This is a genomic window from Mycolicibacterium sp. XJ662 (assembly GCF_053484035.1).
In genome coordinates, this window is the sequence record NZ_JBEFTL010000001.1 from 281,945 (window position 1) to 512,630 (window position 230,686).

The 230,686-nt window shown below is 66.4% G+C and carries 188 protein-coding genes and 1 tRNA gene (2 of these 189 cut by a window edge); 100 read left to right on the forward strand and 89 right to left on the reverse strand.

Annotation, left to right across the window (positions count from 1 at the left end):
• The 7 genes from ABQE93_RS01455 to ABQE93_RS01485 form a co-directional block, all read right to left on the reverse strand.
• Nucleotides 1–6,861: the 5' portion of a non-ribosomal peptide synthetase gene (locus ABQE93_RS01455; RefSeq protein ID WP_448405487.1), read on the reverse strand. It extends 5,610 nt beyond the left edge of the window; 6,861 of the gene's 12,471 nt are visible here — the first part of the coding sequence; it begins with the start codon at nucleotides 6,859–6,861; its stop codon lies off the left edge, out of view.
• On the reverse strand, nucleotides 6,848–11,410 hold the full coding sequence (locus tag ABQE93_RS01460) for a non-ribosomal peptide synthetase (RefSeq protein ID WP_448405488.1): 4,563 nt from the start codon (nucleotides 11,408–11,410) through the stop codon (nucleotides 6,848–6,850). The genes ABQE93_RS01455 and ABQE93_RS01460 overlap by 14 nt, the downstream gene beginning before the upstream one ends.
• Before the next feature lie 14 nt (nucleotides 11,411–11,424).
• The gene (locus ABQE93_RS01465) at nucleotides 11,425–11,664 is read right to left on the reverse strand and encodes an MbtH family protein (protein WP_448405489.1); all 240 of its coding nucleotides are present in this window, start codon (nucleotides 11,662–11,664) and stop codon (nucleotides 11,425–11,427) included.
• Nucleotides 11,665–11,966: 302 nt separating this feature from the next.
• The gene (locus ABQE93_RS01470) at nucleotides 11,967–12,821 is read right to left on the reverse strand and encodes a class I SAM-dependent methyltransferase (RefSeq protein WP_448405490.1); all 855 of its coding nucleotides are present in this window, start codon (nucleotides 12,819–12,821) and stop codon (nucleotides 11,967–11,969) included.
• A complete protein-coding gene (locus ABQE93_RS01475; protein ID WP_448405491.1) occupies nucleotides 12,822–23,858 on the reverse strand; it encodes a type I polyketide synthase in 11,037 nt (3,678 codons plus the stop codon).
• Nucleotides 23,859–24,087: 229 nt separating this feature from the next.
• Nucleotides 24,088–25,356, reverse strand: a complete 1,269-nt coding sequence (locus ABQE93_RS01480) for a glycosyltransferase (protein WP_448405492.1) — start codon at nucleotides 25,354–25,356, stop codon at nucleotides 24,088–24,090.
• A gap of 15 nt (nucleotides 25,357–25,371) precedes the next feature.
• Nucleotides 25,372–26,106, reverse strand: coding sequence for a class I SAM-dependent methyltransferase (locus ABQE93_RS01485; protein WP_448406481.1), 735 nt, complete (start codon nucleotides 26,104–26,106; stop codon nucleotides 25,372–25,374).
• 98 nt (nucleotides 26,107–26,204) lie between these two features.
• Here ABQE93_RS01485 and ABQE93_RS01490 point away from each other — a divergent pair, with 98 nt between their 5' ends.
• Nucleotides 26,205–26,708: a DUF2505 domain-containing protein gene (locus tag ABQE93_RS01490; RefSeq protein WP_448405493.1), complete on the forward strand. Its 504-nt coding sequence runs from the start codon at nucleotides 26,205–26,207 to the stop codon at nucleotides 26,706–26,708.
• Between the two features lie 6 nt (nucleotides 26,709–26,714).
• Here ABQE93_RS01490 and ABQE93_RS01495 read toward each other — a convergent pair whose 3' ends face one another.
• Nucleotides 26,715–27,755, reverse strand: a complete 1,041-nt coding sequence (locus ABQE93_RS01495) for a class I SAM-dependent methyltransferase (protein ID WP_448406482.1) — start codon at nucleotides 27,753–27,755, stop codon at nucleotides 26,715–26,717.
• Between the two features lie 262 nt (nucleotides 27,756–28,017).
• Between ABQE93_RS01495 and ABQE93_RS01500 the strand changes: the two genes are divergently transcribed.
• The 4 genes from ABQE93_RS01500 (at nucleotide 28,018) to ABQE93_RS01515 (ending at nucleotide 31,642) form a co-directional block, all read left to right on the forward strand.
• Nucleotides 28,018–29,076 carry an NAD-dependent epimerase/dehydratase family protein gene (locus ABQE93_RS01500; RefSeq protein WP_448406483.1) on the forward strand — a complete coding sequence of 353 codons (1,059 nt, stop codon included), beginning with the start codon at nucleotides 28,018–28,020 and terminating at the stop codon, nucleotides 29,074–29,076.
• Nucleotides 29,077–29,145: 69 nt separating this feature from the next.
• A complete protein-coding gene (locus ABQE93_RS01505; protein WP_448405494.1) occupies nucleotides 29,146–30,075 on the forward strand; it encodes an efflux ABC transporter ATPase subunit, DrrA-related in 930 nt (309 codons plus the stop codon).
• The gene (locus ABQE93_RS01510; RefSeq protein ID WP_448405495.1) at nucleotides 30,072–30,827 is read left to right on the forward strand and encodes an ABC transporter permease; all 756 of its coding nucleotides are present in this window, start codon (nucleotides 30,072–30,074) and stop codon (nucleotides 30,825–30,827) included. The genes ABQE93_RS01505 and ABQE93_RS01510 overlap by 4 nt, the downstream gene beginning before the upstream one ends.
• Nucleotides 30,824–31,642, forward strand: coding sequence for an ABC transporter permease (locus ABQE93_RS01515; RefSeq protein WP_448405496.1), 819 nt, complete (start codon nucleotides 30,824–30,826; stop codon nucleotides 31,640–31,642). The genes ABQE93_RS01510 and ABQE93_RS01515 overlap by 4 nt, the downstream gene beginning before the upstream one ends.
• Before the next feature lies 1 nt (nucleotide 31,643).
• Here the strand turns inward: ABQE93_RS01515 and ABQE93_RS01520 are convergent, their stop codons facing one another.
• From ABQE93_RS01520 to ABQE93_RS01530, 3 genes are read right to left on the reverse strand one after another with little or no spacing between them, the layout of a single operon-like run.
• Complete coding sequence (locus ABQE93_RS01520; RefSeq protein WP_448405497.1) at nucleotides 31,644–32,921, reverse strand: glycosyltransferase; 1,278 nt, start codon at nucleotides 32,919–32,921, stop codon at nucleotides 31,644–31,646.
• Entirely contained in the window at nucleotides 32,918–33,925 is a 1,008-nt protein-coding gene (locus ABQE93_RS01525; RefSeq protein WP_448405498.1) for an NAD-dependent epimerase/dehydratase family protein, read from the reverse strand. The genes ABQE93_RS01520 and ABQE93_RS01525 overlap by 4 nt, the downstream gene beginning before the upstream one ends.
• 45 nt (nucleotides 33,926–33,970) lie before the next feature.
• A complete protein-coding gene (locus tag ABQE93_RS01530; RefSeq protein WP_448405499.1) occupies nucleotides 33,971–35,353 on the reverse strand; it encodes a nucleotide sugar dehydrogenase in 1,383 nt (460 codons plus the stop codon).
• A gap of 229 nt (nucleotides 35,354–35,582) precedes the next feature.
• On the opposite strand from ABQE93_RS01530, the gene ABQE93_RS01535 reads away from it, so the two are divergent.
• Nucleotides 35,583–36,395, forward strand: coding sequence for a rhamnosyl O-methyltransferase (locus ABQE93_RS01535; RefSeq protein WP_448405500.1), 813 nt, complete (start codon nucleotides 35,583–35,585; stop codon nucleotides 36,393–36,395).
• On the opposite strand, the gene ABQE93_RS01540 is transcribed toward ABQE93_RS01535, so the two are convergent.
• Entirely contained in the window at nucleotides 36,392–37,660 is a 1,269-nt protein-coding gene (locus ABQE93_RS01540; RefSeq protein WP_448405501.1) for a glycosyltransferase, read from the reverse strand. The genes ABQE93_RS01535 and ABQE93_RS01540 overlap by 4 nt on opposite strands.
• A 181-nt stretch (nucleotides 37,661–37,841) precedes the next feature.
• Between ABQE93_RS01540 and ABQE93_RS01545 the strand changes: the two genes are divergently transcribed.
• Nucleotides 37,842–39,482: a GMC oxidoreductase gene (locus ABQE93_RS01545; RefSeq protein WP_448405502.1), complete on the forward strand. Its 1,641-nt coding sequence runs from the start codon at nucleotides 37,842–37,844 to the stop codon at nucleotides 39,480–39,482.
• A 54-nt stretch (nucleotides 39,483–39,536) separates the two neighbouring features.
• Nucleotides 39,537–40,316 (forward strand): GAP family protein, encoded by a 780-nt coding sequence (locus ABQE93_RS01550; protein ID WP_448405503.1) that lies wholly within the window; start codon nucleotides 39,537–39,539, stop codon nucleotides 40,314–40,316.
• A gap of 27 nt (nucleotides 40,317–40,343) precedes the next feature.
• On the opposite strand, the gene ABQE93_RS01555 is transcribed toward ABQE93_RS01550, so the two are convergent.
• Complete coding sequence (locus ABQE93_RS01555; protein ID WP_448406484.1) at nucleotides 40,344–41,285, reverse strand: sulfotransferase family protein; 942 nt, start codon at nucleotides 41,283–41,285, stop codon at nucleotides 40,344–40,346.
• Nucleotides 41,286–41,517: 232 nt separating this feature from the next.
• Between ABQE93_RS01555 and ABQE93_RS01560 the strand changes: the two genes are divergently transcribed.
• Both ABQE93_RS01560 and ABQE93_RS01565 read left to right on the forward strand, forming a co-directional pair.
• Nucleotides 41,518–42,369 carry a phthiotriol/phenolphthiotriol dimycocerosates methyltransferase gene (locus tag ABQE93_RS01560; RefSeq protein ID WP_448405504.1) on the forward strand — a complete coding sequence of 284 codons (852 nt, stop codon included), beginning with the start codon at nucleotides 41,518–41,520 and terminating at the stop codon, nucleotides 42,367–42,369.
• Between the two features lie 59 nt (nucleotides 42,370–42,428).
• Nucleotides 42,429–43,190: a rhamnosyl O-methyltransferase gene (locus ABQE93_RS01565; protein WP_448405505.1), complete on the forward strand. Its 762-nt coding sequence runs from the start codon at nucleotides 42,429–42,431 to the stop codon at nucleotides 43,188–43,190.
• Nucleotides 43,191–43,205: 15 nt separating this feature from the next.
• On the opposite strand, the gene ABQE93_RS01570 is transcribed toward ABQE93_RS01565, so the two are convergent.
• On the reverse strand, nucleotides 43,206–44,501 hold the full coding sequence (locus tag ABQE93_RS01570; RefSeq protein WP_448405506.1) for a glycosyltransferase: 1,296 nt from the start codon (nucleotides 44,499–44,501) through the stop codon (nucleotides 43,206–43,208).
• 167 nt (nucleotides 44,502–44,668) lie between these two features.
• On the opposite strand from ABQE93_RS01570, the gene ABQE93_RS01575 reads away from it, so the two are divergent.
• Nucleotides 44,669–45,577, forward strand: a complete 909-nt coding sequence (locus tag ABQE93_RS01575) for a class I SAM-dependent methyltransferase (RefSeq protein ID WP_448405507.1) — start codon at nucleotides 44,669–44,671, stop codon at nucleotides 45,575–45,577.
• Nucleotides 45,578–45,596: 19 nt separating this feature from the next.
• On the opposite strand, the gene ABQE93_RS01580 is transcribed toward ABQE93_RS01575, so the two are convergent.
• On the reverse strand, nucleotides 45,597–46,595 hold the full coding sequence (locus ABQE93_RS01580) for a Gfo/Idh/MocA family protein (RefSeq protein WP_448405508.1): 999 nt from the start codon (nucleotides 46,593–46,595) through the stop codon (nucleotides 45,597–45,599).
• 470 nt (nucleotides 46,596–47,065) lie between these two features.
• Between ABQE93_RS01580 and ABQE93_RS01585 the strand changes: the two genes are divergently transcribed.
• Both ABQE93_RS01585 and ABQE93_RS01590 read left to right on the forward strand, forming a co-directional pair.
• Nucleotides 47,066–49,021, forward strand: a complete 1,956-nt coding sequence (locus ABQE93_RS01585) for a hypothetical protein (RefSeq protein ID WP_448405509.1) — start codon at nucleotides 47,066–47,068, stop codon at nucleotides 49,019–49,021.
• Nucleotides 49,018–49,395: an Rv1352/Rv1906c domain-containing protein gene (locus ABQE93_RS01590; protein WP_448405510.1), complete on the forward strand. Its 378-nt coding sequence runs from the start codon at nucleotides 49,018–49,020 to the stop codon at nucleotides 49,393–49,395. The genes ABQE93_RS01585 and ABQE93_RS01590 overlap by 4 nt, the downstream gene beginning before the upstream one ends.
• Before the next feature lie 239 nt (nucleotides 49,396–49,634).
• Here the strand turns inward: ABQE93_RS01590 and ABQE93_RS01595 are convergent, their stop codons facing one another.
• Nucleotides 49,635–50,555: a class I SAM-dependent methyltransferase gene (locus tag ABQE93_RS01595; RefSeq protein WP_448405511.1), complete on the reverse strand. Its 921-nt coding sequence runs from the start codon at nucleotides 50,553–50,555 to the stop codon at nucleotides 49,635–49,637.
• A 610-nt stretch (nucleotides 50,556–51,165) separates the two neighbouring features.
• A complete protein-coding gene (locus ABQE93_RS01600) occupies nucleotides 51,166–52,143 on the reverse strand; it encodes a Gfo/Idh/MocA family protein (protein WP_448405512.1) in 978 nt (325 codons plus the stop codon).
• A 190-nt stretch (nucleotides 52,144–52,333) separates the two neighbouring features.
• Between ABQE93_RS01600 and ABQE93_RS01605 the strand changes: the two genes are divergently transcribed.
• Nucleotides 52,334–53,485: a glycosyltransferase family 4 protein gene (locus tag ABQE93_RS01605; protein ID WP_448405513.1), complete on the forward strand. Its 1,152-nt coding sequence runs from the start codon at nucleotides 52,334–52,336 to the stop codon at nucleotides 53,483–53,485.
• 170 nt (nucleotides 53,486–53,655) lie between these two features.
• Nucleotides 53,656–55,305, forward strand: a complete 1,650-nt coding sequence (locus ABQE93_RS01610; protein WP_448405514.1) for a GMC oxidoreductase — start codon at nucleotides 53,656–53,658, stop codon at nucleotides 55,303–55,305.
• A gap of 3 nt (nucleotides 55,306–55,308) precedes the next feature.
• Here the strand turns inward: ABQE93_RS01610 and ABQE93_RS01615 are convergent, their stop codons facing one another.
• The 3 genes from ABQE93_RS01615 to ABQE93_RS01625 form a co-directional block, all read right to left on the reverse strand.
• A complete protein-coding gene (locus ABQE93_RS01615; protein ID WP_448405515.1) occupies nucleotides 55,309–56,283 on the reverse strand; it encodes a Gfo/Idh/MocA family protein in 975 nt (324 codons plus the stop codon).
• A gap of 21 nt (nucleotides 56,284–56,304) precedes the next feature.
• Nucleotides 56,305–57,117, reverse strand: a complete 813-nt coding sequence (locus tag ABQE93_RS01620) for a TylF/MycF/NovP-related O-methyltransferase (protein ID WP_448405517.1) — start codon at nucleotides 57,115–57,117, stop codon at nucleotides 56,305–56,307.
• A gap of 79 nt (nucleotides 57,118–57,196) precedes the next feature.
• Nucleotides 57,197–58,477 (reverse strand): glycosyltransferase, encoded by a 1,281-nt coding sequence (locus ABQE93_RS01625; RefSeq protein WP_448405518.1) that lies wholly within the window; start codon nucleotides 58,475–58,477, stop codon nucleotides 57,197–57,199.
• Nucleotides 58,478–58,650: 173 nt separating this feature from the next.
• Here ABQE93_RS01625 and ABQE93_RS01630 point away from each other — a divergent pair, with 173 nt between their 5' ends.
• From ABQE93_RS01630 to ABQE93_RS01675, 10 genes are all read left to right on the forward strand, one after another.
• A complete protein-coding gene (locus ABQE93_RS01630; RefSeq protein WP_448405519.1) occupies nucleotides 58,651–60,033 on the forward strand; it encodes a hypothetical protein in 1,383 nt (460 codons plus the stop codon).
• Between the two features lie 548 nt (nucleotides 60,034–60,581).
• Nucleotides 60,582–60,971, forward strand: coding sequence for an MmpS family transport accessory protein (locus ABQE93_RS01635; protein ID WP_448405520.1), 390 nt, complete (start codon nucleotides 60,582–60,584; stop codon nucleotides 60,969–60,971).
• A complete protein-coding gene (locus tag ABQE93_RS01640) occupies nucleotides 60,968–63,904 on the forward strand; it encodes an MMPL/RND family transporter (RefSeq protein WP_448405521.1) in 2,937 nt (978 codons plus the stop codon). Before ABQE93_RS01635 ends, ABQE93_RS01640 begins: the two co-directional genes overlap by 4 nt.
• 36 nt (nucleotides 63,905–63,940) lie before the next feature.
• Nucleotides 63,941–66,859, forward strand: coding sequence for an MMPL/RND family transporter (locus ABQE93_RS01645; protein WP_448405522.1), 2,919 nt, complete (start codon nucleotides 63,941–63,943; stop codon nucleotides 66,857–66,859).
• A 211-nt stretch (nucleotides 66,860–67,070) separates the two neighbouring features.
• Nucleotides 67,071–68,321, forward strand: a complete 1,251-nt coding sequence (locus ABQE93_RS01650) for a hypothetical protein (RefSeq protein WP_448405523.1) — start codon at nucleotides 67,071–67,073, stop codon at nucleotides 68,319–68,321.
• 84 nt (nucleotides 68,322–68,405) lie between these two features.
• Complete coding sequence (gene rfbA / locus ABQE93_RS01655) at nucleotides 68,406–69,275, forward strand: glucose-1-phosphate thymidylyltransferase RfbA (RefSeq protein WP_448405524.1); 870 nt, start codon at nucleotides 68,406–68,408, stop codon at nucleotides 69,273–69,275.
• The gene (gene rfbB, locus ABQE93_RS01660) at nucleotides 69,275–70,273 is read left to right on the forward strand and encodes a dTDP-glucose 4,6-dehydratase (RefSeq protein ID WP_448405525.1); all 999 of its coding nucleotides are present in this window, start codon (nucleotides 69,275–69,277) and stop codon (nucleotides 70,271–70,273) included. Before rfbA (ABQE93_RS01655) ends, rfbB begins: the two co-directional genes overlap by 1 nt.
• A 15-nt stretch (nucleotides 70,274–70,288) precedes the next feature.
• Nucleotides 70,289–71,731: a sugar nucleotide-binding protein gene (locus ABQE93_RS01665; RefSeq protein ID WP_448405526.1), complete on the forward strand. Its 1,443-nt coding sequence runs from the start codon at nucleotides 70,289–70,291 to the stop codon at nucleotides 71,729–71,731.
• 132 nt (nucleotides 71,732–71,863) lie between these two features.
• On the forward strand, nucleotides 71,864–73,768 hold the full coding sequence (locus tag ABQE93_RS01670) for a PGRS repeat-containing protein (RefSeq protein ID WP_448405527.1): 1,905 nt from the start codon (nucleotides 71,864–71,866) through the stop codon (nucleotides 73,766–73,768).
• 232 nt (nucleotides 73,769–74,000) lie between these two features.
• The gene (locus ABQE93_RS01675) at nucleotides 74,001–74,225 is read left to right on the forward strand and encodes a hypothetical protein (RefSeq protein WP_448405528.1); all 225 of its coding nucleotides are present in this window, start codon (nucleotides 74,001–74,003) and stop codon (nucleotides 74,223–74,225) included.
• 13 nt (nucleotides 74,226–74,238) lie between these two features.
• Here the strand turns inward: ABQE93_RS01675 and ABQE93_RS01680 are convergent, their stop codons facing one another.
• From ABQE93_RS01680 to dnaK, 4 genes are read right to left on the reverse strand one after another with little or no spacing between them, the layout of a single operon-like run.
• Nucleotides 74,239–74,607, reverse strand: a complete 369-nt coding sequence (locus tag ABQE93_RS01680) for a heat shock protein transcriptional repressor HspR (RefSeq protein WP_448405529.1) — start codon at nucleotides 74,605–74,607, stop codon at nucleotides 74,239–74,241.
• Nucleotides 74,607–75,800 carry a molecular chaperone DnaJ gene (dnaJ, locus tag ABQE93_RS01685; RefSeq protein ID WP_448405530.1) on the reverse strand — a complete coding sequence of 398 codons (1,194 nt, stop codon included), beginning with the start codon at nucleotides 75,798–75,800 and terminating at the stop codon, nucleotides 74,607–74,609. Before dnaJ ends, ABQE93_RS01680 begins: the two co-directional genes overlap by 1 nt.
• 35 nt (nucleotides 75,801–75,835) lie before the next feature.
• Nucleotides 75,836–76,438, reverse strand: a complete 603-nt coding sequence (gene grpE / locus ABQE93_RS01690; RefSeq protein ID WP_448405532.1) for a nucleotide exchange factor GrpE — start codon at nucleotides 76,436–76,438, stop codon at nucleotides 75,836–75,838.
• Nucleotides 76,435–78,300, reverse strand: a complete 1,866-nt coding sequence (gene dnaK, locus ABQE93_RS01695) for a molecular chaperone DnaK (RefSeq protein WP_448405533.1) — start codon at nucleotides 78,298–78,300, stop codon at nucleotides 76,435–76,437. The genes grpE and dnaK overlap by 4 nt, the downstream gene beginning before the upstream one ends.
• A 273-nt stretch (nucleotides 78,301–78,573) precedes the next feature.
• Between dnaK and ABQE93_RS01700 the strand changes: the two genes are divergently transcribed.
• Nucleotides 78,574–79,047 carry a hemerythrin domain-containing protein gene (locus ABQE93_RS01700; RefSeq protein ID WP_448405534.1) on the forward strand — a complete coding sequence of 158 codons (474 nt, stop codon included), beginning with the start codon at nucleotides 78,574–78,576 and terminating at the stop codon, nucleotides 79,045–79,047.
• Nucleotides 79,048–79,081: 34 nt separating this feature from the next.
• On the opposite strand, the gene thpD is transcribed toward ABQE93_RS01700, so the two are convergent.
• Genes thpD through ectA form a run of 4 tightly spaced genes read right to left on the reverse strand, consistent with a single transcriptional unit; the run spans nucleotide 79,082 to nucleotide 82,280 of the window.
• The gene (gene thpD / locus ABQE93_RS01705; RefSeq protein ID WP_448405535.1) at nucleotides 79,082–80,002 is read right to left on the reverse strand and encodes an ectoine hydroxylase; all 921 of its coding nucleotides are present in this window, start codon (nucleotides 80,000–80,002) and stop codon (nucleotides 79,082–79,084) included.
• The gene (locus ABQE93_RS01710; protein WP_448405536.1) at nucleotides 79,999–80,388 is read right to left on the reverse strand and encodes an ectoine synthase; all 390 of its coding nucleotides are present in this window, start codon (nucleotides 80,386–80,388) and stop codon (nucleotides 79,999–80,001) included. The genes thpD and ABQE93_RS01710 overlap by 4 nt, the downstream gene beginning before the upstream one ends.
• 14 nt (nucleotides 80,389–80,402) lie before the next feature.
• Nucleotides 80,403–81,692 carry a diaminobutyrate--2-oxoglutarate transaminase gene (ectB, locus tag ABQE93_RS01715; RefSeq protein WP_448405537.1) on the reverse strand — a complete coding sequence of 430 codons (1,290 nt, stop codon included), beginning with the start codon at nucleotides 81,690–81,692 and terminating at the stop codon, nucleotides 80,403–80,405.
• Nucleotides 81,693–81,722: 30 nt separating this feature from the next.
• Nucleotides 81,723–82,280 (reverse strand): diaminobutyrate acetyltransferase, encoded by a 558-nt coding sequence (gene ectA, locus ABQE93_RS01720; RefSeq protein WP_448405538.1) that lies wholly within the window; start codon nucleotides 82,278–82,280, stop codon nucleotides 81,723–81,725.
• A gap of 261 nt (nucleotides 82,281–82,541) precedes the next feature.
• Here ectA and ABQE93_RS01725 point away from each other — a divergent pair, with 261 nt between their 5' ends.
• From ABQE93_RS01725 to ABQE93_RS01735, 3 genes are read left to right on the forward strand one after another with little or no spacing between them, the layout of a single operon-like run.
• Nucleotides 82,542–83,486, forward strand: a complete 945-nt coding sequence (locus tag ABQE93_RS01725) for an LLM class F420-dependent oxidoreductase (protein WP_448405539.1) — start codon at nucleotides 82,542–82,544, stop codon at nucleotides 83,484–83,486.
• A 31-nt stretch (nucleotides 83,487–83,517) separates the two neighbouring features.
• Nucleotides 83,518–83,949 (forward strand): hypothetical protein, encoded by a 432-nt coding sequence (locus ABQE93_RS01730; protein ID WP_448405540.1) that lies wholly within the window; start codon nucleotides 83,518–83,520, stop codon nucleotides 83,947–83,949.
• 19 nt (nucleotides 83,950–83,968) lie between these two features.
• Nucleotides 83,969–84,424, forward strand: a complete 456-nt coding sequence (locus ABQE93_RS01735; RefSeq protein ID WP_448405541.1) for a hypothetical protein — start codon at nucleotides 83,969–83,971, stop codon at nucleotides 84,422–84,424.
• An 8-nt stretch (nucleotides 84,425–84,432) separates the two neighbouring features.
• On the opposite strand, the gene ABQE93_RS01740 is transcribed toward ABQE93_RS01735, so the two are convergent.
• From ABQE93_RS01740 to ABQE93_RS01755, 4 genes are all read right to left on the reverse strand, one after another.
• Complete coding sequence (locus tag ABQE93_RS01740; RefSeq protein ID WP_448405542.1) at nucleotides 84,433–85,926, reverse strand: dynamin family protein; 1,494 nt, start codon at nucleotides 85,924–85,926, stop codon at nucleotides 84,433–84,435.
• A gap of 62 nt (nucleotides 85,927–85,988) precedes the next feature.
• On the reverse strand, nucleotides 85,989–87,884 hold the full coding sequence (locus tag ABQE93_RS01745) for a dynamin family protein (protein WP_448405543.1): 1,896 nt from the start codon (nucleotides 87,882–87,884) through the stop codon (nucleotides 85,989–85,991).
• A 97-nt stretch (nucleotides 87,885–87,981) separates the two neighbouring features.
• Complete coding sequence (locus ABQE93_RS01750) at nucleotides 87,982–88,968, reverse strand: IniB N-terminal domain-containing protein (RefSeq protein WP_448405544.1); 987 nt, start codon at nucleotides 88,966–88,968, stop codon at nucleotides 87,982–87,984.
• A gap of 250 nt (nucleotides 88,969–89,218) precedes the next feature.
• On the reverse strand, nucleotides 89,219–89,716 hold the full coding sequence (locus ABQE93_RS01755; protein ID WP_448405545.1) for an Rv0340 family IniB-related protein: 498 nt from the start codon (nucleotides 89,714–89,716) through the stop codon (nucleotides 89,219–89,221).
• Nucleotides 89,717–89,952: 236 nt separating this feature from the next.
• On the opposite strand from ABQE93_RS01755, the gene ABQE93_RS01760 reads away from it, so the two are divergent.
• The 10 genes from ABQE93_RS01760 to ABQE93_RS01805 all read left to right on the forward strand — a co-directional run bounded on the left by ABQE93_RS01760 (nucleotide 89,953) and on the right by ABQE93_RS01805 (nucleotide 106,923).
• Nucleotides 89,953–91,716 carry an Hsp70 family protein gene (locus ABQE93_RS01760; protein WP_448405546.1) on the forward strand — a complete coding sequence of 588 codons (1,764 nt, stop codon included), beginning with the start codon at nucleotides 89,953–89,955 and terminating at the stop codon, nucleotides 91,714–91,716.
• 4 nt (nucleotides 91,717–91,720) lie between these two features.
• Nucleotides 91,721–94,303: an isoniazid response ATPase/transcriptional regulator IniR gene (iniR, locus tag ABQE93_RS01765; RefSeq protein ID WP_448405547.1), complete on the forward strand. Its 2,583-nt coding sequence runs from the start codon at nucleotides 91,721–91,723 to the stop codon at nucleotides 94,301–94,303.
• A gap of 136 nt (nucleotides 94,304–94,439) precedes the next feature.
• A complete protein-coding gene (locus ABQE93_RS01770; RefSeq protein WP_448406485.1) occupies nucleotides 94,440–97,472 on the forward strand; it encodes a (Fe-S)-binding protein in 3,033 nt (1,010 codons plus the stop codon).
• Between the two features lie 59 nt (nucleotides 97,473–97,531).
• A complete protein-coding gene (locus tag ABQE93_RS01775; RefSeq protein ID WP_448406486.1) occupies nucleotides 97,532–98,806 on the forward strand; it encodes a pyridoxal phosphate-dependent aminotransferase in 1,275 nt (424 codons plus the stop codon).
• Between the two features lie 38 nt (nucleotides 98,807–98,844).
• Nucleotides 98,845–100,464 (forward strand): helix-turn-helix transcriptional regulator, encoded by a 1,620-nt coding sequence (locus tag ABQE93_RS01780; protein WP_448405548.1) that lies wholly within the window; start codon nucleotides 98,845–98,847, stop codon nucleotides 100,462–100,464.
• Nucleotides 100,465–100,557: 93 nt separating this feature from the next.
• A complete protein-coding gene (locus ABQE93_RS01785) occupies nucleotides 100,558–101,367 on the forward strand; it encodes a class I SAM-dependent methyltransferase (protein ID WP_448405549.1) in 810 nt (269 codons plus the stop codon).
• Nucleotides 101,368–101,557: 190 nt separating this feature from the next.
• Nucleotides 101,558–103,102 (forward strand): hypothetical protein, encoded by a 1,545-nt coding sequence (locus ABQE93_RS01790; RefSeq protein ID WP_448405550.1) that lies wholly within the window; start codon nucleotides 101,558–101,560, stop codon nucleotides 103,100–103,102.
• Between the two features lie 22 nt (nucleotides 103,103–103,124).
• Nucleotides 103,125–104,408 (forward strand): YibE/F family protein, encoded by a 1,284-nt coding sequence (locus ABQE93_RS01795; protein WP_448405551.1) that lies wholly within the window; start codon nucleotides 103,125–103,127, stop codon nucleotides 104,406–104,408.
• Nucleotides 104,409–104,529: 121 nt separating this feature from the next.
• A complete protein-coding gene (locus ABQE93_RS01800) occupies nucleotides 104,530–106,014 on the forward strand; it encodes a response regulator transcription factor (protein WP_448405552.1) in 1,485 nt (494 codons plus the stop codon).
• Between the two features lie 99 nt (nucleotides 106,015–106,113).
• Nucleotides 106,114–106,923 (forward strand): class I SAM-dependent methyltransferase, encoded by an 810-nt coding sequence (locus tag ABQE93_RS01805; RefSeq protein ID WP_448405553.1) that lies wholly within the window; start codon nucleotides 106,114–106,116, stop codon nucleotides 106,921–106,923.
• Nucleotides 106,924–107,376: 453 nt separating this feature from the next.
• On the opposite strand, the gene rfbA (ABQE93_RS01810) is transcribed toward ABQE93_RS01805, so the two are convergent.
• From rfbA (ABQE93_RS01810) to dcd, 6 genes are all read right to left on the reverse strand, one after another.
• On the reverse strand, nucleotides 107,377–108,243 hold the full coding sequence (gene rfbA / locus ABQE93_RS01810) for a glucose-1-phosphate thymidylyltransferase RfbA (protein ID WP_448405555.1): 867 nt from the start codon (nucleotides 108,241–108,243) through the stop codon (nucleotides 107,377–107,379).
• Complete coding sequence (locus ABQE93_RS01815) at nucleotides 108,243–108,608, reverse strand: nuclear transport factor 2 family protein (protein WP_448405556.1); 366 nt, start codon at nucleotides 108,606–108,608, stop codon at nucleotides 108,243–108,245. The genes rfbA (ABQE93_RS01810) and ABQE93_RS01815 overlap by 1 nt, the downstream gene beginning before the upstream one ends.
• Before the next feature lie 19 nt (nucleotides 108,609–108,627).
• Nucleotides 108,628–109,377 (reverse strand): maleylpyruvate isomerase family mycothiol-dependent enzyme, encoded by a 750-nt coding sequence (locus ABQE93_RS01820; protein WP_448405557.1) that lies wholly within the window; start codon nucleotides 109,375–109,377, stop codon nucleotides 108,628–108,630.
• A gap of 27 nt (nucleotides 109,378–109,404) precedes the next feature.
• A complete protein-coding gene (locus ABQE93_RS01825) occupies nucleotides 109,405–110,700 on the reverse strand; it encodes a cytochrome P450 (RefSeq protein WP_448406487.1) in 1,296 nt (431 codons plus the stop codon).
• 109 nt (nucleotides 110,701–110,809) lie between these two features.
• Nucleotides 110,810–112,384 (reverse strand): DUF7159 family protein, encoded by a 1,575-nt coding sequence (locus ABQE93_RS01830; RefSeq protein ID WP_448405558.1) that lies wholly within the window; start codon nucleotides 112,382–112,384, stop codon nucleotides 110,810–110,812.
• A 254-nt stretch (nucleotides 112,385–112,638) separates the two neighbouring features.
• Nucleotides 112,639–113,211: a dCTP deaminase gene (gene dcd, locus ABQE93_RS01835; RefSeq protein WP_448405559.1), complete on the reverse strand. Its 573-nt coding sequence runs from the start codon at nucleotides 113,209–113,211 to the stop codon at nucleotides 112,639–112,641.
• A gap of 45 nt (nucleotides 113,212–113,256) precedes the next feature.
• Here dcd and ABQE93_RS01840 point away from each other — a divergent pair.
• Nucleotides 113,257–113,330: transfer RNA gene (locus ABQE93_RS01840), tRNA-Gly, on the forward strand.
• 364 nt (nucleotides 113,331–113,694) lie between these two features.
• Here ABQE93_RS01840 and ABQE93_RS01845 read toward each other — a convergent pair.
• From ABQE93_RS01845 to ABQE93_RS01855, 3 genes are all read right to left on the reverse strand, one after another.
• Nucleotides 113,695–114,207: a hypothetical protein gene (locus ABQE93_RS01845; protein ID WP_448405560.1), complete on the reverse strand. Its 513-nt coding sequence runs from the start codon at nucleotides 114,205–114,207 to the stop codon at nucleotides 113,695–113,697.
• An 11-nt stretch (nucleotides 114,208–114,218) separates the two neighbouring features.
• Complete coding sequence (locus ABQE93_RS01850) at nucleotides 114,219–116,561, reverse strand: glycoside hydrolase family 183 protein (protein ID WP_448405561.1); 2,343 nt, start codon at nucleotides 116,559–116,561, stop codon at nucleotides 114,219–114,221.
• Between the two features lie 172 nt (nucleotides 116,562–116,733).
• On the reverse strand, nucleotides 116,734–117,756 hold the full coding sequence (locus ABQE93_RS01855) for an ABC transporter substrate-binding protein (protein ID WP_448405562.1): 1,023 nt from the start codon (nucleotides 117,754–117,756) through the stop codon (nucleotides 116,734–116,736).
• Nucleotides 117,757–117,910: 154 nt separating this feature from the next.
• On the opposite strand from ABQE93_RS01855, the gene ABQE93_RS01860 reads away from it, so the two are divergent.
• The 5 genes from ABQE93_RS01860 to ABQE93_RS01880 all read left to right on the forward strand — a co-directional run bounded on the left by ABQE93_RS01860 (nucleotide 117,911) and on the right by ABQE93_RS01880 (nucleotide 121,242).
• Nucleotides 117,911–118,303 (forward strand): PPOX class F420-dependent oxidoreductase, encoded by a 393-nt coding sequence (locus ABQE93_RS01860; RefSeq protein ID WP_448405563.1) that lies wholly within the window; start codon nucleotides 117,911–117,913, stop codon nucleotides 118,301–118,303.
• Between the two features lie 119 nt (nucleotides 118,304–118,422).
• Nucleotides 118,423–118,842, forward strand: a complete 420-nt coding sequence (locus ABQE93_RS01865; RefSeq protein WP_448405564.1) for a hypothetical protein — start codon at nucleotides 118,423–118,425, stop codon at nucleotides 118,840–118,842.
• 95 nt (nucleotides 118,843–118,937) lie between these two features.
• Nucleotides 118,938–119,600 carry a C39 family peptidase gene (locus tag ABQE93_RS01870; RefSeq protein WP_448405565.1) on the forward strand — a complete coding sequence of 221 codons (663 nt, stop codon included), beginning with the start codon at nucleotides 118,938–118,940 and terminating at the stop codon, nucleotides 119,598–119,600.
• A gap of 41 nt (nucleotides 119,601–119,641) precedes the next feature.
• Complete coding sequence (locus ABQE93_RS01875) at nucleotides 119,642–120,865, forward strand: hypothetical protein (protein ID WP_448405566.1); 1,224 nt, start codon at nucleotides 119,642–119,644, stop codon at nucleotides 120,863–120,865.
• Between the two features lie 122 nt (nucleotides 120,866–120,987).
• On the forward strand, nucleotides 120,988–121,242 hold the full coding sequence (locus ABQE93_RS01880) for a hypothetical protein (protein ID WP_448405567.1): 255 nt from the start codon (nucleotides 120,988–120,990) through the stop codon (nucleotides 121,240–121,242).
• Between the two features lie 74 nt (nucleotides 121,243–121,316).
• Here the strand turns inward: ABQE93_RS01880 and ABQE93_RS01885 are convergent, their stop codons facing one another.
• Nucleotides 121,317–122,006 (reverse strand): VldE C-terminal domain-containing protein, encoded by a 690-nt coding sequence (locus tag ABQE93_RS01885; RefSeq protein WP_448405568.1) that lies wholly within the window; start codon nucleotides 122,004–122,006, stop codon nucleotides 121,317–121,319.
• Between the two features lie 100 nt (nucleotides 122,007–122,106).
• Here ABQE93_RS01885 and ABQE93_RS01890 point away from each other — a divergent pair, with 100 nt between their 5' ends.
• Entirely contained in the window at nucleotides 122,107–122,868 is a 762-nt protein-coding gene (locus ABQE93_RS01890) for an SDR family NAD(P)-dependent oxidoreductase (RefSeq protein ID WP_448406488.1), read from the forward strand.
• 70 nt (nucleotides 122,869–122,938) lie between these two features.
• Entirely contained in the window at nucleotides 122,939–124,117 is a 1,179-nt protein-coding gene (locus tag ABQE93_RS01895; protein WP_448406489.1) for a DUF7159 family protein, read from the forward strand.
• 3 nt (nucleotides 124,118–124,120) lie between these two features.
• On the opposite strand, the gene ABQE93_RS01900 is transcribed toward ABQE93_RS01895, so the two are convergent.
• On the reverse strand, nucleotides 124,121–125,791 hold the full coding sequence (locus ABQE93_RS01900; RefSeq protein ID WP_448405569.1) for an Hsp70 family protein: 1,671 nt from the start codon (nucleotides 125,789–125,791) through the stop codon (nucleotides 124,121–124,123).
• Between the two features lie 110 nt (nucleotides 125,792–125,901).
• On the opposite strand from ABQE93_RS01900, the gene ABQE93_RS01905 reads away from it, so the two are divergent.
• Nucleotides 125,902–127,407: an FAD-dependent oxidoreductase gene (locus tag ABQE93_RS01905; protein WP_448405570.1), complete on the forward strand. Its 1,506-nt coding sequence runs from the start codon at nucleotides 125,902–125,904 to the stop codon at nucleotides 127,405–127,407.
• Here the strand turns inward: ABQE93_RS01905 and ABQE93_RS01910 are convergent.
• Nucleotides 127,391–128,152, reverse strand: coding sequence for a DUF3159 domain-containing protein (locus ABQE93_RS01910; protein ID WP_448405571.1), 762 nt, complete (start codon nucleotides 128,150–128,152; stop codon nucleotides 127,391–127,393). The genes ABQE93_RS01905 and ABQE93_RS01910 overlap by 17 nt on opposite strands.
• Before the next feature lie 46 nt (nucleotides 128,153–128,198).
• Here ABQE93_RS01910 and ABQE93_RS01915 point away from each other — a divergent pair, with 46 nt between their 5' ends.
• Nucleotides 128,199–128,657 carry a nuclear transport factor 2 family protein gene (locus ABQE93_RS01915; RefSeq protein ID WP_448405572.1) on the forward strand — a complete coding sequence of 153 codons (459 nt, stop codon included), beginning with the start codon at nucleotides 128,199–128,201 and terminating at the stop codon, nucleotides 128,655–128,657.
• Between the two features lie 3 nt (nucleotides 128,658–128,660).
• On the opposite strand, the gene ABQE93_RS01920 is transcribed toward ABQE93_RS01915, so the two are convergent.
• The gene (locus tag ABQE93_RS01920; protein ID WP_448405573.1) at nucleotides 128,661–129,314 is read right to left on the reverse strand and encodes a L,D-transpeptidase family protein; all 654 of its coding nucleotides are present in this window, start codon (nucleotides 129,312–129,314) and stop codon (nucleotides 128,661–128,663) included.
• Nucleotides 129,315–129,382: 68 nt separating this feature from the next.
• On the opposite strand from ABQE93_RS01920, the gene ABQE93_RS01925 reads away from it, so the two are divergent.
• Nucleotides 129,383–130,873 (forward strand): bifunctional phosphatase PAP2/diacylglycerol kinase family protein, encoded by a 1,491-nt coding sequence (locus ABQE93_RS01925; protein WP_448405574.1) that lies wholly within the window; start codon nucleotides 129,383–129,385, stop codon nucleotides 130,871–130,873.
• On the opposite strand, the gene ABQE93_RS01930 is transcribed toward ABQE93_RS01925, so the two are convergent.
• Nucleotides 130,830–131,495, reverse strand: a complete 666-nt coding sequence (locus tag ABQE93_RS01930; protein ID WP_448405575.1) for a phosphatase PAP2 family protein — start codon at nucleotides 131,493–131,495, stop codon at nucleotides 130,830–130,832. The two genes, ABQE93_RS01925 and ABQE93_RS01930, sit on opposite strands and share 44 nt — an antisense overlap.
• A 48-nt stretch (nucleotides 131,496–131,543) precedes the next feature.
• Here ABQE93_RS01930 and ABQE93_RS01935 point away from each other — a divergent pair, with 48 nt between their 5' ends.
• Nucleotides 131,544–132,026 (forward strand): hypothetical protein, encoded by a 483-nt coding sequence (locus tag ABQE93_RS01935; RefSeq protein WP_448405576.1) that lies wholly within the window; start codon nucleotides 131,544–131,546, stop codon nucleotides 132,024–132,026.
• A 75-nt stretch (nucleotides 132,027–132,101) separates the two neighbouring features.
• Here the strand turns inward: ABQE93_RS01935 and ABQE93_RS01940 are convergent, their stop codons facing one another.
• A complete protein-coding gene (locus tag ABQE93_RS01940; RefSeq protein ID WP_448405577.1) occupies nucleotides 132,102–132,863 on the reverse strand; it encodes a trans-aconitate 2-methyltransferase in 762 nt (253 codons plus the stop codon).
• Between the two features lie 40 nt (nucleotides 132,864–132,903).
• On the opposite strand from ABQE93_RS01940, the gene ABQE93_RS01945 reads away from it, so the two are divergent.
• Complete coding sequence (locus ABQE93_RS01945) at nucleotides 132,904–134,100, forward strand: alpha/beta hydrolase family protein (protein ID WP_448405578.1); 1,197 nt, start codon at nucleotides 132,904–132,906, stop codon at nucleotides 134,098–134,100.
• Here ABQE93_RS01945 and eccE read toward each other — a convergent pair.
• The 13 genes from eccE to ABQE93_RS02010 all read right to left on the reverse strand — a co-directional run bounded on the left by eccE (nucleotide 134,039) and on the right by ABQE93_RS02010 (nucleotide 150,610).
• Nucleotides 134,039–135,001: a type VII secretion protein EccE gene (gene eccE / locus ABQE93_RS01950; protein WP_448405579.1), complete on the reverse strand. Its 963-nt coding sequence runs from the start codon at nucleotides 134,999–135,001 to the stop codon at nucleotides 134,039–134,041. The two genes, ABQE93_RS01945 and eccE, sit on opposite strands and share 62 nt — an antisense overlap.
• Complete coding sequence (gene mycP, locus ABQE93_RS01955) at nucleotides 134,998–136,404, reverse strand: type VII secretion-associated serine protease mycosin (RefSeq protein ID WP_448405580.1); 1,407 nt, start codon at nucleotides 136,402–136,404, stop codon at nucleotides 134,998–135,000. The genes eccE and mycP overlap by 4 nt, the downstream gene beginning before the upstream one ends.
• Before the next feature lie 7 nt (nucleotides 136,405–136,411).
• Nucleotides 136,412–137,797 carry a type VII secretion integral membrane protein EccD gene (eccD, locus tag ABQE93_RS01960; protein ID WP_448405581.1) on the reverse strand — a complete coding sequence of 462 codons (1,386 nt, stop codon included), beginning with the start codon at nucleotides 137,795–137,797 and terminating at the stop codon, nucleotides 136,412–136,414.
• Between the two features lie 23 nt (nucleotides 137,798–137,820).
• Nucleotides 137,821–138,693, reverse strand: a complete 873-nt coding sequence (locus ABQE93_RS01965) for an ESX secretion-associated protein EspG (protein WP_448405582.1) — start codon at nucleotides 138,691–138,693, stop codon at nucleotides 137,821–137,823.
• 6 nt (nucleotides 138,694–138,699) lie between these two features.
• The gene (locus ABQE93_RS01970) at nucleotides 138,700–138,990 is read right to left on the reverse strand and encodes a WXG100 family type VII secretion target (protein WP_069407215.1); all 291 of its coding nucleotides are present in this window, start codon (nucleotides 138,988–138,990) and stop codon (nucleotides 138,700–138,702) included.
• Between the two features lie 28 nt (nucleotides 138,991–139,018).
• A complete protein-coding gene (locus tag ABQE93_RS01975; protein WP_448405583.1) occupies nucleotides 139,019–139,312 on the reverse strand; it encodes a type VII secretion protein EsxS in 294 nt (97 codons plus the stop codon).
• A gap of 52 nt (nucleotides 139,313–139,364) precedes the next feature.
• On the reverse strand, nucleotides 139,365–140,942 hold the full coding sequence (locus tag ABQE93_RS01980; protein WP_448405584.1) for a PPE family protein: 1,578 nt from the start codon (nucleotides 140,940–140,942) through the stop codon (nucleotides 139,365–139,367).
• Nucleotide 140,943: 1 nt separating this feature from the next.
• On the reverse strand, nucleotides 140,944–141,252 hold the full coding sequence (locus tag ABQE93_RS01985) for a PE family protein (RefSeq protein ID WP_448405585.1): 309 nt from the start codon (nucleotides 141,250–141,252) through the stop codon (nucleotides 140,944–140,946).
• Nucleotides 141,252–145,235: a type VII secretion protein EccCa gene (eccCa, locus tag ABQE93_RS01990; RefSeq protein WP_448405587.1), complete on the reverse strand. Its 3,984-nt coding sequence runs from the start codon at nucleotides 145,233–145,235 to the stop codon at nucleotides 141,252–141,254. The genes ABQE93_RS01985 and eccCa overlap by 1 nt, the downstream gene beginning before the upstream one ends.
• Nucleotides 145,236–145,296: 61 nt before the next feature.
• A complete protein-coding gene (gene eccB / locus ABQE93_RS01995; RefSeq protein ID WP_448405588.1) occupies nucleotides 145,297–146,844 on the reverse strand; it encodes a type VII secretion protein EccB in 1,548 nt (515 codons plus the stop codon).
• Nucleotides 146,841–148,682: a type VII secretion AAA-ATPase EccA gene (gene eccA, locus ABQE93_RS02000; RefSeq protein ID WP_448405589.1), complete on the reverse strand. Its 1,842-nt coding sequence runs from the start codon at nucleotides 148,680–148,682 to the stop codon at nucleotides 146,841–146,843. The genes eccB and eccA overlap by 4 nt, the downstream gene beginning before the upstream one ends.
• Before the next feature lie 116 nt (nucleotides 148,683–148,798).
• The gene (locus ABQE93_RS02005) at nucleotides 148,799–149,686 is read right to left on the reverse strand and encodes a class I SAM-dependent methyltransferase (protein ID WP_448405590.1); all 888 of its coding nucleotides are present in this window, start codon (nucleotides 149,684–149,686) and stop codon (nucleotides 148,799–148,801) included.
• 24 nt (nucleotides 149,687–149,710) lie between these two features.
• On the reverse strand, nucleotides 149,711–150,610 hold the full coding sequence (locus ABQE93_RS02010) for an oxygenase MpaB family protein (RefSeq protein ID WP_448405591.1): 900 nt from the start codon (nucleotides 150,608–150,610) through the stop codon (nucleotides 149,711–149,713).
• Nucleotides 150,611–150,691: 81 nt separating this feature from the next.
• On the opposite strand from ABQE93_RS02010, the gene ABQE93_RS02015 reads away from it, so the two are divergent.
• Nucleotides 150,692–151,297, forward strand: a complete 606-nt coding sequence (locus ABQE93_RS02015) for a TetR/AcrR family transcriptional regulator (RefSeq protein WP_448405592.1) — start codon at nucleotides 150,692–150,694, stop codon at nucleotides 151,295–151,297.
• Between the two features lie 90 nt (nucleotides 151,298–151,387).
• On the opposite strand, the gene ABQE93_RS02020 is transcribed toward ABQE93_RS02015, so the two are convergent.
• Nucleotides 151,388–151,963, reverse strand: a complete 576-nt coding sequence (locus ABQE93_RS02020) for a VOC family protein (protein ID WP_448405593.1) — start codon at nucleotides 151,961–151,963, stop codon at nucleotides 151,388–151,390.
• A 96-nt stretch (nucleotides 151,964–152,059) separates the two neighbouring features.
• Here ABQE93_RS02020 and ABQE93_RS02025 point away from each other — a divergent pair, with 96 nt between their 5' ends.
• The 7 genes from ABQE93_RS02025 to ABQE93_RS02055 are packed head-to-tail and all read left to right on the forward strand — an operon-like array spanning nucleotide 152,060 to nucleotide 159,023.
• Nucleotides 152,060–152,683, forward strand: a complete 624-nt coding sequence (locus ABQE93_RS02025) for a TetR/AcrR family transcriptional regulator (RefSeq protein WP_448405594.1) — start codon at nucleotides 152,060–152,062, stop codon at nucleotides 152,681–152,683.
• Entirely contained in the window at nucleotides 152,680–153,822 is a 1,143-nt protein-coding gene (locus ABQE93_RS02030; RefSeq protein WP_448405595.1) for an alpha/beta hydrolase family protein, read from the forward strand. The genes ABQE93_RS02025 and ABQE93_RS02030 overlap by 4 nt, the downstream gene beginning before the upstream one ends.
• On the forward strand, nucleotides 153,813–154,784 hold the full coding sequence (locus ABQE93_RS02035) for a 2-hydroxyacid dehydrogenase (RefSeq protein ID WP_448405596.1): 972 nt from the start codon (nucleotides 153,813–153,815) through the stop codon (nucleotides 154,782–154,784). Before ABQE93_RS02030 ends, ABQE93_RS02035 begins: the two co-directional genes overlap by 10 nt.
• Complete coding sequence (locus ABQE93_RS02040; RefSeq protein ID WP_448405597.1) at nucleotides 154,750–156,168, forward strand: MFS transporter; 1,419 nt, start codon at nucleotides 154,750–154,752, stop codon at nucleotides 156,166–156,168. Before ABQE93_RS02035 ends, ABQE93_RS02040 begins: the two co-directional genes overlap by 35 nt.
• On the forward strand, nucleotides 156,146–158,359 hold the full coding sequence (locus ABQE93_RS02045; RefSeq protein WP_448405598.1) for an acyl-CoA dehydrogenase family protein: 2,214 nt from the start codon (nucleotides 156,146–156,148) through the stop codon (nucleotides 158,357–158,359). Before ABQE93_RS02040 ends, ABQE93_RS02045 begins: the two co-directional genes overlap by 23 nt.
• Before the next feature lie 30 nt (nucleotides 158,360–158,389).
• Nucleotides 158,390–158,665: a hypothetical protein gene (locus ABQE93_RS02050; protein WP_448405599.1), complete on the forward strand. Its 276-nt coding sequence runs from the start codon at nucleotides 158,390–158,392 to the stop codon at nucleotides 158,663–158,665.
• Between the two features lie 40 nt (nucleotides 158,666–158,705).
• The gene (locus ABQE93_RS02055) at nucleotides 158,706–159,023 is read left to right on the forward strand and encodes a hypothetical protein (protein WP_448405600.1); all 318 of its coding nucleotides are present in this window, start codon (nucleotides 158,706–158,708) and stop codon (nucleotides 159,021–159,023) included.
• Between the two features lie 71 nt (nucleotides 159,024–159,094).
• Here the strand turns inward: ABQE93_RS02055 and fadD2 are convergent, their stop codons facing one another.
• A complete protein-coding gene (fadD2, locus tag ABQE93_RS02060; protein WP_448405601.1) occupies nucleotides 159,095–160,783 on the reverse strand; it encodes a long-chain-fatty-acid--CoA ligase FadD2 in 1,689 nt (562 codons plus the stop codon).
• Between the two features lie 65 nt (nucleotides 160,784–160,848).
• On the opposite strand from fadD2, the gene ligD reads away from it, so the two are divergent.
• The 3 genes from ligD to ABQE93_RS02075 all read left to right on the forward strand — a co-directional run bounded on the left by ligD (nucleotide 160,849) and on the right by ABQE93_RS02075 (nucleotide 163,076).
• On the forward strand, nucleotides 160,849–162,087 hold the full coding sequence (gene ligD / locus ABQE93_RS02065; protein WP_448405602.1) for a non-homologous end-joining DNA ligase: 1,239 nt from the start codon (nucleotides 160,849–160,851) through the stop codon (nucleotides 162,085–162,087).
• A 191-nt stretch (nucleotides 162,088–162,278) separates the two neighbouring features.
• On the forward strand, nucleotides 162,279–162,620 hold the full coding sequence (locus ABQE93_RS02070; RefSeq protein ID WP_448405603.1) for an STAS domain-containing protein: 342 nt from the start codon (nucleotides 162,279–162,281) through the stop codon (nucleotides 162,618–162,620).
• A gap of 84 nt (nucleotides 162,621–162,704) precedes the next feature.
• Entirely contained in the window at nucleotides 162,705–163,076 is a 372-nt protein-coding gene (locus ABQE93_RS02075) for an NYN domain-containing protein (protein ID WP_448438046.1), read from the forward strand.
• Here ABQE93_RS02075 and ABQE93_RS02080 read toward each other — a convergent pair.
• Entirely contained in the window at nucleotides 163,034–163,699 is a 666-nt protein-coding gene (locus ABQE93_RS02080; protein ID WP_448438047.1) for a TIGR03086 family metal-binding protein, read from the reverse strand. The genes ABQE93_RS02075 and ABQE93_RS02080 overlap by 43 nt on opposite strands.
• A 51-nt stretch (nucleotides 163,700–163,750) precedes the next feature.
• On the opposite strand from ABQE93_RS02080, the gene ABQE93_RS02085 reads away from it, so the two are divergent.
• On the forward strand, nucleotides 163,751–164,185 hold the full coding sequence (locus ABQE93_RS02085) for a MarR family winged helix-turn-helix transcriptional regulator (RefSeq protein ID WP_448405606.1): 435 nt from the start codon (nucleotides 163,751–163,753) through the stop codon (nucleotides 164,183–164,185).
• 9 nt (nucleotides 164,186–164,194) lie between these two features.
• Nucleotides 164,195–165,607: an NCS2 family permease gene (locus ABQE93_RS02090; RefSeq protein WP_448405607.1), complete on the forward strand. Its 1,413-nt coding sequence runs from the start codon at nucleotides 164,195–164,197 to the stop codon at nucleotides 165,605–165,607.
• Nucleotides 165,608–165,613: 6 nt separating this feature from the next.
• Here ABQE93_RS02090 and ABQE93_RS02095 read toward each other — a convergent pair whose 3' ends face one another.
• From ABQE93_RS02095 to ABQE93_RS02105, 3 genes are all read right to left on the reverse strand, one after another.
• Nucleotides 165,614–166,291, reverse strand: a complete 678-nt coding sequence (locus ABQE93_RS02095; RefSeq protein ID WP_448405608.1) for an IF2 family translation initiation factor — start codon at nucleotides 166,289–166,291, stop codon at nucleotides 165,614–165,616.
• Nucleotides 166,292–166,293: 2 nt separating this feature from the next.
• A complete protein-coding gene (locus ABQE93_RS02100) occupies nucleotides 166,294–166,869 on the reverse strand; it encodes a CsbD family protein (protein WP_448405609.1) in 576 nt (191 codons plus the stop codon).
• 74 nt (nucleotides 166,870–166,943) lie between these two features.
• On the reverse strand, nucleotides 166,944–167,426 hold the full coding sequence (locus ABQE93_RS02105; RefSeq protein ID WP_448405610.1) for a DUF4383 domain-containing protein: 483 nt from the start codon (nucleotides 167,424–167,426) through the stop codon (nucleotides 166,944–166,946).
• 79 nt (nucleotides 167,427–167,505) lie between these two features.
• Here ABQE93_RS02105 and ABQE93_RS02110 point away from each other — a divergent pair, with 79 nt between their 5' ends.
• Nucleotides 167,506–168,438: an NAD(P)/FAD-dependent oxidoreductase gene (locus ABQE93_RS02110; protein WP_448405611.1), complete on the forward strand. Its 933-nt coding sequence runs from the start codon at nucleotides 167,506–167,508 to the stop codon at nucleotides 168,436–168,438.
• Here ABQE93_RS02110 and fadD4 read toward each other — a convergent pair.
• The gene (gene fadD4 / locus ABQE93_RS02115; RefSeq protein WP_448405612.1) at nucleotides 168,426–169,946 is read right to left on the reverse strand and encodes a fatty-acid--CoA ligase FadD4; all 1,521 of its coding nucleotides are present in this window, start codon (nucleotides 169,944–169,946) and stop codon (nucleotides 168,426–168,428) included. The two genes, ABQE93_RS02110 and fadD4, sit on opposite strands and share 13 nt — an antisense overlap.
• Nucleotides 169,947–170,062: 116 nt before the next feature.
• On the opposite strand from fadD4, the gene ABQE93_RS02120 reads away from it, so the two are divergent.
• Nucleotides 170,063–170,818: an SDR family oxidoreductase gene (locus ABQE93_RS02120; protein ID WP_448392509.1), complete on the forward strand. Its 756-nt coding sequence runs from the start codon at nucleotides 170,063–170,065 to the stop codon at nucleotides 170,816–170,818.
• A gap of 86 nt (nucleotides 170,819–170,904) precedes the next feature.
• Entirely contained in the window at nucleotides 170,905–171,174 is a 270-nt protein-coding gene (locus ABQE93_RS02125) for a hypothetical protein (RefSeq protein ID WP_448405613.1), read from the forward strand.
• A 121-nt stretch (nucleotides 171,175–171,295) separates the two neighbouring features.
• Here ABQE93_RS02125 and ABQE93_RS02130 read toward each other — a convergent pair whose 3' ends face one another.
• Nucleotides 171,296–172,531, reverse strand: coding sequence for a cytochrome P450 (locus ABQE93_RS02130; protein WP_448405614.1), 1,236 nt, complete (start codon nucleotides 172,529–172,531; stop codon nucleotides 171,296–171,298).
• Between the two features lie 98 nt (nucleotides 172,532–172,629).
• Here ABQE93_RS02130 and ABQE93_RS02135 point away from each other — a divergent pair, with 98 nt between their 5' ends.
• A complete protein-coding gene (locus ABQE93_RS02135; RefSeq protein WP_448405615.1) occupies nucleotides 172,630–173,697 on the forward strand; it encodes a dihydrodipicolinate synthase in 1,068 nt (355 codons plus the stop codon).
• A gap of 78 nt (nucleotides 173,698–173,775) precedes the next feature.
• Here the strand turns inward: ABQE93_RS02135 and ABQE93_RS02140 are convergent, their stop codons facing one another.
• Nucleotides 173,776–174,405 (reverse strand): nitroreductase family protein, encoded by a 630-nt coding sequence (locus tag ABQE93_RS02140; protein ID WP_448405617.1) that lies wholly within the window; start codon nucleotides 174,403–174,405, stop codon nucleotides 173,776–173,778.
• A complete protein-coding gene (locus tag ABQE93_RS02145; RefSeq protein WP_448405618.1) occupies nucleotides 174,402–175,514 on the reverse strand; it encodes an NAD(P)H-dependent amine dehydrogenase family protein in 1,113 nt (370 codons plus the stop codon). Before ABQE93_RS02145 ends, ABQE93_RS02140 begins: the two co-directional genes overlap by 4 nt.
• A 96-nt stretch (nucleotides 175,515–175,610) precedes the next feature.
• Between ABQE93_RS02145 and ABQE93_RS02150 the strand changes: the two genes are divergently transcribed.
• Nucleotides 175,611–176,519 (forward strand): enoyl-CoA hydratase, encoded by a 909-nt coding sequence (locus tag ABQE93_RS02150; RefSeq protein ID WP_448405619.1) that lies wholly within the window; start codon nucleotides 175,611–175,613, stop codon nucleotides 176,517–176,519.
• 126 nt (nucleotides 176,520–176,645) lie between these two features.
• Here the strand turns inward: ABQE93_RS02150 and ABQE93_RS02155 are convergent, their stop codons facing one another.
• The gene (locus tag ABQE93_RS02155) at nucleotides 176,646–177,662 is read right to left on the reverse strand and encodes an acyl-CoA dehydrogenase family protein (RefSeq protein ID WP_448405620.1); all 1,017 of its coding nucleotides are present in this window, start codon (nucleotides 177,660–177,662) and stop codon (nucleotides 176,646–176,648) included.
• A 101-nt stretch (nucleotides 177,663–177,763) separates the two neighbouring features.
• On the opposite strand from ABQE93_RS02155, the gene ABQE93_RS02160 reads away from it, so the two are divergent.
• Complete coding sequence (locus ABQE93_RS02160) at nucleotides 177,764–178,924, forward strand: acyl-CoA dehydrogenase family protein (protein ID WP_448405621.1); 1,161 nt, start codon at nucleotides 177,764–177,766, stop codon at nucleotides 178,922–178,924.
• Here ABQE93_RS02160 and ABQE93_RS02165 read toward each other — a convergent pair.
• Nucleotides 178,913–179,707, reverse strand: a complete 795-nt coding sequence (locus ABQE93_RS02165; protein ID WP_448405622.1) for a TetR/AcrR family transcriptional regulator — start codon at nucleotides 179,705–179,707, stop codon at nucleotides 178,913–178,915. The genes ABQE93_RS02160 and ABQE93_RS02165 overlap by 12 nt on opposite strands.
• A 147-nt stretch (nucleotides 179,708–179,854) precedes the next feature.
• On the opposite strand from ABQE93_RS02165, the gene ABQE93_RS02170 reads away from it, so the two are divergent.
• Nucleotides 179,855–181,042 (forward strand): amidohydrolase family protein, encoded by a 1,188-nt coding sequence (locus tag ABQE93_RS02170; protein WP_448405623.1) that lies wholly within the window; start codon nucleotides 179,855–179,857, stop codon nucleotides 181,040–181,042.
• Between the two features lie 87 nt (nucleotides 181,043–181,129).
• Here ABQE93_RS02170 and ABQE93_RS02175 read toward each other — a convergent pair whose 3' ends face one another.
• Genes ABQE93_RS02175 through ABQE93_RS02190 form a run of 4 tightly spaced genes read right to left on the reverse strand, consistent with a single transcriptional unit; the run spans nucleotide 181,130 to nucleotide 184,976 of the window.
• On the reverse strand, nucleotides 181,130–181,954 hold the full coding sequence (locus ABQE93_RS02175) for an enoyl-CoA hydratase/isomerase family protein (protein ID WP_448405624.1): 825 nt from the start codon (nucleotides 181,952–181,954) through the stop codon (nucleotides 181,130–181,132).
• Between the two features lies 1 nt (nucleotide 181,955).
• A complete protein-coding gene (locus ABQE93_RS02180; RefSeq protein WP_448405625.1) occupies nucleotides 181,956–183,026 on the reverse strand; it encodes a hydroxyacid dehydrogenase in 1,071 nt (356 codons plus the stop codon).
• Nucleotides 183,023–184,138 carry a TauD/TfdA family dioxygenase gene (locus ABQE93_RS02185; protein WP_448405626.1) on the reverse strand — a complete coding sequence of 372 codons (1,116 nt, stop codon included), beginning with the start codon at nucleotides 184,136–184,138 and terminating at the stop codon, nucleotides 183,023–183,025. Before ABQE93_RS02185 ends, ABQE93_RS02180 begins: the two co-directional genes overlap by 4 nt.
• A gap of 16 nt (nucleotides 184,139–184,154) precedes the next feature.
• Nucleotides 184,155–184,976 carry an HpcH/HpaI aldolase family protein gene (locus ABQE93_RS02190; protein WP_448406490.1) on the reverse strand — a complete coding sequence of 274 codons (822 nt, stop codon included), beginning with the start codon at nucleotides 184,974–184,976 and terminating at the stop codon, nucleotides 184,155–184,157.
• A 40-nt stretch (nucleotides 184,977–185,016) separates the two neighbouring features.
• Between ABQE93_RS02190 and ABQE93_RS02195 the strand changes: the two genes are divergently transcribed.
• Nucleotides 185,017–186,162: an acetyl-CoA acetyltransferase gene (locus ABQE93_RS02195; RefSeq protein WP_448405627.1), complete on the forward strand. Its 1,146-nt coding sequence runs from the start codon at nucleotides 185,017–185,019 to the stop codon at nucleotides 186,160–186,162.
• The gene (locus tag ABQE93_RS02200) at nucleotides 186,162–186,554 is read left to right on the forward strand and encodes a Zn-ribbon domain-containing OB-fold protein (RefSeq protein ID WP_448405628.1); all 393 of its coding nucleotides are present in this window, start codon (nucleotides 186,162–186,164) and stop codon (nucleotides 186,552–186,554) included. Before ABQE93_RS02195 ends, ABQE93_RS02200 begins: the two co-directional genes overlap by 1 nt.
• A gap of 22 nt (nucleotides 186,555–186,576) precedes the next feature.
• Here the strand turns inward: ABQE93_RS02200 and ABQE93_RS02205 are convergent, their stop codons facing one another.
• The gene (locus ABQE93_RS02205) at nucleotides 186,577–188,136 is read right to left on the reverse strand and encodes a class I adenylate-forming enzyme family protein (protein WP_448405629.1); all 1,560 of its coding nucleotides are present in this window, start codon (nucleotides 188,134–188,136) and stop codon (nucleotides 186,577–186,579) included.
• A gap of 56 nt (nucleotides 188,137–188,192) precedes the next feature.
• Here ABQE93_RS02205 and ABQE93_RS02210 point away from each other — a divergent pair, with 56 nt between their 5' ends.
• Nucleotides 188,193–189,059 (forward strand): SDR family oxidoreductase, encoded by an 867-nt coding sequence (locus ABQE93_RS02210; protein ID WP_448405630.1) that lies wholly within the window; start codon nucleotides 188,193–188,195, stop codon nucleotides 189,057–189,059.
• 3 nt (nucleotides 189,060–189,062) lie between these two features.
• Here the strand turns inward: ABQE93_RS02210 and ABQE93_RS02215 are convergent, their stop codons facing one another.
• On the reverse strand, nucleotides 189,063–189,881 hold the full coding sequence (locus ABQE93_RS02215; RefSeq protein WP_448405631.1) for an enoyl-CoA hydratase/isomerase family protein: 819 nt from the start codon (nucleotides 189,879–189,881) through the stop codon (nucleotides 189,063–189,065).
• 89 nt (nucleotides 189,882–189,970) lie between these two features.
• Between ABQE93_RS02215 and ABQE93_RS02220 the strand changes: the two genes are divergently transcribed.
• From ABQE93_RS02220 to ABQE93_RS02250, 7 genes are all read left to right on the forward strand, one after another.
• Nucleotides 189,971–191,230, forward strand: coding sequence for a hypothetical protein (locus ABQE93_RS02220; RefSeq protein ID WP_448405632.1), 1,260 nt, complete (start codon nucleotides 189,971–189,973; stop codon nucleotides 191,228–191,230).
• 8 nt (nucleotides 191,231–191,238) lie between these two features.
• The gene (locus ABQE93_RS02225) at nucleotides 191,239–192,045 is read left to right on the forward strand and encodes an enoyl-CoA hydratase/isomerase family protein (RefSeq protein ID WP_448405633.1); all 807 of its coding nucleotides are present in this window, start codon (nucleotides 191,239–191,241) and stop codon (nucleotides 192,043–192,045) included.
• Between the two features lie 6 nt (nucleotides 192,046–192,051).
• Nucleotides 192,052–193,299: an acyl-CoA dehydrogenase family protein gene (locus ABQE93_RS02230; RefSeq protein ID WP_448405634.1), complete on the forward strand. Its 1,248-nt coding sequence runs from the start codon at nucleotides 192,052–192,054 to the stop codon at nucleotides 193,297–193,299.
• Complete coding sequence (locus tag ABQE93_RS02235; RefSeq protein WP_448405635.1) at nucleotides 193,296–194,108, forward strand: enoyl-CoA hydratase/isomerase family protein; 813 nt, start codon at nucleotides 193,296–193,298, stop codon at nucleotides 194,106–194,108. Before ABQE93_RS02230 ends, ABQE93_RS02235 begins: the two co-directional genes overlap by 4 nt.
• Complete coding sequence (locus ABQE93_RS02240) at nucleotides 194,105–194,905, forward strand: enoyl-CoA hydratase/isomerase family protein (RefSeq protein WP_448405636.1); 801 nt, start codon at nucleotides 194,105–194,107, stop codon at nucleotides 194,903–194,905. Before ABQE93_RS02235 ends, ABQE93_RS02240 begins: the two co-directional genes overlap by 4 nt.
• On the forward strand, nucleotides 194,902–196,335 hold the full coding sequence (locus ABQE93_RS02245; protein WP_448405637.1) for a class I adenylate-forming enzyme family protein: 1,434 nt from the start codon (nucleotides 194,902–194,904) through the stop codon (nucleotides 196,333–196,335). Before ABQE93_RS02240 ends, ABQE93_RS02245 begins: the two co-directional genes overlap by 4 nt.
• Nucleotides 196,336–196,439: 104 nt before the next feature.
• Nucleotides 196,440–197,573: an amidohydrolase family protein gene (locus tag ABQE93_RS02250; protein ID WP_448406491.1), complete on the forward strand. Its 1,134-nt coding sequence runs from the start codon at nucleotides 196,440–196,442 to the stop codon at nucleotides 197,571–197,573.
• A gap of 39 nt (nucleotides 197,574–197,612) precedes the next feature.
• On the opposite strand, the gene ABQE93_RS02255 is transcribed toward ABQE93_RS02250, so the two are convergent.
• From ABQE93_RS02255 to ABQE93_RS02270, 4 genes are read right to left on the reverse strand one after another with little or no spacing between them, the layout of a single operon-like run.
• Nucleotides 197,613–199,178, reverse strand: coding sequence for a class I adenylate-forming enzyme family protein (locus tag ABQE93_RS02255; protein WP_448405638.1), 1,566 nt, complete (start codon nucleotides 199,176–199,178; stop codon nucleotides 197,613–197,615).
• The gene (locus ABQE93_RS02260; RefSeq protein ID WP_448405639.1) at nucleotides 199,178–200,374 is read right to left on the reverse strand and encodes an acyl-CoA dehydrogenase family protein; all 1,197 of its coding nucleotides are present in this window, start codon (nucleotides 200,372–200,374) and stop codon (nucleotides 199,178–199,180) included. Before ABQE93_RS02260 ends, ABQE93_RS02255 begins: the two co-directional genes overlap by 1 nt.
• The gene (locus ABQE93_RS02265) at nucleotides 200,371–201,339 is read right to left on the reverse strand and encodes an acyl-CoA dehydrogenase family protein (RefSeq protein ID WP_448405640.1); all 969 of its coding nucleotides are present in this window, start codon (nucleotides 201,337–201,339) and stop codon (nucleotides 200,371–200,373) included. The genes ABQE93_RS02260 and ABQE93_RS02265 overlap by 4 nt, the downstream gene beginning before the upstream one ends.
• 6 nt (nucleotides 201,340–201,345) lie before the next feature.
• Complete coding sequence (locus ABQE93_RS02270) at nucleotides 201,346–202,539, reverse strand: amidohydrolase family protein (RefSeq protein ID WP_448405641.1); 1,194 nt, start codon at nucleotides 202,537–202,539, stop codon at nucleotides 201,346–201,348.
• Nucleotides 202,540–202,734: 195 nt separating this feature from the next.
• On the opposite strand from ABQE93_RS02270, the gene ABQE93_RS02275 reads away from it, so the two are divergent.
• From ABQE93_RS02275 to ABQE93_RS02290, 4 genes are all read left to right on the forward strand, one after another.
• Nucleotides 202,735–203,853 (forward strand): acyl-CoA dehydrogenase family protein, encoded by a 1,119-nt coding sequence (locus ABQE93_RS02275; protein ID WP_448405642.1) that lies wholly within the window; start codon nucleotides 202,735–202,737, stop codon nucleotides 203,851–203,853.
• Nucleotides 203,854–203,867: 14 nt separating this feature from the next.
• Nucleotides 203,868–204,809 (forward strand): TIGR03619 family F420-dependent LLM class oxidoreductase, encoded by a 942-nt coding sequence (locus ABQE93_RS02280; RefSeq protein WP_448405643.1) that lies wholly within the window; start codon nucleotides 203,868–203,870, stop codon nucleotides 204,807–204,809.
• Between the two features lie 11 nt (nucleotides 204,810–204,820).
• Entirely contained in the window at nucleotides 204,821–205,456 is a 636-nt protein-coding gene (locus tag ABQE93_RS02285; protein ID WP_448405644.1) for a cysteine hydrolase family protein, read from the forward strand.
• 89 nt (nucleotides 205,457–205,545) lie between these two features.
• A complete protein-coding gene (locus ABQE93_RS02290; RefSeq protein ID WP_448405645.1) occupies nucleotides 205,546–206,742 on the forward strand; it encodes an amidohydrolase family protein in 1,197 nt (398 codons plus the stop codon).
• A gap of 89 nt (nucleotides 206,743–206,831) precedes the next feature.
• Here ABQE93_RS02290 and ABQE93_RS02295 read toward each other — a convergent pair whose 3' ends face one another.
• Nucleotides 206,832–209,186: a CaiB/BaiF CoA transferase family protein gene (locus ABQE93_RS02295; protein WP_448405646.1), complete on the reverse strand. Its 2,355-nt coding sequence runs from the start codon at nucleotides 209,184–209,186 to the stop codon at nucleotides 206,832–206,834.
• A complete protein-coding gene (locus ABQE93_RS02300; RefSeq protein WP_448405647.1) occupies nucleotides 209,183–210,640 on the reverse strand; it encodes an aldehyde dehydrogenase family protein in 1,458 nt (485 codons plus the stop codon). The genes ABQE93_RS02295 and ABQE93_RS02300 overlap by 4 nt, the downstream gene beginning before the upstream one ends.
• 254 nt (nucleotides 210,641–210,894) lie before the next feature.
• Between ABQE93_RS02300 and ABQE93_RS02305 the strand changes: the two genes are divergently transcribed.
• Genes ABQE93_RS02305 through ABQE93_RS02340 form a run of 8 tightly spaced genes read left to right on the forward strand, consistent with a single transcriptional unit; the run spans nucleotide 210,895 to nucleotide 217,626 of the window.
• Nucleotides 210,895–212,094, forward strand: a complete 1,200-nt coding sequence (locus tag ABQE93_RS02305) for a cytochrome P450 (RefSeq protein ID WP_448405648.1) — start codon at nucleotides 210,895–210,897, stop codon at nucleotides 212,092–212,094.
• A complete protein-coding gene (locus ABQE93_RS02310; RefSeq protein ID WP_448405649.1) occupies nucleotides 212,094–213,275 on the forward strand; it encodes an acyl-CoA dehydrogenase family protein in 1,182 nt (393 codons plus the stop codon). Before ABQE93_RS02305 ends, ABQE93_RS02310 begins: the two co-directional genes overlap by 1 nt.
• Nucleotides 213,276–213,287: 12 nt before the next feature.
• Entirely contained in the window at nucleotides 213,288–213,839 is a 552-nt protein-coding gene (locus ABQE93_RS02315; protein WP_448405651.1) for an FAS1-like dehydratase domain-containing protein, read from the forward strand.
• A complete protein-coding gene (locus ABQE93_RS02320) occupies nucleotides 213,839–214,252 on the forward strand; it encodes a Zn-ribbon domain-containing OB-fold protein (protein WP_448405652.1) in 414 nt (137 codons plus the stop codon). The genes ABQE93_RS02315 and ABQE93_RS02320 overlap by 1 nt, the downstream gene beginning before the upstream one ends.
• Before the next feature lie 16 nt (nucleotides 214,253–214,268).
• Nucleotides 214,269–215,381: an acyl-CoA dehydrogenase family protein gene (locus tag ABQE93_RS02325; RefSeq protein WP_448405653.1), complete on the forward strand. Its 1,113-nt coding sequence runs from the start codon at nucleotides 214,269–214,271 to the stop codon at nucleotides 215,379–215,381.
• A complete protein-coding gene (locus ABQE93_RS02330) occupies nucleotides 215,378–215,830 on the forward strand; it encodes a MaoC family dehydratase (RefSeq protein WP_448405654.1) in 453 nt (150 codons plus the stop codon). The genes ABQE93_RS02325 and ABQE93_RS02330 overlap by 4 nt, the downstream gene beginning before the upstream one ends.
• The gene (locus tag ABQE93_RS02335) at nucleotides 215,827–216,993 is read left to right on the forward strand and encodes a lipid-transfer protein (protein WP_448405655.1); all 1,167 of its coding nucleotides are present in this window, start codon (nucleotides 215,827–215,829) and stop codon (nucleotides 216,991–216,993) included. The genes ABQE93_RS02330 and ABQE93_RS02335 overlap by 4 nt, the downstream gene beginning before the upstream one ends.
• Before the next feature lie 30 nt (nucleotides 216,994–217,023).
• Nucleotides 217,024–217,626 (forward strand): TetR/AcrR family transcriptional regulator, encoded by a 603-nt coding sequence (locus ABQE93_RS02340; RefSeq protein WP_448406493.1) that lies wholly within the window; start codon nucleotides 217,024–217,026, stop codon nucleotides 217,624–217,626.
• Between the two features lie 6 nt (nucleotides 217,627–217,632).
• Here ABQE93_RS02340 and ABQE93_RS02345 read toward each other — a convergent pair whose 3' ends face one another.
• On the reverse strand, nucleotides 217,633–218,862 hold the full coding sequence (locus tag ABQE93_RS02345; protein ID WP_448405656.1) for a cytochrome P450: 1,230 nt from the start codon (nucleotides 218,860–218,862) through the stop codon (nucleotides 217,633–217,635).
• Complete coding sequence (locus tag ABQE93_RS02350; RefSeq protein WP_448406495.1) at nucleotides 218,859–220,079, reverse strand: CaiB/BaiF CoA transferase family protein; 1,221 nt, start codon at nucleotides 220,077–220,079, stop codon at nucleotides 218,859–218,861. The genes ABQE93_RS02345 and ABQE93_RS02350 overlap by 4 nt, the downstream gene beginning before the upstream one ends.
• A 265-nt stretch (nucleotides 220,080–220,344) precedes the next feature.
• Between ABQE93_RS02350 and ABQE93_RS02355 the strand changes: the two genes are divergently transcribed.
• Nucleotides 220,345–221,955 (forward strand): class I adenylate-forming enzyme family protein, encoded by a 1,611-nt coding sequence (locus tag ABQE93_RS02355; protein WP_448405657.1) that lies wholly within the window; start codon nucleotides 220,345–220,347, stop codon nucleotides 221,953–221,955.
• 34 nt (nucleotides 221,956–221,989) lie between these two features.
• On the opposite strand, the gene ABQE93_RS02360 is transcribed toward ABQE93_RS02355, so the two are convergent.
• Together ABQE93_RS02360 and ABQE93_RS02365 are read right to left on the reverse strand one after the other, a co-directional pair.
• Nucleotides 221,990–222,832, reverse strand: a complete 843-nt coding sequence (locus ABQE93_RS02360) for an SDR family oxidoreductase (protein ID WP_448405658.1) — start codon at nucleotides 222,830–222,832, stop codon at nucleotides 221,990–221,992.
• A 61-nt stretch (nucleotides 222,833–222,893) separates the two neighbouring features.
• Nucleotides 222,894–224,132, reverse strand: a complete 1,239-nt coding sequence (locus ABQE93_RS02365) for a cytochrome P450 (RefSeq protein ID WP_448405659.1) — start codon at nucleotides 224,130–224,132, stop codon at nucleotides 222,894–222,896.
• Between the two features lie 140 nt (nucleotides 224,133–224,272).
• Here ABQE93_RS02365 and ABQE93_RS02370 point away from each other — a divergent pair, with 140 nt between their 5' ends.
• Entirely contained in the window at nucleotides 224,273–225,346 is a 1,074-nt protein-coding gene (locus tag ABQE93_RS02370) for an NAD(P)H-dependent amine dehydrogenase family protein (RefSeq protein ID WP_448406496.1), read from the forward strand.
• Here ABQE93_RS02370 and ABQE93_RS02375 read toward each other — a convergent pair.
• The gene (locus ABQE93_RS02375) at nucleotides 225,323–226,462 is read right to left on the reverse strand and encodes an ABC transporter substrate-binding protein (RefSeq protein WP_448405660.1); all 1,140 of its coding nucleotides are present in this window, start codon (nucleotides 226,460–226,462) and stop codon (nucleotides 225,323–225,325) included. The genes ABQE93_RS02370 and ABQE93_RS02375 overlap by 24 nt on opposite strands.
• A gap of 39 nt (nucleotides 226,463–226,501) precedes the next feature.
• Between ABQE93_RS02375 and ABQE93_RS02380 the strand changes: the two genes are divergently transcribed.
• The 4 genes from ABQE93_RS02380 to ABQE93_RS02395 form a co-directional block, all read left to right on the forward strand.
• Nucleotides 226,502–227,134, forward strand: coding sequence for a TetR/AcrR family transcriptional regulator (locus ABQE93_RS02380; RefSeq protein ID WP_448405661.1), 633 nt, complete (start codon nucleotides 226,502–226,504; stop codon nucleotides 227,132–227,134).
• Nucleotides 227,135–227,226: 92 nt separating this feature from the next.
• On the forward strand, nucleotides 227,227–228,015 hold the full coding sequence (locus ABQE93_RS02385; RefSeq protein WP_448405662.1) for an SDR family oxidoreductase: 789 nt from the start codon (nucleotides 227,227–227,229) through the stop codon (nucleotides 228,013–228,015).
• A gap of 11 nt (nucleotides 228,016–228,026) precedes the next feature.
• Entirely contained in the window at nucleotides 228,027–229,190 is a 1,164-nt protein-coding gene (locus tag ABQE93_RS02390) for an NDMA-dependent alcohol dehydrogenase (RefSeq protein ID WP_448405663.1), read from the forward strand.
• A gap of 157 nt (nucleotides 229,191–229,347) precedes the next feature.
• Nucleotides 229,348–230,686, forward strand: the 5' portion of a protein-coding gene (locus tag ABQE93_RS02395) for a PP2C family protein-serine/threonine phosphatase (RefSeq protein WP_448405664.1). 251 nt of this gene lie beyond the right edge of the window; only the first 1,339 of its 1,590 coding nucleotides appear in the window; its start codon is at nucleotides 229,348–229,350; the stop codon falls past the right edge of the window.

Genomic DNA, 230,686 nt, shown 5'->3' on the forward strand with positions numbered 1-230,686 from the left:
GCCGACGTCTCCGAACTGGGCTCGCTGCCACAGCGTGTAATCGACGTACTGCACTGGCAATTCGGCCCAGTCGGGATCCTGCCCCAAACGCCGGCTGGTGTAGGCGACACCCAGGTCGCGCACCAGCGGTGTGATCGACAGGCCATCGGCGGCGATGTGGTGTACCACGGACACCAGTACGTGATCGTCGTCGGCAATGCGGAAAAGCCGGGTCCGCAGCGGGATCTCGGTGGCGAGGTCGAACGGTTCCCGTGCCAGCTCGTCGAACGCGTCGTTGAGCTGATGATCCGACCAGCCGCCGGCATCGACCACGTGCCAACCGAAGTCGACGTCGTCGGCCTGCACCACCTGCTGCCGAGGTATCCCCTCGGGCGCGACGAACACGGTGCGCAGGCTTTCATGCCTACCGACCACGTCGGCCACCGCCGCCGCCAACGCGTCGGGGTCGAGCAGGCCGTGCAGGCTCAGCGCGACCGCGATGTTGTAGGTCGCCGACGGGCCTTGGAGCTGCTCGATGAACCACAGCCGGCTCTGCGCGAACGACAGCGGGACCTCGGCTGGCCGCTCGACAGCCACCAACGGACCAAGCCGCCGTCCCTCCCCCTTACCGATGCTGGGAGCGAACTTGGCGACCGTGGGCGCCTCGAACACCGTCCGCACCGAGACGCCGGCGTCGAGGGCGGCGTTGACGGCGGCGACCAGGCGCATCGCCGACAGCGAATCCCCACCCAGGTCGAAGAACGACTCGTCCAGGCCGACCCGCTCCAACCCGAGCACTTCGGCGTAGATGCCGGCCACGATCTCCTCAGTCGGTGTCGTGGGGGCCCGGTACTCGCCTGCCGTGTATTCCGGTGTCGGAAGGGCTCGTCGGTCCAGCTTGCCGTTGACCGTCAGCGGGAGCTCCGCCAACGCCACCACCGCGGCCGGGACCATGTAGGCGGGCAGCCGCTCGGCCAGCGCGACGCGCGTCTTAGCGGCATCGGCTGTTCCGGTGATATAGCCGACCAGGCGCTTGTCGCCGGGGCTGTCCTCGCGCGCGATCACCACGGCTTGCTCCACGCCGTCCAATTCGGCCAGCGCGGCGCGGACTTCGTCGGGTTCAATGCGGTAGCCGCGGATCTTGACCTGCTCGTCCGCGCGCCCGAGATACTGCAGTTGTCCGTCGTTACGCCACCGCACCAGGTCTCCGGTGCGGTACATGCGCGCACCGGCCGCGGCACCCCCGGCGAACGGGCACGCCACAAACCGCGACGCGGTCAAACCGGGCCGGCCGAGATAGCCGACGCTCACGCCCCGGCCCGCCACATACAGTTCGCCGACGACGCCGACGGGTACCGGCCGCAGTCGCTCGTCGAGGACGAACACCGCGACCGTCGACGGCGGCGCGCCGATCGGTGCCGCACCCGTCCCGGCCGCCAGCGGGGCGCTCATCGACGCGTACACGGTGACCTCGGTGGGGCCGTAGGCGTTGATGACCACCCGTCCGGGCGCCCACTGATCCACCACCTCGGCCGTGCAGGCCTCACCGCCGAGCAGCAACGCCGTGGAGTCCAGACCTTGCGGGGAGAGCGCCGCCACCGCCGAGGGCGTCTGGGTGAGCACGTTGACCCGTTCCCTGACCAGCAGGGCGTGGAAGTCGTCCGGTGAGGCGACGACGGATTCGGGCACCACGACCAGTCGCGCGCCCCCTAACAGGGCGGCCCAAATCTCCCACACCGAGAAGTCGAATGCGTACGAATGGCACTGTGTCCAGACCTGTTCCATCGGCAGGTCCATTGGCGTTGATTCCGCCAGATGCGCGAGGTTGGCGTGGCTCACCGCCACTCCCTTGGGATTGCCGGTGGTACCCGAGGTGTAGATCAGGTAGGCGATATCGTCGGGAGCCGGGGTCGGCGGCGGTGTGCTGGGCTGGGTTTCGATGGCCGGGTCGTTCAGGTCGACGACGGTGACGTTGCGTCCGTCCAGCCGCGGTCTCAGGTCCGCCGTGGTGATCACGGCGACCGGCGCGGCGTCGGTCAGCATGAACTCCATCCGCGCCGCAGGCAGCGTCGGGTCGATCGCCAGGTATGCGGCACCGGTCTTCAGCACCGCCAGCATGGCGACGACGGCTTGCGCCGAACGTCCCAGCAGCAGGGCGGCGCAGGTGCCCGGGCCGACACCATGCCCGGACAGCATGCGCGCCACTCGGTTTGCGGCGTCGTCGAGTTCGCGGTAGGTGATGGACTGGTGACCGAAAGAAAGCGCGACCGCGTCGGGTGCGCGGGTGACCTGCGCGCCGAACAGTTCCGGTATCGAATCTGCGGTCGGCACCCGACGGCTCAGCAGGGCGCGGTTACCCATCTCGTCGAGCCGGGCGTGCTCGGCCTCGTCGAGCACATCCAGGGACGAAAGCCGGCGCGCCGGGTCGGCGGTCATCGCCACGAGCACCCGCTGCAACCGCTCGATCAGCGTCTCGATACTCGCAGCGTCGAACACGTCGGTGCGGAATTCGGCATGCACGCCGATCCCGGTGGGCTCACCGGTCCGGGTCCAGCTTTCGCTCAGTGAGAACGCCAGATCCACCCGGGCGGTGTCCGTATTGACCGGGATCTGGGTGATCTGCAGATCGCCTAGGGCCAAGGCGATCTCGTCGCTCGTCTCGCCGGGCAGGTTGCGCCAGGACAACATCACCTGCACCAGCGGGTGGTGGGTCAGCGATCGGGTCGGGTTCAGCCGCTCGACGACGACCTCGAACGGCACATCCTGATTCTCGTAGGCGGCCAGGCTACGCGCGCGCACCTGGGCCAGCAGGTCGGCGACGGTGGGGTCACCGCCCACATCGACCCGCAGCACCAGCGTGTTGACGAAGAAGCCCACCAGGTCGTCGAGCGCGGGATCGCGCCGTCCACCGATCGGAAAGCCGACCGCCACATCGGAACTCGCGCTGAGCCTACCCAGCAGAACAGCTAGAGCCGCCTGGACCAGCATGAAGCTGGTGGCATTGTGTTCGCGGGCGACCTGGGCGATCCGCTGCTGCAGTTCGATGGGCCATGTCATCGATACGCTTGCGCCGCGTTGATCGGCCACGGGCGGGTAGGGCCGGTCGGTCGGCAGCTGCAGCCGATCGGGCATTCCGGCCAACGCTTCCTGCCAGTACGCCAGCTGTGCAGCGATCAGGCTGTTCTCATCGGACAGATCGCCGAACTGCGAGCGCTGCCACAGCGTATAATCGACGTACTGCACGGGCAGTTCGGCCCACACCGGGGCCAGTCCCGCGCAGCGGCAGACATACGCCACGCCCAGGTCGTTCACCATCGGGGCCATCGACAGGCCGTCGGCGGCGATGTGGTGGGCCACCGACACAGCCACGTGCTCCTTGTCGCTGATGCGGAAAAGCCGTGACTGGAAGGGAATCTCAGAGGCCAGGTCGAACGGGTGTCGCACCACGGCGCCGATGGCGTCGTTTAGCTCCGCGTCCGACCAGCCGCTGGCGTCGACGACTCGCCAACCGAAGTCCGCTTCTTCGGCGGGCACGACCACCTGCTGCGGTACGCCGTCGGGTGCCGGGAACATCGTGCGCAGGCTCTCGTGGCGGCCCACCACATCGGCCAGCGCGGCACCCAGCGCCTCGGCATTCACCTGCCCCAGCATCCGCAGACCCACCGCCATGTTGTAAGTCGGTGAGGGGCCCTGTAACTGGTCGAGGAACCACAGCCGGTTCTGGGAGAACGACAGCGGGATCACCGGCGGCCGTTCCATGGCCACCAGCGGATCGAGCCGGTCGCCGCCTCCGCTGATGCGGGCTGCCAGCTGGGCGATCGACGGGGCCTCGAACAGGGTGCGCACCGAAAGGCCGGAGTCCAGGCCGGTATTGACCGCGGCGACCAGGCGCATCGCCGACAGTGAATCCCCACCGAGTTCGAAGAAGGAGTCGTCGACGCCGACCCGGTCGATGTCGAGCACCTTGGCGTAGATGCCGGCCAGGATCTCCTCGACCGCGGTCGTCGGGGCGCGGTACCTCTCGGCGTCGCCGAACTCCGGTGCCGGCAGTGCGCGCCTGTCGAGCTTTCCGTTGACCGTCAACGGCAATGCATCAATCACCATGATGGCCGCCGGCACCATGTATTCGGGCAGCCGCTGCGTCAGCGCGGTCCGCAAGCCAACCGGATCCAGGGGCGCTGTGGACGCGGTGACATAACCCACCAACCGCTTATCCCCGGGGCGGTCCTCGCGGGCGATCACCACCGCCTGCTCAACGCCGTCGAGCTCAGCCAACACCGCACGGACTTCACCCAATTCGATCCGGAACCCGCGGATCTTGACCTGCTCGTCGGCGCGGCCCACATACCGCAGGTGCCCGTCGGCCCCCCACCACACCAGATCACCCGTGCGATACATGCGCTGCCCCGGCGGCCCGAAGGGGCACGCCACGAACCGCGACGCACTGAGCCCCGCACGCCGCCAATATCCCAGGCCGGCTTGTGCGCCCGCCACGTACAACTCGCCGATCACCCCGACCGGCGCCGGTTGCAACCACTGGTCCAGCACGAAGAAGGCAAGTCCGGGCAGCGGACCGCCGACCGGGCTGACATCGCTGTCGGCGTCTCCGTCGACGATCTCACGGAAGGAGGCGTGCACCGTCGTCTCGGTGGTCCCGTACAGGTTGAGCAGGCGGGGCGTGCCGGGATGGTGTTGCAGCCAGGTCCGAAGACGCTGTGGTTCAAGGGCTTCGCCGGCGAAGATCACCGCCTGAAGTTTCAGCTGCCTGCCCAGCTCGGGCTGCAGCGCATCAGCGGTCTGCAACGCGTAGAACGCCGACGGTGTCTGGCTCAGGACGGTGACCTGCTCCTCGGCCAACAGCGCATGGAATTCTTCCGGGGCGCGCCCCACCGACTCTGCGACCACGACCAGGCGGCCGCCGTACAACAGCGCACCCCACATCTCGCACACCGAGACGTCGAAGGCCAGCGAATGCCACTGGGACCACACCTGGCCGGCCAGCTCGAAACAGTCGTCCAGTGCCTCCATCAGCCGTGTCACGTTGTGATGGGTGATGGCAACCCCTTTGGGGATACCGGTGGTGCCTGAGGTGTAGATCAGATAGGCGATGGAGTCGGGCGCGGGCTCGGGCAGTGCGGTGCTCGGCTGGGTGTCGATCGCGGCGTCGTCGACGTCGATGAGGTGCAGGCCCTGCCCTGCAAGCCGTTCGACGAGCTCGCGGTTGGTGACGGCGGCCGTCGGGGCGGCATCGCCCAAGACGAGCTCCATACGTGCCGTCGGCGCTGTCGGGTCGATGGGCACATACGCCGCACCGGTTTTCAGGATCGCCAGGATCGATACGATCGCGTCGGCCGATCGCGGCAGCAGCAGCGCAACCCGCTGGCCGGGTCCTATCCCGTGGCCGACGAGCAGGTGCGCGAAACGGTTGGCGGCCTCGTCGAGTTCGCGGTAGGTCCACGAACGCTCGTTCCAGGTCAGCGCGGTGGCTTCGGGTGCACGCGCCACCTGCGCGGCGAACATCCCGGGAATCGATGTCGGCGCCGGTGCCGGCTGGGTCAGCGTCGCCTGGTTGCTCCACTGGTCCAGCCGCGCCCGCTCGCTGCGCTCCAGGACGTCGATGACCGAAAGCGGTTGGTGCGCATCGGTGGTCATCGCCACCAGCACCTGCTTGAACCGCTCGATCAGCGTCGCGATGTCGGACGGGTCGAACACGCCCGTCTGGTATTCGATCCGAAGGCCGAGCTCACGCCCGGGAAGGGCCTGCACCGCAAGCGGATAATGGTTGTTCTCGTGGTGGGCGAACCCGGTGACGGCCAGCCCGTCGTCGCCGGACAGCTTGGCGGCGTCAATCGGGTAATTCTCGTAGACGAAAAACGTGTCGAACAACCGCTCCTGGCCGGTGATCCGGTGGATCTCACTGAGCGCCAGGTGTTGGTGATCCAGCGTCCGGGTGTGCGCATCCTGCAGGCCTCGAAGCATCTCGGCAGTGGTGGTGGCCGCCGTGATACTCACCCGGACCGGCACCGTGTTGATCAGCAGGCCCACCATCGAGTCGGCACCGAACACCTCGTCCGGGCGCCCCGAGACCGTGGTGCCGAAGACGACGTCGCGCTGACCGGTCAGCGACATCAGCACCCGCGCGAACACACCCTGCAGCACGGTGCTGACCGTGGTCTGACACGAGCGCGCGAGTTCCCCGAGCGCGGTGGTGGTGTCCTCGGCCACCACGAACGAGGCGACATCGCGCCGCCCCGAATCTGTTTGGCCGCCCACGTTGACCAGCGTGGGGGTGTCGAAACCGTCGAGCACGTGGGCCCATGCGGTGCGGGCGGCGTCGAGATCGCGGTCGGCCAGCCAGCTGATGAACCGGCGATACGGCGTAGCCGGGGGCAGCCGCTGCCCGTAGTAGCTGGCGAATACCTCCCCCAGCAGAATCGGCAACGACCACCCGTCGAGCACGATGTGGTGGTTGGTCAACACGAAGCGGTACTGGTCTACTCCGGTACGAAATAGCGAAGCGCGCCACGGCGGCTGAGTCGCCAAGTCGCACACCGCGGCACGTTCATCAGCGCACACCTGCGCGATCTGCTCATCGACATGGCCGCTGTCGCCGTCGAGTTCCACGTACTGCCACGGCACCACCGGTTCGGCCATCAGGATCTGCACTGGCTCTGCGAACTGCTGCGAGAACCGGGCCGCCACGTTGGGATGTCGAGACGCCACGGTCTGCACGGCCGCGCGCAGCCGTTCGGGAGCCAGCCGGCCCTTCAGCGTGACGTCGAGCTGCACCGCATACGTGTCATCGCCAGCCTGCGCAGCGCTGGCGTGAAACAGCAACCCCTGCTGTAGCGGGGTCAGCGGCAGAACATCAGCTATCCGCATACTGCCGCTGGAGCTCGTCGATCTGGGCTTGGCTGAGACCGGCGACGATATCGGACGGGGTGAGCCCGCCGCCGCCGCCACGCACGTGGGTGCAGATACCGGTGAGCGCGTCGAACCATAGCTGGCTGAGCCGGTTCACCTGGGCGAATTTCAAAACCGAGGGTGCCCACGTCCATATCGCGAACAGGCTTGGGCCGGCGTCGGTGTCGACGGTGCCGGCGTCGAGTACCAGGGTGTGCGTCAACGGTACGGGCGGCTTGACGCTAGGGCTGACGGTGGCCAAACCGTCCCAGCAGATCTGCCACGCATCGCCGGAGGTGTCGGCACTGGTCGCACCCTGGCGGCCAAGGTAGTTGAACGCGATCGGCGGGTCAGCGCCGTCGAGGTCGACGTCGGTGTTGAGGTAGCGCAGCACCCCGTAGTCGATGCCGTCAGGCAGGGTGTGCAGTTGTTCTTTGGCGGCTTTGATGATTTCGCCGAGTTTGGCATCGCCGGCGCGCACCTGCGACCAGTCCAGCCCGGCGACGTTGAGCGCGACGGGGTATTTGGCGGTGAACCAGCCCACGGTGCGGGACAGGTCGATGTCGGCGGCGAGGTCTTCGTCGCGGCCGTGGCCCTCGACGTCGACACAGACGGCGCCGGAGACACCAAGGAACTCGCCAAGTGCCAAACCGAAGGCGATCAACAGGATTTCGTTGATCCCGGTGTGAAACGCCGCGGGCACCTCGCCGAGCAGCATCTGGGTGGTCTCGACATCGAGGTTCACCGCCAGGTTGCCCGCGGTGTTCAGCTTGTCCGCATCGGGGCACGCCTGCGGCAACGCGGCGGGTGTTGCCGCGATCTGTCGCCAAGTGGCGGCCTTCTCAACGACTTTGGGGTCGCGGGCATGCTCGGCCAGCAGCGCGGCCCACCGCGCGAATGAGGTTCCGGGCTCGGGCAGCACGACGGGTTGGTCGGTGCGGTGCTGAGCCCAGGCCAGGTTGAGGTCGTCGAGTAGGATGCGCCAGGAGACGCCGTCGATGGCCAGGTGGTGCACGATGGCCAGTAGCCGTCGGGTGGACGTGACCCATAGTGCGCTGACCATCTGCCCGGCGGCCGGGTTCAACCGCATTCCCGCACGCACCACGGCTTCGTCGGTGAGCGTGTCGACGGTGTGCAGGCAGTGCGCGGCGTCGACGGCGCCGGGTTCGGGCACCGTCAGCGACCAGCCACCGGCACCGTCGTCATCGACGCGCAGCCGCAGCATCGCGTGACGATCCAGCAGCGCCTGCAGCATCACCAGCACGTCGGCCTCGGTGGTGCCGTCGGGCGCTTGGACGACCACGGTCTGGTTGAAGTGTTCGACCGGGCTGCCCGCGGCCTTTTGGCTCTCCAGCCAACGGATGATCGGGGTGGCGATCACCGGCCCGACGCCGTCGTCCAATTCGGCGTCGACGTCTGCGATGGTGGCGATGCGGGCGAGTCGGGCCACGGTTTGTTCGACGAAGACGTCGCGGGGTCGGCAGATCACGCCGGCCGCGCGGGCGCGCGCGACCACTTGCATCGACAAGATCGAGTCCCCGCCGAGTTCGAAGAATGATTCGTCGACCCCGACCCGGTCCAGCCCCAGCACCTGGGCATAGATGTCGGCAAGGATCTGTTCGACGGCATCCGCTGGCGCACGGTAGGAATCGAGGTTCTGGTATTCCGGTGCGGGCAGAGCGCGTTTGTCGAGTTTGCCGTTGACCGTCAACGGCATTGCCGCCACGGCCACCACCGCCGAGGGCACCATGTAATCGGGCAACCGCGTCGCCAACACCGCGCGCACCGCCGCGGGATCGGCGCTGCCGGTGATGTAACCGACCAGCCGCTTATCGCCGGGGCGGTCCTCGCGTGCGATGACTTCGGCCTGGCCCACTCCCTCCACCGCGGCCAACGCCGCCTGCACCTCACCGAGTTCGATGCGATACCCGCGGATCTTGACCTGCTCATCGGCACGGCCCAGATAGCGCAACTGCCCGTCATCGCCCCAGGCCACCACATCACCGGTGCGATACATCCGCTCACCGGGGGCCCCGAACGGACACGCCACAAACCGCGACGCGCTCAACCCCGCTCGGCCCACATACCCATAGGCCAGCCCGGCACCGGCCACATACAACTCACCGGCGACTCCGACCGGCACCGGTTGCAACCAGGAATCGAGCACAAAGAAGCCGAGATGGCCCAGCGGCACCCCGATCGGGCTGACCCCACCGTCGACATCGGCGGCGGTGATCTCGCGGAACGAGGCGTGCACCGTGGTCTCGGTGATGCCGTACATGTTGATCAACCGCGGCCCGTCCGCATGAGCCGCATACCAACCGGCAAGACGTTGCGGTTCAAGGGCTTCCCCGCCAAAGACCACCGCCTCGAGCTTGAGCTGGCGGCCCAGCTCGGGCTGCAGCTCATCAGCGGCCTGCAACGCATAAAAGGCCGACGGCGTCTGGCTGAGGACCGTGACCTGTTCGTCGACCAACAGCGTCAGCAGGTCCTGAGGCGATCGCACCACCGCATCAGGCACCACCACCACCCGGCCCCCGTAAAGCAACGGACCCCAGATCTCCCACACCGAATAGTCGAACGCCAACGAATGGCACTGCGTCCACACCTGACCCGCCAACCCCATCCGGGTATCCAGCGTGTCCAACAACCGCGCCACATTGCGATGCGGAACCGCCACCCCCTTAGGGGTGCCCGTGGTCCCCGAGGTGTAGATGACGTAGGCGACCTGATCGGCGTCGGGCTCAGGCAACGCCGTCACCGGCTGATCCCCGACGCCCGGATCGGCGATATCGATCACCGAAATACCGTCTCCCTCAACGCGGTCGGCCAGCACTGCGGTCGTGATCACCGCGACCGGCGCAGCATCGCCGAGCACGAACGCGATCCGGGCCGCGGGCACCGACGGGTCGATCGGCACATACGCCGCACCGGCCTTCACCACGGCGAGGGTCGCCACCACAGCTTCGGCGCACCGCGGCAGCAACACGCCCACGCGGTCTCCGCGCCCCACGCCACGGGTCGCCAACAAGTGCGCCAACCGATTCGACGCCTCGTCAAGTTCGCGATACGTCCACGACCGCTCACCGCAACGAACCGCAACGGCCTCGGGACCGCGCGCGGCTTGCACAGCGAACAATGCCGGAATCGACACCCCGGCCGAGACCGGGTCGGCAAGCGCAGCGCGGTTGCCCACCTCATCCAACCGAGCCCGCTCAGCCTCACCGCGCACATCCACCGACGACAACTGCCGGCTCGCGTCGGCAACCATCGCCGCCAACACCTGCTCCAGCCGTTTGGCAAGTTCGGCGAGGTCAAACCTCGAGAACGGCCCACCGGTGCCCGATGTGCTGAAGAAGAGTTGGTCCCCGGCGCCGGAGAAGATCAAACCGAAATCGCCGACCTGGCCGGGGTTGGTGAAGGACGCCGATGCTTCCACACCAGCGAAGTCAAGGGTCAATGCCGAGGGCATGAAGTTGACACTCACCCGGTGGCCAGGTTGGCCCTCGCCACGCGACCGCGATTTGCGTTCCAGGGCATACACCGGGAACCGCTGATGCTGTAACGCTTCCCGGATCCGAACGTCCACATACTCACAGAATTGGGCGGCGGTAGATTCCGGCGAAACCCTCAACACCAACGGCACCACGCCCGAGACCATCCCGGGAACCGTCTTCGACTCAGGCCGCACTCGTCTGCTGACCGGAAAGTCGAGCACGACCTCTGAACCGTCAGCGCACCACCCGCGCACCAGAAGCGCGCATGCCGCGGTGAGCACCGATGACCGGGGCACATTCTGCTCCTGCGACAGCTCTTGAACTCGGCGGATGAGCGCCGGATCCAAACGGACCGGCGCCACAGGCCGATCCGGGTCGGCCGCACCGCCGCTTTCCGGGCAGGGAATGTCGGATCCGTTCGGTGATGGCAGGTTTTGTGACCAGTAAGCCTGGTCTTCCAGATACTCCGGTGACGATTCGTAATCCGACTCGTAGTCGATCAGGTTCTGCAACGAACCGAAGAAGGCGGGCGGAACGGTGGTTCCTGCGACCAACGCGTCGTAGACCGTCGCAATTCGGTGCGCGAACAGCGTGATCCCGGTTCCGTCGATGACGATGTGATGGAAGCAACCGAACAGGTAGAACTCGTCTTCCCAGGTTTGGAAGAGCGCGAACTTGAACAGCGGTCCTTCCGGCGGCATCGGCGTGCGCTGTATCTGCAACGCCATCCGGCGGGCTTCCTGCACCGGATGGGACGCGTCGCTGAGGTCGTAGAAGGCCACATCGATCTGCGGGTCGTCGACCACCCGTTGGAAGACCTGTCCGTCCGCTTCGAAGATCGTGGCCCTGGCCGGTTCGGCCTCGCGCATCACGTGACGAATTGCCCTGCCAAGCAAGTCACGCTCGATGGCACCGTCGAAACGCGCGAGCACTCCTAGTTGCCAGTCCGTATTGGAGTGGCCGGTCTCCTCGGCAAGCCAGATGTCCAACTGTGCGCGTGTCAGAGGCAGCGCGCTGCGATCGAGTTCCATTCGATTCCCCGAACCTAGACGCTTTCCCTATCGGTAGCTCCGCGGCCGGCCAACCGTTCGCGCAGAGTCTTCGGCCGGATGTCGGCCCAGTTCTGTTCGATGTATCCAAGGCAGGCTTTGCGGTCTGCTTCGCCGTAGGCCACCTGCCAACCCGGGGGCACCTCAGCGAAAGTCGGCCACAGGCTGTGCTGTTCTTCGTTGTTGACCAACACGAAGAAGCCGCTGTTTTCATCGTCGAAGGGGTTACTGCTCACCCGGTTCTCCAGACCACCCAAATTGACGCTTCTGTAAGAATCTGTAAACCATACTTCGCTTCGTGGCGCCCTGTCACGCGGTTAGGGTGAAGCCTTCAGCGTCGCTTGACATTAACCCTGTGATGTACAGCTAAATTCATTTTTGGCCGCCACCGTTGAGCGAAGCGCTTAATGTGCGAATACTGTTGCCGGCCACCTAGTAGCGTCGTGTCAGCACATCATTTTCCGTTTGCTGTACTGACGCCGTCAGGGCGTGGTTCGGCGGCCGCGCGCTATCGGGCGGAGGGCTAGTGTGAGAACAACTAACGCAGTTGAGATCTGAGCACTCGGTACTCCAACAGGCCCGCCCGTAGCTGTTCGTAGATGGCGGACCCGGGCAAGGCAAGGAAGTTGGCGACCCGAGGATTCCCGTCGCCGTACACCTGCTCCCAGTTATCGCTCGCTTGATCGCGTGACGCCAACACGTTGGCGGTGATGTCGCGGTCGCTTTCGGTGACAAACCCCAGCGCCGTCAACCGCGCCCGGACGTAGTCCCAGTCCTCGGGGCTCAGGAAGTCCGTGTGCAAGAACCACGCGCCCGGACGACAGATCCTGCGGACCTGGTTGAGGAACTTCAGCAGGTTCCCGTACGAATGCGACGACTCCACATTGACGACGGCGTCGCAGCACGCGTCGGGCAAGGGAAGATCCAATGCGTTGCCGACTTTGAAGTCGATGGGATTCTTGGTATGCGCCCGTTGGCAGAAGGCGATCGCCTCTGAGGAGAGATCAACGCCGGTCACCTGCGCGTTGAACTTCTCCGCGATGAGCGCTGAGTTTCCTCCTCGACCACAACCGATTTCGACAACTGCGCGGTCGTTGAGGTCAACCGGTCCGACGACTTCGAGCACCAGTCGCACCGAGTTGGCGTTGAACGTGCCCTCGCGGATGTCGAATGCCGATTCGTTGTTGGCATCGATCGGCAGATACCCGTAGTTGAGGAAGAACGACGAATCAGCCACGCCGACGTCTTCCAGCCGGCGGCTCAACTTGTTGTAGAAGCTGCGCCATTCACCGGTGGTCGTCGAAAGCAGATCGTCAGCCAGGTGCGCCGACATCGCCACTTGGGCTTCACCTTCGGTGTCGACAGCCGTCGAAGGTTCGTTGGAAACGTCCATCTAAGTCACCACATCCGGCTCCGGTTTAATGGATTCGGCATCGTCAGGTTCCGGCACCTGCCCGGCGAGGTACTCGGCGAGCGACCCGATCGTCGGGTAGTCGAACACCGCGGTCGCGCTGATCGTCACCACCCCGCCGAACTGGGGCAGCAACCGGTTGCTGAATTCGACCGCCATCAGCGAATCCGTCCCCAACTCGAGGAACCGGCTGGTTGCCGCGGGTGGCTGGGCGAGCCTGAGGAAGTTCTGCACCTCGTAGCGCAGATACTCGGTGAGGAAGCTTCCGCGCTCATCCTCGGGCACGTCATGCAGTTGGCGCAGCAACTCACTGTCACCCCGGGTTGCGGCGACCGCGCTGGGGAGCAGGTGGTCGAGGATGAACGGACGAGACCCACCCAACCCCTTGGCGGCACGCTGCCAATTGGCTTTCAGAACGGTCACCTGTCCGGCGCCATGGGCGACGATCTCGCTCAGCGCGTTGAGCGCGGCCGTGGGTTCCAGCGGAATCAGGCCCTGCGCACTGAGATTGGCACGTGCTGCCCGCGACGTGGCCATACCACCTTGCGCCCACGGACCCCAGTTGACGCTGGTCGCAGGCAAGCCCTGCGCGTTTCGCTCCGCGACCAGCCCGTCAAGCAACGCATTGGCGGTCACATAGTTGGCCTGACCCGGCGAGCCGAGCACGCTGGCCGCCGACGAGTACACGATGAAGAACTCGAGTTCCTCATTCTTCGTCAACCGGTGCAGATGACGGGCGCCGAATGCCTTGGGTGCCAGCACGTTGCGGAAATGCTGCGCGGTCTGTTGGGTGAGCAGCGCGTCGTCCAGCACGCCCGCCCCGTGGACCACCCCTGCCAGTGGGGGCAGCTCCGCGCGGATCCGCTCCAGCAGCTGCACAACCTGGCCCTCGTCGCCGACGTCCGCCGTGAACGTGTGGATACGGCAGCGGTAGCGCTCGGTGATGTCGGCGATCGCCCGCTGGGCGTCCGCGTCGGGTGTCCGCCTGCTGGTCAGCACGATGTCACCGGCACCGAGTTGAGCCAGATGCGCGGCCGTGTACAAGCCGAGCGCACCGAGACCACCGGTGATCAGATAGCTCCGATCCTCGCGCGGCTGCAGTGGTTTCGGCATCTGCAGCACGATCTTGCCGATGTGTCGCGCCTGCTGCATGCGGCGGAACGCGGTCTTGGCCTCGGTCAGGGGGTATACCTCGGCAGCCAGCGGCACCAGCGCACCGCTGCCCATGCTGTCCGCCAACTCGGCCAGCAGGTTCCCCACCCGCTCGGGCTCCTGCTCGATGGTCGCGTCCAGCGCGATGATTTCGTACTTGATGTCGGGGCGGGCCGCCGCCATCTGCTCCGGAGTCCAGATATCGCGTTTCGCGATCTCGGCGAACCGGCCGCCCTGTGCAGTCGCCCGCACGGTCGCTTCGATGAACCCCTCGTTGGTGAGGCTGTTGAGCACCACGTCGACACCCGCGCCACCGGTATCCGCCAAGATCTGATCGGCGAATTCCGTGGTGCGCGAATCGTAGACGTATTTCACCCCCATCTCGCGCAGCGTCGCGCGCTTGTAGGTGCTGGCGGTCGCAAAGACGGTCGCGCCGGCCTGCTGGGCCAGCTGGATCGCGGCCAGACCCACGCCACCGCTGGCGGCGTGGATGAGCACCCGGTCGCCGGGGCCGACCTCGGCCCAGTCGAACGCAAGCCTGGTCGTGAGCCCCCCGGCGGGTATGGTCGCCGCTCCTATCGCGCTCACCCCGTGCGGCAGCGGCGATAAGAACTGCGCGGGGATGTTGACCCGGGAGGCGAACCCGCCCTGCATGAAACCGAAGACGCGTTGGCCCACTTCGAATCCGGTGACGCCGTCGCCTACCTCGGTGACGACGCCGGCAAGGTCACCACCGATTCGTCCCGGATCACCCGGATACAGGCCGAGCACGTTGAGCACATCGCGGAAGTTCAGACCCGCGGCCTCGACCCGGATCTGCACCTGGCCTGCGGGCGGCGCCGGCACGTCGATCTCGACGAGTCGCAGGTTGTCGATGGCGCCGCGTTCGGTCGGTTCCAGGATGTAATCGCGTCCCCGGGGTAACGGCAGCGGGCCGCCGCGTGCCCACGGCAGCATGCGCGGCACCAGGTACTTCCCTTGCCGCAGCGCAAGTTCGGGTTCGTCGACGGATGCGCCGAGCAGACCCGGCAGCGAACGCACGACGTCGTCGAGCGTGTCGTAGTCGACCAGTTTGCAACGCAGCGCCGGTTGCTCGGTCATGATGGTTCGCCCGAGCCCCCACATGGCCGACTGCGCGGGATCGACCGGCTCGCCGGGTTCGGTCGCCACCGCCCGTTCGGTGACGATCCACAAGCCACCGGTGAGCTTCAGGTCCTCCTGCGACTGCAGCGTCCGCACGGCCGTGAGCACCTGCTCGATCTCGTTCTCGAGCCGCGCCGCGAACTCGGTATCGGACTCCTCGGCCGCGGGTTTCCCGGCGCTGCGCCAGACGATGCCGCGGACCGGGGCACCGCGTTCGGCGGCCTGGGCGAACGACCGCGTCCACGTTTCCGGATCCGCCGGCGATGTTCGGTCCAACACGACGGCGCCCGGCAGCCCGGCTGACAGCTCGTCGAAGCCGGCGAGCAGCCAGGTGCCGTCGCTCTTGTCGGCAGCATCGTCGTCGGACGGCGGCGGCATCTCCTGCCACCCGAGGGTGTACAGGTTGCGGGTGGCGTCGCCACCGAGGCCGCGCAACAACGCCTCTCGGGGGGCACGCTTCACCGCGAACTCGCGGATCTCGCCCAGCAGGCGACCACTGCGGTCCACGAACTCGAGGTCGAAGACCTGGGTTTCGCTTTCGGCACTTCCGGTTTGCCACCGCGCGCGGCAGTAGAACCGCTTCGGCATCTTCTCACGCAGCGTCACCCGCCCGTACCGCAGCGGCAGGAAGAGGTCGGCCATCGGCCCACCTTCTTCGGTCGCCGCCAGCACCGCCGGAAAGGCGGGGAAGGCGACGCCGGTGCACAGATCGAGCAGCACCGGGTGGATCGGCTCACTGCCCAGTTGCTCGGCGAGTTCGTCGCCGATCGTGACATCGCCGACCGCCTCGCCGTCCCCGGCCCACAGCGATTTCAGCGAGGTGGACCAGGTGGGTCCCCAGATCAATTCCATGTCGGCGAAGGTGTCGAACAGCTGCTGCGGACGCGTTCGCCGCAACCGCTCACACGCGGCCTCGATGGATTCGGTGGGTTCTGAGGTCGGTTCGTCGTCAACCTCGGTGATATCGGTGACGATGCGCCCGTCGGCGTTCAGCGACCACTCGGCGTCCCGCTCACCGTACGGCCGGCTGTGTACCTGGAACGTCGAGCCGCCGCCGTCCTCGAGCGGACGCAGGGTCAACTGCACCTCACGGGAGGCCTTCTCGGGCAGGATGATCGGCTCGTAGAAGAACACGTCGCGCACCTGCGCCGGTGCGCCGACCGCGGCAAGTGCCATGGCCGCGTACGTCGCGCCGGGAACGACAACGGTGCCGTAGATGACGTGATGCGACAGCCACGGCTGCGTCTTGACCGACCACCGACCGGTGTAGACGGTGTCGCCGGAGGCCAGATCCTTTGCATCGCCCAAGATCCCGGAGTCGAAGACGCCGTGGCTGGCGGTGGCGCGGATATCGACGGTCTTGGGCCAGAACCGGCGACGTTGGAACGGGTAGGTGGGCAACTCGACCCGGCGCCGTGGCTGATGGTGCGTCGCAGAGAAATCGGGCCGGTGCCCGGCGACATAGACCGCGGCCAGCGCTTCGGCCATCTGACGGCGATCATCGGTGCCCTTGCGCAGGCAGGCCACAGCGCGCGGGGCGGACGAGGATTCCGGCCAGGCTTGCACCGCGGCACCGGTCAGCACCGGTTGCGGCCCGATCTCCATCAACACCGAGCAGCCCAGTTGCGCCACCGTTTGCACGCTTTCGGCGAACTGCACCGGTTGACGGGAATGCCGCCGCCAGTACTGGGCGTCCAGCGGTGTTTCCGCGGTGAGGACCGCGCCGGTGCGGTTGCAGACGAGGGGAAGCGTCGGCACCGCGAACTCGAAACCCTGTGCATACGACTCGAATGCGTCGAGGGCAGGTTCCAACAACACCGAGTGGAAGGCGTGGCTGGTGTCCAACCAGGTGCAGCGGATCCCCTCGCCCTCGAGCCGGGCGACGATCTGTTCCAGATCCGCGGCCGGACCCGACAGCACCGTGTTGGGGCCGTTGTAGGCAGCCACCGATATCTGCGGAAAATCGTCGGCGGCACGCTCGACCCGCTCGGCGGCGGCGAAGACCGCCACCATCCGGCCCCCTTCGGGCAACTCACCGAAGAGGCGGCCACGCTCGGCCATCAACCGCGCCCCGTCCTCGAGGCTGAGCACCCCGGCCACACACGCGGCCGCGTACTGACCCACGCTGTGCCCGAGCACCACGTCGGGTTCGATGCCCCAGGACTGCCACAGCCGCGCCAGCCCCATTTCGACCGCGAATAGCGCCGGTTGGGCGAACGAGGTGTGGCCCAACGCGTTTGCGGATTGACCGTTGGAGCCGCTGTCGGCTTCGAACAGCACCTCCAGCAGCGGGCGCGGCAGCATCCCCTCGACCGCCTCGGCGCAGCGGGTCACGGTCTCAGCGAAAACCGGTTCGGTGTCGAACAGTTTGCGCGCCATACCCGGGTACTGGCTGCCCTGCCCGGTGAACAACCACGCCGTCTTCGGCGGATCGCCGCACTGGCCCCGCACCGCACCCGGTTCCAACCGGTTCTCCGCCAACCCGACGAGCAATTCACGCGCACCCTGCACCGAATCCACGACGAGCGCGGCGCGGTGCTCGAAATGTGAGCGTCCGGCGCCGGCGGTGAAGCTCACATCGGCGACATCGACGTCGGGATTGGCGTCGCACCAATCGGCATAACGCTGCGCCAACGCGGTCAGCGCCTCCGGCGACCGCGCCGACAGCGGCACCACGCTGACCGCCGGGGCGGTCGGGGTGCGGTCGGGAGCGACGTCGTTTCCGCTGCCGGATGTCGCCGGCGCCTCTTCGATGAGGACGTGTGCGTTCGTACCGGAGAACCCGAACGAGCTGGTGCCGGCGCGACGCGGCCTACCGTTGGCGTGCCACGGAATCGCCTTGTCCACCACCCGCACCGGCAGTGAGCCCCACGGAATGTTGGGCGACGGGTTCTCGAAATGGAGGTTCTGCGGCAAGGCTTCGTGCTGCAGCGACAGCACGACCTTGATCAGACCGGCGATACCCGCTGCTGATTCGAGATGTCCGACGTTGGTCTTCACCGATCCGATCAGCAGCGGGCGGTCTGCATCCCGGCCGACGCCATAGGCGGCCGCGGCGGCCTGCACCTCGATCGGATCACCCAGCGATGTGCCGGTGCCGTGGGCCTCGAGGTAGTCGACGTCTCCGCCGGTGAGACCGGCGCGAGCCAGCGCTTCGGTGATAAGTCGTTGCTGCGCACCGCCGTTGGGCACGGTCAGGCCGCTGGACGCACCGTCCTGGTTGACCGCGCTGCCCCGGATGACCGCACAGATCGGATCGCCGTCACGCTGGGCATCGCTGAGCCGCTTGAGCACCAGGATCCCGCAGCCTTCGCTGCGCGCGTAGCCGTTCGCGGCGGCGTCGAACGTCTTGCACCGGCCGTCGGCGGAGAGCATCCGGGCGCGGGAGGTCGCGACGATCGACGCCGGGCTGACCAGGACGTTGACCCCGCCGGCCAGCGCCATGTCGCAGTCGCCGGAATGCAGTGCCTGGCAGGCTTGGTGGACGGCGACCAGCGAAGCGCTGCACGCGGTGTCCACCGCCATCGCGGGACCCTCCAGTCCGAGCGCGAACGCGACCCGGCCCGCGATGACGTTGAGCGCGTTGCCGGTGATGAAGTGGGCTTCGATGGTTTCGACAGCGTTGGTGCCCAACAACTGCGAGTACTCGTTGGCGGCGACCCCGACGAACACACCGCTTCGGCTGCCCCGCAACGAGGAGGGCGAATACCCGGCCCGCTCCAGACCCTCCCACGCGATCTCAAGCATCAACCGCTGCTGGGGGTCCATCCACACCGCCTCGCGCGGTGAGATGCCGAAGAACTCCGGATCGAATCCGTCGACGCTGTCGAGGTATCCGCCGTAGCGGGTGTAGATCTTGCCCGGTGCTTCGGGATCCGGATCGTAGTACTCGTCGACGTCGAAGCGGTCGTCCGGGATCTCCCGGATCGCGTCGACCCCACGCGACAACATGTCCCAATACGCTTCGGGGTCGGGCGCACCCGGGAAGCGGCAGGCGACCGCCACGATCGCGATCGGCTCATCGCTGCGTGTCGGGGCCACCGGCGCCGCCGGGACGGGCGCGGGTGCGCTGGGTGCCGGCGCGCCGATGTCGAGCACGTCACTGAGCAGGAAGTCGGCGACGTCGACCAGGCGCGGGTAGTCCATCGCGAGGGTCGACGGCAACTCCTTGCCCACCGCGCGCTGGACTCGGTGCCGAAGTTCCACGGCCATCAGCGAATCCATGCCGACGTCGAAGAAGCCGGCCTCGTCGCGGATTTCGGCCGCGTCGATACGGGTCACCTCGGCGACGACGTCGCGCAAGTAGTCCACGACGAGCTTTTTGCGCTGTTGCGCCGGGGCCGCGGTCACCCGCTCGACCAACTGGGTGCTTCCGGTTCCTCCAGAAGATCCAGCGTCCGGTGCCGACTCGGGGACCTCCTGCTGCAACTTTGTGAAGAATGACCGCTTGCCCGCAATCTGGTAGAGCGGCAGGAAGTTGGCCCACTCGATGCGGGCCACGACGCCGTGTGAGGTGCCCTTGTTCGACGACGCCAGAAGTTCGGCCATGCCTGCCAACGCATCGGCAGGCGAGAGCGGCCGAACCCCGCGCTTGTCCAGTTCGGCGCGCGCGGCTTCATCGGCCATACCCGCGTTCAACCACGGACCGAAGTTGACGCTGATGCCCGCCACACCGCGCTGACGCTGCTGCCAGGCCAACCCGTCGAGGAAGGCGTTGGCCGCGCTGTACGCGGTCTGCCCGCCGGCGCCCCACACCCCGGCGATCGATGAGGTGCTGAGGAAGAAGTCCAGCTTCAGGTCCGCAGTTGCCTCGCTCAGATTCCAGGCGCCCCAGACTTTCCCGGCGAATACCCGGCCGACTTCGGCGTCGTCCAGATCTTGTAGCGGGGTTGTGCTGATCTCGCCTGCGGCGTGCACGACGCCGGCCAACGGCGGTAGTTCGCCCCGCACGGTGGTCAACACCCGCGCGACGTCGTGCGGGTTGGCGACATCGGCTGTGATGACCCGGATTTCGCAGCCGGATTGTTCGCGTATGGCATCGATGCGCTGTTGCGCGGTGTCGCTGGGTGCGCGTCGGCTGGTCAGTACCAGATGCCGGGCGCCATGTGCCGCCAGATATCCGGAGACTTCCAGGCCGATCGCGCCAAGCCCACCGGTCACCAGATAGGTGGCGTCGCCGCGCAGTTCGACCGGCGTTGCGCTCGGCTGTCCTGTGCGTCGGGTCAGCCGGGGGACATAGACCGCCTGGTCCCGCAGTGCGATCTGGTCTTCACCGGCCGGCGCTGCCAACAGCTGGTCGATGAGCCGAGACCACGCGGCCTCGTCCAGGGTTCCTGTTGCAGACAGGTCCGCCAGCCCGCCCCACAACCGTGGCTGTTCCAGCGAGGCGGCGCGGCCGAACCCCCACAGCGCCGATTGCGCCGGTGCCACCGCGTCGGCGCTGGTAACGCGTTGCGCGCCGCGGGTTATCAGCCAGATCGGTGCGCGGAGTTCAGCTGCCGCCGCGGCACTGAAGAGCCGCCGCGTTGCGCTCAGCACCTGATGCTGCATCCGCAGCAGCGACTGCGTCGACGGTGCGGGATCCGAGTCCAATGCGCAGAGGTTGAGGATACGCGTCGTCGGCTCCTCGGCGACCGCCTCGCGCAGTTCGGCCGAGAGCCGCTCTTCGTCCGCGTCGGACAGGGGCGCCCCGAACACCTTGTGCCGGTGTCCGCGCGCGGTCAGCGCGTCGATCAGTGGCGCCGCCGTGCTGGCATCGTCGCAGATCAGCAGCCAGGCGCCACCTTCGCCGCCCTCCGCACCAGCGGACACGGCAGCGGTTTTCTCCCAGCGGATCTCGTAGCGGGTGTCGGTGATCGACAGCGTGCCGCGCTGCTGGTTATGTTGTGCGGCAAGCTGTTTCAGCAGCTCGACGGCCTGCTCGTTGCCGGCGGCGCCGTCGAGGAGCGCGGCGAGTTCTTCGATGCGCCCGTCCTCGAGCAGTCGCACGGTTTCGGTGCGCGCGGCGTGGGTCTCGTCAACGGTCTGGGTGGGCTTGATCCGCTGGTCACGGAACCAGTACTGGCGATGCTGGAACGGATACGTCGGCAGGTCGATCTTGCGGGCCGGCCCTACCAGCGTCGCGAAATCGGGTCGGTGCCCGGCGACGTACGCGTTGGCGACGGCTTCAGTGATCTGGCGGTGGTCGGCGACGTTTCGGCGTAGCGACGCGATCGCCCGCGGGGCGGTCGCCGGGTCCGGCCAGGCGCGCATGGCGGCTGCGGTGAGCACCGGCTGCGGCCCGATCTCCAGCAGGACCGAGCAATGCAGGTCGGCCAGCGTGCGCACACTCTTGGCGAACTCGACCGGCTGGCGCGCATGTCGGCGCCAATAGGCGCCGTCCAGCTTGGCCTTGCGGCCCAATGCCGCGCCGGTACGGTTGCACACCAAGGTCTTTCGAGGTGCCCCGAACTCGAACCGGTTCGCGTACGCCTCGAACTCGTCGAGGACCGGATCCAGCAGCGCCGAGTGAAACGCGTGGCTGGTGTCGAGCCAATCGCAGCGCACACCGTCGTCTTCCAGCTTGGCCACCGCGCGCGCCAGGTCTTCTCCGGGCCCGGACAACACGGTGTTGGCGCCGTTGTAGGCGGCCACCGACAAGCTGGGGAAATCGTCGGTCAAGGCTTCGACCCGCTCGGCGGGGGCGAACACGGCGGCCATCCGACCGCCGGCGGGCAAGCTGCCGAACAGGCGGCCGCGCTCAGCCATCAGCCGCATCCCGTCCTCGAGGCTGAACACGCCCGCAACGCAGGCCGCCGTGTACTGGCCGACACTGTGACCGATCACCACGTCGGGCTCAAAGCCCCATGACTGCCAGAGCCGCGCCAGCCCCATCTCGACCGCGAACAATGCCGGCTGGGCATAGCTTGTCTGCCGGATGGTGTCTTGGGCATCGGGACTGTCGACGTCGAATATCACGTCCAGCAGCGGCTTTTCGAGAACATCGGCAACCGCGTCCGCGCACCGGGTCATGGTCTCGGCGAACACCGGCTCGGTGTCGAACAGTTCCCGGGCCATGCCCGCGTACTGGCTGCCCTGGCCGGTGAACAGCCACGCAGTCTTCGGCCTGTCGGCGCATTCACCGCGAAGCAGTCCCGGCGCCGGCCGGTCTTCGGCCAGCGCGCGCAGCACCTCGCGCGCGGACTCCGTCGAGTTCACCACCAGCGCGGCGCGGTGCTCGAAGTGTGACCGCGCGACCCCGGCGGTGAAGCACACATCCGCCAGCGCGGCCTGCGGGTGGGCGGTCAGCCAGTTGTCGTACCGCTTCGCGAGCTGTACCAGGGCATCGGGGCTGCGCGCCGACAGCGGCAACACGGTGAAGCGGCGGTCGTCGGACGGTGCCGGCGTGGCCTCGGCTTGTTCGACCGCAACCGGGGCTTCCTCGAGGATGACGTGCGAGTTGGTGCCGGAGAACCCGAACGAGCTGACCCCGGCGATCCTGGGTCGCCCGTCACGGGGCCAGGGGGTGCTCTCGTCGACCACCCGCACCGCAAGCTTGTCCCAGGGGATGTGCGGCGACGGGTTCTCGAAGTGCAGATGCTTCGGCAGCCGTTCGTGCTCGAGCGACATGATCACCTTGATCAGGCCGGCGATGCCTGCGGCTGCCTCTAGATGCCCGATGTTGGTTTTGACCGACCCGATGAGCAACGGCCGGTCGGCGTCGCGTCCCTCGCCGAGTACCGCGCCGGCGGCTTGGACTTCGATCGGGTCGCCAAGCGAGGTTCCCGTTCCGTGCGCCTCGAGGTACCCGACGGCGCCGGCAGCGACCCCGGCGCGCTCCAGCGCTTCGCTGATGACCCGTTGTTGGGCGACGCCGTTGGGCACCGTCAGACCGCCCGATGCGCCGTCCTGGTTGATCGCGCTGCCGCGGATCACGGCCCGGATCCGGTCGCCGTCGCGGATCGCGTCCCCAAGGCGTTTCACGACGATGACGCCGCAGCCCTCACCGCGCACGTAGCCGTCCGCGGACGCGTCGAAGGTCTTGCACTTGCCGTCGGGGGCCAGCATCTTCGCGCGGGCGAAGGACATCACGCTCTTGGGGCTGAGCAGAACGTTCACACCTCCGGCGAGCGCCACGTCGCACTCCCCGAGCCGCAACGCCTGGCACGCCTGGTGCACGGCCACCAGCGAAGAGCTGCAGGCGGTGTCGACGCTGACCGCGGGACCCTGCAGGCCCATCGCGTAGCTGATCCGGCCTGCGCCCGCGGCCGCCGACGAGCCGATCGCCTGGTACGAGTCGATCTCTTCGTAGGAGATCGCTTCCGATATCAGCTGCAGGTAGTCGTGGGTCCCCAAGCCCATGAACACACCGGTCTTGGTGTTCGCCAGCGCTGACGGCGCCGTGCCCGAATGTTCCACCGCCTGCCACGCCGTCTCCAGCAGCAGCCGATGCTGGGGATCGATCAGCATCGTCTCCCGTGTCGACAGCCCGAAGAACGGCGCGTCGAACCCGGTCGCGTCGTCGAGGAAGCCTGCCCGGCGGGTGACGATCTTTCCGGGCGCGTCGGGGTCGGGGTCGTAGAACTCCTCGACATCCCAGCGGTCCGCGGGCACTTCCGATACCGCATCGCGGCCGTCACAGAGGACCTCCCAGAACTCGTCCGCGTCGGCAGCGCCGGGAGCTCGCACCGCGTAACCGACCACGGCGAAAGCCTCGTTGGGCGCCAGATCTGCGACGTCTGTCACGGGGTTGTCCTCTCAACGGTTTTCAGAAGTCTTGTCGCGCCGGGTAGGCCAGCCTGTGGGCGGCTGCTTCACCGCCAAATGGGTCGCTGCACACCTCGGCTCCACCGATCGGATTAATTGACGCTTCTGTAAGAATCTGTAAACCATACTTCGCAGCGTCGGCCGTGTCACCGGGTTTGCGAGAAGCTGATCGTCGGGACCTTTTCCGACGCCACAGCTTCGCGGCTGGTCAGCCCCTGCGGTAGCGGCGGGCGAATTCTTCGAGATGATCGGCGGCGGCGGCGGCGCTTGCGGCGGCCGGGGTTATCCGGTTCGCGAGAGCGCGCGCCCGGGCGACGTAATCGGGCGCCAGGATGGTGCGCAGGTCGGCCGCCAACGACGCCTCGGTGGCGGTCGAAAAGCGCCGGGCGGTACCGACCTGCAGCCGTTTGACCGCGGCGCCGTAGATCGCGTGCACCATGTCCCAGTAGAGGATCAGCTGAGGGACACCCGCCCGCATGCCGATCGGCGTAGTGCTCGACCCGCCGTGGTGGACGAGCGCGCGGCAGGCGGGAAAGACGGTCGCGTAATTCATGGTGCCGACCACTTTGACGTTGTCAGGATGGGGCGCCTCGCTGTAGTCGGTTCCCGCGGCGCCGATCAACGCCCGCTCCCCCAACTGGGCGCAGGCCGCGCTGATCATGGCGATCGTGTCCGCCGGAGACTCGACCGGAATGCTGCCGAAGCCGAAGAAGATCGGCGGCGTGCCCTCGGCGATCCACGACGCGACCTCGTCATCGGCATCGGTCGCCAACTCCAACGTCAACGTTCCGACGAACGGTCGCTGGTCGGCGTGGTCCACCCATTCGTCCGCGAGCCCGGGAAAGCATGCCTCGTCGTATGCCTGGATCTCCAGCGACCCGCGTTCGGTGATCCGCCGTGGCGCGGAACCTTTGGCTTTCGGCAGGCCGAGGTCACGGCGCTGAGCGTGCTCGACCTTCTTCATCACCCGCCAGGACAGCCACCAGAATGCGGCGACGGCGGAGCGGCCCCACGCCGCTGGCAGGAATGTCAGCACCTGACCGTTGGGTCGCAGCGGGAAGTAGTGCAGGGTCGCCAACGGGATGTCGTAGTGCTCGGCGACGTTGGCGGCGGCGTCCTCGAAGTTGATGCCGGTGAAGATCAGGTCGGCCCCGTCGGCCAGCGACATCAACGTGGTGCTCATGTCCTGCCAACCACGCAGCAGTGGGCCGCCGATCTCGATGCGCGAGCGCAGCATCGCCCGGATTCGCCAGGGGGTGCGGAAGAAGCAGGTCCAGAAGTCGCGGTGGGCGTCGAGGATGGATCCGGAGTTCGGCCCGAAGCCTGCCGCCGGCAGCCCCGCGGACTCGGCGAAGCCGATCAGGTCCGGCGGTACGGCGATGCAGACGTCGTGCCCGCGGCGCATCAGCTCACGTCCGACAGCGGCGTTGGGTTCGATGTCGCCGCGACTCCCCCAACTTGCCAGCACAAACTTCATTGCGCGCCCTGGTCGTTATCTCGGGGGTGACCCGGCGCCCGCATTGAGAAATTCGTCGAGGTATCGGGGTGGTTTCAGGTTGAGCAGGCGTTTGCGGTCGGTTTTGAGGTCGGCGTAGGTGAGCGCTTCGATCTGTTCCGCCGAATACGGCAGGGTGGTTTCCGGGGTTCCTTTGCGCACGAACCCGACGCCCTGATCGCACTTGAGGACGCCGACCTGCAGGTCGTCGCGGGTGCTGCGCAGTTGGACGATCGCTTTCCAGACATCGCCGTTCCAGATCCCGATCAGCAGCGGACCCTTCTGTTGGGCCATGAAGCTTTCCCACGACTCCGCGCGGCGGCTGGCCAGTTCGAACGGCGGATTGCAGTCGTGCAAGAAGATGACACCGTCGTCGCGCAGGTAGCGCACTGTGTTCTCGACGTCGCGCACCACCTGCTCGTAGGTGTGCAGCCCGTCGATCAGCGCGACGTCGACGGAGTGCTGTTCGAGGAGAGCGTGCTGGTCTTCGAAGAAGGCGTCGCTGGTGGTCTCGAAATAATGGACGACGCGGCCCTTCGCGTCGGCGCGCTCGCGGGTGCGCACCGAGAGGTTGAAGGCAGGGTCGACGGCGATCTTCACATCGGCGGCGATCTGCTGGAACGCCTGACCCCGCGACACACCGATCTCCAGGTAGACGGGGTTCGTGCGTCGGGCAAGTGCCCGTTTGACCGCCCTGATCCGGTTGACACCCGGCAACGCGTCGACCAACATCACGAGCCCGCTGTTGAAGTTCACGCGACGATCCTGCCCACAAACATGGTCCACTCACAAGGGATTGATGACGCTGACGTCAATTTAGGATGACGGTTATGCCCCGCTCTTTCGAAGGCCTGACCGAATCGCCGGCGAGCGTCGAACAGATCCATGCGGCGTTTGCACGTGCGGATTATTGGCAGGCCCGGCTGGCCACCAGTGACGCCGCCGCCGAGTTGGACTCGCTCTCCGTCGACCCCGACGGCACCGTGGAAGTGCACCTCACCCAGTACCTCGGGCGCCAACTGCTACCCGCGTCCGTTACCAAGTTCTTCCCCGGTGGAGTGAAGCTGCTGCACGCCGAGACCTGGCGGCCCGACGGCGACGGTGAGGTGCGCGGGCAGATCAGCGTCGCCATATCGGGCGGCTTGGGTTCCTGCCGTGCGAAGACGTGGCTGGCACCGGCGGCCTTGGGTTCGCAGCTGCGCTTCACCGGCCGGGTGCAGGTGAAGATCCCGCTGGTGGGCGGCAACTTGGAGAAAGCGCTCGGAGCAAACTTGGCTGCCAACCTTCCGGAGGTGGTGCGGTTCACCACGACATGGATCGAAGACCACACATGACACGCCTCACGCGTCGCGCTGGGAAGTCCGGGCCAGCGCGCCGAGACCGGTGATCTCCAGGCTCACCGACTTGCGCTGGCCGGCCGCGCCCAGCATGAACACGATGTCGCCGATCGGTGCGCCGAGCCAGAACCGCCAGAAGCGCTTGGTGTGAAAGGCCCACGCGAAATTGCCGCCCCCGAGCAGCCAGAAGATCGCGATGGCGAGGAAGTAGTAACCGAGGCGCTTCCAGCGCGAGGTCACCATCTCCACGTTCATCTCCCACATCTCCAGACCCCAGGCGCGGTATCGCCACTGCAGCCCGTACTTCTTCTGGAACTCGTAGAACGCCTGCATCTCAGCGTTGGTGACGAGGTATTCGTCGAAGACCAGGATCGACCCCTCGATGAACCGGTCTTTGCAGGTTTCGAGCGCGTGCAGGCAGCTCTCGTAGGTGTCCAGGTCCATGTGGAAGAGCCGGATCGGTGCGTCCGGTCGAGCGGCCAGGAACGGCTCGAGCGTGTCGTAAGTCATGCCTTTGATGAACTCCACGTCACGACCGAGCGGAGCGGGAACGCCGTCGTCGTCCAGCGTCACCCCGGTCTCGACCATGAGCCGTTGCGCCAGCGGCTCGGTCAGCGAAAAGGTGCCCTTCTTGACGACCATCTGATCGTCGACCGCCCAGTCTTCGACCAGGCCGGAGAAGGTGTCGAAACCGTGCACCGTGCGCCCGCATGCGTCGGCGGCCAGCCTCGTCGACCAGCCGATCCAGACACCAAGGTCGAGCTGAACTTCGTGGGCGTTCTCCGGTGAAGGCGGCGGCAGTTGCTCGGCTTCGTGCAGCAGCGTGTGTCCTGAAATTCTGCGCTGCCGAAGCTCGGTGAGGCCGCCGGTGATGAACGCGCGATAGTCGTCGTCGTAGACGCGGGTGTCGCGGGCGTAGAGGTTCGGGATGTAGCGGTCGCGCCCTCGATAGACCAAACGCGCTAAGCCGAGGAACACCAGAAGCGCCCCGATCGCCACCAGGAGCGCCGGCACGAAATAGCACGCCGCGGCGACCACGAGCATGAGGCCGACGAGGATCGCGCGCCACACCCGGTGCAGGGTCGTGCGGTCCACCGACGATCCGACCGCGCGGCCCGCCGTCCGCTTAGCGATTACCAAACTGGTTCGCCCCCTAGGTTCTCGGCTAGCCAGACTAAGCGCCGGCGGATACGTGTCGCACCCTAATTGACGGTCCCGAAAACAGGCGGGCGGTCGGGTGGAATAATTCGGCGACCCGAGCAAGCACCCCACGAGAGAACCGGAGGGTCGGCCGTTGTCATCGTCCGTGCTGATCACTGGCGGCGCAGGGTTCATCGGCTCCGCTCTCGCGCGCCGTCTCGTCACCTCCGGCTATGACGTCGCCGTCGTGGACGTCCTGCATCCCCAGGTGCACGGTGATCGCGCATCGATCGACGTGCCGCCGTCGGTGCGGTTTTTCACCGGTGACGTCACCCATGCTCCGGATCTGGATGCCGTACTGCGGTTGTGTCGTCCGTCGCAGATCGTCCATCTGGCGGCCGAGACGGGAACCGCGCAATCGCTTACCGAGGCCACCCGCCACGGCTCGGTGAACGTGGTCGGGACGACGCAACTCCTCGATGCCCTGAGCCGCTGCGGCCATGTTCCCGAGCAGCTCGTGCTGGCTTCGTCGAGAGCGGTGTACGGCGAGGGCGCGTGGCAGGCGGGCTCGGAGGTCTTCTATCCGCAGCCACGCAGCCACGCGCAACTCGCGGCGGGTGTCTGGGATCCCCGCAGCCCCACGGGCGAGACGGCCGTTCCGCTGCCGAGCCGCGCCGGCCGCACCGAACCGCGTCCCACCAACATCTATGCCGCCACCAAACTGGCCCAAGAACATCTGCTGGCCGCCTGGACCGCTGCCCACGACACCAACCTCAGCGTGCTGCGGTTGCAGAACGTCTACGGGCCGGGCCAGTCGCTGACGAATTCCTACACCGGGATTGTCGCGCTCTTTGCGCGGTTGGCACGGCAGAAGCAGGCGTTGGAGGTGTACGAAGACGGACGGATCGTGCGTGACTTCGTCTATATCGACGACGTTGTCGAGGCCCTGTTCTCGGCGATCGCGCAGCCTGCGCGGCGCTCCCGGCGCCTCGACATCGGCTCGGGTGTGCCGACCACGATCCACGAACTAGCGCGACAGATCGCGACCGTGTGCGGTGCGCCCGAACCCGTCGTCGTGGCGAAGTTCCGCGACGGGGACGTCCGCGCCGCCAAATGTGACGTCGACCAGACAATGCAAGAACTCGACTGGCGGCCGAAGTGGTCGCTCGAAGAGGGCATGCGCGCACTGCTCGACTGGATCGGCGAAGGAACCGCGCGAACGTGACGCTTCAGCGCAGACGAAGAGGTCGCTACTTCACCCGAAGCAACTTCGCTAACGCTATGGTCAATATTCGTGATCGAGCTTGACGGTGTAGCGAAGACATTCGACGGGTCGATCCTCGCCCTGCAGGATGTGAGCTTTTCCGTCGACTCCGGCTCGGTATGCGCGTTGCTCGGCCACAACGGCGCAGGCAAAACGACGACGATCAACATTCTCTCCACGCTGATGCGACCCACGTACGGCAAAGCCGTTGTGGCGGGTCATGACGTCGTCAAGAACCCGGCCGGGGTCCGCGCATCGATCGCGGTGACGGGTCAGGTCGCGGCGATCGACTGGCAGTTGAGCGGGCGGGAGAACCTGGTCATGTTCGGCCGGCTGCATGGCTTGCGGCGCAAGCAGGCCAACGCGCGGGCCGACGCGTTGATCGAACAGTTCGACCTGACCGACGCCGCTCACCGCGCCGTCGTGACCTATTCCGGTGGCATGCGTCGGCGCATCGACATCGCCGCCGCGCTTGTGGTTCCGCCGAAGGTGCTCTTCCTCGACGAGCCGACAACCGGGTTGGACCCGCGCAGCCGCCGCGGCGTGTGGGACCTGGTGTCGTCGCTGGCCGGCGAGGGTGTGACGGTGCTGCTCACCACCCAGTACCTCGAGGAAGCCGATGTGCTCAGCGATTCGATCGTCGTCCTCGATCGCGGCCGGGTCGTCGCGATCGGCACAGCCGACGACCTGAAGAGCCGGGTCGGAATCAGCTACTGCACGGTCAGCCCGGTCAACCCCGCCGACCTGCCCAAGGTCCTGGCCGCGGTGGCAGATCTGGAAGATGCCCACGCCGACGAAGAGGTCAATACGGTCACGGTGTTGGCGCCCAACGGGATGGCGACGCTGTCGGAGGTTTTTCGTCGGGTCGATCAGCTTGATGTCGAGTTCTCTGACATCGCGTTGCGCAAGCCGTCTCTGGACGAGGTGTTCCTGCATCTGACGGGCAGCATCACCGCGTGACCGCAGTCGCCGTTCTGACCGAACGCATGGTGCGCGAGACGCTGCGCAGCGATCTGCCCTTCGCGGTGCTGGCGCCCGCCGGCATCTTCGTCGTCTTCAACTTCGCGCTGCGCAATGTGATCGACACCGGCGGGATCGGCTACCCCCAGTACCTGCTGCCCGTGATCATCGTCCAGGTGACGTTGCTCGGCGCGTTGACGACCGTCGATCGGGCTGCCCGCGACCACGGATCAGAACTCGGACGCCGGTTCCGCACGATGCCGATTTCCACGATGACGCCACTGACGGCGCGCATGCTCTACTGCCTCATCCGCGGCGTCATCGCGCTGGTCGTGACGATCGCCGTCGGGTACGCGTTCGGCTTCAAGATGCTCGGGGGGCTGGACCACCTGGTGGTCTTCACCGTCTTTGTGCTGGCGCTGACGCTGGCCCTGTCGCTGGCTGCGGATGCCACCGGGGTGAGCATCTCGGGCGCTGCGATCGGCAGGACCGGCGGCGCCAGCCAGATCCTCCTCGTCCCCCAGATGATCCTCATCATGTTGTCCACCGGGATGGCACCCGTCGAATCGTTTCCCGAGTGGTTGCACGGGTTCGTCCGGCACCAGCCGGTCTCGCAAATGACCGACGCGCTGCGCGGCCTCGCCGCAGGCCATGTCGCGGTCAGCAGCCTGATGATCAGCCTCACGTGGTGCCTTGGCCTGCTGATCGTGTTCGGCGCGATGGCGGTGCGCATGCAGCGGCGGGTGCCATGACCGTATCCACGACCATGACCACGACCATGCCCGTACGCAGTTCGCTGCTATCCGAGAGCCTGGTGTTCGCGGGGCAACAGTTCGCGCACTGGCGCCGTGACCCTCTGGTGCCGATCCAGGCCCTGATCTTTCCCACCTTTCTGCTGATCACGTACTACCTGCTGATCGGCAAGTCGATCCTGCGCGTCACCGGCACCGACAGCCTCTACGGGCTGGTGCCCACCTGCGCCATAGCGGGAGCATTTTCGGGGGCGATCGCGGTCGGCCTGACGCTGTCTTTCGAACGTGACATCGGCCTGCTCAGTCGACTGTGGGTGTTGCCGGTGAACCGCGCCAGCGCGCTGACCGGCAGGCTCATCGCCGAAGCCGCGCGCACGCTGGTCAGTACCGCTTTGATCACCGCGGTCGGCATCGGGTTGGGGCTCCGTTTCGAAGGTGGTCCGCTCGAACTGCTGCTGTACCTGCTGGTACCGGTGCTGGTGGTGATCGTCTTTGCGATGGCGGTGATCGCCGTGGCGGTGCGCGCCAAGGACGGCACCATGCTCATCTGGTTGGGCCTGCCCGCAATCACGGCCGTCTTTGCCAGTTCCGGCTCGCCGCCGGTCGAATCGCTGCCCTCCTGGATGTGGCCGCTGCTGAAGTTTCAGCCCATGGCTCCGATCGTGGAATCCATGCGGACGCTTGCCCAAGGCGGCCTGCCGCTGTGGCCGCTGCTGTGGGGCGTGGTCTGGACCGTGGGCCTGGCGGCAGTGATCGGCCCGGTCGCGGTGCGCAGCTACCGGATCGCCGCCGAATCCGGCGGTGTCCGCGGCTGAGTCAGGCGCGACGCGAGAGCGCGAAGGCCTGCATCAGGTCGGCGGCGGCAACGACGCTGTCGGCGGGCTTGGTCATCCGGGCGGCGAGTCGTTGGGCACGGTCAAGATAGTCCGGCGCGAGGATCGTGCGCAGATCGGCGACCAACGATTTCTCGGTGGTAACCACGAAGCGTCGCCCCGCACCCACTTTGAGTTTCTTGAGCCGCGACGCCCAGCAGGCCTGATCGGGCAGCATCCACAACAACAAGGTCGGGCGTCCGGCACGCAGGCCCGCATGGACGGTCCCGGCACCGCCGTGGTGCACGACCGCGCGGCAGGACGGGAAAACCTCCGCGTAGTTGATCGCGCCCACCACCTTGACGTGGTCGTAGTGCGGGACGCTGCCGAAATCCGCCCACCCGGCACCGATCAGGGCCCGTTCGCCGAGTTGCGCACAGGCACCGGCGATCATCGCGACCGCGTCGGCCGCTGACTCCACCGGCATGCTGCCGAAGCCGAAGAAGATCGGCGGGGTTCCCGCGGCGATCCACGATGCGGTCTCGACATCCTCATCGGCCGCCAAGCCCATCGTCAGCGCACCGACAAACGGCCGTCTGGCGATCTCCCCGTCATTCCACGATGCCCATTCGTCGGCCAACCCCGGGTAGCACACGGCGTCGTAGGCCTGGATCTCCATCGCATCCAGCGCGGCGATGCGCTGCGTCCAGTGACCGGTCGCCTTCGGCAGGCCGAGCGCGCGCCGTTCGGCGTCGTCCTCGGCCTTGTGGCCCCGCCACGTCAGCCACTCGGATGCCGCCATCACAGCGCGGCATACCGGCGGCGGCAGGAACGGCAACTGGTGGCCGTTGACTCGTAGCGGGAAGACCTGCAGTGTCGCCAGCGCGGTGCCGCAGAACTCGGCCACGTTGGACGCGACTTCCTCGTAGTTCATCCCGCAGACCAGCAGGTCGGCGCCGGTGGAAAGCGCCAGCAGCGTCTCGCGCGCCTGTTCGCGGTACTCGACGAGTGGTGTCGCGAATTCGTACAGCAACCTGTTCAGTTCCTGCGCGCGCCAGGGCTTGCTGAACAGCAGGCTCCAGTATTGGTGGTGCGCCTCGATGACGGTGTCCAGCGCCGGCCCGAACGCGGCGGCCGGCAGCCCCGCCGACTCGGCGAAACCGACCAGCTCGGGCCCGACGACCAGGTGTGCGTCGTGCCCGCGGCGCACCAGTTCGCGGGCGATCGCGATGAAGGGTTCGACTTCGCCGCGCGTACCCCAATTCGCCAGCACGAACTTCATCGCGGGCGAGAACTCCCGGCGGGTTCGTCGAGGTACCACGGGTTGGCCCGCGCCCAGTCGATCGTGCGGCGCAGTCCCTCTTCGAGGTCGACCTGCCGGCGCCATCCCAGCACGCGTTGCGCCTTGGTCGAGTCCGGAACGCGACGGGGGATGTCCTCGTAGCGGTCGCCGTAGCTCACCGCGGTGTCGAACGCCGTCGTGCTGGACACCGAGTCGACCTTCGCGAGCTTGATGGCGAGATCGACCGCGTCGCGCATCGTCGTCTCGGTCATGCTGCCGATGTTGAAGACCTCGCCGATGCCGGCGTCACTGTCGGCGGCGAGCAGGGTGCCGGCCACAGCGTCGTCGACATAGGTGAAGCACCGCGTCTGGTTCCCCGAGTCGTAGAGCAACGGTTCCTGCCCGTTGAGGATGCGGTGGATGCTTTTGGAGATCACGAAGATCGGGTTCTGCCGGGGTCCGTAGACGTTGAAGAACCGCACGACCGTCACGGGCAGCCCGTAGGCGTCGTGCATACCGAAGACCATGTGCTCGGCCATGGCCTTGCTGGTGCTGTAGCTCCAACGCGCGGTCCGCGTGGAACCCACGACACGGTCGTCGTCCTCGGCCCACGGCGTGTTGGGGTTCTTTCCGTACACCTCCGACGTGCTGGTGAACACCACCCGCGCTCCGTGCCGATGGCTCAGCTCGAGGACGTTGCGGGTGCCGATCACACTGACGTCGACGACCCGCAGCGGATCCTCCACGTACTTGTTGACGCCGACCACCGAGGCCAGATGGAAGACCTTGTCCACGTCGGGGGTGATGGCCGTTTCGAGGGCGGCGCGGTCGGTGACATCGCCCTGAACGAACCGGAACCCGGGATGCCGGTCGAAGTCGATGCTCGTGTCGCGGGTGTTCTTGGCGAAGTCGAATACCGTGACCGTGTCGCCGCGGTTCAGCAACGCGGTGACGAGGTGGGACCCGACGAAGCCGTAACCGCCTGTCACGACGACATTGGACATGTTCGTTCTCTCTGTTCGATGCGGGCTTGGCGTCGACCCTCGGCCTTAGCGGCCGACCCCCTTGTAGACGAAGCCGGCGGCGCGCACGGCCGCGGGGTCGAAGCTGTTGCGTCCGTCGAGGAACACGCATCCGGCCGTGGACAGCTCGGCCAGCCGGGTCAGCGAGATCTGGTGAAACTCGCGGTGTCCGGCGAGCACCATCAGGGCGTCGGCGTCTTTGACCGCGGACTCGATGTCGGGGGTCAACGGGATGGTCGTCACCACGTGAGCCTCCTCGTCGGGCACCCAGGGGTCGTGGATCGACAGCTGGCAACCGGAGTCCTCGAGCATTTCGACGACGTATTTCGTCGGGGTGAGCCGGCAGTCGCCGGTGTTGTTCTTGAACGCGATGCCCAGCACCGCGACCTTGCTGGCCGCGACGGTTTTGCCCTGTTCGGCGAGCAGTTCGGTGAGCAGCCCATAGGTGTAGGCGGGCATGGTGTCGTTGACGGTCCGCGACGTGCGCGGGATGGCCAGGTCGAGCCCGACGGACTCGCCGAGGTGGTTGAGGAACCACGGATCCTTGGTCAGGCAGTAACCGCCAACTCCCATGCTCGGCCGCAGGATGTTCACCGGGCCGCTGCCTTTCGGCATGGTGTTGGCGGCCTCGATGACCTGAAGCGCGTCCATACCGAGCCGGTCGCACAGCTTGGCCAGTTCGTTGGCGAGCGCGACGTTGAGATCCACCCAGAGGTTGTCGGCGAGCTTGACCATCTCGGCGGTGCGCGGGTTGTCGACGATGACCGAGTCCACACCTAACGAGTGCCGCCACAGTGTGGCGCAGGCCCGCGCGCTGCGCTCGTCGACCGCGCCGACCACGACGGGTATCGAGGTCAGTTCGTGGATGGCCTGGCCTTCGGCGATCCGTTCCGGGCAGAACGCGAGCCCGAAGTCGACGCCGGCCCGAAGTCCGGACGCCTCTTCGAGGACCGGCCGGACCAGGTTCTCGGTGGTGTCGGGCGGCACCGTGCTCTTGAGGATGACGAGGTGGCCTTCGCGCAAGTGTTGTCCGACGGCCCGCGCGGCGGCCTTGATGTCGTCGACGATGGGCTCGTAGTCCGGGCCCAGCGGGGTGCCGACGGTGACGATGACGAAGTCGTTGTCGGCGAGCGCGCCGAAGTCCGACGTCGCACGCAACCGACCCATGCGCACGCTGTTGGCGACGAGTTCTCCCAGCCCGGGTTCGGGCACGCTGGTCTTGCCTTGGTTGATCTCGTCGACGACGTTTTGGCGCACGTCGATACCGGTGACGGGCCAGCCGCGGTCGGCCAGCACGGCACCGATCACGGTGCCGATGTAACCGAAGCCCACCAGCGCGATGCCCGATCGCATGCCGCGCACCAACAGGTCGACTTCGGCGTCGCTACGTCCGAACGCACCTCTAACCATTGCGGTACCAAGCCTTCCAGCGCGTCCTACGCGTTCGGCCAGATGTGAGCGAGGACCTCTCGTCACTCGCTGACGGCCGCAGTCTAACTAACGCTCGCGTCAATCAACTGAACTTTGAGAATTACAACAGCGGCCTGAACTGTCAACCCGCGAAGTGCCGGCGCCTGCTCCACCAGCATATTTTGCGCAGGCGACAATATCTGTCGGCTTGTGCTGTTAGCATCCGGCGGTGCAGTGGCATCACGAATCCGCCGAGCGAGGGGCCGCCCCGCGGGCAGCTGGCACCGACGCGATGATCAGCAACTACACGAACGGGGCGAAGGTGCCGCGGACCGTGGCCGCCTACTTCGCATCGGTACGCAGCCTGGTGAACTCCGCGCGGTCAATTTTCTTCTATCAGCCGCGGGGCACCGAGGCCGAGGAGTACCACAAGTGGTACTACAACACCTTCGTCTGGCGGAAGACCTCCTGGATGGGGGTGACCTGTTGGAAGTCGGTCAGCGACATGTGGAACTACCAGGAGATCCTGGTGGACCTGAAGCCTTCCCTGGTGATCGAATTCGGTTCGAACCAAGGCGGTTCGGCGTTGTTCTTCGCCAACACGATGAGGCAGATCGGTCGGCCGTTCAAGGTGCTGTCGGTGGATATCACGCACAAACCTCTGGACCCCCTGGCGCGACGCGACCCCGACGTGTTGTTCGTTGAATCGTCATCGACCGCCCCGGAGGTCGCCGAGCAGATCCGACAGCTCAAGGAGGAGTATCCGGGCAAGATCTTCGCCATCCTGGACAGCGACCATTCGATGGATCACGTGCTGGGCGAGATGAAACTGCTGCGGCCGTTACTCGCATCCGGCGACTATCTGCTGGTGGAGGACTCCACCGTCAACGGACACCCCGTCCTGCCGGGCTGGGGTCCAGGACCGTATGAGGCCATCGAGGCCTACGAGCGCGAGTTCCCCGACGACTACACCCATGACCTGGAACGAGAGAACAAGTTCGGTTTCACCTTCGCCCCCTACGGGTTCCTCATCCGCAATTAGCGCCTGGCGCGTAAGCGAGCGAAGTTTTCCACCAGATCGGCAGCGGCTGACGCGCTTTCGGAGGATTCGGTGATGTGCGGGGCCAGCTCGCGGGCGTGCGTCCGGTACCGGGGGTCCAGGATCCGGCACAGACCGGCGTGCAACGATTTCTCAGTTGTCGTCGAAAACCGCTGGCCAGCACCCACTTTCATCCTGCTCAGCTGGGCCGCGAAGAACGGCTGGTCGGGCAGCGTCCAGAGGATCAGCTGAGGCACCCCCGCCCGCAGGCAGGCCGCCAGGGTGCCGGAGCCGCCGTGATGTACCACCGCGCGGCACTTCGGGAAGAGGGTCGCATAGTTCACCTGGCCTACCACCTTGACGTGGCCGAACCGCGGCGCGCTACCGAAATCTGTTCCGCCTGCGCCCACTAGGGCTCGCTCACCCAACCGCGCGCAGGCGGCGCCGATCATTTCGATCGTTTCTGCCGGGGAGCCGATCGGTACGCTGCCGAACCCGAAGAAGATCGGCGGCGAGCCCTCGGCGATCCACTCCGCCGCCTCCTCGTCGGCGTCGGTCGGCGACTCCAGCGCCAAAGCGCCGACGAACGGCCGCCTTTCGTTCCACGTCGCCCACTCGTCCGCCAGTTTCGGGAAGCACGCCCGCTCGTAGGCCTGGATTTCCAGCGCACCGCGGTCGGCGATGCGCCGCGGTGCGGGCGCAGCGGCGTTGGCCAAGCCGAGTTCGCGGCGCTGGGCGTCCTCGTCATTCCGCGTCCCACGCCAGGCCAACCAGTCGTTGACTGTCATCGCCGTGCGACTCAGCGCCGGCGGCAGAAACGGCAGGAGTTGGCCGTGGGCCCGGCAGGGGAAGTAGTGCAACGTGGCCAACGGCAGGTCGAGAGCCTCGGCGACGTTGGCGGCGGGTTGCTCGAATATCAGCCCGGTGAGCAGCAAATCGGCCCCGTCGGCCGCCGCCGTTAGCGACGTGGTCATCTCCGCCCAGCACTCGGCCGCGAACTGTTCGGTCTCGCGCGCCATGCGCCTGAGTTCCTTGAGCCGCCAGGGTGTGCGCGAGTAACACGTGAAGTACTTGCGTTGCAGCTCGAGTATCGGCGCCGAATCCAGCCCGTAGCCGATCGCCTCGAGACCGGCGGCGGCGGCGAAGCCAATCAGGTTGGGTGGCACGGCCATACCCACGTCGTGGCCTCTGCGCTGCAGCTCACGGCCGATGACGACAGCGGGTTCGATGTCGCCGCGCCCGCCGTAGCTCGACAGCACAAATCTCATCGTGGGGTCTTGGCCTTTCATTCCTGCGCCCACACACCGTCAGGAGCAACGGTCATTATTACCCGGTTTTTGACGCTCGCGTCAGCGTTTGGCCGCTGGCTCGGCTGATCGTTGATAGGCTCCCGAATCGCCCAGACCAGAGGGAACCGCGCTGGGCCATCCCCGGCTGAGGAGTTCGGTTTTGGTTGACGGCGAGCTGAGTCCGCGCGAGGCCGAGCGAATTGTGTGGGACGTGATCGTCGTGGGCACCGGCATGGGTGGCGGCATGTTTGGCTACTCGCTGGCCCGGTCGGGCCGCCGGGTCCTGTTCGTCGAGAAGGGCCGCTCGACGTTGCCCGGCACCCCGGGCACCATCCGCTCGGCCATGCCCGAACTGGCTGAACCGGCGGCGGCTCGATCGGCCGAGGCGTACTTTGCCGCGCTGGCGAGGGCCGGACGCTCGACCGACGAGGTCGAAGACATCAGCGGCCGTTTTCCCAAACGGTTCGTGCCGTTCATCGGCAGTGGTACGGGCGGCTCGTCGGCGATTTACGGCATGGTCTGTGAACGGTTCTTCGTCGACGATTTCACGCCGCGGCAGAACTTCGCCAAACCCGGGGGTTCCACGGTGCCGGAGGCGTGGCCGATCACCTATGAGCAGATGGCGCCCTGGTATGGCGAGGCCGAGAAGCTGCTGCGGGTGCGCGGTCAGGCCGATCCGTTGCGACCGGAGGCTGCTGCGGTCGGACTGCCTGGGGCGCCGCCGTTTTCAGCCGACAACCAGCCGCTGGTCGACTATCTGTCAGGTCGTGGATTACACCCATATCGCCTGCCGATGGCCTGCGACTACGCCGACGGGTGTGCCACCTGTCAGACCTATCTGTGCCCGCAGTCGTGCAAGAACGACGCGGCCCGTGCCGGCGTGCTGCCTGCCATCGCAGAACATGGCGCCCAAATGCTCACCGAGTGCCGGGTCGTCGCCCTTGACGCCGACCGCACCCGGGTCCGACGGCTGGTCTGCGAGAGCCCGTCGGGCCGTCTTGAACTGACGGGCAAGGTTGTGGTGCTGGCCGCCGGTGCACTGGCCACCCCGGTGCTGCTTCTCAACTCCCGATCAGGGGACTGGCCGCGAGGTGTGGCGAACAGCTCAGACATGGTGGGGCGCAACCTGATGCGTCACATGCTCGACCCCATCGAAATCTGGCCACAGCCCGACGTCACGACCACCGCCGCCAACAAGGAGATCGGGCTCAACGACTTCTACTTCCATCAGGGCCAGAAATACGGCACCGTGCAGTCGTTCGGTGCGGTACCGCCCATGGAGTGGCTCATCAACCGTCCCACTCCGCAAGGCAAGGCGTTGCGCCTGATGCGCCCGGCAGTACGCCGCATCTACGAGAAGTTCTTCACCGGCGGACTGATCCTCGCCACGATGATGGAAGACCTTCCCTATCTGGACAACCGCGTGCTGCTCTCGGATCGCCCGGGCGCCGACGGCCGCCAACGCATGCGAATTCAGTACCGGCTGCACGCCAGCGAAATTGACCGGCATGCGGCCTTTCAACGGCTTTTCCAGCAGATGCTGAAACCGTTTCGCAAACGCAGGCTGGGCAGCGGAAAAGACAACTCGAACATGGGGCACGTCTGCGGCACCTGCCGATTCGGCACCAATCCCGCGACCAGTGTGCTCGATCCGCAGAACCGCGCCCACGGAATGGAGAACCTCTACGTGGTGGACACCTCGTTCTTTCCGTCGAGTACGGGTTTGAATCCGAGCCTGACCGTCGCGGCCAACGCCTTGCGGGTGGGCGCGCATGTGGACCGGGTGCATTTCCCCAACTGATTGCAGCGCCGGTTCCCGCAGACGCCGACTGTCGGGCCGAGTAGTGTCCGGGCAGTGTGGGGGTCGCTGCTGGCACTGGCGCTGGTGGGATCGCTGAACCCGGTGCGCCTGGCGGCCACGCTGCTGGTGAGTTCCCAACCTCGGCCGCTGCACAGTCTTTTCGTGTACTGGGTCGGCAGCCTGACGATGGGGCTTTTTGCCCTCGTGGTGCCGCTGATCGTGCTGCACTTCACCCCAGCGCTGAAGCCGTTCACCCAAGAATGGGCCACGCCACAGTCCAGTCCTACCGTTCGGTACGTCCAGCTGGGCATCGGCGTGCTGGCGCTCACGGGTGCAGCACTGCTCACCGCGGGTTCGCTGACGCACCGCGGGTGGTTGGCACGCTTCGGCGCGGCGGACGAAAGCGTTCCGGTCCTGATACGGGACGCGGAGCCGCCCTCCGAGGCCGCACAAGACACTTTGTCGGACAGCGGTTCTGCGATCCGCGAACTGCTCGGAAGAGCTCATCAGGCATGGCGGAAGGGCTCGCTGTGGGTCTCGTGGGTTATCGGCCTTGTGATGGGCCCGGCGCCCGACGTCGTGCTTTTTGCGCTCGCGGTGATCGTGGCCTCCGGAGCCGCGATCGGCGCGCAGATCATCGGCGCGGTCGCCTATGTGCTCGGGGTCCTCGGCGTGGTCGAGATCATCTTGCTCAGCTATCTGGTCAACCCGCCGAAAACCCAAGCCGCACTGCGGCGACTGCACGGGTGGGCGTCGACTCACCGGCAGAAACTTCTTGCCGCCATCTTGTTTGTCGTCGGGCTCTCGATGCTGGCGCACAGTTCGGGAGCGTGATTGCGCAGCGTCACATCCGTCGGCAGTTCAGGCCCACGTCTCCCCGCGCCGGTGGACCAACGCGAGCGCCGAGAGGCCGAGTTTCACAAAAGGTAGCGGCATCATCCGGGTCAGGTTGTGGTAGCGCCGCACATCGGTGAACACGGCCCGAAATCCACGCTCGCTCATCCGATACGCCTCGAAGACGCGATTCAGCTCGCCCTCGTCAAAGGGCTGGTCCCGCGACGCCGCGCTGAGCAGCTCATAGACCACCGAAACCCAATCGGTGCCGAAGGGTTCGGCGACCGGGCCGCCATGTCGGTGGTGTCGAAGGTCTGAGGTGAGGAATTCGTCGATGGCGTTCTCATCACCGGAGTCGAGATCGATGCCGAGGGTGGTGGAAATCCGTTTCACCTCCCGCCGCCAGTTTTCGAGCAGGTTGGAGTACTCGACGAACACGCGCGGCACCCCGCGGCTACTTCTCTCGGCCAGCAACGTGTACCTGAGCCAGGATGCGCTCACCAGCTCGGGCGAGGAGCTCACGTACAACTGGCGACCGGCACGCTTTCCGATCGACCCGATGACCTCCGCAGGGTGGCGAATCGCGACCACCACGGCGACGTCGAATCCCGCCTGGCGCGCAGCCTCGAACCACAAGTCCGTCAGCGCCGTCATCTTCGGCTCTTTGAGGACCACCAGCGGCGCAGTCGGCAACGTCGTGAGGTACGCGCGGATCTTGGCGATGCAGGCGGCTTCCGCGTCGGCGTCGATCGTGCGTTCTTCCGGTGAGCGCAACGACACGTCGTAACCATCGCTGCCCTGGCGGCGCAAGATCTCTTCGTTGAGAGAGATGGCTGCGCGCGGCTCCCAATAGCCACGGGGATTGCTTCCCGTGGCGCCCAAGAGCCCCCTCGGAAGCGCGGCGCCACTCAGCGAAAGGACCCGGGTCAGCGCCGAGGTGCCCGAGCGGCCAAAACCGATGATGAACAACAGGACCGGGCGCGCCGCGGTCCCCGCTCGTGCCGCAGCCGTCACCCGCTCACCTCCGCGCCGCAAGATCGGCTGTCATCCAAGCCAAGACAACTCCCAACCGATCGCTATGAACAGCGACGTCATCGCTACGGCGCACCTCCTCCGCGCGCCGCCATCGGTAAGCAGAAAGCAAGCGGGCTAAATTGTCAAGCCCGTCAAAATTTCCCTGACCGCGAATATTATGCCTGCCATGACACGACCCTCAACGCCCCGCGCCGATGTCGTTGCGCGGATCATCACCGCGGACGTTGCACTCGGTCCCGTCCTCCGACAATCGATCCAAAGCGTCAACAAACGGCTCTACCCGTACCTGACCCGCCGGGTCAGCGACGACGTCTGTTTTCTGAACTGGGGTTACGAAGAAGACCCGCCGATGGCCATTTCGCTCGAGGCCTCGGATGAGCCCCACCGGTACCCGATCCAGCTTTACCACAGCACCGCGACCCAGGCCGGTGCACTTACAGGCAAGCAGATGCTCGAGGTCGGCTGCGGACACGGCGGTGGCGCGTCGTATATCAGCCGCGCGTTGGGACCGGCATCGTATGTGGGCTTGGATCTCAACCCGGCCGGTATCGAGTTCTGCCGTCACAACCATCAGGTCCCTGGTTTGGAGTTCGTGCAGGGCAACGCCGAGAGCCTGCCGTTTCCCGCAGCGTCGTTCGACGCGGTGATCAATGTCGAATCATCGCACTGCTACCCACATTTCGACCGATTTCTCGCTGAGGTCGAGCGGGTGCTGCGGCCGGGCGGCGCGTTCCTGTATACCGACGTGCGGCAGCGCTACGAATGCTCGCGATGGGAAGCGGGGCTGGAGAGCGCACCGGGGCTGCAACTCGTCTCATGGCGGGAGATCAACGCAGAAGTGCTGCGCGGGTTGGACCTCAACCCCACTCCGTGGGGTGGCCGGGTGATGGACAGTCTGGTGCCGAAATTCATGCGGCGCATGGCCCGCAAGGGCGCACCCGTGCGCGAATCATGGATCTACCAGAACCTGGCAAACGGCCGCATGTCGTATCGGATGTACTACTTCGTCAAAGGTTGATCGGTTTCATCTGAGGAGCCCCCGATGGCCGGCGCCGCTGCATCGAGAACAGGAAAAGCATGACGAGTCAACGAACGTCGGGAACGAACCGGTCAACCCTGGCGACCAAGCTGAGGATCCTGAACCAACTCGTGTTCTACCGCGGGGATACCCGGCTGTTCTCTCAGCTCTTCTACCGCTCTACCGGGTCCGAACCTGAGGAGTACTCCAAGTGGTACTTCAACAATCTGGTGTGGCAAGACACCACTTGGATGGGTATCGAGACGTACAAGTCACCCTGCGATATGTGGAATTACCAGGAGATCCTGGTTGATCTCAAACCGTCCCTGGTGATCGAGTTCGGCTCGGCCTTCGGTGGCTCAGCCGTTTACTGGGCCAGCGTGATGCGACAGCTCGGTGAGCCGTTCAAGGTACTTTCGGTCGACATCAGCCATAAGTTGCTTCGGCCTGCGGCACGGCGCGACCCGGATGTGGAGTTCGTCGAGTCATCCTCTGCGGCGCCAGAGATCGCTGAGCGCATCAGACAGCTCAGAGCTGAGTACCCCGGCAAGGTATGGGCGATCCTGGACAGCGACCACACGAAAGACCATGTGCTGGCGGAAATGAAGCTCCTACGACCGTTGCTGAGGGCGGGCGACTATCTCGTCGTCGAAGACTCGCTGCTCAACGGACATCCGGTCGCACCCGAATGGGGGCCGGGTCCGTACGAAGCCATCGAGGCGTACGAGAAGGAGTTCCCCAACGACTACACCCATGACACGGCCCGTGAAAGTAAGTTCGGCTGGTCATTCGCCCCGTACGGGTTCCTGGTCCGCAACTAAGGCAAGCTGAACCACTCAAAGCGTACGCCCACGCCGATCGGCAATACCGCCGGTGCGCGCAAAGCCTTCCGCGAGGTCCGCAGCGACAGCCGCGCTTTCAGCGGGCTTCGACATGCGAGCGGCGAACTCGTGTGCCCGCGTTTGATATCGGGGGGCAAGGACGCGACGCAGGTCCGTGAGCAATGTCTGGGCGGTGGTCGTCGAAAAGCGGCGTCCAGTACCCACTCCCAGCCGTTTGAGCTGAGCTGTACGTAACCACTGATCGGGCAGGGTCCAAAGGCCCACCTGCGGGGCTCCCCCGCGCAGGCACGCGGCGATGGTGCCCGCGCCGCTGTGGTGTACAACCGCGCGGCAGTGCGGGAAGATCCGGGCGAAATTGACCTGACGAACTACCTTGACGTGCGGGGGATACGAGATCGCGCTGAAGTCAGTGGCGCCGGCCCCCACCAGCGCTCGCTCACCCAACTGCTCGCTGACGGCACTAATCATGGCGATCGTGTCAGCGGGTGACCCGACCGGTACGCTGCCGAATCCGAAGAATATCGGCGGTGGCCCACTGCCGATCCACGATATGACCTCGTCATCGAAATACGTTGGCGACTCCAGCGTCAACGTTCCGACGAAGGGTCTTCGACCTCCCCACTTCGCCCATTCTGCTGCCAGCCCAGGGACCACCGTCTCGTCGTACGCCTGGATCTCCAGGGCGCCACATTGCGCGATCCGGTTCGGCCACGGAGTTTTCGCCTTCGGCAAACCGAGTTGACGCCGCTGGGCATCTTCGACTTGTTTCACCGGGCCTGCCCATGACATCCGCTCGTAAACCTTCATGACAGCGCGCCCGAGAGGCGGCGGCAGGTAAGGCAGCACCTGTCCGTTGGCTCGCATCGGGAAAAAGTCCACCGTGACGAACGGGATGCCGTAATACTCCGCGACATTCGCTGCAAACTGCTCGAAACCGTTGCCGGCGACGATCAGGTTGGCCCCTTCCGCCAGCGAAGCCAAGGTCGCGAACGCGTCCTGTGTCCAACATTGCATGACGATCTCACCGATGTGGCGTCCAAGCCGTTCCAGCTCTTTCGGCCTTGAAGGAATTCGGAAGAAACACGTCCAATAGTCGCGCTGCGCGTCCATCATGACCTGCGAGTCGCTCCCCCAGGCAGTCGCTGCGAGCCCTGCCGACTCAGCGAATCCAACCACGTTCGGCGGCACCACGATCTGCACGTCATGGCCTCTGCGCAACAACTCGCGACCGATGACGATGCAGGGCTCGACATCTCCACGGACGCCGTGGCATGCCAGCACTACCTTCATCGCAGACTCGGCCTTTCAAGCGTTGCGCGCACGCAAGTTCAGGTACACCGCCCAGTATCGCCGCTCGTTGTCGGCGCCGTGAGCAATTGCCTATCTGCCGAACAGCGCTTCGGCCGGGAGTTGTTGAATGCGTCCCCTTGTCCGGCGCGCGCGCCTATAGTTCCGGCGTGGCGCGACAAAGCGATCGCTATATCCCGAACCTGTACTCCCGCGATATCGGCGTCTACGAGGCGCAGTACCAGGACTTCATTCGTCGGGCATTGGCCGATCTGCGCCGGCTCAAGATCCCGGGGCACACCCTGTTGTGGGAGGCATCCCAGCTCGACGGTGACGGCCTGGTAATCGACTTAGGTGTGTGGATCGGCTGGTCGACCCGGCTGCTGGCGGAGCGATCCGGTCGCCGCGTGTACGGCTTCGACACCTTCGAAGGTCTGGTGGAGGATTGGCAGGTCGACGACGAGCGGCTCGTTGCAGCTGGGGCGCTGTCGATTTCGGAACCGTTCGCGCAGCGCCTCATCGAAGACACCGGCGTCACCGTCGTCGACGGAATTCCGGCTGCGCTGGGCCGCGATGTCGAGTTCATCAAGGGCAGCACGTACGACACGCTGGCGCCGTTCCTCGATGCCCATCCGGGACCGGTCCGGCTGTTCCACATGGATCTGGACACCTATGAGAGCTGCTTGCACGCGTTGGAAACCTGTAAGGAACGCTTCACGGTGGGGTCGATCCTGGTGTTCGACGAGTACCTCGTGACGAACGGCGAGATGAGGGCGTTCTACGAATTCCAGCAGAAGTACGACTTCGACTTCCGCTACCGCGCGTGGGGTTTGGAGATCATGGAGATGAATGTCGCGATGGTTACCGACCGCGTGAAGCGCTTGATACACCAGGTGGAATGGTTTCAAGCGCAGCGCTTACTCGGCGATGGCAGCTACGTATGGAAGTTGTGGGACAAACGATTCTGGCGGTTCTGGTTGCGCGCACCGTGGGGCGACATCCGGTTTATGCTCGGCGCGATCGGACAGCGCAAGTCGGTCAGCTTGGAGATCACCGCGCTGGGGCGGCTTGGAACCTGAAGGCTCAGCTGACTCGAGGTCAGCTCGGCTCCCTGATCGGCAGCCCCGCCGCCCGGTAGACCGCGTCGATGAGCGACATGTTCTCGACGGCATCCTGCGGTGTCGTCCGTACCGGCTCGCCACGAAGCACCGCCGCGGCAAACGTGTCCAGCTGATACGCGTAGGTGGCCCGCTTCGGGAAGCGTTCCACGCGCCGGCCGTTGGCTGATCGCACCGAGAGTCGCGGGTAAAGGTGAGGTGCTGCGGGACTGAGCACCCGCAGCTTGCCGGCGTCGCCAATCACGCTCGCGGTCGCCCAAAACAGCTTCGACGACCACAGCGCGCATCGGAGCCGACCGGTATGCCCTCCTGCGTACCGCAACTCCGCCGACATGGCCCGATCCACCTGGGGTTTCTGCAGTTTTGCCCGGGCCGAAACGACTTCGGGGGTGGAACCGCCGAAGGTGCGGGCCATGTTGGCCACATAGCTTCCGGCGTCCATCATCGCGCCGCCGCCGAGCTCGTAGTTGTAGCAGTTGGCCTTGAACGTCGGCAGCATGACGCACAAGCTCACGTCCACCCGCTGCAGCGTGCCCAACTCCCCGGAGGCGACGATCTCCTCGACCCGCCGAGTCAATGGGTGATGGCGAAACTGGATGGCCTCCATCACCACGCGGTCCGACTTCGCCGCCAAGTCGGCGATCTCACGGGCCTCGGCGGCATTTGCGGTGAACGGTTTTTCGCACAACACGTGCTTGCCGGCAGCAAGGGCGGCCTTGGTCCACTTGCCATGCATGCTGGTCGGCACCAGGACGTAGATGGCATCCAGGTCGGGGTCGTCGATCAGTTCCTCGTAACTGCCGTAAGCCTTTTCAATGCCGTGTTCGGCGGCGAAGGCCTCAGCGCTCGGTACGTCGCGTGATGCCGCCGCGGCCACGACGACCTCGGCATTTCCTTTCGCCGGATTGATGATCGTCGTCGGCGCGAAGCTCGAAGCGCCCAAGATGCCAATCCGCACCGGGCCGTCGCGATCGGGCATGGCGTTTCTCTCCTGTGTCAAGCCGCGCGGGTCGGCAAGGGCAAGGTCGGTTGTTGCGATGGGTTCACAGTGCCCGATGACGGTGTGCAAGTCCAGGATCCGGCCACTGCGCATGCGCTGAAGGAGCTCGCTCGAAGCGAGAGTAGAAGACGTTGCAAATTGGTCGAGCAGAATTCGGGTTGTTTACCGCCCGATGGGCTGTTCGGTCAGGCAACTAGTTACTTGCACTTTGTACGAATTCAACGGGTAATTGCCGCCAGGGGAACCATTTTCGTGCGGAATATTGCAGACACAATACTGACGGCATGGTTAAATACGACTGGTTTGAAGGCATGCGAAACTAAAGCATTCCGGGGGCTGAATTGGGGGGACATTTTCCTGCACGTGTGCAGGCTCAGACAGATCCGCCAAACGGTGGCACATCGCCGTCCCCGAGCGCGCCCGACATCAGCTACCCCACCAAAACGACAGTGGCACCTGCGACCACGTTGGGCAAAATGCGTCGTTGGTGTTCGACGTCAGCCGTCGGCTCTGAACGGTGGCACCGAATCCTCGCAGCAGCTATCGCTGCAATCCTTTTCTGGCCAGAAGCGTCCGTAGATCCCAGCATCGGGACCTCGCCGTCCTATCAGGCCGGGTTCGCGCTTGCACCAATCCACCACCTCGCATGGGGCCCTGAAATCGTATTCACGTTCGGCCCTCTCGGGTTTCTGCAGAATACGGCGTACTACTCACCCGGTCAGTCGCTGCTCGGTTCCATTTACCAGGCAATCGTCGTCGCGACATTTTTCCTGGGAATCGCCGCGGCATTGCGACTGCGCTACGCCCCGATGACCTCGCTCATCGGAGCTCTCGCAACGACGGCGATCGTGATCATCCTCCACATCGGCCACGGGCCCGTACCCGGACTCGAGTACCCGGAGTTGGCTTTTCTCGCGGCGTTCGCGTGGGCGAGCGTGCCACTGTTGCAGCGCGACCCCAAGCCCGCGACGGCGCTCATCACCTGCGTTGCGCTGGGCGCGGCCGGAGGCTTCCAGCTGTTGGTGAAGTTCAACACCGGCGTCACGATTTGTGCTATCGCGCTGATGCTTTCAATCCTCCTCGACTGGAGGGCTACCGGGCGCCACGTGGCGACGGTAGGCACGTTCGGTGTATCCGTCCTCCTCTGTTGGTTGCTCGCCGGTCAGCGCTTCGGGAACTTGCCCCTCTGGCTCAAGTACAGCGCCGACATCGTCTCCGGCTACAGCGAGGGAATAGTCACCCCGAACTCCCCCTTCGCCGGCCCCACGCTTCTGGTCATTCTCACCTGGGGAGCGGCGCTCTGCGTGATGTACCTGCGTGGCCGCCCAGAGATCCCGCGACGTTTTGTGGTGCTCGTCGGGATCGCCACCGCGATCGCCGCCAAGACTTCGCTGCGCCTTGACCTTTGGAGTTGGTACGGCCTACTCAGCTTCATCGTGGTTGCGATAGCCCTCACTCCTTACCGCCGTCCGCGGCGCCGGGTGTTCGCCGCAGTCATCTTGGCGGCAGTCATCGTGCTCTCACTCGCCGGAGAACGCGCCATCAACCACATCATTGGTAGTCCATACGACCGTCTCGCCGCAGCAATACAGGCACCCGCGCAAGCAGTCGACCGGCTGGCGACGCTGGCAGCCCCCGGTGCCCTCGAGCAGCGCATCCAAACAGCCAAGGCTCGTCAGCGTGAGCTCTACGCCGTCCCCGATTCGTTCATCGAGACGATCGGATCGTCGACGGTCCACATCGACCCGCACGAAGCCTCGGTCGCGTGGGCCTACGACTTCTCCTGGCGCCCTGTACCTGATTACCAGACTTACCAGACCTACACCCCCACCCTTGACCGCATGAATGCCGAATCACTCACCAACGGGACGGAATTCGTCCTATCACGGATCTCGTCCAGTTCGCCGGCGAGCGGGGTGTACGGCCTACTGGGGGTGCAAAACTCCCCTCGGTATTCCCGTGCGCTGCTGTGCAACTACACCGTGGACGGTGTGCAGGACGGCTGGGCGCTATTCAGGCGCAGCGAGACACACTGCGGACCGCTCGCCGAATTGTCGCGCGTCGACATCCATAACGGCCAGCCCATCGCCATCCCATCAGCTAGCGCCTCGGACATGGCAGTGCTCGTCAGCATCGAAGAGCACCCGACTGTCGTCGACCGCCTCTTTCGGGGAGCCGTTTTTCCGCTCTTCCTCCCGACGGTCACTCTGGACGGGGTCACATACCGGATGCTCGCCGCCACCGCGGACGAGCCATTTCTCGTTGTCACCCCAGCCGTCGTGAATGGCACGAACCTGCAGATCAATTCCGACACGATTAATCTTGGGCGGGCCCCAGCCCTAGGATTAGGCGCCGTCACCGGGCGGCTGTACTTCCACGAGATGCGGGTGGGCGAACAGCCATGAAATACGTCGCCCTGTTCGCTACCGCGCTACTGCTCGCCGGGTGCCGAAGTGGTGCGCAGCCCGCCGGCTCGCATTTGCGCGCATCTCAGCCAAGTACCGTGATCCCCAAAACCATCATCAACACTGACGGCACCTACCTCGGAGTCATCGATCTCGATGGCAAGTACGTGGTGGGCGAACTAGATAACCTGTTCCCTGGCAAGTACCGCAACTCTGGTGGAACGAAATGTTTTTGGGCGCGGCTTCGCAGTCTCGACCCGAATGACATCATCGAAAGCGGGGACTCCAGCGATGCCCAAACCGTCGATATCCGGGCCACAGACGTCGCTTTCGTAACACAGAACTGTGGCGTCTGGCAGCGCGTCCTTGAGTAAACAAGCTACTGTCCAATGTCGGGCCGAATCTGGCGCCAAAGCTAGTCCGGTTGTTGCGGTCAGTTCCTGTGGCCCGTAGGTGGTCCGCAGGGCTCCAACCGACAGTCAGCACATGTTCTGCCCCGAAAGGGGCAACTGCATCAGGCACCTGTGCGTCCGAGAATCGGTGGACTCGTCGAAACTCACGCTGATCACCGACCCCAAAAGCCCAGACCCGCCGAAACTTCCACCATGCAGGACTAACCCGTCTTTATCCCGATAAATGTCCCTCGAAGCTTCGCTTGGTAAGAACCTCCGAGCAAAGACTCTGCGATGTTTGGCTCCAAGCCGTCATACTGTTCCATCACGAGGTCAAATCCAACATCGTGAATTGTCTGAAGTAGGTGCTCGCGTTGGATCCAGAATGACCGATGATTATCCCAAGACGACCATTTGCGGGTTTCTCGATCGCGCAACGATGGAAGCCACCAAGAATTGCTTCGATCGCTGGAAAACTCCGGAAACCACCTTCCCTGAAGACCCTCGTTTTCACTGACTGGCGACAGCCATAAGTTTCTAGGCAACGAAAGATAGAAGCCTTCGGGGTTCGGCTTACGAAGAACCCTGGCGAGTGCCCATCGCAACCCTGGTACTACGAAACGCGCTATCACGGGCACTCGAAACTTGATATCGGCCAACCTCTGGGAGATGGGTCCGCGACTCGAATCGATACTTGAAAAGTGTGTCTGCAGAATCAGGAGCTTGTTTGTCGCAGCCGAAAGCTTCTGAAGAAATTCCTTTGGGCGGTCAAGATGGTATAGAAGACCACAGCAGAAGACGGCATCGAATTTTCCATAGTCGGCGATATTGAAGGCGTTATCTTGCACAAACTCTAGATTCGGCAGATCAACTTTCGATTTAACGTAGTTGCATGCTGCGATATTCAGCTCACGCACGTCAATGCCGAGAACTTGAAATCCCATACGGGCGAACTCGACTGCGTACCCACCTTCCAGACAACCCACATCGGCCAGGCGGACCTGGCTCTTATCCCCCGGGAACACGGTTTCCAGGAGTCCGCGCGCCGATACGAACCACGGGTGCTCCGCAATTGAGCCCGCCGAGTCAGGTTTAGTGAAGGTGCCGTCGTCAAGACGGATGTTGTGCGAAGTGAATTCCACCTCATCGCTATGTACCCCTACTACCATCCCGGGCTCCGATCGTTCAAATTATTGCGCTGCTAGGCGGAGATCGCGCCGAGCGTACAGGATTGCCTGGTGTCGTCGAGCCCGTTTTAGTGGTCGACTTCGGGCGGGAAACCTAATGAAGTCTGTTGTGGCCCACTGCTTGCGGCGGAGTTTGAATCGAATCTGGCAGCCTGAGTCGGTGCGGTTCGGCCAACCGCAGTGATCCGAAACCTGTTTGCCAGCCGGCTTTACCTCTCGAAGGCCGCCGCGGTGTAGGCGGCTGATTATGATTTCAGATTGAAGAGTTCGTTGAGCGTGAATTGGTCGTAGTTCGTCGGCCTACCTTGTGGTCAACGGACTGTTTGTGGGTCAGAAGGACGAGATGTCGTTGCACCCGTCTTCGCAGCGTCGATGCACAATCGAGAGCATCAAGACCAACGCTCCTCAGACAGCTTGCGTTCGGGCCACTGATGTCGCCTTCTGCACGAAAGATGTGAATTTCGCGGCGTTCAGTAAGCTGGCTCAACCTCGGCGTTGGTACACGACAAACAAGAGTCGCTCATCGACCGGCCAGGCATGATGCCCGGCGAGGCTCCTCCGCAACTCAGCTCGGCTCGCGGAGAGGCAGACCCGCGGCACGATAAATCGAGTCGATGACGGTCATGTTCTCGATCGCATCCTCCGGCGGTGTCTTCACCGGCTCGCCCCGCAGCACCGCCGCTGCGAAGGCATCGAGCTGATACGCATAGCTGGCGCGTCGGGAAAAGCGCTCGACTCGGCTGACGCCGCCCGCTCGCACGGAGAACCGAAGGAACACATGGGGCAGCACCGGGTTGATCACCCGCAGCTCACCACGATCGCCCACGACCCGGACGGCTATCCTCAGCATGTCTTTCGACCACATCGAACAGCGCAGCCGGCCGATATGTCCCTCGGGAAACCGCAACTGGGCGGTCATCGCCCGGTCGACCCGAGAGTCGCGTAACTTCGCTTGTGCCGAAACAACTTCCGGCGTCGATCGACCGAAAGTCCGCAACATGTGGACGGCATAGCATCCGGCGTCCATGGTCGCGCCTCCGGCGAGAGCGTAGTTGTAACGGATGTCGGAAAACTTCGGCAGCGGAAAACAGAAGGAGACGTCGATCCGTTGCAGCGTGCCGAGCTCGCCGGAATCGATGATCTCCTCGGCGCGCAACGCAAAGGGGTGGTAACGGTAATGGAATGCCTCCATCGCCACCCGCCCCGACGCGGTGGCCACCTGCATGACCTCGCGGGCCTCCGCGGCATTCGCCGTAAACGGCTTTTCGCACAAGACGTGCTTACCCGCCTCGAGCGCAGCCCGAGTCCACCTGCCGTGCAAACCGTTTGGCAGCGGAATGTACACCGCGTCCACCTCTGGATCGGCGATGAGCGCCTCGTAGTCACCGTGCACGCGGGCGATGCCATGTTTGGCCGCAAAGGCTTCCGCACGTCCGACATCGCGCGCCGCCACCGCCGCCACCACGACCTCGGCGTTGCCCTTCGCAGGCGTGATCAGTGCCGCCGGCGCTATCTGGGCCGCCCCCAGCACCCCGAACCGCACCCTGTCCGCCACGATCAGTGCTCCTTGCTGAACCCATTGGCCACACGCACTTGCAGTTCACCGTGCGCAGCGCGCGAGGGGCCGTGATGAAGGCTACGCCAACTGGCCATATCGCAGCAGCCATTACCGATCATGGTGTGCGCGATCGGCATAAACTTTGGCCCGTGTTCGCCGTCGGATGTGCAGTCGTATGAAGCGCCCGTGCGTCGTGGTGGTCTCGAACGTCAGCAGCTTCGGCGGCGGCGGCGTCATCGATTTTCGCGACGCGCTGCTGGCGCTGCGCAGGAAGCGACCGGACATCGGTCTCGTCGCGGTCATCCCGCAACGGGGAGATGTCGCACAGCGCTGCGCTGACGACGGCATCCGAACCCGGATCGCTTGGACGCCGTGGTGGGCGTTTGGCAAGTGGGTGCGTTTCCGCGGCATCGACCCCCACGCGCTGATCGGCTGGTTGCCCTACACCGCGAGCCTGCTACCGGGCATCGTGCAAGCCCTGCTGTTCTTCAGGCGACAACGCCCGACGATGGTCCTCACCAACACCATGACCATCCCGTCGCACGCCATCGCCGCCAAAATCCTCGGAATCCCGCACCACTGGATGGTCCGCGAGTTCGGCAGAGACGACCACGGGCTCTGGTTCCTCTTCGGCTATCGCCGAACCGTCCGTCTGATCGGCCGGCTGTCACAGTCGGTGATCTGCAATTCACACGCCGTCGAGGAAACGATGCTCGCGCTCGATCCCGCGATGGCCACACATGTCGTCTACCCGGCTGTCGACGCCGCAGTCGGCACACCACCGCAGCGCCACCCCGGTGAGCGCATGCGCACCGTACTTGTCGGATATTTCTCTGCCGCCAAGGGACAGCACCTAGCCATCGAGGCCATCGCCATCGCCCGAAAAGCCGGCGTCGACATCGAGTTGACCTTGGTCGGTGCCGGCAGACCCGAGCCATTTCGGGCGCTCGCCCACCGCCTGGGTGTCGCCGATCTGGTGACCATCCACGGACCGACCGACGACGTCGCACGCTACTGGGCTGGAGCTCACGTCGGTCTGATGTGCAGCCAGAGCGAAGCATTCGGCCGTGTCACCGTCGAGGCGATGCGGGCAGGGCTACCGGTCTGCGGGACGGACTCCGGTGGCACCCCAGAGCTCATCAAACCTGGCGTCGCCGGACTGCTCAGCCCTGCAGGAGATGCCAACGCGCTGGCAGCCAACCTCATGGCCCTCGAAGCGGACGAAGACCTGCGCCGCAGCCTGGCGGCCGGCGCGCTGGAAACTTCGCAGCGCTTCGGACGCGACCATCACGACGACGAACTCATCGCCGTCCTCGGCCTGTCTTGACGCGCACCGCACTGTCCGCGTACAGCACCTTATTATCGGTAACGTAAAAATTGTCACCGATTCCGACGCTGACGTATACGTTCGTCCATGGGTCGCCGTTTCGTCGTTGAAACGTCCCCGAATCGCCCGGACCCAACCAGCTTTGGGCCATCACGATGAGGAGCGCGATTGTGCCTGGCGGCAACGTGACCGGGCGGGAAGCAGAACGCGTCGAGTGGGATGTCATCGTCGTGGGCGCCGGCATGGGCGGCGGCATGCTTGGGCATCGGTTGGCCCGCGCAGGCCGCCGAGTGCTGTTCGTCGAGAAGGGTCGCTCCACCCTGCCCGGAACGCCGGGAACGATCCGCTCGGCGATGCCCGAGATCGCTGAACCGCTGGGCACCCGGTCAAAAAACACCTACTTCGACACGCTGGCCCGTGGCGGACGCAGCGTTGACGAGATCACCGACATCAGCGGCCGCGTTCCGAAGCGGTTCGTGCCGTTCATCGGCAGCGGAACCGGCGGGTCATCGGCGCTCTACGGCATGGTCTGCGAACGGTTTTTCGTCGACGACTTCAACCCGCGTCAACACTTCGCCGACCCGGGTGAATCGACGGTGCCGGAGTCGTGGCCGATCTCGTACGAACAGTTGGCGCCCTGGTATTCGGAAGCAGAGAAGCTGCTCGGCGTACGTGGCCAACCGGATCCGTTGCGCCCGGAGGCCGCCGATGTCGGTCTTCCTGAGGCGCCACCCTTTTCCCTCGATAACCAACCGCTGGTCAACTATCTGCGGGGACGTGGTCTTCACCCTTACCACTTGCCGATGGCCTGTGACTTCACCGATGCGTGCAGAACCTGTCAGGCCTACCTCTGCCCGAAGTCGTGCAAGAACGACGGCGCGCGTAGCGGTGTACTGCCCGCCGTCACCGAGTACGGCGCTCAGTTGCTTGCGGAATGCCGGGTCGTCCGACTCGAATCAGACCGCACTCAAGTACAGAAGGTGATCTGCCAGCACCGGTCCGACATGCTGGCGCTCAAAGCAAAGGTGGTGGTTCTGGCCGCAGGCGCCCTGGCCACCCCGGTGTTGTTGCTCAACTCCAGGTCCGCAGACTGGCCCCGCGGACTGGCCAACGGCTCAGACATCGTGGGCCGCAACCTGATGCGTCACTTGATGGACTGGATCGCGGTGTGGCCCCAAGGCGGTAGCAAAATCACCGCCGAGAACAAGGAAATCGGGCTCAACGACTTCTATTTCGTGGATGGTCAGAAGTACGGCACGTTGCAGTCCGCCGCGTCGATGGCGTCGTTGGCGCCGCTGGACATGGTGATGAACCAACCCCGGTGGGCATCGCGGGCGTTGCGTCTGATGAGCCCGGCGGCCCGGCCGATCTATAACCAGGTCGTCAACGGCGCACTGGTGCTCGTCGCGATGATGGAAGATCTGCCGTATCTCGACAACCGGGTCATGCCGAGTGACCGGCCCAGTGTCGACGGGCGCCAGCGACTGCGTCTTCAATACCGCATTCACCCCAGCGAGATTGACCGCCGCAAGGTATTCCTGCAACACCTCAAAGAGGTGCTGCAGCCGTTCCGCACGCTGACCCTGCGCCAAGGCGACAACAACCAAACCCTCGGGCACGTCTGCGGTACGTGCCGCTTTGGCGACGACCCCGCCACCAGCGTGCTGAACCCGCAAAACCGTGCCCACGAAGTCGACAACCTCTACGTGGTGGACGCATCGTTCTTCCCGTCGAGCACCGGCCTCAATCCGAGCCTGACCGTCGCCGCCAATGCGTTAAGGGTCGCAGAACACATCAGCGCGGCGCATTTCGCCGCATAACCTCTAGGCCGGCTCACGAACCGAAAGCCCGGCGGCGCGGTAGATCCCGTCGATCACGGTCATGTTCTCGACCGCTTCTGCCGCGCTCGTCTTCACCGGTTCGCCCCGCAGAACCGCCGCGGCGAAGGCATCCAGCTGATAGTCGTAGGTGGTGCGTGCCCGGAAGAACCGCTCCACGCGCTGGCCGTCGGCGGATCGGACCGAGAACTGCTGGAACGGGATCACCGGATGCAGCCGAAGCTCACCCCGGTCCCCCATCACCCGGGCGGTGACGTGCGGCAGGTCCGCCGACCACAGCGAACACCGGAGCCGACCGGTGTGGCCGCCGGCGAACCGCAACTCGGCGGTCATCGCCCGGTCGACTTGAGGTCCGCGCAGTTTCGCTTGGGCTGAAACAACTTCCGGCGTTGAACCGCCGAAGGTGCGCAGCATGTCGACCACATAGCTGCCGAGGTCCATCAGGGCGCCACCCCCGAGGGAGTAGTTGTAGGTGTTCGACGAGAACTTCGGCAGCCAGAAGCAATCGGCCGCCTCCACCCGCTGCAACGTGCCCAGTTCGCCCGAGGCGATGATCTGTTCGACGCGCGACGCAAACGGGTGGTAGCGGTAATGAAAAGCCTCCATCACCACCCGATTCGATTCCGCCGCCAGATCGGCGATCTCGCGGGCCTCAGTCGCGTTGGCGGCAAATGGCTTCTCACACAACACATGCTTACCCGCCTCGAGGGCAGCCCGCGTCCACCTCCCATGCAGAGCATTCGGCAGCGGGATATACACCGCATCCAGATCGGGATCGGTGATCAGCGCCTCATAGCCGTCGTGCACCCGGGCGATGCCATGTTTGGCGGCGAACTGTCGGGCACGCGAGGTGTCGCGCGCTGCGACGGCGGCGACGACGACCTCGTCGTTGCGCTTGGCCGGCTTGATCAGCACCGCGGGCGCAATGCGGGCCGCTCCTAGAATCCCGATCCGTACCATAGCCTGGCCGTTACCCATCGACTATTTGCGCCAATACACGCCCGTTCCATCGATGTCGATGATCTCCGCGGTAATCCCGTGCTTCTCGCGGTAGTCGGTGACCGCCTTTTCACAGGCCTTCACTGCCAGGTAGTCGTCGACGATGCAGAAGCCTCCCGGCGACAGCCGCGGGTATAGCGCATCCAGCGCCTGGATCGTGGACTCATAGAGGTCGCCGTCCAGCCGCAACACCGCGATGCGTTCGATGGGTGCGTCGTGCAGGGTGTCCTTGAACCACCCTGGGAGAAACCGGACTTGGGCATCGAGCAACCCGTAACGCTCGAAGTTCGCCCGTACTTCCGCCTCCGACACCCCCAAGATTCCTGCAACGAACTCTGCCCGGATTCCCTTGTCCGCCTGGTAATTCGCGGTGTCAGAGCGGGGGACCCCCTGAAAGGAGTCACACAACCATACGTTGCGCGTCGTATCGCCATAGGCCGCCAACACCGCCCGCATCAAAATGCATGCGCCGCCGCGCCACACTCCGGTCTCGACGAGATCGCCGGGGACGTCGTCGTTCAGTACCGTCTCCACACAATGCTGCAGGCTGGTCAGCCGCTTCATGCCGATCATCGTCTCGGCCTCAGGCGGCCAGTCCAGACCGGCTTCGCGCAAGGGTTGATTGCGCAGGCCCGCACCCCGGAGCTTGGGCGCCACCGTGTTGACCGTCTTGAGCAGCAGACGTCGCCGCAGCGGCCAATCCGACGGCGTTCTTTCGTGCATCCCGAACCGGGTCAGGTTGCGTCGAAGCAGATCCAGGTACAGAGCACGCACGTCGTAATCGGTGATCGTCACAATGGCCCTAACCTCGCACAGCAGTATTTTCGCGCCGAGTCTAGACTTACACTGCCGTCAATATTTGTAAATTCCTGGATCAGCCTGCGCTGCGGAGCGCACGCCGACGTTGAGCGAAATCCTCGAGCAGGTCGGCGGCGGTCGCGACACTCTCGGCCGGTGGGGTCATGCGGGCGGCGACCTGGCGGGCCCGGTCGAGGTAATCCGGCGCCAGGATGGTCCGAAGATCGGCAACCAGCGTCTTCTCCGAAGCCGCCGAAAAGCGCCGCGAGGTGCCCACCTTCAACTTCTTGACCGCCGCTCCCCAGATCAACTGCACGTCGGCCATCCAGAGCACCAAGGTCGGAACGCCGGCGCGCAACCCTGCCGCGGTGGTGCCGGCACCACCGTGGTGCACGACGGCCCGGCAGGCCGGAAAGACCGTCGCGTAGTTCACCGCACCGACCACCTTGACGTGGTCGAACTGTGGGACGTCGCTGAAGTCGGTCCAGCCCGCACACACCAACGCCCGCTCGCCCACCTGCGCGCAGGCGCCCGCGATCATGGCGACCATCTCGGCGGGCGACTCCACCGGGATGCTGCCGAACCCGAAACAGACCGGCGGTGTTCCCGCGGCGATCCAGGACATGACGTCCTCGTCGGCCTGGGTGGCCAACTGCAGTGTCAGCGTGCCGACGAAGGGGCGTTGCCCGTTCCATTTCGCCCACTCGGCCGCCAGCCCGGGGAAGCACACCTCGTCATAGGCCTGGATCTCCAGCAGTCCACGTTCGGCGATTCGACCCGGGACGGGTCCTGTCGCCGGGGGCAAGCCCAACTCACGCCGCTGCGCGCCGACTGCTTTCTTCACGCCACGCCAGATCAGCCACTCGTACACCTTCATCGCCGAGCGGATCACCGGAGCGGGCAGATTCGGCACCAGCCGGCCGTTCATCCGCATCGGGAACCACAAGACCGTCGCCAACGGGAGAGCGCAGTATTCGGAAACGTCGAAGGCGAGTTCTTCGTAGCTGATCCCGGACACCAGTAGATCGGCCCCATCCGTTTGCGCGATCAGGGTTCTGGTCATCTCCCCCCAGGCCCGGATACCGGGCTCGCGGGATTCGCGCAGATACCTGCGCACATCGCGCACTTTCCAGAAGTTGCGAAAGAAGTAGCCCCAGAAGTCACGCGTGTCTTCCAGCCACGCTTGAGTGTCGGGACCGTACGGGACCGTCGGGAGCCCCACCGACTCGGCCGAGCCGGTCAGGTCGGGAGGCACAGCCATCTGCACGTCGTGACCGCGGCCCATCAACTCGCGGCCGACTGCGATGCCGGGTTCGACGTCGCCGCGAGTCCCATAGAACGCAAGCACGAACTTCATCGGATGGCCCGGCCCTCCAGTTTTGTCCGCCGCGATTGACCACTACGGAAACCGCCCAGAGTGTAAACCCCCTTCGGCTATTCTGACGCTCGTGTCAAATAAGGTCGACTCGGCGGCGCCGACGCTGTAGGGGGAGCCACGCGCGCGAGCCCTGAGCTATCGGAGGCCCATCAGTGACAATTTCGGACCCGGTACGTGAATCCACCGGTGAGACGACGTCGGACAATCGGCTCGCGCTGATGGACCAGGCGTTCTATGCGGGCCACCGCGCCAGCGGCCAGAAGGAAGTCATGCAGGTCGCGTGGCTTTACGACCGGGCGATCGACCTCGATGGGCTACAGCGGTTTCTCCAAATCATGAGCCGTTCGTTGTGGGGCCGGCTCATCGAACGTCCGCCGCTGCCGTTCGCCCGGTACCGGTGGGTCGCCGAACTGCGGCCGGCGCCCATCCACATCGCAGAGACTCCTCGTCCACGCGCCGAACTCGGCGAATGGTTCGACGAACGCGCACAGATACCCGTCGATCCCGAGGCGGGCCCGGCTTGGCATATCGGTGTCCTTCCGTTGACGGACGGCTCGACCGCGATCACCGGGGTGATATCGCACTACGTGCTCGACGGCCTCGGCAGCGTCGTCGAAGTCGCCAAGGCGATCATGGGCTTCGCCCGCGAGCACGACTACCCCCCGCCGCGGTCGCGGACCCGATTTCGCGCACTGGTTGAGGACGCCGGCCAGACCGCCCGCGAGGCGCCCGAGGTGGCCCGCGCCATGGTCGCCGCGGCCAAGGAGGCGCGTCGGCGCCAAAACGACGACGTCCGTAAGCCCGCGAAGCCGACGGCCGTCCGCTCCGGAGAAGAACGTCCCGTGATGGTGCCCGGCGTTTGGCTCCTGATCGACTCGAACGAGTGGGATGCCCGCGCCCAGGAGTTGCGCGGGGCTAGCAACACGCTGGCAACCGGGTTGGCCGCCAGACTCGGAGAGCACCTGGGGCGACGGCATCGCGACGACGGCACCGTCAAGATGCAGATCATCGTGAGCGATCGCACCGAGGACGACACGCGCGCTGTCGCGGTGTCCTTTGCCCGCGCCAGCATCGACCCGACGCAGGTGACAAAGGACCTCAGCGCTGCTCGCAGCGCGATAAAAGAAGCATTGGCCACGCTGCGGGACACCCCGGACGAAGCGTCACCGCTTCTTCCGCTCACCCCGTTCACCCCAAGGCGGACGTGGAAGCAACTGATGGACTGGGCGATGGACGATCCCGACCAGCCGGCGGTCATTTCCAACTTCGGCGACGTGGGCTCGGCCGTGACCTGTCCGGACGGCACGCAGTGCCAGTCCGCGTGGGCGCGCGGGACCAACCAATACATCACCGAAGAGCGACTTGAGCGAACCGGTGGCCAATTGCAGGTTTTGTTCGGCCGGCTACCGACGGTCGGCAAGATCTCGATGAGCATCCAGGCCTACCAGCCCGGTGGCGTGACTACCAAGACCGCTCTGCGGGATCTGGTCGACAGCACGCTGGCCGAGTTCAACCTGTCTGGCGAGATCGACTAATCGACCGATCGTGATGCCGCCTCGGCCTGCCATCTGCGCCGCTACCGCGCCTACGCCATACCCGGCCGTCGGCCAACAACTCCGTGGAGCGCCGGATTTGCTGACTTCGTCGTCGCAACGACGTGGGCGCGAGCCGCGGGCATCGAAGATCCAAGGATGCCCTACAGGGCGATGCTTTACGATTTGTTACGGAACCGTCAATATGGAGACCGTCTCCATGGTTGGCTGTCCCCGAGATCGGCCGCGGTCTTCGAGACGCGGGCCCACGAGGTAGACCGCTGTTCGCTGGCATGGCCCCTGGGGCGAAACGTCGGAAGGGGAAAGGAATGGGTGCGGTGGTCGACGGCAGTGCACACGACGTTGGACCGGCCCGCTCCGACGTCGCCGCCGAGGACACCGCTGACGCCGTCCGCGCGCGCCGGCGCGGCTTCCTTCGGCGACGGACGCGTCAACCTTCGGGTCCGCCTCCGGTTCGTCGCAGGCGTCGCACCCCGGCATCCGCGGCGTTCCGCCTTTTCCGACGGGTATGGCTTCCGCTCGTCATCGTCGTGGTGGTGATCGCGGGAGGTTTCACGGTGTCGCGGCTGCACAACATCTTCGGAACTGTCAACGCGCTGTCATACGGCGACACCCAGGTCGAAGACGAGACTCCGCTCAACCCGAAGTACTTGAGGTACGAAATCTTCGGGCCGCCAGGCACTGTCGCGCAAATCAGTTACTTCGACGAAAGCGGGAACCCGAAGTTCATCAGAGATGTGCCCCTACCGTGGTCGCTCGAATTCCCGATCTCCACGGCAGCAGGTGTCGGCAGTATCGCGGCGAACGGCGATAGCGAAAGCCTCGGCTGCCGCATCCTGGTGGACAACGTCGTCAAATCCGAAACCATCAAACAGCACGCAGTGAGTACCTTCACCAGCTGCATGCTGAAGGCCGCATGAGTTACCACCAGCTGCACAGCACTCGGCCGCGGGCAGCGCAGATGATTCGGCGCTTTTCAGTCCCAATCATTTTGGCGTGGTTGGTGATTGTCGCGATCTTGACCGTCGCCGTCCCGACGCTCGAAGAAGTCGAACAAGGGCAAGCGCAATCGCTGAACCCCACCGATGCGCCGTCATTTCAGGCTGCCGAGCGGATGAGCGAGGCCTTCAACTCACCCGACTCCGGCGGCGCGGTGATCATCGTCCTGGAAGGTGACGAACCCTTAGGTCAGGATGCCCACCGGTATTACGAGCAACTGATCGGTGCGCTGCGTGCCGATCACGAGCATGTGCAGGCCGTTCAGGACTTCTGGGGCGACGAACTCACCAGGGGCGCCGCCCAAAGCAGCGACGGCAAAGCCGCCTACGTCCAGATAAGTCTTGTCGGCACTCACAACGACCAAGCCTCGACCATTGAATCCGTGACAGCCGTTCGCGACATCGTCGACCGTATGCAACCGCCGCCGGGTGTCACGGCATACGTCACCGGCCCTTCGGCAGTGGCCGCCGATATCAGCGCGAGCGGCAACAGGACGGTCATCCTGATCACCGTGGTGAGTATCACCGTCATCCTGGTGATGCTTCTTTTCGTATACCGCTCTGTCGCAACCGTTCTGCTATTGCTGTCCGTGGTCGGGATACAACTGCAGGCTGCCCGAGGCGTCGTCGCACTCCTCGGCCTACACGACTTCATCGGCCTGACGACTTTCGGCGTGAACCTTCTGGTGGCCCTGTGCATCGCGGCGGGCACCGATTACGGGATCTTTTTCTTCGGTCGATACCAAGAGGCACGTCAGGCGGGCGAGGACAGGGAAACCGCCTTCTACACAACCTATCTCGGGGTAGCCAAGGTGGTCTTGGCATCCGGTTTGACGATCGCGGGCGCGCTTTACTGTCTGAGTTTCACCCGCCTGAGGTTCTTCAGCCTCTTGGCGCTGCCCTGTGCCGTCGGCGTGATCGTCGCGATCGGGGTTGCGCTCACGCTTTACCCCGCGGTCATCACCGTGGGAAGCCGGTTTGGTCTACTCGACCCGAAGCGGCATCTCAACCACCACGGGTGGCGACGGATCGGTACGGCGATCGTCCGATGGCCCGCGCCGATCCTCACCGCCACGATGGCCGTCACTCTCGTTGGGCTGCTGGTTCTTCCAGGTTTCAAACCGAGCTACAACGATCAGAAGTACCTGCCGAAGGACATCCCGGCCAATCAGGGAATGGCCGCCGCAGCGCGACACTTCCCCGAGTCGGTGATGATGGCGCCCGAGATGCTGATGGTTTCGACCGATCGCGACCTCCGCAATCCCACCGACTTTCTTGTCTTGAACAAACTTGCCAAAGCCGTCCTCGCCGTGCCGGGCGTATCGAAAGTGCAGGCGGTGACGCGTCCCGAGGGCACCCCGATCCCGCACACCACGATCCCCTACATGCTCAGCATGCAACAGGCGGGTCAACAGCAATACATGGTGTTTCAGAAAGCCCAAATGGATCAGATCCTCGAGCAGGCCGAAATGCTCGAGGAAGCGGTCAACATCATGCGGAACATGTATGCGCTGATGGAGCAGATGGTCGCGACGATGCATGATATGACCACCAAAACCCATGAAGTACAGGAAATTACAGAGCAATTACGCGACAGTATTTCCAATTTCGACGATTTCATCAGGCCGATCCGCAATTACTTCTTCTGGGAACCGCACTGCTTCAATATCCCAATCTGTTGGTCGATCAGGAGTTTGTTCGACACGATCGACGGGGTTGATGCGCTCACCGCGAAGCTCGACGACCTGGTGTTGAACCTCGACAAGATCGATGTGCTCATGCCCCAGATGCTCGTCCAGTTTCCACAGATGATCGCGATCATGGAAAGCATGCGCACGATGATGCTGAGCATGCATGCCACAATGTCGGGCGTCTTTGGTCAAATGGACGAAGCCAATGTCGATCCGACGGCCATGGGCAAGTCGTTCGACGCGTCGATGAACGACGATTCGTTCTACATTCCTCCGGACATCTTCAAAAATGAAGACTTCAAACGTGTTATCGATATATTCATATCGCCGGACGGAAAATCGGTCCGGATGTTCATCACCCAAAAGGACGACCCCGCTTCGCCCGAGGGCATCGCACGGGTAGGTGCAATTCGGACTGCTGCCGAGGAGGCGCTCAAGGGGACTCCTCTGGAAGGTTCTCCGATTTATCTCAGCGGCACCGCGGCCATGACGAATGACATCGTCGTGGGGTCGCAGTTCGATCTGCTGATCGCGGTTGTCGCGGCGATCTGCCTGATCTTCATCGTCATGTTGATCATGACGAGAAGTGTTGTGGCTGCGATAGTTATCGTCGGTACGGTTCTGATCTCGCTGGGCGCGGCCTTCGGTGTGTCGGTATTCGTCTGGCAGTATCTGCTCGGCATACCGATTCACTGGGCGGTGCTCGTAATGGCCGTGATCGTCCTGTTGGCGGTGGGCTCCGATTACAACCTGCTGCTCGTCGCGCGGATCAAGGACGAACTGGGCGCCGGTATCAACACCGCGATCATTCGCGCGATGGGAGGCACCGGGAAGGTCGTGACCACCGCGGGCTTGGTATTCGCCGCGACGATGGGCTCAATGGCGATCAGCGACCTGCTCAGCATCGGTCAGATCGGCACGACGATCGGCCTGGGCCTGCTGTTCGACACGTTGGTGGTGCGCGCGTTCATGACACCGTCGATCGCCGCGCTGCTGGGCCGGTGGTTCTGGTGGCCGCAACGCGTGCGGCCCCGCCCCGCGAGTTCGTTGCTCCGGGCCACCGGTCCGCGCCCGCTGGTCCGTGCACTGCTACAAACCCCGCCGCCCGAGGGGGCCGACTTCACGGCCGGCAACACCGGAGACCACCGTGGCAACGGCCGATAGCGTGAGCGTCTACCGTTGCTGTCCGCTGATGACCACATGAGCACCGAGCACCGGCGGCGGCCTGTTATTGCGCGGATGATCCGCAAGTTTGCGCCGCTCATCATCCTGGCGTGGGTCGCGCTGACGCTGCTGGTGACGTTTGCGGTGCCATCGCTCGAGCAGGTCGGCCGGGAGCAGGCCGTGCCGATGAGCCCGCGCGACGCGCCAGCGGTTGAGGCGATGGTCCGCATGGGCAAAGTCTTCCAAGAATCCGATTCGGACAGCATGGCGATGATCGTGCTGGAGGCTCAGCAACCTATCGGCGAGGACGTCCGCCCCTACTACGACGGACTGATCCGCCAGCTCAGAAGCGACCCGCATATCCAGCATGTCCAGGACCTCTGGGGAGATCGGCTCACGGCGGCGGGTGCGCAAAGTCCCGACGGTCACGCTGTTTATGTCCAGCTGAACCTAGCCGGCGACCAGGGCACGCCGGAGTCGCAAGAGTCTGTGGCGGCGGTTCGACAGATTGTCGATCAGGCACCGCCGCCTCCCGGCGTCGAGGTTTACGTCACCGGCTCGGCAGCGCTCGTCGGGGATATGACGCACGCCGGCGAAAGATCCATTCTGAGGTTGACGCTGATCGGAGCCTTCGCCATTTTCGTGGTGCTGCTCATCGTCTACCGTTCGTTCGCCACCGTGATCCTGCTCTTGGTCACGGTTGGTGTCGAAGTGTTTTCCGCCCGCGGAATCGTCGCCTTCATCGGCCACATCGATCTGGTTCTGCTGTCGACCTTTGCCGTCCACATGCTGGTCGCACTCGCGATGGCTGCCGGAACCGACTACGGGATCTTCTTTTTCGGCCGGTACCAGGAAGCGCGCCAAGCCGGCCAAGACCCCGAAACCGCTTTCTACACCACCTATCGAGGGGTGGCCCATGTGGTTCTGGGGTCGGGCTTGACCATCGCCGGCGCCCTCCTGTGTCTGAGCTTCACCCGGATGTCGATCTTCCAGACCGTCGGCGTGCCCTGCGCCGTCGGGATGGTCGTCGCGGTCGTCGTCGCGCTCACGCTGGTTCCCGCGGTGTTGACCGTCGGGAGCCGGTTCGGTTTGTTCGACCCGAAGCGGAAGATCGGTACCCGCCGGTGGCGCCGAGTCGGTACGGCCATCGTTCGTTGGCCCGGCCCCATTCTCGTTGCGACACTGGCGGTTACGTTGGTCGGGCTGATTGCACTGCCGGGTTACCAGACGAGCTATGACGACCGCAAATACCTACCCGACGATGTTCCGGCCAATCTGGGCTATGCCGCCGCTGATCGTCATTTCTCCCAGGCACGAATGATGCCCGATATTCTCATGATCGAATCCGATCACGATATGCGGAACCCGGATGACTTTATCGTGCTGCACAAGCTCGCCAAGGCCCTATTCCAAGTCCCGGGAGTCTCTCGCGTACAGGGCATTACGCGCCCCGAAGGCACCCCGATAGAACGTACTTCCATTCCGTTTCTGATCAGCATCCAGAACGCCGGCCAGGTCCAGATGATGAAGCATATGCAGGACCAGGTGGACGACATGCTGAAGCAGGCCGAACTGATGGACAAACAAATCGCCTTGGCGCAGGTCATGTACGACATCCAGCGGCAATTGACCGACATCACCCACGACTCGGTCCTCGTCACCAAAGATATGTCGGTGGTGGTCGCTGATCTACGAGATCACATCGCCGACTTCGACGATTTCTTCAGGCCGATCCGCAATTACTTCTACTGGGAACCGCATTGCATGAACATCCCGGTGTGCTGGGCGATCAGAAGTATCTTCGACGCACTCGACAAGGTCGACACGCTCACCCACAAAATGCAGGACCTGGTGGTTGACCTGGAAAAGATGGATGCGCTGCTGCCGCGACTACTGGAGTCGTTGCCTCGCATGATCGAGATCATGACCGCGATGCGCGATATGTTGCTGACGATGCACAGCACCATGGCTGGGCTTTTCGACGTGCTGAACGAATCGAACGAGGACGCCACCGCCATGGGCCAGGCGTTCGACGCCGCCAACAACGACGATTCGTTCTATCTGCCTCCGGAAGTGTTCCAGAACGCCGACTTCCAGCGCGCGATGAATTCGTTCCTGTCGCCCGACGGGAAAGCGGCCCGTTTCATCATTTCTCACAAGGACGATCCCGGAGCGCCCGAGAGCATCGCGAATATCGACCAGATCAGAATGGCGGCCGAGGAAGCGCTCAAGACCACGCCGCTGCAAGGCGCCAGCATCCATATCGCGGGCGCCGCGTCGACCTTTCAAGACCTTCGCGATGGATCAAAGTACGACCTGTACATCGCGGCGGTGAGCGCGCTGTGTCTGATTTTCATCATCATGCTGGTGATCACCCGCAGTATCATTGCCGCCTTGGTGATCGTCGGTACCGTCGCGCTTTCGCTGGGCGCATCGTTCGGGCTGGCGGTGCTTATCTGGCAATACATCCTGGGCATCAACCTGCACTGGATGGTGCTCCCGATGGCCGTAATCGTCCTTCTGGGAGTCGGTTCCGACTACAACCTGCTGCTGGTTTCCCGGATGAAAGAAGAAATCGCCGCCGGGATAAACACCGGCATCATCCGCGCGATGGGCGGTACGGGCAAGGTCGTGACGAACGCGGGCCTGGTATTCGCATTCACGATGGGTGCGATGGTGTTCAGCGATTTGCGGATCATCGGCCAAGTCGGCACCACGATCGCGCTGGGTCTGCTGTTCGACACGTTGGTGGTGCGCGCATTCCTGACACCGTCGATCGCCGCACTGCTCGGACGTTGGTTCTGGTGGCCACAGATCGTCCGTCCCCGTCCGGCCAGTCGAATGCTTCGGTCCGTCGCCCCGCGTCCCGTCGCACGAGCCTTGCTTCTGCCCGACGGCGCGCACGATGACTCAATTACAACTGAGCGTCTACCTGTAAACCTCAACTTGACCTGAACGGAGCCTGCTGGCAGATCCTGAAATTGCGCCGTCAGAAACGAGAAAACCGCTGGTCAACCCCATGCGGCCGGTGTTCTGCCGCCTGGCTCACCACACCAACGATTGATATTGTCCGCAAAGTAAATTAAGTTCCGAAAACAGGGTTAGACCTGTATAGCGTGACGGTAGTGTCCGGAACTGGCAATGACTACGAAGACTAGGGTTGTCGATGGCTCAACATCGAGTGAAAAAACGTGGCTCGTTGGTCGGCGCGTTGGCCGTCTCCACCGCGATCGCGACCGGTGCCGTCAATGGAGCCCCGGCCGCCAACGCGACATGCTTCTCAGCCTTCGGGTTGAACAACGGCAACGGTTGCTCAAGCAACATCACGACGATCGCGATCGCGATCGGCCCGGGTGCCACCGCCAACGCCTCGTTGGGATTCTTCAGTAGCGCCGTGGCAATCGGCCGCGGCGCCAACGCCACGGCTGCGCTGAGCGCTTTTACCGCGGCGACCGCGTTCGGCGACAACGCGACTGCCGCCGCGATGTTCTCGCTTTTTGGGATCGTCGCTCAGGTCGGGCCGGGAACTGCCTCATCGATCGGCGGACCCAACATCGTCATCAGCGCCTCCCCGCTCGGGAATTCACCCGCTAACGCTGGCGCCTCCGGCGCGGGCAACCTCGCCGTGCAACTCGGTCCGGGCAACGCCTCAGCGATCGGTGTCGGCAACGCCGCGCTCGGCATGTCACCGTGGGGCAACGGTGAACAAACCACCGTGGCAGGTTTTTTCGGCACCGCCGCCATCAACCTCTACAGCAACGCCTACGCAGCGGCGCAAGGTTTCCTCGCCCTAGCAGTGAACGTCCTCGATTACACGCTTTGGCCGTTCCAGCCGCTGGTCCAAGCCCTCCAATGGATCGCCGACGGGATCAGAAACATCCTGCAGGCTATCGGGGTTCTTCCGACACCAGCACCCGAGCCCGAGCCCGAGCCCGAGCCCGAACCGGAACCGGATCCTGGCGCCGCGCTCGCGGCGGATGACGCCGTCGATGCCGAAGAACGGCCCGCGCTCCAAGCCGCGCTGAAGATGATGCCGGCGTCGTCTGACGAGACCGCTGAATCCGAGATTCGCACCGACGAAATACCACCCGCCGAAACCGAGGTGCCCGCGGAGGACACGCCCGCCGAAACCGAGGTGGTCGAAGAGATCCCAGACGAAGACACCGCCGGCGAAGACGACGCGGAGATCGACTCGGATGTTGACCTAGACGTCGAGACCGACACCGACATCGAGACCGACCCCGACACCGACACCGATCCGGAGACTGGCCAAAACGACACCCCGGCAGTCAAGAACGACGACGATGGATCGGAAGACACGACAACCGGATCGACGGTGACGTCGACCACCACCGGCACCAAGACAGACAGCGATGATTCCACCAATACCCGTGACGCCGAAAAGGCGACCGCATAGTCAGCGGACAGAGACAGTGGCCGCACGCGGAATACTTGGTTGCGACGCGACGCATCCGAGCGGTCGCTCGCTGTGGGCGGCGCCATGAAAGGAATCATCCTCGCGGGTGGCTCCGGCACGCGATTGCATCCGATCACGCTCGGCGTGTCCAAGCAGCTGATCCCCGTGTACGACAAGCCGATGATCTACTACCCGCTCTCCACGCTGATGTTGGCCGGTATCCGCGACATCCTGGTGATCACGACGCCGCACGACGCGGAGAGTTTCGAGCGTCTGCTCGGTGACGGATCGCGGTTCGGGATCTCGATCACCTTCGCCCAACAACCCTCACCGGACGGGCTCGCCCAAGCCTTCACCATCGGCGAGGAATTCATCGGAACCGACAAGGTGGCGCTGATCCTCGGGGACAACCTCCTGTACGGGCCGGGCATGGGCACCCAACTGAGGCGCTTCGACGACGTCGACGGCGGAACGATATTCGCTTACTGGGTGAGCGAACCGTCCGCCTACGGCGTCGTGGAATTCGATGCCACCGGGACGGTGGTGTCACTGGAGGAAAAGCCCAAACAACCCAAGAGCAATTACGCGGTGCCGGGGCTGTACTTCTACGACAACGATGTCGTGGCGATCGCGAAGGACCTCGCCCCGAGCGATCGTGGTGAATACGAGATCACCGACGTCAACCGTGCCTACCTCGAGCAGGGTCGGCTGCGCGTGCAAGTGCTGCCACGCGGAACCGCATGGCTGGACACCGGGACCTTCGACCAGATGACCGACGCCGCCGACTTTGTGCGCACGATGGAGCGGCGCACCGGCTTGAAGATCGGGGTGCCCGAAGAAATCGCCTGGCGGCAGGGCTTTCTCACCGACGACGAGCTGTATGAGCACGCCACGACACTGGTCAAGTCGGGCTACGGAAACTATCTGTTGGATCTGCTCGAAAGAGGTTTTTAGTGGCTCGGCTTCTCGTCACCGGCGGCGCGGGCTTTATCGGATCCAACTTTGTGCATTACGTGATCGACCACACCGACCATCACGTCACGGTGCTCGACAAGCTCACCTATGCAGGCAATCTGGCGTCGTTGTCTGGTCTGCCCGAGTCACGGTTGACGTTCGTCCGCGGCGATGTCGCCGATGCGGAGCTCGTCGATGAGCTGGTGGCGTCTGTCGATACGGTGGTGCACTACGCCGCGGAGTCGCACAACGACAATTCGCTGAGCTTTCCCGAGCCGTTCGTACGCACCAATGTGATCGGTACCTTCACCCTTCTCGAAGCGGTGCGCAAGCACGGCGTCCGGCTTCACCACGTCTCCACCGACGAGGTGTACGGCGACCTGGCGCTCGACGATCCGGCGCGGTTCACCGAATCCAGTTCGTACCACCCCTCTTCGCCGTACTCCTCGACGAAGGCCGGCAGCGACATGTTGGTCCGGGCGTGGGTCCGGTCGTATGGAGTGGCGGCGACCATATCGAACTGCTCCAACAACTACGGCCCGTACCAGCACGTCGAGAAGTTCGTGCCGCGGCAGATCACCAACATCTTGTGGGGTATTCGGCCCAAGCTGTACGGCGATGGGCGCAACGTGCGCGACTGGATCCATGCCGACGATCACTCGTCGGCGGTGCTGCAGATCTTGGAAACGGGCCGGGTCGGAGAAACCTATCTCATCGGCGCCGACGGAGAGAAGGACAACAAGACCGTCGTCGAACTGATCCTGACCATGATGGGACAGGATCCCGATGCCTACGACAACGTCGCCGACCGCACTGGTCACGATCTGCGGTACGCAATCGACTCGACGAAACTTCGCACGGAACTCGGGTGGCGCCCACGGTACGCAGACTTCGAGGAAGGTCTGTCTGCGACTATTGACTGGTATCGCAATCACGAAGACTGGTGGGCACCCGCCAAGGAAGCCACCGAAGCGTTTTACGCCCAACTCGGGCAATGACGGAGAAGCCAAGCAATGACGGAGTACGGCAAGACGTTGGGCGCCACGGATACCTCCATTCCGGGGCTGACCGTTTGGCAGCTACCCGTGCACGGCGACAACCGCGGCTGGTTCAAGGAGAACTGGCAGCGCGCGAAGATGGTCGATGCCGGAATGCCGGATTTCGGGCCGGTGCAACACAACATCGCGTTCAATGAGTCGCTGGGTACGACGCGCGGTATCCATGCCGAGCCGTGGGACAAGTTCGTTTCGGTTGCGGCCGGGCGGGCTTTCGGTGCCTGGGTCGATCTGCGTGCCGGCGCAACGTTTGGTGCGGTGTTCACCGTCGAACTCGACCCATCACGCGCCGTTTTTGTGCCGCGCGGGGTGGGCAATGCGTACCAAACCCTCGAGCCGAACACCGTCTACTCCTACCTCGTCAACGACCACTACTCCCCCGACGCGAACTACACCTCGGTGCATCCCGGCGATGAGCGCGTCGCCATCGACTGGCCAATTCCGTTGGACCAAGCCGTGTTGTCAGCCAAGGACCGGGCCCAGCCGCGCCTGGCAGAAGTCGAACCCATTGCGCCGCGTAAGACCCTGATCGTCGGCGCCGACGGACAACTGGGCCGCGCATTGCGCCATGCGTACGCCGACGCGACCTCCGTCGAGTTCGCCGGGCGCGCCGATCTCGACCTCGCTGCCGGTGACCTCGCTTCCGCCCGTGCTTGGCGCGAGTACGACACGGTCATCAACGCCGCGGCCTACACCAACGTCGACGCGGCCGAGACCGCGGAAGGCCGTGCCGCGGCGTGGGCTACCAACGTCACCGGTGTGGCGGCCCTGGTGCGGGTCGCCGCTGAGCATGGCATCACCGTCGTGCATATCTCCAGTGACTACGTGTTCGACGGCACGAGCACGACGCCGTACCGAGAGGACCACCCGCCTGCGCCTCTGGGCGTGTACGGACAGACCAAGGCCGCCGGCGATCAGCTCGTGGCCACGCTTCCGCGTCACTACATCCTGCGCACGTCGTGGGTGATCGGCGACGGGCGAAACTTCGTACGCACCATGTTGTCGCTGGCCAACAACGACGTGAACCCGTCGGTCGTCGACGATCAGTTCGGACGCTTGACGTTCACCTCGGAGCTGGCCCGGGCGATCCGACACGTCACCGACACCCGCGCACCCTATGGCACCTACAACGTGACGGGATCCGGTTCGGTTCGGTCATGGGCGCAGATCGCGCAACGCACATTCGACGTCGCCGGCCATGACCCGAGTCGGGTGACCGGCGTTTCCACCGCCGAGTACTTCGCCCAAGCCAAGGGACCCGTGGCTCCGCGCCCGGCCAACAGCGTTCTGGACCTGACGAAGATCGAGTCCACCGGCTTCGTTCCCGTCGACGCCGACGAGACGCTGACGAACTACGTCGAACTCCATGCCCGCGAAAGCCACCATCTGACGAGCCCTTGATCGCCCCCTGCGCCGGACCGGCTCCAGATTCGAACCCAACACAAAAGCTTCAAATAGCAAATAGTTGGCGCCGTTAATAAAGACCCCGGCAACTATAGGACGGGGATACACCTAGCCGGTAAAGTGTCACGAATGGCTGCCAGGCACTCTGCGGCAAAACGCGCCGCCAGCAGCGCTAAACGCCGCCGTGGCCGTCACCGTGAGCAGCAACGTCAGAGTGAGGTTGCGCTTTGGCTCGGTACCGGTGCAGTTGCCATCGGGGTATGCGCCGGGATGGCGGCAGGGACCGGAGTTGCCCACGCCGACACCTCCGGCAGTGATTCCGCATCAGCCAGTGACAGCAAATCTGATGGGCAGAGCACCGCCGATGGCGACGACTCAAACGGTCGTGACACTGCCGCCACCATGCGTAACGCGACCGTCGCGGAGAGCCTCGACGACTCCAGCTTCGACGACGTCGACAGCAGTTTGGAGCCCGCCGACGAGGAGGACGATCTCGCCGAGTTAGACGATGAGGACTTCGCCGAAGAAGACCTCGGAGAAGACCTGGACGACGAAGACGACGCCACAGACGAAGAACTTGAAGACGAAGAACTTGAAGACGACGAACCGTTAGAGGACGACGTCACCGGCGTCGGCATCACCGACGACCCCGCACCAGAAAACCCGACCGAGAACGCTCCCACGATCGAAGCCGCTACCGAGGACGACGTCGCCGAGGAGAGCCCCGCGGAGCCCACGGCCACGACCGTCGATCTGGTCACCGCCAGCGACGAATGGCTTTCTCCGTATGGAGTGTCCCTCTCCTCCTGGCTAAGCGAACGCCAGGTAGACGGGGCTTCCTCACCGGGCACCCTCGCGGGACCAGTAATCACCCCGTTCGCCGGCGAGTTCGACTTCATCATCGATTTTCCCGGCGTGCTGGCTTCCCTCATCGCCCAGACCCAAGCCGCCATCGCACCGCTCGGCATTCTCAGCTTCCCGGTCCACATCACCCTCCAGGAAGCCATCATTGCCGTGGCCACCAACGAGTGGCGAGGCCGAGCGCTCATCGGCCACGGTGCGGACGGCACCGCGGACAGCCCCGACGGAAAGCCAGGTGGCTGGCTGTTCGGCAACGGCGGCGACGGCTATTCCCCGCCCGCGGGCTCCGGCCAGAACGGCGGCAACGGTGGGGCCTCGGGGTTCATCGGCAACGGCGGCAACGGCGGCGACGGTGCATCCGGCGGCACTTTTGTGGGGATCCCTCCCGCCGGCGGTAAAGGCGGCAACGGTGGGCACGCGTTCCTGTGGGGCAGCGGCGGCAACGGCGGTCGCGGCGGTGACGGCGGTTGGAACTTGACCGGCACCTTACAGGGAGGCGGTGGTAACGGCGGGAACGGTGGTAACGGCGGATTTTTCACCGGCAACGGCGGGGCCGGCGGCCGGGGTGGCGACGGCGGCTCGGGTGGTAACGGCGGCAACGGCGGTCACGTGCTGAGCTTCGCGCTCGGCCACTTCAACCCGTTCTACGTACCCGGAACCGTGATGGGCGGTGACGGTGGCGATGGCGGCAACGGTTCGACTGGCACCGGCGGCAACGGCGGCAACGGCGGCATCGCCCTCAACTTCGAGTACCCGCCCGTGAGCGCCCTACTGAATGTCGTCGCGTTCATCTTCCCCACTAACGGTGAGCCGATGCGGGCGATCGGCGGGGCGGGCGGCAATGGCGGCAACACCGGCAGCATCCTTCTTTCCGGCGGCACCGGCGGCAGCGGCGGCAACGCGTACTCCCTGCTGGCCGATGCAACCGATATCCCCGGCGCGGCCATCGGCGGCAGGGGCGGTGACGGAGGCACCAACGGCCTCGGGTTACGCGCCAACGGCGGTTCCGGCGGCGACGCTTACGCGTTCGATCTCCGAACCCCCGGGCAGCCTGGTGCCGGCGGGAGTTGTGTCCTCGGTATAGGCGTCTGCCCCGGCAGCACAGGAACCCCGCCCATCCTGCTCACCGGCCTGATCGACCTCATCCGGCTTGTTGTCGGCGGCCTCAATTAGCCGCCTATCGCACTAAACCGCTGTAACACAAGGAATTAGCGAAGTCCGACCGCGCAGCGAGGCGTTTCCCGCATTTGCGCATATCTCAGTATTCGAGTTACCGGTACTGGCGGTACCGCCGGTGTAAGGTGATGCCCCGTAGGGGGAGCATTAATGAAAAATTTCGTGTGCGAAAGTTTGCACCAATTGCAGCGGCAGATTCCGGCTGCGGGATTTCGGGTACCGAGACGTTATGTCGCGTGATGTAGGCGCAACTGACAGCTACGAGTTCGAAGTGGCTGTGGGCGCGGCGGCGCAGGAGGCGGTCTGGAAAACCCCGCATCCGCTGACCCACCAACTGGCAGAGGACGACCCACGGCGGGAGAAGTACCTGCGTGAGTACCAGTCCTCGGTGGGGCGTCAGGTCCTTGACGCGATCGCTCGCCTGAAAAACGGCAACGCCTGCCAGCGACGCTGAACGCCCCCGCCGACTAACGCTGGTTGCGCGGCTGCCACACCACCAACGCGGTGCTCTTGGCCCGCGGCTGCGCCCGCAGCTCCTCGAGCTCGCGCGTCAACTCCTTGACCCGCGACTGCAGCGCCTCGACCTGGTTGGTCAACTGGATGATGCGCTTGATCCCCGCGAGGTTCACACCCTCGTCCTGAGAAAGGCGCTGCACTTCCCGCAGCAAGTCAACGTCGTGCTGCGAGTAGCGCCTGCCGCCACCGGCCGTGCGCTGCGGACGCACCAGACCCAGCCGGTCGTAGGTACGCAGCGTCTGCGCATGCATACCCGCCAACTCGGCGGCGACCGAAATCAGGAACGTGCGCGCGTCATCGTTGGAACGCTTCGCCGCCATCACGCACCTGCCCATCCTGCCCGCGGGTCAAACCCGCTGGCCCGCTCGGCCTTGGCGTATGCCTCCAGCGCCTCGGCCGCCTCGCCCTGCAGGTTCGGCGGCACCGCCACCTTGACCGTGACGAGCAGGTCGCCGTGGCCACCGGAACGCTTGGGCACCCCACGTCCGCGCACCCGCAGGATCCGTCCGTCCGACGTTCCCTTGGGCACCCGCACGCCGACCTTACCCTCCAGAGTTGGCACCGAAAGCGTTGTGCCCAGTGCTAATTCATGAAAGCTCACCGGTACGGTGACGGTCAGGTCGTCGCCCTTGCGACCGAAAACCGTGTCCGGGCGCACATGGACGGTCACGTACAGGTCGCCCGACGGCGCACCGCGTAGCCCGGCCTCACCCTGTCCGGCCAGCCGGATCCGTTGCCCGTCCTCGACGCCCGGCGGGATCCGCACATTGATCGTGCGGGTCCGGGTGGTGACACCGGTGCCCTTGCACTCCTGACACGGGTGCTCGATGATCGAGCCGCTGCCCCGGCATTCCGTACACGGTTCGGAAAACCCGAACGCGCCCTGGTTGCGGCTGATCACGCCGGCCCCGTTGCAGTTCGGACACACCTTCGGGCTGGTGCCCGGACGTGCGCCGCTGCCATGACAATTCGTGCACGGCGCGGGGCTGGTGAGGCGCAGCGGCATCGCGACGCCCTTGGTCGCCTCGAGGAACGACAGTTCGGTCTCGGTCTCCAGGTCGTTGCCGCGCCGCGGCCGGCTCGGCCGGGGCTGCTGTGCGCCCCGCCCGAACAGACCGCCGAACAGGTCGCCGATGTTCGCACCACCGGTCTGACCGGCCGCATCGAACAAGTCGTTCAGGTTGAACTCGACACCGTCAGAGCCGTAGCCACCACCGAACCCGCCGAAACCGCCGCCACCGCCGCCGCCGAACCGGCCACGACCGAAGCCACCGTTGGCGAAAAGCCTTCGGGTCTCGTCGTATTCCTTACGTTTGGCCGGGTCGGTCAGCACCTCTTTGGCTTCCGAAACGGCTTTGTACCGTTCCTCTGCCGCCGAGTTGCCCGGGTTTCGGTCGGGATGGTTTTCGGCGAGCAGCTTGCGCGCCGCCCGCTTGATCTCCTGGTCGCTGGCGTCAGAGGAGACGCCGAGCTCGGAGTAGAAGTCCTTCTCGACCCATTCACGCTGGGCCATGTCGCGTCACCTCCTTACCATTTGCCTAGTCGCTATTAGGATTCTGCTGCCTTCTCGTCCGATTCGTCGGTGTTATCCGACGTGTCGGCGGATTCGGGAATGGTGTCGACGACACCGACCATGGCGTGGCGTAGCACGAAATCTCCGACCCGGTAGCCGCGCCGCATCACGGTTCCCACGACGGGATGGGTGCCGTCGCCCTCGTGCTGAACGGCTTCGTGCAGCTCGGGATCGAAATCGTCGCCCTCGTCACCGAAGGCCGAAAGACCAAGCCCCTCAAGGATGCCGGTCAGCTTGTCAGCGACCGCCTTGAACGGCCCGGACTCCAGGTCACCGTGGCTGCGCGCCCGGTCCAGGTCGTCGAGCACCGGCAACAGCTCGGTGAGGACGGTGGCCTTGGACCGCTCGGCGATGACCTGCTGGTCACGCAGCGTGCGCTTGCGGTAATTGTCGTACTCGGCCTTTACCCGCTGAAGTGTGGATTTCAGCTCGGTGACTTCCTGCGGCGAACCCCCGGCTTCCGGCGCCGGCTCACTAGGAGCCGGCCCGGTCGCCTGTTCACGTACTTCGCCAGTGTCGGGGTCGATACGCCGCTTGTCGGTGACAGTCACCGGCTCGTGCGAATCGTTCTGGCTCACTTGTTCTCCTGGTCCTCGTCGACAACCTCGGCGTCCACCACATCGTCAGCCGACGAGCCCGTGGCGCCAGCGTCGGCGGTGCCGCCGCCTGCGGCCTGTTCGGCCTGGGTCGCCTCGTAGATCGCCTGGCCGAGCGCCTGGCTTTCGACGCCCAGCTGTTCCATCGCGGACTTGATCGCAGCGATATCGGTGCCTTCCAGCGCCTTCTTCGCGTCGGCGATCGCGCCGTCGACCTTGCTCAACGTGTCCTCGGGGACCTTGGATCCGCCTTCGGCCTCGCGTTGCTCCTTGACGAACTTCTCCGTCTGGTACACCAGCGACTCGGCCTGGTTGCGGACGTCGGCCTCCTCACGGCGCTTGCGGTCCTCCTCGGCATGGGCCTCGGCATCCTTGACCATCCGGTCGATCTCCTCCTTGGAGATACCGGAGCCTTCCTGGATGCGGATGGTGTTCTCCTTGCCGGTGCCCTTGTCCTTGGCGGTGACGTGCACGATGCCGTTGGCGTCGATGTCGAACGTCACCTCGATCTGGGGCACACCGCGCGGCGCCGGCGGAATACCGGTCAGCTCGAAGCTGCCGAGCAGCTTGTTGTGCGCGGCGATCTCACGCTCACCCTGGTACACCTGGATCTGCACCGACGGCTGGTTGTCGTCGGCGGTGGTGAACGTCTCCGACCGCTTGGTCGGGATCGTGGTGTTGCGCTCGATCAGCTTGGTCATCACGCCGCCCTTGGTCTCGATACCAAGCGACAACGGCGTAACGTCCAGCAGCAGAACGTCTTTCACCTCACCCTTGAGCACACCGGCTTGCAGCGCGGCGCCCACCGCGACAACCTCGTCCGGGTTGACACCCTTGTTGGGCTCCTTGCCGCCGGTCATCTCCTTGACCAGATCCGAGACGGCGGGCATCCGGGTGGAGCCGCCGACCAGCACGACGTGGTCGATGTCGGACACCGAGATGCCGGCGTCCTTGATCACCGACTGGAACGGCTTGCGGGCCCGGTCCAGCAGATCCTGGGTGATGCGCTGGAACTCGGCACGGCTGAGCTGTTCGTCGAGGAACAGCGGGTTCTTGTCCGCGTCGACGGTGATGTAGGGCAGGTTGATCGACGTCTGCTGGCTCGAGCTCAGCTCGATCTTCGCCTTCTCCGCGGCCTCCCGCAGCCGCTGCATCGCCATCTTGTCCTTGGTCAGGTCGATGCCGGAGGTGCCCTTGAACTTCTCGACCAGCCATTCGACGATGCGGTCGTCCCAGTCGTCGCCACCGAGGTGGTTGTCGCCGCTGGTGGCGCGCACCTCGACGACGCCCTCGCCGATTTCCAGCAGCGATACGTCGAACGTGCCGCCACCGAGGTCGAAGACCAGGATGGTCTGCTCACTCTGCCCCTTGTCCAGCCCGTAGGCCAGCGCCGCGGCGGTGGGCTCGTTGACGATGCGCAGCACGTTGAGACCGGCGATCTGGCCGGCGTCCTTTGTGGCCTGACGCTGGGAGTCGTTGAAGTAGGCGGGCACGGTGATCACCGCGTCGGTGATGTCCTCGCCCAGATAGGCTTCGGCGTCTCGCTTCAGCTTCATCAAGGTCCGCGCGCTGATTTCGGGCGCGCTGTACTTCTTGTCGTCGATCTCCACCGACCAGTCCGAGCCCATGTGGCGCTTGACCGATCTGATGGTCCGGTCGACGTTGGTCACCGCCTGGTTCTTGGCGGGCTGGCCGACCAGCACCTCGCCGTTGCGAGCGAACGCGACGACGGACGGCGTGGTGCGGGAGCCCTCGGAGTTCGCGACGACCACGGGGTCGCCACCCTCCAGTACCGCGACGACGGAGTTGGTGGTCCCGAGGTCGATTCCGACCGCACGAGCCATAGTGTTGCCTCCTGAAATAGTCCTGCTAGGGGTCACGAGTGCACTGCACTCATTCGGGCTGAGTGCACCGCACTCAAGACTGCTCCGACGGACCCCATCCTGTCAAACCAGACTTGAGCACACTGCACTCAACTGTCGACGGGTTCAACGGAGTGGATCGCCGCTTTGTTCCCGGCCTAGGCAGCTCTTACTCGAAACCGACGCAATGGCGGCTCCACGAGCCGCAATTCGACCATTGCGTCGGTTTCGCGGCCGTGCTCCTAGCATCGGAATATGTGCCAATACTGCGGATGCCGCGACATGCCGTTGATCCGCGATTACATCAGCGAGCACGCCGAGGTGCTCAACCTCGGCGGCGATGCGGTACGCGCGATCGACCGCGGCGATCTGCTGACCGCGCGCGAAAAGCTGGCCGCGATGGCCGACGAGCTGTTCTCGCACTTCAAGGGCGAGGAGAACGGCCTGTTCGCGGTCATGTCCACCGACGACCTGTTCGCCGAGCACATCGACCCGCTGGTGCGCGAGCACCGCGAACTCGAGGAACTGCTCGCCACCGTGGATATCTCCCGCCCCGAGGGTCAGCAGGCCATCCGCGACGCGGTGGAGCACCTCTTCGAGCACACCCGAAAGGAAGAAGACGGGCTCTTCCCCGCGGCGCTGACGTCGCTGGACGGTGACCAGTGGGACGCCGCGATCCAGGCCTGGCACGACGCCCACCCGGGGCGGGAGATGGTGCGCTGGGCCTGACCGCCCGAGCCGAGGCGGCCAGGACCGACGCGGATCAGCGCACCGGCGGCGGGTTCACCCCGAACGGCTCGGGGTTGCGGCACGCCAGGTACTCGGGCCGCGGACGTGGCGCCGCGAACGGTTCGGTGAGCGCGTTGTCGACCGAGTTGAACACCAGGAAGACGTTCGACCGCGGCAGCGGCGTGATGTTCGATGCGGAGCCGTGTAACAGGTTGCAGTCGAACCAGACCGCCGTCCCGGCGGGCCCGGTGAGCTGGTCGATGCCGTACTCGGCGGCGGCCTTGGTCAGCGCGTCCTGATCGGGCACACCGGTTTCCTGCCGCACGAGCGATGAGGCGTGGTGGTTGTCCGGCGTGGCGCCGACACACGGATAGAACACCTCATGAGATCCCGGCATCACCATCAACGGGCCGTTGTAGGGATGGTTGTCGGTCAACGCGATCGAACACGAAACCGCGCGCATGAGGGGCATTCCGTCCTCCGCGTGCCAGGTTTCGAAATCCGAATGCCAGTAGAACCCGGTACCGGTGAACCCCGGCATCATGTTGATCCGGGCCTGGTGGATGTAGACATCGCTGCCGAGCAACTGCCGCGCCACCGGTATCACGGTCTCCAGCCCGACGACCTCCGCGACGAGGTCGCTGATCAGGTGGGGCTCAAACACCGAGCGGATACTGCCCCCGCCCGGCTCGTAGATCACCCGCGGGTCGTCGCGGTCGAGTTCGGCACCCATCCGCTCGAGTTCCTGGCGCAGCGGCGGCAGCCAGTCCTCGCCGAGCGTGCGCGGCCGCACCATATAGCCCGCCCGCGCGAAGGCGTCCAACGCCTCCTTGGCGAGCGGGCCGTCGTGCGGGCCGCCCCACACCGTCGGCTCTTCCCGAGGAATCGGTGAAATCGCATGGCCCAACCGCGTCGGATACCGGTCGCGGACGCGCGGCATCGTCACGGTACTCATGCTATCTGCGGTGGCGGATAAGCGCCCGTCTCGTCGTGGACCTCGAGGCCGGTCACCGGCGGATTGAAGACGCACAGCATCCTGAGCTGTTCGTCGCAGGTGACCCGGTGCCGTTCGTGGCCGTCGAGCAGATACATCGTCCCCGGGGCCAAGACATACTTCTCCCCGGTCTCGAGGTTGGTCAACGAACCGCTGCCTTCGACGACCCACACCGCCTCGACGTGGTGTTGGTAGTGGAATTCGCTGACCGAGTTCGCGTTAATGGTGGTCTCGTGAAACGAGAAACCCACACCGTCACCGGCGAGGATGATCCGCTTGGACCTCCACGCACCGTCTGAAACGTCACGTTCGGTGCCGGTGATTTCTGCGGTAGTACGCACAATCATGGATCGAACACTTTCTATGCAGTGACCGTCGCATCGACAGCCTCGGCGAGGATGTCCATGCCGGTCTCGAGATCTTCCTGCGAAATGGTAAGCGGTGGGAGAAGTTTGACCACTTCGTCCGAGGGGCCGCTGGTCTCCATCAGCGCACCGCGGTCGAACGCGGCGCGGCACACCGCGGAGGCCAGCTCGGTGTCCTCGAACTTCAGCCCCTGCGCCATTCCCCGGCCCCGAGCGGAGACGCCGTCGTGCGCGGCAGCGATCTCTTCGAGACGCTTACGCATGAACTTGCCCTTTTTCACCGTTTCGTCGGTGAAATCTGAACTCTGCCAGAAGGACTTGAGCGCATGCGTGGCGGTGATGAACGCCGGGTTGTGGCCGCGGAAGGTGCCGTTGTGCTCACCGGGAGCCCAAACATCCAGATCACGGCGGAACAGCGTCAGCGCCATGGGCAGCCCGTAGCCGCTGATCGATTTCGACAGCGTCACGATGTCGGGGGTGATGCCGGCCTCTTCGAAGCTGAAGAACGGACCCGTTCGGCCGCAACCCATCTGGACGTCGTCGACGATCAGCAGGATGTCGCGCTCGCGGCACAGCTTTTCCAGCGCCTGCAGCCATTCGATGCGGGCGACGTTGAGCCCACCTTCGCCCTGCACGGTTTCGACGATCACCGCGGCCGGCCGGTTGAGCCCGCTACCCGAGTCGTCGAGAACACGCTCGAACCAGTGGAAGTCCTCGGTGACGCCGTCGAAGTAGTTGTCGTACGGCATCGGGGTCGCATGCACCAGGGGGATACCCGCGCCGGCACGCTTCATCGAGTTGCCGGTCACCGAAAGCGCACCCAGCGTCATCCCGTGAAAAGCGTTGGTGAAGCTGATGATCGATTCGCGCCCGGTCACCTTCCTGGCCAGCTTCAGCGCCGCCTCGACCGAGTTGGCGCCGGTCGGCCCCGGAAACTGCACCTTGTAGTCCAGTTTGCGCGGCTTCAGGATCACGCGGTCAAACGTTTCCAGGAAGTCCGTTTTCGCGGACGTGGCGACGTCCAGGGAATGCACGATTCCGTCGGACGCGAGATAGTCCAGAAGGGGCTTTTTGAGCACCGGGTTGTTGTGCCCGTAGTTCAATGCTCCTGCGCCGGCGAAGAAGTCGAGATACCGGCGACCGGACGTATCGGTAACCCAGGAACCCTGAGCGCGCTCGATGACCGCCGGCCAACCGCGGCAGTAGCTGCGCACCTCCGATTCCACCGAGCTATAGATATCGGGAAGCTCGGATTCGGACAGGGGGGTCAATATTGCGAGCGACATACAGTCAATCCTCAGTTTCAGATAATCAGTTTACTTTTCGTCGGACATTTCGTTCGGTAGCGCAGCCGTGATCGGTCCGATCCGTAGCAACGGCTCTTCTTCGTGCTCGCCATCAGCGGCGAGCAGCTCGGAGCTGAAGTGCGGACTCTCGGTCAGCGGCACCCCGTGGCGTCGGGCGAACGCACCGAAGAACGCTCGCGACGCCGAGTTGCTTGGCGCGACGGTGGTCTCCACGGTGACGGGGTGGCCACAACGATCACTGCGCACGCGGTGCACCAGGGCGTCGAGCATGGCGCTGGCCAAACCCTGACCCCGGGCGGCATCAGAGACCGCCACCTGCCAGACGAACAACACATCCGGTCGGGCCGGCGGGTGATAGCCGGTGATGAGCCCGCAGAGTTTGCCGGCGCGATCCGCCACGATTGAGGTATCCGCGAAATCCGTCGCCAGCAACAGGTAGGCGTACGACGAATTGAGATCCAGCACGCCGGTGGCAGCAACTAATCGATGCATTGCGAGCGCATCTGCAGCCACCGGTGAACGCAGCGAATCTGCCCACGCATGAGGGGCACGATTTAGAGCGGACATAACCAGTTAGCAGTCACCACCGAGCAGTTGTCGACCATCGTCAGTTCAGTTCATCGGTGAACCGACCGTAAGGCAGCCTCACTAGCCGATCAAGCTCGACGACCGGCCAAATTGGCCCCCAGAACGTCCCCTCCACCCCGCAAACCTGCGCAAACACGAACCCGGAGCGTGCCGCGCGACGCAGCACGGCTGTTATCGAATTGTTACCAAAACCCCGGCATCGGGTGAGCTGCGCCACTTCGCCGCTCTAGGCTGACGCTCGTGAACTCTCTGGCGAATTTCCGGGTCTTTGTCGAACCGCAACAAGGTGCCTCCTACGCCGACCAACTAGCGGTCGCCCGCGCCACCGAACAACTCGGCTACTCGGCGTTCTTCCGGTCAGACCACTACGTCGCGATGAGCGGTGAGGGTTTGCCCGGCCCCACCGATTCCTGGGTCACACTGGCCGGCATCGCGCGCGAGACGTCTTCGATCCGGCTGGGCACCTTGGTCACCTCGGCGACGTTCCGCTATCCGGGCCCGCTGGCCGTCTCCGTCGCCCAGGTCGACGACATGAGCGGCGGACGAGTCGAACTCGGTCTGGGTGCCGGCTGGTTCGAGGCCGAGCACACCGGCTATGCGATCCCGTTCCCGTCTGTCGGCGAGCGGTTCGACCGGCTTACCGAACAGCTACGCATCCTCACCGGGCTGTGGACGACGCCGCCCGGCGAGACGTTCGACTTCTCGGGCACCCACTACGCCGTGACCAAGTCACCCGCGCTTCCCAAACCCGTGCAGTCGCCGCACCCGCCGATCATCATCGGCGGCACCGGTGCCAAGCGCACCCCGCAGTTGGCCGCGGAATACGCCGCGGAGTTCAACGTGCCGTTCGTCCCCCTTGACGTGGCCAAGACCCAGATCAAGCGGGTCGGTGCGGCGCTGGCCGAGGCCGGACGCTCCGTCGACTCGATGACGTTCTCGGCGGCGTTCGTGATCTGCGCGGGTCGCGACGAGGCCGAGATCGCCCGGCGCGCAGCCGCGATCGGCCGCGAGGTCGACGAGTTGCGCAGCAACTCCCCGCTGGTGGGCACGCCCGCCGAGATCGCCGACAAGCTCGCCGGCTATACCGATGCCGGTATCCAGCGCGTTTACCTGCAGCTTCTGGACATGTCCGACCTCGATCACCTGGAGTTCTTCGCCCGCGAAGTCGTTCCTGCGCTGCGCTGAGCGCGCGCCGTTGGAGCGCTCCGCGGCTACGATGCGTCCCGTGACCCGCCGGGACGACGATCGCGACGACGGGCAGCCCTGGCACAACCGCACGCCCAGCCTCGTCGGTGCGAGCATCGCCGCGCTCGCGGTGATCGCCGTCTTGGTCCTCGCCGCGACGGCGATGGCCCGCCAGTTCAGCGCGCCCGAACAGGCTCCGCTCAACTTCGTCGAACCCACCTATTCGGCGCCGGCCACCCGGTCGGCCGCCCCGACCGTCACCACCCAGACGGTCACCACCACGAGCCCGCCGCAGACCACCGACCTGTCGGCGCTCGAGACCACTTCGGAAACCACGACGGAAACCGAGACCTCCAGCGCCGAGCCGACCGTCGAGACCGACGACGAAGAGGAGTCGACGGAGACCAGTACCCGGCGCAAGCCGCGCACAAATGTGACGCGCACGCTCTATCCGCTGCCCTGAGCGCCTACTATCGGTGGCCGTGGCGCGATACGGACCTCCAAACGACCCGAACGACCCGAACTACCCCGACGACTCACCGACGGAGTACTACGGCACGCCGCCCGAGGAGCCGACGCCGTGGTACCGCAAGCCGGCCGCGCTGGTGGCGCTCGGCGCGCTGGGCGCGGTGGTGATCGCGCTGATCGTGTGGGGGCTGGCCCAGCTGATCGCCGGCGGTGACGAACCGACCGATTCCGAAACCTTGACCCCGCTCACCACCACGACGAGGTCGGTCGTGACGACCGTGCCGACGCGCGAAACCGTCACGGAGACAGTCACTCCGACCACCACACCGCCGCCGCAAACGACGACCACTACGACGACGACCCCACCGACCACAACCACCACCACCGAGCCGACCACCAGCGTCAGCACCAGCACCGAAACGGTGACCCAGACCGAGACCGTCACCGCGCCACCCGACGACCAGAACTGAGCCAGCCGTTACCGTCCGCGCGCGGCGTATTCGGCCACCAACGCCTCCGCGCTGCGCACCGCCGCGCGGCACGCCCGCGTGGTGAACGGGTCGTTGAGCGGATGCTCGGCACGTCGGCGCCAGCGCTGCGTCGCCGCGAACGCCGCCCTCGGGCCGTCGTAGGGTGCGTCGGGCTGTAGCCCGAGCCTGCTGGCGGCGTCGGTGCCCGAGCCGCCGATGATCCGTCGCAGCGATGCCATCTCGTCGTCGTTCAATGTCGTTGGCCGCGAATGTAATTGGGAGAGCAACCGAAGCTCTTCGAAGGCATGGGTGTCGGCGAGAAGCGGGTCGATGTCGGCGAGAATGTAGGGCGTGGCGTAGATCGGGTTCACCTCGACGAACCGCCGCAGCGACAGCAGTGCGGTATGAGCCTTGAGCAGATCCGAACGCTGCGCGAACTGTTGGTCGATGACCTCGCGCAACGACACCAGGCCGCTGCGCTCCAGCAGTTCGTCGGCCAAACCCACGGAATCGGTGACGCCGGCACGCAATACCGCGATCGAGATTCGGATCCCGAACATCCCGAACCGGTCCAGCAGCGCCGCGCGGGTGGCCGCATCGACCGGTAGCGAGATGTCCTCGCGCACGAACCGGTCCACCGACAACATCGCCTTGGTGAGCTCGGCGGCGTCTACCCCGGCGAGCTTTTCGAGCGCGACGAACTCGCTTTGCCGCAGCGTGCGGGCGGTCAGCGCGAGCAGACCCGACACCGGGACCACCGCCTGACAGATCCCGGTCCTGTCCATCTCGCTGGTGAACCGGGTCGCCACATCCTTGGCCGACAGCATCGCGTCGATGCGTCCGGCGCCGATCTCGTCGGCGCGCGACACCACGCCGATCACGCCGAGCGCCCCCGCCGAGCCCCCCACCAGCTCGCCGATCTGCTTGAGCAGCGCGATGTCTGGGGCATTGAGCGTGCGCAGCAGAAACACCACGGCGTCCACCCGCGGCACACCGTCGTCGGGCACCAACAGCCGCAGTGTGCGCTCGGAGACATCGCGGTTCAGCGACGACGTACCGGGCGTGTCGATGATCGTGGTGTCGATGAGTTCAGCCGCCGGCCATTCCACGTCGAGGTCCACGATGTCCTCGGCATCGAGCCTGGCGAAGTCGAACGTGAGACCGCCCGCCTCGGGGTCCCGCCCGATCGGCACGTTGGAGTGTCGACCGCCGACGTGGTTGGCGGTCACCTTCGGCGTGGGACCGTGCCGGAACCATGTCACGATGCGGGTGGCCTCGGTGGCGTCGGTAGGCGCAATGTCCTCTCCCACAAGGGCATTGACCAGAGTCGACTTCCCCGCCTTCAAAGTTCCGGCCAGCGCGATACGGATCGGCTGGTTGAGCCGGCGGCCGATGCGGTCCAACTCGTTGTGCACGTCGGGACGGTCCCGGTATGCGGGATCGGCGCGGTAGGCCTGCGTCGTCCCGGCCAGGATCGCGCGCACCTGATCACTCGTGCTCATCTCGCGCTACAGCTTAGGCAGTCGAGTGGCCACCTATGGCACGCCGTACGCGAGTTCGCGTGTCATAACTGGCCGCTCGGCTGGGCGTGATCGAGCACCTGCCGCAGGATGTTGAGCTGACGCTCGAGTTCGCGGATCCGGTTGTTGCGTTCGGTTTCCTCGAGTTTGGCTGAGGCAATCGTGGCCTGCAGCGACTCGTTGAGCGAACGCGTGGTCTGGTTGGCGATACCGCGGTAGTGGTCGCGCAGCTGGCGTTGGATGCCCTTGAGGCGATCCCGCGATTCCTTGCTCACCACGAACTGCGTGTCGTCGACGAACCGGCGGGTGTTCAACTTCGCCTCGTTGCGCACCCGCATCATGCGGTTCTCCATGTTCTCCTTGTAGGCGGTACGCCCCATCAGCAGCCCGGCACCCAGGGACAGCGGGTTGAACATGCCCAGCCCGGCGAACGACGTCATCATGCCGAACATCAGCACGCCGCCGTAGGACCCCTGCATACCCATGGTGAGCTTTCGGCCCTTGCCGAGAGGCTTGGCCTCGAGGTTGGCCAACGACTTGATCTCGCCGAGGCTGGCGCCCATGTCGCTGGGGTCGATCCGGGGCATCTTGACCGCCTCGAGCCCGGCCTCCACGAACGTGCGCGCGACTTCGGCGGCCAGCACCTCGGCCCGCTGGTAGGCCCACACGAAGTTGTCCCCGACCGCGGTGGCGACCGCCTCCTCGAGCTCAGCGCCGATCTCGGCCCAGTGGTGGGTGGGATCGCAGGTGTCGATCACCTTTTCGATGTGTTGGCTGATCACCCGGAACCGGTTGCGCAGGTCGTGGTCGACGTCGGCGGTCAGATCCGAGATCCCGTCGTTGAGCACCTGCTGCCACAGCGCGGTCTGCTGCAGGGCGTCCTGGGCCTCCTGTTTGCGTCGCTCGAGTTCGTCTTCGAGCCGCTCCCGGGTCTCGGGATCGTTCAGCGCCGCCAGCTCGGACTCCACCGACATCGTCAGATGTTCAGCAGCGGAACGAATCTCACCGACCACCAGGTTGCGGATTCGGTCGTTCTGCTGGGCCAGCACCTCCTCGCTGAGGAACCTCACGATGGCGGGGAAGTTCGATTCCTCGTTGAGCTCTTTGTCGTTGAGCGCGATCGCGTGGCTGCGCAGCAGAGACGACGACGGGATGATCGGGATGTCCAGCCCCGCCCGGTGCAGATGCGCCTTGTTGGCGTCGACGATCTGGCGCCAATGCGGGTAGAGGTCGGTTTTGGTCGCGATTATCGTTGCCAGCGGGCATATTTCGAATGCCTGCCGCATGAACGTCATCTCGGGTTCGGTGAACTCCTGGCTGGTGTCGCTACACATCAGCAGCGCGTCGGCGTCGGGCATCAAGCCAAGCGTCGCCGACAGGTGTGGCTGACCGTGGCCACCGACACCCGGGGTATCCACGAACGCCAGACCGTTCTTCAACAGCGGGCTGGCCGCGGTGACCTCCACCCGCAGCACTTCTCGCCCTGCGGCTTGCGGTGCACGGCGCAGATCGTTCGTGACGTCGGCCATCGGAATCTCGACCTCGTCGGGCTCTTCGCCTTCGCCGCGCGCCACGATCAGCTTCGCGGTAGCGGTTTCGCCGTAGGACACCACGGTCGGGAGCACCGTGCTCTCGTCATCGCCGACCCGCGCCACCGGCACGTTGAGCAACGAGTTCAACAGCTGGCTTTTGCCCTGTTTGAGCTGACCGGCGACCACCACCCGAATCTGCGGGTCCGTCACCCGGGTTTTGGCGCGGGCCAACCGCTCGACCAGGTCAGCGCGTTCGTGCGCCTCGGCGATCTTGCTGGTGTGGTCAATCAACTCGACGAGGACTTTGACGGGTTTGGCCGGCCCGCCGGCCGTGACCGGTTTGGCCGGCCCGCCGGCCGTGACCGGTTTGGCCGGCCCCGCCTTGCCTGGGTCCTTCGCTTGCGTCATGGGTCCCTCTTGTCGAAACACGCCATTCACTCACGGTAGACGCGCCAACTGGCGGGGATCAGACTTCGATCCCCGCCAGTTGTGCGGTGCGGTTGCGTCAGAAGACGCTCATGTCGTTGCTCAGATCGACATCGGTGTTGATCTGACCGGAGTTGTCCACCGAGTTGTTCTGCCCGGAGTTGTCCACCGAGCTGTCCACGGAGTTGTCGATCGAGGTGTCCTCGAGGCTCGCTCCGCCGGCGATGCCACCGGACACGAAGCCGTCGATGTCTCCGACGTCGGTCCGGCTTGCGTCGACGTTGGTGGCGTCACTGTCGTTGATGACGATGCCGCCGCCGCTGCCGCCAGCCCCGCCGGTGGCGTCGCCACCGTCATTGCCGATGCCGATCAGGCCGCCGCGGCCGTCACCGCCGACCGCTGCCCCACCGTCGCCGCCGCTCATGTCGACGTCGCTGATGACGGGGCCGTCGTTGTCGGAGATGATGTCGCCAACTGCGGTCTGGTCGCCGCTGTCGTCGATCTCATTGTCCTCCCCGATATTGACGTTGGAGTCGTCGATATCGCCGGTGTTGACGTTCTCGTTGTCGTCGCCGACCACGTTGCCGTCACCGTCGACGTTGGTGGCATCGATATCGCCCGCGACACCGGTGTTGACCACGCCACCGTCTGCGGCGGTGTTGCTGGTCTTGTCGCCGAAGGTGATGTCACCGAAGTCCAGTCCGACGTTGACGGCACCCTGCTGCTGGTCCTGGCCGGCGATGTTGTTGACGTCGGTCTCGGGGCTCAGGAAGCGGGTGTCGTTGTTGCTCAACGTGTCGTTGTTCGACCAGAGGTCGGTCTGGCGCTGCGGCGTGAACGCGATGCCGTGGGTCTGCGCGACGGCCTGCTGCAGCCCGACGACGGGGTCGCCGCCGCCCTGCAGCACCGCGGCCGGCGCGACGGTGGCGGCCACCGACTGGACCTGCGCGGCGGTCAGGTTGTGCACGCCGGCGGTGGACATGGCTCGGTCGGGGTCTGCGATGAACTCATGGGCGCGAACCGGGTCGCGGAACAGGTTGAGGATCCAGTCGATTACGTTCGTCATTTCTTCGGTCCTTTCACTTCTGGTGGGGAGCTGGTTACCGGCTGTCCGGCGAACTGACACCCACGTTATGGAGCCGACGACCCCGATGAAACGGGGTCGAAACCCCTCCCTTCACCCCGGCATTCGGGGTCGTCCCGACGCCGCCCATTAGGGGATTAGGGGGTGCTTAGGGGACAGCGGGTGAGCCCGCAAACCAAAAACTGCGCGGCCGAAAATCGGCCGCGCAGTTCGGAGCGTTGTCGCGGAAGGATCAGAAGATGTCGAAGCCGGACGCCCCGGAATCCGCGTCGTGCATGACGTCGATAACGGCATCGCCCAACACATCGTCGACGGGCGCCTCGGCGGGCTCAAACTCCTCATCGATGACCCCGACATCGGGCACGTCCAGTTCGTACTGGGGCTGATCGGGTTCAACGGCGCTGACGTGGTCGGTGATCAACGCGGGTGTGTCATCGACCACCGAAACCGGTACCTCGTCGCCGAACGCGTCGAAGGCAGCCGTGGCCGCGCCGCTGGCCCAGATGTTCGTCGTCGCCTCGCCGAGCCCGTCGAGGTCGACGGTGGCGGGCGCGGTCACCAGCGACGACATCGACTCCGCCACCACCGGGATAAGGGCTTCGACGTCGGCGCTGGTCACATTGGTCAGGTTGGCGTCGGCGAGAACTTGATCGGGGTTGGCGGCAAAGCGGGCAGCGATGTCGGGATCACGCACCACCGACATGACGAAGTCGAGCAGTGAGTTGGCCACGAAACACCTTCCTTCCCCGGACGGATATACCTGCAGACGTACCTGTGGTAGCAGCCATCTGCGGTGTGATTTCGATGTTATGGAACTGAACCCGCGCCGAGATCGGTGCCGAACCCGGCTTCGCCCCTCCCGCATTAGGGGGATCGGCGTTAGGGGTTTTCGACGCACTAGGGGATGTGCCGTAGCTTGGCGCGCCGAACCATTATCGTGAAGCACGGCCAAACGTAGAGGTGTAGATGAGCGACTCACTCGGGTTGTCGATCGGAATGACCAACCTGGTGGCGGCCCGCATTGGCCGTCCCCCGGTGATGCGCCGCTCGATCCTCACCCTCTTCCACGACCGCCCCGCAGAAGTGGGGGTGCCATCCGAATACGCCTACGACCCCAACCAACCCGGTTTGGTGCTCAGCGGTTTCGTCGAACGCGTCGGCGACCCGGTGCCGCTGGTGGCGGCCGACGGATCGCCACATCGCGGGGAGTACGTACTCGTCGAGGCGTTGGATGCGATGGCCCGCACCGTCGGTGGCGGCGCCCCCATCGCGATCGCGGTGCCCGCCCACTGGGGGCCGGGCACCGTCGGGGCACTGCGCGGAGCGTTGCGCACCAAGCCGAGCCTGATGCCCGACGGGGCGCCACCGGCGCTCATCCCCGACTCGGTCGCCGCGCTGGCGTCGCTGCAGGCTGCCCCCGGACTGCCCGCGGACGGGGTCATCGTGCTGGTCGATCTCGGCGGCAGCGGCACCAGCATCACGCTGGCCGACGCCGCGTCGACGTTCGACCCCGTCGGCGAGACCGTGCGCTACCCGGACTTCTCCGGCGACCTGATCGATCAGGCGCTGCTCAACCATGTCACCGCGGGCATCGCCGAGTCCGCCGGCGCCGACCCCACCGGCACGTTGGGTCTGGGCTCGCTGGCCCGGTTGCGTGACGAAGCCAGACAGGCCAAGGAGCGGTTGTCCGCGGAGACGGCAACCGCGGTGCGCGCCGATCTGCCGGGGTTTCGCTCCGACGTCCGGATCACCAGAAGCGAGCTCGAGCAGCTGATCTCCGCGCCGCTGGCCGGTCTCCTCGATACCGTCGAAGAAACGTTGCAGCGCAACAACATTGCACCTGCCAGCATCTCGGCGGTGGCCACCGTCGGCGGCGGCGCGAACATTCCGTTGGTCACCGCGCAACTCTCAGAGCGGTTGCGCGCCCCGGTGGTCACCACCCCGCAATCCCAACTCAACGTCGCCGCGGGCGCGGCCTTGGTCGCCGACCGGGGCGTCGCCGCCGACGCGCCCACCGGGTTGGCACCCGCTGCCGACGCGCCGACGAGCATGGCCGCCGCGGCCTGGGCGGCGGGTGCGGCCGGTGTGGCCGCCACCGAATCGGCGTCGGACGGCGCCGCGTCCGCGACGTTCCGCGCGCTCGCGTGGTCGCAGGACGATTCGCCCGCGGGCGAACCGGTGCCCTACGCCGGCGAGGACTACACCTTCGACCAAGGCGCCACCGGCGCCCGCCCGCAGATGGCCTTCGCCCACGAAGAAGAGGGCTTTGCGCCCGAACCCGAACCGCTGCCCTGGTACAAACGGCCGCCGATTCTGTTCGGCGCGGCCGCCGCTGCGGCGCTGCTGGCCGTCGGTGGCCTGGCAGTCACCTTGACCAGCACCAGCAGCGACACCAGCCCGGTGACCGAAACAGCGACCACGGTCGAGACCGGGCCCTCACCGGATGGCCCACCGACAACCGTTGCGCCCGAGACGATCACGGTTACCGGAACCGATGGCCGACCGACGACGTCGGTGGTGCCGCCGCCGCCCCCGCCGACCACCACCACTACGGCGCCGACCACCACCACAACCACGACGACGACCACGACAACGACGACGCCGCCGACCACCACCACTACGGTGCCGACGACCACCCGTACGACCATCACGACGACGTCACCGCCTGCCCCCGAGCCCGAACCCGAACCAGAGCCCGAACCTGAGCCGGAGCCGGATCCAGGAGCGTGACCCCATGGCCAGACCGGCGCCGGAACGACTGACCGGCATCCCGCCGGCCGCGCGCACCGCCGTCGCGACGCTGACCTCCGCGCCGGACGCCCCGGTGAAGCTTCTGGTGTCGGGAGGCATCGGCACCGGCAAGAGTTCGGTGCTGGCCGCTGTCCGCGCCGCGTTGCGCGGCGCCGAAATACCGGTGCTGACCAGTCCTCCACGCGACGGTGACGCGCCGGTCGCCGCGGTGGTCGTCGACGACGCGCACCTGCTCGACGACGACGAACTCGCCCGGCTCGCCGAGCGGGTTGCCGATCCGGATGCCACGGTCATCGTCGCGGCTGAACCGTTGGCGCACCGGCCCGCGCTCAACGCGTTGGCGACGGCCATCGAGCGCGAGAACCCCGCCGTGTCGCTGGGCGCGTTGAGTCCCAGCGATGCCGCCCACGCCGTCACCGAAATGATCGGCACCACACCGTCTTCGGCGGTCATGCGTTCGGTGATGGTGGCGACGGCCGGGCTGCCGTTCCTGCTGCAACCCGCGGCCACCGCCGCGATAGCACCCGACGGTGAGGTACCCGCGGCCGGTGTCGTCGATGCGGCGAAGTTCACGCTGATCGAACGGTTGCGCCGGATCGACGAACCGCTGCTCGACACGCTGCTGGTGTCGTCGCTGAGCCGCGACCTCGGACCCGACGACGTGGCGGCCACGTTGCGGCGCAACGCCGATGACGCACAGGAGCTGGTGGACCGCGCCCGCGCGACCGGGCTGATCGAGCCGTCGCACAACCATGCGTTTCTGCGGATGCTGCACCGCTGCATCGCCCAGATCATCGGGGCGGCGCGCCATCACGACATCGAGGTGTCACTGCTGACATCTCAGCTCGAATCGTCAACGCTGTCAGCTGATCTCGCGCTACAGCTGGCCGAGCACGGGTTGCGCGACGACCGGCTGGCCGCGGTGCTCACCGATTTTGCATCCCGTAACGCCGGCCAACCGGCCAGGGCGGCAAGGTTCTACCGTGCCGCGACGGCAGCCGGCGCGACGACGCTGACCGCACCGCTGGCCGACGCCCTCGCCTTGACCGGTGACTGCGCGACGGCCGGCCGGCTCGCCGACGAACTGCTGGGTTCCGACGACCCCACCGAACGCGCGGCCGCCGTGCGGATCGCCGCCAGCGTCGCCGTGCACGACGGCGGCGCCGCGCACGCCGCCGATCTGTTCCGGTGGCTCGGACCCCATCCGGACGCCCTCGTCGGCGCCGCCGGTGCCGTGGTGATGCTCGGTACGGGCGACCAACCCGGCGCGCGTGCGGCGCTCAGCGCCGAGCGCGCGGGGCCGCCAACGTCGACGGCGCGCGCTGCCCGCAGCCTCGCCGACGGGCTTCTCACCTCGGTGCAGGGGCCCTATCCGGCCACCGTCGCCCGGCTCGGCCAGGCCGTCGCCGCCGAGCAATCCCCGACCGCCGTTGCACCGGACACCCCTGCGGCGCTGCTCACGCTGACCGCGCTGCACGGCGGCGACCCGGTGCGGGCCCGCAGCGTCATCGCCAGGGCGGTCCGCGCCGACCTCGACGAGGGCGCCGAGAACACCGCGTTCGTCGCGCACCGACACCGGCTGCTGCTGGGATGGACGCGGATGCAGGACGGCCGGCTCGCCGCAGCCAGCGCCGACGTCGCCGCCGTCGTCTCCGACCGCGATGCGCCCGCGGCGCTACATCGGCGCGATGCGCTGTGGGCCGCGGCGCTGCAGACCGCGATCGCCCGGCGCAGCGGCGACAGCGGCGCGGTGCAGAAACACTGGTACACGGCCGTCGAGGTGCTCGCCGAATACTCGATCGACCTGTTCTCGCTGCTGCCGTTGGGCGAGTTGTGGGTGGCCGCCGCCCGGTTGCGTCAGGTCGACCGCCTACAACACAGCATCGATGAAGCGTTCGCTCTGCTCGAGGCGCTCGCCAACCCGATGCTGTGGTCGGTCCCGCTGCACTGGGCTGGCGTGCACGCGGGAATCCTCGCCAACTCGCCGGACGCGGTGGCCCCGCACGGGCAGGCGTTGACCGCGGCCAGCCGGGCCGACGGACCCGACAGCGCGTTCGCCAAGGCGCTCGCCCACGGGGGCCGGACCTGGCTGCGGGTGTTGGCCGACACCGTCGACGTCGACGACGTCACTGCGGCGGCACAGCGGCTGGCGCAGTTCGGTCTGACCTGGGACGCCACCCGGCTGGCGAGCCAGGCGGCGCTGCACGCATCCGACGGGCGGGTATCCGGTGCGATGCTGCAACTGGCGCGCGACCTCAAACAGACCGCGGCACTCGACGAGGGGCCAGGGGCGGATATCGATGCCCGCGCCGCATCCCCTCGAAGCGTGCCGACCCGGCCGGCGTCGACGCGGCTCTCCGACCGTGAACGCGAGGTCGCCGAACTGCTGCTGCTCGGCATGCCGTACCGCGACATCGGCGCACAGCTGTTCATCTCCGCCAAAACCGTCGAACACCACGTCGCCCGGATCCGTCGTCGCCTCGGCGCCGAATCCCGCTCTGAGATGCTCTCGATGCTGCGGGCCATGCTCACCCCGCAGGGCGGATCGACGGGGTCCGAGAGGTAGTTAGGCAAGCCTTCGTAGCGCACTTTCCCCACGGGGTGCGACGATGAGCCCGGCTTGAACTGGCCCTGAGCGAACGTTACTGGTCGGTAACATGCATTAAGTTACTCTTGGGTAACTTAGACACGGGAGGCACGTGGTGGATACACAGATGCTCATCAGGCTCGTCGTCGGTCTTGGCATGACCGCGATCGTGCTGGTGTTCGCCGCCAAACGCGTGCTCTGGCTGACCAACCTGATCCGCGCCGGCGCGCCCACCAGCCCCGAGAACAACCGCAAAGACAACCTGGGCACCCGCATCCTGACGCAGATCAAAGAGGTGTTCGGGCAAACCCGCCTGCTCAAGTGGTCGATCCCCGGCCTCGCGCACTTCTTCACGATGTGGGGCTTCTTTATCCTCGCGTCGGTCTACCTCGAGGCCTACGGGTACCTGTTCGACCACGACTTCCACATCCCGATCATCGGCCGCTGGGATCTGCTGGGCTTTCTGCAGGACTTCTTCGCGGTCGCGGTGCTGGCGGGCATCATCACGTTCGCGATCATCCGGATGCGTACCGAACCCAAGGAGCACGGTCGCGATTCGCGGTTCTACGGCTCCCACACCGGTGGCGCCTGGCTGATCCTCTTCATGATCTTCAACGTCATCTGGACCTACGCGCTGGTGCGTGGCGCCGGCGTGAACACCGGGGCCCTGCCCTACGGCGACGGCGCGTTCTTCTCCAACTTCATGGGCTGGGTGCTCAGTCCGCTCGGAACCGAAGCCAACGAGTGGATCGAAACGATCGCGCTGCTGCTGCACATCGCCGTGATGCTGGTCTTCCTGCTGATCGTGCTGCACTCCAAGCACCTGCACATCGGCCTGGCACCGATCAACGTGACCTTCAAGCGACTGCCCGATGGGTTGGGGCCGCTGCTGCCCGTCGAGTACGTGTCCGACGGCCAGGCCAAGCCGATCGACTTCGAGGATCCACCCGAGGATGCGGTACTGGGCCGCGGCAAGATCGAGGACTTCACGTGGAAGGCCTACCTCGACATGACCACGTGCACCGAGTGCGGCCGCTGCCAGTCGCAGTGCCCGGCGTGGAACACCGGCAAGCCGCTCTCGCCCAAGCTCTTGATCATGGACCTGCGCGACCACCTGTTCGCCAAGGCGCCCTACGTCCTCGGTGATAAAGAAAGCCCGCTGGAGAACACCCCCGAGGGCGGCCTCGGTGAGGAGATCCGCGGCGAGAAGCATTCCGAGGACCACCACGTCCCCGAATCCGGTTTCGGCCGGGTCACCGGGTCCGGCCCCGAACAAGCCACCCGCCCGCTCGTCGGCACCGCCGAGCAGGGCGGCGTCATCGACCCCGACGTGCTGTGGTCCTGCACCACGTGCGGCGCCTGCGTCGAGCAGTGCCCGGTGGACATCGAGCACATCGACCACATCGTGGACATGCGCCGCTACCAGGTGATGATGGAGTCGGAGTTTCCCGGCGAGCTCGGTGTGCTGTTCAAAAACCTTGAGACCAAGGGTAATCCGTGGGGGCAGAACGCCAAGGACCGCACCAACTGGATCGACGAGGTCGACTTCGACGTACCGGTCTTCGGCAAGGACGTCGAGTCGTTCGACGGCTATGAGTACCTGTTCTGGGTGGGCTGCGCCGGCGCCTACGAAGACCGCGCCAAGAAGACCACCAAGGCCGTCGCCGAACTGCTGGCGACCGCAGGCGTGAAGTATCTGGTGCTGGGCGAGGGCGAGACCTGCAACGGCGACTCGGCCCGCCGCTCCGGCAATGAGTTCCTGTTCCAGCAGCTGGCCGCACAGAACGTCGAGACGCTCAACGAGCTGTTCGAGGGTGTGGAGCGGGTGGACCGCAAGATCGTCACGTCCTGCCCGCACTGCTTCAACACGCTGGGCCGCGAATACCCGCAGCTCGACGGTAACTACACGGTGCTGCACCACACGCAGCTGCTGAACCGGCTGATCCGCGACAAGAAGCTGGTGCCGGTCAAGCCGGTCGACGGTGGACGCGACATCACCTACCACGACCCCTGCTACCTGGGCCGGCACAACAAGGTTTACGAGGCACCGCGCGAGCTGGTCGGTGCGTCCGGTGCGCAGCTGACCGAGATGCCCCGCCATGCCGACCGCGGGCTGTGCTGCGGCGCGGGCGGAGCGCGGATGTGGATGGAAGAGCACATCGGCAAGCGCGTCAACGTTGAACGGGTCGAAGAGGCCATGGATACCGGCGCGTCGGCCATCGCCACCGGCTGCCCGTTCTGCCGCGTGATGATCACCGACGGTGTCGACGACGTCGCCGCCGCCCGTGAGGTCGAGAAGACCGAGGTGCTCGACGTGGCACAGCTGCTGCTCGACTCGCTCGACAGGAGTAGCGTCAAGCTGCCCGAAAAGGGCACAGCGGCAAAGGAAGCCGAGGAGCGTGCCGCCAAGGCCGCTGCGGCGGCGCCCGCGGTGGAGAAGGCCGCGCCGCAAGCCGAACCGCAGCCCGAGGCCGAGCCGGCCCAGGCGAAATCCCCTCCTGCGCCCGACAAGCCAGCGGCAGCGGCCCCCGGCAAGGGGCTGGGCATCGCCGCGGGTGCCAAGCGCCCAGGTGCGAAAAAAGCTGCGGCTGAAGACAAGCCGGCCGCCGCGCCGCCTGCCAAGGGGCTCGGCATCGCCGCCGGCGCCAAGCGCCCAGGTGCGAAAAAGGCCGCGGCGCCGGCCGCCGATACATCGGCCGCCGAGGCGCCAGCCGCCGAACAGGCCCAGCCGGAACCGGAGGTCAAGGGTCTCGGAATCGCCGCGGGCGCACGGCGTCCCGGTGCCAAGAAGGCCGCGCCGAAGGTATCGCCCAACGAGGGTGAAGCCAGCGTCACGCAGCCGCCCAACGTCGACCCGGATCAGGCGACCCCGGAAACCAAGACCGACACCGCCGACTCCGACCGTGGGCTCGCCGAAACGCAGCAGGAGCCGGTCAAGGGCCTCGGCATCGCGCCCGGCGCACGGCGTCCCGGCGCGAAGAAGTCGGCGGCCCCGGCGAAGCCCGCTGCGCCGCAGCCGAAGCCGGAAGCCGACAAGGAGTCCGAGGCTGAGCCGCAGGATTCTGCTCCGGCGGACAATGACAGGCCGGCGCCGCCGGTCAAGGGCCTCGGCATCGCGAAGGGTGCCCGCCCACCGGGTAAGCGGTGATGGTCTCGCAATATCCGCTGACCAGTGTTTTTAGATAATCGTTGGACAGCAGTGGGACTATTGAGCGCGTGACTACCCACCACGTGCCGTTCCACGCCGCCGGCCAACACCCGCGGCAGCGCACGTTCACGCAGTCATCCAAGCTGCAGGACGTCCTGTACGAGATCCGGGGTCCGGTGCACGAGCATGCCTCGCGGTTGGAGGCCGAGGGGCACCGAATCCTCAAGCTCAACATCGGTAACCCGGCGCCGTTCGGGTTCGAGGCGCCCGATGTGATCATGCGCGACATCATCCAGGCGCTGCCGTATGCGCAGGGTTATTCGGATTCCAAGGGCATCCTGCCGGCGCGGCGTGCGGTGTTCACCCGCTACGAGCTGGTCGAGGATTTTCCCCGATTCGACGTCGACGACGTCTATCTGGGCAACGGGGTCTCCGAGCTGATCACGATGACGCTGCAGGCGCTGCTGGACAACGGTGACCAGGTGCTGATCCCGGCGCCGGACTATCCGCTGTGGACCGCGTCGACGTCGTTGGCCGGGGGCACCCCGGTGCACTATCTGTGCGACGAAACCCAGGGCTGGCAGCCCGACATCGCCGATTTGGAGTCCAAGATCACCGAGCGCACCAAGGCGCTGGTGGTGATCAACCCCAACAACCCCACCGGCGCGGTCTACAGCCGCGAGGTGCTGACGCAGATGGCCGAGCTGGCGCGCAAACACCAGTTGCTGCTGCTGGCCGACGAAATCTACGACAAGATCCTCTACGACGACGCCGAGCACATCGCGCTGGCCTCGGTCGCCCCGGATGTGTTGACGCTGACCTTCAACGGGCTGTCGAAGGCGTACCGGGTGGCCGGCTACCGGGCGGGCTGGCTGGTCATCACCGGCCCCAAAGAACACGCCGCCAGCTTCATCGAGGGCATCAGCCTGCTGGCCAACATGCGGCTGTGCCCCAACGTGCCGGCCCAACACGCCATCCAGGTCGCGCTGGGCGGCTACCAAAGCATCGACGACCTGGTGCTGCCCGGCGGACGGCTGCTCGAACAACGCGACGTGGCATGGGAAAAGCTCAACGAGATCCCCGGGGTGTCGTGCGTCAAACCCCAAGGTGCGCTGTACGCCTTCCCGCGGCTGGACCCCGAGGTCTATGACATCGCCGACGACGAACAGCTCGTCTTGGACCTGCTGCTGCAAGAAAAGATCCTGGTCACCCAGGGCACCGGCTTCAATTGGCCCACCCCCGACCATCTGCGCATCGTCACCCTGCCGTGGGCACGCGACCTCGCCGCGGCCATCGAACGCCTCGGCAACTTCCTCACCAGCTACCGCCAATAAGGCGGCGCGCACGGGGGGTGATGCGCGAGACTGAGACGATGGCGGCTACCGGCCGGGCAGCCATCGCGTTCGAGCGCCACGCTTGGACTGACGTGTACGAGTGTCTCACCGACCCGAGTGAGCCACTCACCGCTGATGACCTCGAACGCTTGGCCGTCGCCGCCTACCTCATCGGTGACGACGAGGCCAGCGTGCACGCCTGGGAGCAGGCCTACACAGCCCACGTGGCGCGCGACGAATTCAGCCAAGCCGCCGAATGCGGCTTCTGGCTGGCGCTGACACAGCTGCTGCACGGCAACTCCGCCCGAGCGGGCGGGTGGCTCGCCCGGGTGGGCCGACTTCTCGACGACGCCGACGTCGACTGTGCCGCCCGGGGATATCTGCTGATTCCTCCGGCCCTCGGCGCGTGGGCCGGCGGAGATTCGGCCGCCGCAGACGAGTTGTGCTGTGAGGCGGGCCGGATCGCGACGCGCTTCGGCGACAAAAACCTGGCGGCGATCGCCTTGCTGGGCCAGGGTCAGGCGGCGGTCACCGGCGGGCAGACGGCGCGCGGGCTGGCCCTGCTCGACGAAGCGATGGTGGGCGTCACCACCGGCGAGGTTGCGCCGATCCCCGCCGGAATCGTCTACTGCGCCGTCATCGAGACGTGCATGGGCGCATTCGACCTGCGCCGAGCCACCGAATGGACCATGGCGTTGGTCGCCTGGTGTGAATCCCAACCTGATCTGGTGCCCTACCGCGGCCAATGCCTGGTGCACCGCTCGCAGATCCTGCAGATCCACGGTGAATGGTCGCAAGCGGCCAAGGCGGCACAGTTGGCTTGCACGCACCTGGCACAGCCGACACCGCACCCCTCCCTGGGCATGGCTGCCTACCAGCGAGCTGAAATACACCGGCTGCGTGGAGAATTCGACGACGCCGACGCCGCCTACCGGCAAGCTCACGAGCACGGCCGACAGCCGCTGCCGGGGTTGGCGCAGCTGAAACTCGCCGAGGGGCGCGTCGACGCTGCCGTCGCCGCCATCCGCCGCGCCATCGACGACAACCAGGACCGGTACGGCAGACCGGCGACCCTGGCCGCCCACGTCGACATCATGCTCACCACCGGCGACGTCGCGGCCGCGCGGACAAGTGCTGACGAGCTAGCCGGGATCGCCATCGCCATCGACGCTCCCTACCTGCATGCCATGGCCGCCTACGCCGACGGTGCGACGCTTCTCGCCGAAGGCGACGCCACGTCGGCGCTGGTGGCGTTGCGGCGGGCCGCCGCGGGTTGGTTGGAGTTGTCGATGCCCTATGAGGCGGCGCGCACGCGGGTCCAGACCGGCCTGGCCTGCCGTGAGCTCGGCGACGTTGACGCGGCCGCAATGGAATTCGACTCCGCGCGGGTTGCTTTCCGCCGGCTCGGCGCCCAACCCGAACTGGACCGGCTGGCCGAACTGGTCGCCGACCGTCGGCATGCGGCGGGTGTGCTGACAGAGCGGGAATGCCAGGTGTTGCGGCTTGTGGCCGCGGGCAAGACGAACCGCGAAATCGGCGCGACCCTGGTACTCAGCGAGCACACGATCGCGCGGCACCTGCAGAACATCTTCGCCAAGCTGGGCCTGTCGTCGCGGGCCGCCGCCACCGCCTATGCCTACGAGCAGCACCTGGTGTGACGAGCGCAGTGGTCAGAACTGACCATCTCGGCGGAGACGAAATGGTGTTTTCGGTCGACGCGGCCAGGGCGTTGGGATTCGTACCGTGGCACCATGTCTCAACACGTTGGCTACCGTGACCTGCGGCGGAGCGAAGCCGAGAACTACGCCCGCGATTTCGTCCCCGTCATCCCCGCTCCGCTGGCCGCCGATCTCATCGAGGTGGCCGCACCCGAGCCGGGCGAGTTCGTCGTCGACGTCGCGTGCGGGACCGGTGTCGTGACGCACCTGGCCGCCGAAAGGGTCGGCGCCGCCGGGAAAGTCGTCGGGATAGACCTCGTTCCCGAGATGTTGGCGGTCGCCGACGAAGCCCGCCCCGACAGCGGCGCGTCGATCGAGTGGCGGCAGGCGGACGCGCAGGCGCTCCCGCTTCCCGACGACTCGTACGACCTGGTGTTGTGCCAGCTTGGGCTGATGTTCTTTCCGGACCGCAGCGCGGCCGTGCGGGAGATGCGGCGGGTGCTGTCACCCGGTGGTCGCATCGCCGTCAACGTGCCAGGGCCCATCCCGCGGCTGTTCGACGTCATGGCCGAGGCGCTCGGTCGCCACATCGACCCGGGCCTGCCCGGCTTCCTGCGCGCCATCTTCTCGGTGAGTGAGAGTGACCTTCTCACGCTGTTACAGGACAACGACTTTCACGACGTGACGGTCGACACCGTGACGAGGACGCTGCGGTTGCCGGCCCCGGCCCAATTCCTCTGGCAGTACCTGGAGGTGACCCCGCTCGCCAGCGCCGTCCTGGCCGCCGACGCCGACCGTCGGCAAGCGCTCGAGGACGATGTCGTCGCACGCTGGTATGAATTCGTCGACGGTGACGGACTGGTTGTCGAGCTTGCGGTCACCACAGCGACCGCTCGAAAGTAGTCGAGATCCATGTTCGCTTTCGTTTAAGCCGCCTCGGATCCGCCGCCTTGTTCGCATCCGCAACCGTACGCGGAGCCGCACCCGTTGAGCCACAGAGGAGTTCACCGTGTCGACCACTTCTCGGTACCGTCATCGTCAGCTACGGATATCTGCTCGCCAATATGTGATGGCGGGTGCTTCGGGAACCGCGATGGTCGGAATCGGTCTCCTGCTGGCCGCTGCGCCCTATCCGCCGGCTCCGACCGCGCCGGGCGTACAGCTTGCGGCCACCGAGACCACGTCACCGAGCAGCCCGACGGACCCGTGGTGGTGGCTGACCGCCGGGAGCAGGCGGCTGATCGGGGCGAGCGGGTCGTCGATGCCCACCGCGCTGACCGGGCAGCCGCCGCAGACCAGACCGCTGTTCGGTCCCGGCGGGTGGCTGATCGGAAACGGGCTCGACGCCGACGAGATCGACCCGACATGCGTCGCCAACTGTCGCGGCGGTGACGGCGGGCTGCTGTGGGGCGACGGCGGCGACGGACTGTACGGCGGGGACGGCGGCAACGCCGGCTTCTTGTTCGGTGACGGCGGCGCCGGTGGTGACGGTGAGCTGGTCATCATGAGCGGCGCAGTGATTGTCGAGGCCCTCCACGGCGGCGATGGCGGCAATGCCGGCCTCTTCGGTAACGGTGGTGCCGGCGGCAACGGCAGGCGCGCCGGCTACAACGCAGCCGGGGAGTTCATCAACTTCGCCGGCAGCGGTGGAAACGGCGGCAACGCCGGCCTTTTCGGCGACGGTGGTACCGGCGGCAACGGCGGCAGCGACACCAACGACTCGGAATCCCCGACCCCGGGCTTCAACAACGCCCGCGGCGCCGCCGGTGGTAACGGCGGCCGAGGGGGCTTGCTCATGGGTGCCGGTGGCAACGGCGGCGCCGGCGGTGACGCCAGATCAGAAGATGGAAGCGCCGAAGGCGGCGGCGGCGGTGCCGGCGGAAACTCGTCGACGGGTGAGGGCGGCCAGGGCGGCAAGGGCGGCGCCGGCGGCACATCCGCCGACGTGGGCTTCGAGGCCACCGGCGGTGATGGCGGCGCTGGCGGCTCCTCGATCCTCGGCACCGGCGGCCGGGGCGGGGCCGGCGGCATCGGCAGCGCTCACGGTGACGCGGTCGGCCGGGGCGGCGACGGCGGGCGGGGCGGAACCGGCGTGACCGGGGGTGCGGGCGGCAACGGCGCCGTTGGCGGGGCAACCGGTGATGGGGTCGCGGTCGGCGGCGACGGCGGTGCCGGCGGTGACGGAGTCATCGACGGCGGCCGGGGCGGCCGCGGCGGGCCGGCGGTGACGATCGATGGCCTTGCCGACGTCGCTGGCGGTGACGGCGGAGCGGGCGGCGCAGGTGGGGTTGCCGGCGACGGCGGCGACGGCGGCGATGGCGGCGGTGCGACCACCACATTTGGAGACGCGGACGGTGGCGACGGCGGCGACGGCGGCGACGGCGGGTTCGCGGGCGGTGACGGCGGCCGCGGCGGGAAGGGCGGCGACGGCGGAACCGAACTCGGAGACACCGCCACCGGTGGGGACGGCGGCGACGGCGGCAATGGCGGTTCCATCGGCGGCGACGGCGGCAATGGCGGCGACGGCGGCACCGCGTTCGGCGGTGACGACACCAATACCGGTGGCACGCGTGGCACCGGCGGGTCCGGTGGGCTCGGCGGTTCCGACGGCTCGGACGGCGCCAACGGAAGCGATTGAGGCACAGACCCCCTCTACTCTGTTGCGCGTTGCGCACTCGCACGGACACTCCCACTCCCTGAGCGGCCCGGCGCCGCTGGGCCCACTGGCTGCGAAGGTCGTCGTCGGGCTGCTGATCGCCATCGGCGTTGCCGTGCTCGCGGGCGCGGCCTGGTTGTGGCCGAGCCAGCAGAAAGCCGACATCCCGCTGCCGTTTCAGAACGCGGCAGGCGGCGCGGTCACCACCGAAGCCGGGCACGTGCTGTCCAGCAGCCTCGCCGCCTGCGGCAGCCCGTCAAGCGGGCGGGTGCTCACCGCCGCACCGGTGCCCGCTCAAAACGGCGGTGCACGCACCTGCGTGCAGGCGCTCATCGCGATCGACTCGGGGCCCAATACGGGCGCCAACACCCTGTTGGAGTTCAGCGGTGGGCCGGGACAGCCCAACCTGGCCGTCGGCGACCAGGTCCGTATCAGCAGGCAGATCGACGACGCCGGTACCACCACGTACTCGTTCTACGACTACGAGCGGACGTGGCCGCTGATCGCGCTCGCCGCGGTGTTCGCGCTCGTGGTAGTGGCCGTGGCCCGGTGGCGCGGGTTGCGCGCGATGGTCGGCATCGTGGTCGCGTTTCTGGTGTTGGTGGTCTTCCTGCTGCCTGCGCTGCGCGACGGCGCGGCCGCGGTCCCCGTCGCGCTGGTCGCCTCGGCGGTGATCCTCTACGCGGTGATCTACCTGGCGCACGGGGTGAGCCTGCGCACCAGCGCGGCGCTGCTGGGCACGTTGACGTCGCTGCTGTTGGCCGCGGTCCTGTCCTGGGTCGCGATCGAAGCGGCGCACCTGACCGGGCTGTCGGAGGACCAGAACAATACCGTCGCAGCCTATCTGGGGGACGTGTCGATCACCGGTCTGCTGCTGGCCGGGTTCATCATCGGCTCGCTGGGTGTCCTCAACGACGTCACCGTCACCCAGGCGTCGACGGTGTTCGAATTGGCCGAGTTGGAAGGCAGTTCGCGCCGGGCCATCTTCGTGGGCGCCATGCGGGTGGGCCGCGACCACATCGCCAGCACCGTCTACACCCTGGTGCTGGCGTACGCGGGCAGTGCGCTGCCGCTGCTGCTGTTGTTCAGCGTGGCCAACCGTTCGTTGGGCGACGTGCTGACCAGCGAGAGCGTAGCCATCGAAATCGCGCGTTCGGCGGTGGGTGGTATCGCGCTGGCGCTGTCGGTGCCGCTGACGACGGCCATCGCGGCCGTGCTGGCCACTCCCGCAGCTGGGGTTGTCCACGAGCGCCGAGGTGCGAAAGACTCTGTTGGTGAGCTGCAATAGCACGACGGCAGCTAACGAGTTCGAGCGCAAGGCGTGGGCGGAGGTCTACGAGTGACTCTCCGACGCGAGTGAGGCTTGCGATGCCGGTGATCTCGAGCGGCTAGCCGTCGCGGCGTACCTCGTGGGTAAGGACGAGGAAAGCGTCCACGCGTGGGAGCGCGCCTACCGCAAGTTCCTGACCATCGAGGAACCCGATGACGCTGCCCGGTGTGGTTTCTGGTTGGCGCTTACGCAGCTGCTTGCCGGCAAGACCGCGGTAGGCGGCGGATGGCTCGGTCGGATCGGTCAGCTCGCCGACGACAGCGACGAGGACTCTGCGGCGCGCGGATACCTGCTCGTACCCAATGCACTTCAGGAATTAGAGGGTGGCGACTCCGCGACCGCCTACGCGCTCTGTACCGAGGCAGGCGAGAGCGCGATGCGATTCGGAGACGCTGATTTGGCTGCACTGGCGTGCCTGGGCCAGGGCCAAGCGTTGAGCGCCAGCGGTGAGACGACGCGCGGTGTCGCGCTGCTCGACGAGGCGATGCTGCGCGTCACCACCGAAGAGGTGTCACCCATTCCGGCGGGCATCATCTACTGCGCGGTGATCGAAACCTGCTTCGGTCTGTTCGACCTGCAGCGCGCGACGGAATGGACGCAAGCGTTGAGCGGTTGGTGTGACGCTCAGCCGGATCTGGTGCCGTACCGCGGGCAATGCTTGGTGTACCGCTCGCAGATTCTGCAACTCCATGGCGACTGGCCGCAGGCGATGACGGCGGCAAGCCTTGCCTACGAACGACTGTCACAGCCGACTCACGCCGCATTGGGCCTCGCCGCCTACCAGCGAGGTGAGTTGCACAGGTTGCGCGGGGAGTCTCGAGAGGCCGAGACCGCATACCGACAAGCCAGCCGGTACCGCCACGAGCCGATGCCAGGCTTGGCGCTGCTTCGCCTCGCCGAAGGTCACGGCAGTGCCGCAGCCGCCACCATTCGTCGAGCGGCCGACGATAGCCACGACCCGCTCGCCAGGCCAAACGTCCTGGCAGCCAAGGTTGAGATCATGCTCTGCACCGGCGATGTAGCGGCCGCCCGTGCCAGTGCCGACGAACTGTCGGCGATCGCCCAGAAGGTCGACGCGCCGTTGCTGCACGCGATCGCCGCCCACGCCGAGGGATCGACGTTGATCGCGGAAGGCAATGCGTCGGCGGGCCTGGCAGCGCTGCGTCGCGCGGTCGCGGGGTGGCGCGCGCTCGAGCTTCCCTACGAATCCGCCCGCACTCGAGTCCAGCTCGGCTTGGCGTGCCGGGAATTGGGTGACCACGATTCCGCGGCGCTCGAGTTCGACTCCGCGCGTGAGGTTTTTGACCGGTTAGGCGCCCAACCGGACGTGGTCAGCGTGACCGCGCTCGTCGGGGCCGGAACCAATCAGGACGTGACGTTGACCGCGCGGGAATGCGAGGTGCTGCGGCTCGTCGCCGCCGGGAACACCAACCGGGAGATCAGCGTCCAGCTGGTGCTCAGTGAGCACACAGTGGCCCGTCACATGCAGAACATCTTCGCCAAGCTCGGCCTGTCTTCCCGGTCGGCTGCCACCGCTTACGCCTACGAGTACCACCTCGTCTGACGGACCGCGGCACAGTGGTCAGAAATGGCCATGGCCCCAGACGCAGATGGTCCATTTGGTCGACGCGATCTGAGCCGTCGAATTTCTAACTTGTCAATCATGACCCAGCAAGTTGATTACCGTGCCCTGCGGCGCACAGAAGCCGAGAACTACCAGCGTCACTTCGCCCCGCTTATCCCGGGGCCGTTGGCCGCAGATCTTGTCGAGATCGCTGCCCCCGAATCTGGCGAGTACGTCGTGGATGTCGCGTGCGGCACCGGAGTTCTCACCCGATTGGTCGCAGAACGCGTCGGCGCGGGCGGAAGAGTGGTCGGGGTGGACCTCACACCGGAAATGCTGCAGGTTGCCCGCGAGACTCCCGCGCCACCGGGCGCCACGATCGACTGGCGGGAGGCGAGCGCCGAGGCTCTGCCGCTTGCCGACGAGTCCTACGACCTGGTGCTGTGTCAGCTCGGTGTGATGTTTTTTCCGAACCGGACCGCAGCCGTGCGGGAGATGCATCGCGTGTTGTCACCAGGCGGGCGTATCGCAATCAACGTGCCGGCAACCATGCCGGCCGTCTTCGAAATTATGGTTGAGGCGCTTGGTCGCCACGTCGATCCCGGCCTGCCCGGTTTCCTACGAACGATCTTCTCTGTGAGCGAGACCGAGCTTCACAAGCTGGTGAACGACAGCGGATTCCGAGACGTATCCATCACTACCGCTACGAGAACATTTTGCTTGTCGAAGCCGAAAGATTTTCTTTGGCAGTATATTTCAGCGACACCCACCTCGGGGCTCGTTGCAGCCGCAGACGATGACCGCCGACAACACTTCGAGGACGACATCCTAGCGCGCTGGCAGCGGTTTGTCGATCACGAGCGTCTGGTCACCGAGCTGGCGGTCGCGACGGCAGCGGCCCGAAAGTAGGTGGCACTCATGACATCCCTACTCGATTGCCGCCGGGCAATTTTGGCCAATGTCGGCGCCGCCGCATTGTTGGCAACGACCGCGCTACTCGGGACCACAACTGGCACACTCGGGGACCCCGCCACCGCATGCGCCAAACCCAAAATGGATGATGAGCTGTTTTCGTGGTGTGTGGACGCGGTTTTTGACCAGTATAGGAGAGGACGCATCACCAAGGAGCAGCGCAAAGAGAAGGTAGTTGATTGCTGCTACGCAGCCGGGGGTGAGTGCACCTTCGAGAACGACGACCCCGACATGCTGTGTGCCTGCCACGCTCCCGAGGAGCCCGCCGAGGGTCCGCGAATACCCCAGGCGCCGGGACCGACCGAGGCGACACAGGTTCCGCCGCCACCGCCGCCAGGCCGGCCGGTAGTCACGCTCCCGAGTGTGCCGCCGGTGCAAACACGTTGACGGCTAGCGGTCCTCCAACAGCCGCAGAAGATATGCGCCGTAGCCGGATTTGAGCAGCGCATAACCCCGCGCGGCTAACTGCTCGTCGTCGATGTAGCCGACCCGCCACGCGACCTCCTCGGGCACGCTGATCTTCAAACCCTGGCGACGCTCGATGGTGCGCACGTAGTCGCAGGCATCCAACAGCGAGTCGAACGTCCCGGTGTCCAGCCAGGCGGTGCCGCGCGGCAGCACCTCGACCTTCAGCCTGCCCTGGTTGAGGTAGGTCTGGTTGATCTCGGTTATTTCGTATTCACCTCGGGCAGAAGGTTTCAGCGACCGTGCGATGTCGATGACGTCGTTGTCATAGAAGTACAGGCCGGGCACCGCGTAGTGCGATTTCGGTGTGGCGGGCTTTTCCTCCAGCGACAGCGCGGTGCCGTCGTCGGCGAACTCGATCACACCGTAGGCCGACGGGTTCGATACCCGGTACGCGAAAATTGCTCCGCCGCTGATGTTTTGGAATCGGCGCAAGCCGGTGCCCAGATCGGGGCCGTAGAAGATGTTGTCGCCCAACACCAGTGCCACCGAACCGGTGCCGATGTGGTCTGCTCCGATGACGAATGCCTGCGCCAGGCCGTCGGGCTGCTGTTGCACCGCGTAGGTGATGTTGATGCCGAAATGTGAACCGTCGCTGAGCAATCGGTGGAACGCGGGCGCGTCGTCGGGTGTGGTGATGAGCTGGATGTCGCGGATACCGGCCATCATCAGTGTGGACAGCGGGTAGTAGATCATCGGCTTGTCGTAGACGGGGACCAGCTGCTTGCTGACCCCTATCGTGATCGGGTACAACCGGGTGCCCGATCCGCCGGCGAGAATGATGCCGCGCATCAGCTCTTGAGGTCCTTTTCGGTCAGCTCGGTGGCGGCCAGCGCCGACGCGAGGTCGCCGTGGTGAAACACCGACGTGACGCGGTCGTCGACGACACGGAACGCCGACGCCGACGCCACAGCGTCCGAATCACCGGACAGTTCCTCGGCGACCACGACGCCGTCGTGCACATACAACCGGCCGGTCTCGACCCGTCCGCCGGCCTTCTGCTGCGCCCACTCCCGCAGCGCGACATGGCCCTGGGCGGCTCCGTCGGCGTCACCGATCTCGATGTCGTCGCTGGACAGCGTCGCCAGGGTGTCGAGGTCGCGTTCGTTGAGCGCGTCGTACCAGGCGAGGACGGTGGCGATTTCGGAAGTGCTCATGGTTCGCAACGTACCCAATCTAGAACGGTGTGCGCTGCAGCCAGTCCGCCCACACCGCTTCATCGCCGAAGACCTCGATGCCTGCGTCGGCGACGCTGCGCCGACGTGCGAGTGCCAGCAGCAGGTCCTTGGCCGGACCCCGCAGCGCGACGTCGCCCTTGCCGTGGTCGTGCGTCCAGGTCACGCCGTCCTCGGCGTTGACGACGGTCCATTCGCCGGTCGGTCCGAGGCCGTCGTCGGTGGCATGCAGGTGCAGGGTGCGGCCTCGATCCAGGGGCGGTTCACCTCTGTGGCTGGCCGCGACGGACATCAGCTCGATCCATTCGCTGATGCCGTCGGCGGCCAGATCAACCGGCAGGTTGTAGTCGGCGCCCACCGCCAGTGCGGCGTCGGCGCGGTGCACCACCGCTTCGTGCAACAGCCTGCGGATCCACCACCCGGCCGGGCGCGGGCCCGTGGCCGTCCACACCCGCTCGGAGCCGACCCGGTCGACGGCGGCGAGAACGGCGCGCGGACCGCCGTTCAGCCAGGCGATCGCAGCGTCGGGATCGTCGGGGGGCTTGCCGTCACGTACGTCGCGCGGATCGACCGAAGTCAAGCGGCGCTCGCCGATGATCTGCGCGGCCCACCGGGTTCCGCGTCCGACGTGGCGGAACAGCTGTTTGAACGTCCATTCCGGACAGGTCGGCACGGGCGTTGACGGGTCTGCACTGCGGATCAGTTCCCCGAACGCCCGGGTCTGTTCGAGCAGCGCGGCTCGGAAATCCACGTCCCGAACTTAACCCAATCGCCGCGGCTAGATCGACGAACCGATCGGGGCGCGCGCCTTGCCGAGCGTGACCGGCAGCGACGACCACCCGCGCAGCACCCGGGTCTCGCGGCGGCTGCCCGCACCGGCCAGCCGGGCGTCCGGGAAGCGTTCGAAGAAGGTGCGCAACCCGACCTCGCCTTCGGCGCGGGCCAGCGCGGCGCCCAGGCAGTAATGCCTGCCACCGGAGAACGACAGGTGCTTGCCCGCGTTCTCGCGTTCGATGTCGAAGCGGTGCGGGTCCTCGAAGACGTTCGGATCGCGGTTGGCGCCGGCGAGATACAGGATGATGATCTCGCCGCGCCGTATCCGGGTGCCGGCAATGTCGGTGTCCTTGCGCGCCATTCGCGCGCTGAGTTGTACCGGCGAGTCGAGCCGCAGGATCTCCTCGACGGCGTTGGGCCACAGTTCGGGCCTGGCGGCCAGGGTGTCGAGATGCTGCGGGTTGTCGAGCAGCATGCGAATTCCGTTGCCCAGCAGGTTCACCGTCGTCTCGAAGCCGGCGGCCAGCACCAGACCCGCGGTGCCCAGCAGCTCTTCGTCGTTGAGCCGGCCGCCCTCGTCGCCGGCCTGGATGATCTGGCTCATCAGGTCTTCGCCCGGGTTGCGCCGCAGTTCGGCCAGATGGTCGACGAGCCAGTCGTTGAACCCTTCGATGCCGCGGTTGACCTGGCGGTACATCTGCCATGGCAGCCCGATGTCCAGGCTGGGGGCGCCGAGCTCACCGAACTCCAGAATGTGTGGTCGCGCCTCGTCGGGGACGCCGAGAATGTCGCCGATGATGCTGACCGGGAGCCGCGAGCAGTAGCGCTCGACGATATCGACGGTGCCGGTGGCGCCAGTGGTGTCAGCCATCTCGTCGAGCATCGCGTCGGCCGACTGCTGCACCCGATCACGCAGTGTCGCAACGGCTCTGGTGGTGAACACCGACGACACCAGCTTGCGGTAGCGGGTATGGTCCGGCGGTTCGACCGACAGCATCGACGGCGGTTCCAGCGGATGCAGCAGGTCGGTTTTGGTGCGGTCGGCCACCCACTTCAGCGGTTTGGGCAGGTTGGACCCCATCGCGAAGACCCGGAAGTCGTCGGAGCGCAGCACATCGTTGATGATCTTGTGCTCGACGGTCAGGTAGGCGGCCCTACCACGCACCATCGGACCGCGCGCACGCAGTTCCTCGGTGAACGACGCGGGATCGTTCCGGATGGTGGGATCGGCGATCAGCCTGCCCTGCGGATCGCCGCGCCGGGCAGCCAGGTGGGCGAACATACGCACCACCCCGTGCATGGCCACCCACCGGACCCGCTGTTTGATCGGGCCGTTGCGTCGACGCGGGCGACCGTCGTGCACGATGACACTCCTAAAGTGCTTCCTGCTCAGGTACTTTCGCAGGCGGTTAACTGCAGAATATCAGGAAGCAGTTGTTACCCGATCCGCCCGAACCGCCGCGCCCGGACGGCCCGTTGGAGCCACGCGACCCGGGACCGTAGTCACCTGAACCGCGTGATCCCGGCGATTTGCCCGAGTCGGAGCCGCGCGAACCCGAGCCGTTCTCCCACGGCGGCCACTTCGGGCTGCGCGGCTTGTCGGGCTTCTCCCATGGCGGGTCCCACGGCGACTTGGGCGGCGTCCACGTGGGCGTGGGCGGGTCGTAGGTCGGCCGCGGCGGATACCACGGGTTCTGCTGCCGCGGATACCACATCGGCGGTGGGTTGTACACGGGCGGCGGGATGTACACCGGGGCCGGTGCCGGAGCCACGGGGACCGGCGCCGGGACGGGCGCAGGCGCCGCGGGCGGAGGTGGTGGCGGCGGCGCGGCCGGCGGGGGCGCAGGCGCGGGCGCGGCGGGCGCCTCGACGTAGACCGTGCGCGGCGGGGCCTGCGGAGCCTCCTGCACGACGGGGATCGGGGCCTTGATGGTCTCGGCCGGCGGCGGAGGTGGCGGCGGGGGCGCCTCGACCGGCTGGGCTTCCTGCTGCACGGGCGGTGGCGCGGGGGCGACGGCGCTGGGCACGATCGCGCTCTGCCCCGGGCTGGGGCGCTGGTCGGCGGTCGGGCGGATGCTGACCGCCAACGAAATGACCAGGGCCACCACGCCGACAACGAAGATCGACGTCAGCGCGCTGCCGACGAGCAGGAACGGCTTGCGCTCCTCGCCGACCGGATGGAAGTCGGTCGGCGGTTCGTCACCGTCGAGCAGCGGTGCGGCACCGGCGGCCAACCCGGCGTACGCGCTGCCGGCGGTGGGGCCGTCGGGGTCCTGTGAGTAGGCCAGCCCGACGGTGGACGCTTCGAATGCGGGTGCGTTGGCGGCGGCCAGCGCGGCGCCGCGGGCCAACGCGAGGTCGGGTTCGTCGGGTGCACTGACGGGCAGGCTGACGAGGTGTTCGAGGTGGTTCTTCACCGAGCTGATGTCGACGCCGGAGCCGACGACGAACATGGCCTGCGGCGGCGACTCCTGGTCGTCGACCGCGGCGGCCATCTCGGTCAGCACGGCCATCGCGTCGTCGCTGTGCAGCGTGCGGCTGAGCACCTTGACGACCGACCCGTCGTCGGTCTGCACCACCGACAGCGTCGCGGTGTCGCGATCGATGAAGAACAGCGCGGTGGTGTCGTATCCGACCGCGCGGCCGACCGCCTGGGCCAGTGCCGCGGCGGCGTGGCCGTCGGAAACCAGCATGACGTCGTCGATGCCGCGGGCAGCCAGTTCCTCACGCAGGGCGGCGGCTTCGGTGTGGTCGCTCCAGGTGACGCCGATCGACTTCAGATGGTGCCCGCCGGCTTCGGCGCTCTCCTTGGTACCGAGCACGGCGTCGATCACCTGGCTGGGCGCGCCCGACGTTGCCGAGTCGGGTTCGCCCGTGACGTCGAAGACGTCGTGGTCGACGGTGACGCCGTCGGCCTTCTCCCCTTCGACCAGCACCATGCGGACCGTCGTAGGTGTCATCGACACACCCAATACGATGTCCACGAACCCTCCAAAAAAGTTTGCTACGCTATCAAGGTTTTCGTGTCGCCCTGCAATTCGCAGACACCGGCGACTAGTAGTTCATCGGCAACGGCAGCCTCGGCGTTACATCCCAAAATGCCATTAGCTGATGGCGGTCAAAGTTCGTTCCGGCACTTTGACCCTACTCGGATCAACGTCGGTGCGCGCAAGTCAGTTTCACTCTGCAGCGAGGCAGAAAAAATGCGCCGAAAAGCAGCCTCAGCGCAGGATCAAAGTCAGGTCGACTTGAGGAAGTTCTGATACGACCGCGAGGGCGTCGGGCCGCGCTGGCCCTGGTACTTAGAGCCGACCTTGGCGCTGCCGTAGGGGTGCTCGGCGGGGCTGGTCAGCCGCAGCAGGCAGAGCTGTCCGATCTTCATGCCCGGCCACAAGGTGATCGGCAGGTTGGCGACGTTGGACAGCTCCAGGGTGATGTGCCCGGAAAAGCCGGGGTCGATGAAGCCCGCGGTGGAATGGGTCAACAGGCCGAGGCGGCCCAGCGAGGACTTGCCTTCCAGCCGGCCGGCGAGGTCGTCGGGCAGCGTGCACAACTCCAGCGTCGAGCCGAGCACGAACTCGCCAGGATGCAGCACGAACGGCTCGCCGGGGGCGGCCTGCACCAAGCTGGTGAGCTCGTCCTGCTGAACGGACGGATCGATGTGGGTGTAGCGGGTGTTGTTGAAGACCCGAAACAGGTTGTCCAGGCGCACATCGATGCTCGACGGCTGGATCAGGGTGTCGTCGAACGGGTCGAGGCCCAGCCGCTCGGCGGCGATTTCGGCGCGGATGTCGCGGTCGGAGAGCAGCACGCGACGAGCGTAGCCGCTCGAATGCTAGCCTTCGTGCTCAAACAGGCCGGTGTAGTTCAATGGCAGAACATCAGCTTCCCAAGCTGAGAACGCGGGTTCGATTCCCGTCACCGGCTCCACGATGACCAGCTCAGATGCTGTTCGAACCTTTCGAACGGGCAGCCTTGGTGTCACCAAATGTCACAAGACGGATCAAAGTGCCCTGACGCTCCTCTACGCAGACCCATACAGAGACAAGGGCTACGCGGCATCGTCGCACCCCTGTGGATCACAATGGCGTGCGCGGCGTATCCGGTGCCGCGCAGATTCGCCGCGCCCACTCGGTTACAGCCGGTGAACTCGACGGTGGCGTCGTTCGGTTCGCTGTGGAGATCGGCGAGCAGTTCGAACTTGACGGTCGCTTTCAAACCGTCCGGATCGGGTGCGCCCACTTTCACGCCACCTCACCGAGTCTCATCCACAGGTTTCGAACATTGCTTGTCGTCAGCGTTTCTGCCAGAGGCAGTGGCCGCTGAACTCGATGTTGAAAAGCGAAGGCACGACCCGGATGTCGAGCGGCTGCCCCGGCTCGCCCTCCACAACCTGTGGTGGCCCCACCTCGCCCGCCGCGACGACTGCCGTCTGTTCGGCCCCGCACTGGCCGTCGGTGTCTTGCGGAAAGCCAGTCCAGTTGCCCGACATGATTTCCGGGTTGCGCAACCCTTGCCCACGCAGCCGCAGTTCCGGCCCGTAGCTGAACCAGCGCTCGCTCAACGGGTAAGGCGATTCGTAGAGCTCCCACTGGTAGCTGCCGGCGGACTCGTCGACGCACATCAGCGTGATCGTCTCGTCGGGAAGCCGGGTCAGCGCGTCGACCATGTTCATCGTGCAGGGTGTCCCCGCTTGTGGGACAACGGGATCCGCGGGGGGTTCAGCGTGTGCAACCACCGGCGCGACCAGCACCGCAGCCGGAGCGAGGATCGCCGCTCCCAGCGTCAGCACCAACCGCTGCGCCATGGTTCAAGCCCTCACAAATTGAGCTGGCTGAGGTCAGTTTCCATCAGCACCACGTTGTAGGGGTTCCACATCGACATGTTCCAGTAGAGGAAGTTGTCAGCGTCATCGATCTGGTCGGTACCCGACCACGGGTGGATCATCGGCGCGTAAAGACCCGGGTACTGGCCGGGGGTGGCCAGGGTGATCGGATCTCCCCACGGGCCCTGCGGGGTGTCGGAGGTCCGCATCACCACCCCGGAGCTGTTGGTGTAGACCGCCACATACTTGCCGAGGTATTCGTTGTACTGCACCGACAGTTCGCTGACGTCGCCGCGCGGAATGATGACCGGAATCCCGAACAGTCCGAGCATGTTGTTCGCGAAACTGACCAGACCGAACTGTTCAAAGAAATTGATTACCGGGGCGAAGAAGCCGGTGGGACCGCCGAAGATCGGTGCGGCGGCCGACGGGTTGCCGGTGACCCACCTCGACCCGTTCCAATACTGGTAGGCGCCCAGGTTCTGCACCTGGTCCTCGGCCACCCGGGACACATAGGCCGGACCGAACCGACCAGCCGGCGTGCCGTAGGAGTAGACGTAGCCGTCGGATACGGCCTCGCCGGTTTCGCCGTCGAGGGTCACGCCGTGGACGAACGCGCCCTGCTGGAAGTTGTCGTTCCCGGGAGTGAACGAGTGCCCCCAGGTGCGCAACCAGCCGGACGAGCGGATGGTCGACTGGTCGATCGTCCAGTTCTGGCCGTTGTCATCGGAGAAGGCGATCGCCGAGTAGTTGGTCGTCCACATGCCGGCGGGCCCCCACTGCCGAACCGACATGACGTTGATGTACTGGCGTGCGCCGAGTTCGTTGTCATACGGGACGGCGATGCCCGCGGTCGGGATCATCGTCACTTCGCTGCCAAAGAAAGACGGGATGCCCAGCAGGCCGATGGTGCCCGGGATGCCGAAGATGAGCTGCTTGGAACGGCCGGGGTCACTCAACGGGGAACCGCTGAAGATGTTGGTGACACTGCCGGCCGGCACCGCGAGTCCGTTGGACAGCAGCCGGTCGGCGCTGCGGAACAGGACGTTGTTGCGCCAGTCACCCACCATGCCGGGTTGGCTGAAGGTGTCGCCGAACGCGATCAGAACCTGCCGCTGGTCGCCTTCCAGGCCGTTGTCCCACATGATGCCCAGGTCGGTGCCGTGGATATTGAAGTTGACCAGCGTGTTGTTCGGGCTGGCCGGCCCGGTGACCCAACCGACTTCCCGCGTTTGACCGGTCAGGTTCGTGATGGTGGCCGCGTTCGGGGTCACCGCGGCAGCCGCGGGGTTTATCTGCGCCGTGGCGACCGGGCCGGCATTGCCGACGCTGAGGATCCGGGTGAACGAGCTGACCGCCCGGTCGACTTCCCGACGTGCGGCCGCCAACAGCGCCCACAGCGCCGGCGGGGCGGCCGGTGCCACCGGGGTACTGCTCACCAACGGTCCAAACCCGATCGCGCTCAGGAAACCGGCCACCACGCCCGGCACCGTGCCACGCGCCGGCGGCGTCTCGGGGGCCGACGCGGCCGCCATCATGATCGCCGGGTCTTCCGCTTCGATAGTGCTGTCGCTGACCATGGGCAATTCGAAAGCATCGGGCCCGACGGGGTCGAGACCGTCCTCGTCCACACCGTCAGCGCGGTCGACAAGTTTCTTGAGCGCCTCGGGCGCCACCTCGACGGTTTCCACCTCATTCGGCGTTGGCACCGCGATCCGACTCAGGGCTGCGCCGCTGAGCCGTTCCAACACCCGAGCCGAGTGTGACCTATCCGATGATCGCTTCGACCGGGCTTCCTCGTCCGTCGGGGCCTCGACGGACGGTGCGGGCAGCCGGGTTGGCCGGTCCGCCTCCTCGGTGTCACCGGGTTCGACGGCATCCTGGATTTCGTCGACGTCAACTACTTCTTCGGCGTCGTCTTCCTTCAGCACGTCTTCGGTCAGGACGACTTCGGACTTCTCGGATTCGGCCGTTGTGATCAGGCCGCCCGAACCTCTGGCTTGGCCGGGTTCTGCCGAGCGAAGCGCATCGCGGGTCGTCGACCTGGTCCGAACGGGTCCGGTTTGAGCAGGTGATGCGGCCCGGCTGGATTCCGGGGTCGCGTCGCCGGAGTCGTCCTTGGCCCCCGGCGAAACCTTGGCGCCCACCGCCCCGGACCCCGCATCGGTGCCGGTCTCGGAGCTGGCGCCCGAGGAGGACTGCTCGGAGGACTTCGGCGACGACGACTCCGAACCCGGGCTGGCCGACGCCACTCCGTGGCCGGTAGCGACCGCCGCTCCGAGACCCAGCGCAACCGCCAGTCCACCGACCCGGCCCACGTACGCCGCTGCACCCATCGCTTTCCTCCTAGCACTACCGCCGACCTACGACGGTGCCCTCCCGTTGCGATCCAAAGTATCCCGGGATATGGCACTTCGGTACGATTCGGCAGCAAACTTGGCATCTCGGAGGAATGGGTTCGATTCCCGTCATCGGCTCCACGGGTCCGGGTCGCGCTGGCGGCGAGATTTACAGCAGCTGGTGGGCGTCGGCCATCACCGTCGGGTCGAGTAGTTGGGCGACCGGCGGCAGGTTCGTCTCGCCGGCCGCCATGTAGCTCGGGTACACCTGAGCCTCCACGAACGCCGGGTCGATCATCAGACGGCCGTGTGTCCTCGTGTAGTCAGAGTCGATCAGCGCGTTGTACGCGCGATTGCCCGCCTCGCTGTAGGCGAGGTCGACATTGGGATCCATCGCCTTCAGAAGGGGAAGTACCGCGTTGGGGTCGGCGATGTTGGCGTCGACGCCACCGAGCAGCCCGGCGAAGTAGCGCGTGAGCAGATCGCGGTTGGCATTGACGTAATTCCTCGACGCGAACAGCACACCGCCGTAGGACTTCAACCCGAAATCGGAGTACGGGACCGACTTAGCAGCGATGCCCCTGAGCTGCAACCGAATTGGCTGGTTGGTCACGTAGCACGTAACGACGTCGGCCTCGCCGTCGAGGAGCGGTTGTGCATCGAGGCCCAACGGGACGGCCTGGTAGTCAGACGGCAGGCCGTTGATCCTGAACACCGCGTTGACGCGCGCCTGGTCATCGCTGTTCAGGCCGATCCGCTTTCCGACGAGGTCCCTGGGCGCCGCGATCGGCGTCTCGGCGAGCCATAAGAAGCCGTTCGGCGAGCGCTGGTACATCGCTCCGAGGACGACGAAGTCGGCGCCCTCCCGGTTGGCCTGGATAATCTGCAACTCGTCGCCGGCCACCCCGACGTCGGCCTCGCCGGCCCGCAAGATCTCGGCCACGGGCCGGTCATTGGGAGCGCGGTACACGAACGGAGTGGTCACACCCTGAGCTTCGAAGAGGCCGTTGGTGTCGGCGAGATACCAAGGCGCCCAGCCGACTTCGGGCACCCAGTTGAACGCGGTACGCACAGTCCCGGCCACCGGTGCAGCGGCGGCGACGTTCTGCCCGGTCGCATACGCGGTCAGCAGCGGCGGACCGACAAGTGCACCACCGGCGAGGAGTCCGAGAAATGATCGGCGGGTTGGCATCACGGCCTCGCTTTCGCCGGAAACGGTGTCTGCGGTCGAGCACCTCGCAGCATCCTAAACATGAAAACGCTGGTCGTGATGGCTTTCCGGCATAGCGGACTCCACCGGTTCCTAGCCGGAATGCATCTGACCCTCGCCTCCGTTGGTCATTGACATGACGACCATTCCCGCCAGCCACCTAGATCTGCTCGAGCGTCCGCTGTTCGGCCATCTGGCCACCATCCGTCCCGACGGCACCGCCCAGTCGAATCCGGTCTGGTACCTCTGGGACGGCACGACAGTGCGGTTCTCGTTCTCCACCAAGCAACAGAAACACCGCAACGTCGAAGCCAATCCGTCTGTCGCGCTGTCGATTCACGATCCCGACGAGCCCTATCGCTACCTCGAGGTACGTGGCGTCATCGAGACGGTCGAGCCCGACCCAGATGGCGGCACGTTCTTCATGGAGCTGAACAGCCGCTACACCGGACCGTTCAGCGAGTCGCTCTATCCGGCCGACGGCGCCATTTACACGATGCGCCCGACCGCCACGAGCAAGCAGGGGTAGCTCCACCCGCAAGCCGGTGGCGGCAAACCCCTCCACGGGTTTCGATTCGGACACAACCGAGACTCGGGTGCGCGGCTCACCTCGATTGTGGTGACACGACCGTTAAATTCTGACCCACTATGAACAAGGTCTTGCGCACCCTGGCCACCGTCGTCGCCGCGCCCGCAACCGCGGGTATCGCACTCGCCGCCACGGCGACTGCCGACCCGGCGCTGCTCAACGGCACCTACAGCGAAGTCGACGGCGACTCCATCCTGGTCTTCACCTTCGCGACGACCTGCGGGCCCACCAGCTGTTCCGGCACGGTCGCCAGCAACCAGGGCTGGCAAACCCCCACCGTGTTCTCCGATGGCCGCTGGACCTTCACGGTCTCCAAACCAGGCGGTCTGACCTGCCCCGACGGGAGCTACGAACCGGCGGTGGTGGCGATGTCGGTCGACCCGGTGACCCTGGCCGGCGTGCTGACGTCGGACTCCAACTACGGTTGCGAAGGCGGGGTCGTCACCCACAGCCCATTCCAGCTGCGCAAGGTCGGCTGACCGCTTAGAGAATCCTCCAAGAATCCGCCAAGGACCACGGCTGAGGCTACTTCCAGTCGCCGCGCTTCGCGGCATCGGAACTGGAAGGACTCGCCATGAAACTGCGCGCCATCGGTGCCGTCACCGCCGCCCTGGCCACCGTCGTCATCGGATTCGCGGGCCCGGCCACCGCCACCCCCACACCGGGGATGCACGGCGACCCCGAGATCGGCGCGCAGAACTGGAGTCAGCAGACCTACGACGACTGCGCGATCATGGCGGCGGCCCATTTGATCGGCTTCTTCACCGGTGACACCCCGTCCGAGGAAGAGATCGTCGCGGTGGCGGCGTCGACGCCCAGCGAGGCCCACCCCGGATCGATCTACGTCAAGCCGGCCAACCTCGACGACCCCAACACCGGCGGCGGTACCGACCAAGCCGATATCCCGGTGCTGATGTCGGTGTACGGGCTCAACGCCGTCTATACCAACGACGACCTCGCCGCAGAGACCGGCTTGGACACGGGCATGGCGGCCCTGCAGAACTACCTCGACACCAGCGGAGCCGTCCTGGCCATGGCCGACGCGGACATCCTCTGGAAAGACCCGGGCAACTACGGCAACCACGCCGTCGTCGTCACCGGCCTCGACACCGCAAACGGCATCGTCCACCTCAACGACAGCGGCCCCGAAGACGGCGCCGACGAACAGGTTTCGATCGGCGACTTCGAAAAGGCATGGGGTATGTACGGCCATCAACTCGTCGTGGCGATCGACTGACCCGCGAAACACCCACTCTCACAACTCGATTGGAGACCCTCATGAACACCCAACTCAACGCATTCGTCCGTCGCGGGGCCGTCGTGGCGACCTCGCTCACGCTGTCCGTGTCGGTGCTGCTCGGCGCCGCCGGCGTCGCCTCCGCCGATCCCTACGACGACTACGACGGCGGCTCCTACTCCTACAGCGAGCCGGACTACTCCTACAGCGCACCCGATCCCGCGCCCGTCTACGAGCCGGAGCCGGTCTATGAGGCACCTGAACCGGAGCCGGTCTACGAGGAGGCGCCGGTCTACGAGGTGGCGCCCGAGCCCGAGCCGGTCTACGAGGCCCCGGAGCCCGTTTACGACGCACCCGACGTCGACCCCGGCCTCGAGGACATGTCCGGCTTCGACCTCGGGGACGAACTCCCCGCCGAAGACGACGTGACCGCCCCGACGGTCGACGCCGGTGATGTGCCCGACGCGGACCTGACCGAGGCGGTGCCGACATCCGCGGTGGACCCGGAACCGGCCACGTCGACTGAGGTCACCGAGTTCACCGAGACCGTCCAGTCCTGGAGCGCCACCAGCTCGGTGAGCCAATGGAACTCGCAATGGGTCGGCTACGACCGCTACTACCGGCCCATCATCACCAACCCGTACCGCGCACCGCTGCAGCTCATGTACACCTACGGCAACGCACCGCGCATCGTCACGGTGCCGCCGTTGCAGCGCGTGGCGCTCACCGCGAGCACCCCGGGTGTGTACAACTTCACGGCCGTAACCCGTTCGGATTCGGGTGCGCCGGTGAAGGTTTCGATCGGTAGCTTCTCCGGCGGCGGATACGTGCCCGCACCGGGTCAGCCGGCGCCGCAGAAGCCGCCGCAGCTGCAGACGTTGCACAACGTGCTCGTTCGGATCAAGTACACCAACGAGGCGTCGCAACCGTTCCGGGTCAAGCAACTCACCGATCTGGGCAACGATCCTCAGGTGGGCGCCCGCAAGGTGCTACTCGACGAGGAGACCCCGGCCTGGGGGCAGTGGGCGAAGGCGCCCAACGGGGAGCGGATGTTCGTGATCACCAAATCGCAGGAGCTGCCCGGGATCACTGCCCCGGCCGAAAGCCCGCTGCCGGGCTACGACGTCGCGCTGGTCAACACCGAGGCTGGCCCCGCGAGCTCGTGGACCACGGTGGCGGTGGTGGCAGCCGCCGGCTGCGGCGCCCTCGGGCTCGCCGCTATCGCGTTGTTCCTCTTCCTGAACCGCAGGCGGACGGCAGAGTAACGACGGGCATCGACCCGGTACGGGAAGGTCCGAAAACGGCCTTCTCGTACCGGGTTTTTACATTTCCACCACACCGCGTCCCCACGCCGATAGTCTCGACTCCTCGATTGAAGAGGTGCGAAATGTTCGACCTGCCAAGGACAACCACCCGATTTATCGGCGCAGCCGCAGTCGGCGTCGCGCTCGCCGCAGCTCCCGCAGTGGCCGCGCTCAGCGAAACGCCGGCACAGCCGCTCGCCGAACCCGCGTGTATCGGAGCCGAATCCGTCGTCGACGGCACACCGACGTGCGTCCCCGCGCCCGTCCCGCCGGAGGCGCCCACCGCCGGCATCGGTGCCCCGGTGGACAGCCAGGAGCACGACGCCGGGCATCACTAGGCGCGAGATTGCGTGTAAGGCTGTGGGATCGACGTCAGCACAACCTTGTGTGCAATCTCGACGCTAGGCGCTGATCAGCGCAAGTAGACTTCGTCGCCGTCGGGGAATCCGCCGCCGATCGTGGTGATGTGGACGTGGTCGAAATGCCCATGTCCGGAACCCTGCGCACCATCGGGGGTGTAGTAGACGCCGCGCCAGATCGCGTCCTGCATGCCGAACCGTTTGGCGTTGCGCAACACGTACCAGACGATCTCGTTGCCGAGCGCGATGCCTTCGGCGCTGGTCGGGTTCGGGATCATCACGTCAAGCGCGAGGCCGTTGGGATGCCACCGCAGTGAATCCGGTCGGACACCGCCGATATTGCTTATCTCGGGGAACGCCTCGCTGATGGCACGCGAGGTCAGGATCGTCTTGACCTGCAATCCGCGCTCCGGAGCGATACCGGCGGGCAGCGCGCGGTCGACGATCCGCAGGCGCGAGGCGGCGAACACCTCGCCGGGCGGCGGCGTCGCTTCGGGCTCGTCGACGATGAACGGCGGCGCCGTCGGCGGCGCGGCCACCAACTCGACACAGCACGGCGTCGTGGCCTCGCGGCTGGCTTGGTTCTCGACGGGTGTCACGACGGGTTCGGCGACATCGCGGCTGGTCTCGGCCGGTGAGGGCACATCGCCGCCGACCGCGAAAAGCACCGCGGCAGGGGCGATGAGCGCAGCCACCCCGATCGGCGGCCTCCGTCGCTTTGTGGCTAAGGAATGGCGACCCACGGGCAGGAGCCTATATCAATTCGTTACATTTGCCGCAACCACTGCCACCCCCGCTGAGCGATCGCCCAGTTCAGAGGGGCAAGATCGACCCGTGACCGGAATGCTCGAGAACAAGGTCGTCATCCTCGCCGGGCTCGGCGGCATCGGGAACGGCCTCGCGCGGCGCTTCGCCGACGAGGGCGCGTTGCTGGTCGTCGGGGACCTCGACGAGGACCTGGTGACGCGCGTCGTCGCCGACATCGATCGCTCCGGTGACCGGGTCCGCGGCGCCAGGCTGGACGGCGCCGACGAGGACTCCGTTGCCGCGATCGTGCGGTTGGCCGTAGACACCTTCGGTCGCCTCGACGGCCTGCACGTCAACTTCGCCAACACCGCCGACGCGTACCTTCCCGGCGGTGTCGTCGAGCTGCCGCTCGAGGTGTTCGACGAGGTCATGCGGGTCAACACGAAAGGTTTCGTGATCTGCGCCAAGCACGCGATACCGGCGATGGTCGACAGCGGCGGCGGCTCCATCGTGTTCACCGCCTCGGCCGACGCCTACAACGCGGCCAGCACCCGGGTGTCCTACCAGATGAGCAAGGCCGCCGAGCTCGCGCTGATGCGCCACATCGCCCGCCGGTACGGACCGAAGGGCATCCGCGCCAACGCGATCTCCCCCGGCCTGATCTGGCATTACAAGTTCGACGAGCAGCCGATGCCCGACGGCGTCGTCGAGCAGGCACGCGCCCGTCAGATGATCAAGTCCCGCTTCGGCACCCCCGACGACATCGCCGCGTTGGCCGCGCTGCTGCTCTCCGACGACGGCAGCTTCATCACCGCCCAGACGATCAGCGTCGACGGCGGCGTGACGTTTCGGCCATGAGGGAGTGGATACCGCCGGTGAGCGGACGGGTAACCTCTGAGCCGATCGTCAGCGGGATGGGGGCATGACCATGAACCTCGTGCTGGGTCTATCGATGACTTCCAGCGCTGTTCGTTGGGTGCTGGTCGAAGGAACGACAGGCGAAGGTGACACCGTTTACCGCGGCGCCTGCGCCCTCACCGCGACCGTCGAACCCGAAGATCTGCTGGATGTGGTCCTGTCCGACGAGGTCGACGGTTCCCTGCACGCCATCGGTGTGACCTGGACCAACGACGCCGAAACCGCGGCCTCCGACGTGTTGGACGCGTTGGCCGCGCGGGGGTTCGCCAACGTGATCGCCGTGTCCGACCTCGAGGCCGCCGACGTGCTCGCCGCGGGCCTCGCCGACATCGGCGGATACGACGATCTCGCGGTCTGCGTCGTGGAACCGGACGCGGCGGTGGTCGCAACGGTCAAGCCCGGCGGCGTGACGGTCGACCGGATCGGCGCGGACGTGGCGGAGCTGCCGAGCCGCGTGCTGGCGCCGTCGCAGCTCGACGGCTGGCATCCGGAGGCGGTCTTCGTCCTGGGTTCGGCCGAAGACCTCGGCATGGTCGTGGCCGCCCTCACCGACGCGGTGGAGTGCCCCGTCGTGTCGGCCGCCGATGCGGACGTGGCGCTGGCCCGAGGGGCGGCCCTGGCGTCGGCGCGTGCCGTCAACAACATGGCTCCCGCCGGGCCGAAGGCGCCGCCCAAGGTGGGTGCGTTGGCTTCGGTCCTTGCCGCCGCGGTGCTGACGTTCGTGGTGTCGGTGTCGGTGGCCGTCGTGCTGAGCCTGTCCCCCGGCGCCCCGGACGAGCAGCCGCAGGCCGCCTCGGCGGCAAACCCGGCCGAGGAACCGGCAGGCGCACCCGCGCCGCCGCCGGAGAAGAAGGTGTCGACGCCGGCCGAGGCCCGCCCGGTGCTCGCCCAGACCATGGCCGTCGCGGCTCCGCCGCCGCCCGCAGCGCCCGTCGCCGAACCGGTGTACGACCCGCCCGCATACGTTCCGCCGCCTGCGCCCGCGTATGCGCCGCCACCGGCTCCCGAGGCCGCACCGCCCGCGCCGCCGGCGCCTGCCTATGTCCCGCCACCTGCGCCGGCTTACGTGCCGCCGCCGCAGCAGCCGGCCTACGTTCCCCCGCCCAAGCCGCGGCTGCGTGACCGGATCATCGAGCGCATCCCGATCATCAACCGGTTCCACGAGCCGGAATATCCGTACCCGCGCTGACCGTCAGGGCGCCGGCGGATTTTGATTGTTGGGCACCGGGATCGGAATCGACCCCACGCCCGGCACCACCAAGTGGGTTGTCGTCACCGGCGGAACCGTCGTCGTCGGTGTCGTCGTCGTGGTGGTGGGCGGCGTCGTCGTGGTGGTCGTTGTCGTTGTCGTTGTCGTCGTGGTTGTTGTCGTGGTGGTGGTGGGCGGCGTCGTGGTCGTGGTGACCGCCGTGGTCGACGGCGGCGGAGGAGGTGCCTGGGTGGTCTCGGGTGGCGGCGGCGGGTCGCTGGTCACGGTGACCGTCTCCACGGGCGCGCTCGGCGGGGGCGCGCTGGTGGGCGGCGGCGACGCGGGAGGGCTGGGCGCAGCGGACGTGCGCGGCGCCTCGGGGGTGTTACTGGTGTCGGTCGCGCCGGTCAGCGCGATCGCCACCCCGCCGACGGCGACCAACGCGACGGCGGCGGCCACGCCGACCGCCAGCGCCGGGAGCCGTTGCCAGGTGCGAGGCTGGTCGATCGGCCCCGTCGCCGGAACGTACTGCACCGGAGGCCGCGACGCGGTCATGCCGGTGTCGTAGGACTCCGGGCCGGTGTAGGGCACCGGATCTTCGGCGCTGGCATCGTCCTGCGACCACGCCAGCGCACCGACCGTCGATGGTTCCGACGCGTCGACGTCGACCAGCGGGGCCGGTGCCAACCCGGTTTCGGCATCGGCGACCGCGCTGTAAGCCGCGTGCAGCGCGGCACCGACCGCGGTATCCAGCGCCGGCTGCGGCGTGGTGATCACGGGCGCGCCCGTATGCTCGGCAAGCCGCTGACCGAGCAGCGGGATGCCCGCACCGCCGCCGACCATCGCCACCGCGGACACGTTGATCCAGTCAATCCTGTTGCGCTGCAACGTGTTATCGAGTGCCGCCAGAAATCCGGCGAGCGGTTCGGCGAGCAGCTGCTCCAGCTGCGGCCGCGACACCGAAACCGTCGACCGGTGTCCGGGCAGTTCGGCGACGACCTCGGTCACCTCTTCGGCCGACAGCCGCTCCTTGGCGCGCTGACATTCGTCGCGAAGCTGGGCCAGCGACCCCACCGCGGCGGTGGCCGCGGGGTCGACTTCGCCGACCCGGGTGATCTCCTCGAGCACGAGACGCAGCAGCGCCTGGTCGATCTGGTCACCGGAGAACTCGAGATAGCGGGTGGTCTCGTCGAGCGGTTCGAACCCCGCACCGCCGTTGGCCAACGTGATGCTGGTGCCGCCCCCACCGAAATCCAGCAGGACGACGACGCCCTGCGCGGCGAGTCCGGGGTTGGCTTTCAGCGCGGTCAGTGCGGCGACGGCGTCGGACAGCAGCCGCGCCGGCGCCAGCACGGCGCTGGTGCGCATCGCGTTGCCCAGCGCGTCCAGCGACGCCGGTGTCCAGTGCGCGGGCACGGCGATGGTGATGTCTGCCGGCGGCTCTCCGCTGGCGTGCACCAGCTCCGTCAACGCGTCGACCACCAGTTGTTCGGCCTGATGCGTCGATCCGTCGGCCGCCACCAGGGGCACGGCGTCACCGACGCGGTCGACGAAACCGCTCATCACCGTGCCGTCTGCCTGGGCCAGCACGGCACGTCGTATCACGGGTTGATTGCCGACACGCGCCGCGACCAAGTTCGTCGTCCCGATCGACAACCCCAACGGGTCGCTCATAACGGACCACACGATAGCCGTCGCACCTGCCGAAACCCGTCCGACACTCCGGTCCAACGCCGTTCGGCCGTCACGGTTTTGGACCGACCCGAACGGGTACTACGCAAGCCATGACGTCACTGTGGCTAGCAAACCGCGCCAACCGAGCGACCCCAGCCAATCCGATGGTCGATGCCGACCGATCCGCCGACGTCGTGGTCGTCGGCGCGGGCATCACCGGGTTGATCACCGCTGTCCTGCTGGCAAGGGCCGGCAAGGACGTCCTGGTGCTCGAGGCGCTGTTCCCCGGCGCCGGCGCCACTGGCAACACCACCGCCAAGATTTCCCTGCTGCAGAGCACGAAGATTTCCAAGATCGTCAGCAAGCACGGGGTCAAAAAGGCCAAGCAGTACGTCGACGGCAACCGCGAAGGCCTGGAGTGGCTGATCGGGCACTGCGAGTCGCACGGCATCTCGGTGCAGCGCGAGGACGCCTACACCTACGCGCAGTCCGAAAAGGGGGTGCCGTCGGTGCGCGAGGAGTTGGCGGCCTGCAGGTCCGCCGGCCTCGACGTGTCGTGGGTGGACGAGGCTGATGTGCCGTTCCCGTTCGCAGGTGGGGTGCGGCTGGCCGATCAAGCGCAATTCGATCCGATGCCGCTGCTGGACAGCCTGATCGTCGAACTCGACGAGCGCGGTGGTCGGCTTGCGCAAGGCGTTCGGGTGCAGAAGGTTTCGAACGAAGGCGACGGCCTCAAGCTCAGCGTGCGGACCAACGACGGCGCCGAGTTCGACACGCACGCAAAGCAATGCGTGCTCGCCACGGGCATCCCGATCCTCGACCGTGGCGGGTTCTTCGCGCGCCTGGAGCCGAGCCGCTCGTACTGCATGGCCTATCAGGTGCCCGGCGACATCACCCGCGGTATGTACATCTCCGCCGATTCGCCGACCAGGTCGATCCGGTACGCGCCGACGGCCCAGGGCGACCGGCTGCTGGTCGGCGGCGCCGGTCATCCAGTCGGCCACGAGAAGAGCCCGGCGTCGTCGGTGCAGGAACTCGACGCGTGGGCCAAGACGCACTACCCCGGCGCGATGCAAACCAACTACTGGTCAGCGCAGGACTACACGCCGATCGACCAGCTCCCCTATGTCGGGCCCATCCTGCCCGGCCACGACAAGATCTTCGTCGCAACAGGTTTCGACAAGTGGGGGATGACAAACGGCACGGCGGCAGCGCTGGCGCTGTCGAGCCGCATCCTGGGCGGGCGGATGGACTGGGCCGAGGCCTTTTCCAGCTGGAGCCCCCACGAACTGTCGGGGATTCCCAAAGCCATGCAACTGAACCTCGAAGTGGCGATGTATCTGGCGCGGGGCTGGATCACCCCGGCGACCCGCATGGGCGACCGCACTCCCGACGAGGGCGGCGTGGTCAGCGGTCCCCCATGGGATCTGGAGGCCCGCAGCGTCGTCGACGGCGTTGAGCACAGGGTGTCGCCGGTGTGCCCGCACCTGGGCGGAATCGTCAACTGGAACGACGCCGACGAGGCGTGGGAGTGCCCGCTGCACGGGTCACGGTTCGCGCCCGATGGCACCCTGCTGGAGGGACCGGCGACGCGCAACCTCACTGCGGCGCAGTAGTTTCCGCCTTGTCCGGCACGAGCTTTTTCATCAGTGCCGACCCCGCCACGCCGACGACGATCAGCGCGATCGCAGGGACGTCGGGAAGCGCGTCGCTCACCCATCCGACGATGCCGACGACGGTGACAAACGGTGGGAACCAGTCGAAGGCCGCAGCGATCGACGTCTTTTCTCCGGTGGCGTAGTCCGGGTAGAACTCGGTGAACGACACCGCGAAGATCATCGCGCCGATCGGCAGAATCCATGCCGTCCAGAAGTTGTCGTTGTCGCCCAGCACGGCGTCGCCGTACACGCCGACGACGGCGGAGAACAGGAACGCGGCCGCCCATGCCGCGGAGATGACGTAGTTGATCCGCCGGAAGAGCGGGCTGTCCCAGTGCTCCTGCGGCGTGGTGTCCTTGGCGTACGCCAGCGTGAAGGGTCTGCGGATCAGCAAGGTGATGATCGCGAACGTCGCCAGCGCGACACTGCTCAGCGCGCCGGCCCACAGTTGCAGCCACTCGATGGCGCGGTCGGAGGCCACCAACCCGAGCACGGCGAGAACGCCGAAGTAGGCCACGGTGAACGCTTCCAGAAGGTGAACGCGTACGCCGCGGCGGGCACCCACCCACAGCGTCAGCAGCGACAACGCCAGTGCGACCGAGGCCGCCTCTTCGAAGCGGCCGGGACCGTTGATGATCCCCATCAAGATCCACGGTGCGATCCCCGCCAGGGGCGATCTGACGTACCCGTCGACGAATTTCATGGTGGCACCTTATGCGCCGTGGAGCGGTTGTGCTGCAATGTCGGCCATGGGTGACATCGACGAAATCAAGCAAGTCAAGTACCGCTACCTGCGTGCGCTGGACACCAAGTACTGGGACGAGTTCGCCGACACCCTCACCGAGGACGTGATCGGCAGGTACGGCGAGTCCATCGGCGAGGAGCACCACTTCACCAACCGTGACGAGCTGGTGACGTTCATGCGCAACTCGCTGGGCCCCGAGATCATCACCGAGCACCGCGTCACCCATCCGGAGATCCGCGTCGACGGCGACGAGGCGTCGGCGACCTGGTACCTGCAGGACCGGGTGATCGCCCCGGACTTCAACTTCATGTTGATCGGCGCCGGTTTCTACCACGACCGGTACCGACGCACCAGCGAGGGCTGGAAGATCTGCGAGACCGGTTACGACCGCACCTACGACGCGTCGATGTCCACCGAAGGGTTGAACTTCAAGGTGAAACCCGGTCGGGCACTGAACATCTGACGGCTACTGCGAGATCGCGATCAGCGCGCCCGGCCGCAGCCAGGCCATGATCTTGACCAGCATGTCGTCGTCGATCGCCACACATCCCGCCGTCGGCCCGCCGTCGGTGGCGTGCAGGAAGAACGCGCCGCCGTTGCCGGGGACCCGCGCTTTGTTGACGCCCATCACGACCGCGTGCACGTACTGCGGGATGTCGAGGTTCTCGGTGCCGCTCGCCGGATCGGTGTTGAACGGACACTGCGCCTGCTTGCATACCTGCATCGTGTTGTAGGTGGGGCTCTTCATATCACCGTCCCACCAGTGGTCCGGGCCCACCTGCACGTAGGGCAGACCGCCGCCGGGGTTGGGCGCGGTGCCGAACGCGAAATCGAGGGTGAAGACGCCCATCGGGGTCTTCATCTGGCCGTCGTGGGTCTGCGGCGCCATCCCCTTGGCCCCGATCCAGGCGGGGATGGCCACTGCGATCGGCTGCCAACCCGTCGGGGTGCGTTGATAGACGTCCATCTTGGCCTTCGAACCGCCAACGCCCACAACCGAAATCACCTGTGTCGCCGACCCGACGGAGCTGGCGAACCACGGGGCGGGTTGGGCGTGCCCGGCCGGGGCGGTGCCGACCACCGCCACCAGGGCGCACATCAAGATCAGTAGCCGGCGCACCGGACCATGCTAAGTCGCGATGCGTTCGGTTTGGGTTAAGCCGCGCGCCGGCTGGATAAGTTGATGGCATGGATCTACTTCCCGTACGACGGCGCCGGGGTATCCGCCAGATCGGTCAGGGCCTCGGCAGCCTCGACCAGGAGGTGTTCGAGGCCATCGCGGATTCGCCCAGCCCGCTGCTCGATGCGGTGATGCCCAAGCTGACCAGGGCCGCGGACTACTCGAAGCTGTGGTTTGCGATCGCGGCGGTGCTGGCGCTCGTCGGCGGGCCGTCGGTCCGACGGGGAGCGACTCGGGGCGTGCTGAGCCTCGCGGTGACGAGCTTGCTCACCAACCAGGTGGCCAAACGGGTGTGGAAACGGGCGCGGCCCAACTGGACCCTGGTGCCGTTGGCGCGGCGCGCGCGGCGCACACCGACGTCGAACTCGCTGCCGTCGGGTCATTCGGCGAGCGCGGCGGCGTTCGCGGTCGGGGTCGGGTTAGAGAGCCCGCTGCTGGGGTTGGTGCTGGCGCTGTTGGCCGGCCTGGTCGGAATGTCGCGGGTGGCAACCGGTGCGCACTACCCCGGTGACGTGCTGGCGGGGTTCGGCGTCGGCGCCGCGGTGGCCGTGCTCGGCGGGCGGGTGGTGCCGCCGGTGGTTCCGACCGAAATTCCGGCCGCCGACCCGCTGTGGGTAGGCGCCCCCAAGCGCCCCGACGGCGCGGGCGTGGTGCTGGTCGCCAACCCCGCGTCGGGCGGCGGCGCCGGAGCCGACATCATCGACGAGGTTCGAGAAGCGTTGCCGCGCACGAAGATCATCGAGCTCGACGGCGACGACGACATCAAGCAGGTATTGCGGTCAGCCGTCGAGCGGGCAGAGGTGCTCGCCGTCAGCGGCGGCGACGGCACCGTGTCGTGTGCAGCCGGTGTCGCGATCGAGGCAGGTATTCCGCTGGCGGTGTTTCCGGGTGGGACGTTCAACCACTTCGCCAAGGACATCGGCTGCGACAGCGTGGCCAAGACGGTCGAGGCGATCCGGGAGGGCCTTGTCGCCTGCGTCGACCTGGTGTGCCTCAACGACAAGCACATGGTGATCAACACCGCGAGCATCGGCGCCTACCCGTCGTTCGTCGAGACGCGGGAGAAATACGAGCACCGGATCGGCAAGCCGCTGGCCAGCGTGTACGCGATGTATCACACGCTGCGTCACGACGATCCGGTCCGCATCCGCTACGACAACAAGACGCTGCAGACGTCGCTGTTCTTCCTCGGCAACTCGACGTATCTGCCGTCCGGATTCGCCCCGTCGCGGCGTACCCGTATCGACGACGGCCTGCTCGACATCCGGATCCTGGAGACCGGGCGGCGGTGGGCCAAGCTGCGGATCCTGGCCGCGCTGGCGACCGGACGCCTGGAACGCAGCCCGCTCTACCACGAGCTTCGGGTGCCGGAGTTTCAGTTCACGGTCGTCGACGGTACGACGACGCTGGCCCACGACGGCGAGGTCGGCACCGAGTGCGGGGAAGCCAGCTTCGTCACGCGGTACCGCGTGCTTCCGGTATATCGTCCGGCTGCGTGATCGGTTGCGTCGGCGACACCAACGCGTAGCAGACCGCGAAATAGGCGTACCCCAGCGCCCATCCGGCGAGCACGTCGGAGGGGTGGTGCACGTTGAGGACCACCCGGCCCAGTCCGATCGCGGCGACGATCGCCACGCCCAACACCACAAGCCATACCCGCAGCGGCTGGCGCACGACGGGGAGGGCCACGGTCAGCAGCGCCGGCACCGCCACCATCAAGCCGAGTGCGTGGCCGGACGGAAACGATGAGCTCATTGCGGACACCAGGGCGGTGTCGGGCCGTGGCCGATCGGCGGCCCGTTTGGCGGCTTCGGTGATGAGCCCGCTGAGCTCCACGGTGATGAGCAGAAACATCGCGATGCGCACGTTGCGCCGCACCAGCGCGATCACGATCACCACGAGGGTCACCACACGAAAGGCCATCGGTCCCAGCACGGTGCAGAACACATGCCAGCCGAGCACCCAGCCGGGATTGGCGTCGCCGTAGCGGCAGAAGCCGTCCAGAAGCGTGTTGTCGAAGTCTGTGAGCCACCCCCACTGGGCGTAGTCGATCCACAGCAACGCATACACCGCGACCGCGGCGACGGCCGAGCCGATCAGCCAGCGCTTGTTCGGTGCCACGCATAAGCTCTACCACCCACGATGGCACGCGGATTAGGGTGGCTGCACATGGCCGTATTTCTCCGCAAGCTGTTCCGCATCGGGGCTCTACCCGCCGAACTGCGCGCCGAGGTGGAGGCCGAGGGCGTACTTCACCTGGCCGAGTACGTGCCGGTGACGCGCCGGTTCAGCGGCAAGATCCCGGGTAAACGCGCCAGCGGTGACATCGCGAGCTACGTCGGCTCGCTGGTGCTGACCAACCAGCGGGTGCTGGCCACGCTGTCGACGGTGCCGAAGCTGGCGCCCCGCACGGTCGACCAGCGCTGGGACGCCCCGCAGGCGGGCACCGTGACCGCCGAGCTGTCCGAGACCGGTCTGTTCATCGAGGTCGACATCCACGCGGTGGATCCGCGGTGCGAGGGCCAACTGTCGCTGCACTACAAAGAAGAACTCCCTGAGGAGCTGTTGACGCGCCTGCCGCGCCGGTCCCTGGCCTTCGACGTGCCGCCGGAATACGTCTTCCGCGCGGTCGGCGTGCCCTACGACCCGTAAATCGCTCCGCCGAACGTGGGTTACCCGCACACCCAGAGCGCCTCGAGCGTGACACAACCACACACTCGGCCGGGCTCAGCCCACCTGCGCCACCACGAAGATCCGCCGGAACGGAAAGAACGTCCTGCCGTCCGATCGCATCGGGTAGGCCGCGTCGAGCAGCGGGATCAGCTCCTCACGGAACCGCTGCCACTGCGCGTCGGTGAGCCGGCGCCGCACCGGCCGCAGCGTGGTGCCGGTGATCCACTCCAGGACGGGATGCTGTCCGGTCAGCTCGTGAATGTAGGTGGTCTCCCACGCGTCGACGGTGCCGCCGGCGTCGGTGAGCAGTTCCGCGTAGCGTGCCGGACCGTCAACCGGATCGTCCCGAAACAACCCGTCGTCCAACAGGTTCGACCACTTTTCGCGGCGGGCTAGGTCACGGACCGCCTGATGTGACGGCGCGTCGAAATTGCCCGGCACCTGAAACGCCAGCCACGAGCCCGCCCGAAATTGACGGGTCCACCGCACCAGCAGTTCCCGGTGTTGGGGAACCCAGTGCAGCGTCGCGTTGCTCACCACCACGTCGGTGTCGGGTCGCGGCACCCAGTCGGCGATGTCGCCGACGTGCGCGTCGAGCCCTGCACCGCGGGCTGCCTCCACCATGTCCGGTGAACTGTCCCACGCTTCGAGCACCGCCGACGGCCAGCGCCGCGCCAGCGTCACGGTGAGATTGCCTGGCCCGCAACCAAGATCGACCACGCGGCGCGGCGTCTCTGCGCCCACCCGCGACATCAGGTCGAAGAACGCGCGCCCGCGCTCATCGGCGAATGTCAGGTAGGCGTCGGGATTCCACATCGTGTCAGTGTCGCACCGGCGACCGCGCTACCATGCGGAGGTGACCACGTCGGACGCCGCCCCGGTCGATCCGCCCATCCCTGTTCTCGATGTCCCAGGCGCCGACGCCAGTTCGCGCGGTCTGCCACGCCGCATGGACCTCACGTTGCGGCAGCGCCTGATCGTGGATTCCTCGGCCGTTGCCGACATCGCGTTGCGCACGGCGATCGCGTCGATGATCGGCGCATCGGTGCTGCCCTCGCTTGTCGGCGCCGCGCTGCGGTCGCAATCGCGCGTGGAGCGCGAGCATCTGCGCTTCTACGCCGAACTGGCCGCCGAACAGGATGCCCAACTGTCGTTTCCCGCGCCGACAATCGAACCGCGGATCTCGTCGCGGCCGGCCAATCCGGTCGCCGAGTGGATCGCCAAAGGCCAGGTCCACAACATCCGGTTCAACAGCAGCTTCGAGGCGGTCAACCCCGCCTTGCGCGACCAGTGCCGGGCGTACCAGCGCAACAACGTCGTACACGCCCAGCACTGGCGCCACAGCGACGGACCGCATCCGACGCTGTGCCTGATCCACGGCTTCATGGGGTCGGCCTACCTGTTCAACGGGCTGTTCTTCTCGCTGCCGTGGTTCTACCGGTCCGGCTACGACGTGCTGCTGCTCACCCTTCCGTTTCACGGCCGTCGCGCTGAACGCTTCTCACCGTTTTCCGGTTACGGCTACTTCGCACACGGCTTCGCCGGGTTCGCCGAGGCGATGGCTCAGGCGGTGCACGACTTCCGTTCTCTGGTCGACTATCTCGAGTACACCGGGGTGGACCGGGTCGCGCTGACCGGCATGTCGCTGGGCGGTTACACCGCCGCGTTGCTCGCCTGCGTCGACGACCGCATCCAGGCGGTGATTCCGAATGTTCCTGTGGTCACGCCGGATCGGACGGCCGACGAGTGGTTCCCGGCCAACCAGGTGATGCGGCTGCGCAACGTGCTCGCCCACACCGACGACGAACTGGCCGGTGCGGCAACGATGTACTCGTCACCGCTGAACTACCCGCCCCTGGTGCCCAAGGACCGCCGACTGATCATCACCGGCCTCGGTGACCGGCTCGCCCCGCCCGAACAGGCCGAGATGTTGTGGGAACACTGGGATCGCTGCGCATTTCACTGGTTCCCCGGCAACCACGTGTTACACGTCAGCCAACCGGATTACCTGCGCCGGATGACGCGCTTTCTGCGGCCGTTCCTTTTCGACTGACACCTTGCGACGGGCCGACGCGCCAGTCGATCCGCTCCAGCAGCTCCGGCGGCAACGGGCTGGCCGGTGTGCCGAGCCGCTCTGCGGTCCGCGGATCCAACGCGTTGAGCAGTGGCCGCTGGATACCTGGATGCGCGACGAGACCCCGCAGCGGCAGCCCCCGAACGGCCTCCGCGGTGCGGAATGCGCACATCGCGGTGACGGTGGGATGTGTTGCAGTGCCGCTGAATTCCAGCGCAGTCCATGTTTCGGTCGGCCGTGACCACACCTCGTCGAGTTGGTCGCCGAGCCGGTCGTCGACGGGGATGCCGTAAGCCGACACCGCGCCGTGGTCGTCGATGACCGCACCCCATTTCTCGCGGCCCGGCCCGGCGGGGGGATCGGCGACATCGACGATCACCGCTTCCAGTCCAGTCTCGCGCAGGTGGTCGGCCAGTCGTCGGCCGACGACCTCGGTGGTGGCCAGCAGCGGAAGCTCCGGTGAGCGGGCCAACAGCGCGGTGAGGTTGTCGGCGGCGTTGAGCGTCATGCTGATCCACGTCGTGCGCACACCGGCCTGGTCGCGGCTGGTGACCCGCACCTTCTGGCACCGGACCCCGAACCGCTCGACATAGCCGGCCACCAACGGCAACGACAGCCCCACGCCGTTCGGATCGTCGATCCGCAACAACACCGTGGCTTCGTTCGAGGGCTGCGGCTTCGGCTTCGAATGGTTGCGGCGCCACACGCCGAAGCGCCGCGCGACCCTGGTCGTCAGGAAAAGCCCACGCCACCACGCGAACACCACAACCACCACGGCAACGGCCACCCCGAGGACCCAGCGTTCGGTAATCGACTCCCACGGATAGGCCATCGCCGCGGCCACGACCGCCAACAGCGCCAACGCCAGTCGTATGGTCACTTCGAGTGCCTCCCAGGTGCGGCATCGGCCGCGGTGGTCCGTTTGCGGTGGGCTGCGGCCGCTGCCGTGACGGCGGCGACGGCCGCCAGCACGCCGGCGCCCACGAACGCGACCGTGCGCGGAGTGGGATCGGTCGGCGGCGGCTCTGGCGGTGCGGCAACGGGTTTGGGCTCGGCCACACCGTTGTCAGCGACGGCGGTGACGTCCCATGTCAGCGCCGCCACCGGGTCGACGAGCCCCGCGCCGGTCAGGTTCGACGGAGCGCGGGCAGCGCCCCGCGCGCTTACCGTCAGCCGGTCGATCACCTGCTGCGCGGACAGCTCGGGAAATCGGCTGCGCACCAACGCCGCAGTGCCTGCGACGTAGGCCGAGGCGAAGCTCGAGCTGTTGAGCCCGAACAACTCCCCACGCTCGTTGGGTAGCGCATTGGCCAGAGCGCCGCCCTCGCCGTTACCGACCGAGGTGACGTTCTCACCGGGCGCCGCGATGCCCACCCACGGGCCGGCCATCGTGAAATCCGACGGTCGCCCCGCGGTGTTGACCGACCCCACCGACAGCACGAACGGCTGCCACCAGGACGGGATCGACACCGACGTCACACCCGCCCAGTTGCGCGGGTCCCGCGGACGCCCGGGATCCGACAGCGGGTTGGACGGACATGCCGACCCGGGGTTCAACCCGGCCCGGTTGTTGCCTGCCGCCGCGACGATCACCGCGTCCTTTTCGACGGCGGCGTACCGCAGCGCGGCGCCGAGTTCGTTCTGGTCCACGGTCTCGTTGGCGCGCAGGCAGGTGACGGCCGAGGTGTTGATGACGCGTGCGCCCAGGTCCGCCGCACGCACGACGGCCCTGGCCAGCGTCGTGACGTCGTGCGCGACCCGCGCGGTGGCCGGGTCCTCGCCGGTGGTGCTGGGCGCGAACCGCGCCGACGTCGAGCGGATCGCCAGCACCCGCGCGGCCGGTGCGACGCCGGAGAAGCCGTCGGCGCCGGGCTGACCGGCGATGATGCCGGCCACCAGCGTTCCGTGCCCGTCGCAGTCGGAGAGCCCGTCGGTCGACTCGACGAAGTCGCCGCCGGGGTCGACGTTCGGCAGCCGCGGCCCGGGCTGAACGCCGGTGTCGATCACCGCGACCAGTTGGCCTTCGCCCCGGCTGAACTCCCAGGCGTCGGCGAGGTTGAGCATGAGCTGATTGGGGTTGACCACGCCGGGATCGGTGCCGGGCAGCACCCCTGCGGCGACACACGGGCCGCGTCGCGTCATCGCCTGCACGGGGCCCGCGCTGCCCGACGGCGGCGCCACCGCGGGATCGACCTCCGGCGGCGTGATCGCCAGCGCCGCAGGGCAACTCATCACCGCGGCGAGCATCGGGACCGCCGCAGCCGCGAGCCAGGTACGGATCACCGACGCCTCATCGGTTCAAAACCCAGGCGAACAGCCCGACCAGGTAGGCCAACACCGGGATCAGCGAGGCGTCCACCGCGGACGCCAGGAACCCGACCAGGCGACGCATCGGCAGCGAGTAGGTGTCCGGCGAGGCCACCTGCGGGAACAGTGCCGCGACCACCCACACGGCCGTCACCGCGGTCACCGCCGCGAGCGTCCACCATGCCGCGGTGTAGCGGCCATCGGCGACGAACACCCCGAGAAACGCGATCGCCATGAGGAACGGCTGGCTCAGCAGCCACGCTTTACACGGGGCTGAGTCCCACACCCGCGCCTTCAACACACTTCCCAGCGCCACCGCCCCGACGACGTACCACACCCAGTTCGAGACGCCTTCCGGCGCAGCCAGTATCACTGCCCCGGCGGTGATCAGCAGGACACCACCGGCGAGGAACCCCGTCTGGTGAGAGTCGCTGATCCGCACCCGACGCGGTAGGTCCCGAAGCACCGAGATCGACGGCGCCGACGGCGGCGGGTCGCCCGGCGCGGGAATGACGGGCACCGGTAGCCGCGACCACAGCGCGGACAGTTGCGGCGCTGAGACGATGCTCAAGAGCGCCAGCACCACCAGCACCGATCCGAGCACGACGGAGTCCAGCTCCCAGATCGCCGCAGCCCCCGCGGTAATCAGCGCGCCCAACCCGACGACGCTGGTTGCGGTGAACAGCGCGATGCCGCGCTCGGCGACGGTGATGCAGACGATCGACCACGCCGCGACACCCGCGGCGCCGAGCAACACCTGCGATGGCCCGAATCCACCGGGCACCGCCAGCGCGAGCGCCGCGGCGATGGGCGCCAACGCCGCCACCGACATCGCCGCGGCGAAACGGGGCAGCGGGGCCCGGGTGAGCAGCGCGGTCAACACCGCCGCCATCGCGATACCCGCGGCCGCGAACAGGCCCGCGTCACCGCCGTTGACGATGCGGTGCGCGGTCGCCAACGCGGTGGCGACCAGGGTCAGCCCCAGGACGGCGACGCCCGCACCGCGGGCGATGTGTTCGGCGCCCCAGGGCTTTTCGCGGGCGGCAGAGAAGATGACGGTTGCGTCGCCGATGTCCTCGACGATCCGCGGTGCGGGTGTGCCTGTTGGAACGGGCTGCAGGGCGAGCAGATCGCCGTCGACGACACCGACGGTGTCCAGGGTGGCGTCGAGGCTGAACGGGGCGCCGCCGACCGGGGCGAGCGACAGCGCAGCCAGGGTGTGCTCACCGTCGCCGTCGTCGGGCATCGCCATCCGCCGCACGGCGGGAAGGATTTCGCGCAGCGGAAGTTCGGTGGGCAGCACCATGTCGGTGACGCGGCCTCCGCCGCCGTCGCCGACGGCGAGTACGGCGACGCGAACGATCGGCATCGCCTTCAACACGGTGCTGCCGTTCAATGAACTGTGTGACGCCATTTCTGGTGTTCCGTTCTCTGGTCGAGATCGAAGTCTCGAGTCAACTGCAAGTGTGGGAACCACGCGCCGTCGGGCAGCGTGGCGGTCAACCGCTCGACCGCGGTCGCGATCGTAAGTGTGGTGCCGGGGGTGAAGGTCGACACCCATTCGCCGTCAAAGGCGCGCGACGGGTGCACCAGTACGCGTCCCGCGCTGGTGTCGACGACGCTGACGCCGACGTCGGTGCTGACCCGGTGTCCGTCGCGATGATCACCGGCCACGATCTCCACATAGCTGCGGCCGGGTGCGTATGCGGCCTCCACGACCGGCAGCGCCGACGCCGGAAGGCCAAGGTCGTCAACGACTTCGGTGAGCGTTGCGCCGTTGCGCACCTGCTCGTCGGCGCGCGCCCCGATGCGGGCGGGGATCGTGAACTCCTCGAACGCGGCCGGTGCACGTCCCGCAAGGCCTGCGGTCAGCACCGGCACCAGCGCCTGCGGATGGTCGATGTCCAGCGCCGTGAACGTCACCAACCCTCCGCTGCGCAGCGCCACGACCGTGGCGCCCCCTTGGCGCGCGACGTGCCCGCGCAGCAGGTTGTTCGAGGCGCTGACGAACCTCAGTTCCAGCCAGCGCCGCGGCCGGCAGGTGGTGGTGATCCACTGCCGCACTGCGGGGTTGACGACACCGTCCGCGGTCATCAATCTGAGCGCGACAAGTTCCGCGGCAAGCCTGTCCTCGACCGCCCTGCGCGCCGCATGGTCACTGTACGGCGGCGTGATGGCCAGCACCCAGGGAAAGCTCCCGGCGCCCAACGCATCAGCGATGAACCAGGCCTGCTCCGCGGTCAGTTCGACTGCGTTAGCAGACACCGACGGTCAGCCACCCCACTTGGCGCCTTCGGCGGCGTCACGCGCGCTCATCGCCATGGTGTTGGTTTCGTGGGTGGTGGCCATGGCGCGGTACGCCCGGACCAGCTCCTCCATGGCGACGTTCCACTGCGCCTGCCACGCCTGGTAGGTCATACCGGTGTCGCCCTGCCATGCGGCGGCCAGGGCGGCCTGCTCGCTGGCGACGTCGGCGCCGACGGCGTGCAGCGCACCGGCGTATCCGGCCATCTCACCGGCGTGCGCCAGCATCGCCGGGTAGTTGTACATGATCTGTGACATCAGGGTCTCCCTCTTGTCAGTTCGTGGTTCAGATGCCGGTGTAGGTGCTGGCGTTGGCCGCGTCCTGCGCGACGTAGGTGCCCGCGGCGTCGCCCAGGTTGACCTGCGCGATGTCCAGCAGCGAGTTGACCCGTGCGGAGACCTCGAGGAACCGGGCGTGCGCGGCCTGGAAGGCGGCGCTGGATTCGCCGATGTGGAACGCCTGCGCCGACTGGGCAGCCTGCTCGGCCTGGGCGATCGTGCTACGCATCAGCGCGGCCTTGGCGGAGAACGCCGCCTCCGACGAGACGAGCTGCGGGATGTGAGCGTCTAAGAGGCTCATGGGTTTACCTTTCGGATTGTCGTAACGGGGACGGTGGTATCGGTCGGTCTTCTCAGTTGCGCGAGCCCCCTTCCGGATCCCAGTCGCCGGGCAGCAGCGGCTCGGTCGGGCCGCCGCCGAACGGGTCGCCGGCCAGTTCGGTCAGCCCGGCCGCTTCTTCGGTCTCCGGCTTGGCCGCCGCACCGGTGAAACCCATTGGGCCCGCGCCCTTGTCGGATGCGCTCATCCGCGGTTTGCGGACCGGCTCCGGCGGCGTGTCCTCCGGGTCGGGTTCGTAGTCCATGTAGGCGTCGGCGTACTGGCGTTCGTGCACCGGTGCCGCGCGGCGCCGCCGTGCCTTGCGTTTGGCCAGGGACGACGCCGCGGCCGCGGCGGATGCCGACGCGGCGATATCGGATGCGGGGGCCTTGGCTCCGGTGCCCTCGCGCAGGGTCGGCGTGAAACCCTCGTCGGGTCCGGGACCGGCGACGGCGTAGGGCACTACCGGCGCGGCGGCCGCAGCGGCCACGCCGCCAGCGGGGGCGACACCGCCGGCTACCGATGCGGCGGGCGCTGCGGGCGCGGCGGGTACCGTCGGGGCGACCGCGGCCGCGGGTAGCGGGTCGGCGCGCTGGGCGGGCGCGGGCGTGTTCGACGCCGGTTGGGGCGGCGCGGGCGCGGCTTCCGGTGCGGGCAGAGCCGGCGGGTTGAGGTACTGGTGCAGGAAGTACCCGCCGATGCCCAGCGCCAGCGGTGCCATCCACGTCGTCAGCAGCAGGTTGGGATACGTCACCGACGCGCCGACCCACGAGACCGCCTGGTAGGCAACGGCCATCAGGAAGGGACCGTAAGCCACCAGCGTGGGGCCCGGGTTGGTCAGCAGCCCAACGATCAACTGTTGGGTGTTGCCGACCGGGTCGGCCATGAATTCGATGATGGGTTCGAACAGCTGATAGACGTACTGCCCGTAGGAATCGAAGATCTGCCCGACGAACCGCAACAGCTGCGCGATGATGTCCGAATTCGCCAACGCCGAACCGGAATCGGCCGCGGTCACCTGCGCGAAGGACTGCTGCGCCGTCGCCGCCGCCGATCCGGCCTCCCCCACACCAGGGGTGAGCACAAACGGGGCGGGCGGGGTCGTCGGGGTGGCCGCCACCGCGGCACCCGACACCGCCTGATACGTGCCCATCGTCGTGGCCGCCTGAATCCACATCCGCACATAGTTGGCTTCGTTGATGGCAATCGGAATGGTGTTGATGCCAAGGAAGTTGGTGGCGATCAGCGTGACCTGCGTGCTGCGGTTCAGCGCCAGCTCGGCCAGCGTGGGCATGGTGGCCAACGCCGTCGAGTACGCCGCCGCGGCGGCCTCGTGCTGCGCGGCGCTGGCCGCGCTGTTGGCGCTGGCCTGCGCGAGCCACGCCAGATAGGGCGTATGCGCCGCGACGTACTGCTCGGCGCTGGGACCTTCCCAGGCACCGCTCTGCACGGCGCCGAGCAGGCCGGTCAATTCGGCTGCGGCCGCGGAGTATTCGGAGGCCAACGACTGCCACGCCCCCGCGGCCGCCAGCAGCGAACCCGGCCCGGGGCCGCTGCTCAGCATGGCCGAATGCACTTCCGGGGGAAGCGCCATCCAGATGGGGGCGGTCACGTCAGCTACCCGACACCAGGTACGACGAAGCGGCCATCGCATCACCGGCGGCGTAGCTTGCCCCGGACTCGCCGACGCCGACGCCGGCCCGGCCGAGCTCTTCGACACCCTGGGCAGCCATCGTATTGTGCTGCACCCCATGGGCGCTGAAGCCGACAGCGGTCTGCAGGGAGACCGCATCGGCCGCGGGCGGCACGACGGTGGTGACCAGCGGCGCTGCGGCGGCATGCGCGGCGGCCAGCCGTGCGGTCAGCCCTTCGACGGCGGCACTGGCCGCGGTCAGGCCTTCGGGAACAACACGCAGAGTCATCAGTTCAACTCCCTTCCAGTGTCTCTTGGGGTGCCTCTCGGATTGCCCACAACCGCGTCGGCGTACGGATTGACCAGTTGTAGGAATGTGGCGTCATCGCCGTCGTCGTCGAGCAGCATCGCCCGCCCGGCAGGCAACCTGCGGAACCGGTGGCCGCGGATCTTGCCGCTGTCCTGAGGATTACCGGACAGCATGAGGATCGCGGCCTGCAGTTCGTTGAGCCTGCGCAGCAGCGGCGCGGTCATCAACGCGTGCGCCGACCCGGTGGCGCGCGCGGTCACGACGACGCGCAGCCCGAGCTCGCTGGCCTGTGACAGCAGGCCGAGGAGCGCCGTCCACGGCCGCTGCCCGACGAAGGGACCGCTGACCGCGGGAGCGTCGGGGATCTGGTCGACGTCGTCGATGATCAGGTAGTGGGTGTGCCCGCTCTCATCGGGCCGATAGCTCCAGTCGGCGAGCTGCTGGGGCGTCAAACCCGCGGGCGGGCGCCGCTTCTCGAGCAGTCCGGCCAGGCCGAGCATGGCCGGGGTGATCCGGTCGATGTTCGGGGTGTACTCGTTGTCGGGAAACAGGGGCTCGTCGACCAGATGCAGACGTCGGTCGATCACCGTGAACGCGACCTGATCCGGGGTGGAGTGTTCGCGCACGGTCCGGATCAGGTGACGCAGCAGCGTCGTCTTGCCCGACTTGCTGTCCCCGAACACCATCAACAACGGGTTGCGCGCGAAATCCACCGTCACCGCGGCCAGGTCCTCTTCGCGCTGGCCGACGACCACCCGCTCGGGCGCCGGGTACAGCGGCGCGACTACTCCGGGTGCCAGATCGTGTGGCAGCAGCCGGACAGGGGGCGCCGCGACGCCCTGGTAGCGGGCGTTGATCACCGCGATGTCGGTCAGATCCGGTTCGGCGAACAGGAAGTGCTCGGCGGCCATCGTCAGGCCGCGGCCCGGCTGATCGGCAGGCACCGCCTCGGCGGGGCGGCGCAGCGCGCCAGTGACCCGCACGTTGCTGTCGCGCGCGTCGGACAGCTTGAGCTCGAGGCGCAACCCGAGTCCGTCGCGCATCGCCAAGGGCACCTCCAGCCAGTTCGGTGTGGTGACGACGACGTGGATGCCGTAGGACATTCCGGTGTTGACCAACTCGGTGACCTTGGCCAGCAATGGGTTTCGGGTGTTGAACGTATCGGTGTTGTCTCGGCTGAACGCGTACAGGTTGTCGATGACCAAAAACACTTCCCCGTACTCGTCACCTTCTTCGGCCGAACCGTTGTGCGTGCGGGCTTGCCGGGTCCGCAGCAGCTGTTCCAGTTCACCGAATGTGCGCCGGATCCGTTCGGGCTCCAGCGGTGACGCGACGCTGCCGACATGCGCGAGATCTGCGAGCGGCCGCAACTGGCCACCGCCGTAGTCGAGGCAGTAGAACGTCACCTCGCGCGGGGAGTGCAACGCGGCGGCCGAGAGGATGAAGGTCTGCAACGCCGTCGTCTTACCCGACTTCGGCCCGCCGTGGATCAGCATGTTGGCCGCCGCCGATGTCGCATCGAAGATCAGCGGGTCACGCCGCATCGCGAACGGCCGGTCGATCTCGCCCAACGGCCAACGCCAATGCCCCTCGGGCACATCCGCACGCGCCAGCAGCCCGTCAAGGGGGATGTTCTCGTCGAGCGGCGGCAGCCACAGCCGCGGCGCCCTGGGACCGTAGTGCGCGAGTTGGTCGCCGATGGTGGCGACGAGCTTGCGCGGCGGACGGTCCTCATGCGCGGCGGGTTCGACGACGGTCACGGTGTCGGCGGGTGCCTCCACATGGCCGGCGGTGAACACCTGCGGCGTCGGAACTGCTTGCATGACAACGGACTTCTCCGCCCGGGGCGGGTCGTAGATGCCGTCGACGTAGGTGCTGCGGAACTTCACCGGCATCGCACCGGGGTTCGGCACCAAGAAACCCTCACCTTTGTGTTCGGGTCCCGATTCGATGTGAAATGCGTCCTCCACGCCGATGATCTGGCGGCTGACGGCGGGGCTGGCGACCTTCAGCCCGATCCGGTACGACGTGTTCTTGTCGATGTCCTTGATGCGCCCCACATCCAGCGTCTGCGACGCGAACAGGATGTGGATGCGGAACGAGCGGCCCTTGCGCGCCACGTAGTCGAACAGGTCGGCGTACTCGGGGTGATCGGCCAGCATCAGCGAGAACTCGTCGGCGACCACCAGCAGTGTCGGCAGCGGGGGCAGGTCGTGGCCCGCTGCCATTGCGGCTTCGTACTCGAGCACCGAGTTGAACGCGCTGCCCTGCACCCGGCGGCCCGCCTCCATCAGCAGCTGTTCGCGCCGCGCCACCTCGCCGCGCAGGGTGTCGGCGAAACGATCTGCCAGCGAACGCTTCTCGGCCATGTTCGAGATGACCGCGACCACCTGGGGGAACTCGCGGAAGATGTCGGCGCCGGCCTCACCCTTGAAGTCGGCGTAGATGACGATCAGCCGGTCGGCGGAGTGGGTGGTCAACAGCGACAACAGGATCGACATCAGGGTCTGCGACTTACCCGATCCGGTCATGCCGATCATCAGACCGTGTGGACCCATGCCGCCTTCGGCCTCGTCCTTGAGGTCGAACATCAACGGGTCGCCGGTCGCGGTGACGCCGATGGGCACCCGCAGCTCCTGCGCGCGTGGGCGCGGTGCCCACAGGCTGGCCACATCCAGCGCCGCGGCGTCGGGGATGCCGAGCAGGGTGGAGAACGTCGCGATCCCGGCGTTGCTCGTGCGCGCGTGGTTGGGGTTGGAGTCCCAGCGCGACAGCCGGCGCGCGATGTGGCGTGCCGTAGCCCCATCGAGCCGGTCGGCGGCGTCGACGTAGGGCTGCCACCCGCCGGTCTGCCAGCGCTCCAGTCGCCCGTCGATGACACGCAGGAACGGCCGCTCGGGGTCGACGTACTGTTCGCGGTGCGGCGGTTCGACGGTTCGGTGCACCACCGTCACACCGGACAGCCCGGTGCGGGGTAGCAGCACGGTGGGGTCGACGTCGGGGTCGTCGATGACGATCAGCAGGTGCTTGGCTCCGGAATCGGCTGTCACGCCGAAGGGTTCGCGGTCTTCGAGCACGGGGGCGAGCATGGACCGCAGCTCTGCCACGTCGCTGCTGAGGAACCGGGCCGGACCTGCCCCGTCGGCGGCACCGGGAATGTCGGCGTGCGGCAACCACTTCGCCCACGACCAGTCGTCGTCCTCGATGTGCGGCGACAGCACAGCCAACCCGAGCACGGCCGGGTCGTGCCACGTCACGGCCTGGGCGATCCACGCGCGCAGCGCTGCCCGGACCTCGTCGGGGTCGCCGAGCATGGTCACCCGCGACACCTTGGCCAGGTCGATGCCCGACGGTACCGCGTGCACGGTGCGCTGCACATCGAGCAAGCCGCGCAACGTGCTGTGCGACACCGGTTCGAGGTCGATCTCGTTCGCGGTGTCCTTCACGCGCAGCTTTGCGTTCAGCGCCGCATCGTGTAATCCGGTGCGCAGCACCAAGAAGTCGGCGTCACCGGGATCACGTTCCCACTGTCGCCGGGTGCCGGGAACCTCGGCGAGCAGGGTGGGATCCGGATGCGACCACTCCAGCGCGGCGCGTTGTTCGGCGGCGTGGGCGCGGACGTTGTCGCGCACCACCGACAAATAGCGCAGGTAGTCGGCGCGTTCGGCGTCGACCTCCTCGGTGCGCATCTTGTTGTCGGTGCCGCGGTAGAGCGCGGTCGCGGCCAGCAGCAGGACGAACGGGAAGAACAGCGTCGTCGGGGAGATCAGCCGCATGCCGGTGGCCACCAACGCCACGATCATGCCGACGATGAGGATGACGATCAGATACGGCAGCACCCGACGCAGCAGTGACGGCGGCACCAACCGCGGCAGTTCCGGCGGCGGCTCGATCGTGATGGTGCCCTGGCGCGTCGTCGGCGGCGGGATTCGGCGGCGCGTCTCAAAGATGAGGCGGCTCACGCGTCGCCCTCGCAGGCTCGTTCGACGCGTTCTGTGGCCATGGTTCGCGCGTAAGCTTCGCTCACGGTGTCTCCCTCACGACGGCGGGTCGGGGGTCGGCGGCCAGCCCGTCATGGGCCAGCAAGGCATCGGCAGGCGACAGCGTCGGGCCCTGCGCGAACTGGCTCAGCATCGACCACGGGATCGGCAGCGCAGGCGAATCCAGTCCGAGCGCCGAAAGCGTCTCCTGGTCACCGTCGGTGTCGAGGCCGTAGCGCACCCCGGTGTCGGCCAGCCAGAAGTACGCGCCTCCGCTTTCCACCAGGTAGCCGCGCCCCGGTGCGATCACCACCCGGTCGGCGGTGGCACCCGAGCCGGCCCCCACCAACGGCACGCTGCGCAGCTCTTCGGAGACCGGAAGCGTGACACCGGAACGCAAGTCGAGGGTGCCGCTGGTGGCGTCGGCAGGCCGGGTCCATTGCGCGCAGGTCAGCGGCGCGGACGCGGGATCGACCAGCGTCACCTGCTGGCTGGGGTACGCCGAATCGTCGATGACGCTGGCAACGGGCAGCCGGGCGATCTCGTCGGCGGCCAGCCGCGGGGGCTGATCGAGACCAAAGGAGTTGGTGTTGCGCAGGATTGCCGCCACGACCGGTGAAACAGGCTGCAGCCCGTCGCTGAGCACCACATAGTGACGCAGCGTGTTGTTCGCATCGAAGGACGCCACGACGGCGCCGACCGGCGCGGCCACCGGCAGCGGAAAACGCGGCGGTTCGCCGGCCCCGGGAACGGCGGGCGCGCTCAGCGGGGGCGCCTCGGGAACGGCGTTGAACAGTCCGGGCGCGATGGGGCGGATGCTCGGTGCCTGGACGCCGAATCCGAGTGCGCTGGTGACGGCGCGGTCGTTGAGATCGACGCGGCTGCGCTTGCCGTCCCACAGCAGCCACGTGCCTGCGTTCGGCCCGCCGGCGTTGTCGACCAGGACGGCCTTGTCATCGGGCAGCGTCGCGGCCCGTTCGCCGCCGTCGGAAAGCGGGCCCGCGATCATCGTCACGCCGGTCGCCGGGCCGAAGACGCCGTCGCAGACGGTCCAGTCCGCGTCGCGAGTCGTGTTCTGCACCATGCGTTCCGGAGCGCCCGGGATGCCGATGAGGTTGCCGCGCGCGAACTGGTCGAGCTCGTCGCTCTTGACCATCGTCGGGTTGTCCGGGCGGCCCGCGATGAGCCTCGCGGAGGTCAGGTTCAGCACCGGATGCAAGTTGTCGCCGAGGCGCACGTAAAGCGCCGACGTGGTGCGGTCGGCCAGGATCGCGTCGTCGCCCGGCTCCCCTGCCGGCCGGATCAGCGAGAAGACAAAGCAGCCCGCCAACCCGGTGACGAGCACCAGCGCACCCACCAGAACCGACCGCGACTGGGTGCGCAGCGGGTCGACAAGCATGCGGGTGTCGTGCAGTGCGACACCAGATGCGATGCGGCGCATGATGAATCGCCAGCCCGATACCTGGTGCCGGGTGACGAACCCGCGCCGGTAGGCGACGTGGTCGGGGTTGTGGTTGGTCGGTGTACGCGAACTGAAACCCCGGCGGTTTCCTTGCGCGGGGTATTCGTTCTGGCCGTCCGGTGTACTCATCCGGGCACCGGCAGGCCGAGCCCGCGTAGCAACGGAGTCGCCGATCTGGTCACGTCTTCGTCGGTGATCGTCATCAACTCGTCATCGGTGAACTCGGTGGTTTCGGCGGTTGAACCGCCAGTCGGCGGACGGTGATCGAGCCGGTACTCACGCTCCTCTTCCGAACGCTCGACGAGGTTACGGACGAACCGGCCGTTGCCCGCGATGTCGAGGTTGCGCCGTTCCACCCCGTTGGCGTCGGGCGTGGTGCCCTGGGCCAGCTGCCCGAACAGCTTCTCCATGTGCGCCAGCGCGGCGGGTTCGAAGATGCTGTCCCGCTTTTCGGCCATGCGGGTGGCGATCTCGACGAGCTCATGTGGGGTGTACGACGGGAAGTCGATGCTGCGGGTGAACCTCGACCGCAGACCCTCGTTGGTGTCGAGGAACGCGTCGAGGTCTTTGCGGTAGCCGGCGACGATGACGACCAGCCGTTCGCGGTCGTTTTCCATGCGGGCCAGCAGCGTGTCGATGGCCACCAGCCCGAAGTCGTTCTTGGCTCCGGTCGACACCAGCGCGTAGGCCTCGTCGAGGAACAGCACGCCGTCGAGCGCGTTGTCGATGATCGCGTTGGTCTTGGCTTCGGTTTCGCCGATGTGCTGACCGATCAGGTCCGCGCGGTGGACCTCACGGACCGTTTCTTTCCTGAGAATGCCCAGGCCGCAATAGATTTTGGCGACGACGCGCGCGATGGTGGTCTTACCGGTGCCGGGCGGTCCGGCGAACACCAGGTGGTTGGCGCGGTTGGCGACCGCCAGGCCGCGTTCCTGGCGCCGGATCGCCATGGCCACCGAGCTTTTCAGCCGGGCCACCTGGTACTTGACCTCCTCGAGGCCGATGAACTCGGCGAGCTCGGCCTCGGCCTCGATCAACAGGTGCGCTTTGCGTTCCTTGGCGCCGGGATCGACGAAGTCGGTTTCGTCCGGCTCGGTCTGTGGATCCCACGGGTCGGTGCGCGCCTCGATGCGCGCCGCCGTGGTGGGCACGATGCCGTAGGAGGAATCCGACAGCGCCACCTCGACCTCGCGGTTCTCGGGGTTGGCCGCATACAGCTCCGCGAGCACGTCGGCCGCGTCGAGATCCTCGCCTTGGGCGCGCATCGACAGCGCCTTGACCAGGGTGCCGTCCACCGCGGCGACGTCGATGGGACCGCCGGGCTCCTCGAGATAGGACAGCGCGGGCGCGAACATGCCCAACCGCGCCAACGACGTGCCCAACGCGGTGCGCACGGCGTGGGCGTACGTCTCGTCCAACGTGGAGTCGGTGACGACCGGGCTCAGCATCCGCACGACGTCGGACCAGCGTTCGGTGCGGTAGTACATCGCGACGCGCACCCAGCGGGCCTCACGCCAGTCGGGCCGCCGGGCGAGCAGCGGTTCGACGAGTTTGTCGGCCCCGGCGAAATCACCGGCGTCGCTGCGGGCGACGGCGTAGGCCAGCTGAAAGTCGTCGGCCGTGGCGGCGCGGAATTGCAGGTACAGGCCGGTGTCATAGGTGAACGCGAGATCGCCGTCGCCGAGCTCGACCTGACGCTGCAGCACGCCGGCGGTCGCGACGGTCTGCCACACGGCCTCGATGACCCGGGGGCTGGTATCCCCGGCAGCGGCCAGCCCCGTCCACGCGTCGCACTGGTCACGGGCGATGCGGGTGAGTTCGGCGAATCCCGACCGCGCGGCAGCGAGGTCGGTGGGCCGCCGTCGGTCGTGGACGGACAGTCCCAGATCCCGGCAACAAGTGGCGAACCGGCTGACGACATCGCGGTCGACCCGGGCCGCAGCGGCAATTCCCGTCGAAAGGGGCATGCCCCGTCGTCTCCCTCGAAATGGCCTCGATATGGCTACGCAAAACTTTTGCTGAAGTTAGCATTGCATAAGCTAACTGTCGAGACGCACGGTCGGGTCCGCTCCGGGAATCTGATTCAGCGTTTTACCGCGCTGACCAGCGTGATGGTGGTTGTCATCAGGCCGGCATCGGTGTCGGGCGCCGGGACGGGTCTGCCGTTGTCGCGCAACACGTCCGGTAGCGGGGTCGGGTCAGCGCGCCAGCCGCGGGCGCCGAACCACTCGGCGGCGGGTTGGTGCTGTTCGTTGTACACCAGCGTGAAGAAGGTGCCCTCCTCGCCGGCCGCGCGCTCCTCTTCGCGTTTGGCCTCGAACGCGCCGGCGTCCATGGGCGGCGCCTCCTCGACGGCGACGTGGCTGCCGGAGGCCGCCAGCGCGTCGATACCGGTGAACAGTTGGTGCTGGGCGGCGGCAGGCAGATAGATGAGCAGGCCCTCGGCGATCCACGCCGACGGCGCCGACACGTCAAACCCAGTGTCACGCAAGGCCCGGGGCCAGTCGTCGCGCAGATCGACCGCGACTTCTCGGCGGTCGGCCTTGGGCGTGTGGTCGATGAGTGCCTCGCGCTTGAACTCGAGCACGCCCGGCTGGTCCAGTTCGTAGCACACCGTGGCGTCGGGCCAGTCGAGCCGATAGGCGCGGGAATCGAGGCCCGCGGCGAGCAGCACCACCTGCCGCACTCCAGCGTCGGCCGCAGCACGGAAATACGTGTCGAAGTATTTGGTTCGCACCGCCTGGAAGTTCACGAAGTGCGTGCCGAAGTCGGTCTTCAGCGCATGGTCGGGGGCGTCACCGTCGAGCAGATCGGCCCATTGGCCGCCCACCGCGCGGCAGAACACCTCGGCGAACGGATCGACGGCCACCGGGTCGGGCTTCTGCGCCTCGAGCGCTCGTGCGGCGGCGACGAACAGCGCCGTCGAACCGACGCTGGTGGTGATGTCCCAGCTGTCGTCGTCGCTGCGCACAACAGCGTTTATACGCCCGTCTGCCTACACCAGTGGACGGCCGGTTCGGATCCGCCAGTCCAGGTCCTTGAGCAGCACGTTGAACGGGAACTGCCGCAGGAACCGCGGTAGCAGGTTGTTGATCGTGCGCAGCACCGCGATCACCCGGTCGAACCGGCGCTGCTTGTCGTCGTTCCAGTCCAGCTGCATCTCGTCGCGGAAGCGCTGCGGCAGGAACCCGCCGGTGATCAGCAGGTTGAACTCGTCGATGCGGCGCTGGATCGGGCCGGGCAGCTTGACCCCGCGGATGCGGCCCGCGGCGATCGGCCACAGGTACTCGCGCACGGCGTCGTCGATGTGGACCTTCTCCAGCGACTCCTGCCAGTACTTGTCGAAGGCCGCGCGGTCCTTGGGCCACATGTCCTCGGGCACCTGCAGTGTGGTGCCCAGCGCGATGCCCTCCTCGAAGTGCCGGTCGGCGTCCTCGTCGTCCATCTCGCCGACGAACAGCCGCTGGATGTCGACGCCGCCCTTGTACAGGCACGCCCCGACCCACAGCTGCAGGTCCTTGTCGAAGGCGTTGTATTTCACTGGGCTGTCGTCGAGCGAGTACACCTGCGCGTGGGCGCGGTTGACCGCGCGCCGGAACGCGGCCTTCTGTTCGTCGCTGCCGGTGGTCGCGACCGCCAGATAGGTGAACGTGGTGCGGGCGCGTTTGATCGGGTGCCGGTCCACCCTGCCGCTCTCGACGCGGCTTTCCATCACGCCGTAACCGACGCCCGGGCGCGCCAGCTGCATGATCACGTTGGCCGGGCCGGCCAGCAGCGCGACGCCCATCAGGCCGTCGTCGAAGTGCGCTTTCCTGCCGCGCTTGGCGACCGCTGTCGGCTTGGGCGGGTCGCTGACCGCCCGTTCGACGTGCGCAATCGGCTCGCTGACCGTCATTTGGCGACCCCTATCGCAAATGTGAGAACGTATGTTTCCTGATATTGCCGCACCTGGGCGACGGGTGTCAAGATGTCGGGTATGGCACAAGTGCGGCCGTACCGCGGCGTCGATGCCGCCGAGCGCCTCGCGGGGCGTCGACGACGGCTGCTCGAGGCAGGTCTGAACCTGCTCGGCGCCGGCGAGCAGGACCCGGCCGAGCTGACCGTGCGCGCCATCTGCGCGCAGGCCGGCCTCGGCGTGCGCTACTTCTACGAGAGCTTCTCCGACAAGGACGACTTCGTCGGCGCGGTGTTCGACAACGTCGTCGCCGACATCGTCACCACCACCCAGGCCGCCGTCGCGTCGGCGCCGCTGAACGAGCAGGCGCGCGCCGGCATGGCCAACATCGTGCACAGCATCGCCGCCGACGCGCGGGTGGGGCGGCTGCTGTTCAGCATCGAGTTGTCCAACACGGTGATCGTGCGCAAGCGCGCGGAATCCACGGTGCTGTTCGCCGCGCTGCTGTTCCAGCACGCCGGCGCGCTGGGCGCCGGCGACGACGACCGCACCAAGGCCAGCGCGCACTTCGCGGTCGGCGGGGTGGGCCAGACCATCAGCGCCTGGCTGTCGGGCGACCTCGATCTGGCGCCCGACCAACTCGTCGACGTGCTGGCGACGACGCTGGACGTGCTCGCGCAGGGGTGAATCTGCGACCACCCCGCGCCGAGACCGACGTTTCGGCGCCGATCACTCGCACTTTCCCGCCCGTTTGTCCCTTTCGGCGTCTATGCCGCGCTATGCGGTGACGCGGGGGCGGCGGTCGGCCGCGGTCTTCGGCACGGTCGCGGTGTCCTGCTCGGTGAATTCCTTGGTCCAGCAGGCGAACTCGAGCGTGATGCCGTCGGGGTCGAGGAAGTAGAACGAGCGCACGTAGACGCCGGGATGCACCGTCGGTGACGCCTGCATCTCGCTCTCGTCGTGGTTGAGCACCGGCCCGACGCGCACACCTTTGTCCTTGAGCTTCTGGCGGTACTCGTCGAACTTCTCGGCAGGCACGTGAAACGCCAGGTGGTTCATCGAGCTGACCGAGCTGACGATGTCGCCGATGCCGGGAATGGCCTCCGGCGACGAGATGCCCCCGACCCGGTCCGGCGCATCGGCGAACCAGAAGAACGCCACGCAGTCACCGTTACCCGCGTCGAAGAAGAAGTGCTGGCCCATGCCGGCCGGCAGGTCCAACGACTTGATCAACGGCATGCCGAGCACATTGCTGTAGAAGTCGACGGTCTTCTCCATATCCGAGCAGACCAACGCCACATGGTTGATGCCGCCGAGCTCGAACTCGGAGTTGGGATTGTTGGGCTTGATCATGCCGCGCCTCCTCGGGCGAACCTATGGCCAAGAACGCAAACTGAATCTAACATCAGGTTCAGTTTCGAGCAATGGCCTTCGAAGGAGTCCGCCGGAATGACCGTCACGCCGCGCATGCCGCTGCCGACCGTGCGCGGCAGGCAGACCAAGGCGGCGATCGACGCCGCCGCCCGCGCGGTGATCGCCCGCAAAGGCATTCTGGCCACGACGATCTCGGATATCGCCGCCGAAGCCGGCCGGTCCACGGCGTCGTTCTACAACTACTACGACTCCAAGGAAGCGATGGTCCGCGAGTGGGCCGTGCGGTTCCGCGACGAGGCCAGGGAACGGTCCCGCGGCGCGGAGGATCCCGGGCTATCGAACTGGGAGCGCTCGCATCAGGCCGCCACCGCGCACTGGACCACGTACCGCGACCGGCTGGCCGAGATGATCAGCGTGTCGCAACTGGCGATGGTCAACGACGACTTCGCCCAGTACTGGAAGGACATCTGCGCGCTGCCGATCGCGTTGATCACGAAGATGGTCAAACATGCTGCGCAACAAGGGTTTTGTCGTGACGACGATCCGCACCTGATCGCGGTGGCGCTGGTGTCGATGCTCAACCAGTTCTGCTACACGCAGCTGTCGGGCGGCGGAACAGCCGCCGTGAACGACGACGCGTGCATCACCACGCTGGCCAACATCTTCTACCGGACGATCTACTGCGAGGGGCCCACATGAGCAGACCACCGGGAAATGGGGGCGCGCCGGGCGTCACCCGTGAGTTCGTCGGCCTCGACTCGGCGACCGCGCGGCGGGCAGGAGCGGGCGGCCATCCGTGCCAGGGCCTGTACCACCGCGGGCTGGGCCGTAAACCCAAGGTCGCCATGATCGCCACGCACTACCAGATCGATTTCTCCGAACACTATCTGGCCGACTACATGGCCACCCGCGGCATCGGGTTTCTGGGCTGGAACACCCGCTACCGCGGCTTCGAGAGCAGCTTCCTGCTCGACCACGCGCTGGTCGACATCGGCGTCGGGGTGCGCTGGCTGCGTGAGGTCGCCGGGGTGGAAACCGTTGTGCTGCTCGGCAACTCCGGTGGCGGATCGCTGATGGCGGCGTATCAGGCGCAGGCGGTCGACCCGCACGTGACACCGCTGCTCGGGATGCGGCCGGCGGCCGGTCTCAACGACCTGCCGCCCGCCGACGGCTACATCGCCAGCGCCGCGCACCCCGGCAGGCCGGACGTGCTCACCGCCTGGATGGACGGTGCGGTGACCGACGAGAACGACGCCGTCGCAACGAATCCCGACCTGGACCTGTTCAGCGAGCAGAACGGTCCGCCGTACCCTGCGGAGTTCGTCGAGCGCTACCGCGCCGCCCAGATCGCCCGCAACCACGCGATCACCGACTGGGCCGAAACCGAACTCAAGCGGGTGCGCGCCGCCGGCTACTCGGACCGCCCGTTCACGGTGATGCGCACCTGGGCGGATCCGCGCATGGTCGATCCGACCCTGGAACCGACGAAACGACCGCCCAACATGTGCTACGCCGGCGTCCCGGTGAAGGCCAACCGCTCGGCGCACGGCATCGCCGCGGCATCCACGCTGCGCAACTGGATCGGCATGTGGAGCCTGCGTCACGCCCAGACCCGCGCCGAACCGCACCTGACCCGAATCGACTGCCCCGCACTGGTGATCAACGCCGAACAGGACACCGGGGTGTACCCCTCGGACGCCAAGCGCATCTATGACGCGCTGGCAAGCACCGACAAGATGCAGTGCTCGGTCGACACCGACCACTACTTCACCACGCCCGGGGCCCGCAGCGAGAAGGCCGACCTGATCGCCAAGTGGATTGCGAAGCGATGGCGTTAAAAGTCCTCGCCCACTTCGCACCGGGTGACAAGGTCGTCGAATTCCTTGCTCCGCACACCGATTGGCTCGACATCCGCTACTGCCCAGCCGATGACGACGACACCTTCTACCGTGAACTGCCCGGTGCCGACGTGCTCTGGCATGTGCTGCGCCCGATCTCGGGCGCCGACCTCCAGAAGGCCAGACGGCTTCGGCTTGTGCACAAGTTGGGCGCCGGGGTGAACACGGTCGACGTGGACACCGCCACCCGGCTGGGTATCGCGGTGGCCAACATGCCGGGAGCCAACGCGGCGTCGGTGGCCGAGGCCACGGTGCTGCTGATGCTGGCCGCGCTGCGGCGGCTGATCGAACTGGACCGCGCCACCCGCGAGGGCCGGGGCTGGCCATCGGATCCCAGCCTCGGGGAGACCGTGCGCGACATCAGCGGCTGCACGGTCGGGCTCGTCGGCTACGGCAACATCGCCAGGCGCGTCGAGCGGATCGTGGTCGCGATGGGCACACCGCCATCGAAGGTGCTGCACACCAGCACCGCAGACGACGGGCATCCCGGCTGGCGGTCACTGCCGGACCTGTTGGCCGCCAGCGACATCGTTTCGCTGCACCTGCCGCTGACCAACCAGACGCTGGGCCTGCTCGATGCGACCGCGCTGGCCCGGATGAAACCCGAAGCGGTGCTGGTGAACACCTCGCGCGGCGCGATCGTGGACGAGATCGCGCTTACCGAGACGCTGCGCGCCCGTCGGCTGGCCGCGGCGGGGCTCGACGTATTCGCCACCGAACCGGTCTCACCCGACAACCCGCTGCTGAGCCTGGACAACGTGGTGCTCACCCCGCACGTCAGCTGGTACACCGTCGACACCATGCAGCGCTACCTGACCCAAGCCGTGGACAACTGCCGGCGGCTGCAGGAGGGCCACGGCCTGGAGAATGTGGTCAACGCGGTCGACGGGAAACGCCATTAGCGCGCCGACGCTGCGGGCCCGCACCGTGCGCAAGGCCGTCGTGCGACTGGTGCCGTTCCTGATGGCGCTGTACTTCGTCAACTACCTGGACCGGACCAACCTCGGCATCGCCAAAGCCAGCATCAGCGAAGACCTGCAGCTGTCGGCGACCATGTTCGGTTTCGCGGCGGGCATCTTCTTCATCGGCTACGTCCTGGTGGAGGTGCCGTCGAACCTCGCCCTGCACAGGTTCGGTGCGCGACGCTGGCTGGCCCGGATCGCGGTGTCGTGGGGGATTGTCGTGGTGGCCATCGGGTTTGCACCCAACGCAACCACCCTGCTGGTGTTGCGATTCTTGCTGGGGGTCGCCGAGGCGGGGCTGTTTCCGGGCGTGATCTTCTACCTGAGCCGCTGGTTTCCCAGCGGCTACCGGGCCCGCATCGTCGCGATGTTCATGTTGGCCACCCCGATCGCCGCCGCCGTCGGCACACCGCTGGCGGCGTGGCTGATCCACGTCGGCGACGACGTGTTCGGGGCCGGCTGGCAGTTCATGATGATCTGCTGCGGCGTCCCCGCGGTGGTGCTCGGGGTGGTGTGCTGGTTCTACCTCACCGACGAACCCGCCGACGCGCGCTGGCTCACCGACGAGGAACGCCGTTGGCTCATCGAGGTGTTGGCCGACGAGGAACGTCAGGTCAGCGAGCACTTCGACTTCTCGCTGCGCCGCGCGTTGAGCAGCCCGCGGATCTGGGCGCTGGCGGTGGTGTACTTCGGGATCGCCTACGGCCTGTACGCGCTGGCGTTCTTCTTGCCGTCGATCATCTCAGGTTTTCAGCAGAGCTTCGGGCTCACGCTGTCGATCCTGCAGATCGGGATGATCACCGCGATCCCTTACGCCTGCGCGGCGATCGGGATGTATCTGTGGTCGCGCCATGCCGACCGCACCGGCGAACACGTGTGGCACGTCGGTCTCCCGATGCTGATCGGCGGCCTGACCATTCCGGTCGCGCTGTACCTGGACGGCCCGGTCCTGGTGATGATCGCGGTCGCGGTCGTCGCGGTCGGGGTGTTCAGCGCGATCCCCAGCTTCTGGGCGTTGCCGTCGCGATTTTTGACCGGGGTGGCCGCCGCCGGCGCGATCGCGTTGATCAACTCGGTCGGCAACCTCGGCGGCTTCGCCGCACCGTATGTGACCGGCGCGCTGGTCGATCTCACCGGAAGCGAGCGGGCCGGAATGTGGACGGTCGGCGCGGTGATGGTGCTCTCGGCGGTCGTGGTGGTCACATTGCGCGCCACGCCTGCTCGGGACCGTTCGCGTCAAGGTAGCCTCGGTCCCAACCCACCGGTTAGTTTGGGGTCAGACGATACGAGGGAAGACGACCATGCCGATCGCAATCAGCACTGAGCACAACGACCTCGCCGATTCGGTGCGGTCCCTGGTGGAGCGGGTGGCGCCGTCGGAGGTGCTGCACGAAGCCTTGGAGACACCGATCCCGAACCCGCCGCCGTACTGGAAGTCCGCGGCCGAGCAGGGTCTACAGGGGGTGCACCTCGCCGAATCCGTCGACGGACAGGGGTTCGGCATCCTCGAGCTGGCCATCGTCCTCGCCGAGTTCGGCTACGGCGCGGTGCCGGGGCCGTTCGTCCCGTCGGCCATCGCCAGCGCGCTCATCGCAGCGCACGACCCCGACGCCAAACTGCTCAACGACCTGGCGTCAGGCGCCACCATCGCCACGTACGCCATCGACTCCGGGCTGACCGCCACCCGGCAGAGCGAAGACGATTCGGCGCGCCTCGTCATCCGCGGTGAAGTGCGGGCGGTGGCGGCCGCCGCGCAGGCGTCGCTGCTGGTGCTTCCCGTCGCCGGGCTGGAAGAGGGAACCAGCGGCTCCAAGTGGGTGGTGCTCGACGCCGACCAGCTCGAGATCGAACCCGTCAAGAGCGTCGACCCGCTGCGGCCAGTGGCCCATGTGCGCGCCAACGCCGTGGAGGTCGGTGACGACCGGGTGTTGCAGAACCTGAGCCCGACGCTGGCGCGCGCGCTGATCTCGACGCTGCTGTCGGCCGAGTGCATCGGCGTCGCGCGCTGGGCCACCGACACCGCGTCGGAGTACGCCAAGATTCGCGAGCAGTTCGGCCGCCCGATCGGCCAGTTCCAGGCCGTCAAGCACAAGTGCGCCAACATGATCGCCGAGACCGAACGGGCCACCGCGGCGGTGTGGGATGCGGCCCGCGCCATCGACGAAGCGCGTGAAGGCGCCGACGACAGCGCGTTCGAGTTCGCCGCGGCCGTCGCCGCGACCCTGGCCCCGGTGGCCGCTCAACACTGCGCCCAGGACTGCATCCAGGTGCACGGCGGTATCGGCTTCACCTGGGAACACGACACCAACGTCTACTACCGGCGCGCGCTGGTGCTGGCGGCGGCGTTCGGGCGCCTCGCCGACTACCCGCAGCAGGTCGTCGACGTCGCGACCAGCGCCGGCATGCGCCCACTCAACATCGACCTCGATCCGGATACCGAGAAGCTGCGCGACGAGATCCGCGCGGAAGTCGCTGGGCTCAAAGCGATTCCGAGCGAAGAGCGCAACACCGCGATCGCGGAGGGTGGCTGGGTGCAGCCGCACCTGCCCAAGCCGTGGGGCCGTTCGGCCGGACCCGTCGAGCAGATCATCATCGCCCAGGAATTCGAAACCGGACGGGTCAAGCGCCCGGCTATGGGCATCGCCGCCTGGATCATCCCGTCGATCGTCGCGTTCGGCACCGACGAGCAGAAGCAGCGCTTCCTGCCGCCGACGTTCCGCGGCGAGATGATCTGGTGTCAGCTGTTTTCCGAGCCCGGCGCCGGTTCGGACCTGGCCAGCCTGAGCACCAAGGCCACCAAGGTCGACGGCGGCTGGCGGATCAGCGGGCAGAAGATCTGGACCACCGGTGCGCAGTACTCGCAGTGGGGTGCCCTGCTGGCCCGTACCGACCCCAGCGCTCCGAAACACAATGGCATCACCTACTTCCTGCTCGACATGGCCAGCGACGGCGTCGAGGTCAAGCCGCTGCGGGAACTGACCGGCAACGCGATGTTCAACACGGTCTTCATCGACGACGTGTTCGTGCCCGACGACATGGTTCTCGGCGAGGTGAACCGCGGCTGGGAGGTCAGCCGCAATACGCTGACCGCAGAGCGGGTTTCGATCGGCAGCAGCGAGCCGCCGTTTTTGGCCAACCTCAACGGGTTCGTGGAGTTCATCCGCGACGGCCAGTTCGACCAGATCGAGCAGAACCACGCCGGTCACCTGATCGCCGAAGGCCACGCCGCCAAGATCCTCAACATGCGTTCGACGCTGCTGACCCTGGCAGGCGGTGACCCGATGCCGGCCGCCGCGATCTCGAAGCTGTTGTCGATGAAGACGGGACAGGGCTACGCGGAGTTCGCGGTGACGTCGTTCGGCACCGACGGCGCGATCGCCGAACCCGACGAGATCCAGGGCAAGTGGATCGAGTACCTGCTCGGCAGCCGGGCCACCACGATTTACGGTGGCACCACCGAGGTGCAGCTCAATATCATCGCCGAGCGGCTGCTCGGCCTGCCGCGCGATCCGTAAATGGGTTGCCACCGGGCGTAGCCTGGTGAAATGAGCACCCTGAGGATTCGCACAGCGCGGGTGCTGGCCGCCGGCGCGGCGGCGGTGGGCCTGTTCGTCGCGCCCACTGTGCTGATCGACCAACCGGCAGCCCAGCACGAGGCCGCGCCCTGCTACGACGGCATCGCCCCGGGCAACCCGTACGTGACGTCGTGCAACTTCGGCCCGCGACCGCCGAAGGTGCGCGGCGGATTGCCCGACCAGAACGCGGTGATCGCCTGCCGCGGCTTCCCCGGTTGCCTGTCCTGGTACATCAACGGGCCGTGACGTTCGTTTCAGCGGCCACGACTACGGAAACACAGGGGTTATGACCAACGACGTTGAGAAGCGGTTCGACCGGCCCGGCGCGTTTCGTGCGGCCGTCAAGTACGGGGCCGTGGTGATCGCCATCGCCGCTGCCGCGTTCGCGATCTACGCGTTCGTCGACCGAACCTCGGTCGTCGCGGCCTCGACCGTGCCAGCGATCCTGCTGATCGGCGGCATCGTTGCGTTCGTCCGGACCTACCGGATGTGGAAGGCCCAGGACAGCGGCTGGGTGGCGTGGCAGGGCGCCGGCTGGTTTCTGCTGCTGCTGATGCTGGTCTGCCTGTCGGTGCCCGGCGCGGCGATGATGGGCTCCACCTAACACGTTCGCGAGATGTACACCAGGGCTGTTGGATTGCCGAAATCGCGACCCTCACGTAGATCTCGCGAGCGTTACTCGGCTCCGCCGACCTCCATGTCGCGCAGCTCGCGCTTGAGGATCTTGCCGGTCGGGTTGCGCGGTAGTTCGTCGAGGAAGACGACCTCACGCGGCACCTTGTAACGGGCGAGGTGATCGCGCACGTAGTGCTTGATGTCGTCCTCCCCGATGGACGCGCCGTCGGTCTTGACGACGAAGGCCCGCAGACGGTGGCCCCACTCCTTGTCCTCCACGCCGATCGCGGTGGCCTCCACAACGTCGGGATGGCCGCTGATCAAGTCCTCGACCTCGGCGGGGAACACGTTCTCGCCGCCGGACACGATCATTTCGTCGTCGCGGCCGCTGACGAAGAGCAGACCGTCCTCGTCGAAATAGCCGACATCGCCCGACGACATCAGGCCGTCGACGATCTGCTTGTGCCCGCCGCCCGTGTAGCCCTCGAACGGGAAGAAGTTGCCGACGAAGATCCGCCCGACCTCGCCCTGCGGCAACTCGTTGCCATCGTCGTCGAGGATCTTGACCTTCACCCCCTTGACCACGGGCCCGACGGTGGCCGGGTTCTTCTTCAGATCCTGCGGCCGCGCGATCGTGGCGAACGCGATCTCGGTGGACCCGTAAAGGTTGTAGATGACCGGGCCCAGGTCCTCGAGCGCGCGGGTGGCCAGCTCGGCCCCGAGCTGCGAGCCGGACACGAACACGATGCGCAGCGACGACAGATCGGGTTTGCGCTCCATGCCCTCGAGGGTGTCGAGCATGCGCGACAACATCACCGGCACCACCACGATGGCGGTCACCTTGTGTTTCTCGACGTCCTCGAGCACGGTGGCCGGTTTGAAGCGGCGGCGCAGCACCAACGTGGTGCCCAGCATCATCGCGATCGTGGCGTGCAGGAAACCCAGCGCGTGAAACATCGGCGCGGGCAGCGACGTCACCTCGTTGGCCCGGAACGGCACGTGCGAGAGCACCCCGCCGATCGGCGCCAGCGTGGGCGGTGTGCTGCGGTTGGCGCCCTTCGGGGTTCCGGTGGTGCCGCTGGTCAAGATGATGACCGACGAATGCTTGGTGGCCTTGGGTGCGGGCCGCCCGGTGCTGCGGGCGATGACGTCGGCGAGCGTCTCATCGGTGCTGCCCGACGGCTGCTCCTTATCGGGGTTCTTCCCCAACGCACGCAACTTGCCAAGGGGCGGTTCGGCTTTGGTGACCGCGTCGGCGTACTCGTCGTCGTAGATGATCAGCTTGGCGCCCTCGCGCTCGGAGACCTCCTTGATCTGCGGGCCGGAGAATTCGCTGTTGAGCAGAATGATGCGGGCGCCGACGCGGGCGGCGCCGTAGAACGCGATGAGGAACCAGCGGTGGTTGCGCGCCAGGATGGCGACCCCGTCGCCGCCCTTGACGCCGATCGCCAGCAGACCGTTGGCCACACTGTGCGCCGCGTTGTCGAGTTCACCGAACGTGATCTCGCCGTCGTCGTCGATCACCGCGGCCCGGTCCGGGGTGCGGCGAGCGTTGAGCGCCGGGATCATCCCGAACTCACCCCAGCGCCGGATGTCGGCGAACATCGCGGCGATGTTCTGGGGCGGCTCGAGCTTCAACGCTCCGGCGCCCAACATCTTGGTGAAGTAGTGCAATTCGGCCGAGCCGCGTTCGAGAAGCTGCTGCGCTTTGGCCGCGGCCAGCGTCGGGACATCTGTCAGCTTGGGCATACCGCCACAATATGTGACTTGCGTCGCACGGCGGCGGGAATGCTGCGCGCAACTAGCATGGCGACATGGCCGGTCCGCTCGAGCTCGAGGTGGGCGGCAGGCAGGTGCGGGTCACCAACCCCGACAAGGTGATCTTTCCCGAACTCGGGGTCACCAAGATCGATTTGATCCACTACTACCTCGCCGTGGCCGACGGTGCCCTGCGCGGGGTCGCCGACCGGCCGATGATCCTCAAGCGGTTCGTCAAGGGCATCACCGAAGAAGCGGTCTTCCAGAAGCGCGCGCCCGCGAAGCGACCCGACTACGTCGACGTGGCGGAGTTGAAATACGCCTCGGGAACGTCGGCCGCCGAGGCCGTCATCTCCGACGCCGCCGGGCTGGTGTGGGCGGTGAACATGGGCTGCGTCGATTTGAACCCGCATCCGGTGCGGGCCGACGACCTCGCCCACCCCGACGAGTTGCGCGTCGACCTCGACCCGATGCCCGGCGTGACGTGGCGCCAGATCGTCGACGTCGCGCTGGTCGCCCGCGAGGTGCTCGAGGACCACGGGCTGACGGCGTGGCCCAAGACGTCGGGATCGCGTGGCTTTCACATCTATGCGCGCATCCAACGGCGGTGGCCGTTCAAGTTCGTCCGTCTCGCCGCGCAGGCCGTGGCCCGCGAGGTCGAGCGGCGCGCACCCGAACAGGCCACCGCCCGCTGGTGGAAAGAGGAACGCGAAGGCGTGTTCGTCGATTTCAACCAGAACGCCTTCGACCGCACGGTCGCCTCCGCGTACTCGGTACGCGCGACGCCCGACGCGCGGGTCTCCACACCGCTGCGGTGGGATGAGGTGCCCGACTGTCAGCCCGAGGTGTTCACGATCGCGACGGTGCCCAAGCGGTTCGAGGCCATCGGCGACCCGTGGGCGGACATGGACGACTCGGCCGGTTCGCTGGAGGCCCTGCTCGACCTCACCGACCGGCTCGGCCCGCCCGAGAAGGCGCCGCGCGGCGCCAAGAAGAGCGCGGCCGGCCGCCGGGTCTCCTCGAAGCCGCTCATCGAGATCGCGCGCACCAAAACCAAGGACGAGGCGATGGCAGCCCTGGACGAGTGGCGCCAACGTTACCCGTCGGTAGCCGAAAAGCTGCGGCCCGCAGATGTTCTCGTCGACGGTATGCGTGGGCCGAGTTCGATCTGGTATCGGATCCGGATCAACCTGCAGCATGTGCCGGAAAAACAGCGGCCACCACAGGAGCCGTTGCTCGCCGATTACGACCCCTGGGAGAACTATTCGGGTCCGCAATGGATGCGCCGCGACTGACGATTTGCTAGTGCAGCCGAAAACGGCTTCCTTACCAAAGTATTAGCCACCACTCCCGGTTGCCTTAGATTGGCCGCCTACCTTGGACTTCAAGTTGAGGACCTCGAGAGGAGGCAGTGATGTACGGAAATCCGTCATTCGACTGCGCTGGGGCCCAGATTCACGCGGTTTGTCGCCAACTGGCCACAGTCGTGACCATCAGCGGTGTCGTCGATGACACCAACATCGAGCGCGTTACGGCGTTCGCCCGGCGGTTCGTGCTCGCCGAGAAGGGCTTCGTGCTTGATCTGAGTGGTGTGACTTCGTTTACGCCACAATGTGTTTCGCTGTTCTACGGCGTCGACGAAACCTGCTTTGCCAGCGAGGTGGAGTGGGCGTTGATCACCAGCGCCGCCGTGGAAGACGCGCTGGGCGGCGTCGCGGCCGGCTTCCCGGTCGCCGCCTCTGTGCCCGACGCCCTGCACCGATTCGCAGCCGGTATCGACGAACGTCGCCGCCTGCTGCCGTTGCTGACGGCCAAGAAGACCGCATAGCGGAAAGGTCCACCACCGTGATCCTCGATATTCGCTGGCTGGGATACCTGCTCGGCCGGCGGCACTCGCCGGTCAAACGGGGGCATGCGCTGGATCGTTGACGCCATGAACGTCATCGGGTCGCGCCCCGATGGCTGGTGGCGTAACCGCGCTCAGGCGATGGCCACGCTCGTCGGTCACCTCGAGCGGTGGGCACCCGAAGACGATCACGTCACCGTGGTCTTCGAACGTCCGCCGTCGCCGCCCATCGAGTCCTCCGTCATCACCGTCGCCCACGCACCGCGAGCCGCGGCGAACTCCGCCGACGACGAGATCGTGCGGTTGGTGCTCGCCGACGAGCACCCCGCCGACGTCGTCGTCGCCACCTCGGACCGCGTGCTGGCCGAGCGAGTCCGGGCCGCTGGCGCAGCGGTCTACCCCGCGGAGAGGGTGCGCAACCTCGTCGATCCGCGCTGAGCGCCGGCCGGCGCCCACCCGGGTGAGCGGCCCAGGTGCGCGAGCAGCCGGTCGAAGTCCCCTGCCGTCGTGCTGGCCTCGAGCGCCTGGGCGAACGGGGAGTTCGGCGCGGCGCGGAAGTCGCCGTCGGGGACGGCCAGCGCCAACGGCAGCACGCCGCTCAGCACGTCGGCCGCGGGTGTGAACGCCACGCCACGCGAGCGGGCGACGTCCCAGGCGTGCACGACGTAGTCCACGAAGTGGAAGCCGATGGCCATCGCACCGGGAACCGTTGCGCCAGGACCGAATTCGGGGATGGCGAAGGTGGCGTCGAGCACGCCGTCGGCCTCGAAGGCGGCCAGCACGTCGGTTGCCGCCGCGGAGTATGCCCCCGCGGGGTCGGCGCGGACCGCATCGGCCACCGTGGCGGGATCCCACACCGCGAGGTCGGCGCCCTGGCCGCGGGCCGCCGCGGCGAACCCGTAGTGCTGCACGGTCATATGCGCCAACAGATCGGCAAGATCCCAGCCCGCGCACGGCGTCGGACGGTCGAGGTCCTCAGGTGTCACGCCCGCGACCACGTCGACGGATGCGGCGACGGCGCGGTGATGAAGCGGTCGGATGTCGGATGGATTAATATTCATGCGCTTATGATAAGCAGATATAGATGATCGGTCAATGCTTAATATTCGGTTATGGCGTCCGAGGCCAACCGCCCCGACTTGGGCGTGATGCTCGCCCCGTTGATCCGCGAGGTGATCGCCGCCGAGCAGCCCGTGCTGGCCGAACACGGGCTGTCGATGTGGGGGTATGCCGTGCTGCTCGCGCTGGACAACTCACCGGTACGCACCCAAGCCGCGCTGGCCGCCGCGATCGGCGCCGACAAGACGCGCATCATCCCCACGCTCGACCAACTGCAGGCCAAGGGCTATATCGTGCGTCGACCCGACCCCGACGACCGCCGGGTGCGGCTGCTGGAGATCACCGAAGCCGGTCGGACAGTCAAGGATGCTGCGCAGGCCGCCATCCAGCGCGGTGAGGAGCGGTGGCTTTCGATGCTGTCGGCCGACGAGCGGAAGGTCTTTCTGCGCGCGCTCGCCAAGATGACGGGTTTCGGCGAGCGCCCATAAGCTCGACGGATGAACCGCCTCGATCGTTTCTTCGAGATCTCGGCGCGGGGCTCCACGGTCGCGACCGAGCTCCGGGGCGGCCTGGTCACGTTCATCGCGATGGCCTACATCCTCGTGCTGAACCCGATCATCCTCGGCGACACCGACGACATCGCCGGCACCAGCTTGGAGTTCGAGCAGGTCTCGGCCGTGACCGCGCTGGCGGCGGGCGTGATGACCATCCTGTTCGGGCTGGTGGCGCGGCTGCCGTTCGGGTTCGCCGCCGGCCTGGGCATCAACTCGTTCGTCGCCACCACCCTGGTCGGCTCGCTGACCTGGGCCGAGGCCATGGGCCTCGTCGTCGTCAACGGCGTGATCATCGTGGTGCTGGCCGCGACCGGGCTGCGCAGGCTGGTGTTCGATGCGGTGCCGATGCCGCTGAAGTTGGCCATCACCGCGGGCATCGGGTTGTTCATCTTGTTCATCGGGCTGGTCGACGCCGGCTTCATCGGCGCCACCGGGCTGCCGTCCCCGCCGGTGGGGCTCGGCGGCGACGGCAGCGGTTCGATCAGCACGGTGCCCACCGTGGTGTTCGTGCTGACGCTGCTGATGACCGGCGCCCTGGTCGCCCGGCGGGTGCCCGGTGCCATCCTGATCGGGCTCACAACGGGCACCGTGGCCGCGGTCGTCATCGAGGCGATCTGGCACCTCGGCTCGGCGGCGCAGCATCCCGGCGGCTGGTCGTTGGCGGCGCCGACGCTGGAGGGAGCGCCGTTCGCCCTGCCCGATCTATCGCTGGTCGGCGCGGTCAGCCTCGACAGCTTCGGGCGCATCGGCGTGATCGCCGCGGTCATGTTCGTGTTCACGCTGGTGTTCGCGAACTTCTTCGACGCGATGGGCACCTTCACCGGCCTGTCGCGCGAGGCGGGGTTGGCCGACGAGAAGGGCACCTTCCCGCGGCTGCGCTCGGCGCTGATCGTTGAGGGCGCAGGTGCGGTCGTCGGCGGCGCCACGTCGGCCTCGTCGAACACGGTGTTCGTCGAATCCGGCGCGGGCATCGGCGAGGGCGCCAGAACCGGCCTGGCGAACGTGGTGACCGGTGCGCTGTTTCTCGCGGCGATGTTCGTCTCACCGCTCGCCGAGGTGGTGCCGACCGAAGTCGCCGCCGCGGCGCTGGTGGTCGTCGGCGTCATGATGGCCTCGCACCTGCGCCACGTCGACATCTCCGAGTTCTCGGTCGCGCTGCCGGTGGTGCTGACCGTGGCGACGATGCCGCTCTCCTACTCGATCGCCAACGGCATCGGTGTCGGGTTCATCTCCTGGGTCGTATTGCGTTCGGTCGCAGGCAAATTCCGCGACATCAGCCCGATGCTGTGGGTCGTCGCCGCGGGGTTTCTGGTCTACTTCGCCCGCGACTGGATCGAGTCGCTGATCGGGATGTGAACCCGCTCAGCCCTCGGCTTCCCCGTCGGCCTGGCGCTTCTGCTTCTCCGCGTCGGCCAAATCTGACATCTGGTCGGCCTGGGCGCGCTTGTTCGCCGAGGCGACACGCTTGTCCACCGAATCGTTGAGCTTTGCGTTGGCGGCTGAGGCGGCCTGCTGTTCGGCCTTGGTGATCTCGGCGCGCTCCTGGTTCTTGGCCGAGTCGACGGATTTCTTCCGCCGCTCAGCGACTTCGTCGGCCCGCTTGGTACCGCCGGAGATACGGTTTTCGGCGTTCTCGACCGCTGCGCGGTTGCGCTGCTGAGCGTTGCTTTGCGCCTGCTTGACCTGCTGGTTCTTGTCCTCGCGGGCCTGATTCTTGGCTTCAGCCGCTTCCTGGCGGGTGCGCTTCAACTCAGTGTTGGCGTGCTTGACCCGCTCAGTGGCGGTCTCCTCGAGCTGGGTGGCACGGCGCAGCGCGTCGCTGCGCTCGAGCAGTGCGGTGCCCCGCTGTTCCACCTCGGGGGCGTCGAGCACGCTGCCGACGGTGACGTCGAGCTTGCCGAGCGAACGCTCATAGAACAGCCGCGCCGGCGCCTCGGAATCCATCCGGGAGACCACTTGCTCCTCGATCACCTGCAGGGGCAACCGGGCGAGCTGATACTGAAATCGCAGTACTGCGAACGGAACATCGGTGATCTTCATCGTCAGCTCCCTTCCCGATCGTTCGGTACGCCCGCCTCGTCGGCCAATTCCTCGGCGCGCTGGCGGGCACGCGCGGCGTCCGCGCGGTCATGCGCCGATGCCCGCACGGACTCCCACTGGTCGTCGAGTGCCTCGTCGGCTTCTGCGTGTGCGGCGGCGGTTTCGGCACGCTCTTCTGCCCTGGCCTCCTGCACCTGCCGTTGCGCATCGCGCTGGGCCTGCTGCCGCTCGGCAGCCAGGTCCTGGTGGGCGGCCTCGGTCACGGCTTGCTTTTCGGCGGCCCGCTGCTGGTCGGCCTGTTGCTTTTCGGCCGCGGCCGCTGCCTCCACACCGGTGCGCTCGGCGGCGCCTTCGAGGCGGGCTTCGGCGGCCTCGGCGCGCGCCTGCTCGGCTTGGGCGTCTGCCACCGATGCGGTGGTGCTGGCCTCCTTGCGCTTGCGGGCCTCGGTCTGCTCGAGTTGTCCCTCAGCGGTAAGCGAGTCGTTGCGGGTGACGGCGCCGACGATCTCTTTCGCCTTGCCCTTCACCGACGCGAGCATCCCCTTACGCGCCTGATCAGCCTTGTTGTGCTGGGTCACTTGTTCCTCCTGAAACTTTCTTGGGACGGGTTTCACCGATCGCGGCAATGTCAAACGCGATGTGCCAAGCGCCACTACACGTGGCGCCCGTCATCGGGGGCGTTGCGGGTGCGCCCGAGAATCAGACCCAACGCGAGCATTCCGCCAGCCAGACCGAAGTGCAGCCAGTCATCGGCAGTGTTGAGCGGCACAAAGTTGGCGGCGGAGTCATGGTCGATGATCAGCCCGTAAAGCCACAGCAGCGCGTAGACGATGCCGCTGACGATCAGAAAACCGCGCGCCCCGTTGAAGGTGCGCGACAGCGCCAGCCCCAGCACTCCGAACAACAGGTGCACGATGTTGTGCAGGACCGAGACGTTGAACACGCCCAACAGCAGGGCCCCGGAATGATGGCCGGCGAACGTCATCGTGTCGTAGTTCGTGGTGATGCCCGGGATGAAGCCGAGCACACCCACCAGTAGAAACACCGCGCCGACGGCGAGGGAGGCCCACTGCACGGGTGCCCGGCCGGACGTGGGTGAGGCCGCGGGACTGCCTTGAGTACCTGGAGTTGCCATGACCGCCGGGTAGCCGATCGAACGCCGCCGAAAACCCCGAAGGGTTTGGCGACCAGCAGCGACGGGCAAAGGTCGCGCCATGAGCAAAGACTGGGAATGCGTCGTGGTCGGCGGCGGCGCCGCGGGGTTGAGCGCCGCGCTGGTGTTGGGCCGGGCGCGCAGACGCACCCTGCTGGTCGACGCCGGCGAGCAGAGCAACTCCGCGGCGGCGGGGATCGGCGGGCTGCTGGGCCACGACGGCCGCGCCCCCGACGAGCTGTACGCCGCGGGGCGCCGCGAACTGGCCGCATATCCGAATGTTCAGTACCGCGAGGGTCGAGTGGTCAGCGGAGCCGCCGTCGACAATGGGTTTCTACTCGACCTGGATAACGGCGAGCAGGTCACCGCCCGGCGGGTGCTGCTGGCCACCGGGATGCAATATCGCCCCCCGGATCTGCCCGGCCTGTCCGCGCTGTGGGGCACGTCGGTGTTTCAGTGCCCGTTCTGTCACGGCTGGGAAATGCGCGACAAGCGGCTGGCCGCATTGGCCGCCGGTGAGGAAGCGGTCCACTCGGCGCTGATGCTGCGCGGCTGGAGCGACGACGTCGTCCTCCTCACCGACGGCGCAACCGAGCTCGACGCCGACGGGCGCCGACGGCTGGAAGCGGCCAACGTCGTCGTCGACGACCGCCGCGTCGTCGAACTCATCAGCCAAGACGGCGCGCTGACGGCGATCGCCTTCGCCGACGGCGACCGGCTGGCCCGCGACGGCCTGCTCGTGGAATCCCCGCTGCGCCAACGTTCTTCGCTTGCCGAGCAGTTGGGCGCCGCGTGCGCTGACGACGGACTGTCCTGCGACACCGTCGCCGTGGACGCACTGCACCGAACCAGCGCGCCGGGCGTGTTCGCCGCGGGCGACCTCTGCGCTGAGCAGCCATATGTGGCCGGGGCCATCGCCGCGGGCTCTCAGACCGCGATGATCGTCGTCCAGAGCCTGCTGGCCGACGAATTCCAGCTGCCCTATCCGCCGTAACGTTCGATGAGCTTGTGCTTGTAGAGCTTTCCGGCGTCGGTGCGCGGCAATTGTGTTTCGAAGGAGATGGAGCGGGGGCATTTGTAGTGCGCCAACCGCTCTTTGAGCCAACCCGTCAACGTGGCGGCCAAAGCGTCGCAGGCCAGTTCCGGCTGCGCCAGTTGTACGACTGCCGTGACGCGCTGGCCCATCACCTCGTCGGGCACGCCGAACACCGCCGCGTCGACGACGAGCGGGTGGCTGATCAACATGTTCTCCGTCTCCTGCGGATAGATGTTCACGCCACCGGAGATGATCATGTGGTCTCGCCGGTCGGTGAGATACAGATAGCTGTCCCGATCGAGGTATCCGACGTCTCCGACCGTGACCCAGCCCTGCGGTGAGCGCGCGGCAGCGGTTTTGGCGTCGTCGTTGAGATAGGCGAATTCGTATCCGCCCTCGTAGTAGATATCGCCGACTTGTCCTGCGGGAACTTCGAATCCGTTCTCGTCGAGGATGTGCGGCGTTCCCATCAGCGGACGCCCGACCGACCCCGGATGACGCAGCCACTCCTCGGCGCGGATGAACGAGATGCCGGCGCCTTCCGAGGAGCCGTAGTACTCGTCGACGATCGGTCCCCACCACCGGATCATCTGACGCTTGATCTCGGGCGGACACGGCGCCGCGGCATGCACGACGCGTTCGAGGCTGGACAGGTCATATTTTGCGCGGGTCGCCTCGGGCAGCCGCAGCATTTTGACGAACATCGTCGGCACGAACTGCCCGTGGGTGACCCCGTAGCGCTGAATGCACGCCAACGCGTCCTCGGCGTCGAACCGCTCCATGATCACCGTCGTGGCGCCGGCGGCCTGAGCACACATGGTCCACATCGCCGGGGCGGTGTGGTACAGCGGCGCAGGGCTGAGGTACACCGATTCGGTGCTCACACCGAGCCTTTCGAACACCGGTGTCGACGGTTTGGCGCCCCGCGCGGGACCGCTGCTGCCGCGCGGGCGCTTGATACCTTTGGGCCGGCCGGTGCTGCCCGACGAGTACTGCAGCAGCTCACCTTCGTCGTGCGCGCTGAAATGGGTGGCTGGTTCGCGGGCAACGCATTCCGGGTAGCGCAGCCACCCGTCGAGGTCGGCATCGGCGATCATCGTGACGGCGGGCAATCCGTTGGGCAGGTGATCGGCGAATACCGCGCATATGTCTCGTGTTCCTGCCGACCCGATCAGCGCCTTGGCTGCACAGTCGCCCACGATGTATGCCGCCTCGGACGCGGTGAGGTGGGTGTTGAGCAGCGTGTAGTACAGGCCGCTTCGACGGGCGGCCCACATCATTGTGTGGACGTGCTCGTTGTTGTCCATCAGGATCGCGACGGTGTCCCCGGCGACGATCCCGCGGCGGTGCAGCAGATGGGCGATCTGGTTGGCGCTTCGGTCCAGTTCGGCGTAGGTCACCACCTTGCCACTGGAGTTCAGGATGATCGCCGGCTTGTCTGGGGACACTTGATCGTTCAGCCGCATCCGCGCACCACCACCGCATCCAGGGTAGACCGCGAGCAGTAACAGCGCGCGCGTATGAGAATATCTATTCTCAAATGCCTGTAGTTCGAGGGCCGCACCGGAAGAGGGCTTGTCAGATGGGTGGACAACCAGTCGATCTCGACGGAGCGCGAACGCTCATCGTCGGCGCGTCATCGGGTATCGGCCAGGCGTTCGCCGTCGCGGCCCATGCCCGTGGCGCGCGGGTGGCGTTGGCGGCACGGCGCGTCGACGTACTGGAGAAGTCAGCCGCCATGCTGGACGGCTCGGCTCACGAACTCGACGTGTCCAAACCCCCGGCCATCGAACCGGTCGTCAACCAGGTCGCCGATGTCCTCGGCGGGCTCGACGTGGTCGTGTTCACCAGCACCGTGGTTCCTTTCGCCCACATCGAGGACACCGACATCACCACGTGGGTGCATGCCTACACCGTGAACGCCGTCGGCGCCTCACATGTGCTGCGTGCGGCGCTGCCGCACCTGTCGGCAGATCCGGTGATCCTGGTGGCGTCCAGCCATGATGTCGGTCGGCCGCGTGCCGGGGTCGCCGCCTACAACGCGAGCAAGGCCGCGCTGAACGAGATCCTGCGCGCCTGGCGCAGCGAACATCCCGAGTTGCCGATCATCCGGGTCAGCGTCGGACCGACCGAGGGCACCGAGATCCTGCGGGGTGCCGACCGTGACCTGCTGGCCGAGCTCTACCGGGCGTGGGCGCACCACGGTCAGATACCCCAACAGATGTCGGCCGTTTCGGATGTCGCCGAGACGTTGGTGTCGCTGGTGGCGGCGGCCCGCCGTTCACCGACCGTGGTGCCCGAGATCGTCCACCTCGCACCGCGGATCACCGGGCGCTGACGCTTTCTTTCGGCGGCTTCGGGACAATCGCCGATTTCGGCGCGGCCCAGCCCAGCGCGTTTTCGGCGAGGATGCTGCAGATATCTGTGCTGCGAGTGATTCAGTGGGCCGCCGGTGGAGTCGGAACCGAGATGGTCACCACGATCCTGGACCATCGGCCCGATCTCCAGCCGGTCGGTGCCCGGGTGTATTCCGATGCCGAGGACGGCGTCGACGTTGGCACCCTGGTGGGCCGGCAGCCGATCGGCGTCACGGTCGCCACCGACGGCGAGCCGCCCATCGAGCTCGAGACCCCGTGGACGGTCGGCGGCGACTATTCGCAGCACTGCCAAAGCCCAGGGACGGTTGGACGCTGACCATCGATGGTGATCCGTCGATGCAGACCCACTTCTTCTGTCTGGCCAGCTTCAGCCAGCAGGACTCGATCGCCGAACATGTGCGGTCCCCGCAAGTTTTGGCAACTAGGCCGCGACCGCTTCAGTCCCACACCACGTCGAGGCGCGGCGGTGAACGGAACATCATTCCGGTGATGAAGGGCGCCGGCGCGTCGGGGTCCAGCCGCAGGCCCGGGAGTTCGTCGAACAAGGCGTTGAAGATCTTGGTGGTTTCCAGACGGGCCAGATGCATGCCGAGGCAGACGTGCGCACCGTGCGCAAAGCCGATGTGGGCCTTGCGTTCCCGGTGGATGTCGAAATCCTCGGCGTCATCCCAGCGGGTTTCGTCGTGGTTGGCGCTGCCGAGGCTGAGCATCATAGTCGCCCCTTTCGGTAGCGCCACCCCGGCCAGCTCGGTGTCACAGGTCACCTCGCGCATGAAGTTGAGCAGCGGGGTCTCCCAACGGATTCCCTCTTCGATAGCTTGCGGGAGCAGGGTGCGGTCCGCCCGCACCGCGTCGAGCTGATCAGGGTGGGTGAGCAACCCGTATGCCAGACTCGCCGTCGAGCGCGAGGTGGTCTCCGCGCCCGCGGGCAGCAGGTTGCGCATGAAACCGTAGATCTGTTCATCGGACATCTTGATGCCGTTGACTTCGGCTGCCGCGAGGATCGACACCATGTCGTCCTTGGGCGACCTACGCTTGTCGGCGAGGATCTCGACGAAGTAATCCTTCATCTGCGCGGATGCGCGCATCGCGCAGTCCATGTCGGCGCGAAAGCCCAGCAGGTCGATGGCGAGTCGGTGGAACTGCGGAACGTCGGAATCAGGCAGGCCCAGCAGCGCAGCGATCACCCGCACCGGAATCGGCATGAACACCGCGTCGACCAGGTCAGCGCGATTGGCGTCTTTGATTTTCGCGATGGTGTGGTTCACCAGCGGGCCAACGAGTTCGGTGTCCCACCGTTTCATCGACGACCGCGCGAACGCGAATTCATGGAGCTTGCGGTACACCGCGTGATCGGGGTCCTGCATTTCGAGGATGGTCGGTCCCTGCAGCGGTCGCACGACGTCCTCGTAGCAGCGCGTGCTGAACGTGATGTGGTCGGTGAAGATCGCCTTGATGGTGTCGAACGTGTACGCGGTGAAGGTCGGTGGCCCGTCGCCGGAGTTACCGACCATACCCATCTCCGGCCACCCGGCATGGACGGGGCTCTGGGCGCGCAATTCCTTGAGCAACGGATACGGCGACGCGTCGCCGTCGGCGCCCATGCCGGCATTGAACTTCTCCTGCGCGTCTCGGATGCGCTGCTCGAGGTCTTCGGTCGCCGGCTCCACCACGCGTCTCAACATACACCCTGTCGGTTGCGGTTTGAATAGGGTAGGTTGATCGGCCGTGGGTGGATCGGGCTCACCAAACCGCAACCAGGAGCGTTCGATTGGCTATCCGGGTCGTTCAGTGGGCCACCGGCGCAGTCGGGCGGGCCGCGCTCGCCGAACTGATCGAGAACCCAGATTTCCAACTGGTCGGGTTGCTGGTCTACGACCCGGGCAAGGCTGGGATGGATGCCGGCGCCCTGTGCGGCCTGCCCACCACCGGCGTCGTCGCGACGACGGACAAGGACGCGATCGTTGAACTCGGCTCCGACGTGGTTGTCCATGCGGCCAGCAAGGCCCATGCGGTCGAGACGAATGCCGAGGATATCTGCCGCCTGCTGGCCGCCGGGTCCAACGTGATCACCACGACCTCCTACAACCACCTACGCACCTACGGCGCCGATGTCGAGGCCGCGTTCGCTGCCGCGTGCGCGGCGGGCAAGTCCCGGTTTCACGCGGCAGGCGAGAACCCCGGGTTCATGTTCGAACGCCTTGTCACGACGGTCACCGGGTTGAGCAAGAACATCGACCGCATCGACCTCTACGAGGCCGTCGACGTGTCGAGCATCGACAGCCGGCCGATGCTCGTCGACCTGATGGGGATGGGCCGTCAACCACAGGACGTGGGCGCCGACTCGCCGATCATCGCCAAGCTCGACATGGCCTACCGGCAGGCGCTCAACGCCACCGCCGACGTCCTCGGCATCGCGCTGTCAGAGATCACGGTCAGCGTGGAGTGCACCACCGTCGACCATCCCATCGAAATCGCAGTCGGCACGGTCGATGCGGGGTTGGTTGTGGGCCAACGCTTCTCGTGGACCGGCTGGTGGGATGGCCGCGGGCTGCTGGCCATCCACGAAGAGTGGGTGTTGACCCGCGACCTGCCGCAATGGGGTCTTCGGCCGCTGGCCGACGGCGAGAAGGCACCGCTCATCCGGGCCGTCATCAAGGGCGTGCCGAGTTTCGAGTTGCAACTCGATGTCGGATGGGATGACGTACCGCCCGGGTTCGAGGACGCCAACCCCGGACACCTGATGATCGGGATGAGCGCGGTGCGGGCGATCCCTTACGTGCTGGCCGCGCCGCCGGGAATCGTCACCGCGCCCGTGTTCGGCGCGATCCAGCTGTAGCAGCGCCTGACCTCTCGCGAAACGTACACCAGGGCCGCGGATCGGCCGAAATCGCGACGCTGGTGTACATTTCGCGAACTAGGAGGCGCGCCACGGATTGGTCCAGGAGTCGATCGTCGCGACCTCCGCGAGGGGTTTGCGCCGGACCGGATGGTGACCACCGACCGGCCAGCCAGCGGTGATCAGGGTGGCGATCCGCCAGTGCGGCGGGATACCGATGAGTTCGCGCAACTCGCTGTCGCATGCGTCCTGCCACAACGTGATCGCCGCGCCGAGGCCCTGGGCGCGCGCGGCCAGCAGGAAGTTCTGCACGGCGGGGAAGATCGACCCGCCCTGCTGCAGATCACTGGCCCCCGGCTGCGGCTCCACACAGAACAGCACGCATACCGGGGCGTCGCCGCCGACCCGCATGTGTTCGCGCATCGCGCGCAGCACCCGCGACTTGGGATCCGTCGCATCCTCCGACGGTGCGTCGAACCCGTAGAACTCGGCCATCACCTCCCACGTCCGCTGTGCGGCTCCGGAGATCACCGCGCGCGCTTCAGCCGTACGCACGATGACGAACCGCCACGGCTGTTGGTTTCCGCCCGACGGCGCCCAGGTGGCAGCCTGCAGACACCGCTCGATGACCGCGTCGTCGACAGGTTCGCTGCGGTAGCGCCGGACCGCAGACGCGGTGCGCATAACCGTCCACAGATCGTCGATCATCGCGAGTACGTCGGTGGCAGCGTGCCGGTCCAGGAGCCACCGCGCACCGGACCGGTGACCAGCGGCAGGTCCAGCGTCGACAGCAGACCCGGTGGCGCCGCGATGACGGCGGGAATCGCGTTCAGTTCACGCATCACCGTGGCGTACGTCAGCCCCCGCATATTGTTTCCGCGGCCGTGCATTTCGACGTCGACGGTGTAGGTGGGCAGACCGTCGACGATCACCCGGTAACCGCCGTGCGGTGACGGGTGCCGTGGCCAGTCCGGCGCGGAGGACTCGCCCATGCGGGTGATGTGCTCGAGCACGACGCGTTCCTCACCGTCGACGACGCCCGCCAGCTTGAACCGCATGCCGCCCATGGTGCCCGGTTCGATCCATCCCGAAGCGACCTCGTATCGCTCGGTCGCCAGCCACTTCTCGATCGTCGTGTCCACCTCGTCCAGCGGAAGGCCGACGCCATCGGCGACCAGATGGACCGTCGGCGCCCACAACGCGGCCAGCCGGGCAGGGTCGAACAGCGGCGCAGGATGATCGGGGGGATGACCGAAACCCATGAAGTCGAACATGATCTCGGGCTGGTTGATCGGAGCGTAGTCGAGGATCTCCAGCATCGTGATGGTGTCCACGCGGCTGCTGAATCCGGTCATCGTCAGCGCGATGACGTCGTTGGCCCAGCCCGGGTCGACGCCGCTGTTGAAGAAGGTGGTCTTGCCCTCCGTGCAGGCGGCCTCGATCAGTGCGACGGTTTCGGAGTCGGCGGCGGGCGGATAGCACAGCGGCACCAGCGACGTGGTGACCACATTCTTTCCGGCCCGTAGGCAGCGGGCGATGTCCTCGGCGGCCTCGCGATAGCGGTAGTCCCCGGAGGCGAAGTAGGCGACGACGTCGGCGTCGAGCGCCAGCGCGGCCTCGATGTCGCGGGTCGCGATCACGCCGGTAGCCGGCATACCGCACAACGCACCGGCATCCATACCGTCCTTGGCTTCGGCATGCACGACGACGCCCGCCAGCTCGAGCCCGGGGTGCGCGATCAGTGCACGCAGCGCACCCACCCCGACTTGACCGGGACCCCAGAGGATTACTCTCGGGTTACGTTGGCAGTCCGTCATCTACACCCTTTCCCCGGCCAGACCCGACTTGTGAGAACATACCTTCTCATTGAGGGATAAGGCCATTACCGCGTCGACAGCACCATGGAGGAGACCGTGACCGATTACAAGTTCTTGAAATGGGAGACGTTCGATGACGGTCAGATCGTGCGGATCTCGCTGAACCGTCCCGAGCAGCGCAATGCGCAGAACCGCGGAATGCTGGTCGAGCTCGACGATGCGTTCAGGCGCGCCGAGGCCGACGACGACGTCCGCGTCGTCATCTTGGCCGGCGAGGGTCCGATGTTCTCCTCCGGGCACGACATCGGCTCCAAACAGGCCCGCGCCGAGTTCATGCCGGGTCCGGATCAACACCCCACGGCGGTCATCGACGGCGGCACCCGCGAGGGTGCGGAGAAGATCATGCTGCAGGAGTGGCACTACTTCTTCCAGAACAACCTGCGCTGGCGCAACTTACGCAAGATCACGATCGCCCAGGTGCACGGTGACGTGTTCTCGGCGGGCCTGATGCTCATCTGGGCGTGCGATCTGATCGTCGGCAGTGAAGAGGTGCGGTTCGCCGACGTCGTCGGAACCCGGCTGGGCATGTGCGGCATGGAGTACTTCGGTCATCCGTGGGAGTTCGGGCCCCGCCGCACCAAGGAGTTGATGCTCACCGGCGACGCGATCGACATCGAGGAGGCCTACCGCCTCGGGATGGTCAGCAAGATCTTCAAACGCGACGAACTCGCTGAGCGCACCCTGGAATTGGCGCGACGCATCGCGGAGGTCCCGACGATGGCTGCGCTGCTCATCAAGGAATCGGTGAACCAGTCCGTCGACAACATGGGCTTCTACAACGCGTTGCAGTCCTGCTTCACCCTGCACCAACTCAACCATGCGCACTGGGTCGGCGTGCGCGACGACAAACGCGCCACCGCGGGCGAGGAGCAAGGGGTGCCGAACTGGCGCACCGCACCGCCGATTGTGTTGTCGGCGAAGGATCAGGTCCGCGCCGACTCGTGACCGCCCTCCTGCCGAACGTGGGTTACCGTCACGCATTGGGCGCGTGAGACGTGCATCAATCCCACATTCGCCGCAGGCGAGCCAGTTCAGCCGGAGGCTGGCCAGTTCAGCCGGAGGCGGGCTAGTTCAGCCGGCGACGGCTCCGTAGCGGGCATCCGCGACGCGGTCGAGCGCGACCGCCGGTTCGCCGTACACCATGGCCCAGCCGCGGACACGCCGGTAGTAGAGCTGGATGTCGCCTTCCATCCCGAAGCCGTAGCCGCCGTGGACGTGCAGGCTGCGTTGGGTGGCATCGCGGGCGGTCTCGTGGGCGAACGCGAACGCCATCGCGGCGAGCTCGGTGACGCGCTGTGGTTCGTCGGCGAATGCGCATGCCGCTTCGAGCATCAGAAGGCGCGCGCCGTCGGCGGCAGTGGCGCTGTCGGCCAGCGGATGTGAGACGGCCTGGAAGGCGCCGATCGGCGTGCCGAACGCGTGCCGCTGTTTGGCGTACTCGACGCCGATCTCGACGGCCCTCGCGGCGGCGCCCGTGAGGGCCGCGGCGGTCAGACAGAGCCACAGGTCGACGCCGTGCGAGAACAACCGGCGGGCCCCTTCGCCGTCGGCCAGCACCGTGACGTCGTCGCCGATCGCGATGTCCGCCAGCGGCAACGACCCCAGGTTCTGCACGCGGGTCGGGGCTTCGATGGGCACCGCGACGAGGCGCCCGTCGACCAATGCCACGACCGCACCCGCCACGGCGCCTGCGGGCACAAGCTCCAGCGTCGCGCCGGCGCACGACCGCGGCGCGAAACTGACCAGCTTCTCGCCGGCCAGCGCCGAAGCCAGCAGCGCGGCACCGGTGTGCCCGCACGCGGCCAGCAGGCGTGCCGCCACCTGCGCTTCGATCAGCGGAGCGGAGCCGACCGCGCGTCCGTGCTGTTCGGAGCACAGTGCCAGGTCCAGCACCGAAGCGCCCCAACCGCCGTCCGCCTGGTCCACGGCCATGTCCAGGGCGCCGGTGTCGTGCAACGCCTGCCACAGCTTGGGGTCGAAGCCCAGGGGCTCCGCGGCGCGCACCCGCTCGGATGTCGACTCACGTCCGTACATCGCCGCGAAGGAGTCGACGAGTTGTCGCTGTTCACAGGACAGCCTCAGGTCCACGCGACGTCCCCTTCACCAGCGAATATGGATACTCTCAGTTTTGAGAGTAACATTATCGGCTACCTCGGCCCCTGGCATCACCGACAGATTGGTTCCCGCTCATGCACTTTCAGCCCGACAGCGCGACCGAGGCGTTTCGGGAAGAGGTACGCGCGTATCTCGACGATGTGCTGACGCCGGAGTTCGAGGAGCGGATCTACCGCAGCGGCGTCGCCCACGACGACGACTTCGCCAGGGGCTTGGTCGACAACGGCTTCTTCGCGCCGAGTTGGCCCGTCGAACTCGGTGGACAAGACCGTAACGCCTGGGATGAGCAGGCGCTCAACGAAGAACTGATGCGCACCGATGCGCCCGTGTACCTGTCGGAGACCACGCGCATGGTCGCAACGATCATCCGCGAGATCGGCACGCCTGCGATGAAGGAGCGCATCCTGGGTGGTGCGTTGCGGGGTGACGTCACGATCGCGCTCGGCTTCACCGAACCCGAGTGTGGCTCGGATGTCGCCGCGGCGACCACCAGGGCGGTGCGTGAAGGTGACGCGTGGGTCATCAACGGCTCCAAGATGTTCACGACAAACGGCCACATCGCCGACTACGTCTTCCTGCTGGCCCGCACCAGCCCGGAGAAGCCGAAGCACAAGGGCCTCACCATGTTTCTCGTTCCGCTTGACTCCGAGGGCGTCGAAGCCCAGGCGGTCTGGACGCTGTCGGGTGAGCGCACGAACATCACCTTCTACAGCGATGTGCGCATCGGCGACGAGTGGCGGATCGGCGATGTTGATGCCGGCTGGCAGGTGCTGGGGCTGTCGCTGCAGGATGAGCATGCGTCCGGATGGGGACCACATATCGCGCGTCTGCTACACCACGCCGAGGCGTGGGCATCGGCCAAGTCGGCACCCGACGGAGCTCCTCCGCTCGCGAAACCCGATGTGCGGCGGCGCATCGCGCGGGTCGCGATGGAGCTCGAAGTGGCGATGCTGCTGCAGCGAAGATGTGTGTGGATGGCCGAGAACGGTCAATCCCCGGTCGCCGAGGGCCCGATGTCGAAGCTCTACTCCACCGAGGCCCTGGTGCGCGCGAGCCAGGACATCGTGGAGCTGGTCGGACCCGATGCGATGCGGTCCTATCTCGAACCGACCGCGCCCGAACAGGGCCGGTTCGAGCACCTGATGCGGTTCTCGCTGGGGACGACGATCTACGCCGGCACCAGCGAGGTGCAACGCAGCATCATCGCCCAACGCGGGCTGGGCCTACCCCGTTAGATCTTTGGGCTTGCGGGTGCTGCGCCGCCGCGTCGTGGACTTGGCGGTGACGGCCTTCTTGGGGCTGCTCGCGGGCGGCGTCAGCGCTTGCAGGCACCAGGCCCACAGCTGGTCCTCGGTGAGTTCGGTGCCCTTACCGCCCATATGAAAAACCCCGATCTGGGCGAGCGCGATCAGCGTCGAGTTCAGCAGGGTCGTCAACTGTGCCGGGGTCATATCCTTGCGCACCAGCCCGGCGCGCGAGCAGGCCGTGAGGATCTTGGTGAGCAGCTTCTGGTGTGGCTCCCAGATCTTGGCGAAATCGGCGGGCCGCTCGATCTCCAGACTCAGGTTGTAAATCGTCATCACCCGCCCGCCGATGGCTTCGGACGACTCGGCCCGCGAGAGAAAGCCCCGGCAGAACGCCTCGAGCTGTGCCATCGGGCCGTCGGCGGCCGCCACCTCGTGGCGGATCGCTTCGATGAACTGGCTGGTGGCGTTCTCGTAGAGCGCCAACAACAGCTCTTCCTTGCCCGCGAAATGCTGGTAGAACGCTCGCAGGCTCAAGTTCGACCGGTCGATGAGCGTCTGGATCGTGAAATCAGCGCGACCGGATTCCTCGACGAGTTCCAGCGCCGTGGCCAAGAAGCGCGAGCTACGGGCCAGCGCACGCGCGCGTGCCTGGCTGAGTCGCCGCTCGATGGTGCGTTCCTGCCAACTGCTGGGTGCTTCAGCGTCCGTCTCGATGTCGACGAGTTCAAGATCGACGTCCGAGGCGCGGGCAGCGCGTTTCTTGGTAGTCATGATGCCTTGAGAATACGCGTTCCCTGCACGATTCACGTCAGCTGCCTCGCCCCATCACCCGTGCGGTACTCTGGAAACGATGATTCTCGATTGTGGGAACATGCGTTTCGCACGTGCGTTGCCGGCCGTCGCCGAAGGAGTACAGCGTTGACCGCAGATATCCTGATCGTCTCGCCCGATGACCACCTCGTGGAGCCGGCCGATCTGTGGACCAGCCGGCTACCCGAGCGCTACCGCGACATCGGGCCGCGGATCATCCGCAAGCGGGGGCGCATGGACCCCACCGTCACTTCCGACGTCGTGTTCGTCGAGGACGAGGACGGTCGCGACGCCGACATCTGGCACTACGAGGACGCGGTCATCCCGATCCCGCTCATCAGCGCGGCTGCGGGTTATGAACTCGACGAGCTCAGCACCGACCCGATCACCTTCGACGACATGCGGCCCGGCTGTTACCGCCCGGCGGACCGCCTCGCCGACATGGACATCGCCGGTATCGAGGCCTCGGCGTGCTTCCCCAATACCCTTGTCCGCTTCTGCGGTCAGCGCTTCCTCTACGCCAAGGACAAGGACCTCGCGTTGCTCTGCGTGCAGGCCTACAACGACTTCCAGATCGACGAATGGGGCGGCAGTTCGAACGGCCGACTGATTCCGCTCGGCATCATCCCCCTATGGGACGTCGACCTCGCGACCAAGGAGGTCGAACGGGTCGCCGCCAAAGGCATGCCCGCCGTGTGCTTTTCGGAGCTGCCCGCACGGTTGGACCTGCCCTCGATCCACAGCGGCTACTGGGACCCGTTCTTCGCCGCGTGTGAGCACAACGACGTCGGGATCATGCTGCACATCGGGTCGAGTTCGTCGCTGACGAAGTCCTCTCCGGATGCGCCCCACGTGGTCACCAGCGCGTTGATGGCGGTCAACTGCACGATCGCGCTCGTCGACTGGTTGTTCTCGGCAAAGCTCAAACAGTTCCCCAACCTCAAGATCGCCTTCGCCGAGGCGCAGGCCGGTTGGATCCCCTACTACCTGCAACGCGTCGACGAGGTCTGGGAGGACCGGCGGGCGTGGGGCGGCATCCACCCGCTGCTGACCGAACCGCCCAGCACCCAGGTGCCCGGGCGGGTGTGGTTTTCCACCTTCGGCGACCCGGTCGCGTTCCGCATCCTCGATCTCGTCGGCCCCGATCAGCTCATGTTCGAGACCGACTACCCGCACAACGACACCAACTGGCCGCACAGCACGGAAGTCGCCAACAAGGCGACCGAGGGCCTGGATGAGGCGACGAAGCGAAAGGTGTTGTCCACCAACGCCAAGACGTTCTTCGGGATGGTGTAGGGCCCCCCATTTTCCTCCCGCGAGCAGACGCGAAAAGCCCCTAAAGCCCGCGGAATTGGGGGCTTCTGCGTCTGCTCGCGCGGGCTGTCAGAGGGCTTTCCACTCCGGTTTGCGCTTCTCGAGGAACGCGCGCGGTCCTTCGATGGCGTCCTTGGTCAGGGCCACCTTCATCCGGTAGTTCTCGGCGAGCAGTTCAGCCTCATAGATCGGAAGCGTCAGCCCCTTGCGCACCGCCATACGCGAACCCCGGACCGCGAGTGGCGCATTCGAATTGACGATTTCGGCGATCTCCCACGCCCGGTCCATGAGGCTGTCGTGGGGCACTACTTCGGTGAAGACGCCGAGGTCGTATGCGCGCTGCGCGTCGAGTTGTTCGTGCCTGCCCATCAGGATCAGCCGCATGGCCACGGGCAACGGCAGGATCCGGGCCAACCTGACCCCTTCCCGCCCGGAGGCGACCCCGATGCTGACATGCGGGTCCATCAACGTCGCGCGCTCGGAGGCGATCGTGATATCGGCGGTCGTGACGAGGTCCATGCCCGCCCCGCAGGCGATGCCGTTGACCGCACAGATGATCGGCTTGGTCATCTGCAGCCACGGCGGCGTCGCTTCCTGCGGTGCGTCCCACTGCCGCATCGAGCTCAGGACCGGTTCGCCCTGGTTGTCGATTCCGGGTGCGTTCTCCATATCGTGATCTGCGGCCTTGTTGACGTCCGCCCCGACACACAGCGCGCGCCCGGCACCCGTCACGATGACAGTCCAGATATCTTGCGAGCGTTCAATTTCGGTATACACCTCGGCGAGCTCGGCGATCATCTCGTCGTTGATCGCGTTGAGCACGTCGGGCCGATTCAGGGTCACACACGCGGTGTGACCGGAGACCTCGAACGTGATGGTGTCGTAATCTGTCATCTCACTCCACAGCTGCGGTGTCGCGGGCGATCGGATGCACGCCCAAGATCTCATGGAAACGATCGCAATAGTGCGGCCACACTTCCGGGTTGAGCAGCCGCGGCGGCATCTGCCCGCCAAAGATCACCTGCCACTGCGTGGCGGTCGCGACCGCGATATCGCGAACCGCCTCGACGGTGATGCCTGCGATGTGCGGAGTGGCGACCACGTTGTCGAGCCGCAACAGCACGTTGTCCTGCCTCGGTGGCTCGTCGTGGAACACGTCGAGGCCCGCCCCGGCGATGGTTCCGCTGACCAGGGCGTCGTGCAGGGCGGCTTCGTCGTGCACCGGACCGCGTGCGGTGGTGATGAAGTACGCCGACGGCTTCATCGCGGCGAACTGCTTGACGCCGAACAACCCTCGTGTTTCCGCGGTCAACGGGCAGGTGACCTGCACGAAGTCCGAACGTTCGACCAGTTCGTCCAGTCCGACCAACGCCACGCCCCTGGCGCGGGCGGTCACTTCGTCGACGTAGGGATCGAAGACCAGAACCTCCATCTTCAACGGTGCGCACAACTGAACGAGCCGGCCACCGATGGCACCAAGGCCGATCACGCCGAGGGTCTTGCCGAACAGCTGCGTGCCCCGCAGCGCCAACCGATCACCGAGCGCAGCGCTGCGCAGCGCCCGGTCGGCCGCGGTGATCTTCTTGGCCAGGTCGAGCATCATGCCCAGCGCGTGTTCGGCCACCGCCTCGGCGCCGGGACCGGAGTTGTTGCACACCGCGACACCCGCGCGGGTACATGCCTCGACGTCGATCACGTCGTAGCCGGCGCCCGCCGAGCACACGGCAAGGAGCTGGCGACAACGGTTCACCAGCGCCTTCCCGGCCAGCCACTGCGCACCGTCGGAGGCAGTAGCGACGTCGGTGCGGGTGGCGACCTGGTATCCGTGTGCGGTTTCCAGTGCCGCCCAACTTTGTTCGGGCGCACTGAGATCGAGTTTCACGACGTCGATGTCGCTTTGGGCAAGAATGTCTCCGGCGGCCGGATCGGTCCATCTCTCGTAGACCAGTCGCGGGCGAAGTTTCATCGCTGGATCTTGGGTTTCGCTTGCGCCGCCCTGAACATTTCGGCCAACTCGGCGTCGACGTTCTTGTAGTCGTTGCGTGCGATCGCCCCGTCGCGCCCCGCGACGGGGTCATAGCCCAACCGGAGGTCCTTGTTCTCCATGTGGAAGTACTCGCGCCCGACGGGCAGGCGGCGGTCCTCGCGCGGCACCTCCATCCACGCCCGCAGAAAGCAGCGGGCCTTCTTCGGATCGGTGCTGCTGACGAAGTCCGAGCGGGAGTGGCACATCGCGAAGTTGTTGGCGACCGCGGCCTCACCGGACTCCAGGCGGAACTCGACCTGCTGTTCGACGAGGATCGTGCGCAACAGCTCAATGGCCTCGTTCTGTTCGGGGGTGAACTCCCGGCCCAGTGCGTGCATGGCGGGCAGGATGCTGCTGTAGGTGAAGTTGATGCAGATGCGCCCGTCGATCTGGGAGAAGACCGGCACGTCGTAGGGGGTGACGTCCGGTTGGTCGTCGGGTTGTTCGCTACGACGGTGGTGCGGGAAGCCCTGGTAGAGCACCGGCAGTAGGTCGGGTCGCTCCAGCAGGATCCGGTTGTGCGCGGCGGGTCCGCTGGCGAACTGGCTCTCGCCACCTTGTGCAGCCGGATACACACACAGCAGCGACAGGATGTCTGCGGCGTCGTTGTGCATGGCCAGTTCGGCGCGTGACTTCGTGCCGCGGGCCGGTTGTACCCCGTTGGGCAGCACCTCCTCCTGGACCCGCACCATGCGATGGCCGAAGGAGTTGTTGGACACGAGGTAGCCCAGGTGTGTGCAGAACGCCCAGTAGATGCGTTCGAGGTCCTCGATGGAGTGCTGCTCGACGGGAAACCCGCGCACGCATGCCAGGCCCTTGCCGAACATCAGATCGCGGTAGAGCCGGGCCAGATCGTCGTCGAGATCGGGATGCCGGGCGTCCTGCGGGGTGATGTCGTCGCGGTCCTTGTGCGCGGTCTTGGCCAGAATGGACTCCAGCGCGGCCACGTTGCGCGACGACAAGTCGAAGGCGAAATCTTCCTTGCTTTTGAAGTCGGCGCCGGTCCACGCCATCGGGTCGGTGACTTGCTCGGTGTAGATCGCGGTGGGCATCGGACCTCCTGTGTCGTTACCGGACCTGCCCATCCAGCTCACGCAGAGCGTGTGCGCGGGCAGTGGCGGCCTCGGTCATCATCCCGACGTCGGTTCCCGCCGAAACGAATCGCAACCCCAGCCCTGCAAAGCGTCTCAGCAGGTCAAGGGATTTGATCCCAGCCACTCCCAGCGCCACACCGTGCGCACGACAGGCCGCTGCGACCGAGTCTACTGCACGGTGGAAATGCTCATTCTCATATTGGCCGTGGATGCCCATCTCGGCGGTGAGATCGCTGGGCCCTAGAAGCAACATGTCTACCCCGTCGACCGCGGCGATCCGGTCGCACGACGCGACCGCATCGGGTGTCTCGATCATCACCGCCACCACCGTGCGACGTTCGAGCACATCGGTGAGTTCGGTTGCAGGCCGCGGATCGTATCCGCTCACCGCGTTCGGTCCCGAGATGGACCGGTGCCCGACCGGGGGGAACCGGGCGGCATCCACTACCGCCTGCGCCTGTTCCGGTGAGTTCACATGGGGCACAATCACTCCGACCGCCCCGCCGTCGAGGACACGGGCGATGGTGCTGGGTTGGTGCGACGGCACCCGTACCAGCGCGGAGATGCCGGCACCCACGGCGGTCACACAGAGCATTTCGGCAGTCTCGAGCGAGCACGACGTGTGCTCCATGTCGACGTAGACGGCGTCGTAGCCACAGGCCGCCGCAACGGCGGGGACGTCGGGCGTGCGGGCGTTCAACAGCGCCAGGCACAAGACCAGACGATCACCCCGCAGGGCGTCTCGCAGCGGTTCCGGCACGCACTCACGGTAGCCGACTGAGAACGCGGATTCCATCATGTCGTAAACGCCGTTATCGGTGTGGTACCCATTACCTATGCCCCAGAACCGGGTCGCGGTGGTCGGCGCCGCACTCTCCGATTGTGGACGGGTCCCTGACAAGACGGCGATGGCTCTGATGGGTCAAGCCGCCCGACGCGCCATCGACGACGCAGGCCTGACAAAGGACGACATCGACGGCTTCGGCGGACACGGGACGTTGCTACCCCCGATCGAGGTGAGCGAGTACCTGGGCCTACGCCCGGTGTGGGTCGATGCCACCAACGTCGGCGGATCGTCGTGGGAGGTGATGGCCGGCCACGCCGCGTCGGTGATCGCGGCGGGCGAGATCGACGTGGCCCTCCTCACCTACGGGTCCACCGCTCGCTCCGACGTCAAGCGCCGGACGCGGGCCCCGGCAGCGGCGCTGGGCACCGGCGGCGCCATGCAATACGAAGCGCCCTACGGCGCAACGCTGATCGCCAAGTACGCCATGGCCGCCAGGCGCCACATGATCGAGTACGGAACCACCACAGAGCAACTGGCCGAGGTCGCTGTCGCCGCGCACGAGTGGGCGGCCCTGAACGAGAACGCCTTTGACCGCGAGCGCATTACCGTCGCCGACGTCGCTTCGGCGCCGATGCTCGCCGACCCGTTCACCTCCAAGCACGTGTGCCTGCGCACCGACGGCGGCGGCGCGGTCGTGCTCGCCAGCGAGCGGGTGGCGAAGAACTGCGCCAAGGAACCGGTCTGGATCCTGGGCGCCGTCGACGCGGCATCACATGTCAGCATGAGCGAATGGTCCGACTTCACGACATCACCTGCGGCACAGTCGGGTCCGCGTGCCTTCGCGCAAGCCGGGGTGACGCCGGCCGACATCGACGTGTGTCAGCTCTACGACTCGTTCACCTCGACGGTGCTGCTCACCGTGGAGGATCTCGGGTTCTGCGCCAAGGGTGAGGGCGGGCCGTTCATCGGCTCCGGTGTGCTGCGTCCCGGCGGGGCGCTGCCGACGAACACCGACGGCGGCGGGCTGGCGTCGTGTCACCCGGGGATGCGCGGGATGTTCCTGATGGTCGAGGCGGTTCGGCAACTGCGGGGGGAATGCGGTGAGCGCCAGGTCGACGACGCCCGCCTGGCGTGTGTGCACGCGATGGGTGGTTTCTTCAGCCACAGCGCGACGATGATTCTCGGGAGGCAGTGATGGCGGCGCGACCCACCGTCGACAGCGACAGCGAGGCCTGGTGGGCGGCGGTTCAGGACCGCACCCTGATGCTCAACCGGTGCGGCTCGTGTTGCCGAAACTCCTTGTACGTCCGCCCGTTCTGTCCGCACTGCTGGAGCGAAGACGTGTCTCTGGTGCCCGCGAGCGGGCGGGCCCGCCTCTACACGTGGAGCGTGATTCACCAGAACGCCGCGCCTTTCGACGCGTGGCTGCCCTACATCGTCGCGATGGTCGACCTCGAGGAAGGTCCCCGGCTCATGACGATGATCACCGACTGCCCGGCCGAAGACCTGGGCGCTGGAATGACTCTCGTCGTCGACTTTCGTGTGGACGACGACGAGTTCGTCGTGCCGGTCTTTCGGCCCGGCTGACGCCGACCACCGCCGCGAGGTGTCACCGCAGGCGGTCGGCAAGTGCCCGCGGCCGACCCACCGACCGCGCCTCCAGCGTGTTGCGTGGCACCTTGCCGTTGGCGTTCAGCGGTAACGGCTCGTCCCAGAACACCAACTCCTCGGGCAGCTTGTACTTCGGCAGCCCCGCAGCGACCAACGCCTCGGCAACGTCGGCAACCGATAACTCGACCCGGTCGTCGAGCACCAACGCCACCGCAACTCGCTCACCCGTCGTCGCGTCGGCCACGGAATACGCGGCGCACTCGCGTACACCCGCGATCCCGCCCACCGCCTCCTCGACCTCCGCCGTGGGGATCTTCATGCCGTTGCGGATCACGATGTCCTTGAGCCGTCCGGTGACGCGCACTCGGTTCTCGCTGACCTCCGCGACGTCGCCGGTGCGAAACCAGTCCCCGTCGAACGCGTCGACGTCGTCATCGATGTCCGTGTAGCCGAGGAAGGTGTGTGGGCCCTTGATGCAGCACTCACTCGGATCACCCACCGAACCCACTCGAATCTCGACATCCTGCAGTGCCACACCGTCATCGGCGTGGCGCACCGCCCTGGACTCGGTTCGCAGCCCCGATGTGCTGACCGGCACCTCTGAGGAGCCGTATGCCCGCATGACGACGATGCCGAATTCGTCCTCGACCCGTTCGACGATGCGCCGGTCGAGCATCGTGCCGCCGAGGTACACCGCCCGCAGCGGCACCGCCTGATCCCGGGCGAGCGCCTCGTCGAGTAGCCGGTCGAGCAACCGGTCCGGGCCGCCGTACCACGTCGCCCCGGAGGTCAGCAGGAGATCGCAGGTGGCCGCCGGGTCCCAACGGTCCTCGAGTACCACCGGCGCGGTGAGCATCGGCCCGATGAACAGGGCCTGCAGCACACCGGTGACCGAGGCGAGCGGGCTGATGAGGAAGATGCGGTCGTCGACGCTGAGGCCCGCCGCCGCAATGTAGTTCGCCGACGCCTTGGCAAGCGTGCACAGGGAATGGATGACGCCCTTGGGGCGGGAGGTGGTGCCCGATGTGTACAGGACGACGGAGGCCTCGTCGGCCGGCCGCATCGGGCGAGCCCGCACCGGGGTACCCGACGTCTGGTTCAGGTCGATCCAGCGGCAGGCGTCGCCCAACGGCGGTTCGGCGGCGGGCGGCCAGTCGGAAGCGACCCCGTACTCGGCGCCGGTGCGCGCGACGATGTCGGCAACCTGCGCCGGCCCCGCGCTGCGCGGTACCAGCAGAACCACCGCGTCGATGCGGAGAACGGCGTGTACGGCGACGACCGACCCGGTGTCGTTGCCGGCCACGACCACTACCGGCGTTGCGGCGCCGACGCCGGCCGCCAGCAGTGCCTGTGATGCGCGATCGACCCGCTCGTCGAGGTCGGCGTAGGTCAGCTCGATGTCTCGGGTGACGAGCGCCGAGCTGGTCGGATTCCGCTCGGCTGCCAGACGTACGACGTCGAGTGGCCGGTCCGACCAGAAACCGGCGGCACGGTAGCCGGACCGCAGCGTCTCCGCTCGCCGCCGCGCGTGGCGCAGCAACCCGGTAGCCCCATCCATGGCGTCCCTTCGATGCAAATATCAATTCTCTACAACGTAAATGTAACCTCTCACCCATGCCGCAATTGACTTTCGAGGATCGGGTAGCCGTCGTCACGGGTGCGGGCGGCGGGCTCGGTCGCTGTCACGCACTCGAACTCGCCCGCCGTGGCGCCCGCGTCGTCGTCAATGACCTCGGCAGCGCCGTCGACGGCAGCGGTGCCTCGATCTCGGCCGCGCAGGCGGTGGTCGACGAAATCACCGCCGCCGGCGGGACCGCGATCGCCAACGGCGACTCCGTGGCGACCGAGGAAGGCGGTGCCGCGATCGTCACCGCCGCGATGGATGCCTTCGGCCGCCTCGACATTCTCGTCAACAACGCCGGCATCCTGCGCGACGCCGCATTCAAGAACATGACCGCCGAGCAGGTCGACGCGGTGATCTCGGTGCACCTGACCGGCGCGTTCAACGTCACCCGCGCCGCGTGGCCCATTATGCGCAAGCAGAATTACGGGCGGATCGTCCAAACCACCTCGGGGACGGGGCTGTTCGGCAACTTCGGGCAGACAAACTACGGCGCCGCGAAGATGGGCCTGGTCGGGATGATGCACGTCCTGGCGATCGAGGGTGCCCGCAACAACATCGCCGTCAACGCCATCGCGCCGATCGCACGCACCCGGATGACGGAGGACATCATGGGCGAGGCGGCCAAGACGATGGACCCCGAACTCGTCACGCCGGTGGTGGTCTACCTGTCGCACCGCGACTGTGACCGCACCGCGCACATTTATTCGGTCGGGGCGGGCAAGGTGTCGCGGGTGTTCATCGGTGTCACCGAAGGCATCGAGAACCGGGAACTCACAGCGGAATCGGTCGCCGCGGCCATCGATGAGATCGATGACAGCACAACGTTCATAATTCGCGGCGGCCCAGCACCGCGCTGACCGTCAGCGGCCCTGGAAATGCGGGGGACGACGCTCGCCGAACGATTTCAGCCCCTCCTGCAGATCGGCGGTGCGTGACACCAGCTCCTGCGCCCAGGCCTCCTGCTCGAAGGCGCGGTCGCGGCCGGATTCCGACGACACTGACAGCAGACGCTTGGTCAGCGCCAACGTGACGGTGGGCCCGGTGGCCAGCCGTCCGACCAGTTCCTCAGCGGCCGCGTCGGTCTCGTCCGGTGCCACCACGCGGTTGACCAGGCCGAGGCGCTCACAGGTGGCCGCGTCGACCGGTTCACCGAGCATCAGCAGTTCGGTGGCCTTACACAGCCCCACGATTCTGGTCAGCAGGTATGTCGCGCCCGCGTCCGGCAGTATGCCGCGGTGCACGAACGCCTGAACCAGCTTGGCCTCTGTGGACATCACCACCAGATCGCAGGCCAGCACCAAGCTGGCACCGGCGCCCGCGGCCGTGCCCTTGACCGCGCCGACGACCGGTTTGTCACAGTCCAGCACCGCGGCGACCAGTCGTTGATAACCCTTCTGCAGCATCCGGGCGATGTCACCGGGCCGCCTTTCGGGCGGCGGTTGCTCCGAATGCGGCCCCAGTCCGGCGCCCGAGCAGAAGTGTCGTTCGCCGGTGGCGCGCAACAACACCGCACGCGCCGAAGCATCCTCACCGGCGTCGAGGAACGCTTGCGTCAACGCGTCGCGAGCCAACGGCGACAACGTGTTTGCAGCATCCGGCCGGTCGATCGTGATCCGGCAGACACCGTCTGTTCCGGTGGCTACTCGGATCCCTGATTCTTCTTCGACCAACTCGGTCACCCCTGTGTTAACGACGTTTCCGTTTTTCGGGTATCTTAATTTCCGCCGGCGTCCGCGGGGCGATATGGGCCGAACTGAGGAGGCGATGCGTGACCCAGTCCTCGGCAGCGGGCCAGATCACCGATGAAGGTCTGGTGAGGTTGCGCGCCAGCATCGGCATCGCCGTTCCGCATCCCCAACCGCCGCATTACCGGCGCCCCAACGAGGACACGTTCCGGATCGTCGCGGAAAGCTACGGTGATGCCAACCCGCTGTGGTCGGATCCCGAGTATGCGACGAAGTCGGTGTGGGGTGAGCCGATCGCACCGCCTGCGCTGGTCGGCGGCGACACCCTGATCGGTGAGGATGAGGTCACCGAACTCTCCGCGCAAGACCGCGCCGCGACGAAGGGCGATCCGCTGCGCGGTGTGCACGCCTTCTATGGCGGGTCATCGCGAGAGTGGTGGGCACCGCTGCGCGCGAACCGTCGGATCTTCCGGCGCAACGCCGTTGTCGCCGCGCTGGACAAGAGCAGCGAGTTCGCCGCCCGCGCAGTGCATGAATGGTCGGCACAGGTGTTCCGCGACGACGAGGGCGTGATTCTCGGCGGTCAGTACCGGAACATGATCCGCACCGAGCGCAGCAAGGCCAGGGGCCGCAAGAAGTACGAGGCCGTCGAACTCAAAACGTGGACCGCCGAAGAGATCGCCGAGATCGACGCGCGCTACGCCCGCGAAGCCGCAAGGGGCGCCGAACCGCGGTGGTGGGAGGACGTGGCCGAAGGTGACGAGATTGGCCCGCTCACCAAGGGTCCGCTCACCGTCACCGACATGGTGTGCTGGCACGTGGGCATGGGCACCGGGATGTACGGTGTGCGGCCGCTGGGGTTGGCGTGGCGCAACCGGCAACGCATCCCCCGGTTCTACACGCCGAACGAGCACGGTGTCCCCGACGTCCAGCAGCGCGTGCACTGGGAACCGAACGCCGCCCAAAATGCGGGCAACCCAACGACGTTCGACTACGGCCGGATGCGCGAAACGTGGCTCATCCATCTGTGCACCGACTGGATGGGCGACGACGCCTGGCTGTGGAAACTGGGCTGCGAGTTCCGGCTGTTCAACTACGTCGGCGACCTGCACACCGTCACGGGTGTCATCACGCGGAAGTACCTCGCCGAGGGCGACCGACCGGCAGTCGACGTCGACCTCGCGGCAACCAACCACCGCGGCGAGGTCACCACGCCGGGCCACGCCACGATCCTGCTGCCCAGCAGGGAGCGTGGCCCCGTCCGGTTGCCCGATCCGCCGGGCGGGGCGACGAACCTGTCCGACCTGCTGTCGGCCGTCTCGGCCCGATTCGCCGAACAGTGAGTGCTGCCATGGCCTACGCGAGCGTTCCCGGGCTTCGGGCCGAATTGGACGGCCCGGCTCTGCGGCTGACCTTGGACCGCGTCGACAGACGCAATGCCGTCAACGACACCATGCTGGATGCGATGATCGGCCACCTCGTCGCCGCGGCCACCGACGAATCGGTGCGCGTCATCCGTATCGACGCTGAAGGTCCGGACTTCTGCGCGGGTTCGGATCTGGTCGCCAACAACGCCAAGTCCGAACGCAAACCCCGGGTGGGAAGCACGCAGCGCCGGTTGCCCAACAAGGCCAACCGGCTGATTCCGTTGTTGCTCGAAACCCAGGTGCCGATCGTCGCGGTGGTCCGTGGCTGGGCGATCGGCCTGGGGTTCCATATCGCCTTGGCGTCGGACTTCTGCATCGCGGCCGAGGAGGCCCGGTTCTGGGAGCCGTTCATGGCGCGCGGCTTCACACCTGACAGCGGCGCGGCCTGGCTGCTGCCGCGGCTGATCGGGATGGTGCACACCCGACGGCTGCTGATGCTCGGCGAGGAATTGTCCGGCACCACCGCCGCCGAGTGGGGCATCATCCACGGAGCTCGTTCCGAGCTTGACCTCGACTCCGCCGCAGCCGAACTCGTCGACCAGCTGGCCGGCGCGCCGACGGTGGCCTTGGGCCTCACCAAGTGGCTGCTGCAGAGCGGCAACGGGCTCGATCTCGACCGCCATCTTCAGAACGAGGCGATGGCGCTCGAACTGTCCAGCCGCAGCGAGGATTTCAAGGAAGGCCTGGCCGCCTTCCGGGATAAGCGCGACGCAGAGTTCAAAGGCCGTTGATTCACGATGAGCCCGTTGCCGATCACCCTGGAAACCTCCGCCGCCGACGCGGTCCGCGTGGTGCGGGAGTGGGTCGAGACCGAGGTGCCGGCTACGTGGCGAACGGCCGCGGCCGACGGGCCCGCCGCGCTGCGGTGCGTTCGCGCACCGCAGGATTACCGCGGCTGGTATCCGACGTTCGCCCGCTCGGGACTGGTGGCGCCGACCTGGCTTCCCGAACACGGCGGGCTCGGCATCGGCAATGACGTCGCCCGCGCCATTGAAGAGGTGTTGCGGCCGCTCCGATTGACCCGGCTCAACCCGCTGGGGCTCAACAATGCCGCCGCGGCGCTGTTCAGCCACGGCACCGAAGAGCAGCGGCGGCGCTTCCTACCGCCCATCGTGCGAAACGAAGAGAAGTGGTGCCAGCTGTTCAGCGAGCCGGGAGCCGGGTCCGACCTTGCGTCGCTGGCCACCCGCGCGGTGCGCGACGGCAGCGACTGGGTGATCTCCGGGCAGAAGGTGTGGACCACCTGGGCTGATGAAGCCGACTTCGCGATCCTGCTCGCTCGTACCGATCCTGATCAGCCGAAACACCAAGGCATCACCTACTTTCTGCTCGATATGCACCAACCCGGAGTCGAGGTGCGCCCGCTGCGCCAGATCACCGGCGAGGCCGAGTTCAACGAGGTCTTCCTCGACGGAGCCCGGGTGCCCGATTTCCACCGAGTCGGCGATGTCAACGACGGCTGGCGGGTCAGCGCGTCGACCCTGTCGAGCGAGCGACAGATGGTGTCGGGTTCGGGATCCGGCGGGATGGGCCGCCTCGGCGGCTCGAGTGCCGAACGGTTGATCTCACTCGCCCAGGAAACCGGCCGCTGGAACGATCCGGTCGTGCGCGGCAAGGTGATGCGGTTGTGGGCGCAGGAGCAGATCCGCGGCTGGACCAACGCACGTGTGCGCGCGGCCCTTTCGGCCGGCCAATCCCCCGGCGCGGCATCCTCCATCGGCAAAGTCCACCAGGCCACGCTCAACCAGCAGATCCAGGACCTCATGGTGGACTTGCTGGGTACCGCCGCGGTGGCATGGCCGGCATCCGAGGATCCGGATGCGCTGCCCCGTGAGGTGCACGGCATGATGCGCAGCCTCGCCAACGCCACCGAGGGCGGCACCACCGACATCAACAAGAATATTCTCGGCGAACGCGTGCTCGGGCTGCCCAGGGAACCGGACCCGTGGAAGGGCAAGCCCTGGAAGGAGATTCCGCGCTCTTGACCTTTTATGAGCGATTGATCGTCGACACATCGGACGGCGTCGGGTGGCTCATCTTCAATCGGCCCGATGCCGGCAACGCATTCGATGCGCTGATGCTCGACGAACTCGAGGCCGCGTGGGCGCAGCTGAACGCCGACCCCGACGTGCATGTCATCGTCAACACCGCCAACGGCAAGGCGTTCTGCACCGGGATGGATGTGGTGCAGGTCGCCAGGGACAAGCAGGCCATGCGGAGGCACTCCCGGCGCACCCGCGACGCCGAACTCAAGATCTCGTCGTGGCACTGTGATGTGTGGAAACCGGTTATCGCCGCGGTCAACGGGGTGTGCGCGGGCGGCGGCCTGCATCTGGTCGCCGACGCCGACATCGTTCTCGCCGCCGAGGAGGCGACGTTCGTCGATCCGCATGTGTCGGTCGGTCAAGCCGTCGCGTACGAGGCGATCACGCTACTGCGTAAGTCGCCGATGGAAGCGATCAACCGAATGACGCTGAGCGGCAAAGGTGAACGGATTTCCGCGCAACGTGCCTTCGAGCTGGGCATTGTGTCGCAGGTCGTTCCGGCCGATCAGCTACAGACGGCGGCCGGGCGGCTCGCCGCCGCCATCGCGACCAACTCACCCACCGCGATGCGCGCCACCAAGAAGGCGTTGTGGCACAGCCTGGAGGTCGGCCTGTCCGAAGCCAGATCCGCGGCGACCGCGGAGATCTGGCGTCTGCGCAATCACCCCGACCATGCCGAAGGGATACGCGCGTGGCGCGAGAACCGCCCCGCACGCTGGCAACCGCTTGACCCGGTGGAGGTTTCGTGACCTATCAGCGGCTGATCGTCGAGCGCCGCGGCCCGGTCGGCTGGATCATCAACAACCGGCCCGATCGCCTCAACGCGTACGACGCGGTGATGCGCCAAGAGTTTCCCGAGGCCTGGGCGGAACTCGACGCCGACCCCGATGTGCGCGTGATCGTGCACACCGGAAACGGCAGAGCCTTCCAGGTGGGAGCCGACGTCGACGATCTCGACGGTGACGGCATACAGCAATTCCAAGAGGCCATGAGCACGCTGGACCTGAAGTTGACGGCCTGGCATTGCAACGTCGGAAAACCCGTCATCACCGCCGTCAACGGGGTGTGCGCGGGCGGCGGCCTGCACTGGGTCGCCGACGCCGACATCGTCATCGCGGCATCCGACGCCACCTTCGTCGACCCCCACGTATCCATCGGCCAGGTCAGCGCGTTGGAGACCATCGCGCTGATGCGCAAGATGCCCGCCGAGGCGGTGCTACGGATGGCGCTCGTCGGCAGCCATGAGCGTCTCGATGCCCAGCGGGCCTACCAGCTGGGCATGATCAGCCAGATCGTCGATCCCCCCGAAGATCTGCGCGACACCGCGCAGGAACTGGCAGAGAAGATCGCCGCGAACTCGCCCGCGGCCATGCGCGCGACTAAACGTGCGCTGTGGGGTGCGCTCGAGCACGGTCTGACCGATGCGTGCCGCGAGGGGGCCAAGCACCTGACGTCGATGTGGGGCCACCCCGACCAGAACGAGGGCCCGCAAGCGTTCGCCGACAAACGGACCCCCAATTGGCTGCCGCTGGAGCCGGACTCGTGAGCCTGGCCGACCTGCTCGATGATCTCCCCGAGACCGCGGTGCACACGGTGTCGTCCGACGTGTCCCGTGATGACCTCGTCGCGAGTGCGTTTGAGTTGAGCGCGACCCTCGCCGAGGCCGGCCTGACAACCGGTCAGGTGGTTGCGGCGATGCTGCCCAACGACGCCACCACGGTCGCGGCCTTGTTCGGCACATGGCGTGCAGGCGGGGTGTACACGCCGCTGAACCCGAGGGCCGCCGACGCCGAGGTCGCGACCCAGCTTGAAACACTCAAACCGGCCGTGGTGATCACCACACCAGAACTGGCGCAACGATTCTCCTCGTACGCATTGCCCGTTGTGACCGGATCGCGGTTGGCTTGGTCGGTAACGCAGATCTCGGGAACGCCCACCGACGCAAAGCGCTACGATCCCGACGTCGCGCTGCTGCAGTTCACGTCCGGAACCACCGGCGCGCCGAAGCCGGTGCCGCTGCGCCACGCCACCGTGCTCGATTTGATCGACCGGCTGCTGGCCAAGCTTCGCGGCGCCAAAAGTGCGAGCCGGCCCCCGATGCCCAATCTGGTGCCGCTGTCGTTGTCGCTGTGGGCCGGGATTTACCAGGTGCTGTTCGCATTTCGGGCCGGGTCCGGTGTGGTGTTGATGGACCGGTTCTCGCCGTCAGATTTCGCGGCGCTGGTCAAGCGCCACCAGTTGCGGTCCACGGTGTTACCGCCGGCGGCGTTGACCATGGTGTTGCATGAGGAGTCGGTCACGGACCTGTCGCCGCTGAAGATCGTGCGGTCCATCACCGCTCCGCTATCCCCCGTTCACGCCTCCCGGTTCCGCGATAAGTTCGGTGTGGTCGTGCTGAACTCCTACGGCCAAACCGAACTCGGAGGTGAGGTGGTCGGCTGGTCGGCCGCCGATGCGCGCGAGTGGGGTGAGAGCAAGCTCGGCTCTGTCGGGCGTCCGCTTCCCGGTATCGACGTCATGATCGCCGACGACGAGGTGATGGTGCGCACCCCGACGACGGCGGCACGCAAGATCGATCCCGCGTTCCTGGACCGGCTGACCGACAACGGTTGGTTTCACACCGGCGACCTGGGCTGGTTTGACGACGACGGCTTCCTATGGCTCGACGGGCGGGTGTCGGACATGATCAATCGCGGCGGGCTGAAGGTGTTCCCCGGCACCGTCGAGGATGTGCTGCTGGCAACCGGCGGTGTGCGAGAGGCGGCGGTGGTCGGCGTTCCCGATGAGCGCCTCGGCGAGGTCCCATGGGCGTTCGTCGTCTGCGCTGGCGGCCTGACCGAAGAGGACTTGATCGCCTGGTGCCGCAAGCGCCTGACGCCCTACCGGGTTCCGGTGCGCGTGGTGTTCGTCGAGCAGTTGCCCCGCAATGACGTCGGCAAGGTCGTCAAACGCGAGCTCGTCGCACTGGTGCGCTAGCCGCCGGAACCGCCGTTTGCTATCTTGAGAACGATTGTTCTCGCACGTTGGAGGTCTTGGTGGATAACGCAAAAGCATTCGAGGTCTGGGATGCCGACAACCACATGTACGAGACCATCGACGCGTATACCCGTTATCTGCCGGAGAAGTACTCCGAGGCGCTGAAGTTCGTTGATATCAACGGTCGTAAGAAGCTGCAGATCCTCGGCGTCGTCACCGAAACCATTCCGAACCCGACATATGAGGTGATCCCGACGCCGGGCGCGTGGTCTGACTACTTTCGCGGCATCAACCCCGAAGGCAAGTCGCTGCGTGAACTCGCTGAGCCGATCCGCTGCCCCGACGAGTTCCGCCGCCCCGACCTACGACTGGCGCTGATGGACCGCCAGGGCATCGACGGCGCGGTGATGTTCCCGACGACCGCGGGCATGCTCGAGGAGAGGACGAAATCGGACACCGAACTCACCCACGCCGTCACGCACGCGTTCAATCGGTGGCTGCTCGAGGACTGGACGTTCAACTATCAGAACCGGATCTTCCCCGTCCCCGCGATCTCACTGAACGATCCCGCACTGGGTGTCCGAGAGCTGGAGTGGTGCCTGGAAAACGGTGCGCGCACGGTGCTGATCCGGCCGGCCGCCGTCCCGCGTGAAGACGGCACGTCACGCTCCCCGGCGCTGCCGGAGTTCGACGCCTTCTGGCGCCTGGTGGAGTCGTCGGGGATCTCGGTGCAGATGCACAATTCGGACTCCGGCTACGAGCGCTACGTCGACGACTGGGAGGAAGCCGCGGAGTTCAACGGGTTCGCGTTGAGCAAGTTGCGCGGCTTCATCTACGAGGAAAGCAGAAACATCTTCGACACCCTTGCGGCGTTCATCGCCCACGGCGTGTTCGAACGCTTCCCGGGGGTGCGCATCGGGGTCATCGAGAACGGCGGCTCGTGGGCGTATCGCCTGCTCGACGTGTTCGACCGCGTCTACCGCAAGCGGCCCAAGGATTTCGACGAGCACCCGAGCGACGTCTTCCGTCGACACGTCTGGATCAATCCGTTCCACGAGGAGGACATGTCGCAGCTCGTCGAGCTCCTCGGCGCCGACCGGGTGATGTTCGGGTCGGACTACCCCCATCCCGAGGGGCTGGCCGAACCGGCATCGTTCGTCAAGGAACTCGAGAGCCTGCCCGCAGACACCACCGCACAGGTGATGGGCGGCAACCTCAAGCAGCTGATCGGGGTGTGACCCCCGCCGAGATCGACGTTTTGGCGCGATCTACTCGCACTATCCCGCCCCTTTGTCCCTTTGGGCGGAAGAATGGAAGCGGGCGCGCAGGTCGGCTTTCAGCACCTTGCCGGTGAGGTTGCGCGGCAGCGCGTCAACGAGTTCGAGGCGCTCCGGAAATTTGTGACGGCTTAACCCCTGTCCCTGGCAGTGGTCGGCCAGGGCCGAAAGCGTGACCTCGGCGCCGGGCTCCGGTACGACGACAGCGCAGACCCGTTCCCCGGTGACGGGATCCGGCACGCCGATCACCGCGACGTCGGCGACCGCCGGGTGCGTGGCCAACACGCCCTCGATCTCCAACGCCGAGATGTTCTCCGCATTGCGGATGATCGCGTCCTTGATCCGCCCGGTCACGACGACGTTGCCGTCGGCATCGATACGGCCACGGTCCCCGCTGCGGAACCAGCCGTCCTCGTCGAACGCGTCGGCGTTCAACGCTTCGTCGACGTAGCCGAGGAAGCACTGCGGCCCCTTGAGCCGCAACTCACCTTCCTCACCAACCCCCACGACCCGTTCGTTGTCGTCGACCACGCGGATGGAGACCCCCGGCACGGGACGTCCGACGGTGTGGTCGAGAACCTCCGGTTTGCCGTCCGGCGGCGGCGAGGTCACGACCGGAAACTCGGTCAGACCCCAGGAGTTCGCGATACCCGCAACCGAAAGTGTCTCGCGGACTTGCCGTCCCAGCTCAGGGGTGATCGGTGCCCCGCCGCCCACGCAGCCCCGCAGATCCGGAAAGAGCGGCGCGCCGCCGTGCTCGCGCTGCGCGGCCATGTAGGCGACGAAGAAGGGGGTCGCCGACCCGAGCATCGTCGGACGGTGCGCGGCAACCGCCTTCGGCGTGGAAACCGGATCGAATGCGTCGAACAGCACCAGGCGCATACCGGTCAACAGGCTGGCCGCCAGCATCGCGGCGCCGCCGATGTGCGACACCGGAAACGCGATCGGGTTGATGTCGCTGCTCGAGGCGCCGAACATGCCCACCACCCCCGCCGATCCGGCGATCACCGAGCGGTCGCAGTGCCGGATACCTTTCGGCGCCGCGGTCGTGCCCGATGAGTAGTACACCCACCGCGCATCATCATCGGTGCTCGGCGGCGCCGGCAGAATCGCCGGATCACCCGACGGCAGCCGAAGTTCCCCGATGGCGGGTGCGCTGTGGTCGGCCACCACGATCGTCATCGGCCGTTCCCGGGACAGTTCCTCGGCAAGCATGACATGGTCGAACCCGCGCCACTTCCCCGGAACAACGAAGAACTCGGTATCGAGTTGCGCAGTGACAAAACCGATTTCGCTCTCACGCCAGATCGGCAACACAGGGTTCTGGACCGCGCCGAGACGGGTCAACGACATCATCACGACCATCGTCTCCAGAGTGGTCGGCAACTGCCACGTCACCACCGAGCCCCTGGTGACCCCACGTTCGGCCAGCGCGGCGGCGGTGCGCTCCGCGGCGTCGCGCAACTGGGCGTTCGTCAAGCCGCGACCGTAGTCGTCGACGAGCACGACGCGGTCGGGATGCCTCTGCGCCGCCGCTTCGACCAAACCCCAGTAGGTTTGCGTCATCAGCGCGTCGGTAGCCGGAGACGTCGCTTGGCAAGGATGTTGCGCATCATCTCAGAGCTGCCCCCAGACACGGTGTATGCACGCGACCACAGCCAGCATTCTTTCAGACGCTGTTTGGCCAGCGCCACATCCGGATCCGAGACGGTGCAGACCGTCGCCGACAGCTGCGCACCGTAGGCCGAAACCCGGTGGTATGTCTCGGCGAAACTGAGCTTGGCGATGGATCCGTCACCCGTCTGTTCGGCACCGGCCACCATGCGTTCGACATGGTCGTCGATGAAGGCCTTGGCCACCTCGACCTCGACGGCCAGCTCGGCGACCTGCTGGCGGATGTCCTCGTGCTGCAGGGCGGGCATGTCGTCGATGCGGCCGTGGCGTGCCACCATGACCAGGTCGTCGATCAGCAGCTCCAGCAGGATCACGTTGCCGCCGATGCCGAAGCGTTCGAAATCCAGGCCGGCCATGATGATCGACCAGCCCTGTCCTGGCTCGCCGATCAGGCTGTCGGAAGTGAGCGTCACACCGTCGAAGAAGACCTCGTTGACCTCGATCGCGTCGTTGATCGTGCGGATCGGACGGATCTCGATACCCGGGGCGGTCAACGGCACGGTGAACGCCGACAGCCCGTGGTGACGCGACGACGACGGGTCGGTGCGGACCAGCGCCAATCCCATGTCGGCCCAGTGCCCGTCGGTGATCCAGGTTTTCTGTCCATCGATCACCCATGATCCGTCGGGTTGCCGGGTGCCCCTGCAGCGCACGGCGGCGATGTCGCTGCCCGCGTCGGGCTCGCTGAGCAGCTGGCACCACACGTGCTCGCTGCTCCGGATCCGCGGCAGCAGTGTGGCTTTCTGCTCGCCGGAACCAAAATGCAACAGCACGTGCGCCGCCAGGTTGACTTGGTCGACGGGCCGCGGAGCGCGAGCCCGGAGGAGCTCCTCGGAGACGATCCGGTCGTGCAGCGGGTGGTGGTCAGCGCGGCCGGCGTACTCGACCGGCCAATCCGCACCGACCAAACCAGCGTCGAACAACGACGCGAACCAGGTGCGCAGCCGGGCTTCCTGCTCGTCGCTTTCCGGCGCCCGATGGCCCTCGCGGGCCTCGAACGGCGGTGCATGCTCGGCGATGTGCGCTTTGACGCGGTCCCGGAACTCGGCGAGCTCGGCCTCGGTGGGCCGGGTGCTCGAGGCGCTCACCAGCCTGCCCCCGCCGCGAGGAGCGTGCGACTGGAGCGCGCCGTGCCCAACAGATATCCGTTGGTGAACACCCGGCGCAGCTCATGGTGCAGCGGGTACTCCCAGGTGAACCCGATGCCGCCCGAGAGCTGCATGCACTCGTCGACGGCGCCGGCGGCGTTGGCTGCCACGAATGCGTGCGCCACCGCCGACAACTGCATCGCCGTCGCCGCTTCGGCGGCCAGCGCACCAGCGGCCTTGGTGAGACTCGCGCGAGCCTTGGTCTCGAACACCAACAATTCCACCAGACGGTGTTGCACCGCTTGGAAACTCGCGATCGGCGCACCGAACGCCACGCGGTCCCTGAGGTAGGTGACGAGCCGATCGAAGGTCGCCGACAGCGCGCCCAGCGAGTCCGCGCTGAGCAGGACTCGGGCCAGCGCGAGCAGCAGCTGCGCTCGGTCGGGTCCACCGATCTGCACGCGGTCGGCGCCGGCGAGCTCCACCCGCCACACCGGACGGTTGACGTCGAGCAACTCGTCGTCGAGTTCTCGCGATAGGGCAGCGGCCTCCTCGAACAGCTGAATTCCGTTGCGGTCGAACGTGGTAATGATGTCGACATCGTCAGCACACGCCACGCGGGTGACATCGCCGAACAGGGCACACGCCGCCGCACCGGTTCCGTCGAGCAGCGCAGGCAGCCATCGGTCACGCACATCGACCGGCGCCGAACTCAATGCCGCCGCGGCCGTGACGCAGCCGAGCCAGTGTGTCGCGTTTCCCGACCGCCCGAGTTCCTCGGCGATCACCGTCGTCTCGACCGGACGCCACCCGCTGCCGCCGAGGTCCTCATCGACCAGCAGACCGGTCCAGTCCATCGCGGCGAGATCCTTGAGCGAACCCCGCGTGTCGCAACCGGTCAGGAAGTCTCGCGCCGCACGACGAACCAGTTCGATGTCGACGGCGTCGTCGCCCCCGCTACCCACCGCGGGTCAGCTCCGCAACAGAAGCTGTTCGGCGTTGCCGCGCATGATGCGCCGCTTGGCCGCATCGTCGAGCGGGTCGAGCAGCTTGACGAAGTCGGCGGGTTCGGCCAGCCCCTCGGCATGCGGATAGTCCGAGCCCATCACCAGCACGTCGTCGTGGCCGAGGCTGTTGACGATGCCGGGGACGTCGTCCTCCGGGTACGGCACCACGCGCACGTGCCTGCGAAAGATCGCCGACGGGCGCTCCGTCAGCTTGCCCCCGATCCACGGGCCGTTGCGGCCCATGCCGCGGCTCTTGTCCATGTGCTTGACGAAATACGGCACCCACTCGGCGCCGTGTTCGGCGACCAGCGCGTTGAGCTTGGGGAAGCGCCCGAACAGGTTGTCGAAGATCAACGCCGACAAAGTGTCCTCGATCGGCCGCTGACCGTAGATGTTCATCCACTGCCACGCCGACATGTGCCACGACGCAGGGTCGGGGTTGTGGCCCCAGGCCGGTGAGATCGCGGTGAAGTACCAGAACGGCATGATGTGGTACACCAGCACACAGCCGGCCTCTTCGAGCCGCGCGTAGACCGGGTCGAAGTAGGGGTCGCCCGGCGATCGTCCGTAGGCGGGGCCGGTCGGCAGCATCACGAACTTCGCGCCCTCCGCGATGAGCGCCTCCGTCTCGGCCACCGCGGAATCGAGGTCGCGCAGCGACAGCAGCGCGGTCGCATAGATCCGGTCCTCGAAGTTGAAGCCCCATTCCTCGTTGATCCAGCGGTTGAACGATCGCAGGTTGGCGTACAGCGCGGCGGTGTCGTCGACGTAATGTTCGGCGGCCAGCGCCAACCCGCTCGGGTAGATCACCATTCGCTCGACGTTCTGCTTGGCCATCACCGCGAGTCGGGCGGTGCGTTCGATGTATTCGGGTTGCATCGGCTGCGGTTCGTAGGACTCCTCGGGGTTGCCCGAACCCATCTGGCGCAGCATCTCCTTGAGCGAACCCGGGCGGTACGCCACGTCCAGGCCGAGGCCGCCTTCGCTGTTGAACGTTGCCACCCGACTGCCCGCGAGGATCACCTCGACTCCGTCGGCCCCCCGCACGGTCGTGATGGCGCGGTCCTTGAACTCCTCGGGCAGATATCGGGTGAAAGCGTCGCGGGTCTCGTAGCAGTGCGTATCGCAGTCAATGATGCCGTAGTCGAGGGTGGTCACGGCGCCGCTCCTTCATTGCGAGAATGATTATTCTCTCTTTCAGGAAAAGATACTATCCTCGATCGGTAATGCCTATCCCGGGATGTCTCGAATGGGGCGATCGCTTTCGGATGTTGCCCGAAGGTAGCCCCACCACCGCGCCGCTGCGGAAGGAAAACATGGCTGCACCAACGGTATTTGCTGCGGGCGGTCAGCGTGTCCGACGCTGACGGGGTGGATCTCGGCGACCTTCGCGAGGCGGTCCGCGGTTTTCTTGCCGCCCGGTCATCGAGCGGTGCCGTGCGGGCCGTGATGGATTCCCCGGCGGGCTACGACGACCGGGTCTGGCGCGAACTCACCGCCGACCTCGGTTTGACCGCGATCACGGTGCCCGAGGAGTTCGGCGGGGCCGGGGCGGGCCTGCCGGAACTGGCGGTCGTCTGCGAGGAAATGGGCGCGGCGCTGCTGTGCGCGCCGTACTTCGCCACGGTCGCGTTGGCGATCCCGACGCTGCTCGGCAGCGGTGACGCGGACGCCATACGCGAGTACCTACCCGCCCTTCTCGACGGGTCGAAGACGGCCACCGTGGTCTTCAACGGCGCCCTCGACGCCTGGGATCCAGACACCGTGACGTTGGCGGCGCGAAGCGACGGCACCGACTACCGGATCTACGGTGACACCGACCGGGTGCTCGACGGGTACACCGCCAATGTCATTCTGGCGGTGGCGAATACGGATGCGGGTACGTCGCTGTTCGCGGTCGACGCCGTGGCCGACGGCCTGAGCCGCGAACCGCTGGCGACCCTGGACCGCACGCGCAAGGTCGCCCGACTGAGGTTTGACGGCGTTCGCGGCCGACTGATCGGCGCCGACGGCGACGCAACGGCCGGCCTGGAGCGGGCGTATCGCCTCGCCGTCATCGCGCTCGCCGCCGAACAGGTCGGCGCGGCGCAGCGGTGCCAAGACATGGCCGTGAGTTACGCCAAGGAACGGATCCAGTTCGGCCGGGCGATCGGCAGCTTTCAAGCCGTGAAACACCGCTGCGCGGACATGCTCGTGCTTGTCGAAGGCGCCCGATCCGCCATGCAGCACGCCGCCGAACTGCCCGATGGCCATGAACAGGCCGTGGCGGCTTCGGTGGCCAAGTTGGCGTGTTCGGAGGCATTTCTGCAGGTGGCGCTGGACAACATGCGCATCCACGGCGGCATCGGGTTCACCTGGGAGCACGACGCTCACCTCTACGTGCGCCGTGCGAAAACCTCTCAGCTGATCTTCGGCAGCCCCGACTACCACGCCCAGCGCCTGGCGGACCTCTTCACAACATCAAGTGCCTGACTGGAAGGACTCCCGTGACCGTTTCGTACTCGCTTGAACTGCCCACCCAGCGGGTGGACGCCGCATCGGAATTCGTCACCGCCGAGGCGATAGCCGACATCGCCCGCGCCGCCGAAACCAGCGGATTCGCCGCCGTCCACGTCACCGACCACCCGGCGCCCGACGCCAAGTGGCTCGACCACGGCGGACACCACGCCCTCGACCCGTTTGTCGCGCTCTCTTTTGCCGCCGCGGTCACCGTCGACGTGAAACTGTTGACCAACGTCTACATCGCCGCCTACCGCAACCCGTTTCTGGGCGCGAAGTCGATCCAGAGCCTCGCGGTGCTGTCCGGCGGCAGGCTCATCCTCGGCACCGCCGCCGGTTATCTGAAACCCGAATTCGGCGCGCTCGGCGTCGATTTCGACACCCGGGGCGCGTCACTCGATGAGGCGCTCGACGTGTTGGCCAAGGTGTTCACCGGAGAGGACGTCGCATACCAAGGATCGACCTTCAAGTCCCGCGGGGTCCGCCTGCGGCCGCTACCTGCGAGCCCGCCGCCGGTCTGGGTAGGGGGCAACAGCAAGCCCGCGGTGCGGCGTGCGGTGTCGCGGGCCCAGGGCTGGGCGCCGTTCAACACGTTCGGCTACGCCGCGGCGTCACGCACCGCGGAGATCTCCAGCATCGAGGAACTGGAGGCCGCGATCGCGTGGGCCAAGAAGTACGCGGCCGAGATCGGACGCACCGAACCGCTGGACATCTGCTTTTCGGCGGGCAACCTGCTCGACGACAGCACGTCGACCGACGAACGTCACGCCACGATCGCGCGGCTCGAATCTCTTGGGGTGACCTGGTTGACCATCGCGCCCCGGGGCGACAACCGCGCGGAGGTCATCGACCGGGCTGGCGCGTTTCGCCAACGAGTTCATCGCGTGACGAGCACTCCGATGCAAACACAACCTGCCGCAACACGATAACGTCTGTTCTCATGCCGAAACCACGCCTGCTCGACCTCCTCGATCCCGCCACCACCGCCTTGGTCACCCAGGAATGCCAGGGCGGGGTGATCGGCCCGCAAGCCGGCCTGCCGATGCTCGCAGAGGAAGCGCGCCGGGAGGCGATCCCCAACATCGCCACCCTGCTCGACGCGGCCCGCGCCGTCGGCGTCACTGTGGTGCACTGTCTCATCGAGAAGCGCCCCGACAATCGCGGATCCAACACCAACGCGAGGCTGTTCATGGCGGGTAAATCGTTCGCCGCCGACCTGACACCGGGAAGTCCCGGCGCGTCCGTGCTGCCCGAACTCCGCCAGGCACCCAGCGACATCGTGCTCACCCGCCTGCACGGCGTCGGACCCATGACCGGCACCGACCTCGACTCCGTGCTGCGCAATCTGAACATCAAAACGATTGTCGGCGTGGGGGTCTCGGTCAACATCGCGATCACGAACTTCGTGATGGACGCCGTCAACCGCAGCTACCAGTTCGTGCTGCCCCGCGACGCGGTGAGCGGGTACCCGCGCGAGTACGCCGAGTCGGTCATCGACACCACGTTGGCCCTGCTCGCAACGGTGACCACGACCGACGAGGTGGTCCAGGCGTGGAAAGAGCTCGCAGGCTCCTGAACCGATATGGATGTTGGCCACCCCGGGTGATAACGTCGTTCTCATTAACCGTAAACGGTCATATTCGCTGCTCCTAGGAGGTCGGCCACATGTCTCCCCGGTCCCTGCCGTATCCGGTCTTCGACATCGACAACCACATGTACGAGACGACCGACGCTCTGACCAAGTACCTGCCGAAGCAGCACCGGGGCAAGGTCGGCTACGTCGAGGTCAACGGACGCCCGAAGCTCGTCGTCAAGGACCACATCAGCCACATGATCCCGAACCCGACGTTCGAGCGGGTGGCGCGGCCCGGCAGCGCAGAGGACTACTTCCTGGGAAACAATCCGGAAGGGTTGAACTTCCGTGAATTCGTCGGCGAGCCAATGGATGTCATCCCGGCCTACCAGTCGCCGGCGCCCCGACTGGAACTGATGGACGAACTGGGTATCGACCAATGCGTGATGTATCCGACCCTTGCCAGCCTCATCGAGGAGCGCACCACCGACGACGTCGTCCTCACCCACGCCATCATCCATGCGCTCAACGAGTGGATGCATGAACACTGGACCTTCAACTACCAGGACCGCATCTTCGCCACCCCGGTGATCTGCCTGCCGCTGGTCGACGAGGCGATCAAGGAGTTCCACTGGTGCCTCGAGCGCGGCATGAAGACATTCCTGGTCCGTCCCGCACCGGTGCCGAGCCGATTCGGTGGCTCGCGGTCAATGGGGCTGCCCGAATTCGACCCGTTCTGGGAGGAAGTGGTCAAGGCGGGCCTACCGGTGACCTTCCATGCCGCCGACAGCGGCTACCAGAAGCACCTCATGGAATGGGAGGGCGGTGACGAGTACCTGTCGTTCAAGCCCAGCGCGCTGCGCGAGGTGGTGATGGGGTTCCGGGCCATGGAGGACACGCTGGCGGCGCTGATCTGCCACGGCGCCCTGTCCCGCTTCCCGGACCTCAAGGTCCTCGTCGTGGAGAACGGCAGCGGTTGGGTGCGTAACCTGCTGCGCCTGCTCGACAAGGCGTACCGGACGATGCCCAAGGAGTTCGACGAACACCCCGTCGAGGTGTTCAGGCGCAACGTCTACATCCACCCGTTCCTCGAGGACGACGTGAAGGGCATCGTCGACATCATGGGTGAGGATCACGTGATGTTCGGCTCCGACTTCCCCCATCCCGAAGGTATCGGTGATCCGTTGAGCTTTGTCGACCGGCTGGAGGGGCTGTCGGAGACGGTCAAGGCGAAGATCATGGGCGGCAACGCGATCGAAGCGCTGGGGCTGCAACGCGTTCCGGCGTGATCCTCCGCGCGAGCACTCCTTCCTTCCGCGAGCAGACATAGAAGGCCCCAAAGTTGCGGCAAATTAGGGGCTTTTGCGTCTGCTCGCGCCTAGGAATTCAGCAGTCGTTCGCCGATGATCTGAGCCTCGCGCAGCTTGGCGATCTCGTCGGTGGACAGTCCGAGCGCGCCGAGCACCTCGTCGTTGTGTTGGCCGAGCGTGGGCGACGGTGATCGGTGGTGGCGCGCCGGGCCCGGTGTGATCCGAAACGGCCAGCCGGGGAAGCGTTGTCGGCCCGCGATCCGGTGATCGAGGTCTTCGTAGAACCCGCGGGCGTCGAGTTGGTCGACGTCGTACATCCGGTCGCCCGTCATCACGCGCTGTGCCGGCACCCCGCGCTGCAGCAGTGCTTCGGCGAACTCCTCGGCCGACCACGCCGCGGCGCATTCCGCGATCACCGCGTCGAACTCGTCGTGATGCCGTAGCCGCGCGTCAGCCGAGGCGAACCTGACGTCGTCGCGCAGATCCGGGCGGTCGACGGCTTCGGTCACGCCAGCCCAGTCGGTGTCATCACGCACCGACAGCGCCACCCAATCATCCTCGCCCAGCGTGCGATACACGCCTTGCGCATAGTGCCGGTGTCGGTTGCCCTCGCGTTCGGCCACGCGTCCGGTCATCGAATGCTCGATGACGGGTTCGGCCGTGACCGCGGCGCCGACCTCGATCTGGGCCACTTCGATCAGCTGGCCCTCACCGGTACGGCGCCGGTGTTCAAGCGCGGCGAGCAACGCCACCGCCCCGTGCACGCCGGCGATCGGGTCGGCCGGGCCCTGCAGGTTGCACGGCGGACCGTCGGGATAGCCGGTGACCGCCGACATCCCGGCAAGTTGTTCGATGTTCAACGCCCAGCCGACGTAGTCCCGCCACGGGCCCTCCAACCCGAAGCCGGGCATGCGGACCATGACCACCCCGGGATTGATCTTCACCAGCGAGTCGTAGTCCAACCCGAACTGTTCGACCACCCGCGGAGAAAAGTTCTCGATCACCACGTCGGCGTCGGCGGCCAGGCGCAACGCCAACTCGCGTCCGGCATCGGTGCCGAGGTCGAGGGTGATGTCGCGCTTGTTGAGGTTCGTGCCCTGCCACAGCGGCCCGATCTCGTACCAGTCGTCGCTGTTGCGCAGCAACGAGCCCGAGTAGCGGTGCGCGTCGGGGCGTTGGATCGACTCGACCTTAACGACGTCGGCGCCAAACGCGCCGAGGTAGCACGTCAGGTACGCGCCGGCCCAGAAGGTGCTGAGGTCGAACACCTTCAAACCGGCGAATGGGTTCGCCGGGTCGGCATCGACGCTCGCCTCGGGCACATTGCGGTCATCCCATCGCACGGTGTCGGCCGCGCCGGAAGGCGGCCCAGGCACCGACGTCTTCGACAGCCGGAACGGGGCGCCGGGCCGTCGGAAATGGGCGGTTTCCGGGCCGCCATCGACGAAGAAGTTCCGGTCGCGGTACTGCGGACAGTCCAGGATCGACGCTCCGTCGTTGATCGGCGCGGCCGGAATTCGCATGGCTTGGCTCAATTCGACCAGCTCGGCGACCGGCATCGAATCCAGCCAGGGCTGTGCTTTGGCGAAGAACTCATCGCGTTCCGGGCCGCCAAGCATGATCGCGAGTTGGTGTTCGCCGAACTCCGGCAAGCCGACCATCGCGCAGACATCCAGCCAGTGCTGTCCGGTCAGACAGTTGATACCGATCCATCCGTCGGCGGCCCTGACGATGCCGAGCATCGGCGCCGCCTTCGAATTAGTGGGCAGCCCCATACTTTTCAGCCGCTCGGCCAACAGCATCGGATACGGCAGCGTGCTCAACAGTGACTCGAACGCCGAGACGTCGGCTTCGACGACGCGGGTCCGGTCCGCGGCGGCCACCCGCAGGGCGGTCAGCGCGGCGAGCGCCGCGTAGCCACCCACGACGTACTCGGGGATGCGCGCGCCGGCCTGCACCGGCGCCCGTCCGAACTCGCGGGTGTTGACCCAACCCGACGCCGCTTGCAGCGTCAGCGATGTCGAGGGCTGATCGCGCCGGGGGCCGTCCTGGCCGTAGTCGGAAACCCTGACGACCACCAGGTCGGGGTTGATCCGTTGCAGGCTTTCGCGGTCGAGTCCCCAGTCGAATCGGTCGACCGATCCTGCAGGCAGATCCTCGACCAGCAGGTCGGCCTTTGCGATCAGCTCGTGAGCTCGAGCCAACCCCGAAGGAGTCGCGAGATCGATTGACAGAAAACGCTTTCCGGCGTTCAGGTACTCGAAGAGGCCGCAGCCTGAACCCCAATTCCGCAGCGGGTCACCGGCCGGGGACTCGATCTTGCATACTTCGGCGCCGAGGTCAGTGAGGAGCTTGGTGCAATACGGCGCCGCGATCTCGGTGCCCAGTTCGACGACCCGCAGTCCGGCCAGCGCTGCCGTCACGTTGGCAGACCGATCGCCTTGGGCTCCATGTAGGTACGCAACCCCATCAGCCCGCCTTCACGCCCAATGCCGCTCTGTTTGAAGCCACCGAACGGGGCGTCGCCGGGGATGGTGCCGTTGATCGAGACCTGACCGGTTCTGATACGCCGGGCGATCCCGACAGCTCGGTCGACGTCGGCGCCCCACACCGCACCGCCGAGCCCGTACGCGGAGTTGTTGGCGATGGCCACCGCCTCGTCGTCGCCGTGATACCGCAGGACCGTCAGCACCGGACCGAAAACCTCTTCCTGCGCGATGTACGCGTCGGGGCTCGTGTCGGTCAGGATCGTCGGCTCGAAATAGTAACCACCCGACAGGTTTTCGGGACGACCGCCGCCCGTTACCACCTTTGCGCCATCGGATTCAGCGCGCCGCACATAACGCTCGACACGCTCCAGATGCTGCCTGCTGATCAGTGGGCCCATCGCCACCCCGTCATCTGCCGGGTTGCCGACCGTCACCGCGCGCGCGAGGTCGGCGAGCCGGGTGACCACCTCGTCATGCAGTTCGTCGGGCACCACCAGCCGGCTGTTGAGGATGCACGCCTGGCCCGCGTGCAATGTGCAACCCTCGAACAGCAGCCGCTCGAGTAGTTCATCGGTCAGCTCGACATCGTCGAGCAGCACGCAGGCCGACTTGCCGCCGCACTCCAACAGGATCCGCTTCATCGTCACCGCCGCCCCGGCCATCACCTCGCGCCCGACCGCCGAACTGCCGGTGAAGCTGACCATGTCGACCCGCGGGTCCAGGGTCAGGGCTTTGCTCGCCTCGAGCCCGGTGGGCGTGACGACGTTGACGACGCCCGGCGGGATATCGGTCTGCTCGTCGATGAGTCGGGCCAGCGCCAAGCCGGCCAGCGGCGTAAGGGGCGAGGGTTTGAGCACGACCGTGTTGCCGGCGGCCAGTGCCGCTCCCAGCTTCATCACGTTGAGGGTGTGCGGAAAGTTCCAGGGCGTCAGGGCCGCGACGACACCGAGCGGTTCGTAGCGCAACAGCGTCGTACCCGCAGCGCCCCACGCGTCCATCGGTGCTTCCGCCGGCTCGAGCGCGAGTTCGGCGGCGTGGCCGACCATGAACGCCGGCCCCTCGACGTGGATCAGCCGTTCGTTTGCTGTGCACCCCCACTCGGCTTGCGCCAGCGAGTAGATCTCATCGCCGTGGGCGAGCAGCGCGTCGCTCAACTGCCGCAGACAACCCGACCGCTCCTGCGGCGTCGCCGTCGCCCAGGGACCGGAGTCGAACGCGGTTCGCGCTGCGGCGATCGCCTGTTCGACCTGCGCCGTTCCGGCGTCCGGTGCGGAGGCGATGACCGTCTCGGTGGCCGGGTCGAGCACGTCATAGCGGCCGCTGTCCGGCGCCACCCAACTGCCGTTGATGTAGAGGTCATAGCTGTCGACGAGGCGGGAGTCGGCCATCGGATCACTTGACCTTCCTGGTTGTCCGACGAGGCGATGGCCGACGTTCCCGAAACCACAGCGCTGTGTCGGACATCTATGTCGTGTATGTATACCGATCATCAGATGATAGTCAATAGTGGTGGCTGTAACCTGCGATAACAGTGGTTGACAGTCGCGACTTGGGTGCGGTAGACACAACGACACCGGACATGATGGTTTAATTTGTCCGACGGCCGAGTCGTCGAGGAGAGTCCGCGGTGCCCACTGAATCCATGTCCCGACCCACGTCCGCGCATCCGCTGCACTCCCCCGACTTCTACGCGGGCGATCCGTACCCGGCCTATCGGGAGTTGCGCAACACCACGCCGGTGGTGTGGAACGACGTCACGAACTTCTGGGCGCTGACCAAGTACGAGGACGTGCGTTTCGTCTCGGGTCATCCGCTGTTGTTCTCATCGCAGTTCGGCATCACGATCCCTGATCCCAGCCAGCCGGAGCCGGTCCAGGAAGGCAACCTGATCTTCACCGACCCGCCCAGGCACCGGCAGTTGCGCAAGCTGATCAACGCCGGGTTCACCCGACGCCAGGTGTCGTTGCTGGAACCCAAAATCCGCAAGATCGTCGGCAACATCGTCGACGGCGTCGACACCTCCCGTGAGCACGAGTTCGCCGAAGAGATCGCGGCGCCGCTGCCCACCAGGATGATCGCCGAGATGCTCGGCGCGCCGCCGGAGGACTGGGAGAAGTTTCGGACCTGGTCCGACGCGGCGGTCGGGACCGCGGACCCCGACATCGAACTGGATCATCTGGTCGCGCTCGGCGAGCTCTACGAGTACTTCACCAAGCTGATCGAGGCACGGCGCTCCGGTGAAGTCTCCGGCCAGGACGACCTGTTGAGCATCCTGGCCGCGGCAGAAGTCGACGGCGAGCGGCTCACCGACGAGGACCTGCTGAACTTCTCGTTCCTGCTCCTGGTGGCCGGCAACGAGACCACACGTAACCTCATCGCGCTCGGCACAATCGAGCTGCTCAAGCATCCGGACCAGTTCGAGATGCTTCGTTCGGATGCGAGCTTGCTGACATGCGCGGTCGAGGAGATGCTGCGGTTCACCAGCCCGGTGACGCACATGGCGCGCAGAGCCACCGCCGACGTCGAGATCCGCGGGCAGACGATCAAGGCCGGCGACACGGTCGTGATGCTGTACGGAGCCGCCAACCGGGACGAGGAGATCTTCGGCGCGACCAGTGAGGAGTTCGATATCACCCGAAATCCGAACCCGCACATCGCGTTCGGCGCCGGCGAGCACGCCTGCCTCGGCGCACAGCTGGCGCGGCTGGAAGCCAGGATCATGTTCGAAATGCTCCTCGGCGCCTACCCGAGCATCGAACTGACCGGTGACGTGACCCGGTTGCGCGCCACGATGGTGCCGGGAGTCAAACGCATGCCGGTGCGCATGGGAGCGCGCGCCTGATGGACTTCGACTACACACCAGAACAGGAGCAACTGCGCGAGGAATTCCGGGCGCGGCTGGAGTCCGTGATGACCCCGGAGCGACGCGCTGCCGTGGCGGGCCGGATGGAAGGCGGCGCCGCAATAGCCGAATGCCGGCGGGCACTGGGCGACGCCGGCCTGCTCGGTGTCGCGTGGCCGGTGGAGTACGGCGGGCGCGGGCTGACCGCGCTGGAGCAGTACATCTTCAGCGAAGAGGCGCGCCGCGTGAACGCGCCGCTGCCGATGATCACGCTCAACACCGTCGGCCCCACCCTCATCCAGTACGGCACCGAAGAGCAGAAGCAGAAGTTCCTGCCCGCAATCATGAAAGGCACCGTCGACTTCGCGATCGGCTACTCCGAGCCCGGCGCCGGCAGCGATCTGGCCTCGTTGCGAACGACGGCGGTGCGCGACGGGAGCGACTTCGTCATCAACGGCTCCAAGATGTTCACCAGCGGAGCGGAATTCGCCGACTACATCTGGTTGGCGGCACGCACCGATCCGGAAGCCAAGAAGCATAAAGGGATCACGGTGTTCATCGTGCCCACCGACTCGCCAGGTTTCTCGTGGAAGCCGTTGCACACCATGCCTGGTGTGTCGACCTACTACACGTTCTACGACGACGTGCGGGTACCCGAGAACGCGATCGTGCTCGGCGAGAACCAGGGCTGGAAGCTGGTGACCAACCAGCTCAATCTGGAGCGTGCCGCGCTGGGCAACCTCGGCGCGCTGGAACCGCTGTTCGCCAAGACACTGGACTGGGCCAGGACCACGCCGCTCGATGACGGACGCGTGATCGACCAGCCGTGGGTGCAGCAGGCACTCGCCCGCGTCGAGGCGCAGGTCGCTGCCTACCGGTTACTGAACCTGCGGGTCAACACCACGATGAGCTCGGGGGCGCTCGGTATGGGCGAGGCGTCGGCGGCAAAGGTTTTCGGTACCGAACTCACCCAACAGGTGGCCCGTGAACTGCTCGACATCGTCGGGCAGGCCGGCACCCGCAAAGGCTCCGACGCACCGCTGAAAGGTGAGCTCGAGAGTGCCTACCGGCTGGCCGTCATCAACACCTTCGGCGGCGGCGCCAACGAACTGCAACGCGACATCATCGCCATGGCCGGGCTGGGGATGCCGCGGGCACCCCGCGACATGCGAGCGTCCTGAGAGGAATCCAAAGTGACCGACACTGCCAAAGACGAACTGCAGGAGCGCCTCGACGCGCTGATCGGCACACCCACCGACGGGGTCGGCAAGCCCGTCCGCGCTCCAGATCCGGTGAACACCGCGATGATCCGGCACTGGGCGTACGCGCTGGGCGACATGAACCCGGCCTATCTCGACGCCGAGTTCGCCGAGAACTCCCGCTACGGCGGGATCGTCTCACCGCCGGTGATGCTGCAGAGCTGGACGATGCCGCCGCCGAAGCTGGAAGGCATCCACGAACGCGGCGGGGTACCGATCGACGTCAAGACCAACCCGCTGCAGTTCCTCGCGGACGCCGGCTACACCGGCATCATCGCGACGAACTCCGAGTTCGAGATCGAGCGCTATCCCCGGGTCGGAGACCAGATCACCTCCGAGACCGTGTTCGATTCGATCTCCGACGAGAAGAAGACAGCCATGGGCAACGGCTTCTTCGTCACGTGGGTCACCACCTACCGCGATCAAGACGGCGAAGTTCTTGGCCGCCAATGGTTTCGGACGCTGCGATTCAAGACGGGAAATTGATGGCCAGCAGACTCGCCCCCTCGATCAGTCCCGACACCGAGTTCTTCTGGTCCGGGCTCAAGGAACACGAGCTTCGTATCCAGCGCTGCGCGGACTGCAAGACCCTGCGGGTGCCGCCCCGACCGATGTGCGGTAACTGCCAGTCGCTGAACTGGGACTACGTCGTGTCCAGCGGGCGCGGCACGGTCTACAGCTTCGTGATGCCCCAGTACCCACCGCTGCCGTTCCTGCAGTACCCATACGTCGTCGCGCTGATCGAACTCGACGAGGGGGTGCGGATCGTGTCGAACCTGTGCGACATCGAACCCGAGGCGATCGAGGTCGGGATGGCCGTCGAGGTCTTCTACGAAACGTTCGAAGCGCTGCCCAGCGGAGATGAGCTGGTGCTGCACCAGTTCCGGCCGGCCGGTTGAGCGGGGAGACGACCACATGGACTTCACTTTCTCCGACGAGCAGCAGACCGTCGCCAAGGTCGCCCGCCAACTCTTCGAACACCGTGCGGCAACCGAACGTCTGACCGAACTCGAATCGGACGAGGTACGTCATGATGCGGCGCTGTGGTCCGAGATGGCGTCGGCCGACCTGCTGGGGATCGCGCTTCCCGAGTCCGTAGGCGGGACCGGCGGCGGATTCCTCGAGCTGGGCGTGCTGCTCAGCGAGGTGGGCTACAGCGTCGCACCGGTGCCGGTGTACGCGACGCTCGTGCTGGGTGCCGACAGCCTTGCCCGGCACGGTGATTCGGACCTTCAGCAGCGTTTCCTTCCCGGCGTCGTCAACGGCAGCACGGTGCTCACTGCGGCGCTGACTGAACCGGGCAGCTCCGATCCGACCACACCCCGAACGACGGCGCGCGCCGACGGCGGCGGTTGGCGACTGACCGGCATCAAAGAGTTGGTACCCGCCGCGCAACTGGCCGCAGCCATCGTCGTTTCGGCCAGCACTGACGATGGAGCGGGGTTGTTCGTCGTCGAAACCGGCGGGGACGGAGTGGATGTGACGTCGGTGGAGACCACCAACGGCGAACCGTTTGCCGACGTCGCGCTGAACGACGCATGCGGGTGGCGGCTCACCGAGTACGCCGACACCGATATCGTCGGCGCGCTGTATACCAGGGCACTGGTCGGGCTGTGCGCGATGCAGATCGGTGTCGCCGAACGGGCGCTGAAACTGGCCGCGGCCTACACCAGCGAACGCGAGCAGTTCGGCCGCCCCATCGGGTCGTTCCAAGCCGTGCAACAACGCCTGGCCGATGCCTTCATCGACACCGAAGCGATCCGCTGGACCACCTGGCATGCGGCGTGGCTGATCGCCGAAGGCAGACCCGCCGCGCGGGAAGCGGCGATCGCCAAGTTCTGGGCCGCCGAGGCGGGTGCGCGCGTCACCGCGTCCGCGCAACAGGTACACGGCGGGATGGGCATCGACGTCACCTATCCGCTGTCGCGGTACTTCTTGTGGGCCAAGCAGATTGAACTCGCACTCGGGTCGGCGTCACAGCAGCTGGCCCGACTGGGCAGCACATACGCGGAAGGACTTGACAAGTGACCTCTACCAAGGATCGCACGATCACGCTGGCGTGGAGCGACATCACCGTCGGCGACGAGGTGACGCCGATGGACGTCCCCGTCACCACCACGCTCATCGTCGCAGGCGCCATCGCCTCCCGCGACTACATGCCGGTTCACCACGACCGCGACTTCGCCAACTCCCAAGGGTCCAAGGACATCTTCCTCAACATCTTGACGACCAACGGGTTGTGCGTGAAGTTCCTGCACGACTGGGCGGGCCCCGAGGCGATGGTCAAGAAGCTGTCGATCCGGCTCGGGGTGCCCGCCTACCCGAACGATGCGCTGCGGTTCGAGGGCAGCGTCACCGACAAGTCCGCCGCGGACGGGGAAGGGTTCGTCGAGGTCACCTTCAAGGGCACGAACAGCCTCGGCGATCACGTCAAAGGCACCGCGGTGCTCAGCCTGCTCCAAGGGGTCGACGCGTGACGGGGATCGGTGGTAAGGCCGCGCTCGTCGGCATCGGCCAGACCGAGTTCTCGAAGGAATCCGGACGCACCGAAATGCAACTCGCGTGCGAGGCGGTCAAGGCCGCCATCGACGATGCGGGCCTGCGGCCCAAGGACATCGACGGCATGGTTACCTTCACCGTCGACGAGAACGAAGAGATCGAGGTCGCCCGCAACGTCGGCATCGAGAACCTCACGTTCTTCACCCGCGTGCCGCACGGCGGTGGTGCCGCCGCCGGCACCGTGATGCAGGCCGCCATGGCGGTCGCGACGGGCGCCGCCGAGGCGGTGGTCTGCTACCGGGCGTTCAACGAGCGCTCCGGGTTCCGGTTCGGCGGCGCCGGACGCCAACCCGGCGTCACCCCGCTGTGGATGGCGCCCTACGCCCCGTTCGGGTTCATGACCCCGGCGGCCTGGGTCGCGCTGCATGCCCAGCGCTACATGACCACCTACGGGGTCACCAACGCCGACTTCGGCAAGATCTCGGTCATCGACCGCAAACACGCCGCCAAGAACCCCTATGCGTGGTTCTACGAAAAGCCGATCACGATCGAAGACCATCAGCAGTCTCGGTGGATCATCGATCCGGTGCTGCGTCTGCTCGACTGCTGCCAGGAAAGCGACGGCGGCGTGGCCATGGTGGTCACCAGCATGGAGCAGGCACGCGCCCTCCGCAACCCGCCGGCGGTGATCACCGCGGCGGCACAGGGCGCTGCGTACGACGGCGAGGTGATGACCAGCTACTACCGCGAGGACATCACCGGGCTGCCCGAAATGGGTGTGGTCGGCGAGAAGCTCTGGCGCAATTCCGGATTGACACCCGACGACATATCGACGGCGTTCCTCTACGACCACTTCACCCCGTTCGTGTTCACCCAACTCGAGGAACTCGGGTTCTGCGGTCGGGGCGAGGCCAAGGACTTCGTGTCGGTCGACGAACTCTCGCTGGGTGGCAGGATGCCGATCAACACCAACGGCGGTCTGCTCGGCGAGGCCTACATCCACGGGATGAACGGCATCACCGAAGGCGTCCGTCAGGTCCGCGGCACGTCGTACAACCAGGTCGACGACGTCGAGCACGTCCTCGTCACATCGGGCACCGGCGTCCCCACCAGCGGCCTCATTCTCGCACCGGATCACTGAACGTTTAATGTCGTGCGGGTGGCAGCTGACGTGACGCAATCGGTGGCGGTGGACACCCGGGATGTCATCATCTCGGCGGCGTTCAAGTGCTTCCGGACCCGCGGGCTGGCCAAGACCACCATCGTCGACATCGCGCGCGCGGCCGAGGTGTCACGCAGTACCTTCTACGAGTACTTCCGGGACAAGGAGACGATCGTCGAAGCCTGCGCGGAGGCGGCTTCGCAGCGGTTCTACCGCAACATGGCCAAGGCCATCGATCGGCACGGAGGCAGCACACTGGAGGGCCGGCTGGTGCGCGCCGCCGTCTTCGTCACCCAGGCGCGCCAGGTCGTCGAACCCGAGCTGTACTTCGATCACGAGGAAGTCAACCTCATGATGACCAAGAACGCGGCCACACTGCTCAAGGAATGCGCTGACTTCCTAGCTCCCTACGTCATGGCGGCCAGGCTGACCGGAGAGGTCCGTACCGACCTCGATGTTGCGTCGGCCACCGAGTGGTTCGCGCGGATGTTGTTCTCGCTGTTCACAACTCCATCACCGACCATCGACATGCATGACGACGACGCCGTCGCCGAGTTCGTGCGGGCCTACGTGGTGAACGGGTTCGTCGACGGCAACTCCCGTCGGCGATAGCGGGTTTCAGGACGTCCTGCGCACCGGGACGTTGGCGTAACCGCAGACATTCGACATCGCCACCCGGCGCAAGCCGGCGCGGTCCACCTCGTATTCGGGAATCAGGTCGAGCAGCGCGTCGAGCGCGATGCGGCTTTCCATCCGGGCCAGCGCGGCCCCGAGGCAGCTGTGGATGCCGTAGCCGAACGCGAGGTTGAAGCCCATCTTGCGTTCGCGGTCGATGTCGACCCGATCGGGGTCGTCGAACATCCGCTCGTCGCGCAGCGCCGCGCCGGTGACGAGCAGCACCGCAGCGCCTTCGGGAATCGTGGTGCCGTAGTACGTGACGTCGCGCGTCGCCGTGCGGACCTGGTACTGCGACGGCGCCTCGTACCGCAGCAGTTCCTCGACCGCGGCGGGGATCTTGCTGCGGTCCGCACGAAGTCTGCGCCACTGGTCGGGGAAGTCGGCGAATGCGACCATCGCATTGCCCACCAGCTTGGTGACCGTCTCTGCGCCCGCACCACCGAGCATCGTGGCGAAGCCGGTGATATCAACGTCGGTGAGCTTGTCCACCACGCCGTCCCGTTCGATCTCGGTTTCGATGAGACGGCTGATCATGTCGTCCTGCGGCGCCGCCCTGCGCTGCTGTACGAGGTCGTAGTAGTAGAAGCCGGTGTTCATCGACGCCTCGTATCCCTCTTTGGGAACGGCGATCTCACCGGGGCGCCGTTCGAGGAGTAGGTCCAGCCAGCGCCGGATCTGGTCCCGGTCTTCCTTGGGCACCCCGAGCATGGTCGTGATGACCTCGTTCGGGAACAGTGCCGAGAAGTCGGCGACGACGTCGAAACCTTCAGGGTTCAGCGCCTCGATGCGCTCGTAGACCTTTTCGCGCACCATGTCTTCCAGCGCGGCGATCGCACGGGGGGTGAAGACATTGCTGACCAGTCGGCGCATCTTCTGGTGTTCCGGCGGATCCATCGAGATGATCACCTTGGGTACCGGGATCGCGTCGTCGTGGGCCTTGACCATGTCCAGCGTGGCGCCTTTGGCCGACGAGAACGTTTCGTGATCCTTGGTTGCGGGCGCCACATCGTCGTAGCGCGTCAGCGCCCAGAAGTCCCACTTCGCGCTGTAGTAGACGGGCGCGTCGTCGCGCAGACGACGGTAGGTGTCGTATGCCCCGTCGAAGAAATCCTGTGAGAACGGGTCGAATTCGACGCGGGTGTCGTCGACTTCCGGCGGTGCCGCGCTCACAGGATCGCCCCCGATTCCTTGAGCTTCTCGATGGTGTCCCAGTCGATGCCGGCCTCCATCAGCACTTCCTCGGTGTGCTGACCGTGCTCTGGCGCCCCGCTCGGTGTCACCGGCCGCTCGTTGAACTGAACGGGGTTGGTGGGCAGTGAGAACGGCACGCCGTTGACCGTTTCGGTATGTGCGACGTACCCGTTCGCGGTGATGTCCGGGTCCTCGCAGAGTTCGGCCGGGGTCTGCACGATGCCCCACGCACCGGACAACGCCGCCAGCGTCGTTCGCCACTCAGCCAGCGTGCGTTCGGCGAACGCCTCGTCGAGTAACGAGATCAGGCTGACCCGGTTCTCGTAGCGCGAGGCGGGGTCGGCAAAGCGCGGATCGTCGACCAGTTCGGGTAGGCCGATCACCCGCATCGCCTCGGCGTAGAACTTGTCGAGTTGCAGCATCATCAACTGGACGTAGCGGCCGTCCTTCGTGCGGTACGTGCCCACCAACGGATTCGGCGAGTCGGCGTGCCCGAACTTGGGTATGGCGCTGCCGCCGTGGATTTGGCTGACCGCGACGTCGGGGCTCAGATTCCAGGCGGCAAGGCCGAGCAGCGACACGTCGACCACCGAGCCCTCGCCGGTGGTGGCTTTCTTGTACAACGCCGCGGCGATACCGCCGGCGATCGTCATGCCGCCCAGCAGATCCCCGAACGCCGGACGGGACCGGACAAGCTCTTCGGACTCCTCCGTCAAGACGTTGGCGATACCGCCGCGCGCCCAGTAGGAAACCCCGTCGTACCCCGGCTTGTCCGCGTCCGGCCCTTTGGGGCCGTGGCCGGATCCGCGGACGTACACGATGCTCGGGTTCATGTCTCGGATGTCGTCGACATCGATACCGAACTTCCTGCGGCGCTCGGGTAGATAACTGGTCAGGAACACATCGCAGTTCTTCGCCAGTTCGCGAACCACGTCCCGGCCGCCCGGCGTGCTCAGATCGACGCCGATCGACTTCTTTCCGCGGTTTGGAATCTCGATCATGTAGTTGACCGCACCGCCGCCCTCGTCGACGATGCCCATCGTGACGAGGCCGCGTTGCGGATCACCGCCCTCACGCGGTTCGACCTTGATCACCTCGGCGCCCCACTCGGCGAGCACCGCGCCGGCCGAGGGCACGAATGTCCATGCGGCGACCTCGAGCACCCGAACCCCGTTGAGGACGTTGTCGACGGTAATGACGGCCTCCTACCGCTGTTAACAGACGTTTGCAAATCTGAGAATCAGCCTATCCGCTCGGCTGCTAGACACGCTAGGGCCGCCGAGACAAGCGGGCAGGGACCTCGGGGGTGCGGCATCGCCGCGCGCAACGGCACGTCGGGCGTTCGAGGCGGTCCAGCGGTGACATGGCTGAAGTGTAATCGTGATGTGAGAACCGCTATTCTCGTTCAGTCAAGGGTGGCTATCCTGTGAAGGCCAGCCTGTCGGAGAGGATGTTCGACTCGTGCCCTTCCCCACCGTGACGCCCACGATCCCCGCTCTGGTCGGGTCGTGCGCAGTGCGGTTCGGGGACAAGCCGTTTCTGATCGCAGAGGGGCAGACGCTCAGCTATACCGATCTCGAGCTGAGGTCGGCGCGGTTCGCCACGGCGCTGCTGGCCGAAGGTCTCGGCAAGGGCGACCACGTCGGGATCCTGATGTCCAACAGCGTGGAGTGGGCGATCGCCTGGTTCGCGACCACGCGCATCGGCGCGGTCGCGGTGCCGCTGAACACCTTCTACCAGGCCGCGGAACTGGGGTGGACCGCTCGGCATGCCGATCTGCGCGCGATCATCGCCCAATCGGGCTTCCGCGGTCACGACTTCCTCGACCGCCTCGAGGAGGCGCTACCAGGCCTCAGCGATCAGAAGAACCCCGGCAGGATCGCTGTGCGACAAGCGCCGTATCTGCGCACGATCGTGGTGTGGCAAGGGTCCGACCGCCCATGGGCGACGACCCTTCCCGATGACGTCGCCTCCGACCTCCTGGTCGACGTGGAATCCTGTGTGACGCCGGCCGACGACGCGATGATCATCTACACCTCGGGCAGCACCGGCGACCCGAAAGGACCCGTGCACACGCACGGCACACTGGTGCGCCACACCTACAACCTCACGTTCGACTACGGCGTCACGAGCGACACGGTGATGTTCACCGCCATGCCGTTCTTCTGGGTCGGTGGCCTGATCACCGGCATCCACGCCGTAATCCACCACGGCGCAACGCTGGTCTCCCAGCCGGCGTTCGACGCCGCCGAGGCGCTCGAGTTGATCGAGCGCCACCGCGCGACGATCACGCTGGGCTGGCCGCAACAAGGCAAGTCGCTCTCCGAGCACCCGGACTTCGCGCGGCGCGACCTCAGTTCGGTGCAGCGCACCAGCATGCCCGCGATGGTGCCGCCCGAACGCCGCCCGAAGGGTCCCAACGCCCTTGGGATGACCGAACTGTGCGGCAACCACATCGGCGTCGACCCGTATCCCCCACAATCCGCCGATCGCCGTGAGACGGGCGGCTATTCGGTCGACGGGTTGTCGCATCTGCTGGTCGACCCGACGACGGGAGACCCCTGCGCACCGGGCACCGAAGGCGAAATCTGGGTACGCGGCTACTCGCTGATGCAGCGGCTTTACAAGCGCGAACGCGAAGAAGTCTTCACACCGGACGGCTACTACCGAACGGGGGACTGCGGAATTCAGTACGACGACGGGTGGATCAAGTTCACCGGCCGACTAGGCGATCTGATCAAAACCAGTGGCGGAACCAACGTCACTCCGGGCGAAGTCGAATCCGCGCTGGCCAGCTGCGACGGCGTCCTCGAGGCGTATGTCGTCGGCGCGGAGGACGGGCGCAACGGGACGATCGTGGCCGCAGCCGTGGTTCCTCGCGGTGACACGCAGTTGGATCCCGATGAGGTGCAGGCACAGGTCCGCACCCGCCTGTCGGCGTACAAGGTGCCCAAGTTCATCTGGATCACGCCGAAAGATGCGCTGCCGTTCACGGCTACGGGCAAGCTCAAGAAGTCAGATCTCGCGCGGCAACTGAGCGGCCTGTTGTCAGATGGGGCAAGCACGCGATGAGCTATCGACACTCCAGGTCGCTAGCCGCGCGCGCTCAGCTGCGCTTCGACATCTGCGCCGCGGCCGTGTCGGCCCACTGCGCTTGATGACGGCCCATGGTCATCGCACCGTTCCAGCCGCCGTCGGTCCACAGCACCTCACCGCCGACGTAACTGAAGCGCGGGCTACCGAGGCAGACCAGGGGCCAGGCCTGCTCCTCGGGAGTCGAATAGCGCCCGACCGGTCCGACGGCCGCATCGACGGTGTCCTTGCCCATCAGATCCTGGAAGGCCGGCATCATCGCCGTCTCGGTGGGGCCCGGGTTGATGCAGTTGATCCGGATGCCGCGGCGACCCAGTTCGGGATACCACCAGCCCACCCAGGCATCGATGATGTACTTCGAGTAGGCGTAGCCGCTCCATGACCACAACTTCTCGTTGGCGGTCAGCCACTCGACCGCCGCATCGAAGCCCTCGGTTTCCAGCAGCCCGGTGATCACCTTGATGTGGTCCTGCCAGCCGATCGCGGATGACGACGAGATGACGCTGATCGCAGACCCATCCGACATTTTCGGCACGAGAAGCTCAGCCAGATGCCGCGCCCCGACGAAGTTGACCAGGATGGTGTCCCATTCGCTGAACGGCGGACCGGGAAGCCCGGCACAGCTGAACAGCCCGTCGATCGGACCGTCGATGGCGGCTGCGACCTCTTCGATGCTCTGCCGGTCTCGTAGGTCTATCTGTAGCGCGCGGGCGACGGGAACGGTCGTCGGTTTGATGTCAAGCGCGGTGACCGTCGCGCCGAGGTCGACGAGGATCTGTGCCGTCGCCTGCCCCATGCCCGATGCGGCGCCCGTCACGACAACCGATTTGCCTTGGTATCCCAGTACATCTTCCATTGCGCGCTCCCCGTCGAGAACATCATTTACCGCATCTGAGAACAGACGTTATCACCGCCGTTCAGTCCCATATCGCGTCGAGACGTGGTGGTGACCGGAACATGGTGCCGGTGATGTAGGGCGGCGGCGCTTCGGGGTCGAGGCGCAAACCGGGAAGCTCGTCGAACAGCGCGTTGAAGATCTTCGTGGTCTCGAGCCGCGCGAGGTGCATGCCCAGGCAGACGTGGGCGCCGTATCCGAACCCGATGTGGGCTTTGCGCTCTCGGAAGATGTCGAACTTCTCGGGCTCGGTCCAGCGCGCCTCGTCGTGGTTGGCGCTGCCGAGGCTGAGCATCATCGTTGCGCCACCGGGGATCTGGACACCACCGAGTTCGGTGTCACAGGTGACCTCCCGCATGAAGTTGAGCAGCGGCGTCTCCCAACGGATACCTTCCTCGATGGCCTGAGGGAGCAGGCTGCGATCGGCGCGCACCGCGTCGAGTTGATCGGGGTGGGTGAGCAAGGCATAGGCCAGGCTGGCGGTCGAGCGTGACGTGGTCTCGGCGCCGGCAGGCAGGAGATTTCGCATGAAGCCGTAGATCTGCTCGTCGGACATCTTCACGCCGTTGACCTCGGCACTCGCAAGGATGGACACCATGTCGTCTTTGGGTGACTTGCGCTTGTCGGCGAGGATGTCGACGAAGTAGTCCTTCATTTGCGCGGACGCCCGCATCGCGCATTCCATATCGCCGTGGAAGCCAAGCAGGTCGATCGCGAGCCGGTGAAAATGCAACACGTCGGATTCGGGTAGCCCCAGCAGAGCGGCGATCACCCGCACCGGAATCGGCATGAACACCGCATCGACCAGGTCGGCGCGCTTGGCGTCCTTGATTTTCGCGAGAGTCCGGTCGACCAGCGGTCCGACCAACTCGACATCCCAACGCTTCATCGACGAGCGGGCGAAAGCGAACTCGTGAAGCTTGCGGTAGACCGCGTGTTCGGGGTCCTGCATCTCGAGGATCGTGGGGCCCTGCAGTGGCCGGACCACATCTTCATAGCAGCGCGTGCTGAACGTGATGTGGTCGCCGAAGACCTCCTTGACGGTGTCGAACGTGTACGCCGTGAACGTCGGCGGCCCGTCGCCCGAATTGCCGATCATGCCCACCTCGGGCCACCCAGCGTGCACCGGCGCCAGCGCACGCAACTCCTTGAGCAACGGATAAGGCGAGGCATCACCGTCGGCGCCCATGCCCTCGTTGAACTTGTCTTGGGCGTCCCGAATGCTCTGCTCGAGTTCCTCGACGCTCATCGGCTCGAACATGTGACGACTCCTCACTGCTGATCGGCCGAGCTCAACATACATCCTGGTGGTTGCTACCTCCATACTGTAGGTTGAGCCGGTATCGCGTGACCCCAAACGACGAAAATTCAACCGGGAGCGTTCGATTGATGACTCAAGTGGTGCAATGGGCAACCGGAGCGGTCGGTCGCGCGGCGCTGGCTGAACTCATCGAGAATCCTGATTTCCAGCTGGCCGGCGTGTTGGTGTACGACCCGGCCAAGGTGGGTCAGGATGCCGGGGCGCTATGTGGTCTGCCCGCTGCCACCGGGGTGCGCGCCACCGCGGACAAGGAGGAGATCTTCGCGCTCGGCGCCGACGTCGTGATCCACGCCGCCAGCAAGGCCCATGCCGTCGACACCAACGCCGACGACATTTGCCGGCTGCTCGCGTCGGGCACCAACGTCATCACCACGACCTCCTACAACCACCTGCCCACCTACGGCGCCGAAACCGAAGCGGCGTTCGTCGAGGCCTGTCGTGCGGGGCAGTCGCGGTTCCACGCCGCCGGTGAGAACCCCGGCTTCATGTTCGAACGGTTGGTGGCCACGGTAACCGGGCTGAGCAAGACCATCGACCGGATAGACCTCTATGAAGCCACCGATGTGTCGGGCGTCGACAGCCGGCCCATGCTGATCGATCTCATGGGCATGGGGCGACCGCCCGAAGATGTCAGCATCGACTCGCCGATCATCAAGAAGCTCGACATGGCCTACCGTCAAGCGCTCAACGCCACCGCAGATGTCCTGGGGGTCAGGCTCTCGCACGTGGATGTGTCGGTCGATGCCACCACGCTTCCCCACGACATCGAGGTGCAAGCGGGCAGCATCGAAGCGGGGACCGTTGTGGGGCAACGTTTCTCCTGGACCGGTCACTGGTCAGGTCGGCCGCTGCTGGCGATCCACGAGGAATGGGTGCTCACCCGTGATCTACCTCAGTGGGGACTGACACCGCTGGCGCCCGGCGACAGGGCGCCGCTGATTCGCGCCGTCATCAAGGGCGAACCGAGCTTCGAGCTCGCCCTCGACGTCGGATGGGACGGCCATGTCCCGACCGGACAGCACGCGCATCCGGGACACCTGATGATCGCGATGGGGGCTGTTCGGGCGATTCCCTACGTGCTGGCCCAACCGCCTGGAATCGTCACCGCGCCGGTGTTCGGGGCGATCCAGTTAGGTGGTTCCGACCGCCCGTGAGATGTTCTCGCTCGGGGCCGCATGAAAGACATGCGAAGCGCCGTCGGGCAATATGCGGCGCGCAATGAGATAGTCCGAACCCAACCAGCCCTGGCGGATATAGCGGCCGAAGCGCAGGAACGTCCCCGGCGCGCCACTGGCCGACGGGATGAGCTTCACCTGCTCGATACCGTGTCGAACGCCGTCACCGGTCAGCGGGCGGGCCGCGGACAAACCCCGCACGATCACCGTCGCGGCGTCGCGCGCGAGGCCAGGCATGGAATGACCCGGGCGACGGCCATATCGGGCCTCGAACCGGTCCAGGAAGGCTTGGCCGACCCGGTTGCGCTCGTCGTAGCTGTCCAGCCCGATCCAGCCGCGAAGATGGTGCATCCACTCCGGACTGATGTGGGCCATCTCGAACGCGGTCGTCGTGTAACGGGGCGGATCCCAGCCGGCGGCCAACAGCGCGTCGGAGAAACCCCACAGCCCGTGCCCGAACCCGACATGGACCAGCGCATCCGGTTCGACGGCCCGCAGCGCTTTGACAGCGTCGGCTTTGTCGGCCTCCACCTGTGGGATGGCGACGGTTGTCAGGACCTTCAAACCGGCGGCTGCATAGGCTTTTTCGGCGCCACCGAGGTACTCCTTGCCGATCAGCGACGCCTCGTAGGCAATCGCGATACTCGACCGGCCGTCGCCGATCATGACCGCGGCCAGCATGATCGGCTCCTCGGCCATTGATCCGTTGTTGAGGGCGAAACACCATTCCCCCAGCGCCCCTTCCGAGCCCGACAGGGTGATGATCGGGACTCGGGCAGTCGCGTCGACGTGTGGGCGCAGCGGCACCACATTGTCGGAGACCCAGGGGCCGAAAATGGCGAGGCAGCCCTCCTCGACCAGCTCGTCGAAGGCCTTTTCGACCGCCGCGTAGGTGCCGTTGGGCAGACCGACTGCGTTTCGCTGCACCAGCTCGACGGGGCGATCGATCAGCCCCGCGGCGAGCGCTTCCTCGATGACCAGATGCAACGCCGCGACCGTGTCGTTGTCGGTGTCGCCCTTCGTCGGATAGTCGTTGAGCAGACCCACTTTCAACGGTGCGACCGACCCGTAACCGCGGACCTCTTCGTCAGCCATCACCGCAACATACATGATGAATGTTGCTAGCATGGGCGGATGGCCAAGCGGGGTGGCACCGATATCGAACGTCGGGCACGAGGGGATCGGACGCGACGCGACCTGGTCGACGCCGGCCGCAGATTGTTCGTGGAAAAAGGCTATTTCGACACCAGCATCGGCGATCTCGTCGCCACCTCCGGCGTTGGCACCCGCGGGGCGTTCTATCACCACTTCACGGACAAAGCCGAGCTTTTTCGCGCGGTGTTCGAAGAGGTCGAGCGCGATCTGACGCTGCGTTCGCTGGCCTCGCCGCCCCCGGGTTCGGACACTTGGGAACGCCTCTCGGCCGGACTCCAGGGATTTCTCGAGTCGGCGCTCGAACCCGAAGTGCAGCGCATCATGCTGCTGGACGGACCCGTGGTGCTGGGTTGGCAGACGTTGCGATCGATCCAGGAGCGCAACAGCATCGCGCTCATCAACGAGTTGGTCAAGGAAGCCATCGCCGAAGGCATCATCGATGAGCATCCGGTCGGCGAGCTGACGCATCTGGTGGTCGCTGCGGTGGAAGAAGCGGCGTTGCTCGTTGCCCATGCCAAGCATCCAACGAAGGCCCGCGCCAGGGCGGCCGCGGTGCTCGACCGCCTACTGCTGAGCTTCGCGGTTGAACCCCGCAAAGTGCTGCGCCGTTAACCGCAAGATGAGAACACCTGTTTCCGCTATCGTGAATGATCGCTCTCTATTTCTGCTAGCCTCACTTTCACTGTCAGGTCGATGGGAGGCCTATGTCCGACTCACCCGCCCAGCGTGTCGCTGTCGTGGGAGCGTCCTCGGGGTTGGGGCGTTGCATAGGGGTCGGGCTGGCTCAGCGCGGAGCGCGGGTCGCCTTCCTTGCCAGGCGCCTCGACCGATTGGTCACCGCCGCCCAGGACGCCGGCAACGGGGCGATCGCCGTTGCTTGTGACGTCACCGACGAACAGAGCTGCCGGCGGGCCATGGCCGAGATTGCCGACGAGTTCGGCGGTCTGGACGCACTCGTCTACACCACCGGTGTCGGCGTCCTCGCGCCGCTTACCGACGTCACCGCCGCGCAATGGCAAGCGCTGTTCGCCACCAACGTCACCGGGGCGTCACTGGTCACCGCCGCGGCCGCTCCCCATCTCGCCGCGGCCGCCGGGTCGGCGCTCTACCTGTCGTCGCTGAGCGCGTCGTACTCCGCTCCGTGGCCGCTACTCGGCGCCTACGCGGTGTCCAAGGCGGCGCTGGACAAGCTTGTCGAAGCCTGGCGCATCGAACATCCCAACATCGGGTTCACCAGGCTCGCCGTCGGCGACTGCTTCGGCGGTGAAGGCGACTCTCAAACCGAGTTCAACAAGGCATGGGATCCCCAGGCGATGGAGAACGCCATCCGGTTCTGGATGGACAACGGCTACATGCAGGGCGGTCTGGTCGAGGCCGAGCACCTCGTCGAGGTAGTCCACAACGTATTGAGTTGCGGTAAAAGCAGTTTCATTCCCTATCTCACTCTCGCCCCTCGTCCATCCGGCGCGGTGGCCGAACTCCGGCAGTGGTGAAGGAGTCGTAGATGAAATCCAGAGCGGCCGTGCTGCGCGGGGTAGGCGTCGACTGGGAGGTCACCGACGTCGAACTGGACCCACCGCACGCCGGTGAGGTGCTCGTCAAGATGGCCTACGCCGGCATCTGCCACTCCGACGAGCACTTCTACACCGGCGACAGCGTGCCAAGCCCGGAGATGGAAGAGATGATGCGGGCCTCCGGCGTGCCCGTGCCGGAGTGGTTTCCGATGCTCGGCGGCCACGAAGGCTCCGGAGTCGTCGAAGAAGTGGGCCCGGAAGTCAAGAACCTCAAACCCGGTGACCACGTCGCGATTTCGTTTCTGCCCGCGTGCGGCAACTGCCGGTGGTGCGCCACCGGACATACCTATCTCTGTGACGTCGGCGCCGACCTCTACAGCAAGAACATGACCACCGACGGCACCTGTCGGCGCCGGGTCGGCGACGAAAACCTGATGGCGATGATGCAGGTCGGCACCTTCTCCGAGTACGTCGTCGCCTCCGAGCGATCGCTGGTCAAGATCAACGACGGGATCCCGCTGGAAGCGGCCTCCCTCGTATCCTGCGGGGTCACAACCGGATTCGGCTCCGGCTCGGTGGCGGCGGGCACACAGGTCGGCGACACCGTCGTGGTCGTCGGCGTCGGCGGAATCGGGATGAACGCGGTCCAGGGCGCGAAAGCGGCCGGCGCCAAACACATCGTCGCCGTCGACCCGAACGAGTTCAAGCGCGAGATCGCTCCCAGTTTCGGCGCGACACACACCGCCGTCGACGCCGGCGCCGCACTAGAACTCGTCAAGGAGATCACCTGGGGCGTGATGGCCGACCGCGTCGTGCTGACGCCGGGCGTGGTGCCCGTCGACCTCGTGATGACGGCGATGATGCTGTTACGCAAGGGCGGCACCTGCGTGCTCACCGGCATGGCGAAGGTCAGCGACCTGATGGTCCCGATGAGCCTGCCCGACATGGTGTCGTCGTGTAAGACGCTCAAGGGCGTGCTCTACGGCGAAATGAACCCCCGCGAAGCGATGCCCCGGCTGCTTTCGATGTACGAAGCCGGCACCCTCAAACTCGACGAACTCGTCACGCAGAAATACAAGCTCGACGACATCAACGAGGCGATGCGCGATCTGCGCGCAGGTCAGAACATCCGCGGGGTCATCAGCTTTCCATGAGGTCGTTCGGCGCACCGGGGTAGAGTCGAACCCATTAGGGGCTGAGCCCAACGCCTCGCAGCGAATATCGACGTCTGCCGAGGTGTGATGTTTTTGAGTGCGGAGCCGACCGTTGAGCAGTGACCGATGCGTGAAGAGCGAATCGGATGCTGTCGACGTGTCCACCTGGCGATCCGTTCCGCACCCCGCGGTGGTGGTCGACCGCTCCGGCGTCATCCGGGCAGTGAGTGCCTCCGCCCGAACGGTGCTGCCCGACGCCGAAGTCGGCGCCCAGTTGGCGGACGCCGCGCCGGCATGGCTGGTGCACGGACACCAGCGGCGGGCTTCGGTGGCGACCGGCACCGTCAACGGCCGGGAGTTCAAAGCAACGCCAACCGAACTTTCGGGCGACGAGATTGCGTGGTGGCTGGTCGAAGACACCGACCGTTCACTGCAGCGTGCACGAGAGGCGTTGGCCCTCGAGCGTGAGCGCGCGGCATTCCTCGACGACGCGTCGGCCGTGCTGATGGCCTCACTGAACGTCGACCGGTGCATGGCGACCACAGTGCAGATGGGGGCCCGGCACCTGGCGGATGCGGCGGTCGTCGTCGCCGCAAGCGGAGACGACCAAATATCGATCGTCTGTAGCGGCCCCGACGGTGCCGCCGAACATCGCAGCGTCGAAGCCGACCCCGCCGAGGTGCCAGGGCTCGGCGAAGCGCTTCGCGGTTTTCCGCCCATGCCCGCGCGCTGGATCGACCCCGCGTCGATGCCGGACTGGTTGACCCCACCGCACTTCGACACGGCGGCGGGGTCGGTGCTCATCACCCCCCTACCCGGCCACGGCGTACCCGCAGGTGCGTTGGTGCTGCTACGCCGCGACGCCCAGTCGCCGTTCACCGAAAGCGAGGAAACGTTCGCCCGGTTGTTCGCGGTCCGCGCGGGCGCGGCGCTGTCCGCGGCCCGGCTCTATGCCGAGCAGTCGGCGATCACCCGCACGCTGATGCGCGAACTGCTGCCTCCGCAGCTGCAACGACGCGATGATTTCGAGCTTGCCGGCGGGTACCGCGCGTCCGCGGACCATGACTTGGTCGGCGGCGACTTCTACGACGTGCACCCCGCGACGGAACCCGACGCCGAAACCCTGGTGGTGCTCGGGGATGTCTGTGGAAAAGGTCTCGAGGCGGCGGTGCTCAGCGGCAAGATCAGGAACACGCTGCAGGCGCTGGCCCCCCTTGCCAAAGACCACGAAAAGGTGCTCGAGCTGCTGAACCGCGCGCTGCTGTCACCCGACAACAGCCGGTTCGCCACCATGGTGCTGGCCTCGATCGCCCGCCGCGACGGTCAATTGACACTGCGGCTGACCTGCGCCGGACACCCCGCCCCATTGATCGTGCGCAACACCGGGACGGTGGAGCAAGCCGACACCCGCGGCATGTTGGTCGGTGCCCTGCCGCAGTTCAAAGCGCGGTCGACGGAGGTCGTGCTCGCACCGGGCGAAACGTGCCTGCTCTACA

Coding starts and splice junctions, on each gene's coding strand:
- ABQE93_RS01460 (WP_448405488.1), bottom strand. CDS start 11,410: ATGGAACTCGATCGCAGCGCGCTGCCTCTGACACGCGCACAGTTGGAC.
- ABQE93_RS01470 (WP_448405490.1), bottom strand. CDS start 12,821: ATGGACGTTTCCAACGAACCTTCGACGGCTGTCGACACCGAAGGTGAA.
- ABQE93_RS01480 (WP_448405492.1), bottom strand. CDS start 25,356: ATGAAGTTTGTGCTGGCAAGTTGGGGGAGTCGCGGCGACATCGAACCC.
- ABQE93_RS01485 (WP_448406481.1), bottom strand. CDS start 26,106: ATGTTGGTCGACGCGTTGCCGGGTGTCAACCGGATCAGGGCGGTCAAA.
- ABQE93_RS01490 (WP_448405493.1), top strand. CDS start 26,205: ATGCCCCGCTCTTTCGAAGGCCTGACCGAATCGCCGGCGAGCGTCGAA.
- ABQE93_RS01495 (WP_448406482.1), bottom strand. CDS start 27,755: ATGCTCGTGGTCGCCGCGGCGTGCTATTTCGTGCCGGCGCTCCTGGTG.
- ABQE93_RS01515 (WP_448405496.1), top strand. CDS start 30,824: ATGACCGTATCCACGACCATGACCACGACCATGCCCGTACGCAGTTCG.
- ABQE93_RS01520 (WP_448405497.1), bottom strand. CDS start 32,921: ATGAAGTTCGTGCTGGCGAATTGGGGTACGCGCGGCGAAGTCGAACCC.
- ABQE93_RS01525 (WP_448405498.1), bottom strand. CDS start 33,925: ATGTCCAATGTCGTCGTGACAGGCGGTTACGGCTTCGTCGGGTCCCAC.
- ABQE93_RS01530 (WP_448405499.1), bottom strand. CDS start 35,353: ATGGTTAGAGGTGCGTTCGGACGTAGCGACGCCGAAGTCGACCTGTTG.
- ABQE93_RS01540 (WP_448405501.1), bottom strand. CDS start 37,660: ATGAGATTTGTGCTGTCGAGCTACGGCGGGCGCGGCGACATCGAACCC.
- ABQE93_RS01560 (WP_448405504.1), top strand. CDS start 41,518: ATGACACGACCCTCAACGCCCCGCGCCGATGTCGTTGCGCGGATCATC.
- ABQE93_RS01565 (WP_448405505.1), top strand. CDS start 42,429: ATGACGAGTCAACGAACGTCGGGAACGAACCGGTCAACCCTGGCGACC.
- ABQE93_RS01570 (WP_448405506.1), bottom strand. CDS start 44,501: ATGAAGGTAGTGCTGGCATGCCACGGCGTCCGTGGAGATGTCGAGCCC.
- ABQE93_RS01580 (WP_448405508.1), bottom strand. CDS start 46,595: ATGCCCGATCGCGACGGCCCGGTGCGGATTGGCATCTTGGGCGCTTCG.
- ABQE93_RS01590 (WP_448405510.1), top strand. CDS start 49,018: ATGAAATACGTCGCCCTGTTCGCTACCGCGCTACTGCTCGCCGGGTGC.
- ABQE93_RS01605 (WP_448405513.1), top strand. CDS start 52,334: ATGAAGCGCCCGTGCGTCGTGGTGGTCTCGAACGTCAGCAGCTTCGGC.
- ABQE93_RS01615 (WP_448405515.1), bottom strand. CDS start 56,283: ATGGTACGGATCGGGATTCTAGGAGCGGCCCGCATTGCGCCCGCGGTG.
- ABQE93_RS01625 (WP_448405518.1), bottom strand. CDS start 58,477: ATGAAGTTCGTGCTTGCGTTCTATGGGACTCGCGGCGACGTCGAACCC.
- ABQE93_RS01640 (WP_448405521.1), top strand. CDS start 60,968: ATGAGTTACCACCAGCTGCACAGCACTCGGCCGCGGGCAGCGCAGATG.
- ABQE93_RS01645 (WP_448405522.1), top strand. CDS start 63,941: ATGAGCACCGAGCACCGGCGGCGGCCTGTTATTGCGCGGATGATCCGC.
- ABQE93_RS01650 (WP_448405523.1), top strand. CDS start 67,071: ATGGCTCAACATCGAGTGAAAAAACGTGGCTCGTTGGTCGGCGCGTTG.
- rfbA (WP_448405524.1), top strand. CDS start 68,406: ATGAAAGGAATCATCCTCGCGGGTGGCTCCGGCACGCGATTGCATCCG.
- ABQE93_RS01665 (WP_448405526.1), top strand. CDS start 70,289: ATGACGGAGTACGGCAAGACGTTGGGCGCCACGGATACCTCCATTCCG.
- ABQE93_RS01670 (WP_448405527.1), top strand. CDS start 71,864: ATGGCTGCCAGGCACTCTGCGGCAAAACGCGCCGCCAGCAGCGCTAAA.
- ABQE93_RS01675 (WP_448405528.1), top strand. CDS start 74,001: ATGTCGCGTGATGTAGGCGCAACTGACAGCTACGAGTTCGAAGTGGCT.
- ABQE93_RS01680 (WP_448405529.1), bottom strand. CDS start 74,607: ATGGCGGCGAAGCGTTCCAACGATGACGCGCGCACGTTCCTGATTTCG.
- dnaJ (WP_448405530.1), bottom strand. CDS start 75,800: ATGGCCCAGCGTGAATGGGTCGAGAAGGACTTCTACTCCGAGCTCGGC.
- dnaK (WP_448405533.1), bottom strand. CDS start 78,300: ATGGCTCGTGCGGTCGGAATCGACCTCGGGACCACCAACTCCGTCGTC.
- ABQE93_RS01700 (WP_448405534.1), top strand. CDS start 78,574: ATGTGCCAATACTGCGGATGCCGCGACATGCCGTTGATCCGCGATTAC.
- thpD (WP_448405535.1), bottom strand. CDS start 80,002: ATGAGTACCGTGACGATGCCGCGCGTCCGCGACCGGTATCCGACGCGG.
- ABQE93_RS01710 (WP_448405536.1), bottom strand. CDS start 80,388: ATGATTGTGCGTACTACCGCAGAAATCACCGGCACCGAACGTGACGTT.
- ectB (WP_448405537.1), bottom strand. CDS start 81,692: ATGTCGCTCGCAATATTGACCCCCCTGTCCGAATCCGAGCTTCCCGAT.
- ectA (WP_448405538.1), bottom strand. CDS start 82,280: ATGTCCGCTCTAAATCGTGCCCCTCATGCGTGGGCAGATTCGCTGCGT.
- ABQE93_RS01730 (WP_448405540.1), top strand. CDS start 83,518: ATGCGTCCCGTGACCCGCCGGGACGACGATCGCGACGACGGGCAGCCC.
- ABQE93_RS01740 (WP_448405542.1), bottom strand. CDS start 85,926: ATGAGCACGAGTGATCAGGTGCGCGCGATCCTGGCCGGGACGACGCAG.
- ABQE93_RS01745 (WP_448405543.1), bottom strand. CDS start 87,884: ATGACGCAAGCGAAGGACCCAGGCAAGGCGGGGCCGGCCAAACCGGTC.
- ABQE93_RS01750 (WP_448405544.1), bottom strand. CDS start 88,968: ATGACGAACGTAATCGACTGGATCCTCAACCTGTTCCGCGACCCGGTT.
- ABQE93_RS01760 (WP_448405546.1), top strand. CDS start 89,953: ATGAGCGACTCACTCGGGTTGTCGATCGGAATGACCAACCTGGTGGCG.
- iniR (WP_448405547.1), top strand. CDS start 91,721: ATGGCCAGACCGGCGCCGGAACGACTGACCGGCATCCCGCCGGCCGCG.
- ABQE93_RS01780 (WP_448405548.1), top strand. CDS start 98,845: ATGGCGGCTACCGGCCGGGCAGCCATCGCGTTCGAGCGCCACGCTTGG.
- ABQE93_RS01785 (WP_448405549.1), top strand. CDS start 100,558: ATGTCTCAACACGTTGGCTACCGTGACCTGCGGCGGAGCGAAGCCGAG.
- ABQE93_RS01790 (WP_448405550.1), top strand. CDS start 101,558: ATGGTCGGAATCGGTCTCCTGCTGGCCGCTGCGCCCTATCCGCCGGCT.
- ABQE93_RS01805 (WP_448405553.1), top strand. CDS start 106,114: ATGACCCAGCAAGTTGATTACCGTGCCCTGCGGCGCACAGAAGCCGAG.
- rfbA (WP_448405555.1), bottom strand. CDS start 108,243: ATGCGCGGCATCATTCTCGCCGGCGGATCGGGCACCCGGTTGTACCCG.
- ABQE93_RS01815 (WP_448405556.1), bottom strand. CDS start 108,608: ATGAGCACTTCCGAAATCGCCACCGTCCTCGCCTGGTACGACGCGCTC.
- ABQE93_RS01825 (WP_448406487.1), bottom strand. CDS start 110,700: ATGCACGGGGTGGTGCGTATGTTCGCCCACCTGGCTGCCCGGCGCGGC.
- ABQE93_RS01845 (WP_448405560.1), bottom strand. CDS start 114,207: ATGGCGCAGCGGTTGGTGCTGACGCTGGGAGCGGCGATCCTCGCTCCG.
- ABQE93_RS01850 (WP_448405561.1), bottom strand. CDS start 116,561: ATGGGTGCAGCGGCGTACGTGGGCCGGGTCGGTGGACTGGCGGTTGCG.
- ABQE93_RS01855 (WP_448405562.1), bottom strand. CDS start 117,756: ATGCCAACCCGCCGATCATTTCTCGGACTCCTCGCCGGTGGTGCACTT.
- ABQE93_RS01860 (WP_448405563.1), top strand. CDS start 117,911: ATGACGACCATTCCCGCCAGCCACCTAGATCTGCTCGAGCGTCCGCTG.
- ABQE93_RS01865 (WP_448405564.1), top strand. CDS start 118,423: ATGAACAAGGTCTTGCGCACCCTGGCCACCGTCGTCGCCGCGCCCGCA.
- ABQE93_RS01870 (WP_448405565.1), top strand. CDS start 118,938: ATGAAACTGCGCGCCATCGGTGCCGTCACCGCCGCCCTGGCCACCGTC.
- ABQE93_RS01875 (WP_448405566.1), top strand. CDS start 119,642: ATGAACACCCAACTCAACGCATTCGTCCGTCGCGGGGCCGTCGTGGCG.
- ABQE93_RS01880 (WP_448405567.1), top strand. CDS start 120,988: ATGTTCGACCTGCCAAGGACAACCACCCGATTTATCGGCGCAGCCGCA.
- ABQE93_RS01890 (WP_448406488.1), top strand. CDS start 122,107: ATGCTCGAGAACAAGGTCGTCATCCTCGCCGGGCTCGGCGGCATCGGG.
- ABQE93_RS01895 (WP_448406489.1), top strand. CDS start 122,939: ATGAACCTCGTGCTGGGTCTATCGATGACTTCCAGCGCTGTTCGTTGG.
- ABQE93_RS01900 (WP_448405569.1), bottom strand. CDS start 125,791: ATGAGCGACCCGTTGGGGTTGTCGATCGGGACGACGAACTTGGTCGCG.
- ABQE93_RS01905 (WP_448405570.1), top strand. CDS start 125,902: ATGACGTCACTGTGGCTAGCAAACCGCGCCAACCGAGCGACCCCAGCC.
- ABQE93_RS01910 (WP_448405571.1), bottom strand. CDS start 128,152: ATGAAATTCGTCGACGGGTACGTCAGATCGCCCCTGGCGGGGATCGCA.
- ABQE93_RS01915 (WP_448405572.1), top strand. CDS start 128,199: ATGGGTGACATCGACGAAATCAAGCAAGTCAAGTACCGCTACCTGCGT.
- ABQE93_RS01925 (WP_448405574.1), top strand. CDS start 129,383: ATGGATCTACTTCCCGTACGACGGCGCCGGGGTATCCGCCAGATCGGT.
- ABQE93_RS01935 (WP_448405576.1), top strand. CDS start 131,544: ATGGCCGTATTTCTCCGCAAGCTGTTCCGCATCGGGGCTCTACCCGCC.
- ABQE93_RS01940 (WP_448405577.1), bottom strand. CDS start 132,863: ATGTGGAATCCCGACGCCTACCTGACATTCGCCGATGAGCGCGGGCGC.
- eccD (WP_448405581.1), bottom strand. CDS start 137,797: ATGCCGATCGTTCGCGTCGCCGTACTCGCCGTCGGCGACGGCGGCGGA.
- ABQE93_RS01970 (WP_069407215.1), bottom strand. CDS start 138,990: ATGTCACAGATCATGTACAACTACCCGGCGATGCTGGCGCACGCCGGT.
- ABQE93_RS01975 (WP_448405583.1), bottom strand. CDS start 139,312: ATGAGCCTCTTAGACGCTCACATCCCGCAGCTCGTCTCGTCGGAGGCG.
- ABQE93_RS01985 (WP_448405585.1), bottom strand. CDS start 141,252: ATGACTCTGCGTGTTGTTCCCGAAGGCCTGACCGCGGCCAGTGCCGCC.
- eccB (WP_448405588.1), bottom strand. CDS start 146,844: ATGAGTACACCGGACGGCCAGAACGAATACCCCGCGCAAGGAAACCGC.
- eccA (WP_448405589.1), bottom strand. CDS start 148,682: ATGCCCCTTTCGACGGGAATTGCCGCTGCGGCCCGGGTCGACCGCGAT.
- ABQE93_RS02010 (WP_448405591.1), bottom strand. CDS start 150,610: ATGACGGTCAGCGAGCCGATTGCGCACGTCGAACGGGCGGTCAGCGAC.
- ABQE93_RS02015 (WP_448405592.1), top strand. CDS start 150,692: ATGGCACAAGTGCGGCCGTACCGCGGCGTCGATGCCGCCGAGCGCCTC.
- ABQE93_RS02020 (WP_448405593.1), bottom strand. CDS start 151,963: ATGATCAAGCCCAACAATCCCAACTCCGAGTTCGAGCTCGGCGGCATC.
- ABQE93_RS02025 (WP_448405594.1), top strand. CDS start 152,060: ATGACCGTCACGCCGCGCATGCCGCTGCCGACCGTGCGCGGCAGGCAG.
- ABQE93_RS02030 (WP_448405595.1), top strand. CDS start 152,680: ATGAGCAGACCACCGGGAAATGGGGGCGCGCCGGGCGTCACCCGTGAG.
- ABQE93_RS02035 (WP_448405596.1), top strand. CDS start 153,813: ATGGCGTTAAAAGTCCTCGCCCACTTCGCACCGGGTGACAAGGTCGTC.
- ABQE93_RS02040 (WP_448405597.1), top strand. CDS start 154,750: ATGTGGTCAACGCGGTCGACGGGAAACGCCATTAGCGCGCCGACGCTG.
- ABQE93_RS02045 (WP_448405598.1), top strand. CDS start 156,146: ATGCCGATCGCAATCAGCACTGAGCACAACGACCTCGCCGATTCGGTG.
- ABQE93_RS02050 (WP_448405599.1), top strand. CDS start 158,390: ATGAGCACCCTGAGGATTCGCACAGCGCGGGTGCTGGCCGCCGGCGCG.
- ABQE93_RS02055 (WP_448405600.1), top strand. CDS start 158,706: ATGACCAACGACGTTGAGAAGCGGTTCGACCGGCCCGGCGCGTTTCGT.
- fadD2 (WP_448405601.1), bottom strand. CDS start 160,783: ATGCCCAAGCTGACAGATGTCCCGACGCTGGCCGCGGCCAAAGCGCAG.
- ligD (WP_448405602.1), top strand. CDS start 160,849: ATGGCCGGTCCGCTCGAGCTCGAGGTGGGCGGCAGGCAGGTGCGGGTC.
- ABQE93_RS02075 (WP_448438046.1), top strand. CDS start 162,705: ATGCGCTGGATCGTTGACGCCATGAACGTCATCGGGTCGCGCCCCGAT.
- ABQE93_RS02080 (WP_448438047.1), bottom strand. CDS start 163,699: ATGAATATTAATCCATCCGACATCCGACCGCTTCATCACCGCGCCGTC.
- ABQE93_RS02085 (WP_448405606.1), top strand. CDS start 163,751: ATGGCGTCCGAGGCCAACCGCCCCGACTTGGGCGTGATGCTCGCCCCG.
- ABQE93_RS02090 (WP_448405607.1), top strand. CDS start 164,195: ATGAACCGCCTCGATCGTTTCTTCGAGATCTCGGCGCGGGGCTCCACG.
- ABQE93_RS02095 (WP_448405608.1), bottom strand. CDS start 166,291: ATGAAGATCACCGATGTTCCGTTCGCAGTACTGCGATTTCAGTATCAG.
- ABQE93_RS02105 (WP_448405610.1), bottom strand. CDS start 167,426: ATGGCAACTCCAGGTACTCAAGGCAGTCCCGCGGCCTCACCCACGTCC.
- ABQE93_RS02110 (WP_448405611.1), top strand. CDS start 167,506: ATGAGCAAAGACTGGGAATGCGTCGTGGTCGGCGGCGGCGCCGCGGGG.
- fadD4 (WP_448405612.1), bottom strand. CDS start 169,946: ATGCGGCTGAACGATCAAGTGTCCCCAGACAAGCCGGCGATCATCCTG.
- ABQE93_RS02120 (WP_448392509.1), top strand. CDS start 170,063: ATGGGTGGACAACCAGTCGATCTCGACGGAGCGCGAACGCTCATCGTC.
- ABQE93_RS02140 (WP_448405617.1), bottom strand. CDS start 174,405: ATGATCGACGATCTGTGGACGGTTATGCGCACCGCGTCTGCGGTCCGG.
- ABQE93_RS02145 (WP_448405618.1), bottom strand. CDS start 175,514: ATGACGGACTGCCAACGTAACCCGAGAGTAATCCTCTGGGGTCCCGGT.
- ABQE93_RS02160 (WP_448405621.1), top strand. CDS start 177,764: ATGCACTTTCAGCCCGACAGCGCGACCGAGGCGTTTCGGGAAGAGGTA.
- ABQE93_RS02165 (WP_448405622.1), bottom strand. CDS start 179,707: ATGACTACCAAGAAACGCGCTGCCCGCGCCTCGGACGTCGATCTTGAA.
- ABQE93_RS02175 (WP_448405624.1), bottom strand. CDS start 181,954: ATGACAGATTACGACACCATCACGTTCGAGGTCTCCGGTCACACCGCG.
- ABQE93_RS02180 (WP_448405625.1), bottom strand. CDS start 183,026: ATGAAACTTCGCCCGCGACTGGTCTACGAGAGATGGACCGATCCGGCC.
- ABQE93_RS02185 (WP_448405626.1), bottom strand. CDS start 184,138: ATGCCCACCGCGATCTACACCGAGCAAGTCACCGACCCGATGGCGTGG.
- ABQE93_RS02190 (WP_448406490.1), bottom strand. CDS start 184,976: ATGGAATCCGCGTTCTCAGTCGGCTACCGTGAGTGCGTGCCGGAACCG.
- ABQE93_RS02195 (WP_448405627.1), top strand. CDS start 185,017: ATGCCCCAGAACCGGGTCGCGGTGGTCGGCGCCGCACTCTCCGATTGT.
- ABQE93_RS02200 (WP_448405628.1), top strand. CDS start 186,162: ATGGCGGCGCGACCCACCGTCGACAGCGACAGCGAGGCCTGGTGGGCG.
- ABQE93_RS02205 (WP_448405629.1), bottom strand. CDS start 188,136: ATGGATGGGGCTACCGGGTTGCTGCGCCACGCGCGGCGGCGAGCGGAG.
- ABQE93_RS02210 (WP_448405630.1), top strand. CDS start 188,193: ATGCCGCAATTGACTTTCGAGGATCGGGTAGCCGTCGTCACGGGTGCG.
- ABQE93_RS02225 (WP_448405633.1), top strand. CDS start 191,239: ATGGCCTACGCGAGCGTTCCCGGGCTTCGGGCCGAATTGGACGGCCCG.
- ABQE93_RS02230 (WP_448405634.1), top strand. CDS start 192,052: ATGAGCCCGTTGCCGATCACCCTGGAAACCTCCGCCGCCGACGCGGTC.
- ABQE93_RS02250 (WP_448406491.1), top strand. CDS start 196,440: ATGTACGAGACCATCGACGCGTATACCCGTTATCTGCCGGAGAAGTAC.
- ABQE93_RS02255 (WP_448405638.1), bottom strand. CDS start 199,178: ATGACGCAAACCTACTGGGGTTTGGTCGAAGCGGCGGCGCAGAGGCAT.
- ABQE93_RS02285 (WP_448405644.1), top strand. CDS start 204,821: ATGCCGAAACCACGCCTGCTCGACCTCCTCGATCCCGCCACCACCGCC.
- ABQE93_RS02290 (WP_448405645.1), top strand. CDS start 205,546: ATGTCTCCCCGGTCCCTGCCGTATCCGGTCTTCGACATCGACAACCAC.
- ABQE93_RS02300 (WP_448405647.1), bottom strand. CDS start 210,640: ATGGCCGACTCCCGCCTCGTCGACAGCTATGACCTCTACATCAACGGC.
- ABQE93_RS02305 (WP_448405648.1), top strand. CDS start 210,895: ATGTCCCGACCCACGTCCGCGCATCCGCTGCACTCCCCCGACTTCTAC.
- ABQE93_RS02310 (WP_448405649.1), top strand. CDS start 212,094: ATGGACTTCGACTACACACCAGAACAGGAGCAACTGCGCGAGGAATTC.
- ABQE93_RS02320 (WP_448405652.1), top strand. CDS start 213,839: ATGGCCAGCAGACTCGCCCCCTCGATCAGTCCCGACACCGAGTTCTTC.
- ABQE93_RS02325 (WP_448405653.1), top strand. CDS start 214,269: ATGGACTTCACTTTCTCCGACGAGCAGCAGACCGTCGCCAAGGTCGCC.
- ABQE93_RS02360 (WP_448405658.1), bottom strand. CDS start 222,832: ATGGAAGATGTACTGGGATACCAAGGCAAATCGGTTGTCGTGACGGGC.
- ABQE93_RS02365 (WP_448405659.1), bottom strand. CDS start 224,132: ATGTTCGAGCCGATGAGCGTCGAGGAACTCGAGCAGAGCATTCGGGAC.
- ABQE93_RS02375 (WP_448405660.1), bottom strand. CDS start 226,462: ATGGCTGACGAAGAGGTCCGCGGTTACGGGTCGGTCGCACCGTTGAAA.
- ABQE93_RS02380 (WP_448405661.1), top strand. CDS start 226,502: ATGGCCAAGCGGGGTGGCACCGATATCGAACGTCGGGCACGAGGGGAT.
- ABQE93_RS02385 (WP_448405662.1), top strand. CDS start 227,227: ATGTCCGACTCACCCGCCCAGCGTGTCGCTGTCGTGGGAGCGTCCTCG.
- ABQE93_RS02390 (WP_448405663.1), top strand. CDS start 228,027: ATGAAATCCAGAGCGGCCGTGCTGCGCGGGGTAGGCGTCGACTGGGAG.